The 223,717-nt window shown below is 60.9% G+C and carries 214 protein-coding genes and 1 tRNA gene (2 of these 215 only partly in view); 106 read left to right on the forward strand and 109 right to left on the reverse strand.

The window, feature by feature from the left end; all coding sequences use genetic code 11:
- Both ACSQ2W_RS12950 and ACSQ2W_RS12955 read right to left on the reverse strand, forming a co-directional pair.
- Positions 1–862: the 5' portion of a sensor histidine kinase gene (locus tag ACSQ2W_RS12950; protein WP_436087773.1), read on the reverse strand. 101 nt of this gene lie to the left of the window's left edge; only the first 862 of its 963 coding nucleotides appear in the window; the start codon lies at positions 860–862; its stop codon lies off the left edge, out of view.
- A 256-nt stretch (positions 863–1,118) separates the two neighbouring features.
- Positions 1,119–1,913 (reverse strand): response regulator, encoded by a 795-nt coding sequence (locus ACSQ2W_RS12955; RefSeq protein WP_436086601.1) that lies wholly within the window; start codon positions 1,911–1,913, stop codon positions 1,119–1,121.
- A 183-nt stretch (positions 1,914–2,096) separates the two neighbouring features.
- Here ACSQ2W_RS12955 and ACSQ2W_RS12960 point away from each other — a divergent pair, with 183 nt between their 5' ends.
- The 3 genes from ACSQ2W_RS12960 (at position 2,097) to ACSQ2W_RS12970 (ending at position 4,507) form a co-directional block, all read left to right on the forward strand.
- Positions 2,097–2,249 (forward strand): NepR family anti-sigma factor, encoded by a 153-nt coding sequence (locus tag ACSQ2W_RS12960; protein ID WP_436087774.1) that lies wholly within the window; start codon positions 2,097–2,099, stop codon positions 2,247–2,249.
- An 8-nt stretch (positions 2,250–2,257) separates the two neighbouring features.
- Positions 2,258–2,812 (forward strand): RNA polymerase sigma factor, encoded by a 555-nt coding sequence (locus ACSQ2W_RS12965; protein ID WP_436086602.1) that lies wholly within the window; start codon positions 2,258–2,260, stop codon positions 2,810–2,812.
- A gap of 189 nt (positions 2,813–3,001) precedes the next feature.
- Positions 3,002–4,507, forward strand: a complete 1,506-nt coding sequence (locus ACSQ2W_RS12970) for a sensor histidine kinase (protein WP_436086603.1) — start codon at positions 3,002–3,004, stop codon at positions 4,505–4,507.
- A 17-nt stretch (positions 4,508–4,524) separates the two neighbouring features.
- Here the strand turns inward: ACSQ2W_RS12970 and ACSQ2W_RS12975 are convergent, their stop codons facing one another.
- From ACSQ2W_RS12975 to hemP, 7 genes are all read right to left on the reverse strand, one after another.
- On the reverse strand, positions 4,525–4,959 hold the full coding sequence (locus ACSQ2W_RS12975) for a hypothetical protein (RefSeq protein WP_436086604.1): 435 nt from the start codon (positions 4,957–4,959) through the stop codon (positions 4,525–4,527).
- Positions 4,960–5,067: 108 nt separating this feature from the next.
- A complete protein-coding gene (locus ACSQ2W_RS12980) occupies positions 5,068–5,421 on the reverse strand; it encodes a glycine zipper domain-containing protein (protein ID WP_436086605.1) in 354 nt (117 codons plus the stop codon).
- Between the two features lie 144 nt (positions 5,422–5,565).
- Positions 5,566–6,354 carry a heme ABC transporter ATP-binding protein gene (locus ACSQ2W_RS12985; protein ID WP_436086606.1) on the reverse strand — a complete coding sequence of 263 codons (789 nt, stop codon included), beginning with the start codon at positions 6,352–6,354 and terminating at the stop codon, positions 5,566–5,568.
- Between the two features lie 9 nt (positions 6,355–6,363).
- Positions 6,364–7,488 carry a FecCD family ABC transporter permease gene (locus tag ACSQ2W_RS12990; protein WP_436086607.1) on the reverse strand — a complete coding sequence of 375 codons (1,125 nt, stop codon included), beginning with the start codon at positions 7,486–7,488 and terminating at the stop codon, positions 6,364–6,366.
- A complete protein-coding gene (locus ACSQ2W_RS12995) occupies positions 7,475–8,416 on the reverse strand; it encodes a heme/hemin ABC transporter substrate-binding protein (RefSeq protein WP_436086608.1) in 942 nt (313 codons plus the stop codon). Before ACSQ2W_RS12995 ends, ACSQ2W_RS12990 begins: the two co-directional genes overlap by 14 nt.
- Positions 8,417–8,427: 11 nt before the next feature.
- Positions 8,428–9,486, reverse strand: a complete 1,059-nt coding sequence (locus tag ACSQ2W_RS13000; RefSeq protein ID WP_436086609.1) for a hemin-degrading factor — start codon at positions 9,484–9,486, stop codon at positions 8,428–8,430.
- Positions 9,487–9,495: 9 nt separating this feature from the next.
- Positions 9,496–9,669 carry a hemin uptake protein HemP gene (gene hemP, locus ACSQ2W_RS13005; protein ID WP_436086610.1) on the reverse strand — a complete coding sequence of 58 codons (174 nt, stop codon included), beginning with the start codon at positions 9,667–9,669 and terminating at the stop codon, positions 9,496–9,498.
- A 213-nt stretch (positions 9,670–9,882) separates the two neighbouring features.
- Between hemP and ACSQ2W_RS13010 the strand changes: the two genes are divergently transcribed.
- The 5 genes from ACSQ2W_RS13010 (at position 9,883) to ACSQ2W_RS13030 (ending at position 12,534) form a co-directional block, all read left to right on the forward strand.
- Positions 9,883–10,317: a hypothetical protein gene (locus tag ACSQ2W_RS13010; protein WP_436087775.1), complete on the forward strand. Its 435-nt coding sequence runs from the start codon at positions 9,883–9,885 to the stop codon at positions 10,315–10,317.
- Between the two features lie 25 nt (positions 10,318–10,342).
- Positions 10,343–11,260 (forward strand): TonB family protein, encoded by a 918-nt coding sequence (locus ACSQ2W_RS13015; protein ID WP_436086611.1) that lies wholly within the window; start codon positions 10,343–10,345, stop codon positions 11,258–11,260.
- Between the two features lie 156 nt (positions 11,261–11,416).
- Positions 11,417–11,836, forward strand: coding sequence for a DUF2325 domain-containing protein (locus tag ACSQ2W_RS13020; RefSeq protein ID WP_436086612.1), 420 nt, complete (start codon positions 11,417–11,419; stop codon positions 11,834–11,836).
- Positions 11,837–11,890: 54 nt separating this feature from the next.
- Positions 11,891–12,160, forward strand: a complete 270-nt coding sequence (locus tag ACSQ2W_RS13025) for a hypothetical protein (protein ID WP_436086613.1) — start codon at positions 11,891–11,893, stop codon at positions 12,158–12,160.
- Positions 12,161–12,171: 11 nt separating this feature from the next.
- Positions 12,172–12,534, forward strand: a complete 363-nt coding sequence (locus ACSQ2W_RS13030; protein ID WP_436086614.1) for an antibiotic biosynthesis monooxygenase family protein — start codon at positions 12,172–12,174, stop codon at positions 12,532–12,534.
- Here ACSQ2W_RS13030 and ACSQ2W_RS13035 read toward each other — a convergent pair.
- Both ACSQ2W_RS13035 and ACSQ2W_RS13040 read right to left on the reverse strand, forming a co-directional pair.
- A complete protein-coding gene (locus tag ACSQ2W_RS13035; RefSeq protein WP_436086615.1) occupies positions 12,515–12,883 on the reverse strand; it encodes a DUF423 domain-containing protein in 369 nt (122 codons plus the stop codon). The two genes, ACSQ2W_RS13030 and ACSQ2W_RS13035, sit on opposite strands and share 20 nt — an antisense overlap.
- A 3-nt stretch (positions 12,884–12,886) precedes the next feature.
- Positions 12,887–13,282 (reverse strand): group II truncated hemoglobin, encoded by a 396-nt coding sequence (locus ACSQ2W_RS13040; RefSeq protein ID WP_436086616.1) that lies wholly within the window; start codon positions 13,280–13,282, stop codon positions 12,887–12,889.
- A gap of 154 nt (positions 13,283–13,436) precedes the next feature.
- Here ACSQ2W_RS13040 and ACSQ2W_RS13045 point away from each other — a divergent pair, with 154 nt between their 5' ends.
- Entirely contained in the window at positions 13,437–13,997 is a 561-nt protein-coding gene (locus ACSQ2W_RS13045; protein ID WP_436086617.1) for a TetR/AcrR family transcriptional regulator, read from the forward strand.
- An 18-nt stretch (positions 13,998–14,015) separates the two neighbouring features.
- Positions 14,016–14,357, forward strand: coding sequence for a DMT family transporter (locus ACSQ2W_RS13050; protein ID WP_436086618.1), 342 nt, complete (start codon positions 14,016–14,018; stop codon positions 14,355–14,357).
- A gap of 120 nt (positions 14,358–14,477) precedes the next feature.
- Here the strand turns inward: ACSQ2W_RS13050 and ACSQ2W_RS13055 are convergent, their stop codons facing one another.
- Complete coding sequence (locus ACSQ2W_RS13055) at positions 14,478–14,915, reverse strand: CBS domain-containing protein (RefSeq protein WP_436086619.1); 438 nt, start codon at positions 14,913–14,915, stop codon at positions 14,478–14,480.
- 339 nt (positions 14,916–15,254) lie between these two features.
- On the opposite strand from ACSQ2W_RS13055, the gene ACSQ2W_RS13060 reads away from it, so the two are divergent.
- Both ACSQ2W_RS13060 and ACSQ2W_RS13065 read left to right on the forward strand, forming a co-directional pair.
- Entirely contained in the window at positions 15,255–16,040 is a 786-nt protein-coding gene (locus ACSQ2W_RS13060; RefSeq protein WP_436086620.1) for a ThuA domain-containing protein, read from the forward strand.
- Between the two features lie 8 nt (positions 16,041–16,048).
- A complete protein-coding gene (locus ACSQ2W_RS13065; RefSeq protein ID WP_436087776.1) occupies positions 16,049–17,092 on the forward strand; it encodes a Gfo/Idh/MocA family protein in 1,044 nt (347 codons plus the stop codon).
- Positions 17,093–17,094: 2 nt separating this feature from the next.
- Here ACSQ2W_RS13065 and ACSQ2W_RS13070 read toward each other — a convergent pair whose 3' ends face one another.
- Both ACSQ2W_RS13070 and ACSQ2W_RS13075 read right to left on the reverse strand, forming a co-directional pair.
- Positions 17,095–18,114 carry a substrate-binding domain-containing protein gene (locus ACSQ2W_RS13070; protein ID WP_436086621.1) on the reverse strand — a complete coding sequence of 340 codons (1,020 nt, stop codon included), beginning with the start codon at positions 18,112–18,114 and terminating at the stop codon, positions 17,095–17,097.
- 40 nt (positions 18,115–18,154) lie between these two features.
- The gene (locus ACSQ2W_RS13075) at positions 18,155–19,195 is read right to left on the reverse strand and encodes an Lnb N-terminal periplasmic domain-containing protein (RefSeq protein WP_436086622.1); all 1,041 of its coding nucleotides are present in this window, start codon (positions 19,193–19,195) and stop codon (positions 18,155–18,157) included.
- A gap of 351 nt (positions 19,196–19,546) precedes the next feature.
- Between ACSQ2W_RS13075 and ACSQ2W_RS13080 the strand changes: the two genes are divergently transcribed.
- From ACSQ2W_RS13080 to ACSQ2W_RS13115, 8 genes are all read left to right on the forward strand, one after another.
- On the forward strand, positions 19,547–20,602 hold the full coding sequence (locus ACSQ2W_RS13080) for a dipeptidase (protein WP_436086623.1): 1,056 nt from the start codon (positions 19,547–19,549) through the stop codon (positions 20,600–20,602).
- Between the two features lie 47 nt (positions 20,603–20,649).
- Positions 20,650–22,293, forward strand: coding sequence for an ABC transporter substrate-binding protein (locus tag ACSQ2W_RS13085; RefSeq protein ID WP_436086624.1), 1,644 nt, complete (start codon positions 20,650–20,652; stop codon positions 22,291–22,293).
- A 14-nt stretch (positions 22,294–22,307) separates the two neighbouring features.
- On the forward strand, positions 22,308–23,375 hold the full coding sequence (locus ACSQ2W_RS13090; RefSeq protein WP_436086625.1) for an ABC transporter permease: 1,068 nt from the start codon (positions 22,308–22,310) through the stop codon (positions 23,373–23,375).
- Positions 23,372–24,304, forward strand: a complete 933-nt coding sequence (locus ACSQ2W_RS13095) for an ABC transporter permease (protein ID WP_436086626.1) — start codon at positions 23,372–23,374, stop codon at positions 24,302–24,304. Before ACSQ2W_RS13090 ends, ACSQ2W_RS13095 begins: the two co-directional genes overlap by 4 nt.
- Positions 24,301–25,134, forward strand: coding sequence for an ABC transporter ATP-binding protein (locus ACSQ2W_RS13100; protein ID WP_436086627.1), 834 nt, complete (start codon positions 24,301–24,303; stop codon positions 25,132–25,134). The genes ACSQ2W_RS13095 and ACSQ2W_RS13100 overlap by 4 nt, the downstream gene beginning before the upstream one ends.
- Positions 25,131–25,886: an ABC transporter ATP-binding protein gene (locus tag ACSQ2W_RS13105; RefSeq protein WP_436086628.1), complete on the forward strand. Its 756-nt coding sequence runs from the start codon at positions 25,131–25,133 to the stop codon at positions 25,884–25,886. Before ACSQ2W_RS13100 ends, ACSQ2W_RS13105 begins: the two co-directional genes overlap by 4 nt.
- Positions 25,887–26,044: 158 nt before the next feature.
- On the forward strand, positions 26,045–27,493 hold the full coding sequence (locus ACSQ2W_RS13110; protein WP_436086629.1) for an FAD-binding oxidoreductase: 1,449 nt from the start codon (positions 26,045–26,047) through the stop codon (positions 27,491–27,493).
- A 190-nt stretch (positions 27,494–27,683) separates the two neighbouring features.
- Positions 27,684–28,154, forward strand: a complete 471-nt coding sequence (locus tag ACSQ2W_RS13115) for an aminoacyl-tRNA deacylase (RefSeq protein ID WP_436086630.1) — start codon at positions 27,684–27,686, stop codon at positions 28,152–28,154.
- Between the two features lie 880 nt (positions 28,155–29,034).
- Here the strand turns inward: ACSQ2W_RS13115 and ACSQ2W_RS13120 are convergent.
- The 4 genes from ACSQ2W_RS13120 to ACSQ2W_RS13135 form a co-directional block, all read right to left on the reverse strand.
- Positions 29,035–29,427 (reverse strand): GFA family protein, encoded by a 393-nt coding sequence (locus ACSQ2W_RS13120; RefSeq protein ID WP_436086631.1) that lies wholly within the window; start codon positions 29,425–29,427, stop codon positions 29,035–29,037.
- A 235-nt stretch (positions 29,428–29,662) separates the two neighbouring features.
- Positions 29,663–30,133, reverse strand: coding sequence for a cyclophilin-like fold protein (locus tag ACSQ2W_RS13125; protein ID WP_436086632.1), 471 nt, complete (start codon positions 30,131–30,133; stop codon positions 29,663–29,665).
- 11 nt (positions 30,134–30,144) lie between these two features.
- Complete coding sequence (locus ACSQ2W_RS13130) at positions 30,145–30,891, reverse strand: SDR family oxidoreductase (protein WP_436086633.1); 747 nt, start codon at positions 30,889–30,891, stop codon at positions 30,145–30,147.
- A gap of 28 nt (positions 30,892–30,919) precedes the next feature.
- A complete protein-coding gene (locus tag ACSQ2W_RS13135) occupies positions 30,920–32,104 on the reverse strand; it encodes an MFS transporter (RefSeq protein WP_436086634.1) in 1,185 nt (394 codons plus the stop codon).
- Between the two features lie 97 nt (positions 32,105–32,201).
- Between ACSQ2W_RS13135 and ACSQ2W_RS13140 the strand changes: the two genes are divergently transcribed.
- Entirely contained in the window at positions 32,202–33,098 is an 897-nt protein-coding gene (locus ACSQ2W_RS13140; RefSeq protein ID WP_436086635.1) for a LysR family transcriptional regulator, read from the forward strand.
- Between the two features lie 644 nt (positions 33,099–33,742).
- Here the strand turns inward: ACSQ2W_RS13140 and ACSQ2W_RS13145 are convergent.
- The 8 genes from ACSQ2W_RS13145 to ACSQ2W_RS13180 all read right to left on the reverse strand — a co-directional run bounded on the left by ACSQ2W_RS13145 (position 33,743) and on the right by ACSQ2W_RS13180 (position 42,360).
- Positions 33,743–35,185: a DUF1254 domain-containing protein gene (locus ACSQ2W_RS13145; protein WP_436086636.1), complete on the reverse strand. Its 1,443-nt coding sequence runs from the start codon at positions 35,183–35,185 to the stop codon at positions 33,743–33,745.
- Between the two features lie 144 nt (positions 35,186–35,329).
- Positions 35,330–36,085 carry a transporter gene (locus tag ACSQ2W_RS13150; RefSeq protein WP_436087777.1) on the reverse strand — a complete coding sequence of 252 codons (756 nt, stop codon included), beginning with the start codon at positions 36,083–36,085 and terminating at the stop codon, positions 35,330–35,332.
- A 187-nt stretch (positions 36,086–36,272) separates the two neighbouring features.
- Entirely contained in the window at positions 36,273–38,075 is a 1,803-nt protein-coding gene (locus ACSQ2W_RS13155) for an adenylate cyclase (RefSeq protein ID WP_436086637.1), read from the reverse strand.
- A 277-nt stretch (positions 38,076–38,352) separates the two neighbouring features.
- Positions 38,353–39,123, reverse strand: a complete 771-nt coding sequence (locus ACSQ2W_RS13160; protein ID WP_436086638.1) for a DUF4239 domain-containing protein — start codon at positions 39,121–39,123, stop codon at positions 38,353–38,355.
- A 14-nt stretch (positions 39,124–39,137) separates the two neighbouring features.
- Positions 39,138–40,451, reverse strand: a complete 1,314-nt coding sequence (locus ACSQ2W_RS13165; protein ID WP_436086639.1) for an alpha/beta hydrolase — start codon at positions 40,449–40,451, stop codon at positions 39,138–39,140.
- Positions 40,452–40,532: 81 nt separating this feature from the next.
- The gene (locus ACSQ2W_RS13170; RefSeq protein ID WP_436086640.1) at positions 40,533–40,916 is read right to left on the reverse strand and encodes a hypothetical protein; all 384 of its coding nucleotides are present in this window, start codon (positions 40,914–40,916) and stop codon (positions 40,533–40,535) included.
- A 105-nt stretch (positions 40,917–41,021) separates the two neighbouring features.
- Positions 41,022–42,038 (reverse strand): Lnb N-terminal periplasmic domain-containing protein, encoded by a 1,017-nt coding sequence (locus ACSQ2W_RS13175; RefSeq protein ID WP_436086641.1) that lies wholly within the window; start codon positions 42,036–42,038, stop codon positions 41,022–41,024.
- Positions 42,039–42,093: 55 nt separating this feature from the next.
- Positions 42,094–42,360 carry a hypothetical protein gene (locus tag ACSQ2W_RS13180; protein WP_436086642.1) on the reverse strand — a complete coding sequence of 89 codons (267 nt, stop codon included), beginning with the start codon at positions 42,358–42,360 and terminating at the stop codon, positions 42,094–42,096.
- Positions 42,361–42,528: 168 nt separating this feature from the next.
- Between ACSQ2W_RS13180 and ACSQ2W_RS13185 the strand changes: the two genes are divergently transcribed.
- The 8 genes from ACSQ2W_RS13185 (at position 42,529) to ACSQ2W_RS13220 (ending at position 49,274) form a co-directional block, all read left to right on the forward strand.
- Positions 42,529–42,867 carry a DUF2147 domain-containing protein gene (locus ACSQ2W_RS13185; RefSeq protein WP_436086643.1) on the forward strand — a complete coding sequence of 113 codons (339 nt, stop codon included), beginning with the start codon at positions 42,529–42,531 and terminating at the stop codon, positions 42,865–42,867.
- A gap of 115 nt (positions 42,868–42,982) precedes the next feature.
- Entirely contained in the window at positions 42,983–43,759 is a 777-nt protein-coding gene (locus tag ACSQ2W_RS13190; protein WP_436086644.1) for a hypothetical protein, read from the forward strand.
- 140 nt (positions 43,760–43,899) lie between these two features.
- Positions 43,900–44,322: a cysteine rich repeat-containing protein gene (locus ACSQ2W_RS13195; protein ID WP_436086645.1), complete on the forward strand. Its 423-nt coding sequence runs from the start codon at positions 43,900–43,902 to the stop codon at positions 44,320–44,322.
- Positions 44,323–44,346: 24 nt separating this feature from the next.
- Positions 44,347–44,916 carry an OmpA family protein gene (locus ACSQ2W_RS13200; RefSeq protein ID WP_436086646.1) on the forward strand — a complete coding sequence of 190 codons (570 nt, stop codon included), beginning with the start codon at positions 44,347–44,349 and terminating at the stop codon, positions 44,914–44,916.
- 399 nt (positions 44,917–45,315) lie between these two features.
- Positions 45,316–46,929 (forward strand): DUF1254 domain-containing protein, encoded by a 1,614-nt coding sequence (locus ACSQ2W_RS13205; protein ID WP_436086647.1) that lies wholly within the window; start codon positions 45,316–45,318, stop codon positions 46,927–46,929.
- A 279-nt stretch (positions 46,930–47,208) separates the two neighbouring features.
- Positions 47,209–47,907 (forward strand): hypothetical protein, encoded by a 699-nt coding sequence (locus ACSQ2W_RS13210; RefSeq protein ID WP_436086648.1) that lies wholly within the window; start codon positions 47,209–47,211, stop codon positions 47,905–47,907.
- Between the two features lie 121 nt (positions 47,908–48,028).
- Entirely contained in the window at positions 48,029–48,655 is a 627-nt protein-coding gene (locus ACSQ2W_RS13215) for an LssY C-terminal domain-containing protein (protein WP_436087778.1), read from the forward strand.
- Positions 48,656–48,674: 19 nt separating this feature from the next.
- Positions 48,675–49,274, forward strand: a complete 600-nt coding sequence (locus ACSQ2W_RS13220) for a hypothetical protein (RefSeq protein WP_436086649.1) — start codon at positions 48,675–48,677, stop codon at positions 49,272–49,274.
- Here ACSQ2W_RS13220 and ACSQ2W_RS13225 read toward each other — a convergent pair.
- From ACSQ2W_RS13225 to ACSQ2W_RS13235, 3 genes are all read right to left on the reverse strand, one after another.
- Positions 49,245–51,491 carry a tetratricopeptide repeat protein gene (locus tag ACSQ2W_RS13225; RefSeq protein WP_436086650.1) on the reverse strand — a complete coding sequence of 749 codons (2,247 nt, stop codon included), beginning with the start codon at positions 51,489–51,491 and terminating at the stop codon, positions 49,245–49,247. The two genes, ACSQ2W_RS13220 and ACSQ2W_RS13225, sit on opposite strands and share 30 nt — an antisense overlap.
- Positions 51,492–51,606: 115 nt before the next feature.
- Entirely contained in the window at positions 51,607–52,620 is a 1,014-nt protein-coding gene (locus ACSQ2W_RS13230) for an HAD family hydrolase (RefSeq protein ID WP_436086651.1), read from the reverse strand.
- A gap of 89 nt (positions 52,621–52,709) precedes the next feature.
- Positions 52,710–54,374, reverse strand: coding sequence for an arylsulfatase (locus ACSQ2W_RS13235; RefSeq protein WP_436086652.1), 1,665 nt, complete (start codon positions 54,372–54,374; stop codon positions 52,710–52,712).
- A 345-nt stretch (positions 54,375–54,719) separates the two neighbouring features.
- Between ACSQ2W_RS13235 and ACSQ2W_RS13240 the strand changes: the two genes are divergently transcribed.
- The 4 genes from ACSQ2W_RS13240 (at position 54,720) to ACSQ2W_RS13255 (ending at position 58,342) form a co-directional block, all read left to right on the forward strand.
- Positions 54,720–56,603, forward strand: coding sequence for a sensor histidine kinase (locus tag ACSQ2W_RS13240; protein ID WP_436086653.1), 1,884 nt, complete (start codon positions 54,720–54,722; stop codon positions 56,601–56,603).
- A 6-nt stretch (positions 56,604–56,609) separates the two neighbouring features.
- Positions 56,610–57,242 carry a response regulator transcription factor gene (locus ACSQ2W_RS13245; protein ID WP_436086654.1) on the forward strand — a complete coding sequence of 211 codons (633 nt, stop codon included), beginning with the start codon at positions 56,610–56,612 and terminating at the stop codon, positions 57,240–57,242.
- A gap of 101 nt (positions 57,243–57,343) precedes the next feature.
- Positions 57,344–57,727 (forward strand): response regulator transcription factor, encoded by a 384-nt coding sequence (locus ACSQ2W_RS13250; protein WP_436086655.1) that lies wholly within the window; start codon positions 57,344–57,346, stop codon positions 57,725–57,727.
- 438 nt (positions 57,728–58,165) lie between these two features.
- A complete protein-coding gene (locus tag ACSQ2W_RS13255) occupies positions 58,166–58,342 on the forward strand; it encodes a hypothetical protein (protein ID WP_436086656.1) in 177 nt (58 codons plus the stop codon).
- Between the two features lie 145 nt (positions 58,343–58,487).
- Here the strand turns inward: ACSQ2W_RS13255 and ACSQ2W_RS13260 are convergent.
- The 4 genes from ACSQ2W_RS13260 to xylF all read right to left on the reverse strand — a co-directional run bounded on the left by ACSQ2W_RS13260 (position 58,488) and on the right by xylF (position 62,039).
- Positions 58,488–58,564, reverse strand: a tRNA-Arg gene (locus tag ACSQ2W_RS13260).
- Positions 58,565–58,760: 196 nt separating this feature from the next.
- Entirely contained in the window at positions 58,761–59,546 is a 786-nt protein-coding gene (locus tag ACSQ2W_RS13265; RefSeq protein WP_026203528.1) for an ATP-binding cassette domain-containing protein, read from the reverse strand.
- A 14-nt stretch (positions 59,547–59,560) separates the two neighbouring features.
- A complete protein-coding gene (locus ACSQ2W_RS13270) occupies positions 59,561–60,886 on the reverse strand; it encodes a sugar ABC transporter permease (RefSeq protein ID WP_113005737.1) in 1,326 nt (441 codons plus the stop codon).
- 112 nt (positions 60,887–60,998) lie between these two features.
- Positions 60,999–62,039, reverse strand: a complete 1,041-nt coding sequence (gene xylF / locus ACSQ2W_RS13275) for a D-xylose ABC transporter substrate-binding protein (protein WP_113005738.1) — start codon at positions 62,037–62,039, stop codon at positions 60,999–61,001.
- 230 nt (positions 62,040–62,269) lie between these two features.
- On the opposite strand from xylF, the gene ACSQ2W_RS13280 reads away from it, so the two are divergent.
- A complete protein-coding gene (locus ACSQ2W_RS13280) occupies positions 62,270–63,505 on the forward strand; it encodes an ROK family protein (protein ID WP_436086657.1) in 1,236 nt (411 codons plus the stop codon).
- Between the two features lie 87 nt (positions 63,506–63,592).
- Here ACSQ2W_RS13280 and iolG read toward each other — a convergent pair whose 3' ends face one another.
- Complete coding sequence (iolG, locus tag ACSQ2W_RS13285) at positions 63,593–64,588, reverse strand: inositol 2-dehydrogenase (protein WP_436086658.1); 996 nt, start codon at positions 64,586–64,588, stop codon at positions 63,593–63,595.
- Between the two features lie 380 nt (positions 64,589–64,968).
- On the opposite strand from iolG, the gene ACSQ2W_RS13290 reads away from it, so the two are divergent.
- Positions 64,969–65,196 carry a hypothetical protein gene (locus ACSQ2W_RS13290; RefSeq protein WP_436086659.1) on the forward strand — a complete coding sequence of 76 codons (228 nt, stop codon included), beginning with the start codon at positions 64,969–64,971 and terminating at the stop codon, positions 65,194–65,196.
- 3 nt (positions 65,197–65,199) lie between these two features.
- Here the strand turns inward: ACSQ2W_RS13290 and ACSQ2W_RS13295 are convergent, their stop codons facing one another.
- Together ACSQ2W_RS13295 and ACSQ2W_RS13300 are read right to left on the reverse strand one after the other, a co-directional pair.
- Complete coding sequence (locus ACSQ2W_RS13295) at positions 65,200–65,667, reverse strand: hypothetical protein (protein ID WP_436086660.1); 468 nt, start codon at positions 65,665–65,667, stop codon at positions 65,200–65,202.
- Positions 65,668–65,721: 54 nt separating this feature from the next.
- Positions 65,722–66,699 (reverse strand): LysR family transcriptional regulator, encoded by a 978-nt coding sequence (locus tag ACSQ2W_RS13300; RefSeq protein WP_436086661.1) that lies wholly within the window; start codon positions 66,697–66,699, stop codon positions 65,722–65,724.
- Between the two features lie 294 nt (positions 66,700–66,993).
- Here ACSQ2W_RS13300 and chvE point away from each other — a divergent pair, with 294 nt between their 5' ends.
- The 7 genes from chvE (at position 66,994) to ACSQ2W_RS13335 (ending at position 75,814) form a co-directional block, all read left to right on the forward strand.
- On the forward strand, positions 66,994–68,061 hold the full coding sequence (gene chvE / locus ACSQ2W_RS13305) for a multiple monosaccharide ABC transporter substrate-binding protein (protein WP_018326823.1): 1,068 nt from the start codon (positions 66,994–66,996) through the stop codon (positions 68,059–68,061).
- Between the two features lie 120 nt (positions 68,062–68,181).
- On the forward strand, positions 68,182–69,717 hold the full coding sequence (mmsA, locus tag ACSQ2W_RS13310) for a multiple monosaccharide ABC transporter ATP-binding protein (RefSeq protein WP_436086662.1): 1,536 nt from the start codon (positions 68,182–68,184) through the stop codon (positions 69,715–69,717).
- Positions 69,717–70,925 carry a multiple monosaccharide ABC transporter permease gene (gene mmsB, locus ACSQ2W_RS13315; protein ID WP_113005746.1) on the forward strand — a complete coding sequence of 403 codons (1,209 nt, stop codon included), beginning with the start codon at positions 69,717–69,719 and terminating at the stop codon, positions 70,923–70,925. The genes mmsA and mmsB overlap by 1 nt, the downstream gene beginning before the upstream one ends.
- 230 nt (positions 70,926–71,155) lie before the next feature.
- Entirely contained in the window at positions 71,156–72,148 is a 993-nt protein-coding gene (gene araD1, locus ACSQ2W_RS13320) for an AraD1 family protein (protein WP_436087779.1), read from the forward strand.
- A gap of 68 nt (positions 72,149–72,216) precedes the next feature.
- The gene (locus ACSQ2W_RS13325; RefSeq protein ID WP_436086663.1) at positions 72,217–73,650 is read left to right on the forward strand and encodes an aldehyde dehydrogenase family protein; all 1,434 of its coding nucleotides are present in this window, start codon (positions 72,217–72,219) and stop codon (positions 73,648–73,650) included.
- 57 nt (positions 73,651–73,707) lie between these two features.
- Positions 73,708–75,447, forward strand: a complete 1,740-nt coding sequence (gene araD / locus ACSQ2W_RS13330) for an L-arabinonate dehydratase (protein ID WP_436086664.1) — start codon at positions 73,708–73,710, stop codon at positions 75,445–75,447.
- A 124-nt stretch (positions 75,448–75,571) separates the two neighbouring features.
- Positions 75,572–75,814, forward strand: coding sequence for a PIN domain-containing protein (locus ACSQ2W_RS13335; RefSeq protein ID WP_436086665.1), 243 nt, complete (start codon positions 75,572–75,574; stop codon positions 75,812–75,814).
- Between the two features lie 12 nt (positions 75,815–75,826).
- Here ACSQ2W_RS13335 and ACSQ2W_RS13340 read toward each other — a convergent pair whose 3' ends face one another.
- From ACSQ2W_RS13340 to ACSQ2W_RS13350, 3 genes are read right to left on the reverse strand one after another with little or no spacing between them, the layout of a single operon-like run.
- On the reverse strand, positions 75,827–76,648 hold the full coding sequence (locus ACSQ2W_RS13340; protein ID WP_436086666.1) for a transglutaminase family protein: 822 nt from the start codon (positions 76,646–76,648) through the stop codon (positions 75,827–75,829).
- Positions 76,649–76,670: 22 nt separating this feature from the next.
- On the reverse strand, positions 76,671–77,609 hold the full coding sequence (locus tag ACSQ2W_RS13345) for an alpha-E domain-containing protein (RefSeq protein WP_436086667.1): 939 nt from the start codon (positions 77,607–77,609) through the stop codon (positions 76,671–76,673).
- A gap of 5 nt (positions 77,610–77,614) precedes the next feature.
- Positions 77,615–79,009, reverse strand: coding sequence for a circularly permuted type 2 ATP-grasp protein (locus ACSQ2W_RS13350; RefSeq protein WP_436087780.1), 1,395 nt, complete (start codon positions 79,007–79,009; stop codon positions 77,615–77,617).
- Positions 79,010–79,378: 369 nt separating this feature from the next.
- On the opposite strand from ACSQ2W_RS13350, the gene ACSQ2W_RS13355 reads away from it, so the two are divergent.
- Positions 79,379–80,314 (forward strand): DMT family transporter, encoded by a 936-nt coding sequence (locus ACSQ2W_RS13355; protein WP_436086668.1) that lies wholly within the window; start codon positions 79,379–79,381, stop codon positions 80,312–80,314.
- A gap of 7 nt (positions 80,315–80,321) precedes the next feature.
- Here ACSQ2W_RS13355 and ACSQ2W_RS13360 read toward each other — a convergent pair whose 3' ends face one another.
- Together ACSQ2W_RS13360 and ACSQ2W_RS13365 are read right to left on the reverse strand one after the other, a co-directional pair.
- A complete protein-coding gene (locus tag ACSQ2W_RS13360) occupies positions 80,322–81,884 on the reverse strand; it encodes a DEAD/DEAH box helicase (RefSeq protein ID WP_436086669.1) in 1,563 nt (520 codons plus the stop codon).
- A gap of 299 nt (positions 81,885–82,183) precedes the next feature.
- Complete coding sequence (locus tag ACSQ2W_RS13365; protein ID WP_436086670.1) at positions 82,184–83,284, reverse strand: DNA alkylation repair protein; 1,101 nt, start codon at positions 83,282–83,284, stop codon at positions 82,184–82,186.
- Positions 83,285–83,519: 235 nt separating this feature from the next.
- Between ACSQ2W_RS13365 and ACSQ2W_RS13370 the strand changes: the two genes are divergently transcribed.
- The gene (locus ACSQ2W_RS13370) at positions 83,520–83,969 is read left to right on the forward strand and encodes a host attachment protein (RefSeq protein ID WP_436087781.1); all 450 of its coding nucleotides are present in this window, start codon (positions 83,520–83,522) and stop codon (positions 83,967–83,969) included.
- 9 nt (positions 83,970–83,978) lie between these two features.
- On the opposite strand, the gene ACSQ2W_RS13375 is transcribed toward ACSQ2W_RS13370, so the two are convergent.
- Together ACSQ2W_RS13375 and mnmD are read right to left on the reverse strand one after the other, a co-directional pair.
- Entirely contained in the window at positions 83,979–85,565 is a 1,587-nt protein-coding gene (locus ACSQ2W_RS13375; protein WP_436086671.1) for a trimethylamine methyltransferase family protein, read from the reverse strand.
- 115 nt (positions 85,566–85,680) lie between these two features.
- Positions 85,681–86,412 (reverse strand): tRNA (5-methylaminomethyl-2-thiouridine)(34)-methyltransferase MnmD, encoded by a 732-nt coding sequence (gene mnmD / locus ACSQ2W_RS13380; RefSeq protein ID WP_436086672.1) that lies wholly within the window; start codon positions 86,410–86,412, stop codon positions 85,681–85,683.
- Positions 86,413–86,450: 38 nt separating this feature from the next.
- Here mnmD and ACSQ2W_RS13385 point away from each other — a divergent pair, with 38 nt between their 5' ends.
- On the forward strand, positions 86,451–87,605 hold the full coding sequence (locus ACSQ2W_RS13385; RefSeq protein WP_436086673.1) for an NAD(P)/FAD-dependent oxidoreductase: 1,155 nt from the start codon (positions 86,451–86,453) through the stop codon (positions 87,603–87,605).
- 30 nt (positions 87,606–87,635) lie between these two features.
- Here the strand turns inward: ACSQ2W_RS13385 and ACSQ2W_RS13390 are convergent, their stop codons facing one another.
- Positions 87,636–88,025 carry a PRC-barrel domain-containing protein gene (locus tag ACSQ2W_RS13390; RefSeq protein WP_436086674.1) on the reverse strand — a complete coding sequence of 130 codons (390 nt, stop codon included), beginning with the start codon at positions 88,023–88,025 and terminating at the stop codon, positions 87,636–87,638.
- Positions 88,026–88,229: 204 nt separating this feature from the next.
- Here ACSQ2W_RS13390 and ACSQ2W_RS13395 point away from each other — a divergent pair, with 204 nt between their 5' ends.
- From ACSQ2W_RS13395 to uraH, 5 genes are all read left to right on the forward strand, one after another.
- Positions 88,230–89,036, forward strand: a complete 807-nt coding sequence (locus ACSQ2W_RS13395; RefSeq protein WP_436086675.1) for a DUF1045 domain-containing protein — start codon at positions 88,230–88,232, stop codon at positions 89,034–89,036.
- Positions 89,037–89,158: 122 nt separating this feature from the next.
- Positions 89,159–90,088 (forward strand): allantoinase PuuE, encoded by a 930-nt coding sequence (puuE, locus tag ACSQ2W_RS13400; protein WP_436086676.1) that lies wholly within the window; start codon positions 89,159–89,161, stop codon positions 90,086–90,088.
- Positions 90,088–90,591, forward strand: coding sequence for a 2-oxo-4-hydroxy-4-carboxy-5-ureidoimidazoline decarboxylase (gene uraD / locus ACSQ2W_RS13405; protein WP_436086677.1), 504 nt, complete (start codon positions 90,088–90,090; stop codon positions 90,589–90,591). The genes puuE and uraD overlap by 1 nt, the downstream gene beginning before the upstream one ends.
- A 42-nt stretch (positions 90,592–90,633) precedes the next feature.
- Positions 90,634–91,131 (forward strand): ureidoglycolate lyase, encoded by a 498-nt coding sequence (locus tag ACSQ2W_RS13410; RefSeq protein WP_436086678.1) that lies wholly within the window; start codon positions 90,634–90,636, stop codon positions 91,129–91,131.
- A 16-nt stretch (positions 91,132–91,147) separates the two neighbouring features.
- Complete coding sequence (gene uraH, locus ACSQ2W_RS13415; RefSeq protein ID WP_436086679.1) at positions 91,148–91,510, forward strand: hydroxyisourate hydrolase; 363 nt, start codon at positions 91,148–91,150, stop codon at positions 91,508–91,510.
- Positions 91,511–91,512: 2 nt separating this feature from the next.
- Here the strand turns inward: uraH and ACSQ2W_RS13420 are convergent, their stop codons facing one another.
- Positions 91,513–92,649, reverse strand: a complete 1,137-nt coding sequence (locus ACSQ2W_RS13420) for an alpha-hydroxy acid oxidase (RefSeq protein WP_436087782.1) — start codon at positions 92,647–92,649, stop codon at positions 91,513–91,515.
- 114 nt (positions 92,650–92,763) lie between these two features.
- Positions 92,764–93,729 (reverse strand): helix-turn-helix domain-containing protein, encoded by a 966-nt coding sequence (locus ACSQ2W_RS13425; protein WP_436086680.1) that lies wholly within the window; start codon positions 93,727–93,729, stop codon positions 92,764–92,766.
- A gap of 157 nt (positions 93,730–93,886) precedes the next feature.
- On the opposite strand from ACSQ2W_RS13425, the gene ACSQ2W_RS13430 reads away from it, so the two are divergent.
- From ACSQ2W_RS13430 to ACSQ2W_RS13455, 6 genes are all read left to right on the forward strand, one after another.
- Positions 93,887–95,119: an ABC transporter substrate-binding protein gene (locus ACSQ2W_RS13430; protein WP_436086681.1), complete on the forward strand. Its 1,233-nt coding sequence runs from the start codon at positions 93,887–93,889 to the stop codon at positions 95,117–95,119.
- Positions 95,120–95,270: 151 nt separating this feature from the next.
- Positions 95,271–96,179 carry a carbohydrate ABC transporter permease gene (locus ACSQ2W_RS13435; RefSeq protein ID WP_436086682.1) on the forward strand — a complete coding sequence of 303 codons (909 nt, stop codon included), beginning with the start codon at positions 95,271–95,273 and terminating at the stop codon, positions 96,177–96,179.
- Positions 96,179–97,030 carry a carbohydrate ABC transporter permease gene (locus ACSQ2W_RS13440; RefSeq protein WP_436086683.1) on the forward strand — a complete coding sequence of 284 codons (852 nt, stop codon included), beginning with the start codon at positions 96,179–96,181 and terminating at the stop codon, positions 97,028–97,030. Before ACSQ2W_RS13435 ends, ACSQ2W_RS13440 begins: the two co-directional genes overlap by 1 nt.
- 45 nt (positions 97,031–97,075) lie before the next feature.
- Entirely contained in the window at positions 97,076–98,173 is a 1,098-nt protein-coding gene (locus ACSQ2W_RS13445) for an ABC transporter ATP-binding protein (protein ID WP_436086684.1), read from the forward strand.
- Complete coding sequence (locus ACSQ2W_RS13450) at positions 98,173–100,104, forward strand: beta-galactosidase (RefSeq protein ID WP_436086685.1); 1,932 nt, start codon at positions 98,173–98,175, stop codon at positions 100,102–100,104. Before ACSQ2W_RS13445 ends, ACSQ2W_RS13450 begins: the two co-directional genes overlap by 1 nt.
- Positions 100,105–100,183: 79 nt before the next feature.
- The gene (locus tag ACSQ2W_RS13455) at positions 100,184–100,411 is read left to right on the forward strand and encodes a DUF6500 family protein (protein WP_436086686.1); all 228 of its coding nucleotides are present in this window, start codon (positions 100,184–100,186) and stop codon (positions 100,409–100,411) included.
- Positions 100,412–100,681: 270 nt separating this feature from the next.
- On the opposite strand, the gene guaD is transcribed toward ACSQ2W_RS13455, so the two are convergent.
- The 6 genes from guaD to xdhA form a co-directional block, all read right to left on the reverse strand.
- Positions 100,682–101,989: a guanine deaminase gene (gene guaD, locus ACSQ2W_RS13460; protein ID WP_436086687.1), complete on the reverse strand. Its 1,308-nt coding sequence runs from the start codon at positions 101,987–101,989 to the stop codon at positions 100,682–100,684.
- A complete protein-coding gene (locus ACSQ2W_RS13465) occupies positions 101,986–103,224 on the reverse strand; it encodes a urate hydroxylase PuuD (RefSeq protein ID WP_436086688.1) in 1,239 nt (412 codons plus the stop codon). Before ACSQ2W_RS13465 ends, guaD begins: the two co-directional genes overlap by 4 nt.
- A gap of 81 nt (positions 103,225–103,305) precedes the next feature.
- The gene (locus tag ACSQ2W_RS13470) at positions 103,306–104,235 is read right to left on the reverse strand and encodes a LysR substrate-binding domain-containing protein (protein WP_436086689.1); all 930 of its coding nucleotides are present in this window, start codon (positions 104,233–104,235) and stop codon (positions 103,306–103,308) included.
- A 363-nt stretch (positions 104,236–104,598) separates the two neighbouring features.
- Positions 104,599–105,414: a xanthine dehydrogenase accessory protein XdhC gene (gene xdhC, locus ACSQ2W_RS13475; RefSeq protein ID WP_436086690.1), complete on the reverse strand. Its 816-nt coding sequence runs from the start codon at positions 105,412–105,414 to the stop codon at positions 104,599–104,601.
- Between the two features lie 12 nt (positions 105,415–105,426).
- A complete protein-coding gene (gene xdhB / locus ACSQ2W_RS13480) occupies positions 105,427–107,769 on the reverse strand; it encodes a xanthine dehydrogenase molybdopterin binding subunit (protein WP_436086691.1) in 2,343 nt (780 codons plus the stop codon).
- Between the two features lie 307 nt (positions 107,770–108,076).
- Entirely contained in the window at positions 108,077–109,549 is a 1,473-nt protein-coding gene (gene xdhA / locus ACSQ2W_RS13485; RefSeq protein ID WP_436086692.1) for a xanthine dehydrogenase small subunit, read from the reverse strand.
- Positions 109,550–109,773: 224 nt separating this feature from the next.
- Here xdhA and glpK point away from each other — a divergent pair, with 224 nt between their 5' ends.
- The 6 genes from glpK (at position 109,774) to sbmA (ending at position 116,196) form a co-directional block, all read left to right on the forward strand.
- On the forward strand, positions 109,774–111,267 hold the full coding sequence (gene glpK, locus ACSQ2W_RS13490) for a glycerol kinase GlpK (protein WP_436086693.1): 1,494 nt from the start codon (positions 109,774–109,776) through the stop codon (positions 111,265–111,267).
- A gap of 53 nt (positions 111,268–111,320) precedes the next feature.
- Positions 111,321–111,524 (forward strand): PIN domain-containing protein, encoded by a 204-nt coding sequence (locus tag ACSQ2W_RS13495; protein ID WP_436086694.1) that lies wholly within the window; start codon positions 111,321–111,323, stop codon positions 111,522–111,524.
- 118 nt (positions 111,525–111,642) lie between these two features.
- Positions 111,643–112,695, forward strand: a complete 1,053-nt coding sequence (locus ACSQ2W_RS13500; protein WP_436086695.1) for an LLM class flavin-dependent oxidoreductase — start codon at positions 111,643–111,645, stop codon at positions 112,693–112,695.
- A gap of 78 nt (positions 112,696–112,773) precedes the next feature.
- Positions 112,774–113,523, forward strand: coding sequence for a type I methionyl aminopeptidase (gene map / locus ACSQ2W_RS13505; RefSeq protein ID WP_436086696.1), 750 nt, complete (start codon positions 112,774–112,776; stop codon positions 113,521–113,523).
- Positions 113,524–113,585: 62 nt separating this feature from the next.
- The gene (locus tag ACSQ2W_RS13510) at positions 113,586–114,809 is read left to right on the forward strand and encodes an MFS transporter (protein ID WP_436086697.1); all 1,224 of its coding nucleotides are present in this window, start codon (positions 113,586–113,588) and stop codon (positions 114,807–114,809) included.
- Between the two features lie 124 nt (positions 114,810–114,933).
- A complete protein-coding gene (gene sbmA / locus ACSQ2W_RS13515) occupies positions 114,934–116,196 on the forward strand; it encodes a peptide antibiotic transporter SbmA (RefSeq protein ID WP_436086698.1) in 1,263 nt (420 codons plus the stop codon).
- Between the two features lie 11 nt (positions 116,197–116,207).
- Here the strand turns inward: sbmA and ACSQ2W_RS13520 are convergent, their stop codons facing one another.
- On the reverse strand, positions 116,208–117,218 hold the full coding sequence (locus ACSQ2W_RS13520; protein WP_436086699.1) for a polysaccharide deacetylase: 1,011 nt from the start codon (positions 117,216–117,218) through the stop codon (positions 116,208–116,210).
- 137 nt (positions 117,219–117,355) lie between these two features.
- Between ACSQ2W_RS13520 and ACSQ2W_RS13525 the strand changes: the two genes are divergently transcribed.
- From ACSQ2W_RS13525 to der, 3 genes are all read left to right on the forward strand, one after another.
- Positions 117,356–117,943, forward strand: coding sequence for an NnrU family protein (locus ACSQ2W_RS13525; protein ID WP_436086700.1), 588 nt, complete (start codon positions 117,356–117,358; stop codon positions 117,941–117,943).
- 372 nt (positions 117,944–118,315) lie between these two features.
- Positions 118,316–118,987 carry a tetratricopeptide repeat protein gene (locus ACSQ2W_RS13530; RefSeq protein WP_436086701.1) on the forward strand — a complete coding sequence of 224 codons (672 nt, stop codon included), beginning with the start codon at positions 118,316–118,318 and terminating at the stop codon, positions 118,985–118,987.
- 148 nt (positions 118,988–119,135) lie between these two features.
- A complete protein-coding gene (gene der / locus ACSQ2W_RS13535; RefSeq protein ID WP_436086702.1) occupies positions 119,136–120,560 on the forward strand; it encodes a ribosome biogenesis GTPase Der in 1,425 nt (474 codons plus the stop codon).
- 27 nt (positions 120,561–120,587) lie between these two features.
- On the opposite strand, the gene ACSQ2W_RS13540 is transcribed toward der, so the two are convergent.
- Together ACSQ2W_RS13540 and ACSQ2W_RS13545 are read right to left on the reverse strand one after the other, a co-directional pair.
- Positions 120,588–121,502: a sugar kinase gene (locus ACSQ2W_RS13540; protein ID WP_436086703.1), complete on the reverse strand. Its 915-nt coding sequence runs from the start codon at positions 121,500–121,502 to the stop codon at positions 120,588–120,590.
- Between the two features lie 129 nt (positions 121,503–121,631).
- A complete protein-coding gene (locus ACSQ2W_RS13545; RefSeq protein ID WP_436086704.1) occupies positions 121,632–122,645 on the reverse strand; it encodes an Ldh family oxidoreductase in 1,014 nt (337 codons plus the stop codon).
- A 264-nt stretch (positions 122,646–122,909) separates the two neighbouring features.
- Between ACSQ2W_RS13545 and bglA the strand changes: the two genes are divergently transcribed.
- Positions 122,910–124,559: a beta-galactosidase BglA gene (gene bglA / locus ACSQ2W_RS13550; protein WP_436086705.1), complete on the forward strand. Its 1,650-nt coding sequence runs from the start codon at positions 122,910–122,912 to the stop codon at positions 124,557–124,559.
- Here bglA and ACSQ2W_RS13555 read toward each other — a convergent pair.
- The 5 genes from ACSQ2W_RS13555 to ACSQ2W_RS13575 form a co-directional block, all read right to left on the reverse strand.
- Positions 124,551–124,805 carry a ParE family toxin-like protein gene (locus tag ACSQ2W_RS13555; RefSeq protein WP_436086706.1) on the reverse strand — a complete coding sequence of 85 codons (255 nt, stop codon included), beginning with the start codon at positions 124,803–124,805 and terminating at the stop codon, positions 124,551–124,553. The two genes, bglA and ACSQ2W_RS13555, sit on opposite strands and share 9 nt — an antisense overlap.
- Positions 124,802–125,002, reverse strand: coding sequence for a hypothetical protein (locus ACSQ2W_RS13560; RefSeq protein ID WP_436086707.1), 201 nt, complete (start codon positions 125,000–125,002; stop codon positions 124,802–124,804). Before ACSQ2W_RS13560 ends, ACSQ2W_RS13555 begins: the two co-directional genes overlap by 4 nt.
- A gap of 64 nt (positions 125,003–125,066) precedes the next feature.
- Positions 125,067–126,764, reverse strand: coding sequence for an adenine deaminase (ade, locus tag ACSQ2W_RS13565; protein ID WP_436086708.1), 1,698 nt, complete (start codon positions 126,762–126,764; stop codon positions 125,067–125,069).
- Between the two features lie 197 nt (positions 126,765–126,961).
- Positions 126,962–128,068: a branched-chain amino acid ABC transporter substrate-binding protein gene (locus ACSQ2W_RS13570; protein WP_436086709.1), complete on the reverse strand. Its 1,107-nt coding sequence runs from the start codon at positions 128,066–128,068 to the stop codon at positions 126,962–126,964.
- A 285-nt stretch (positions 128,069–128,353) separates the two neighbouring features.
- On the reverse strand, positions 128,354–129,682 hold the full coding sequence (locus ACSQ2W_RS13575; protein ID WP_436086710.1) for an aspartate aminotransferase family protein: 1,329 nt from the start codon (positions 129,680–129,682) through the stop codon (positions 128,354–128,356).
- 259 nt (positions 129,683–129,941) lie between these two features.
- Between ACSQ2W_RS13575 and ACSQ2W_RS13580 the strand changes: the two genes are divergently transcribed.
- Together ACSQ2W_RS13580 and ACSQ2W_RS13585 are read left to right on the forward strand one after the other, a co-directional pair.
- Entirely contained in the window at positions 129,942–132,209 is a 2,268-nt protein-coding gene (locus ACSQ2W_RS13580; RefSeq protein WP_436086711.1) for a glycoside hydrolase family 9 protein, read from the forward strand.
- The gene (locus ACSQ2W_RS13585) at positions 132,206–133,360 is read left to right on the forward strand and encodes a Gfo/Idh/MocA family protein (RefSeq protein ID WP_436086712.1); all 1,155 of its coding nucleotides are present in this window, start codon (positions 132,206–132,208) and stop codon (positions 133,358–133,360) included. The genes ACSQ2W_RS13580 and ACSQ2W_RS13585 overlap by 4 nt, the downstream gene beginning before the upstream one ends.
- On the opposite strand, the gene ACSQ2W_RS13590 is transcribed toward ACSQ2W_RS13585, so the two are convergent.
- From ACSQ2W_RS13590 to ACSQ2W_RS13615, 6 genes are all read right to left on the reverse strand, one after another.
- On the reverse strand, positions 133,345–134,418 hold the full coding sequence (locus ACSQ2W_RS13590; RefSeq protein WP_436086713.1) for a Gfo/Idh/MocA family protein: 1,074 nt from the start codon (positions 134,416–134,418) through the stop codon (positions 133,345–133,347). The genes ACSQ2W_RS13585 and ACSQ2W_RS13590 overlap by 16 nt on opposite strands.
- A 364-nt stretch (positions 134,419–134,782) precedes the next feature.
- A complete protein-coding gene (locus tag ACSQ2W_RS13595) occupies positions 134,783–135,124 on the reverse strand; it encodes an ArsR/SmtB family transcription factor (protein ID WP_436086714.1) in 342 nt (113 codons plus the stop codon).
- A 119-nt stretch (positions 135,125–135,243) separates the two neighbouring features.
- The gene (locus tag ACSQ2W_RS13600; RefSeq protein ID WP_436086715.1) at positions 135,244–135,987 is read right to left on the reverse strand and encodes a HugZ family protein; all 744 of its coding nucleotides are present in this window, start codon (positions 135,985–135,987) and stop codon (positions 135,244–135,246) included.
- Positions 135,988–136,071: 84 nt separating this feature from the next.
- Positions 136,072–137,121: a choline ABC transporter ATP-binding protein gene (gene choV, locus ACSQ2W_RS13605; RefSeq protein ID WP_436086716.1), complete on the reverse strand. Its 1,050-nt coding sequence runs from the start codon at positions 137,119–137,121 to the stop codon at positions 136,072–136,074.
- Positions 137,118–137,963, reverse strand: coding sequence for a choline ABC transporter permease subunit (gene choW, locus ACSQ2W_RS13610; RefSeq protein ID WP_436086717.1), 846 nt, complete (start codon positions 137,961–137,963; stop codon positions 137,118–137,120). The genes choV and choW overlap by 4 nt, the downstream gene beginning before the upstream one ends.
- Before the next feature lie 80 nt (positions 137,964–138,043).
- A complete protein-coding gene (locus tag ACSQ2W_RS13615) occupies positions 138,044–138,970 on the reverse strand; it encodes a choline ABC transporter substrate-binding protein (RefSeq protein WP_436087783.1) in 927 nt (308 codons plus the stop codon).
- A gap of 269 nt (positions 138,971–139,239) precedes the next feature.
- On the opposite strand from ACSQ2W_RS13615, the gene ACSQ2W_RS13620 reads away from it, so the two are divergent.
- The 10 genes from ACSQ2W_RS13620 to ACSQ2W_RS13665 all read left to right on the forward strand — a co-directional run bounded on the left by ACSQ2W_RS13620 (position 139,240) and on the right by ACSQ2W_RS13665 (position 149,803).
- Entirely contained in the window at positions 139,240–139,821 is a 582-nt protein-coding gene (locus tag ACSQ2W_RS13620; protein ID WP_436086718.1) for a thymidine kinase, read from the forward strand.
- A 65-nt stretch (positions 139,822–139,886) separates the two neighbouring features.
- Positions 139,887–140,270: a c-type cytochrome gene (locus ACSQ2W_RS13625; protein WP_436086719.1), complete on the forward strand. Its 384-nt coding sequence runs from the start codon at positions 139,887–139,889 to the stop codon at positions 140,268–140,270.
- A gap of 153 nt (positions 140,271–140,423) precedes the next feature.
- Positions 140,424–141,512: a hypothetical protein gene (locus ACSQ2W_RS13630; protein ID WP_436086720.1), complete on the forward strand. Its 1,089-nt coding sequence runs from the start codon at positions 140,424–140,426 to the stop codon at positions 141,510–141,512.
- Between the two features lie 187 nt (positions 141,513–141,699).
- Positions 141,700–142,848 (forward strand): hypothetical protein, encoded by a 1,149-nt coding sequence (locus tag ACSQ2W_RS13635; RefSeq protein WP_436086721.1) that lies wholly within the window; start codon positions 141,700–141,702, stop codon positions 142,846–142,848.
- A 4-nt stretch (positions 142,849–142,852) separates the two neighbouring features.
- The gene (locus ACSQ2W_RS13640; RefSeq protein ID WP_436086722.1) at positions 142,853–144,763 is read left to right on the forward strand and encodes an AAA family ATPase; all 1,911 of its coding nucleotides are present in this window, start codon (positions 142,853–142,855) and stop codon (positions 144,761–144,763) included.
- Positions 144,764–144,824: 61 nt separating this feature from the next.
- A complete protein-coding gene (locus ACSQ2W_RS13645) occupies positions 144,825–145,082 on the forward strand; it encodes a type II toxin-antitoxin system RelE family toxin (protein ID WP_436086723.1) in 258 nt (85 codons plus the stop codon).
- A gap of 1 nt (position 145,083) precedes the next feature.
- Positions 145,084–145,500 (forward strand): helix-turn-helix domain-containing protein, encoded by a 417-nt coding sequence (locus ACSQ2W_RS13650; protein ID WP_436086724.1) that lies wholly within the window; start codon positions 145,084–145,086, stop codon positions 145,498–145,500.
- A 22-nt stretch (positions 145,501–145,522) separates the two neighbouring features.
- Complete coding sequence (locus ACSQ2W_RS13655) at positions 145,523–146,821, forward strand: DUF6638 family protein (RefSeq protein WP_436086725.1); 1,299 nt, start codon at positions 145,523–145,525, stop codon at positions 146,819–146,821.
- Positions 146,814–147,941, forward strand: a complete 1,128-nt coding sequence (locus ACSQ2W_RS13660; protein WP_436086726.1) for a DUF2333 family protein — start codon at positions 146,814–146,816, stop codon at positions 147,939–147,941. The genes ACSQ2W_RS13655 and ACSQ2W_RS13660 overlap by 8 nt, the downstream gene beginning before the upstream one ends.
- A gap of 182 nt (positions 147,942–148,123) precedes the next feature.
- On the forward strand, positions 148,124–149,803 hold the full coding sequence (locus ACSQ2W_RS13665) for a formate--tetrahydrofolate ligase (RefSeq protein ID WP_436086727.1): 1,680 nt from the start codon (positions 148,124–148,126) through the stop codon (positions 149,801–149,803).
- Positions 149,804–149,901: 98 nt separating this feature from the next.
- On the opposite strand, the gene ACSQ2W_RS13670 is transcribed toward ACSQ2W_RS13665, so the two are convergent.
- Positions 149,902–150,411 (reverse strand): DUF1993 domain-containing protein, encoded by a 510-nt coding sequence (locus ACSQ2W_RS13670; RefSeq protein WP_436086728.1) that lies wholly within the window; start codon positions 150,409–150,411, stop codon positions 149,902–149,904.
- Positions 150,412–150,551: 140 nt separating this feature from the next.
- A complete protein-coding gene (locus tag ACSQ2W_RS13675) occupies positions 150,552–151,364 on the reverse strand; it encodes an extensin-like domain-containing protein (protein WP_436086729.1) in 813 nt (270 codons plus the stop codon).
- 299 nt (positions 151,365–151,663) lie between these two features.
- On the opposite strand from ACSQ2W_RS13675, the gene ACSQ2W_RS13680 reads away from it, so the two are divergent.
- The 4 genes from ACSQ2W_RS13680 to queF all read left to right on the forward strand — a co-directional run bounded on the left by ACSQ2W_RS13680 (position 151,664) and on the right by queF (position 157,954).
- A complete protein-coding gene (locus tag ACSQ2W_RS13680; protein WP_436086730.1) occupies positions 151,664–153,883 on the forward strand; it encodes a TonB-dependent hemoglobin/transferrin/lactoferrin family receptor in 2,220 nt (739 codons plus the stop codon).
- A gap of 327 nt (positions 153,884–154,210) precedes the next feature.
- Positions 154,211–156,400, forward strand: coding sequence for an anthranilate synthase (locus ACSQ2W_RS13685; protein WP_436086731.1), 2,190 nt, complete (start codon positions 154,211–154,213; stop codon positions 156,398–156,400).
- 172 nt (positions 156,401–156,572) lie between these two features.
- Positions 156,573–157,493, forward strand: a complete 921-nt coding sequence (locus ACSQ2W_RS13690; protein WP_436086732.1) for a cation diffusion facilitator family transporter — start codon at positions 156,573–156,575, stop codon at positions 157,491–157,493.
- Positions 157,490–157,954: a preQ(1) synthase gene (gene queF / locus ACSQ2W_RS13695; RefSeq protein ID WP_436086733.1), complete on the forward strand. Its 465-nt coding sequence runs from the start codon at positions 157,490–157,492 to the stop codon at positions 157,952–157,954. Before ACSQ2W_RS13690 ends, queF begins: the two co-directional genes overlap by 4 nt.
- A 51-nt stretch (positions 157,955–158,005) precedes the next feature.
- On the opposite strand, the gene ACSQ2W_RS13700 is transcribed toward queF, so the two are convergent.
- Positions 158,006–158,584 (reverse strand): HupE/UreJ family protein, encoded by a 579-nt coding sequence (locus ACSQ2W_RS13700; protein ID WP_436086734.1) that lies wholly within the window; start codon positions 158,582–158,584, stop codon positions 158,006–158,008.
- Positions 158,585–158,834: 250 nt separating this feature from the next.
- Here ACSQ2W_RS13700 and ACSQ2W_RS13705 point away from each other — a divergent pair, with 250 nt between their 5' ends.
- Complete coding sequence (locus tag ACSQ2W_RS13705) at positions 158,835–159,416, forward strand: ATP-dependent Clp protease proteolytic subunit (RefSeq protein WP_436086735.1); 582 nt, start codon at positions 158,835–158,837, stop codon at positions 159,414–159,416.
- Positions 159,417–159,473: 57 nt separating this feature from the next.
- Here the strand turns inward: ACSQ2W_RS13705 and ACSQ2W_RS13710 are convergent, their stop codons facing one another.
- Both ACSQ2W_RS13710 and ACSQ2W_RS13715 read right to left on the reverse strand, forming a co-directional pair.
- Complete coding sequence (locus ACSQ2W_RS13710) at positions 159,474–159,863, reverse strand: type II toxin-antitoxin system VapC family toxin (RefSeq protein ID WP_436086736.1); 390 nt, start codon at positions 159,861–159,863, stop codon at positions 159,474–159,476.
- Positions 159,863–160,141 (reverse strand): type II toxin-antitoxin system Phd/YefM family antitoxin, encoded by a 279-nt coding sequence (locus ACSQ2W_RS13715; RefSeq protein ID WP_436086737.1) that lies wholly within the window; start codon positions 160,139–160,141, stop codon positions 159,863–159,865. The genes ACSQ2W_RS13710 and ACSQ2W_RS13715 overlap by 1 nt, the downstream gene beginning before the upstream one ends.
- Positions 160,142–160,506: 365 nt before the next feature.
- On the opposite strand from ACSQ2W_RS13715, the gene leuA reads away from it, so the two are divergent.
- Positions 160,507–162,216: a 2-isopropylmalate synthase gene (leuA, locus tag ACSQ2W_RS13720; protein ID WP_436086738.1), complete on the forward strand. Its 1,710-nt coding sequence runs from the start codon at positions 160,507–160,509 to the stop codon at positions 162,214–162,216.
- A gap of 104 nt (positions 162,217–162,320) precedes the next feature.
- Here leuA and ACSQ2W_RS13725 read toward each other — a convergent pair whose 3' ends face one another.
- From ACSQ2W_RS13725 to ACSQ2W_RS13750, 6 genes are all read right to left on the reverse strand, one after another.
- On the reverse strand, positions 162,321–163,001 hold the full coding sequence (locus tag ACSQ2W_RS13725; protein WP_436086739.1) for a peroxiredoxin-like family protein: 681 nt from the start codon (positions 162,999–163,001) through the stop codon (positions 162,321–162,323).
- Between the two features lie 15 nt (positions 163,002–163,016).
- Positions 163,017–166,295, reverse strand: a complete 3,279-nt coding sequence (locus ACSQ2W_RS13730) for an adenylate/guanylate cyclase domain-containing protein (protein ID WP_436086740.1) — start codon at positions 166,293–166,295, stop codon at positions 163,017–163,019.
- 170 nt (positions 166,296–166,465) lie between these two features.
- Positions 166,466–167,299, reverse strand: coding sequence for an anti-sigma factor family protein (locus tag ACSQ2W_RS13735; RefSeq protein WP_436086741.1), 834 nt, complete (start codon positions 167,297–167,299; stop codon positions 166,466–166,468).
- Positions 167,300–167,302: 3 nt separating this feature from the next.
- Positions 167,303–167,821 (reverse strand): RNA polymerase sigma factor, encoded by a 519-nt coding sequence (locus ACSQ2W_RS13740; RefSeq protein ID WP_436086742.1) that lies wholly within the window; start codon positions 167,819–167,821, stop codon positions 167,303–167,305.
- A 194-nt stretch (positions 167,822–168,015) separates the two neighbouring features.
- On the reverse strand, positions 168,016–168,570 hold the full coding sequence (locus ACSQ2W_RS13745) for a tetratricopeptide repeat protein (RefSeq protein WP_436086743.1): 555 nt from the start codon (positions 168,568–168,570) through the stop codon (positions 168,016–168,018).
- A 158-nt stretch (positions 168,571–168,728) separates the two neighbouring features.
- Positions 168,729–169,631, reverse strand: coding sequence for a metallophosphoesterase family protein (locus ACSQ2W_RS13750; RefSeq protein ID WP_436086744.1), 903 nt, complete (start codon positions 169,629–169,631; stop codon positions 168,729–168,731).
- Positions 169,632–169,720: 89 nt separating this feature from the next.
- On the opposite strand from ACSQ2W_RS13750, the gene ACSQ2W_RS13755 reads away from it, so the two are divergent.
- The gene (locus tag ACSQ2W_RS13755) at positions 169,721–170,209 is read left to right on the forward strand and encodes an NUDIX domain-containing protein (protein WP_436086745.1); all 489 of its coding nucleotides are present in this window, start codon (positions 169,721–169,723) and stop codon (positions 170,207–170,209) included.
- A 2-nt stretch (positions 170,210–170,211) separates the two neighbouring features.
- Here ACSQ2W_RS13755 and ACSQ2W_RS13760 read toward each other — a convergent pair whose 3' ends face one another.
- Positions 170,212–171,195, reverse strand: coding sequence for a glutathione S-transferase family protein (locus ACSQ2W_RS13760; RefSeq protein ID WP_436086746.1), 984 nt, complete (start codon positions 171,193–171,195; stop codon positions 170,212–170,214).
- Between the two features lie 277 nt (positions 171,196–171,472).
- Between ACSQ2W_RS13760 and ACSQ2W_RS13765 the strand changes: the two genes are divergently transcribed.
- On the forward strand, positions 171,473–171,973 hold the full coding sequence (locus ACSQ2W_RS13765) for a GNAT family N-acetyltransferase (protein ID WP_436087784.1): 501 nt from the start codon (positions 171,473–171,475) through the stop codon (positions 171,971–171,973).
- Between the two features lie 156 nt (positions 171,974–172,129).
- Here ACSQ2W_RS13765 and ACSQ2W_RS13770 read toward each other — a convergent pair whose 3' ends face one another.
- Complete coding sequence (locus ACSQ2W_RS13770; RefSeq protein ID WP_436086747.1) at positions 172,130–173,098, reverse strand: MBL fold metallo-hydrolase; 969 nt, start codon at positions 173,096–173,098, stop codon at positions 172,130–172,132.
- Between the two features lie 96 nt (positions 173,099–173,194).
- Here ACSQ2W_RS13770 and ACSQ2W_RS13775 point away from each other — a divergent pair, with 96 nt between their 5' ends.
- Positions 173,195–174,151 carry a LysR family transcriptional regulator gene (locus ACSQ2W_RS13775; RefSeq protein ID WP_436086748.1) on the forward strand — a complete coding sequence of 319 codons (957 nt, stop codon included), beginning with the start codon at positions 173,195–173,197 and terminating at the stop codon, positions 174,149–174,151.
- A gap of 55 nt (positions 174,152–174,206) precedes the next feature.
- Here ACSQ2W_RS13775 and ACSQ2W_RS13780 read toward each other — a convergent pair whose 3' ends face one another.
- Genes ACSQ2W_RS13780 through ACSQ2W_RS13795 form a run of 4 tightly spaced genes read right to left on the reverse strand, consistent with a single transcriptional unit; the run spans position 174,207 to position 181,028 of the window.
- Complete coding sequence (locus ACSQ2W_RS13780) at positions 174,207–176,276, reverse strand: hypothetical protein (RefSeq protein WP_436086749.1); 2,070 nt, start codon at positions 176,274–176,276, stop codon at positions 174,207–174,209.
- A gap of 10 nt (positions 176,277–176,286) precedes the next feature.
- Positions 176,287–179,094, reverse strand: a complete 2,808-nt coding sequence (locus ACSQ2W_RS13785) for a DUF4159 domain-containing protein (protein ID WP_436086750.1) — start codon at positions 179,092–179,094, stop codon at positions 176,287–176,289.
- Positions 179,091–180,011: a DUF58 domain-containing protein gene (locus ACSQ2W_RS13790; RefSeq protein ID WP_436086751.1), complete on the reverse strand. Its 921-nt coding sequence runs from the start codon at positions 180,009–180,011 to the stop codon at positions 179,091–179,093. Before ACSQ2W_RS13790 ends, ACSQ2W_RS13785 begins: the two co-directional genes overlap by 4 nt.
- A 3-nt stretch (positions 180,012–180,014) precedes the next feature.
- Positions 180,015–181,028, reverse strand: coding sequence for an AAA family ATPase (locus ACSQ2W_RS13795; RefSeq protein ID WP_436086752.1), 1,014 nt, complete (start codon positions 181,026–181,028; stop codon positions 180,015–180,017).
- Between the two features lie 167 nt (positions 181,029–181,195).
- Between ACSQ2W_RS13795 and ACSQ2W_RS13800 the strand changes: the two genes are divergently transcribed.
- From ACSQ2W_RS13800 to ACSQ2W_RS13810, 3 genes are read left to right on the forward strand one after another with little or no spacing between them, the layout of a single operon-like run.
- A complete protein-coding gene (locus ACSQ2W_RS13800) occupies positions 181,196–181,819 on the forward strand; it encodes a DUF1285 domain-containing protein (RefSeq protein ID WP_436086753.1) in 624 nt (207 codons plus the stop codon).
- Complete coding sequence (locus ACSQ2W_RS13805; protein ID WP_436086754.1) at positions 181,816–182,448, forward strand: CoA pyrophosphatase; 633 nt, start codon at positions 181,816–181,818, stop codon at positions 182,446–182,448. The genes ACSQ2W_RS13800 and ACSQ2W_RS13805 overlap by 4 nt, the downstream gene beginning before the upstream one ends.
- The gene (locus ACSQ2W_RS13810) at positions 182,445–183,695 is read left to right on the forward strand and encodes a CCA tRNA nucleotidyltransferase (protein ID WP_436086755.1); all 1,251 of its coding nucleotides are present in this window, start codon (positions 182,445–182,447) and stop codon (positions 183,693–183,695) included. Before ACSQ2W_RS13805 ends, ACSQ2W_RS13810 begins: the two co-directional genes overlap by 4 nt.
- Here ACSQ2W_RS13810 and ACSQ2W_RS13815 read toward each other — a convergent pair.
- Complete coding sequence (locus tag ACSQ2W_RS13815; protein WP_436080647.1) at positions 183,680–183,883, reverse strand: DUF1059 domain-containing protein; 204 nt, start codon at positions 183,881–183,883, stop codon at positions 183,680–183,682. The genes ACSQ2W_RS13810 and ACSQ2W_RS13815 overlap by 16 nt on opposite strands.
- Before the next feature lie 299 nt (positions 183,884–184,182).
- Here ACSQ2W_RS13815 and ACSQ2W_RS13820 point away from each other — a divergent pair, with 299 nt between their 5' ends.
- Positions 184,183–184,593, forward strand: a complete 411-nt coding sequence (locus tag ACSQ2W_RS13820; RefSeq protein ID WP_436086756.1) for a DUF4168 domain-containing protein — start codon at positions 184,183–184,185, stop codon at positions 184,591–184,593.
- 166 nt (positions 184,594–184,759) lie between these two features.
- Positions 184,760–185,305 carry an adenine phosphoribosyltransferase gene (locus ACSQ2W_RS13825; protein ID WP_436086757.1) on the forward strand — a complete coding sequence of 182 codons (546 nt, stop codon included), beginning with the start codon at positions 184,760–184,762 and terminating at the stop codon, positions 185,303–185,305.
- Between the two features lie 9 nt (positions 185,306–185,314).
- On the opposite strand, the gene ACSQ2W_RS13830 is transcribed toward ACSQ2W_RS13825, so the two are convergent.
- The 4 genes from ACSQ2W_RS13830 to ychF form a co-directional block, all read right to left on the reverse strand.
- Positions 185,315–185,782, reverse strand: a complete 468-nt coding sequence (locus tag ACSQ2W_RS13830) for a MaoC family dehydratase (RefSeq protein ID WP_436086758.1) — start codon at positions 185,780–185,782, stop codon at positions 185,315–185,317.
- Entirely contained in the window at positions 185,779–186,234 is a 456-nt protein-coding gene (locus ACSQ2W_RS13835) for a MaoC family dehydratase (protein ID WP_436086759.1), read from the reverse strand. Before ACSQ2W_RS13835 ends, ACSQ2W_RS13830 begins: the two co-directional genes overlap by 4 nt.
- Positions 186,235–186,307: 73 nt before the next feature.
- A complete protein-coding gene (locus ACSQ2W_RS13840) occupies positions 186,308–187,756 on the reverse strand; it encodes a hypothetical protein (RefSeq protein WP_436086760.1) in 1,449 nt (482 codons plus the stop codon).
- Positions 187,757–187,853: 97 nt separating this feature from the next.
- A complete protein-coding gene (gene ychF / locus ACSQ2W_RS13845) occupies positions 187,854–188,957 on the reverse strand; it encodes a redox-regulated ATPase YchF (protein WP_436086761.1) in 1,104 nt (367 codons plus the stop codon).
- Positions 188,958–189,147: 190 nt separating this feature from the next.
- On the opposite strand from ychF, the gene clpS reads away from it, so the two are divergent.
- Entirely contained in the window at positions 189,148–189,459 is a 312-nt protein-coding gene (gene clpS / locus ACSQ2W_RS13850) for an ATP-dependent Clp protease adapter ClpS (protein ID WP_113006398.1), read from the forward strand.
- A 95-nt stretch (positions 189,460–189,554) separates the two neighbouring features.
- On the opposite strand, the gene pth is transcribed toward clpS, so the two are convergent.
- The 4 genes from pth to ACSQ2W_RS13870 all read right to left on the reverse strand — a co-directional run bounded on the left by pth (position 189,555) and on the right by ACSQ2W_RS13870 (position 194,354).
- Positions 189,555–190,268, reverse strand: a complete 714-nt coding sequence (gene pth, locus ACSQ2W_RS13855) for an aminoacyl-tRNA hydrolase (protein WP_436086762.1) — start codon at positions 190,266–190,268, stop codon at positions 189,555–189,557.
- A gap of 120 nt (positions 190,269–190,388) precedes the next feature.
- Positions 190,389–191,105, reverse strand: a complete 717-nt coding sequence (locus ACSQ2W_RS13860; RefSeq protein ID WP_436086763.1) for a substrate-binding periplasmic protein — start codon at positions 191,103–191,105, stop codon at positions 190,389–190,391.
- 22 nt (positions 191,106–191,127) lie between these two features.
- Positions 191,128–193,509 carry a putative bifunctional diguanylate cyclase/phosphodiesterase gene (locus tag ACSQ2W_RS13865; protein WP_436086764.1) on the reverse strand — a complete coding sequence of 794 codons (2,382 nt, stop codon included), beginning with the start codon at positions 193,507–193,509 and terminating at the stop codon, positions 191,128–191,130.
- 233 nt (positions 193,510–193,742) lie between these two features.
- Complete coding sequence (locus tag ACSQ2W_RS13870) at positions 193,743–194,354, reverse strand: 50S ribosomal protein L25/general stress protein Ctc (RefSeq protein WP_436086765.1); 612 nt, start codon at positions 194,352–194,354, stop codon at positions 193,743–193,745.
- A 378-nt stretch (positions 194,355–194,732) separates the two neighbouring features.
- Here ACSQ2W_RS13870 and ACSQ2W_RS13875 point away from each other — a divergent pair, with 378 nt between their 5' ends.
- From ACSQ2W_RS13875 to ACSQ2W_RS13885, 3 genes are all read left to right on the forward strand, one after another.
- The gene (locus ACSQ2W_RS13875; RefSeq protein ID WP_436086766.1) at positions 194,733–195,680 is read left to right on the forward strand and encodes a helix-turn-helix domain-containing protein; all 948 of its coding nucleotides are present in this window, start codon (positions 194,733–194,735) and stop codon (positions 195,678–195,680) included.
- A gap of 176 nt (positions 195,681–195,856) precedes the next feature.
- Complete coding sequence (adh, locus tag ACSQ2W_RS13880) at positions 195,857–197,365, forward strand: aldehyde dehydrogenase (RefSeq protein ID WP_436086767.1); 1,509 nt, start codon at positions 195,857–195,859, stop codon at positions 197,363–197,365.
- Between the two features lie 212 nt (positions 197,366–197,577).
- Positions 197,578–197,958: a DUF779 domain-containing protein gene (locus ACSQ2W_RS13885; RefSeq protein ID WP_436086768.1), complete on the forward strand. Its 381-nt coding sequence runs from the start codon at positions 197,578–197,580 to the stop codon at positions 197,956–197,958.
- A 25-nt stretch (positions 197,959–197,983) separates the two neighbouring features.
- Here the strand turns inward: ACSQ2W_RS13885 and ACSQ2W_RS13890 are convergent, their stop codons facing one another.
- From ACSQ2W_RS13890 to lgt, 6 genes are all read right to left on the reverse strand, one after another.
- Entirely contained in the window at positions 197,984–198,916 is a 933-nt protein-coding gene (locus ACSQ2W_RS13890; protein WP_436080662.1) for a ribose-phosphate pyrophosphokinase, read from the reverse strand.
- Between the two features lie 224 nt (positions 198,917–199,140).
- Complete coding sequence (locus ACSQ2W_RS13895) at positions 199,141–200,022, reverse strand: hypothetical protein (RefSeq protein WP_436086769.1); 882 nt, start codon at positions 200,020–200,022, stop codon at positions 199,141–199,143.
- 87 nt (positions 200,023–200,109) lie between these two features.
- Entirely contained in the window at positions 200,110–201,261 is a 1,152-nt protein-coding gene (locus ACSQ2W_RS13900) for a M24 family metallopeptidase (protein ID WP_436086770.1), read from the reverse strand.
- Position 201,262: 1 nt separating this feature from the next.
- Complete coding sequence (pgeF, locus tag ACSQ2W_RS13905) at positions 201,263–202,057, reverse strand: peptidoglycan editing factor PgeF (protein ID WP_436086771.1); 795 nt, start codon at positions 202,055–202,057, stop codon at positions 201,263–201,265.
- A 157-nt stretch (positions 202,058–202,214) separates the two neighbouring features.
- Positions 202,215–203,309 (reverse strand): class I SAM-dependent methyltransferase, encoded by a 1,095-nt coding sequence (locus tag ACSQ2W_RS13910; protein ID WP_436086772.1) that lies wholly within the window; start codon positions 203,307–203,309, stop codon positions 202,215–202,217.
- A 10-nt stretch (positions 203,310–203,319) separates the two neighbouring features.
- Positions 203,320–204,135 (reverse strand): prolipoprotein diacylglyceryl transferase, encoded by an 816-nt coding sequence (gene lgt, locus ACSQ2W_RS13915; RefSeq protein ID WP_436087785.1) that lies wholly within the window; start codon positions 204,133–204,135, stop codon positions 203,320–203,322.
- 220 nt (positions 204,136–204,355) lie between these two features.
- On the opposite strand from lgt, the gene ACSQ2W_RS13920 reads away from it, so the two are divergent.
- From ACSQ2W_RS13920 to ACSQ2W_RS13940, 5 genes are all read left to right on the forward strand, one after another.
- Positions 204,356–204,616: an accessory factor UbiK family protein gene (locus tag ACSQ2W_RS13920; protein ID WP_349435109.1), complete on the forward strand. Its 261-nt coding sequence runs from the start codon at positions 204,356–204,358 to the stop codon at positions 204,614–204,616.
- 435 nt (positions 204,617–205,051) lie between these two features.
- Positions 205,052–205,552 (forward strand): YbjN domain-containing protein, encoded by a 501-nt coding sequence (locus ACSQ2W_RS13925; RefSeq protein ID WP_436080667.1) that lies wholly within the window; start codon positions 205,052–205,054, stop codon positions 205,550–205,552.
- Between the two features lie 2 nt (positions 205,553–205,554).
- Positions 205,555–206,373 carry a pyrroline-5-carboxylate reductase gene (gene proC / locus ACSQ2W_RS13930; protein ID WP_436086773.1) on the forward strand — a complete coding sequence of 273 codons (819 nt, stop codon included), beginning with the start codon at positions 205,555–205,557 and terminating at the stop codon, positions 206,371–206,373.
- 15 nt (positions 206,374–206,388) lie between these two features.
- On the forward strand, positions 206,389–206,730 hold the full coding sequence (locus ACSQ2W_RS13935; RefSeq protein WP_436086774.1) for a tRNA-binding protein: 342 nt from the start codon (positions 206,389–206,391) through the stop codon (positions 206,728–206,730).
- An 11-nt stretch (positions 206,731–206,741) separates the two neighbouring features.
- Positions 206,742–207,299, forward strand: a complete 558-nt coding sequence (locus tag ACSQ2W_RS13940) for a protein tyrosine phosphatase (protein ID WP_436086775.1) — start codon at positions 206,742–206,744, stop codon at positions 207,297–207,299.
- On the opposite strand, the gene ACSQ2W_RS13945 is transcribed toward ACSQ2W_RS13940, so the two are convergent.
- Genes ACSQ2W_RS13945 through ACSQ2W_RS13955 form a run of 3 tightly spaced genes read right to left on the reverse strand, consistent with a single transcriptional unit; the run spans position 207,300 to position 209,937 of the window.
- Positions 207,300–208,679: an ATP-binding protein gene (locus ACSQ2W_RS13945; RefSeq protein WP_436086776.1), complete on the reverse strand. Its 1,380-nt coding sequence runs from the start codon at positions 208,677–208,679 to the stop codon at positions 207,300–207,302. It lies immediately after the preceding gene.
- 23 nt (positions 208,680–208,702) lie between these two features.
- Positions 208,703–209,404, reverse strand: coding sequence for a response regulator (locus tag ACSQ2W_RS13950; RefSeq protein ID WP_436080674.1), 702 nt, complete (start codon positions 209,402–209,404; stop codon positions 208,703–208,705).
- Positions 209,405–209,451: 47 nt separating this feature from the next.
- Entirely contained in the window at positions 209,452–209,937 is a 486-nt protein-coding gene (locus ACSQ2W_RS13955; RefSeq protein WP_436086777.1) for a MarR family winged helix-turn-helix transcriptional regulator, read from the reverse strand.
- A gap of 269 nt (positions 209,938–210,206) precedes the next feature.
- On the opposite strand from ACSQ2W_RS13955, the gene ACSQ2W_RS13960 reads away from it, so the two are divergent.
- The 3 genes from ACSQ2W_RS13960 (at position 210,207) to ACSQ2W_RS13970 (ending at position 212,360) form a co-directional block, all read left to right on the forward strand.
- The gene (locus ACSQ2W_RS13960) at positions 210,207–211,097 is read left to right on the forward strand and encodes a branched-chain amino acid aminotransferase (protein WP_436086778.1); all 891 of its coding nucleotides are present in this window, start codon (positions 210,207–210,209) and stop codon (positions 211,095–211,097) included.
- A 330-nt stretch (positions 211,098–211,427) separates the two neighbouring features.
- Complete coding sequence (locus ACSQ2W_RS13965) at positions 211,428–211,592, forward strand: hypothetical protein (RefSeq protein ID WP_436080677.1); 165 nt, start codon at positions 211,428–211,430, stop codon at positions 211,590–211,592.
- A 126-nt stretch (positions 211,593–211,718) separates the two neighbouring features.
- A complete protein-coding gene (locus ACSQ2W_RS13970; protein ID WP_436086779.1) occupies positions 211,719–212,360 on the forward strand; it encodes an MBL fold metallo-hydrolase in 642 nt (213 codons plus the stop codon).
- Positions 212,361–212,613: 253 nt separating this feature from the next.
- Here ACSQ2W_RS13970 and ACSQ2W_RS13975 read toward each other — a convergent pair whose 3' ends face one another.
- From ACSQ2W_RS13975 to ACSQ2W_RS14000, 6 genes are all read right to left on the reverse strand, one after another.
- The gene (locus tag ACSQ2W_RS13975; protein ID WP_436086780.1) at positions 212,614–213,021 is read right to left on the reverse strand and encodes a BA14K family protein; all 408 of its coding nucleotides are present in this window, start codon (positions 213,019–213,021) and stop codon (positions 212,614–212,616) included.
- Positions 213,022–213,164: 143 nt separating this feature from the next.
- Positions 213,165–213,380 (reverse strand): cold-shock protein, encoded by a 216-nt coding sequence (locus ACSQ2W_RS13980; RefSeq protein WP_037098666.1) that lies wholly within the window; start codon positions 213,378–213,380, stop codon positions 213,165–213,167.
- A gap of 525 nt (positions 213,381–213,905) precedes the next feature.
- The gene (locus ACSQ2W_RS13985; RefSeq protein WP_436086781.1) at positions 213,906–214,802 is read right to left on the reverse strand and encodes a DMT family transporter; all 897 of its coding nucleotides are present in this window, start codon (positions 214,800–214,802) and stop codon (positions 213,906–213,908) included.
- A gap of 146 nt (positions 214,803–214,948) precedes the next feature.
- Complete coding sequence (locus tag ACSQ2W_RS13990) at positions 214,949–216,097, reverse strand: PQQ-dependent sugar dehydrogenase (protein WP_436086782.1); 1,149 nt, start codon at positions 216,095–216,097, stop codon at positions 214,949–214,951.
- A gap of 59 nt (positions 216,098–216,156) precedes the next feature.
- A complete protein-coding gene (locus tag ACSQ2W_RS13995; RefSeq protein ID WP_436087786.1) occupies positions 216,157–216,789 on the reverse strand; it encodes a class GN sortase in 633 nt (210 codons plus the stop codon).
- A gap of 43 nt (positions 216,790–216,832) precedes the next feature.
- Positions 216,833–219,181, reverse strand: coding sequence for a marine proteobacterial sortase target protein (locus ACSQ2W_RS14000; protein ID WP_436086783.1), 2,349 nt, complete (start codon positions 219,179–219,181; stop codon positions 216,833–216,835).
- A 466-nt stretch (positions 219,182–219,647) separates the two neighbouring features.
- On the opposite strand from ACSQ2W_RS14000, the gene ACSQ2W_RS14005 reads away from it, so the two are divergent.
- Positions 219,648–220,850 carry a pyridoxal phosphate-dependent aminotransferase gene (locus tag ACSQ2W_RS14005; protein WP_436086784.1) on the forward strand — a complete coding sequence of 401 codons (1,203 nt, stop codon included), beginning with the start codon at positions 219,648–219,650 and terminating at the stop codon, positions 220,848–220,850.
- A gap of 211 nt (positions 220,851–221,061) precedes the next feature.
- Positions 221,062–222,243: an MFS transporter gene (locus tag ACSQ2W_RS14010; protein ID WP_436086785.1), complete on the forward strand. Its 1,182-nt coding sequence runs from the start codon at positions 221,062–221,064 to the stop codon at positions 222,241–222,243.
- Between the two features lie 235 nt (positions 222,244–222,478).
- On the opposite strand, the gene ACSQ2W_RS14015 is transcribed toward ACSQ2W_RS14010, so the two are convergent.
- Positions 222,479–223,420: a lytic transglycosylase domain-containing protein gene (locus ACSQ2W_RS14015; RefSeq protein ID WP_436086786.1), complete on the reverse strand. Its 942-nt coding sequence runs from the start codon at positions 223,418–223,420 to the stop codon at positions 222,479–222,481.
- A 73-nt stretch (positions 223,421–223,493) separates the two neighbouring features.
- Positions 223,494–223,717: the end of an N-acetyltransferase family protein gene (locus ACSQ2W_RS14020; protein WP_436086787.1), read on the reverse strand. The gene runs 280 nt beyond the window's last position; only the last 224 of its 504 coding nucleotides appear in the window; its start codon lies off the right edge, out of view; it ends in the stop codon at positions 223,494–223,496.

Here is a 223,717-nt window from a genome sequence, read left to right on the forward strand (position 1 = left end):
CGGCGATCGGCACGACGCGTTCCAGCACCGTGCGTGCGAAAGTGTGGTCGTCAGCCTCGCTCTGCAACGTTGATGCCGGTGGCAAGTGTTCGATCCAAGCGAGTTCGATCGCCTTCTGATCGTTCAGCAGTGTTTCGAAACAATCGATCGTCAGCGAATTGACACCGGCGGAAATCGCGCCGTGGGAGGCAGAATTGACGATCAGCTCATGCAGTGCAAGGCCGATATGCAGCGCCGCATTCGGCGACAGATGCGCATCGATGCCTCTGACGGAAATCGGGTTTTCCGTCGCCGGCCAATAGGCGCTGAATTGCCGTTCCGTCAGGGCGAAGAGATAGGCGCCGCGCCAGCTGGAATCGGTCACGAGATCCTGCGAATAGGCGAGCGATTGAATGCGGCCGCGAAACTTGCTTAGGAAATAGTCGAGCGAAAGCGCCTGGCGCGCCGTCTGGGTGGCGATGCCCTGAATGATGGCCAGAAGGTTTTTCGAGCGATGGCTAAGCTCGCGCAGCAAGGTCTTGAGGACGCGTTCGCGGCGGCGGGTCTCGGAGATGTCGGTGATCACCGACAGAATACCGGTCATGCCCATGGAATCGATGCGCTCGATATCGATCCGATAGGTCAGAACACCCGCCCGCGAGGTGACATCGATTTCTGTCGAGGCAGGAGCGTTTCGGCTGGCGACGTCCCGCTTCAGGGCCGTCAGGCGGGCGCTTTCCGCGGATCCGAACACTTCCTCGTCCGCCTGCCGGCCCATGGCCAGCGACTGCAGATCTTGAGGCAGGTTGCCGGAAAGAACGACGCCGAGATCGTCAGATTGATAGAGATAGCCCAAACCGGACTTCTTCAAGACCAGCTCCATCAGGGCCGCGTTTGGTTTGCCGCCGGTCCTGAGGGGGGCTGAACTGCCTGCATTGGCCACGCGATACGCCTTCCATTCTCCGATTGACTGCCTGCCCAGCTCCCGTATCAACGACAAAAGCGGCCCCGCTCGATCGGCTCATCGATACGAAACGGGCCGGTTAAAATCGATATGTCCACCCCGGGCGCCGAGGCGCTCCCCCCGTTGTTTTTTTCACAATGAGCTCGTTCGCCCGGATGCTCCGGGCAAACGGGTCTCAGGCTGCGGCCTTGGTGGATTCGTTGAAGAACAGCGCCTGGCTGATCAACGCCTTGACCATGTCCGGGTTGAACGGCTTGGTGACCAGGAAGGTCGGCTCCGGCCGTTCGCCGGTCAACAGGCGTTCCGGGAACGCCGTTATGAAAATCACCGGAATTGACGTGTTCTTCAGGATATCATTGACCGCATCGATGCCGGAACTGCCGTCCGCCAGCTGGATATCGGCAAGCACCATGCTTGGCCGCGTTGCCTTGAACAGGGCCAGGGCTTCATCCCGGGTGCGGGCAATGCCGGTGACCCTGTGGCCAAGGCTCTCGACCATCTGTTCGATGTCGATGGCAATCAGCGGCTCGTCCTCGATGATCATGATGTCGGTGGCGACCTGGCGTGAAATCTCCTCGGAGGCGCGCTCAAGCAGTTCGTTCATGCCGCTCTCGGTCGTGCCGAGAACTTCTGCCGCCTCGCTTGTGCGGAAGCCTTCGACGGATACGAGCAGGAAAGCCTGGCGCGCCAGCGGCGAGACGGATGCGAGATTGATCGACGCTCGTTTCTCCCAGGCAAAGGGTGAAACGGGCTCGGGGATCAAAACCGAGGAGGAGCCGAACAGCTTTGTATAAAGTTGAAACAGCGCGACCCTATCGCTGCTCGCCTCCGGGAAAATGGAGACATCTGCGATCAGCGCTTCAAGAACAGCCGCGACATAGGCGTCACCCGACGTCTGCGACCCGGTCAATGCGCGAGAGTAACGGCGCAAATAGGGAAGAAACGGAGCGATCCGAGTGGAAAGTGACATTTAAGAACTCCCTCAATCAGGCCGAGGTGATGGCCATGACAGGCAGAAAACGCCACAAGAAAAAAAAGGTTCCTTTGGAGGGAACGATTTTTTTCGCAGTGCATTATTCTGCCAGTTGAACTCTGAAGGTATTTTGACTTTATGACCTACAAAATTGGGGCAGGGCGCGATGGGGCGAAGTCAATGCGCGCCAATAATCCGAATGCACAGATTGCAAGCAAGCTCCGCGCGCTCTATCTTTCTGTACAGGAAGAAGCCATTCCGGACCGGTTCCTCGACCTGCTTGAGAAGCTCGACGCGGTCGAGCGCCAGTCGATGCCGGATGTGGCGGAATGAGTGGCGGCATGACCTCTGAGGAATCGAGTTTCAAGCATGAGATGCTCGCGGCCCTTCCAAGTCTGCGTGCATTTGCGATGTCGTTGATCGGCCGGCACGACCGGGCCGACGATCTCGTTCAGGACACCATCATGAAGGCCTGGGCCAAACAGGACCACTTCGAGATGGGCACCAACATGAAGGCGTGGCTGTTCACGATTCTGCGCAACGAACTCTACAGCCAAATGCGCAAGCGTGGGCGCGAAGTGCAAGATAGCGACGGCTACTTCACCGAGACGCTGGCCCAGCATCCGGCCCAATATGGCTCGCTCGATCTTCAAGACTTCAAGCGGGCGCTGGAAAAGCTGCCGCCGGATCAGCGTGAGGCGATAATTCTGGTAGGTGCATCCGGCTTCTCCTATGAGGAGGCGGCGGAGATTTGCGGTTGTGCGCTTGGAACAATCAAAAGCCGCGTCAACCGCGCCCGCCAGCGCCTTCAGGATATTCTGCAGGTAACCGGCGAGAGCGAGTATGGGCCTGATGCGACATCGGCGCCCATCACATCGCGTGCCTTTGTTTCCTGACCGCAGACATTTCGCGTCCTCCCGTATACGTCTTCAGATTTGGCGGACGTGTCTTTTCGCAGAGCGCCGTGGTGTGGCGGGCATGATTTGCGCCGGGGCTGGCAATCGTGCAGAAACAGTGCGGCGCCTGCAAGGGAGATGTCGCGGGCTCACGCCAATGACGGCGCCCGGGGCTGGGTGTGGAAGGTCATGAACAAAAAGAATAGCGGCCTGCCGGCGGTGATGGCGGCCGTTCTGACATCGCCGCAACGGCTTGAGGTCCTGCGCTCCGTCGTCCCGGACATGGCTGTGCCGGATGCTGATTTTCGCGAACTCGCCGAGATGGCCGCCGATCTTTTCGGCGCGCCGATTGCTTTGGTGACGCTCGTCGATGCGCAGCATCAATGGCTCAAGGCTGCGGCTGGAACCAGCGAGACGCAGGCGCTGTCTGCGGAATCGTTTTGCGTGCATACGATCGCTAGGCCCCTGGATGACGTGCTTGTCGTCGGCGACGCCTCGACCGACCCGCGTTTTTCCGGTTTGCCGCAAGTGGCTGGTGCGCCGTTTTTGCGGTTTTATGCCGGCGTTCCGCTGGTTATCAACGAACAGCCGATCGGCTCGATATGCGTTTTCGATTTCAAGCCGCGCCACGATGTCGGGCCGCAGTTTCGGACCCGAATGCGCCGTCTCGCGCGCGTTGCCGCTTCATTGTTTGAGTTGAAGCACGAAGCGAGCCAGCGGGCCCTGAAAGAGGCGGCGCTGTCGCGCGAGGAGCAGCGCCACGCCATGGCGCTCGATGCGGCCAACGTCGGCAGCTGGCTTTGGGATGTGCGCTCCGGCAATGTATCCTGCAATCCCGCGATGCTGCGCATGTTCGGCATGCGACCGGCCGGGATTGTTCAGGCGAAGGACGTTTTTACGGCCATTCACCACGAAGACCGCAGGGCAACATTTTCGAAGCTGCGGTCCGCCATGGCGCAGGGCGAAGAATATGACAGCACGTTTCGGGTCGCCTCCACCGGGCGATGGCTGCTTGGCCGTGGCCGTGTGCATGAACGCGATGCCAAGGGCAAACCGACGCTTTTTCTCGGCATCAATATCGATGTGACGGAGGAACAAGTTTCGACGCAGCGTACCAGGCTGCTGCTGCGCGAACTCAATCACCGCGTCAAGAACACGCTGGCGATGCTGCAGTCGCTGGCCCGACAGACGTTGCGGCAAACCAGCGATCCGCAAGAGTTCATGACGGCATTCGCCGGCAGGCTGCAGTCGATATCGGAAGCGCACGGGCTTTTGTCGGATCATGAATGGTCTGACATCCGCCTTTCGGCTTTGCTGGCCAAACAGCTGGCACCGCATGTGCGCGACTACGCACGGCAGATCGAAATCCACAAGGACGAGATCTTGCTCGGGCCGGACCAGGCGGTGGGCCTCGGGCTGGTTCTGCACGAACTGGCGACCAATGCTGCAAAATACGGCTCTTTGTCGGTTCCGAACGGCAAGGTCGTCGTAACCGCGCGCGGGGTTGATGAGGACGGCCGCCGTGTCTTGCATATGACCTGGACAGAGGTGGACGGGCCGCCTGTCAGCGAGCCGGCCAAGCGTGGCTTCGGCTCGATCCTGATCGAGCGTAGCCTCGGCAAGGTGATGGGCAGTTCGGCGAAGGTCGAATACCTGCCTGCAGGATTGACGGCGATTATCAGGCTTCCCCTCTGAGCTGTGCTGAAACACCGTCAGGAGCGCTCTCTGTCGTTGCCAGATTTCCTCATCAGCCCAAGCGCGGCTCCAAGCCCGACCGCGACGCCGGCGGCCAGAAGCGGTTGCTTGCGGAACAGCGTCAGAGCCGTCGCGATTACCAGACTGGTTTGCGCCTGCGAGCGCCGGCGCTTGTCCGCTGCGATGCGCCTGTCCCGCGCATTGAGCGCGTACATGATGCCGATGATGACAAGGCCGAGCACGAGGGAGATGACTGCGAGGATCATGGTGGCCGTCAGCGGCGTATAAAATGCGCTGAGATAGATCGCGCCTGCGACGAGGGCGAAAATATAGGCAGTCAGAAAAAACAAGGAAGCCAGCAGCCACATGGCTCCGTTCCGCTTGATGCGCGATACAGTAACGCCGATGTCCGTCAGCACGAGAGCCGAAAGCATTGCGACCAAAGGACCCATGTTTTTCTCCTGGGACAAGAACGCGCGGTCGGCTGGCAAAGTTGCCGCTTGCCAGCTTCGAGTATGACGGGCACCGGCCGATGGGACCGCTGCCGGGTCGGGTTTGGGCTAGCGGCGGATAAGAGCTGCGATCAATAGACCAAGGGCAGCCGCAGCGCCGAGGGTCGCGAAGGGGTGTGCGCGTACGGTGTGGCGGACCTGCCTCTCGGTGAGCGCGTAGCGACTGCGCAGTTCTGCGAACAGTTGCTCGCCATTTTCGATCAGATCGTGCAGGCTGGCTTCAGCGTGCTCGCGTGCATCATGGGCTTTTGTGCGAACGTCCTTCGAGGCTTCCGCGCCGCGCTGCGATAGGAGTTTCGCAAGTGATGCGATTTCATCGCGCAGCTCATTGATCTGATCTTCGATCGGCGCATCGACGAAGCGCTTCTTTGCGCTGGAACCGGAAAAGAGACCTGTTGCCATGATGGGGAACTCCTATCTGCGGCGGGAGTGCGGTTCACTGCAAACCCGGCGTGCTGTCGTACCGACATGTGAAATCATCACCGTGCCAGCGGTTCGCGACCTCAACGCACAGGGAGATGTTTGGTTCCACCGCAACGGCGGATGCTAGCCAACGGCCGTGTGAGGCAGGACGAACGGGACGCTGCCCGCCGGCGTGGCGTTGACCCGCATGGCGCAGCCGAAAACCGCTTCCATGATGGTGTCGGTCATCACCGCGTTCGTGCGCCCGGCCGCACGAACGCGGCCGCTCTTCATCATGATCATCCGGTCGGCGAACATGGCGGTGAGATTGAGGTCGTGCATGATGGCGATGACGCCGCCGCCGCGCGCGCAGAATTCCCGGGCAAGCCGCATGATGGTCAGCTGGTGACGAATGTCGAGGCTGGAGACCGGCTCGTCGAGGAGCAGAAACGCGGGTTCTCCATGCTGAACAGGGTCCCAAATCTGGCAGAGGGCGCGGGCAAGCTGGACGCGCTGCTGTTCGCCGCCGGAAAGCTCCTGGTAGAAACGACCGGCGAAACCCGACAGGTCGACGGCGTCAAGTGCCTCCCTGGTGATCCGGTCGGTTTCATCCACACCGGCCTTTGCGCCAACGGACAACCCCATGCGAGCGATTTCGCGTACCGTAAAAGGGAAGGAGATCACCGTCGATTGCGGCAGAACGGCGCGTTTCAAGGCGAGTTCCCATGGCTTCAGCGTCGCAATGTCGTGACCGTTGATACTGACGGTGCCGTCATAGGAGAGTTCGCCGGCAATCGCCTTGAGGCAGGTGGTCTTGCCGGAGCCGTTCGGACCGACGATGGCCGTCAACTGACCAGCCTCTGCCTCGATATTGACGCCGTGCAACACCTGTTTTCCGGAAAGGCGGACGGAGAGATTGCTGGCCTTGATCATGATCTGTCCTCAAAGCCCCAGGTGGGAGCGCCCGCGCAGCAGGATCCACAGGAAGAACGGCGCGCCGGCAAAAGCCGTGATGATGCCGATCGGCAGTTCCGCCGGCGGCACGATGGTCCGTGCAATCATGTCGGCGAAGATCAGGAGGGTGCCGCCGAGCAGCGCCGACGCGGGCAACAGATAACGATGATCCGGCCCGATGATCAGCCTCAGCACATGCGGCACGACGATGCCGACGAAACCGATGCCCCCGCTGACGGCGACCGAGGCGCCGGTCGAGGCCGCGACGCTGACAATGGCGATGTTCTTCAGCCGCTGAACCGGGATGCCCATATGGAAGGCGGCCGCTTCGCCGAGCGTCAAGGCGTTGAGGCCGCGCGCCAGGAAAGGTACGACGGCAAGCGAAACGAGGATGATCGGTCCGGCGGAGAAGATTTTCGTCCAGTTGGCGCCGGCGAGCGACCCCAGGCCCCAGAACGTCAGGTCGCGTAACTGCTTGTCGTCGGCGATGAAGATGAGAATGCCGGTGACAGCATTGGCAAGCGCCGCGAGCGCAATGCCGGCAAGCAGCATGGTCGCTACCGACGTCTGGCCGCTGCCTGTCGCGATCCGGTAAAGCAAGAGCGTCGTGAAGAGGCCGCCAAGAAATGCGGCGACCGGCAGGGCATAGAAGCCGAAAACGTCAAACAGCGCGCCGAAAACGGAACTACCGAGCACGATCATCAGCACGGCGCCAAGGCTCGCGCCGGAGGAGACGCCGACGAGCGCCGGGTCGGCCAGCGGGTTGCGGAAAAGCCCCTGCATGATCGCGCCGGAGACCGCGAGGGAGGCGCCGACGAGAAGGCCCATGACAGCACGCGGCAGGCGGATGTCGAGAATGATGATCCGGTCGCGGGCGGTCAGCGCCGGTTCCGCACCGTCGACGTCGAACAGCCAGCGCAGCACGTTGCCGAGCGAAGCGTCGGCGGCACCTGTCATGATGGAGGCGGCAAACATCGCTGCCGCCAACGCGATAAGCGCGAGGATCATCAGTTGCGCCAGCCGCGACCGGTCGCCCAGCAGCCATTCGGATTTCAGACGGGCCGCAGGCGACCGCGACTGGTCGTCACCTGCTGCCATTTCACTGTGATGCATTCGGTTTTCCGTAGATCGCTGCATTCAACTCGCGCACTGCGCCTGCGGTGCGCGGGCCAAAACCGAGCAGATGCAGGCCGTCCATGCGGATCACCGCCCGGGTCTTGGCCGCGGGTGTCAGGCTGAGCGCGGGATGGGCAAAGAGTTCGTCGTCGGTCGCAGCATGGCCGCCGCTGCGCGTCATCATCAGGACGACATCGGGCTTGGCTTCGATGATCGCTTCGTCGGTCAGCGGTTTGTAGCCCGGGAAGCTTCCCGCCGCGTTGACGGCACCGGCGAGCGCAATAATGCCGTCTGCCGCCGTGCCGGTGCCCGACGCCATGATCTTTCCGCCCTGGGCGCTCAGGATGAAGATCACGCGCTTGCGCTCGCTCTCCGGACGCTTGGCAGCGTCCGCGACTGCGGCGTCAAGGTCGGCCCGAACCTTCTCAGACAGTGCTGCCGCCTTGTCCGGCACGCCGAGGAAGTCGCCAACGGTCTTCATCTTTGCAAGGATGCCGTCGCGATCGAATGTCTCCGAAACCGTCTGGAACGGGATTTTCGCCTCGTTGAGAACGTTCAGTGCCTCCGGCGGGCCGCTCCCCTCCACGGCAATGACGGCGGTCGGATTGGTGGCGATTACGCCTTCCGGCGCCAGTTGCCGCATGTAGCCGACGTTAGGCAGCTTCGTTGCCGCATCGGGATAGACGCTGGTCGAGTCGCGCCCGACGAGCTTGCTCTCTTCGCCGAGCGCATACACGATCTCGGTAATGGCGCCGCCGACGGAGACCAGGCGGGAAGTGTCGGCTTTCTGCATGTCCTGCGCGACAGCTGTGCGCAGGAAGGAGGGCGGCGAAGCGATCGGCAGCACGAATGGTGCGGAAACGGCAAAAAGAGCCAGAGCCAGTTCCCAGGACCGCAGCCGCCGAAAATCATAGGGAGGGTTCATGATGAGCTCCTTCAGGCTGCCGCGGTGATATCGAGCCGGGCGAGGTTTTCCATGAGCGCGCGCCATTCCGGACGCTCGGCAAAGCCTTCCTTGCGCTTGCCGAAGAACTGGATGACCATTTCGCCCTTGGCGTCGAACGCTTCCAGCGAGGTGACGTGGCCGTCGGCCGTCGGCTTGCGAACGGCCCAGATTTCGGCGAGATGGTCCCTGCGCAGGTGAAGGTGGAAGGTCGGGTCCATGACGTTAAGCCAAGGCCCCATCGTCTGGATGTTGGCGAGTGGTCCGGAGTGGATCTGGATAATGCCGTGATTGCCGACGAAGCACATGATCGGCAGCTCGACCTTGGCGGCGCCGCGCATCATCTCTTCCACGGCTTCCGGCTGCAGTTTCCAGGCAAAATCCTCGCCGACCGATTGCAGCGCCTGCCGGCGGCCGAGCTTCAGCTTGCGCAGGAGGCCATGGAACTGATGGGTGTCGGTCATCCTGCTCCACTCGTCGCGCAGCGCGCCAACGTCAACGGCTGCGTTTTCGCCATTGGCGATGCTCCCGACAGCGGCTTGGGGAGCGAATTCCTGCGATTGGTCTTCCAGCCTGAAGGCTTCCATGATGCTGCGATAGGCATCGAGATTGGAGGCTGTGCGCAGATGCACCTTGTGAACGGCGGTTCCCTGATTGTCGAAGAACTGCAAGCTTCGGCGCACGGTGTCGCCATCGGTTTTCGTGACCGCAAAACCATGTGCCCAGATGCCTGGAAAAATGCGCAGGTCGATGTTCTCGCCGAGCACGATCGAGGAATTCTTGCCGGACTTGATATTCTCGAACACGCCGATTTTCTCGTGAACGGCGCTTTCGTTGCGTGTCAGCGCCATGACCTCTCCAAGCTCGGCTGCGCGTTCGAGGAAACGGTTGGCGTCAGCGTCGATCCGAACGGCGGTTAGCCCACATTCGGCGGCAACGAGGGCCGCTTCTGAAATACCCAGCTGAGCGGCGACGTCGCGTTCACGCATCTTTGGGTTGGCGGCCCGGTAGGCGCGAATTTCGGACGGGGTCGGACGGGTCGTTTGGGTCATGGGAGTGGCCTATTTGTTCAGGATGAGTTTGCCCTGGCGGGTAATTTTCATACGGTAGACGGCGCCGTCATGCGCAATCAGGATTTCGTTTCCGCCGCGAAAGAGATCGCGGCTCTCAACGATGCGCTGCGTCTGGCTGGCCGGTAAGGAAACCGGCGCGGCATCTGGATGGTTCGGTGTCACAGGCTTCTTGTCCTGATCATGGCGGCCGAAAACCGGAGACTGCTCCCCTTCTCAAGCCGGGTCATTGCGATTAGTATCTTGACTTCATTACTCATCTTTTATTATGGACGCAATACAGGATTTTTCTAGTCAAGTTTAATTTGCCGGGCCGCAATCACGTGCCGGCGGTGTACCGCGGCCGCGATGCCCATTTGTGAGAGTGGATAGACAATGATGAAATTCGATCGACTGTTGCCCTTGGCCCTGTTCGCCGCTGTCTATCCGGCACCCGCCGCGCTGGCCCAAGACGCCCGGACGTCCGGCAATCTGACGGTCGAGATCAATGATCTGGCGTCGTCCGACAAAGGCTGCAAGTTGACATTCGTGGCCAGCAACGGCTTGGCCCAATCGCTCTCCAAGGTCTCCTTCGAATTCGTGCTCTTCGATGAAAAGGGCCTGGTCGAGCGGATGGCGGTTCTCGATTTCCGCGATCTGCCGGCCGGCAAGACCAAAGTCCGCCAGTTCGACCTTTCAGGAACGAAATGCGAGGCTGTGAGAAGCCTCTTGATCAACGACGCCCCGGTCTGCGACGGCGACGGTGTTGCCAGGGACGCATGCATGAAGGTGTTGAAGACCGGTTCCAAGTCATCTGTCGAACTGAAGGGCTGAAACGGTTTTTGCATCGGTATCTGCGATGAACAATACGGCAAAATGGACCGGGGCGATCGTGCTCTCGCTGCTTGCGCACGCAGGTGCTGCAAAGCTGTTCGAACCCGCCGAAAAGCCGCCGGAGCAGGCTTTGGTCGCCGGCGGCGAAGCGATGGAAGTGACGGTGCTCGGCAACGCCTTCGAGGAAATGATCCAGGCGGGTGATCCAGCCGAAGCGATGGAGCCGGAGGAGGTCGAACCCGAAGAGGTCGAGCCAACGTCCGTCGAGGTGGCGGAAGTCCCGCCGGTCCAATCCGAGATCGCGGCGGAGACGCAGACCGATATCGTGCCCACCGAAGCCGATGTGATCCTGCCGGCCGAGGAGATTTCGCCCGTTGCGGCCGAGCAGCCCGAAATCACGGCGACGGTCGCACCGGCGGAAACGGTGGTTCCGGAAGAGAAGCCGGAGATGGTGAAGCGGAAACCGGAAAAGAAGCCGGAACCGAAGAAAGAACTTGAGAAGGAAAGGCCGAAGACGAAGCCTGTCAAGAAAAAGGCGGGCGATGCGGGCAAGCAAACAGAGACCCTCAACAAGGGGCAGGCGGATGGCGTCAGGAACGCTGTCTCCAGTTCGAGCACGGGCAAGAAGGGCGCGAAATCCCAGGCGTTCGGCAATGCGGCCGAGAGCAACTACAAGGGTAAGGTTCGGTCAAAGGTGCAGCGACATTTCCGCTATCCCAAGGCAGCCGATCGCGCAGGTATCCAGGGTACCGTTCAAGTTAGTTTCACCATATTGGCCAACGGTGGCGTCAGCGGTGCGAGGATCTCAAAGAGTTCCGGTTCACCCGTTCTCGACGAGGCCGCGTTGAATGCTATTCGTGGAGCCGAGCCGTTTCCGAAAATTCCGGACGCCGCTAACCGTGGTAGTTGGCCTTTCACCATCCCGCTGCAGTTTGGCAGGTAGCCACGCGCCGGCAGACGTCTGGCACCCGAGATTATGCGGCGAGCTCAAAAAATATGACAAAAAAACTCACCTTTATACTTTACTCTTTTTATCAAGTTAAATACGGTCCACCCACCATCAGCCGGACGGCGATTCCGAAACAAAGCGGGGACTGACATGGGTGACAAACGGCATCAGCTCAAGCCGAAGCAGAAGCAGAGCCGCGAGGCTGAAGGGCGTAACGCCCAGGCTGCTGCCGGAGCGGAGAAATCGAAGCTTGAAGGCCGCAGCTTCCTTTATGTCGGCGGCCGGGATTGTCAGGTGGCGCATTTGCGTCAGATCGCCAGTTCCCATGGAGCAGAGCTGATCCATCACGATGGCGGGTTGCGCGAGGCGGTTTCCCGCATCGACAACATCCTTCCCTCCGTCGACTGCGTGTTTTGCCCGATCGACTGTATCAGCCATGATGCGTGCCTCAGGGTTAAGACCGGCTGCAAGAAGTGGGGCAAGGCCTTCGTGCCGCTTCGCAACGGCAGCAAGTCGAGCCTGGAGCGGGCGTTTCTGGATCTGAAGGCGAGCCGAAACAACGCCGGCTGATCGCCCCCAGGTCGATTTTCCCGGTTTCGCAAGTCGATTCCCCAGGAGAGGAAGATGAAAAACAATCGTCCCGATCAGGTCACGATGATCGGCCTGCACAAACTGGCGTCGCACATCGGCGACGGGATGGTTCCGGAGCTTTACGAACTCCTGTCACGCCGGGCGCAGATGCTTGAAGACAATTTGAATGTCACGGAATTTCCAGCCTGGCAGTCGCGTCCGCCGGCACGGAACGCATTCGGGGTTGCACCTGAGCGAAGGGACAATATTCTGCCATTTCCGTCGGGCGCAGTTGCCGGCGCGCTTGCGAAGGGCAGAGCTTGAAAGGACGCCGCATGTATTTTGCCATGAACAGGTTCAAGATCGCTATCGGCCACGAAGACGCATTCGAAAACGTCTGGAAAAGCCGCGATTCCAGCCTTGCCGAAGTGCCGGGTTTCAAGGAATTCCGGCTCCTGCGTGGCGAAACCATTGCGGACGAAGGCCATACGCTTTTCGTGTCGAGTTCGACCTGGGAAAACCGGGACGCCTTTGTCGCCTGGACGAAGTCGGAGAATTTTCGCGCCGCGCACAAGAACGCTGCCGATAACCGCGCGATGTATCTCGGGCCGCCGAAATTCGAAGGGTTTCTGCCGTTGAGGGCGCTTGACCGCGGGTTGTCGGGTGGGGAACGCCTGATCAAGTATCCGCGCGCTTGAAGAACGCGCCGGCGGCAATAGCGAGCCAGCCGAGCATCATGAGCCCACCGCCCGTTGGTGCCGACATCGGAAAGAGGCCGTGGCCGAGTAAATGCCGCACGGTGAGATCGGCGGCAAACAGAGCCGTGCCAGCGGAAAGCAGGAGCGCGGCCAGCGCCGCCGTCCGCATCATCGGCCAGGCTGCATAGAGTGCGACGAGGGCAGGGGCGTGCGCCAGGCACATGGCCGAGGCACCGCCGAGCAGGCGCGGGTCCGCCCCATGCGACGCAGCCGCGGCGGCGACGACGCCAAACAGTCCCATCAATCCGGCAATGAAGAGGATTGCCGGTCGCAACCGGGCGTTCTGCATGCTCTATTCGTCCTTGTTCTGCATATGGTGGGCAAGCCGCGTCAACGGCTCCAGGATGATTGATCGCAACTGCGGATGCGATACCGTTTCCTCGAGCGCCCGGGTGAAGCAGAGGAGCCACTCATCGCGCTCCTGCGGACCGATCGCTGCGACAAAATGGCGCCGCCGCAACATGGGGTGGCCGCGCTTGTCGGTATAGAGCGGCGGCCCACCGAGCCAGCCGGTCAGATATTCGTAGAATTTCTCCTCGCTGCCGGAGAGATCGGCGGGATGCACGGCGCGGCAGCGGGCCGCTTCCGGGAGCGTGTCCATCAGCTCGTAGAACCGATGGGTCAGCGCCCGCACCGTGCTGTCGCCGCCGATCGCATTGTAAAGTGTTTCCGTCTGCGCGTCCGTCATCACACCGTCCTTGATTGTTGCCACTTCTAGCGCGACGGACTTTTCCGTTCCAATGGTTTTCACGAGAACAGGAGCGTTGCGGCGATTGATCGCGCTTCGGAGGCGTCCATCATTTTTCCTTGACAAACCGTCCAGACGGTATCTTTATAGGGGCATGTCTATCGCTCATCATCGCCGGAAGCAGCCCGAACGCGTTCGCCAGCAATTGCTGGAGGTTGCCGCGCGCCTGTCTCTCGAGCAGGGTGCGGCGGGCGTGACGCTGGATGCGGTGTCGCAGGCGGCAGGGGTCAGCAAGGGCGGTCTTCTGCACCACTTCCCCAACAAGATGGCACTGCTGGATGGGCTGTTCGACGATCTGACCGGCAAGCTCGACCGGACGATCGCCGAGGAAATGCGCAGCGATCCTGTCGCGCATGGCCGCTTTACCCGTGCCTATCTATCCTGTGTCTTTGCCCTGCAGGACGATGCCGAGGCGCAGGGTTGGCAGGTGCTGACCATCGCGCTTCTGTCCGAGCCGCAATTGCGGGCGCGCTGGCGGCAGTGGGTGGCGGACCGCGCCGATGAACATGTCGGCACCGATTCCTCAGCCGGATGTCTGCTTGCACGGTTTGCCGCCGATGGCCTGTGGCTGGCGGATCTTCTGAAGAGCCACGATATCGACCAGGCGACGCGCAAAGAGATGCGGGCACGCCTGATCAATCTTTCCCAGCAGTAACCGTCGCCGGAGCGCCAGATGAACCCGACCATGCTCTATGCCATGCTTGTGCTCGCCATCGTCTTCGAGGTGCTTGGCACATCGGCGATGCAGGCCGCCCAGCATTTCACCCGGCTGCTGCCGACGCTGGTGATGGTGGTCTGCTACGCGGTCGCCTTCTATTTCCTGTCCTGCACGCTGAAGGCCATTCCCGTCGGCATTGCCTATGCGATCTGGAGCGGGCTCGGCATCGTGCTGATCTCTGTCGCGGGCTATTTTCTCTTCGGCCAGAAGCTTGATTTTGCTGCCGTTCTGGGGCTCGGCCTGATCATTGCCGGGGTTGTCGTGCTCAATCTCTTCTCCAAATCCACCATCCACTAGCCAAGCACCGCCGGCCGCCTCGCGCGCAAAGGCGGTTTGGCGCGAGTCACGCGGTCTGCGAGCAGAAGGCCGGTGGTTCCTCCGTGTAAGTTCGATGGGGCCACCGACGATCGGTCGTCGTCAATGAGCCGTCTGCGAATGCTCGCCGCCGGGCTGTGAGATGCCGCTCAGCGCCTCGCCCGTTTCAGCCATCGAGCCATGCGTGGCGATGTCGCCAAGCGAGATAATGCCAACGAGCCGCTTGTCACGATTAAGCACCGGCAGGCGCCGTACCTTGAGGGCGCTCATGGTGTGAAGCACATCGTCGATATCGTCGTCGTCGAAGCAGTATCTAACCTCGGTGCTCATCACATCGCGGATCTTCGCCTCGGGTCCTTTGCCCTCGGCAACACCGCGGATGGCGATGTCGCGATCGGTGATCACGCCGACCAGCCGGTCATTCTCGCCCACCGGCAGAACGCCGGCATCGAGCCGTCCCATTGAAAGGGCGGCTTCCCGTAATGTCTGCTCAGGATCGGCAATCTGAACGTCTTTGGTCATACAGTTGCTAACTCTCATGGTAATCTCCCTTGAGTTGTGGTGCCCCGCCCAATTGTTGATGATGAACAAACAAACAAACGCACGCCGCTCTGAAATGTTCCATTTTATGCCCGTTCGTAGAAAGTTGTTCAGGTCGCTTGGAAAACAGCCAGCCCTCCGGCGAGGTTGGTACGTGCGGTATGCAACCATTGGCCTTTGCGTCAGCCTGAAGGGAATTTCAAACCGAGACGGGCTGACAAACCTTCTCATACCCGGATTTCCACTTGCAAAACTGTTCCGCTGGTTCTATCGCTTCGAATTGAAAGCGGTTTCAATTTTATCAAATCCTGATCGATGGAACGAGGAAGAGGACTGGTCATGACCATCAAGGCAGTCGTGTGGGGTGAAAATATCCACGAACAGACAAACGCGGTTGTGCGGGAGATTTACCCGAACGGCATGCACAATACGATCGCCGCGGCGCTCAACACCGACGTCGGTATCGAGGCGACGACAGCGACGCTGCAGGAGCCGGAACATGGCTTGAGCGTCGAGCGGCTGGCCAAGACCGACGTGCTGCTCTGGTGGGGCCACAAGGACCACGGCGCGGTGGCAGACGAGATCGTCGAGCGCGTCGCCCGGCGCGTCTGGGAAGGCATGGGCCTGATCGTGCTGCACTCCGGTCATTTTTCCAAGCCGTTCAAGCGGCTGATGGGAACCCCTTGCGCCCTCAAATGGCGCGAGGCGGGCGAGCGCGAGCGGGTCTGGGTAATCAACCCACGCCATCCGATTGCCGAGGGGCTGGACGAGAATTTCGTGCTGGAGAACGAGGAAATGTACGGCGAGCAGTTCTCCGTGCCGGAGCCGCTGGAGACCGTGTTCATCTCCTGGTTTGCCGGTGGCGAGGTGTTCCGCTCAGGGCTAACCTGGCGGCGCGGCGCCGGCAACATCTTCTATTTCCGCCCCGGTCACGAGACTTATCCGACCTATCATGACGCCAACGTCCACAAGGTGCTGCGCAATTCCGTGCTGTGGGCTTACAACCCCCAAGGCACCTACAGCGCCATCCACGATGCGCCGAACGTGCCGGTCGAACAGGCGCTGGAGCCGATCGTCGAGCGCGGGCCGAAGCTGCATCAGGCGGGTGAGCAGGGGTACAAATGATGAAGCCTATCCGTCTTCTTATCCTCGGCACCGGCGGCATGGCCAACACCCATGCCATGAATTTCGCGACCATGACGGGTGTTGCGCTCGTGGCAGCGGTCGATGTCGATCTCGTCCGGGTGCAGGCTTTCGCCCTGAGCCACGCCATCCCGAATACCTTCACCTCGCTCGAAGAGGCGATCGCCTGGGGCGAGTTCGATGCAGTCGCCAATGTTACGCCGGACAAGATCCACTATCCGACGACGTTGAAGCTTCTGGCGGCGGGCAAGCACGTGCTTTGCGAAAAGCCGCTGGCCGAGGACTATGCCAAGGCCGACGAGATGGCGGCTGCAGCGGAGAAATCCGGTTTGGTGACGATGGTCAACCTGACCTATCGCAACGTCGCGGAAATCCAGAAGGCGCGCCGGATGGTGCTCGCCGGCGAGATCGGCGAAGTGCGCCACATCGAGGCCTCCTATCTACAAAGCTGGCTGGTCTCGAAAGCCTGGGGCGACTGGGCAACGGAATCGCAGTGGCTCTGGCGGCTTTCGACCAGACATGGCTCAAACGGCGTGCTCGGCGATGTCGGCATTCATATCCTCGATTTTGCCGGTTATGGCGCGGCCAGCGACATCGAACATGTCTTTGCGCGGCTGAAAACCTTCGACAAAGCGCCGGGCAACCGCATCGGCGAGTACGATCTCGACGCCAATGACAGCTTCACGATGACCGCCGAATTCGCCAACGGCGCCATGGGCGTCATTCATGCCAGCCGCTGGGCGACCGGGCATCTCAACGAGTTGCGCCTGCGCATGCATGGCGACAAGGGGGCTATCGAAGTGATCCACACGCCGGACGGATCGACGCTTCGCGTATGCCTCGGCGAAGACATCGAAAAAGGGCTTTGGAAGGATGTCGACGCCGGAACCGTGCTCACCAACTACCAGCGCTTCATCGATGCGATCAGGGCCGGCAAGACGGAGGAGCCGGGCTTCCGGCACGCGGCGGATCTCCAGAAGATACTCGATCTCGCCCTGCTCACGGAGAAGGAGCGCCGTGAACTCGCGGTGTGACGTCAGTCCCGCTTCACAGCGGCCGTCGAGTTGCGGATGACCAGTTCCACCGGCCAGACCTCGCGCAGCGTCTCGGCCGGTGTTCCCTGCAGAAGCTCCAGCACCATTTCGCCGATCCGCGCACCGGCTGCGCGGATCGAGGACCGCGTTGTCGATAGCGTCGGCACGAGGTGGTCGGGGCTGATATAGGGAAAGACGTCGTCATGGGCGATCAGCGAAATGTCCTCGCCGACCTTCATTCCGGCGATCCGGATCGCTCGCATCGCACCGAGCGCCGACATCATCGAGCCGGCAACAACCGCCGTCGGCTTCCGGTCAAGCTTCAGGAAGCCCTGCATCAGCCGGAACCCCATCTCATCGGTGAATTCGCTGTGTCCCGTCAAAGCAGGGTCGATCGCGACGCCGCGCTCGCTCAGAGCGGTCTGGTAGCCCTCCTGCCGGTGTTCGGCGAAAATCCGGCCGCGATAACCGTTGAGCAACGCGATGCGGCGGTGGCCAAGATCGAGCAGATGGCTGGTTGCCTGACGCACCGCGCCGAAATTGTCGATATCCAGCCAGCCGAAATTGCCGCCGGTATTGGTCCGCCCGTGCACGAGGAAGGGCAGGCGCAGAGACGTGAGAAGGGCAATACGCGGATCGTCGAGGAAGGGCGAATGCAGGATGACGGCATCGACGCGTTTACTGGCGGCGAGCCGCCGATAGGTGGCCAGCTCCGCTTCCTGTGAATCGACGGTGGAGACCAGGATGTCGATCTCCTCTTGCTGCAACCGCCCGCCCAGTCCGCCCATGAACTCGCTCGTATGCGGCCCGAACTCGCCACCGCCCTTCAGCACGATGCCGATTGCGCCGACCCGGCCGGTGGCAAGGCCGAGCGCGCTGGTATTCGGCCGGTAGCCATATTCGAGTGCTGCTTTCAGCACACGTTCGCGGGTTGCCTGCTTGACTTCGGGATAACCGCTGAGCGCGCGGCTCACCGTCGTCTGCGAAAGCTCAAGCCGGCTTGCGAACTCCTTGAGGTTCATGTGGGATTCCCTGTTGTCTGCCGTCTTAGTTTAGGCTGCTTTACGGCTGCGTCAAAGGGGTGATGCCCGGCACGCCTTCGCGGATTCGCCGGGAGAAGTCCGGTGCCGTGTCCGCGGCTTGCGCCCGTGCACTGATCGCTCCACCTTCGCGCAACTGCTCAAGCGTGAAGCCTGGCGTGAAGCCGTTGACGTCGACGATATAGGCCGGCAGATAGCCCGAGAACAGCAGCCGGTAGTCAACCGGCAGTCCGGGGACGATGCGGCTGACCATCGCAAAGACGATCGTCGTGCAGTTGGCCGTGATCGTGTTGTAGAAGCGCGGCGTTGCAACCAGGTCATTCGCTTCGTCGACATAGGCCATGAACAGCGAGCGCATCGCCGGTTTGCGCATATTGACGCGGTAGAGATAGACGTCCTCTTTGCGGATATTGGTGCGAACCCGGACGATGTCGCGCTCGTCGGCGGCAATCACGCTGGTCTCGAACTCCTTGAAGAAACCGCCGATCTCCGAAAAGCTCTCATGCTTCCCCTTGCGGATTTCCACCGAAAAGGTGACGAAATTGCCGTCCTCGAAGCCGAAGGAGATCAGCGTATGGGCAATCGCCGGGCTCGACCAGTAAGAGAGAAGCAGATCGACCGAGGCTAGCTTGTCGAGATCGTAGGTGCGGTTTTCCCAACGTACCGTGTAGTCGGTCGATGTCCGCCAGTCGAATTTCCGCACATTGGCGAGCGTCACTTCCGGACCGTTGACCACACCCGCAGTCATCTGCCCGACTTCGTCGGCCCAGTCGCGGTCGTTGCTGGCCGGTATCGAACCCCACCAAAAGAGCAGTGCGGCAATCATCACCGGATAGATCAGAGCGGCAAGCCGCGAGCGCCAGCGCAGATAGGCGACGAGCACTGCCAGCGAGACGACGACCCAGAGGGCAGCTGCTGCGAACCTGACGGGCGAAGCGCCGGGAGCCTGATAGAAAAGGGCGACTGCCCCCCAGGCAGCAAAGCCTAGGATGGCGAGCGTGGACACGGCGCGCACGATGACGCCGAGCAGGTGAAAGCGGGGACGTTCTTGCTGCCCGGTCATCGCGCGCCAGCGATCGCGCGAGGCGGCGCCTTGATATTCCGAAGCTGCAAATCAGCAGTCATCGTTGAAACCCCCGTTTGTGAACAGCAAGCCCATGCCAGATTTTCGAGCAGCATGACACCCTGTTTTGAATTCCTGGTGTTTTTCGGATCTCAAAATTAGCTGTTTCTTGCGTATGGAAATCCGTTTGCTGTGGGGTAAGTCTTTATTCCACAAGCATTTTCAGAATGTTGAATTTTGTCGATGCCACATTGTTATTCGCCGTGCGATTCACTAGCATCATGTTCTTGACCAACTGGACAAAAATGGGCGTCCGCCCATTGGAACATCAGGCAGGACGGGAATTCTTGAATGCAGGCGGTTTTCGACGGGCACAATGACGTGCTGCTGCGGCTTTGGAGCAATGCCAAGAACGGCGCCGATCCGGTTCATGAATTTGTGAACGGAACGGGTGAAGGCCACATCGACGGCCCCCGAGCCAAGCGGGGCGGTCTCGCCGGCGGTCTTTCGGCGATATACATCCCGTCCGATCATCTGGTGCTGAAGACGCCGGACGCGAATGGCCATTACAACACGCCGCTGTCCGAACCGCTGCAGCGGCAGCCCTCTCTCGATATCGCGCTGGAATTCACCGCCATTGCCTTGCGGCTCGATCGCGCCGGCGCCTGGAAGCTCTGCCGTTCGGTCACCGACATCAGGACTGCGATGGCGCAGGGCGTCTTTGCCGCCGTGCTACATATGGAGGGCTGCGAGGCGATTGGAGCGGATCTTGCCGCGCTCGAAACATTCCATGCCGCCGGATTGCGCTCGCTCGGGCCGGTCTGGAGCCGCCACAACGTCTTCGGCCACGGCGTGCCCTTCGCCTTTCCGATGGGACCTGATACCGGACCCGGCCTCACGGATGCCGGTTTCGATCTCGTGCGCGAATGCAACCGCCTTGGTATCCTGGTCGATCTTGCCCACATCACCGAAAAGGGTTTCTGGGATGTGGCCAAAACGACGGACCAGCCGCTGATCGCCAGCCACTCCAACGCGCATTCGCTGACCACGGTCGCCCGCAACCTCACCGACCGGCAACTGGATGCTATCCGCGATAGCAAGGGACTGGTGGGGCTCAACTATGCGACGACGATGCTGCGACCCGACGGCCAGGAGAATGCCAGGACGCCGCTCTCCGACATGGTCCGGCACATCGACTACATGGTCGAGCGCATGGGCATCGATTGCGTGGCGCTCGGATCGGACTTCGACGGTGCGACCATCCCGGAAGAAATCGGCGATGCGGCGGGCAATCAGAGCCTGATTGTTGCCCTCAGGGCTGCCGGATATGGTGATACCGACCTGACGAAATTGTGCCGGGAAAACTGGCTGCGCGTTTTGGCTCAAGCCTGGCACGAAGCCGCTTGAACCGAAAACAAAGGCCCGCATGGGCTCAAAAAAGAGGGAACGGAACCATGATGCACTCACTGAACAAGCATGTCCGAATGTTGACGACCGGTGCGGCCCTGTCGCTGATCCTCATGTCGGGTGCGCCCGCTTTCGCCGAGACGCCGGCCGATACCCTGGTCGAGGGCTGGGCGATGGACGACATCATCACAATGGACCCTGGCGAAGCCTTCGAACTCTCGACGGCGGAAGTCACGGCCAACACTTACAGCTATCTCGTGCGGCTTGACCTCAACGACACCTCCAAGGTCGTCGGTGATCTCGCCGAAAGCTGGACGGTTTCGGATGACGGCCTGACCTATACGTTCAAGCTCAAGCCCGGCCTGAAATTCGCCTCCGGCAACCCCGTTACTGCCGAAGACGTTGCCTATTCCTTCGAGCGCGTTGTGAAGCTCGACAAAAGCCCCGCCTTCATCCTCACCCAGTTCGGCCTGACGGGCGACAACATCACCGAAAAGGCGAAGGCGGCCGACGAAGGCACCTTTGTCTTCACTGTCGACAAGGCCTATGCGCCGAGCTTTGTCTTGAACTGCCTCACCGCGACCGTCGGGTCGGTCGTCGACAAGAAGCTGGTGCTCGAGCATGTCAAGGCCGTCACGCCGTCCGATGAATACAAATACGACAACGATTTCGGCAATGAATGGCTGAAGACCGGCTATGCCGGCTCCGGCGCCTTCAAGATGCGTGAGTGGCGCGCCAACGAAGTGGTCGTGATGGAACGCAACGACAATTATTACGGCGAGAAGGCACCGCTCGCCCGCGTCATTTACCGCCACATGAAGGAAAGCTCCGGCCAGCGCCTCGCGCTCGAAGCCGGCGATATCGACGTGGCGCGCAATCTCGAGCCGGGTGATTTCGACGCAGTGGCAAAGAATGCCGATCTCGCCACCACCAATGCGCCGAAGGGCACCGTTTATTATTTCAGTCTCAACCAGAAGAACCAGAATCTCGCCAAGCCGGAGGTGGCTGAAGCTTTCAAGTATCTGGTCAACTATGACGCGATCGGTTCGACCCTGATCAAGGGCATCGGTGAGATCCACCAGACGTTCCTGCCCAAGGGCGTTCTCGGCGAACTCGATGAGAACCCCTACAAACTCGATGTTGCCAAGGCAAAGGAACTGCTCGCCAAGGCAGGGCTTGCCGATGGCTTCTCGGTGACCATGGACGTACGCAACACGCAGCCGATCACAGGCGTTGCCGAATCCATTCAACAGACGCTGGCACAGGCCAACATCAAGATGGAAATCATTCCCGGCGACGGCAAGCAGACGCTGACCAAGTACCGTGCCCGCACGCACGACATCTATATCGGCCAGTGGGGTCAGGACTATTTCGACCCGAACTCGAATGCCGAGACCTTCACTGTCAATCCGGACAATTCCGACGAGGGAAAGGTGAAGACGCTCGCCTGGCGCAACTCCTGGGACGTTCCGAAGGAATGGACGGAACAGAGCAAGGCGGCCCTGCTTGAGAAAGATGCCGGTAAGCGCGCCGAAATGTACAAGGATCTTCAGAAGAAAGTGCTGGCGAACAGCCCCTTTGTCATCATCTTCCAGCAGATCGAAGTTGCCGGCTATCGCGGCAATCTGAAGGGCTTCAAGCTGGGGCCGAGCTTCGATACCAACTACGTCTTCAACGTTTCCAAGGAATAGACCGGAGACCGCCGGTGACCCTTCCTGAAACCACACAACCGGCCGGGCGCAAACGCGCCCGTGCCCATGGTTGGGCAGGAAACGCGTTGCGTTTCCTGGTCGTCCTCGTCACGACCTATCTCGGCCTGCTGGCCGTGACCTTCTTCATTGGCCGCGTCATCCCGATCGATCCGGTGCTCGCTATTCTCGGCGACCGGGCGCCGGCTCACGTCGTCGAGCGAACCCGAGAACTTCTGGGCTTCAACAAGCCGCTGTACCAGCAGTTCTTCATCTACGTCCGCGACGCTCTGACCGGGAATTTCGGCACCTCGGTCCTGACGACCAATCCCGTCATGACCGATATCCGCCGCGTCTTTCCCGCGACACTGGAACTGGCGACCTTTGGCACCATCATCGGCAGCCTGCTGGGCGTCCCGCTCGGCGTGCTCGCCGCCGTCAAGCGCGGCTCGATCGCCGACCAGATCGTCCGTGTCATCGGCCTTGTCGGTTATTCCGTGCCGATCTTCTGGCTGGCGTTGCTTTCGCTGCTGTTGTTCTATGCCCGGCTGAAATGGGTCGCCTTTCCCGGCCGCATCGACATCGTCTACGAATACAGTTTCACGCCGGTGACCGGGCTTTATCTCATCGATTCCCTTTGGCAGGGGCAGTGGGACGTTTTCCGCGATGTCTTCCGCCACATCATCCTGCCGGCAAGCCTGCTCGGCTATTTCTCGCTTGCCTATATCAGCCGCATGACCCGCAGCTTCATGCTGAATGAACTGGCGCAGGAATATATCGTCGCTGCCCGCGCCAAGGGACTTTCGGAAGCCCGCATCATCTGGGCGCATGCGCTGCGGAACGCCGCGGTACCGCTGGTGACGGTGATTGCACTCTCCTATGCTGGCCTGCTCGAGGGCTCGGTGCTGACGGAAACGGTTTTCGCCTGGCCGGGGCTTGGCCTCTACATCACCAATTCGCTGCAGAACGCCGACATGAACGCCGTGCTCGGCGGCACGATCGTCATCGGTTCGGTGTTCATCGCCATCAACATCCTGTCCGATCTTCTCTACCGGACGCTTGACCCGAGGACGCGTGCGCGATGAGCGAGATCCACCAGTCCATCCCCATGAGTCGCCGTGAATGGCTGATGTCCGACCGGCCGCAATCGCGCCTGCAGGCGCGCCTCGGGCGTGCCTACATGACCTGGCGGCGGTTTTCGGCCAACAGGCTTGCGGTTGCCGGGCTCGGCATCATCCTGTTGCTCATTCTGGTTGCGATCTTCGCCGATGCGCTGGCGCCGCATTCGCCGGTTATCGGCAATCTTGCCGGTGCGCGGCTGCTGCCGCCGGGGAGCGAAGGCTATCTGCTCGGCACCGACGATCAGGGCAGGGACATCCTCTCCCGCCTGCTGCACGGATCGCGACTGACCCTGCTCGTCATTGTTCTCGTTGCGATCATCGCGGCCCCCATCGGTCTGCTGGTCGGAGCCGTCTCCGGTTATGCCGGCGGCTGGGTCGATGCGGTGTTGATGCGGATCACCGATATCTTCCTTGCGTTTCCGAAGCTGGTTCTGGCGCTTGCTTTCGTCGCCGCCATGGGACCGGGCATCCAGAACGCCATCATCGCGATCGCCATCACCTCCTGGCCGCCTTATGCCCGCATCGCCCGAGCCGAGACTCTGACGGTGCGCAACTCCGATTACATCGCCGCCGTCCGGCTGATGGGCGCATCGCCCTTCCGTGTCGTGCTGCGCCACGTCATGCCGATGTGCGTGTCGTCGCTGATCGTCCGCGTCACCCTCGATATGGCCGGCATCATCCTGACGGCTGCCGGCTTGGGCTTCCTCGGCCTCGGCGCCCAACCGCCACTGCCGGAATGGGGCGCGATGATCGCGGCGGGCCGCCGCTTCATCCTCGACCAGTGGTGGGTCGCAACCATGCCCGGCATCGCCATCCTTATTGTCAGCCTCGGTTTCAACCTGCTCGGCGACGGTCTGCGCGATGCGCTCGATCCGAGGGAGAGCGGCCAATGAACCCGATGTTGACGGTCGATGATCTGAGGGTTTCGTTTCCCACCCGCACCGGCCTGATCGAGGCGGTGCGCGGCGTCTCCTTTACGCTCGGCCGCGAGCGGTTGGGTATCGTCGGCGAAAGCGGATCGGGCAAGTCGCAGACGGGCAGGGCGATCATGGGGCTTACGCCAGCGCATGCCCGCATTTCAGCGAAGACGCTCGACTTTGACGGCACCGACCTGTTGACCGCACCGGCGAAAGTCCGGCGCAGCCTTCGCGGCAGCCGTATCGCGATGATCCTGCAGGACCCGAAGTACTCGCTGAACCCCGTCATGAGCATCGGCCGCCAGATCGTCGAGACGCTGCGCACGCACGAGAATGTCAGCAGACGCGAGGCTCGTGATCGCGCCATCGCCATGCTCGAGGCTGTGCAGATCCGCGATGCGGCGCGCGTCTTCGACCTGCACCCGCACGAGGTGTCCGGCGGCATGGGCCAGCGTGCCATGATCGCCATGATGCTGATCGCCGGTCCCGAACTGCTGATCGCCGACGAGCCGACCTCGGCGCTCGACGTGACGGTCCAGCTCGACGTGCTCGGCATCCTTGACAAGCTGGTTGCCGAGCGCGGCATGGGGCTGATCTTCATCTCCCATGATCTTCGGCTCGTCTCCTCCTTCTGCGACCGGGTCATCGTCATGTATGCCGGCCGGATCGTCGAGGAGATCGCGGCCTCGGAACTGGCGCACGCCAGGCACCCCTATACGCAGGGCCTTCTCAACTGCATGCCGACGCTCGGGACGGACCGGCATCCGCTTCCAGTGCTTGACCGCAAACCGGAGTGGGCAGCATGAGGGCGGCGATTGCGGCGGAGAACATGACTGTCGCCTACGACGATTTCCTGGCGCTCGACAATGTCAGCATTGACGTTGCGCCAGGCGAATCCTTTGGGCTTGTCGGCGAATCCGGCTCGGGAAAATCGACGCTGCTGCGTGCCATTGCCGGACTTGCGCCGGTGGCCAACGGCAGGATTGCGCTCGACGGCAAAACTCTTGATGCGCGCGACAAGGCTTTCTATCGCCGGGTGCAGATGGTCTTTCAGGATCCCTACGGCTCGTTGCACCCTCGCCAGACCATCGATCGCCTGCTGCAGGAACCGCTCGCCATCCACGGTATAAAAGATGCCGAACGCCGTATACTGCGCGCGCTCGACGAAGTCGGCCTCGGCTCGTCCTTCCGTTTCCGTTATTCGCACCAGCTCTCCGGCGGCCAGCGCCAGCGCATCGCCATTGCCCGTGCGCTGATCATCGAACCTGAGATCATGCTGCTCGACGAGCCGACCTCGGCGCTGGATGCCTCGGTGCAGGCCGAAGTCCTCAACCTGCTGGAACAGGTCCGGCGCGACCGGAAGCTCACCTACATCATGGTCAGCCACGATCTCGGCGTCGTCACCCATATGTGCGAGCGCCTGGCTGTGATGAAATCGGGCAAAATCGTCGAGCGACTGTCATCTCCCGACCTCATCGCGGGGCGCATCAGCGAGAGCTATACGAAGAACCTGATGGTTGCGAGCAGGGGGTTTGTGCGGACAGCGGCCTCGGCCTGAGTTCGGCGGGGCGGTCGCGGGAGGCTCAAAAACAGCACCGGCGCCCGCAGCTTGTCTCGGTCGGCCGCCCGACATCGGCAGAACCGCGCCTTGTAGTGTGTATTAGAAAGGCGCAATATTCCCGGGCTGGGGCATGGTTCACATGGGAGGAGCGAATCATGAACGATATGAGCCTCATGAATCTGCAGGCAGGAAAGACTTGGATTGGTGCCGCGGCCATCGAGGCATTTGCCGCACGGTTGCGCGGCAAGGTGCTGGACGTCAGCGATGCCGCCTATGACGAGGCGCGGACGATCTGGAATGCGATGATTGATCGCAGGCCGGCGCTGATCGTGCAGTGTGCCGGGGCGGCCGACGTGGTCAACGCGGTGCGATTTGCAAGCGATAACAAGCTGCTCGTCTCGGTGCGCGGTGGCGGACACAACATTGCCGGCAATGCGGTCTGTGACGGCGGTTTGATGATCGACCTGTCGCCGATGAGATCGGTGCGTGTCGATGTCGCCGCCAAACGTGCCTGGATCGAACCGGGCGCGACGCTCGCCGACGTCGACAAGGAAACCCAGTCTTTCGGGCTGGCGCTGCCGACCGGCATCAACTCGACGACCGGCATTGCCGGGCTGACACTTGGCGGCGGCTTTGGCTGGATCACGCGCAAGTTCGGGCTGACGATCGACAATCTCATTTGCGCGGATGTCGTGACGGCGAATGGCGAATTGGTGCGCGCAAGCCAGACGCAAAACAGCGATCTGTTCTGGGCGCTCCGGGGCGGGGGCGGCAATTTCGGCATCGTCACGGCCTTCGAGTTTCAGCTTCACGAACTCGGCCCACAGGTCCTCTCCGGCCTCGTGGTGCATCCTATCGCCGATGCGAAGGCCGTTCTTGAGCAGTATCGGCAAGCGCTCGAAACGGCGCCGGACGAGCTGACCTGCTGGGTCGTGATGCGACAGGCGCCGCCACTGCCGTTCCTTCCGCAGGAGTGGCATGGCAAGGAAATCTTGGTCCTCGCCATGTGCTGGTGTGGCGATCTTGAGGCCGGCGAGACGGCGACCCAGCGCTTGCGCTCGATTGGCAAGCCGATCGCCGATGTCGTCGGACCCAATCCGTTTGCCGGCTGGCAGCAGGCCTTCGATCCGCTGCTGACGCCCGGCGCGCGCAACTACTGGAAAAGCCACGACTTCATCGCGCTTTCGGACCCCGCGATCGAGGTCCTGCTCGATGCGATCGGCAAGCTGCCTGGACCGGAATGCGAGGTCTTCCTCGCTCACCTCGGGGGCGCCGCCGGCCGCGTCGCCGCCAGTGCGACAGCCTTTCCGCAGCGGAATTCGCATTTCGTCATGAATGTTCATGCGCGCTGGCGCGAGGCCGGAATGGATCAGGCCTGCATGGGCTGGGCGCGCCAACTGTTTGAGGCGGCAAAGCCTTATTCGGCGGGAACCGCCTATATCAACTTCATGCCCGAAGACGAGCCCGACCGCGTCGAGGCGGCCTATGGCGGCAACTACCGACGGCTTGCCGAGATCAAGCGACAGTACGATCCGCAAAACCTGTTCCGCATGAACCAGAATGTCAGGCCGGTGGAGGCGGATGATGTGAGCCCGAACAACTGACGATGCATAATACCGGCAGACCGGGAGATGATCGGTCGCCGTAATGGCGATCTCCCCGTGATAGCAAATCGATGGGCAGTCGAACCGGCCGCCGCTTGCGTTCGCGGCGGTCCATTCATCGTTGACTTCGCGGGTGATGAGAGGAAAATGTTCTTTTATGCGTCAGCACGCAACATGAGAGGTACCTACGATGACGATCGCAAGGAAACTTCAGGACTATATCGACGGTGAGGGTATCGCCTATGACACCGTCGCTCATCACCGCACGGCGACAACCAGCCAGACCGCACAAGCGGCCCATGTTCCCGGCAACAGTCTGGCCAAATCCGTGGTCGTACATCACGAAATGGGGTACGTCCTCGCCGTCGTGCCGAGCAACCACCGGATCGAGCTCTCCACATTGCAGGATGTGATGAACAAGCGTCTGGGTCTCGCCTCCGAGGACGAGGTCAGCTCGCTTTTCGCCGATTGCGACATTGGGGCGGTGCCGCCCATCGGATCGGCCTACGACGTGCCGGTGATCCTCGACGAAAGCCTCGGCAACGCCAGCGACGTCTATTTCGAGGGCGGTGATCACAAGACATTGGTGCATATGAGCGGATCAAACTTCCGCAGCCTGATGAAGGATGCGCAGGTCGCCCGCTTCAGTCACGTGGCTTAAACGGGACGAGCCCCGGGGCGCGCGCGCCCCGCTTTGGCCGGCGCGGAGTTGATGCCTGCGGCGGGGCCCGGCCGTGCGCGAGTTCATGGGCTGAAGAGGCACCGGCCGCCGCGCTTGGGCTCTGGAGCGTTTTCGACCATTGATTTTGTTAGGTGGAGGATTCACGGCGCCTTATCTGGCGCCGTATCCTGAAGTGGCGCGCGCCGGGCCAAATTCTTGTGCAGACCAATCGGATCGGGTTCGAGGACCGTCAATCGGCTGGAAGGAATAACGCGCGCGGGTATCGGCGGGAGACTTCGCTCGCCTCGGCTCAAATTCCGACGATTCCAATTATCGGCGGCACGAAGTCCGGAAACCCAAGCCTCGGATAATCACAGCGCCTGTCGAACTTGGAGATCGATTGGGTGCGCGTGCAAGTTGGATCGGTCTTGTAGGCATATCCAGGCAAGTTGACGTACCGACTATGTGGGGTGCACGTCATTATTGCGACTCCGATGAGCAATGCCGCATAGGACTTCATGATCGCGCCTCGTAAGCAAGCAAACTTACACCAATCACTGGAATCGGTTTGTGCGTCGTCGTGATGAAAAGCGTTCACGCTGAGATGCAAGCGCCTCGCGGTTGACCTCGGCGTCCGTGCAAATATCTCATAAACAGAGGGCGAAAACTATTCACACCAAGGGATGAGGGCCGTCTTCAAGTTAGGCATGAGGCAGGAAGAGTGGCAGGCAAAGGTCGGCGCTATCGTCGTTTTGACAACCGATCGCTGCCGGTCGGCGGATATCCCTTGCCAGGCGCACCCTACATCCGCCATTTTGACGTCTGATGTAGCATACATCTCTGTCACCTTGTAACGGCGCCTTCGCACCGTTTGTGCGACCTACTCCTCAAAGCGGCTCGTGGCGTCACGATCGCGGTCATATCGTCTCGTGAGCGGAAACGGCGGCAACCAGGACTCGCGGCGGACGATCCAGCTTTCGTAGGTTGGCATCAGTTGGTCAGGAGCATCCAGGGATCCTAGGTTCACTTCGATTTCGTCTGCGGTGCGTGCGAAAACGGACGAGCCGCAGCGGGGACAGAAAAACCGCCCAGCGTAGTCGCGTGTTTCGCCATCGATCGTCACCGCATCCTGAGGGAACACCGCGGAAGCGTGAAAAAGGGCCCCATGGTGCTTGCGGCAGTCGAGGCAGTGACAAAGGCCGACCCGGTATGGGTGTCCCGACGCCACAATTCGGACGTTGCCGCACAGGCAACCGCCCGTGAATCGGTCCATGCTGCGTCTCCTCTAAAATCATGCGGGCGGAATGTTTACAACGAACAGCACTGTCACCGCAATTGCCCGCCAACGTGCCCATCTGCACAAAATGGGGTGCGGAAGCGGCGCAAAGTCGGCTATACTATTGATTTCTATTGGAAAAAATGATCGAGGTCGCCACATAAGGACGGATTCAGCAGTACTGAATTGATTCATCGGGTCTGGTCCTTTCGCGGGTGGGAAGAGGTTGTCGTCATATCCGCTCGATGAGAACCGGATATTCGCCGCGCACGAGGAGCGGATCGAAGCTGTTTTCAAAGCGGCCAAGCCGGATGAGACCGTCCCACTTGTAGTGCGCGTAGAACAAAGCGAGGTTGCCCCACGGCTTGAAGTAGCAGAGATCGCCGGGCCGTTCGTTGCTGAACGGCCCACTTCCGTCCTCGGTGAGTTTTCGGGGAAGGCGGACAATCTTTTCGTTTCTCCCGTAGTCCTCAATCTTGAGGCTTAGAGGAAGCATGGCGGCGAGGTCGCGTGCCGACGGATTGTCGTAAAGCGTTGCCGTGAGCACGAGATCGTTGAAGGTTAACTTGATCCTGACATCGGTCGGCTCCTGACTGTTCGGATCGCGTCCCTGTTGCGCCATGGCAGCATAGGGCATGGCCGCGGTCGCCATGGCTCCGCCCAGAACCTGTCGTCGGCTAAGAAAGAAAGATCTCGAAAACATGGCCGTTCCCGTCAGACAGGCTGTGCGGTGGGCCGGAACAGGATTTCGTTGATATCGACATCATCGGGCTCGTTGATAGCGAAGGCCACCGCACGTGCAAACGTTTCCGGACCCACAGCAATCTTGCTGACGAACTCTTTCGTGCCCGCCTGGATATCTTTTTCGCTGATATGCTCTAGGAGCTCGGTACTCACCGCACCGGGAGAGATGATCGTCGTGCGGATGTTGTACGGCTTTACTTCCTTGCGCAGGCCCTCGGAGAGCGCTCGAACGGCATGCTTTGTGGCGCAGTAGACAGTCGCACCGGGATCCACCACATGACCGTAGACCGACGAGACGTTGATGATGTGCCCGGATTTCTGGGTTTTCATATGGGGGAGGGCGGCGGCGACCCCGTGAAGCACGCCCTTGATGTTAACGTCGATCATGCGGTCCCACTCATCGATCTTGAGACGTTCGAGTGGAGCAAGCGGCATAAGGCCCGCATTGTTCAACATCACGTCGATCCGGCCAAACCTTTGTACGGCGGTATCAACGAGGTTCTTGACCTGGTCGCGGTTCGTCACGTCTGTCTTGATGGCGACTACGCTATATCCCTTCGAGGTGAGCTCTGCCGCAAGTGCATCAATGCGATCACCTCTGCGAGCGCCGAGAACAACCAACGCTCCGCGCTCGGCCAGGTGGCGGGCCGTAGCTTCGCCCAGCCCACTGCTGGCACCGGTTATGACGACGACCTTGTTTTCGATTCCCTGCGACATGACGGTCTCCATTGATTTGTGAGAAGTTTCAGATGCGGGGCCGGGCCAGGGCGGCAAGAGCCGCGGATCCGACGAGCAAGATTGCGGCGAGGATGAACGCGCTCCACCATCCGATAGTGTCGAATAATACGCCTCCAGCAGACGCGCCGCCAGCGATTGCGAGCTGGATGAGGGCGACCTGCAATCCGCCTCCTGCCTCAAGATCGCTCGGGATGATCCTGGTCATCCACGTGTTCCAAACCACAGGGATGGGTGTGGAAAACACTCCCCACAGGATGAGCAATGCGGCGGTGATGCCTTTGAATGGGCCGACGACGATCAAAAGGAGAGCAATGATCGCAAGTAGGCTCGGAAGTCCGATGAGAGCGGCGTTGAGGTGTCGACGAAGCACCAAGCCGATGGCGAACGTCCCCACCAGCCCTCCTACGCCCAGGCCCAGCAGGACCATGGACAGCGAGTTGAGTTCGAGGGCGGTCACGCTTTCCATGAACGGCCGAAGGTAGATCGACAGAGAGTTCATGCCGATAAAAGCAAGCGCTGTGGCTCCCATCCCAATGGCAAAGGTGCGGTTTCGCAGCAATCCGAACATGTTCACAACGGATATGGCTGCCACAGGGGGCATCTTCGGCAGGACTGCCATTTGCCATATAAGTGCCGACAGGCCGAGCGGAACAGTGATGAGGAAGGTGCCTCGCCAGCCGATCAGACCGCCGAGAAAACTCCCCAGCGGAGCGGCCGTAACAATCGCCATCGCCGTTCCGCCTTGAAGCAGGGCAATTGCCTTCGGAAGATCTCCCCCCGAAGCGAGACGCGCTAGAATCGCAGTCGAAAGGGACCAGAAGCCTCCTATGGCGACGCCGACCAGTGCCCGGCCGAGCAGGAAGATGAGATAGGTGGGCGCAAGCGCCACGGCCAGGCTCGAAGCGGTTAGAACTGCCGTGTAGAGCAGGACGACTGTTTTCCGGTCCAATGTGCTCAACAGTTTGTTGCCGAACAGACTGGTGAAGACCGCGAAGAACCCTGATACCGCGATCGCCAGTCCAGCCTGGCCTTCGGTGATGGACAGGTCTTGGGCAATCGGGGTCAAAAGGCTGACTGGCATGAACTCTAGCCCAACCAGAAGAAACGTCAGGAGCGACAAGCAAGCTACGGCACTCCACGGTGTCGTCTCCTGCTCCGCCTCGAAGCTTTCGTTCAACGTCAGTTCGGTCATCGTCGTTCGCTCTCTTTTCGTCACGCTTTAGATAACCGGGTTGCGGTTGATCCACTAGGAGGCATAGTCTGCACGCCGTGGTGAAGGAGATTCAACAATGAGGCGGGATGAATTTACAGAGATGAGGGCTTTCCTTGAGGTGGCACGCGAGCGCAGCTTCACGCGTGCGGCCGCGAAGCTCGGGGTGACCCGCTCGGCACTTAGCCACACAATCCGAACGCTGGAGGAACGGCTCGGAATCCGTCTCCTTTCGCGCACGACCCGAGACGTGGCTCCGACTGCTGTCGGAGATCGGCTGGTGCAAAGTATAGAACACCACTTCGAGGGCATCACCGCCGAGATCGCGGCGTTGAAAGCGATGAGCGACAAGCCTTCCGGCCATGTTCGGATTGTCTGTCCCGACGACGCCGTGGATTTGGTTTTCCGGGCCAGGCTTCCGGCATTCCTCCGGGAGTACGCCGACATCACTGTCGAGCTCATTGTTGATAACGGATTCACCAATATCGTTGAGCGCCAATTCGATGCCGGCGTTCGACTGGGTGAGGCGATTGCCCGCGACATGGTGGCTGTCCGCCTCGGTCCTGACGTATCCTACTGCGTGGTCGGCTCGCCCGAATATTTTGAACGGCGTGCTGCTCCGGAAAGCCCTCAGGCCCTCGCCGAGCATAACTGCGTGAACTTGCGCCTGCCGACATCAGGTGGGCTTTACGCCTGGGAGTTCGAGAAGGATGGGCGTGAGTTCAGCGTCCGTGTCGACGGTCAGCTGGTCTACAGCAATATCGGATCCGCGATCGATGCAGCAGTCGATGGGGTGGGGCTTGCATACGCTCCGAAAGACCTTGTTCGCCGGCAACTGGAGGAAGGCAGGCTAAAGGAGGTTCTTCAGGAATGGTGTCCGACGTTTCAGGGCTACCATCTGTACTATCCCAGCCGCCGCAATCATTCCTCGGCATTCGCCGCCTTCGTCGAAGCGTTTAGGTATCGTAGCGCGTAGGGACCATGATGGCACAGGTAGGCTGTCGCCAGAGGGTGCGGTTCCTATTGGATTGCCCGCGTAGGGCTGGCCCTCGCGCAATCTTCGCCAACTTGCGTCTGAGGGCCGAAGGACTTCGTCACGGCGACTGTACATTATGAAGATTCGTCGCGGTGCAGGCAAAAATTCAATCCTTGCATGATGCACCGCGCGGGCCGCGAGATACTCATCTGCACCGATCAGAGATCGTAGGGCTGTGTTCGAAGGACTCGCAAGTAATGGTTGGGTGGCAAATCAATCTTGCCCGGAAGAGGACGTAGGTTGCTAGAAGTGTGCGCCCAAGGGCCCTGCCGTCGGCGGCATAAAAGCGCCTACAAACTGCCAGTCCGCGTTTATGCCGTCAGAATCCGCGCTTAGCGGTATCCAGCCCGCACTTATGGGTGGTGTAGAATGAAGAAAAATTCTCGCTCGCCACGTAAACCTGGATTCAGGCTAACTGTTTTCATTGATAAAAACTGACGCTGATGTCGAATTAGATTAGTTTGTGCCAGTGAATTTGGTTGAGAGAACGTTGTTCGAGGCCGCGCTTAGTTGCCTGCCTTTCTGACTGGAAAAGCGACGCGTCGCAGCGAGCTTGCGTAGGAGAGGCGGGATACGAGCGTCTTCTATGACACCCGTTTCACACCCGGCGGCTGCCATGTCCCTTCGCCCGCCGGCAAGATCGAGGGTTGCGTAGGCTTCGGCCAATACAGGCGCATCACGAGATAGATTTTGTCATCCGGGGCCGGAAGCCAGTTTGCTTCCTTGTCCGCACCGGGACTGTCCTTCTGGATGTATAGCGTCAGCGAACCGTCCGCGTCCTTTTTCATCGCCGGTAGCATCGGAGAGTTGATGAGGTAGCGATTGATCGGGTTCTTGACCAGGAACTGGCTCTTGCCGTCATACATTGTAACGGACCAGAACGCGTTCACTGGCGGCAACTGGCCGGGTGCGAAGGTGATGGTGTACTTGTGCTTGCTGCCGTCGAGCGGCTCACCGGTCGCGTCCGTTCGGGTATAAGGGTACATGGCTTCCACGGCATCGTTGCCAAGGAGACCGCCCTTGGCAGCCCCGGCCCGCATCACCCAATCGCCGTTGAAGAAGGCCTCGTCGCCGAAGAACGAGCCGACGTTCCAGCCGTTGATGTCCTTGTTTCCGTTGGCCAGCCATTTGTCGACCTTGTCGTTGCCTTGCTTCATCGCCACCAGGATTGCGGCTTTGTGTTCGAGCGACAGATCCTTGAACTCGAAGGTCTTGCCGGGACCGATGCCGATCTTCCCAAGTTTTGCCCGGATCGCCTTGTCCCTCGACGTCTCAGGGACGAATTGCAGGGCCGCGTCGAGATACTGGAAGAAGTTTTTCTTGATCCCGGCAGTGGTGGCAGGAAGGAACTCGATCGTCGGCGCAGCGTGCGGTGCAGGTTGATTGAGGAAGGCGGAAAGCGCTTGCGCCTTGTAGCCGGCCTGGATTTTCTCGACGTTCGGCATGTCGTCGGGGTTGAAGAGTTGGGTGCGGATAAGCGCAAGCGGGAACGGCGTCGTCGATCGGAAGACCTGCTTGATTCCGGTGGGCGTTTCACCTTTCCAGTCGGGGCCGACCACAAGATAGTCGCCGGACTCGGTCCCCGTGGCGCGGCTTCCAACGTAGCCGAAATTGTAGGTGTTGCCGTCGATGAGCTGGACCGAATAGTAGCGGTCCTTTTCGATCGCCGGCACCGAGACAACCATCGGTTCAGCGCGCAGATCCAGCCAGATGAACGAGTAAGGCGTGTCGCTGTTCGGCGTGATGACCGCCGTGTCATCCGGGGTCGAAACCTTGTGCTCGTTTTGGATTTCGTTGAACGGTGCCTTGAACTGTCCCGAGTTCCTATCCACGGCGAACTCTTGCATGACGGCATAGTTCATCACAAGCGGCAAGCCGTAGATGAAGCCTTCTTCGGCGATGTCCTTGGCCTCCAGCAGGCTTGGCCATTCGGTTTTGTCCTGTGCGGCGGCGGTGGTGGACTTCGCCGTTGCGGCGACGAGTGCGGCCATCGCAGCAGAGCGAAGCAGATCGCGTTTCGTAAGCATTTGAACGTCCCTTCGATTCACAGCGTGCAATCATGCACGCAAGGGTAGCAGGAGAAATTATGAGACGCGGACACCGATCGAACAGCACCGAACGAGCCTTAGTCATGTGAGTACGCCCTCGATGTCTGTTCGCGTGTTGTGAGCCTACTTCGGAAACAGGAACGTCAGCCCGAGCCGGACGCCAAGCCCCTCGGGACCGTTATCGGGAGCCGCCGCCCAGTATCGAAGCCCGGCGGTCAGGCTGATCGGCTGCTCGTTCACCTTCACCAGCTTGGAGACGGTCAGATTGATGGGCACCGACCATTCATTCGCCTTCCAGTCGTAGGTGGATTCGGTGTTCAGCGCGAACGTCCAGGCGGTCGGTGTCGTGTAAGAGAGAAAGGGCTGCAAGAACGTGTTGCTGATGTCGTTGCGATCCTCATTGCCCGCGAACGACCAGATGTGGTTGGCGAGCACGCCATAGGTCCAGGGGCCGTCCTGCTTCAGCGCGACGATGGTCGGACCTGCGCCCCATTTCTCGCCGCCCAACAAATCGTTGGTCGCGGTCGGGATCAGGAACACGGGACCGGCACCCCAGATTATCCCGCTCTCGGTCGGCTTGGCAGGAGACAGGAAGAAACTTTGGACGGTATCGCCGAGACCGAACTGCGATCCGGATGGCCCGGCGATGTCGTCCTGGTAGGTCACGGGCAGGATCGTGCGGGAGATCAGGTTCCAGTCGGCGTTCAGCGAGATTGGGATCACGGGCTGGATGTTCAGCGTAGTCTTGTCGCCATCGAGCGGGCCATAGCCGTGGTCATAGTTCAACTGGAAGGGGACGCTGATGAGCGAGGCGATGGGGTTCGAAAGCTTCTTGGCCAGATCGGCGCTGGAATCCTGGCCGTAGGCGGCGGCCGCCATGCCGAACGTCACCGCGACAGCGAGCGTCAGGGTTGCCTTTCGCAGCAGGGTCGATGCGGTCATTGCCATTGCACTGGTCTCCATCTGATGCCGAGGTGGCGGTGGGTCAAAGTGGAACCACCTCATGCGCCGGGAGAGTGACGGAAACGGCCGGAAAAGAAACGTATGTTACTGTAGCATACGGCGTTCACCGGCCGTCTGGGGCGTAGGAAATCCTGAACTGGGCTTCGACATCCGTCGCGCTTGGCACTGGCAGCCCGGCCCGTCGAAGCGCTGCGATCATCCGCATGCTGTCATTCGGCGGCAGGTTTCTCTTGCGGTTCTCGGCGACGATATTGGGAAGATAGTCCGGGCGCATTTTCATGAACACCTCGCCCTCGCGCTTCGCCTCTGCTAACAGCCCGGCCTCGGAGTAGATGACCGCCGCAACGCCGTGGAAGAGCGGAAATTTCTTCAGGTCGGCTTTGCGGATCAGCCGCACCGCCTTGTCATGATCGTGGAGCATGCAGGCGATCAGGGCGCGCGTCCCGAAGTAATATCCGGCTCCGCCGGGGTTGAGCTTGATCGCACGATCCAGCAGTTCCGCGCCACGCTGCCATTGCCCCGAGAACGCGACGCGCGTTCCAAGCTCTCCGAGGAACTCCGTGTCGTTCGGGTTGGCGGCGAGCGCTTCCTCGCCGACCTCGAACGCCTCCTTCGTCTCGTTGTTGAAGAACAGAGCCGTCATGAGCGCCTGCAGGGCGCGTGTGTTGCCGGGTTCGAGCGAGACCGCTCGGCGCGCCGAATCGAGCACGCGCTCCATCGCGGGACCCTTGTCACTCTGCGGATTGAACTCGAACCGTCCTTCGTCGAGATGGATGATCGAGAGCATCGACCAAGCCGTTGCGTAGGCAGGGAAACGCGCCACCGCGCTCTCAAGGCAGTCGCGGGCGATCAGATGCGCTTCCGGGTTCAGCTCCTCGCGGTAGGCGTAGAAGCGCAGCGTGCAGTCATGGACGCCAACATCGTCCGGCGGCGGGTTGGCCGCCAATGATTTCGCGATGATGCCATAAGGCTGGGCGATGGCGGTCGCCACCTTGCTGGCGACGTCGGACTGGATGGCGAATGGTTCGTGCGTGTCCAGAACCTCGTCGTAGTCTTGCGACCACAGGATCGATCCGTCGGAGGTATCGACGAGGCGCACGGTGACGCGGACCTTGCCGCCCGCAACGCGGACCCCGCCTGCGAGGAGGTAGCGCGCGCCGAGGCCGTCCCGCACCTGCGATGCCCCGATGCCGGGGGGCAGTGCCTTCGATGTCTCGCGGCCGAAGACCGTGATCTCCTTGAAGCGGGGAAGGGCGGTGAGAAGCTCCTCGGTCAGACCGGCGGCATAGCGTGCAGCCTGCGGGCCGTCGCCCAGTGCCGCGAAGGGTGCGATCACGAGCGTCGGCTCGTGCGGAATCTGCCCGGCGGACCGACCGGTGGCTGGCCCCGTCAGAACGCCCGCGTAATAGCCGAGCCCGACGCAGAGGAACGACACGAACATGGCCAGCACCGGCCAGCCGAAACGCCGCCACCCGAACGCCTGGCGTGCGATGAGATCTTCGTTCGGCTCGTCGTCGGTGTCGTCCGTCGGCGCGTCATTCCAGGTGAACGTCGGCACGTAGCCGCCCTTGGGGATGTCGATGCGGATCGGATCGTTCTGCCCTGCAATGAGATAGTAGCGTTCGATGACCCGGCGCAGCCGTCCGGCCTCGATCCGAACGACGGGATCGTCCTGAGAAAAGCCTGCGCTTCTGTGGAACACTTCGATGGCGACCGAATACGCCTTGAGACGGTGCGCCCGGCCTGCGAGCGCTTCCTCGGTGACATATTTCAGGAAGGCAGCGCCGCGTCCGCCGCTGGGAAACTCGCGGCTGGAAAGGATCCGCTCCAGCTGCGCCCTGACCTCCTCATGGGTCGGACAGGGGCGCTCTGGCCGCTCATCCGGCGGCGACACCGAGGTCTGCATTGTGCATTTCCCCCACCTGTCACAGAATACGCGTGACGGTTACTGCTTGTATTGAAAGCCCCTTTTGCAACCTACCTCTCGAAGAGCATTTCGTCCACAGTTGAACGATGCTTTTCGCAGCCGGGAGGTGTTGTGTTGCAGCGTCAGAACCCTGCGGGGAACGATACCGCACTGTACGGTGTAAGGGCGACCCGTGACGTCGCCGGAGCGCCCCGATCTTTCGGTGTGTGTCCCGTCAGCCATTCCTGCCATTTCGAGAATCCAACAACCATCGAGGTTAGCGCAACTGTCGAGAGGCAATGTGCTCAAGCGCTGCCCGCAGCGGCTCATCCGAGACATGGATAACGCCGAGATACGGATGCGCCATGTCGATGACAAGGAAGATCGCTGCTGCCACCGACAGCGAGCAGACCAGCATGACGCCGATCACGGTCGGATTGGCCGGAGCCTGGAGCCCGAAGGTCAGGAACAGCCACGCGAGCCAGAAGACGAGGATCACGAGAAACGCGGTCGGCAACCCTTCCGAACTGCTTTCGACGAGCATCCAGTGGGCTTCGGCCAGAAGGCCGCTGATATCGAGCGCGCGAGCCTGAAGCAGGCGCTGCGGCCCGGTCGCCGGAACCAGGTTGCGAAGTTCGCCCTGTACGGGCTCGATGCCCTGGTTTTCATCATATGGTTCGCTGGCCGCCTGCTCGGCCGCGGTGCCCCATCCCTGAACCAGTCGGTTCTCGACGAGACGATGGAGCCGGCTGCGCGCATCCGCCGTCTCCGGACCATAGTGCGCCATCACCTGGTCAAGCAGCAACAAGCGGGCAGCGGAGGTCCGCAGTTCGGCTTCGGCGTTGTTGTAGACGTTGTTCGCCGAGGCGATCAGCAGCCCGAGGGCGAGGGCAGACAACGTGGCGACGACCGCCGTCGACAGGCGGATCACGTCCTTGGATTCGGCATCCAGGTGATGGGCTGGCAGGCGGTCACGGACCAGGATGCCGACAAGCGCGGCCCCGAACAGGCAGATGAAGACGAGCGTGCCAAGGGCGATCGAACTCAAGCGGACGCCTCCTGTTATCGCTGCTTTCGGCACGCCGGGTCGGTCGGCGTTGCTGCGCAGTTCTTGACCGCAATCTTCTGCCTTCCGCTGACTTGTCCGGTCAGGCCGCCGACATGATTGGCGTAGTTGCCGCGCGTATCCGCGTCAAGCACCGCGACGGGGGCGGTCAGCACGAGACCCGCGGCACTTCCGGCGGCAGCGGCCACGTCCGTTGTTCCGGCCAGGATGGTGTCGCCGAGACCGACCCGGCTGTCCGTCAGCGTCTGCCCTTCGGATAGCCGCGCGCCGATGAGCTGGACGACTTCCGGCGATTCTGCGAACTTGCTGTGATTGAGATCGTCGCTGACCTTGATTTTCGTGAGGTCGATCACCGAGACCTTGTAGTCGGCGAGTTCAGCCTTGTACGGTGCGGTTTCAGGATCGATCGACCCCAGGCGCGGGATGTTGCCCCAGACCCGCCGCGAGAAGGCAAGTGCCTTGTCGTCACGCGAGACGAACAGCGTGAACTGCGGATGCGGGTCGCCCATGTCCTCGATCTGCGAGCGGAAGACATCGACATCCACATCAGGGGCCGCAAGCATCACATTTTTGAACTTCGCCGGAAGACCGTCATTGCGGATCGCCATCTGCCGGAGCGCTTCCAGCGCCAGCCAGTTACCCATCGAGTGGGCCAGAACGTTGACTTCCTTCACCTCTCCGTCTTTGGCGAGATACTGGAACAGCGTTTCAAGGGCGTTGCGCGTGTAGTTGGTGCTCTCGCGGTCATAGCCGTAGGCCAGCAGGCTGCCGCGCGATGGCCAGGTCACAAGGATCGGCGTGCTGCGGACATTGGAATCGTGGACGATCTGGGCGAAGCGGTAGACGCTGTCTTCGAAGCGGTTGTTGAAGCCGTGGATGAAGACCAGGACGCTGTGGTCGGGGTTCCTTCTAACCGAGGCGTTCAGCCAGCCTTTCGCGCTATCGAGACTGAGATCGTCGGCCTTCAGCGTGGCGAAGTCGGTTTCCGGATTTGAAGGCAGCTTCTTTGGCCAGGCGACGTCACCCTCCTTGCGGACCCTGGGCAGTGAAACTCTCATCTCGGCGAAGGACGGCGTCCTGGCGCGCTCGCCCGTGAACATCTGGCCGGGGACGGTCGATCGGGCGCGCGTCGTCGCGACCAGCATGTCGACGCGGCTGGTCTCCGGCACGGTGTCCGCAACGGGGGTCAGCACGTCTTTCGGGTGTCCGCCACAACCAGCGAGTACGACCAGCGCAAGGCATGGAAGAAGTCGCCGGATACGACCAGCAGTCGATGAGTTAAACAAGCTCAAAACCTTCCCCCTAAGCATTCCGACATCGATGCGCGGTCACACGCCCCGGAGGCAGACAGTAGCTTGTCAATGCGACAGACACTTGTGTTGTTCGCGGTGTTATCGCGGACAGACATCCCAGAAACCTGTCTTCTTGGTGCTGTCGGTATAATACCAGCACATGCCGGACTGCGGCGGCGTGCCGGCGACCGAGGCCGCCGCCGCGCCGGCGATGAAGCCGATGGCAGCTCCCGCCGCAATCGCACCGCCCGCGGGCCAATAACGGCGAGGGTTCACGACGACGACGCCACGCATGACGGGCGGCCGACGGACTGCGACAGCACCGCGACTGCCGACGGCTGCACATCCTCTGGCTCCGCAGCCAGCCACCGCACGGCGGGCTTCGGCCGGGGTCGGAGCGAGCATTGGTGCGGCCACCATCGTCAGGAGGGCCGTGGCCGTCGCGAGTTTCTGAAAGTGCTGAATGAGCTTGTTGAGCTTCATGAGTTCCGTCCTGGTTGAGGGCGTAGGTGAAACTGCGCCTCGCGGATTTCTGACAGGGCGCACCATACCTCCATCAACGCGATTTCCTCCGTATGTTACTGTAGGTTACGGCGTCGCGACGGCGGCCGGGGAGGGCACGCCGAGACGAATTGCCTTCGAGAAGTCGGGCGATAATCCATCCGCCCGCGCCCGCTCGTCGATTTTGGAAATCTCTCGCAACCGGGCGAGCGGCATCGATGTGTCGATGGCTCCCCGGTCATAGGCGTAGTCGGGAAGATAGCCGTTGACGATCAGCCGCCAGTCGAACGGCACCTTATCTCCGGCGACACGCATCAGCTTGGCGACGGTCGTCGTGCAGTTCGACGTGATCGAGTTGTAGAACTGCGGCGTCTGGGCAAGGGCGTTGGCCTCGGCGACGTATTCGAGTAGCAGATTTCGTGCCTGCTCCGGACTGGCTCTCAGCCGATAGATTTGGACGTCCTCGCGACGCACGTTGGAGCGGACGCCGACAACGTCGCGTTCGTCCGCGGCAAGGATCACCAATGGGTCGTTCTTGAAGAGATCGGCAAGGGGAGAAAACGCGCCACCCTCCTTGTGGCGTACCTCGATCGACCAGGCCAGTTGCTCGCCGCCTTCGAAGCCGAAGCTGAAGATGACATGGGCGATCTTCGGCCCCGCCCAGTAGGACATGAACAGGTCGACGGTCTTCACCTTGCCCACATCGTAGGTCCGCGTCGTCCAGCGCTCCGTGAAGTCGGAATTGCTTCGCCACCCGAAGTCCCGGACATCCGTCAAGGTCAGCGAATTTCCGTCGACACGACCCGTGACCTGCCGGGCGACATCCGGTGCCCATGCAGCGTTCGCTTCCGGCTTGATCGAGCTCCACCAGAAGAGAACCAGGGCGAAGATGACAGCGAATGAAAGGATGGCTCTCATGCGCAACCGGCTGGCAAGCGCCGCTACGGTGAAGAGACCGAAGACGAGGAAGACGCCAGCGGCAATTGCCCGTCCGGCATCAGGCAGGGACAGCCGATACCAGAGGGCCAGGGAACCCCAGGCTGTCGAAGCCGCCACGATCAGGGCGACCGCGAAGATGAGGATGATCGCCATCAGTCGAAGCATGTCTGGTCCTTCTTTGTAGCAACCGCAGTGCCGCGATGATGCGGAGATCGCGCGTTCAACGGGCGACAGGGAATGGCACGACCTTGGCGAGGTCCAGCATGATGTGGATTTCCTTGCCGAGGCCATCCATGAGTTCGAGCGCCTCGGCGTAACGGTCGTCTCGTTCCGGAGCCGTAGACGAGTCCCAGTTCCGCACGAGACGATCCGCGATGGAAAAGTCGTTGCACAGTTCTCGGAAACTTTCATTGCGGGAGGCAAGCGCGTCGATCTCATGCGCCTGCTCGGGAAACCTGCGCTTGGCGAACTCCGTGTCGTATTTCATTCCATCGCCTCCCGGACATCCGCGCAGTCGTCATGAACATGACACAGAATCCGGCCGACACCATGTAGGTTACAGTAACATACGGCGAGTTTCTTGCGGTCGGCGGGGGATGTGTGGTCCATTCGGGACATCGGTCCGTCGATGGGCCAACCATGCGAGGACGTTGCCATGAAACCCATTCTGATCTCCGCCATAGCGCTGCTGATATCGACCGGACTGGCGAGCGCAGCCGAGCCGATCGTCGGAAACTGGAAGACGACGCTCGGCGACACCGCCGCGATCGAGCCGTGCGGCGGCGGCTTCTGCATCACGCTGAAGAGCGGCAGGCATGCCGGCGAGAAGATCGGCGCGTTCGAAGGCGACGGCGGCAGCTATTCCGGCAAGATCACCGATCCCGACGCGAAGAAGACCTACAACGGCACCATCAGCGTCTCCGGCGACACGGTCACCCTCAAGGGCTGCGTGATGAAGGTCGTCTGCGAGTCGCAGAAATGGTCGCGCCAGTAGTCCGCGGGAATAGATGATACGGTAACATACGGGCATTTCTGCCGGGATAGGCTATTCTTGCGCCGGGAATCAATTCCGGCAATTGCCGGAGCCACGGAGATCGGGGACTGCTGGCATGATTGAAATGAAAAGCGCTTATTGCGGGTTGGCTCTGGCTCTCGCAGCGGCACCTGCGGCCGCAGCCGACATGTCGGAGCCTCGACCGGTCGTCGTCGACAGCGGCTGGACGTACCAGGTCACGCTCGACGGCTGGCTGGCGGGATTGAATGGCGACATCGGCGTCCGCGGCCTTCCCGCCGCGGCGGTCGACGTCTCGCCGCTGGACGTACTCGAGGATCTGGACGGTGTGTTCGCCGGATCGTTTCAAGCGGTCGGTGATAGCTGGCTGCTCTATTCCGACTTCATGTGGGCCAAGATTTCGACCGACGCCGATGTCGGCCCATTCGGCGGAACCGCTGACTTCGAACAGACGCAGATCGTGGCGACAGCGCTTGTCGGCTACGAGCTCCCGGTCGACGTCGAGAACATGCAGCTCTACGCGACGGGCGGCCTTCGCTACCAGCACAACAGGGTGGAACTCGACATCGATCCCGTGTTCTTCCCGGCGGTCAGTCGCAGCGGTTCGCAAAGCTGGGTCGATCCGATCGTCGGCCTTACCATGCATTATGACATCAACGACAAATGGTTCGTGGACGTCATGGCCGATGTCGGCGGCTTCGGCGTCGCCTCGGACATCACGCTGCAGGGAACCGCGACGGTCGGCTATAACTGGACCGAAACGATCGCTACGTCTTTCGGCTACAAGGCGCTCTACACCGACTACACGGACGGCGGCTTCCGCTATGACGCGACCCAGCACGGCATCTTCACGCGACTGGCGGTGAAGTTCTAGCCGAAACCCGGCTGCGGCGCGTTGAACGCCGTATGCTACGGCCGATGTAACCGTAACATACTTCCCTTTGCGCCCTGAAAGCGCAACGGATGACTGCGGGGAACGTCCCCGAAGATCAACCGTTCACGATGGGGGTTAGCATGTCGACGAGAACCAGACTGATAGGAGGAGCGCTGGTCGCGTTCCTCGCACTGACGGGCGCGGCCCGCGCCGACACGATCAGCTTCGCCGACGCGGTGAGCACGCTCGCCACCGACTGCGGATCCGACATCAAGAAGTTCTGCAAGGGCCTGAACCTCGGAAACGGCCGCATCCAGAACTGCCTCGAGGAACATAGCGGGAAAGATTCGCCGACGTGCACGGCGACGCTGTCGAGCGTGTCGGCATCCATCAAGCAACGTCTCGCCGCACAGTCGTCGTTCACCGCGATCTGCAAGCATGACGTCGCCCAGTTCTGCAGCGGCGTGAAAGGCGAGGGCAATGTCCTCTCCTGCCTGAACAAGGCGAAGCGCGTGAAGGAAGGCCAGTGCGGCCAGGTCATCACAGATGCCGGATGGCGTTGAACGATGTTGAAGGGAAACAGGATCATGAAGAGCTTTCGACTTGGAACGATGTTTGCCGCCGGACTGCTGCTGGCACCCGGTCTTTCATTCTCGCAGGAACTGAGCGGCGCGCAGCTGGTGCGCACGCTCGACCGAGTGGAGCGGGCGGCTCCCGCCATCGACATCGCGGTGCTTGTGGAGGAAGCGGCGGCGAGTGCAGGCAAGGGCGTCGCTGCGCTTCCTGACTGGCAGAAACTTTCGAAGCTGTCGCAGCTCATCGTCGAGATCGACTTCGAGAACGACTCCATCGCCATCGAACCGAAATCCTATCGCACCGTCGGCCTGATCGCCGACGCCCTGCATCATCCGAACCTGCGGCGCTACAAGTTCCTCGTCGTCGGACACACGAGCTCAACGGGCGAAGCCAAGCACAATCTGGACCTCAGCCAGAAGCGGGCGAACGCGATTACGGAGGCGCTGTCGACGACGTTCGCCATCGCGCCCCACCGGCTGTTCGCGATCGGCGTCGGAGAGGAATGGCCCGTCGATCCGGCCAATCCGAAAGCGGCCGACAATCGGCGCGTCCAGCTCGTGAACCTCGGTCTTGTGAAATAGCAGACAGGCTATCTCGTGCCTCCGGACAAGTCGGCGCATCGCGGACGAAAGATGAGAATGGCGGCGATATCTGCCGCCGCCGTGCTCATCTCCTTACATGCTCGTCTGCTACCTGGTGATGCCGGAGCTCTGGATCTTACGGTGACCGGAGCATAGTTGCCGGATCTGAAGCTGGCGCTCGACAACGCCGCGGTCGTGCCTGTCAGGCGGCCCACGCCCTTCACCGTCAGCCGTGCGCAGTCTGCCTTGCAACGCCGTATGTTACAGTAACATACTTGCTCTTTTTGGGTTCCAGCCCACAGTCGCGCCTGGGGTCCTGTCACGATCCATTCCGGCATGCCGATGATCTGCCATCAGCGCCAGTGCGCGCGTTACACCAACCAAACGGGAGACGATACCATGAGGCACCTATCCGGACTTCTCGCATCCGTTGCCGCCTGCGCAATGCTGTCGGTACCAGCCATCGGGCAGACCGCCTCTGAGATCCCGCCGATGCTGATCACCCCGGACAAGGTCGAGTCTCGCATCGGTACGCTCGAGTTCAAGGACGGCGTACCAAGCAAAGCGACGGCCGAGAAACTCTACGACAACCTCGACTTCACCTACGCCTACCGTGCGTTCATGGACAACATGCGAGGCGTCAGCATCGCCTCGCTGCGCCGGGGCATGATGAGCATCGGCATGAAGGACAACGAAGTCATCGTTTTCGAAGAGTTGATGGATGCCAAGTCGTTGTTCCTGACCGCGAACGCCGATACGATCTACGTCATGGGCTTTCTCGATCTCACCAAGGGGCCGGTGGTTCTGGAAACGCCGCCCGACTTTCTTGGCACGGTGCAGGATGCATGGTTCCGCTGGCTGGTTGACATTGGCGCGCCCGGCCCCGATCGCGGGCAAGGTGGCAAATATCTGATCGTGGGACCCGACTACACCGGACCACTGCCGGCGGGAGGGTTCTTTGTCGCGCGCTCCCGGACCAATACCATCCTCTGGTTTGGCCGATCATTTCTCGCAAATCGCAGCGATCCCAAGCCGGCGGTCGAAACGATCAAAAAGTTCACCAAGGTCTACCCGTACGAAGTCGGCGGTGTTGGCACTCCTGTCGCCGACTTCCTGGCTGGGAAGGTGAAGCTCGGCAAGATCACTTCTCCTCCGCCGACGGTGTTTCACAACGGAAGCGGCAAGGTGATGAACACCCTTCCGCCGAACGATCGGAGCTTCTACGAGATGCTCAACGAGATCGTACAAACGGAACCGGCCACTTCGCTCGACCCCGAGCTGATGGGTCCGGTCGCGGCCATCGGCATCGTCAAGGGCAAGCCCTTCGCGCCCGACGAGCGGATGAAGAAGATCATGACCGAAGCACTCTCGGTCGCCAATGCAACTTCGCGCACCCTGTTCATGAGTTCGCGCGATCCGAGCTGGTTCTATTATCCCAACTCAGCCTGGATGAACTACTTGTTCCAGACCGGCTACGAGTTCGAGACGCCGATTCCAGAAATAACGCCCGAGGGTGTCAAGCCATATCCAGCCACCGGCTATCGCACCATGGATGCGCGCACCAATTTCTTCTACGGCGTCACCGGCATCACGCCCGGCATGGCGATGCGCCTGACCGGGATCGGGTCGCAGTATCTGTTTGCCATGACGGATGCCGACAAGAACTTCTTTGACGGTGCCAAGACCTACAAGGTGACGCTGCCGAAGGGCATTCCGGAAGAGAATTTCTGGTCGTTCACGCTCTACGACAACATGACCCGCTCGATGCTCGACACGCCGCAGCGGTATCCGCGCGCCGGCAGCCAGAGCTTTCCGTCGCCCGCCGCTGAGGCCGCCGCAGACGGCACCACGACCATCTACTTCGGCCCGACCCAACCCGATGGCGTCGCACGGGGAAACTGGATCCAGACCGACCCCAAAAAGGGCTGGTTTACGCTCCTGCGCCTCTACAGCCCGCTTGAGCCGTTCTTCACCAAGGCGTGGCGGCCGAGCGAGATCGAACTCGTGCCATGACGACGCAGGCAGTTCGGGTGTTGTCCGGCAACTCGACGTGGCTGGTGGAGGTTTCCTGCGGCTCGGCATGACGCGAGCTATATCGCCAGACCAAGATGGGGGCGTTGAGCGCCAACCTCCCCATGTGGCGAAAGACCTCCGATCCACGATGTTTGTGATCTCTCCGGACCGTCTCTTTGCGATCGGAGTGGGCGAGGAGTGGTTCCGGCGGTTCAGGTCGTGAATCTTGACTGTTGAAGTAGCGAAACGCCCGCAGAAGGGCAAACCGGGAGATCCCTCATGGTTCGGAAATTCGATATTCGCATCCTTGCAATGGCAGCAGGCCTGCTGTCCTTAACCGGGTCGGCACTGTCACAAGACGCGATCAGCGCGCCTGCACAGAAAACCATCGGCGGGACAAAATCGAAAATGGTGCCCTCGCTGGCCGTCCTCAATTCCGGAGGCGCGACACTGGCCAACGGCAAGCTGACTATGACCGACATGTCCGTCGTCTCCATCGTGTTCGCAGACCGCCCGGTGAGATCGGCCGGGCACGTGCTTACCGCCGAATTCATCAAGGAATGGGACGAGGGTACGGACAGTTTTGCGGTCGACCCACCGAACGCGACCATCTCGGTGCTGAACAGCGATGGGTCGGCGATCGAGGATGCGGTCGTTGTATTGACCAAGCCGAAGCTGGAAGGCGGCACGCTGACATTTGATGTCACCGTGCTCGAAGGCGAACTCACCAAGGCCAGCGGGCCTGCTTCGCTCTTCATTGACATGTTCGTGGCCCGAGCTGGAATGGGCCGCGTCGGGGTCGTTGGCGGCGTCGGCGTGCGGGGAGCCGCCTGGCATGGCGGCTGGTACGCCCACCCTGCTGCAGGCTATGGCGCGGCGGTGGCGGCGGGGGCCGTCGTCGGAGCGGCCGCCGCATCTGGGTATCGGCCGTACGATCCCCCTGCATGCGGTTATTATCCGTATCCGCCGTGCTACTGAACGCCAAGCGGTGAACGGCGTGCCTCTCGATAGAGCCATTCCTCGCAGACGCAGGACGAGGGTGGCGGCAATATTTGCCGCCGCCCTGCTGATCGTCTACCTGCTTGTCTGCTATTTCATCATGCCCGAGCTCTGGATCTTTCGTGATCGCAACCTCGTCCCCGATCTGAGCAAGATGGTCACGACCACCGAACAGGATATTCCAGGCGATCCGATCAATGTCGGGCTCGTCGGCTCGAAGCAGCAGGTGATCCGCGCCTTTGCCGCGGCGGGCTGGGATCCAGCCGACAAGATCACCTTGCTTTCGTCGGTCGAAATCGGGTTGAGTGTCGTGCTCGATCGGCCGGACCTCGATGCCCCGGTGAGTGCGCTGCTGTTCGAGGGGCGCAAACAGGATCTGGCCTTCGAAAAGCCCGTGGGCAAGAGCGCCGATGAACGCCACCATGTGCGTTTCTGGATGGTAGCCCCTGATGCCGACGGCGTTCCGCTCTGGCTCGGATCAGCAAGCTTTGATCGAGGCGTCGGCTTCAGCCACGACACAGGTCAGATCACCCATCACATCGGCCCCGACCTCGACAGCGAACGGGAATTGGTCATGGGCGACCTGCGGAACATCAGACAGATTTCCCTAACCTACGAGCGCGCCGGCATCGGCGCAACCAAGGTCGGTCGCAATGGTGGTGGCGATCCGTATTTCACGGACGGGAAGGTGCTCGTTGGAGTTCTGAAGAGTGGTGCCGCGCAGTAGCACAATGACGACTAGCGGTATGGACCAAAGCGTTTTGATCCATACCGACTTGGATGTCGGAAAGGCGTTTCAGCCATATCATGCAGATCAGGTCGGCAGCACGACGACGTTGGGAGACGCGAACTTGAAGGCGGGATCGGAGTTGTCGGCACCATGGTTCTACGCAGTCCTTCTCGCTGCCCAGACGGCTGCGGCCTTCATCCTGTTCTGGATGGTGTTTCCGATTTTCTATAGCCTGGTGACCCACCTCGGGGAGCGACAGAAACTGGACTACCCCCAGCAGCTCGCCATCGTAGCAAGTGCCGCGCTCTTGCACTGCTTCTACTGGACGCGGCTGAAATGGGTGTCCGTCACGCCTCCGTTCCACAGCGTCCTCGTCGCCCATCTGAAGGAGACGCTGGGTGATCGTGAAGCGGTTTGTGGCCGTCAAAATACAACTACGAGTGCTCGCCGCCACGGTTGTTCGTTCAATGCACAGGCGTCTGGACGAAGTCCAAAAGGTCGGCGTCGCCATCGGAACATCGGTGACGGGCGTCTGCACACTCTTTGGAAAAGCAAGCCACCCGCGCAACAAAGCATGGTCCGTTGCTCATTTGCCGTCCTGAACTGCGACCTGTAATCGCCGGACGAGCTCTGCGATCTGGGGATCATCCGGCTGCAGACGGGCCAGCGCCTTCGCAAATCGGAGCGTCTCGGCATAGCGGCGGAGTTTCAGCCCGATCCGAATGGCCGTGCCGAGCAGATTGGGGTCCGTTGCACCATCTGCAAGGGCCGGTTCGAACAGCCCAAATGCGTCCTCCATTCGGCCGACAGAATCCAGGGCGATTGCTGCCGTTGTCCTGTATCTCGAATTGCCCGGATCCAGGCGCACGGCCGCCTCCAATTCTCGTATCGCGTCCTCCGTTGCCTTCTGGCGGACAAGAGACAGGCCATGCCCGTAGCGGAGGTCGGCGCGATCCGGATTGGCCGTGACCGCCTCGGCGTAGGTCTGTTCGGATTTCGCGTTGTCTCCGGTGGCGCGGTAGAGTTCGGCAAGGTTGATGCGCGCCCCTGGAAGGGCGGGATCAAGGTCAATCGCCTTGCCGAGCGCCTTTTCCGCCTCGTCCGGATGCCCCTGTTCAAGCAGAAACGTTCCGTAACTGCTCTGTATCTCGGCTACATCGGCGTTAGCCTGAACATAGGCTTTCAAATCAGCCACGGCGGCATCGAAGTCACGCCGCTGATCGCCGAGGAAGTCCAGCGACTGAGTGCGTCCGAGAGCCCTGGCGGCAGCCACCCGGACCGCACGCGTCTCGTCGCCAACAAGCCCGCCGATGGCCTCGAGCCGATACTCAGGGGGTAGGCTGCCGGCCGCCTCAGCAGCCCCCAGACGCACGAGCGGATCGGTGCTTTCCGCCGCCGCCTTTACGTCTGCGACGACTTCTGCCGCGCCGATCCGGCTCATCTCGGCAATGGCGCTTCCCTTGACGATGCCTGCTTGCTCCGGGGCTGCGATAAGTTTGCGCAGGGCCTCGATCGAGGCCGGGTCGTTCTGCGCCGCTGCCCCAAATGCATGCGCAATCGTCGGGCGTTTACGCCAGCCTGTGCCAAACCATTCGTCCAGGGTCTCCGAGGCCCAGACGTTCGTTTTGTTCTCATGGCATGACGTGCAGGCGTTCGGCGTTCCGTACCTATCCGAAAGGTCGGGGCGCGGGATCACGAAGGAATGGTCACGCCGAGGGTCGACCTTCATGTAGGTCCGCTCGGGCATGTGGCAGTTGGCGCAAAGCGCGCCAGTGGAGCCTCTAGGATGATGGGTATGTGCCGGGGTGTCGAATGCGCCGCTCGGATCGTTGTCTGCAAAGCGCTCTGGGGCGATCTCCGTGTGGCATTGGGTGCATAGCGCATTTCCAACCGCCTTGACGCTGCCCTCATGTGGACGGTGGCAGTCGAAGCAGGTCACGCCTGCTTTTGCCATCTTGCTCTGCTGGAAAGAGCCGTATTCGAACACCTCGTCCAGAATCTGCCCGTCGGGGAAGTAAAGATCACTGCGCAGCAACGCCGGGGAAAAATGGTCGAGGAAGGATCCTCCCGGCTGATAGCCATCGACAAGCCTGGTGCGTCGCGCGTGGCAGGCGAAGCAAGTGTTCGCATCGACCTTCGACAGGCCGAGCCCTGCCACTGCTGCCGTTGACGCATTCGCGAGTTTGGCTCTCGCCCATTCGACATGTTTTGCACCGCCGCCATGACAGGACTGGCAGCTGATGCTGGTCGCGACATAGGACGATTCGTAGTCTTTCGTCTGCGGTCGGAAGTTGGTCTGGGGATCGGTGGAATGACAGTCGATGCAGGTGCGGTTCCAACGATAGAACGGGCCTGTCCAATGAAACGTCGAGCCTGGCTTTTTCGCACTGCCTTCGCCGAGCCAGAACCATTCCTGCTTCTGCGTGTCCCAGGCGATGTCGAGAGCCTGCAATCTGCCGCCACCGAGATCGATCAGATACTGCTGCAAAGGTTCATAGGCAAACGTGTACTTCACCTCGAAGTCGGTTAGTTTGCCGTCCGGCCCTTCGGTGCTGACGAAGAAGCGACGGTCCCGGCGGGAAAAGGTCGTGACAACGCCATCGTGATCGAATTGGACATTGTTGAAGTTGCCAAGCACCGTCTTGTCATCGGCAACAGCCATCGCCTTGGCATGATGGGACTTGGCGAACGCGGCCGCCTGGTCGGCGTGACAGGATGAGCAGGTCTTCTCGTCGACAAAGCCATCGTGAATTCTGATCCGGCTATCATGGTTGGAGGCATGGGCATCGGCCGCAATCACGGCAGAAAATGCCAGCAAGCACAGACAGAGCATCAAGACAGCCGCAGGACGGCATGTTGCCGTGCGCATCGGTGAGAACACGCATCTTGCCGCTGTAGCCGCTGTCGTCACCCACGCTCTCACCCGATTTCCAACCATGCGATGCTACTTACTTCTCAGGAAAGATCCGCTTCCAGTCTGCCTTCATGTCGACCACCGTCCATTGGTTCACGGCGGCCGCATCCAGTGCCTTGTCGAGTCGGCCGAACGCGCTCTGGCGGTCATATGCGTATTCCCGCTCCGCGTCGGTGTGATGAACGACCAGGCCGAAACGGGGTGTCGTGCCGCCCATCGTGGTCCACTGGAGCATTTCAAGGTCGCCGTCGGAGTTGCCGAAGGCAGCGATCGGTCGGCGGCTGATATACTGGTTGATCGCAACTGGCTTGCCTGCCTTGTCATCGATGAAGTCGATCTGTAGCAGGCGGAACAGGGTCGGCACGCCGTCTCGCATCTCGAACTGGGTCTTGATGGTCGACCCGATGACCTGCTCTGGCGGGATGCCGTAAACCTGTTCGGCCCAGGGACGCACGAACTCGACTCCGCCGCCGGAGACGATGAACGTCTTGAAGCCGTTGGCGCGCAGATAGGAGAGCAGTTCGAGCATCGGCTGATAGACGAGTTCGGTATAAGGTTTCTTGAACTTCGGATCGCGCGCCGTGGCGATCCAGTCTGACGCGATCTTCTGGAACTCGTCACTGGTCATCCCGCTATGGGTCGTCAGGATCAGTTCCAGCAGCCCCTTTTCACCGGCTGCGGCAAGCGTCTTCATGTCATTCTCGAGCACTGCCTTGAACGGCTGCATGTCCTTCCACTCGGGATGGGACGGAGCCTCCGCCCTGACGCGGTCGAGCGCGAAGGCGAGTTGCACGTACATCGGATGCTCGGTCCACAGCGTCCCGTCATTGTCGAACACGGCGATGCGCTCCGGTTCGGGGACAAAATCGGGCGTGTTTTCCGTGGTGACCTTTTCAACGAAGGCGACGATGGCCGCCTTCGGGGCAGTGTCGTTCCACGATGGCAGTGCGTCGCTCTCAGCCTGCGCCGAAGTGGCAAGGAGAAGCGCCGCGGCAACAGCCAGCGCTCCGTCGCGCGCCGATTTGAGGAAATCATGAACTGCCAACATTGTGGTGTCCTCCAAAGGTTCCTTGCGAAGGTCAAATTGCCCGTCTGGAAGATGGCGGCCCCGGCAGAACCCGAGCCGCCGCGCGAGGCTCAGTTGCCGGTCGGCATCGGAAGGTTTACACCTTCCTTCGCCAGGGTGTCCCGAACCCATTGGAACCGCTCATAGTTCGAAAGTGTGAGCGGACCCGTGTAGCCCATGCTTTGCAGCTTGCGCGGTGGATACTGCACGTATGTGGCCATGATCTTCTTCAGTTCCTCACCCATGACCACGCCCATCCAGGTCCGCTCGGTGAAGTTGTTCATGAAAATGTCGTAACGTTCCTGCGGGTCCTGCCACAAATCGAAGACCTGCGGTACCGTGGCCACATACTTCTCCTCACCCTTCCAGCCGAGGTTGGCATCGACGGCCAATCCACCGGTCGAGGCTCCGTTATCGCCACGGAGATTGAACGCGAACTTGTAGTTCTTGACGCGGATCGCACCGGGTGAGAGCTCGTTTTCGGTAAAGTAGAACCAGGACTTGCGTGGTGATGGGCCGCTGCCCGTCAGCACCGGCGTCATGTCGAAGCTGTCGAAGATGATGGGCTTGTCTTCGCGGTCCTTGTCGGGTAGCGGGACCCCGCCGGCCGCGGCAAAGGTCGCCATCAGGTCGAGACCGCCGAGAATTTCATGGTTCTTGACGTCAGGCTTGATCTTGCCGGGCCACACGGCGATCGCGGGAACGCGATTGCCGCCCTCGCGCAAGGTGCCCTTGGTGCCGCGAAAGGGGGTGTACCCGGCGTCCGGATAGACATCCTGCCAGGCCCCGTTGTCGGTTGTGTAGAAAACCAGCGTGTTCTTGTCCATTCCGGTTTCACGCAGCTTGTCCATGATCCGGCCGATGCGGGTGTCGAGCTCCACGACCGAGTCGGCATATTTGCTCTTCGACAGGGACTTGTGCTGGAATTCGGGTGCCGGCAGGTTCGGCTGATGCACCTTCATGAAGTTGACGTTGATGAAGAACGGCTCGTCCGGCGTTTTCGAAGCCGTGTCGAGGAATTCGATCGCTGCCTTTTCGACATAGCCGTCGAAGAACGGGATGCCGACAACACCTTCCTTGCCGTCGATCACCGGCGTGTCGACGTACTGGCCGTTGATCTTGAAGTCTTCCTTCACCTCGCCGCCGGCCTTGCCCGAAAGGGAGCCTTTCGTCACCTTCTGGAACATGGCCCGCAGTTCGGGGTCCATGTCAGGGAACCAGGTCGGATCGGCATAGGTGTAGGCGTTGAGATGATAGAGGCCGGCATATTTCATCTCGTCGTAGCCCTGCGCGATCGGCAGCGCGTAGTCTGCCTCGCCAAGATGCCATTTGCCTGTGAAATAGGTATGGTAGCCGCCGCGCTTCAGCACCGACGCCAGCGTCCATTCGGCTGCAGGCAGGCCGCCACCCTGGCCCTGGAAGGCCACCGTCGTCATGCCGCTGCGGTTCGGAATGCGCCCGGTCTGCATGGCGGCACGGCCGGGCGTACAGCTCGGCTGGGCGTAGAACGAAAAGAAGGTCATGCCCTCGTCCGCCAGCTTGTCGATGTTCGGGGTCGGCATGCCGCGGCCGACACCACCGCCATAAGGTCCGAGATCGCCGTAGCCCGTATCATCCGACACGATGAAGAGAATGTTGGGTTTGGTCGGCGATTGCGCTTGCACCGGGGACACAGCCCCCACCAGAAACGTCGAAGCCGCCAAGGCTCCCCACCCGTAAATAACGCGGAAATTCATTGTGAATTCCTCCCTTGAGGTTTTGGGCCGACCGGGATCGCCGGGCGCACGACAAAAAAAATGCGTCTCAGCGCCTTCCGGCGCATGTCCATCTGGAATTGAACGAAACAAAAAAAGCAGTGCCGTGACGTGAACGCCCTTCGAGGGTCGATGGCGCTTCTTAACTGAGCGTCAGTCGTATGCGCGAAGGCCACCCATGGCGCGCAGGCTATCGAACGTCAGGCCGCAGGGATATTGTACCTTTGGGCAAACCGCTGCCTTTCCGATCCACTTGAACGTTAAAGTATTGGTTGTATTAGCAATGTTGCTTTGATAGGTTGCACCTACCTTTTCGGGGGGGAAGTGATGGGCGTTCTGCGTAACTGGAACAGGCGATCACGCTGGCCGATCAAGGGGGTGGGACTATACCTCCTTCTTCTCGTGGCATTTTCCTCTACGGCGGCGGCGAGCCAGGCCATTGTCGGCCGCGTCCCGCGCGTGCTCGTCCTGTATCCCTATGACGAGCGGATAGCCGCCACGACTGCAGCCGGCGAGGCGGTGAGAGCGCGGCTCCTCGAATCCACGGGTGGAAAGATTGATCTATTCTCCGAGTTCCTTGATCTTTCGCGCTTTCCCGAGGATCGTCACATTGACCGCATGGCGCAGTTTCTATCGACGAAATACGCGGATCATCGTCCTGATGTGGTGATCGCCCTTGGTGAACAGTCGGCAAGGTTCGTTGTGACCCACCGCGAGTCGCTTGCGAAAGACGCGCAGATCATCGCGGCCGGCTTCAACAGGTCTACCGCCCGCAGGATGAACCTTCCAGGCGACGTGATCGGAGCATTTACCGAGTTCAATATCCTCAAGACCGCAGAACTGGCCCGACGCCTTCAGCCCGATGCACGCCATCTCTATATTATCGGAGGGTCGTCTGAGTTCGATCGGTGGTGGCTGGAGACGGCGCGAACCGATCTTGCAGATTTCTCGAGGAACTATCAGACCAGATACCTGGAAAACCTGACGATCGAAGAGTTTGTCGCCGCGGCCGCCAGGTTTCCTTCTGACAGCATCGTGCTTGCACTGACGATCTTCAAGGATAGCAGCGGCCGCAACTTCATTCCACGCGAAGCGGTCAGGCAGATCGCAGCGACTGCGACCGCGCCCATCTATGGTCCGTACCCCACCTATATCGACTATGGGATCGTCGGTGGAAACGTCGTGACATTCGAGTCGCTGGGAACCACCGTCGCCGATCTCACTCTCGATGCCCTCGCTGGCAAACCGATCGCGCATGTTCAGGCTCCTCACTTCAACGTCGCAGATGCGAGGCAACTTGAGCGATGGGGTTTGTCCGAGAAGGACCTGCCGCCCGGTACGGTCCAGATGTTCAGGCAGCCGAGTTTTCTGGAGCAGCACTGGCTTGCCGCACTCGTCGCGGCCGCTGTCGTTGCCTTGCAGAGCATTGTGATCACCGTGCTGCTTCTGGAACGCCGCCGCCGGCACGCGGCAGAAATACAGTCGCACCATCGCCTGCTTGAGGTGATCCACCTTAACCAGTCCGCGACAGCGGGGGCTCTCTCGGCTTCGATTGCCCACGAACTGAACCAACCGCTCGGGGCCATTCGCAGCAATGCCGAGGCCGCCTCGATCGTACTCAGGTCCGTCAGCCCGGACATGAAACTAATCGAGCAGATCCTTGTCGATATCCAGGAGGACGATCAGCGCGCGCATGACATCATCTCCCGCATGCGGGGGCTTCTCAAGAAACGAGGCGAGATCGACTGGCAGGAGTTCGACCTGAATGAGCTGATCACAACAGCCATCAAGATCCTCCAGGGAGAAGCCATGCGCAGGGGAGTTGTCGTCAGCACCAGCCGCGCGCCGGGAGCGCTGCCGGTGCGAGCTGACAAGGTTCATGTCCAGCAGGTTGTTCTCAACATTGCGACCAACGCGATGGACGCAATGCTGGAGGTAGCAGGCAGGGAACGAAAACTCACGCTTGAGACACGGTTGACGAAGGATGCAAAGGCGGAGCTGTTGATCTCCGATTCCGGCCATGGCATCCCTGATGACAAGCTCGCAACGATCTTCGAGCCGTTCTATACGACGAAGGCCACAGGAACCGGTCTCGGCCTTTCAATCGCCCGGACAATTGTCGAAACCTATGGCGGCAGAATCCTGGCGTCTAACCGCAGTGAAGGCGGAGCTGTTTTTCGTGTCGTACTGCCGCTAGCGCGAACTGGCTGAACTGGCATGGACCCGATCATCCATATCGTCGATGACGACCAATCCTTCAGAACCGCGGTGGGACGGCTGCTGTCGGCGTCGGGATACAGCATCTCCCTTTACGCGTCGGGGGAGGAGTTTCTTGCTCAACTACCGGCCTCAGCGCCCGGATGCATCTTGCTTGATCTCGACATGCCGGGCTTGAGCGGGCTGGCTCTCCAGGACAAGCTCGCTGAAATGGCCCCGTTGCTGCCGATCGTGTTTCTGACCGGCCATGGCGACGTGAAGGCGAGCGTTCAGGCGATGAAAGCCGGCGCTGACGATTTCCTGGAGAAGCCAGCAACGGGCGAGACCCTCCTTGACGCCATCGCCCATGCATTGCATCGCGCAGCCTCACGGCGCGACGAGCTTGACCGGATCCACGCCTCCCGAAGGCGCCTTGAAAGCCTGACCCCGCGTGAGTTCGAAGTTCTGCGGCTGATTGTTCGCGGCAAGCTCAACAAGCAGATCGCCCATGACCTGGGTACGTCGGAAAGAACGGTCAAGGCGCATCGCCATAATCTCATGGAGAAGATCGGTGCACGGTCCCTGGCCGAAACCGTATCGATTGCTGAGAGGTTGGGACTTGTCGATTCCTCAGAGGATCATCCGCGGCCTTAGAAGCGACACCTTCACCAAAGGACAATAGCCACCGTTCGGTACTCGCCATAGGATCGTCGCCCAAGGGGTCGGCTACGCCGTCGGTCCCGGAAAGGGATCCGTTGGAAAACTCACCTGATACCGTCGCTGTGATCGACGATGATCCGAGCATGCTCAGAAGCGTCGAGCGACTGTTGAACGCGAATGGCTTTCTGACCGAAGGATACTCGTCGGCTGAAGCGTTTCTCAACCATGCACAGACAAGCGTGATCCGCTGCATCATCCTTGATATCCATCTCGGCGGCATGTCGGGGATCGACCTATGGCATCAGATGAAGCACTCCGGCATAAACCTTCCGGTCATCTTCATTACTGCGGTGGACGACGAGACGCTCGAACGCGAAGCGCTCAATGCCGGGTGTATCGCATATCTTCACAAGCCATTCCCGGCGGAATCTCTGGTCGCGGCCATCAACAGTGCGCTTCAGTGTTCCTCCCGGGATTGAGACCGTCCGCTCAAACGACGGTCCGTACATGCAGCGCTGCCGCTGATGCGCTGTGTTGAAGGGGAAAGGAAACCGATTTCATCATCGCTTCCCTAAAGGACAATAGACGCGGCTCCAAACTTAGCCCACAGATCGGCCCAAGTCAGACACCCGCTGTTCGGCGAAGGATGAAATTGATCCATGTTTGCGGATCGGATTTTGCGATGACCAACGGATTTACAGTTTTAGCGGGAGCGGTGCTCCTCGTCTTTCTTTCCTGCGCTTCCAACAGCCGGGCGGATACCATCATTTATGCGAATGCCGTGAGCGTTCTTGCCAACGGCTAGCCCGGTAGCGAGGCTTGAACGGCTCGCGTTGAGCGAAGTGGTGTGTGTGTTTAGTTCAACTTAAAATGGTACGCAGTGGATCCGCGCACCTTAGCTTCCAAGGAGATTATCGATGACTTTGAAACCTCTTTTTGCCGTCGTGGCAATGGCGCTTTGGACACTTTCAGGATGCACAAGCACCGCCTCAAACAACACAACCTACGCACAGCCTCAAGGCCTCGGCCCCGACGCCGTGGTCGGTGGCGATCGTAGCGATGGCATGGATCCTGGTCCCGATCTTGTTGATTGACTGCTGTCAGAGTCCGGGTGCTGTTTCACCTCGCGGTGAGGAGTCCAGGCAAAGGAGAAATGAGTTCTCGGTTTGGCGGCAGTGGACTTGATAAAACTCCAAGTACAATGACGCGAGTCCAGCTTTATGTGGCGAGCGAGAAAAATGGCGCACCCGACAGGATTCGAACCTGTGACCTTTGGAATCGGAATCCAACACTCTATCCAGCTGAGCTACGGGTGCATCCGCGGCGGTTTGAGACCGCCGAAGCAGGCTGTGAGCGGTTCATAGCCCAGGAAATGCTGCGCATCAATGGTCAATGCACAGCTTTGAAAGGAAAATCCCGAGTTTGCCGCATGTTATCGGTGAGGGCTGGATGAGATGACGAAAAATGCCGCGCCTTCGAGCGCGGCATTTTACTTTCACAAAAAGGCGAAACTCACGCCGTCTGCATCGCGCCCGGGCCGGGGATGGCTTTGGGCGGGCACTTGCCGAGGATGATCATGCCGAGCACTTCGTCCTTGGTGACGTCTTCCGTGCGGGCGTGGCCGACGACCTGGCCGTTCTTCATCACCGAGACGCGATCGGCGAGATCGAAGACGTCGTGGATGTCGTGGCTGATCAGGAAGATGCCGATGCCTTCGCGCTTCAATTGCTTGATCAACTCGCCGACCTGCGCCGTTTCCTGTGGCCCAAGTGCTGCCGTAGGCTCGTCCATGATCAGGATGCGGGCGTCGAACAGAATGGCGCGGGCGATCGCCACCGACTGTCGTTGACCGCCCGATAGCGCCTTCACCGGCTCCTTGAAGCGGCGGAAGTTGGGGTTGAGCCGCCCCATCACTTCGCGAGCCTTGGCTTCCATAGCGACGTCGTCCAGTGTGCCCCAGGGGGTTCTGAGCTCGCGGCCGAGATAGAGGTTGGCAGCGGCATCGACATTGTCGGCGACGGCGAGCGTCTGGTAAATCGTCTCGATGCCGTATTTCTTGGCGTCGCGCGGGTTGCTGATATGGACCGGCTCGCCGTTGATCAGGATTTCTCCGGCGTCGCGCTTGTAGGCGCCCGACAGGATCTTGATCAGCGTCGATTTGCCGGCGCCGTTATGGCCGAGCAAGGCCACGACTTCGCCCGGGTAAAGATCGACCGAGGCGTTATCGACAGCATGGATGCCGCCGAAGGAGATGGAAATGTTCTTCATTTCCACGAGGGGAGTGCGTTGTTCCGTCATTGTTCGAACTCCTCTTACTTGGCTCGACCGCGATAAACGGTATCCAGCCAGACGGCCATGACCAGCACGATGCCGATGACGATGCTCTGCAGCGGGGTATCGACACGCAGAAGCACCATGCCCGATTGCAGCGACTGCATAACGATCGCGCCGAGAACGGCCCCTGCGATCGTTCCCATGCCGCCGGCAAGCGACGTGCCGCCGATGACGGCCGCAGCGATCGTATAGAGCTCATCGAGTGTGCCCTGCGCATTGGTGGCGGCGTTGAGGCGGGCGGTGGAGATCGCTGCGGCGATGGCGCAGAGTGCGCCCATCAATGCGAAGATGCGCACGGTGACCCAGCGGGTCTTGATGCCGGCGAGTTCGGCCGCTTCCGGATTGCCGCCGATGGCGAAGACATAGCGGCCGAAGCGGGTGCGGGTGGTGAGGAAGCTCATGGCAATGGCGATACCCACGGCCATCAGGACCGGAATGGCTATGCCGAGCGGAATCTGCAGGCCGCCTTCAGGCCAGGGGATGTTGCGAGCCTCGGCAAATTTCTTGGCGAGATTGATCGGCATGTAGTAGCTGTTCAGCACCCAGACGGCACAGAGCACCATGACGCAGCCGACGACCGAGAGGAAATATTCCGCCCACATTGGCCGCAGCGGGAAGCCGAAGCGCTTGCGCTGCTTGCGCGAATTGATGATCGACGCGACGATGAAGAGGCAGGCGACGACGCCGACGATCCAGCTCGCGGTGGCGCCGATCGACCCTTCCGCGCCGCCGCCCATCAGGCGGAACGTCGTATCCATCGGTGCCACAGTTGCGCCGCTGATGACCAGGAAGGCGCCCGCGCGCCAAACCAGCAGTCCACCGAGCGTGACGATGAAGGAGGGCACGTTGAGGAAGGCGACGATCATGCCCTGAAACGCGCCGATGGCGGTTCCGAGCAAGATGCCAACAGTGAGCGCAATGATCCAGGTGGCGGGATGGTCGAAGCCTATCAGAGGCGGCAGGATCTTGGCCTGGGTGATTGCCATGATCATGCCAACGAAGCCGAGGATCGAGCCGACAGAAAGGTCGATGTTGCGGGTGACGATGACGAGCACCATGCCCGTCGCCATGACCGATACTGACGCGGCCTGAACCGTGAGGTTCCAGAGATTGCGCGGCGTCAGGAACAGCCCGCTGAAAAGTCCGCCTGTCGAAATCTGGAAGCCGAGCCAGATGATCAGCAGGGCCGCGATCATGCCGAGAAGTCGTGTGTCTATTTCCGTCGCCTGCAGAAATCGCTGCAAGGCCGTGCCCTGTGTTTGGCGTACGCTGCTGGAAGGCGCGGCAATGGTGGTGTTTGCCATTTCCTGAATACTCCCCCTTTTTCTTGTCGTTCAATGTTCCGGACATCGGAGAAGCGCCGCAACGATGTACGCTGCGGCGCTTTTGACGGGACCTTATATGTCCAGGATCGGATCAGTTGCAGACGGCAACGGTTCCGGCCTTGACGCCCTGGCAGGTTTCTTCCTTGGAAATCCAGCCGGCGTCGATGACGACGTTGAGGTTGTCCTTGGTGATCGGCTGCGGCGCGATGAAGTAGGAGTTCATCTCGACGCCCTTCGGGCCGCCGGAGAACTTGACCGTGCCTTCGATGGCATCCATGGCAGCGCCGCCGGCAAGCGCAACGGCGATTTCGCCGGCCTTCTTGCCGAGTTCACGCGAGTCCTTCCAGACCGATACGGTCTGCGTGCCGAGCGCAACGCGGTTCAGAGCGGCCTTGTCGCCGTCCTGGCCGGAAACCGGGACCGAGCCTGCGAGACCCTGGGCCTCAAGAGCCGCGACCACACCGCCGGCCATGCCGTCGTTGGAGGAAACCACGCCGTCGACCTTGTTGTCGTTGGCGGTGAGGAACTGCTCCATGTTCTTCTGCGCTACTTCAGGCTTCCAGCCGTCGGTATAGGCTTCGCCGACATTCTTGATCTTGCCGGCGTCCATGGCTTCCTTCAGCACTTCCATCTGTCCGGAGAACAGGAAGTCGGCGTTCGGATCGGTCGATGCACCCTTGATGAAGACGTAGTTGCCTTCCGGCTTCACCTTGAACACTTCGGCGGCCTGCATGCGGCCGACTTCCTTGTTGTCGAAGGTGATGTAGTAGGCAGCCGGATTTTCGATCAGGCGGTCGTAACCGACGACCGGGATGCCTTCGGCGGCGGCCTTCTCGATCGCCGGGCCGATGGCTTCGCTATCCTGGGCCAGAACGATGATGGCATTGGCGCCCTGTGCGATTAGCGACTCGATGTCGGTCAGCTGCTTGGCGGCGGAAGCCTGCGCGTCGGCGGAGATGTATTTGTCGCCGGATGCTTCAAGCGCGGCCTTGATCGCTGCCTCGTCGGTTTTCCAACGCTCTTCCTGGAAGTTCGACCAGGAAACGCCGACCACCAGGTCCTTGGCGATGGCAGCGGAATGCATGGATGCGATGATGGCAACGCCTGCCATCAGTTTCAAAACTGATTTCATGAAGTCCTCCCAAATGGCCGCTGGCCGTCCGTGCGAACCTCCCGCACGGCCCCCGACCAGCCAATATGCCTGTCGCCAACCCAAAAGAGTTTTTTCTCGACAGTCGAGAAAATAGATGTCAGAGTTTTTTGGGGCTGTCAACAAGGCTTTGACAAAGGCTGTTGCACCGGACAGATGCTTTGGGAGGAGCATGTGTTTGTGAAATTGAGCAGTAGTAACAGGGATGCGCGATGCTGACGAAGTCGAGCACCGAATTGGTGCGTCAGCAGAACAGCGCACTCGTGCTGGCGGCGCTCAGGCGCATGGGACCGCTGTCCCACACGGACATTTCCGAACAGACTGGGCTGGCTTCGGCGACCGTTTCGGCGATCACTGCCGAGCTGGAGCGGGCCGACGTCATCGAAAAGGCGGAGCAGCAGGCGCATTCCGGCCGGGGTCGTCCACGCGTGCTGTTTGCGCAGCGCCGCGACAGCGGCTATCTGATTGCGGTGCGGATCTCCTCGGATGTCGTCCAATATTCGCTCGTCGATTATTCGGGGCGCCTGATCGACCGCTTCGAGGATGCGCGCAGTGGCAAGATTGCCGGAACGAAGCATTTCGCTGACGGGTTTCTCGATGCGCTGGCGCGGCTGATCAATCGATCGCATCTGGACAAATCGCAGATTCTTGCCGTTTCGATCAGCAGCAAGGGAACGGTCGATGCCGACGGCAGGCGGCTTTTATGGTCACCGGTCTTCGGCGGCGAGCAGATTGATTTCGCCTGTCTGTTGCAGCCGGAATGGCGCGCCAAGGTCACGGTAAACAACGAGACCTTGCTGGTCGCGCAGGCACTGGGGATGAAGGCGGATACCGCGGAGGCAGGGGCGTTCCGCGCGCTTGCGGCCCTGTCGCTCGGCCACAGCATCGGGCTCGGCATTGCCCGCAAGGATCGGTTTGGCGAGCTCGAGGTGACAGCCCCCAACTTCGGGCACATGCTGCATGCGGCCAATGGCTGTCTCTGCCGCTGCGGCTCGTATGGCTGCATCGAGGCTTCCGCGGGTTTCTACGGTATCCTGCGCACGGCATTCGAGGTTCCGCCCGATACGATCCCGGCGAAGTTCGTACCACTCGCCGAAATGGACAAGATTGCCACGAGCGCGCGGCAGGGAAACCGGATGGCGGGTTATGCCTTCCGGCAAGCGGGCATCGCGCTCGGCAATGGCCTTTCCCGCGTCCTCAGCCTGCACGAACACATGCCGATCTTCATCACCGGGCCGGGAACGCGCTATTTCGATCTGCTGAAGAGGGGCATCGACGAAGGCCTTGAGCAGTCGCACCAGGTGCGCCTGCAGGGGCGGCCGGCAATTTCAGTCATTTTCGACGAGCAGAAACTGGTCTTCGACGGTCATCTCGACCGGGCATTGACCGATATGGACCATGATATCGCAGCGTTTCGGCCGCTTCCGGCGGGAGAGGACTCCTCCTGAGAAGGTTGTGGCGCCTTGTCGCGGAGACTGCAGTCAAAACAAAAGGCCGGGGGAAAACCCGGCCTTTGTTCATGGATCAGGTATCGTTTATGCCTCGATGCGAATCTGACGCTTTTCCGCGACGGATTTCACCGCGGCGTCGGCCAGTGCCAGTGCTGCTAGTCCGTCGGCGCCAGAAGGGGTGATCTTCGTGCCTTTTTCGATCGCAGAAATGAAGCCGGCGATCTCGTTGGCATAGGCTTCGGTGTAGCGCGTCATGAAGAAATCATGCAGCGGCGGGCGGGTATAGCCGTCGCCATTGGCGATCTCGATCGATACTGCCCGCTGGTTCTCGGCCGAGACGACGCCCTTGGAACCGTGAACTTCGATGCGTTGGTCGTAGCCATAGGTGGCTCGGCGGGAATTCGAGATGATCGCCTGCTTGCCGGAAGCGGTTTCGAGGATGACGGAAACGCTGTCATAGTCGCCGGCCTTGCCGATTTCCGGATCGACGAGAACGGAGGCGTGCGCGGTAACGGCAACCGGTTCCTCACCAAGCAGGAAGCGGGCCATGTCGAAGTCGTGGATGGTCATGTCGCGGAAGATGCCGCCGGAGCGCTTGATATAGTCGACCGGCGGGGCGCCCGGATCGCGCGAGATGATCGTCACCATTTCAACTGCACCGATCTTGCCGTCGTCGATCGCCTTGCGGACGGCCGTGAAATGCGGATCGAAGCGGCGGTTGAAGCCGACCATCAGCTTGCCCTTGGTCTCTTCGACCACCTTCATGCATTCGCGGACGCGACCGACGTCGAGATCGATCGGCTTTTCGCAGAAGATCGCCTTGCCGGCGCGGGCGAAGCGTTCGATCAGGTCGGCATGGGTGTCCGTCGGCGTGCAGATCACCACTGCGTCGATATCCGAAGCCTTTTCGATCGCTTCGATCGTGCGGACGTCGCAACCATAGGCCTTGGCGATGGCTTCGGCGGCGGCCGGGAAGGCGTCTGCCACGGCGACAAGAACTGCATCGGGGTTGCCGCTGACGGCCTTGGCGTGAACCTTGCCGATGCGGCCGGCGCCGAGAAGACCAAATCTGACAGTCATGTTACATCTCTTTTTGACGGGCGGCGGATCGCCGCGAAGGGACGAAGTGATGACGCTCACTCCGGACAGGCGTTGTGGAAGTCGGCTTTGCTCGGGCGTTTGATTTGATTTTAGGCGTCCGGCAACTCAGCTTTGCTGGGGCCGGCGCCGTTGTCTCTCTCCCGCCGCTCACTTCCGGTCCAGGCGTGCCTCCTCCGGCGCGCTCGGGATCGGAATGAAAAAGCAATGATTATTATTTTCAGAATTTTTATTCTATTTGCGGCGCTGCCGTCAAGCGGTTAAACCGGTGCTCCTATTGCGGCAACCGTCCTTTTGGACATAAAGCTGTTATCATTGTCGCGGCCGCTAAAACCGCGCCCAACCCGTCAAGGACGTTTTGTATGATCAAGTTCATCGACCCGGACCATCCGTTCTACCGGCCACTCTGGGTTCGGCTGTTGATCGTTGCCTTCTGTGTGGTGTGGACGGCGTTCGAATTCTGGCAGGGTGAAAACACCTGGGGGATGATCTTCCTGGCGGTCTCGGCATATGTCGGTTGTGTCTTGATCATCTTCTTCAAGCCAAAGGCCGACGTTGTCGAAGAGACCAAGACGGACGATCCTGTTTGATCTTCAGTTCCGTTGCATGAGGCATAACCGCTTCTGCGCTTCGTCGATCAGCATGTTGGCGATCTTCATGCGGACGGTTGCATTGCCTCGGAAATCCGGATGATGGCGGTCCGGGTGGTTTTCGGCGGCGAAGCGCCGGCGCTTGTCCGTCAGGCCACTTGCGGTTTCCATGTCCGTCAACCCGAGGTCAGAGGCAATCTGCTCGGGGCGAATGCGGCAAAGATGATCCGGCATGACGGGCTCAGGTGCCGGTTTCGGCGGGGCGAGCATGTCCTCGCTTGCCGTATCGAAATAGGCGCGCCGTACGGCGCCGCTGTCGGCCATGCCAGATGACGTGAGGTTGCCGGCAAAGCCGGCATTAAGGCCAAGTATGCTCGCGCGCGGCAACGGCTCCTCGCGAGCGGCGCCTTCCTCGGTTTCCTCGGCCTTCAGCCGCTCCAGCACCGACTGGAACACAGACATCCCGAACATGTGCCTCTCCCTTTTTCGCGGATATCAAAGCACGGCAAGGTTTTGCGGGCCTGATCATGCCGTGCTTTGCTTCAGGATCAGATCGTAGAGAAGCTTGGCGCTGGGCGGCAGGGCACGGCCGCGCGCGGTGATCAGGCTGTAGGGGCGAATCTTGATGTTGAAATCGGTTGGCAGAATGCGGATTTCACCCGCCTGGCCTCCATTGGTGGCAATCAGACTGGCGACGTCACGGGCGACCGGGGCGATCGCATTGGTGTGCCGGACGATCGAGACAGTCAGGATGATCGACGAGGTGTTGATGATGGTTGCAGGCAGGGGTGTTCCTGCAGACAGGAAGCTGTCCTCGACGGCGCGGCGCAGCAGTGTTCCCTGTGGTTGAAAGACCCAGTCATAGCCGGGCAGATCGGCGGAACTGACGAGGCCTTTGTCGAGCAGCGGATGGCCCTCGCGTACGATCAGGCAGACATCCTCCTCGCCGATCTCGATGAGGTTGAACTGTCGCGGGTCCATCTCGTCGGGTATGCGGCCGATGACGAAGTCGTGCCGGGCGGAGAGGAGTTCGCGCACCAGCACATTGCTGTTTTCGATCTGGATGTTGATCTCGATACCGGGATAGGCGGTCGAAACCTGGCGGACAGCCGGAACCGCAAGATTGAGGGCGGGGCCGGTGACGGATCCGAGCGACACGGAGCCGCCGCTTCCGGTCTTCAATTCGCTGATCTCGCGCGCTGTCTCCCGCAGCTCCAGGAAGATCGTCCGGGCACGCCGGGCCAGTGCTCGTCCATATTGGGTCAGTTCGACGCCGCGGGCGACGCGGGCGCAAAGCGGTGCCTTGAGAATAGCCTCGATTTCGCCGAGCATGCGCGAGGCTGCGGGCTGGGATATGCTCAGCGCGTCGGCGGCCGCGCTGATCTGGCCGTGATCTTCGATAGCGAGAATCAGTTGCAGGTGGCTCATCTTCAAGCCGGAACGAAAAATTCCACGGTCTGAATAATCCACTGGAACGGATGAATGCTGTATCGGATCGTCCATATTTACCCGCCTTCCGAGAAAAACGCCTTCGCTCTCGCGAAAAATCACACTGTTCTGCGTTACTATATCAAAATAGTTATAGATATACACCCATATTGTATTTGACAGTTATGATGTTTGATTCCAGTTTGCCGCCATGTGCGCCAGCGTACTTGGGAGCGTGTAAGGCCTGGGAGGGCTTTCTTTCACCCCTTAAACCTCCGCCGAGGGTCTTCGTCCCTCGGCTACGCGAAGCGCTGCACATATCGAGGCCGGCCGGACAGCTTGCCTGGATCAACACTCAGGGAGAGATACATGAAATTGATTAGCTCACTTCTCGCCGCCGCAGCGCTCAGCGTCGCGTCGTTCGTCGTTCCGGCGATCGCCCAGGACAAGGGCACCGTCGGCATTTCCATGCCGACCAAGACCTCGACCCGTTGGATCTCCGACGGCGAGACCATGGAAAAGCTGTTCAAGGAATCGGGCTACACCCCGGACCTGCAGTTTGCTGACGACGACATCCCGAACCAGCTTGCTCAGATCGAAAACATGGTCACCAAGGGTGCCAAGGTTCTCGTCATCGCCGCCATCGACGGCACGACGCTGTCCGACATCCTTCAGAAGGCTCATGACGCTGGCGTCAAGGTCATCGCTTACGATCGCCTGATCCGCGATTCTGGCAATGTCGACTACTACGCGACGTTCGACAACTTCCAGGTCGGCGTGCTCCAGGCAACCTCGCTCGTGCAGGGCCTCAAGCTCGATGGCGCCACCGAGCCGAAAAACGTCGAACTCTTCGGTGGTTCGCCGGACGACAACAACGCCTTCTTCTTCTACGACGGTGCAATGTCGGTTCTGCAGCCGCTCATCGACGCCAAGAAGATTGTTGTGAAGTCTGGCCAAATGGGCATGGACCAGGTCGGTACGCTCCGTTGGGACGGTGCCGTTGCACAGGCCCGCATGGAAAACCTGCTTTCCTCGACCTACACCGACGCCAAGGTTGATGGCGTTCTGTCGCCTTACGATGGTCTCTCCATCGGCATCATTTCGGCTCTGAAGGGCGTTGGCTACGGCTCGGGCGACATGCCGATGCCGATCGTCACCGGTCAGGACGCCGAACTGCCGTCGGTCAAGTCGATTCTCGCTGGCGAACAGTATTCCTCGGTATTCAAGGATACCCGCGAGCTTGCCAAGGTTGCCGTCAACATGACGGACGCCATCATGGGCGGCAAGGAGCCGGAAATCAACGACACCAAGACCTACGACAACGGTGTCAAGGTTGTTCCGTCCTACCTCCTGAAGCCGGTTTCCGTTGACAAGACCAACGTCAAGGAAGTTCTGGTTGGTGCCGGTTACTACACCGAAGACCAGATCAACAACTGATCCCGTCTCTTCGATCGGGGGCCCGCGATTGCTTGCGGGCCCTTTTATCTTGATGAGGGACTTTGTATTGTCGGTTTGTCTGGCCTCATCATTCACGGACTGCCGCAGGAATACCTGACCATGGACAACATCATTCTGGAAATGCGGGGCATCACGAAGACGTTTCCGGGCGTCAAAGCCTTGGACAATGTCAATCTCAAGGTCCGCGAGGGGGAGATTCACGCGCTTGTCGGCGAAAACGGCGCGGGAAAATCGACCCTGATGAAGGTATTGAGCGGCGTCTATCCCGCCGGCACCTATGATGGCGAAATTCACTACGACCGCGAAGTTCGTCATTTCTCAACGATTTCCGACAGCGAACATCTCGGCATCATCATCATCCATCAGGAACTGGCGCTGGTCCCACTGCTCTCGATTGCGGAAAACATTTTTCTCGGCAACGAGATCGCCGCCAACGGTGTCATCAATTGGCCGCAGACCTTCTCGCGAACACAGGAACTTCTATCGAAGGTCGGCCTCAGGGAGCCGCCGACGACCCGGATCACGGATATCGGCGTGGGCAAGCAGCAATTGGTGGAAATCGCCAAGGCTCTTTCCAAGAAGGTCAGGCTGCTGATCCTCGACGAGCCGACGGCCTCGCTCAACGAGACCGATTCCGACGCGCTGCTGAAGCTGCTCATGGAATTCCGCAAGCAGGGCATGACCTCGATCATCATTTCGCACAAGCTGAACGAGATCAAGAAGGTCGCCGACAAGATCACCATCCTGCGCGACGGCGGGACCGTCGAAACGCTCGACTGTCACAGCGAGGACATCAGCGAAGATCGCATAATCAAGGGCATGGTCGGCCGCGACATGGAAGACCGCTATCCGCCGCGCGAGCCGAAGATCGGCGAGACGCTGCTTGAGGTGAAGAACTGGAACGTCTTCCACCAGCAGCACCGCGACCGGCAGTTCCTGCACAATGTCAATTTCAACGTCCATGCCGGCGAAGTGGTCGGCATAGCAGGCCTGATGGGTGCCGGCCGGACCGAAACGGTGATGAGCATCTTCGGCAAATCCTGGGGTCACAAGATCACGGGTGAAGTCTTCATGCATGGCAAACAGGTCGACGTGAGCACTATTCCGCGTGCCATCGACGCAGGTCTTGCCTATGTCACGGAAGATCGCAAGCAACTCGGGCTGGTGCTGAACAACAACATCATGCACAACACGACGCTTTCCAATCTCAGCGCGGTGGCAAACAACGGCGTGATCGATGACCACAAGGAACGGAAGGTCGCGACCGAATACCGGTCGAAGTTGCGTATCCGCTCCCATTCGATCTATCAGGAGGCCGTCAACCTGTCGGGCGGCAACCAGCAGAAGGTCGTTCTGTCCAAATGGCTGTTCACCAGCCCCGAAGTGCTGATCCTCGACGAGCCGACACGCGGCATCGATGTCGGGGCGAAGTACGAAATCTATACCATCATCAATCAGCTTGCCGCAGAAGGCAAAGGCATCCTGATGATCTCATCGGAAATGCCCGAGCTTCTCGGAACCTGCGACCGCATCTACGTCATGAACGAAGGTCGCATCGTCGCCGAGCTTTCGAAGCAAGAAGCAAGCCAGGAATCCATCATGCGCGCCATCATGCGCTCCGGGGAGAAACACTAATGGTTATCGAAACCAGCGCTCCGAAAACCACGCCCTCCATCGGGGACTATCTCAGGAACAATATCCGCGAATACGGCCTGCTCGTCGCACTCGTGGTCATCATGCTGTTCTTCCAGTTTCTGACGAATGGCGTGCTTTTCAAGCCCGTCAACCTTACCAACCTCGTGCTACAGAATTCGTTTATCGTCATCATGGCGCTCGGAATGCTGCTGATCATCGTTGCCGGCCATATCGACCTTTCCGTCGGCTCGATCGTCGCGTTTACGGGCGGCCTTTCGGCGATCATGCTCGTCAAGTGGGGATTGCACTTCTCCATCGTTGTGCCGCTGTGTCTGGTTCTCGGTGGATTGGTCGGAGCAGCCCAGGGTTATTGGGTGGCCTATCGGAAAATTCCGGCCTTCATCGTCACTCTTGCCGGCATGCTGGTTTTCCGCGGTCTCACCTATCTGGTGCTGCAGAACAGACCGATCGGGCCGTTCCCGAAGGATTTCCAGCTGTTGTCGACTGGTTTCATCCCGGACTTCCTCTATTTCCTCAATCCTCTCCCGGGTGTCATCACCAATTTCTTCGCACTGGTGACAGTGCTGGTGCTGGTCGCATTGGCGATCTACTACGGAATCAGGGACCGCCGGACCAACGATCTGCATGGAACAGAAAACGAGCCTTTCGCTTTCTTTGTTCTCCAAATGGGGATCATCAGCGCCGTGGCCGTTTTCCTTGGCTTCCAGCTCTCGACATACAAGGGCTTCCCGAACGTCCTCGTTGTGATGGCGCTTCTGATTGCCCTCTACACCTTCGTCACCACCCGTTCGACGATTGGTCGACGCATCTACGCGATGGGCGGCAATGAGAAGGCAGCGAAGCTCTCCGGTATCAACACCGAGCGGCTGACCTTCTACACCTTCGTCAACATGGGTGTTCTGGCTGCCCTTGCCGGAATGATCATCGCGGCGCGTTTGAACTCGGCGACGCCGAAGGCGGGTGTTGGCTTCGAGCTTGACGTCATTGCAGCCTGCTTCATCGGTGGCGCATCGGCATCGGGCGGCGTCGGCAAGATCACCGGTGCGGTCATCGGCGCCTTCATCATGGGCGTCATGAACAACGGCATGTCGATCATGGGTCTCGGCATCGACTACCAGCAGCTCGTCAAGGGCCTCGTGCTGCTCGCTGCCGTGTTCTTCGACGTCTACAACAAGAACAAGGGCTGACCGTTTTTGGTCCGTCCAGCGGCGCCGGCTTGCCGGTCGAAGCAAATCTGGTGCCGGAGCGCCTCTCGCGCTTACGTTAGGCGATAGCGCTCCGGCCCGCGTATCATGACGAAAACGGCGGCTCTGCCGTCATGAATGGGAGCGCTCATGCGTCTCCCAAAGGGTTGTTGTTGCCGAGAGCCAGACGCTTGACGCCGAAAAACAGCCCGGATCTAGAAGAGGACAAGGCTGTGCTGATTTCCCAGGTGAAGAACAATGACGGCTCGATCACGGTGGCCGTTCGCGAATTGGGCGAGGGCGCCCGCGCGGTGAAGGGTGCAACCAGCGTTTATGCGCTGGCAATGGAAGCTGCCAATTCCGGCAAGAGTTTGAAAGCCGTCGTCGAGGCGCACGGCCTCGGCGACGAGATCGATCTTCAGGACGTTTATGCCAAGGGGCTGTTCCTGCCGCCGATCACCCATCCGGACGCTGCGCATCTGCACCTGACCGGCACGGGCCTGACCCATCTCGGCTCGGCTGCGACCCGCGACGCCATGCACGCTGCCGTCTCGAAGGTGGAAGAGGGCGCCACCGACACGATGAAGATGTTCAAGATGGGCCTCGAAGGCGGCAAGCCGAAGCCCGGCGAAAAGGGCGTGCAGCCCGAATGGTTCTACAAGGGCAACGGCTCGCAGACGGTGGCTCCCGGCGGCGATCTCGTATCGCCGTCCTTCGCGCAAGATGGCGGCGAGGAACCTGAAATGGCCGGCATCTACGTCATCTCCGACAAGGGCGTGCCGTTCCGCATCGGCTTTGCCGTCGCCAACGAGTTCTCCGATCACGTGACGGAACGCGTCAACTATCTCTATCTCGCGCACTCCAAGCTGCGTCCGGCGAGCTTCGGTCCGGAAATCCGGGTCGGCGAAGCGCCGAGCGATATTCGCGGCACGTCGCGCATCATCCGCAACGGCGCGGTCCTGTGGGAAAAGCCGTTCCTGTCGGGTGAGACCAACATGTCCCACAGCTTCGCCAATCTCGAATATCACCACTTCAAATACGGTATATTCCGCGCGCCGGGCGATGTGCATGTCCACATGTTCGGCACGGCGACGCTGTCCTTCGGCGACGGCATCAAGACGGAAGCCGGCGATATTTTTGAGATCGAGGCGTCGGAATTCGGTCTGCCGCTGCGCAACACGCTGGCAGTCGCCGGCGAGGATGAAGTCACGATCGGCCAGCTCTGATCCGGTTACGCATTTGACTGCGGGTGCCGGTTATTGGCGCTCGCGCAAACCAAGGAGGCTTTAAGCCCATGACACTCCATCATAACCTGATTGCCGGCGAATGGGTCGGCACGAACGGTGTCGAAAACATCAATCCGTCCAACACCAACGAAGTGGTCGGTCTCTACGCGAGCGCCAGCGCCGACGATGCAAAGACCGCGATCGCCGCGGCCAAAGCAGCCTTTCCGGCCTGGTCCCGTTCGGGCATCCTCGAGCGGCACGCGATCCTGAAGAAGACCGCTGACGAAATTCTCGCCCGCAAGGAAGAGCTTGGAAACCTTCTCGCCCGCGAAGAGGGCAAGACGCTTCCGGAAGCCATCGGCGAAACCATTCGCGCTGCCCAGATCTTCGATTTCTTCGCAGGAGAAGCCCTGCGTCTTGCAGGCGAAGTTCTGCCGTCGGCACGTCCGAACATCGGTGTCGAGATCACCCGCGAGCCGATCGGCGTGATCGGCATCATCACGCCGTGGAACTTCCCGATCGCCATTCCCGCCTGGAAGATCGCGCCGGCGCTCTGCTACGGCAACACCGTCGTCTTCAAGCCGGCCGAGCTGGTGCCGGGCTGCTCCTGGGCGATCGCCGACATTCTCAATCGCGCTGGCCTGCCGAAGGGCGTGTTGAACCTCGTCATGGGCAAGGGCTCGGTCGTCGGCCAGGCGATGCTCGACAGCCCGGATCTGGCCGGCATTACCTTCACCGGCTCGACCGGCACGGGCAAGCGCGTCGCTGCCTCCTCGATCGAGCACAATCGCAAGTTCCAGCTGGAAATGGGCGGCAAGAACCCGATGGTGGTTTTGGATGATGCCGACCTCAACGTCGCCGTCGAGGCGGCCGCCAATTCCGGCTTCTTCTCCACCGGCCAGCGCTGCACGGCCTCGTCGCGGCTGATCGTCACCGAAGGCATCCACGATAAGTTCGTCGCAGCGCTCACTGAAAAACTGAAGACGCTGGTGGTCGATGATGCCTTGAAGGCGGGAACCCATATCGGCCCGGTCGTCGACGAGCGGCAGCTTGCCACCGACACAGACTATATCGATATCGGAAAGAAAGAGGGCGCCAAGCTCGCCTTCGGTGGTGAGACGGTCGCGCGCGACAATCCTGGCTTCTATCTGCAGCCGACACTGTTCACCGAAGCGACCAACCAGATGCGCATTTCCCGCGAGGAAATTTTTGGCCCGGTCGCGTCCGTCATCCGCGTTAAGGATTACGACGAGGCGCTTGCGACCGCCAACGACACGCCCTTCGGCCTGTCGGCCGGCATCGCAACGACCAGCCTCAAGCACGCGACGCATTTCAAGCGCAATTCGGAAGCCGGCATGGTGATGGTCAATCTGCCGACCGCCGGCGTCGACTTCCACGTGCCGTTCGGCGGCCGGAAGGGGTCGTCCTATGGTTCGCGCGAGCAGGGCAAATATGCCGCCGAATTCTTCACCGTGGTGAAGACCGCCTACACGCTGGCGTAAGCATTTTTCGCGGGATCGGTCGGTTGCCGGTCCGGCACTTCAAAGGACACGAAGACAATGAAGAAGAAAGCTGAGTGGCCGCGCAAGCTGCGCTCGCAGGAATGGTACGGTGGTACGAGCCGTGACGTGATCTATCACCGCGGCTGGCTGAAGAACCAAGGGTATCCGCACGACCTGTTCGACGGGCGTCCGGTTATTGGGATCCTCAACACCTGGTCTGATCTGACGCCGTGCAACGGCCATCTGCGTGAACTCGCCGAGAAGGTGAAGGCGGGCGTGTGGGAGGCCGGCGGCTTCCCGGTCGAAGTGCCGGTGTTCTCGGCATCCGAAAACACCTTCCGCCCGACCGCGATGATGTACCGCAACCTTGCCGCTCTCGCGGTGGAGGAAGCGATCCGCGGCCAACCCATGGATGGCTGCGTGCTGATGGTCGGCTGCGACAAGACCACGCCGTCGCTGCTCATGGGCGCCGCCTCCTGCGACCTGCCCTCGATCGTCGTCACCGGCGGCCCGATGCTGAACGGCTATTTCCGCGGCGAACGCGTCGGCTCGGGCACGCATCTGTGGAAGTTTTCCGAAATGGTGAAGGCTGGCGAGATGACGCAGGCCGAGTTCCTCGAGGCGGAGGCTTCTATGAGCCGTTCTTCGGGCACCTGCAATACCATGGGCACCGCCTCCACCATGGCATCCATGGCCGAGGCGCTCGGCATGGCGCTTTCCGGCAACGCCGCGATCCCGGCGGTTGATTCCCGCCGCAAGGTCATGGCGCAGCTCACTGGCCGGCGTATCGTCCAGATGGTCAAGGACGACCTGAAGCCTTCGGATATCATGACGAAGGAGGCATTCGAGAACGCCATCCGCACCAATGCGGCCATCGGCGGATCTACCAACGCCGTCATCCACCTGCTCGCCATCGCCGGCCGCGTCGGCATTGATCTTTCGCTTGATGACTGGGACCGCTGTGGCCGCGACATCCCGACGATCGTCAACCTGATGCCGTCGGGCAAGTACCTAATGGAGGAATTCTTCTATGCCGGCGGCCTGCCGGTGGTGTTGAAGCGCCTCGGCGAGGCAGGCCTCCTGCACAAGGACGCACTCACGGTATCCGGCGAAACCATGTGGGAGGAGGTCAAGGACGTCGTCAACTGGAACGAGGATGTCATCCTTCCCGCCAAGAAGGCGTTGACACAGTCGGGCGGCATCGTCGTGCTGCGCGGCAATCTCGCACCGAAGGGCGCGGTGCTGAAGCCGTCGGCCGCTTCGGCGCATCTGTTGACGCATCGTGGCCGCGCGGTCGTGTTCGAGGACATCGACGACTACAAGGCCAAGATCAACGACGACAACCTCGACATCGACGAAACCTGCATCATGGTCATGAAGAACTGCGGGCCAAAGGGCTATCCGGGCATGGCCGAAGTTGGCAACATGGGTCTGCCGCCCAAGGTGCTCAAGAAGGGCATCACCGACATGGTGCGCATCTCCGACGCGCGTATGTCCGGCACCGCCTATGGCACCGTCGTGCTGCACACGTCCCCGGAAGCGGCGGTCGGCGGACCGCTCGCTGTCGTCAAGAACGGCGACATGATCGAGATGGACGTGCCGAACCGCCGTCTGCATCTCGACATTTCCGCGGAGGAACTGGCGCGGCGGCTCGCAGAATGGCAGCCGAACCATGATCTGCCGGCTTCCGGCTATGCCTGGCTGCACCAGCAGCATGTCGAAGGGGCCGATACCGGCGCCGACCTCGACTTCCTCAAGGGATGTCGCGGAAACGCGGTCGGCAGGGACAGCCACTGATCTGCACGGCATTCGAACTCAGCGGAGGCGGAGCATTTGCTCCGCCTTTTCTGATTCGGGGGCCCGCATCGCGCGATCACGCCCTGGGAGATCGCCATGCTGGCGCAGAAGGGGCGTATCGCGCTTGGTGATGACGTCGGCCGATGGATCAGTCGCGCTGGCGCTGCCGGGTATCGCACTTGTGCCCTTGGAAGCTCCGATTTCCGGCGGCAGCGTTCGGCTGCCGGGAGATTTTCATGCCGATCCTGCCGACAGGATGATCATTGCCACGGCGCGTTTTCATCAGGCGCCGCTGATGACGGCAGACCAGGCGATCCTCACTTTCGGCGCGAAGGGCCATGTCGGTACGCTTGCCGCATCGTCATGACCCAGTGTCTGTTTACTGACTCTGCGTCTGGCTCTGTTTGTGTTGCTCGACGGTTACCGCCACTTTCAAGGCTTCGGTCACTGAACCATGAACGAGCCCGGAGATCGGCGCTGCGTCGCGATAGTCGAGCCCGCAGGCGATGCGGACATAGCGATCGTCGGGGCAGAGGTTGTTGGCGGCGTCGAAGCCGACCCAGCCGAGGCCGTTCAGATGCACTTCCGCCCAGGCATGGCTTGCCGCCTGTTCCGGCTGGTCTTCCATCATCAGGTAGCCGGAGATGTAGCGGGCGGGCAGACCAAGCGTGCGGGCGGCTGCAATCATGATATGCGCATGATCCTGGCAGACGCCGCTCTGCTGTTGCAAGGCTTCCTCGGCCGTCGTCTGCGCTCCGGTTTCGCCCGGCTTGTATTCGACAATCTCATTGATCTTGCCCATCAGCGCATGCATCTTGGCGAGGTCCGTGTCGCCGCTCATCGCCTTGGCGAGGTTGCGGATCGGCTTTGTCATCTTTGTCAGCGGCGTCTCGCGCAGGTAAAGCCAGAGCGGCGCATAGGCCTGGTGGACGCCGTAGACGCCAGACTTGTCCTCCGTCTCGACTTCGCCGCTGGCGGTGATGCGAATGGAGGTCTGGTCGCCATTGACGCTGACGAGGTTGACCCGATTGCCAAAGTGATCGTCGTAGCCGACCTCCACATGGGCGCCCTCGACGGAGGTCTTCCAGCTGATGACGGTCTGGCCGGGTTGGGTCAGCGGCGTCAGCCGCAGCCGCTGCAGCGAATAGTGTACCGGCTCGTCATAGGTGTACTCGGTCGTGTGACTGATCTTCAGACGCATCTGTCTTTCTCCCAACCGATACCTAGTAGAACCGGTAGCCGTCGGAGATTTCTTGCCCCAGACGGTTATTGTGGCTGATGAAGTTCTCGATGTATTCGTGCAATCCCTGGTCCATCACATCCTTGATCGAATGACTGCGCAGCGACGCCAAGGTTTCCGCGGCGGTTGCGTGCGCCGCATGGCTTTCGCCGTATTCACGGGCGAGATAACCGAGGTTGCTGGCAATCTTCTCATAGCAATAGGCGAGCGAGCGCGGCATGCGTCCATTGAGGATCAGGAAGTCGGCAATGTGGGAGGGCTTGTATTCCGCCTCGTAGACCCAGCCGTAGGAGCGATGTGCCGAGACAGATCGCAGGATCGATTCCCATTGCACGTTGTCGATCGAGGAGCCGACCTGGGAGACTGCCGGAAGCAGCACGTAATATTTCACGTCCAGAATGCGCGCCGTGTTGTCTGCGCGTTCGATGAAGGTGCCGATGCGCGAGAAATTGAAGATCTCGTTGCGAAGCATGGTGCCATGGAAGGCACCGCGGATCAGGCCGGTCTTGCGCTTGATCGCATCGATTGCCTCAGGCAGGTCCGCGGCTTTCACGCGTCGGGCCAGCATTGTCTTCAGGTCGAGCCAGCATTCGTTGGTGGCTTCCCAGGTTTCGCGCGTCAGGGCCGTTCGAACCATACGGGCGTTGTTGCGGCCTGAGTCGATGCACGACATCACGCTCGATGGATTGGCCTTGTCGCGCAGCAGAAAGTCGATCGCGTCGGTACTGGTCAGATTTTCGTAGAGGTCGTCATAGATGTCGCGGACGCCGGAGCTTTGCAGCACACCGTCCCAGTCGTCTTCCGTCGCCTGCGAGCGTGTGAGTGACATGCGCAAGCCAGCATCGATCAGGCGAGCGCTGTTTTCGGCCCGCTCTATATAGCGGAACATCCAGTAAAGGCCGTTTGCGGTTCTTCCGAGCATGCGTGTCAGTCCTCCAGAACCCAGGTATCCTTGGTGCCGCCGCCCTGGCTGGAATTCACCACTAGCGAGCCGGCCTTCAAAGCCACGCGGGTCAGTCCACCCGGAATGATCTGCACCTTGTCGGAGACGAGGACATAGGGGCGAAGGTCCACATGGCGCGGAGCGATGCCCTTGTTGACGAGGATTGGCACTGTCGAGAGAGAAAGGGTCGGTTGCGCAATGTAATTTGTTGGCCGGGTTTTGAGCTTTTCAGCGAAAACGGCACATTCCTTCTTGGATGCGGTCGGGCCAACGAGCATGCCGTAGCCGCCGGAACCGTGCACTTCCTTGACGACGAGATCACTAAGGTTTTCCAGCACGTATTTCAGGCTATCGGGCTCGGAACAACGCCACGTCGGCACGTTCTCGAGCAGGGCCTTGCGCCCGGTATAGAACTCGACGATTTCCGGCATATAGGAATAGATCGCCTTGTCGTCGCAGATGCCGGTCCCCGGCGCGTTGGCGATGGTGATGTTGCCGGCGCGATAGACATCCATGATCCCTGGAATGCCAAGCGCAGATTCGGGCTTGAAGGTGAGGGGGTCGAGATAATCGTCGTCGACACGGCGGTAGAGGACGTCGATCGCCTCGTAACCGCGTGTGGTGCGCATCTTCACCCTACCGTCGATGACGCGCAGGTCCGAGCCTTCGACAAGCTCGACGCCCATCATGTCGGCCAAGAAAGCATGTTCGTAATAGGCCGAGTTGTAGATGCCCGGCGTCAGTACCGCGACGCGCGGCTTGCCTTCGCAGCCGGGAGGAGCGAGCGAGGCGAGGCTATGGCGGAGCAGATAGGGATAGTTCTCGACCGGGCGGACGCGGTTCTGATGGAAGAGTTCCGGGAACATCTGCATCATCGTTTCACGGTTTTCCAGCATGTAGCTGACACCGGAAGGGGTGCGGGCATTGTCTTCCAGAACATAGAACTGGTCTTCGCCGGTGCGCACGATGTCCGTGCCGACGATGTGTGTATAGACACCGCCCGGCGGCCGGAAACCGATCATCTGCGGCAGGAAGGCTTCGTTGCGCTCGATCAGCTCGCGTGGGATCCGGCCCGCCTTGATAATTTCCTGCTTGTGGTAGATGTCGTCGAGGAAAGCGTTGAGGGCGATGACCCGCTGCTCGATGCCCTGCGCCAGCTTGCGCCATTCGCGGCCGGAAATGATGCGCGGGATCAGGTCGAAGGGGATGAGTTTTTCGGAGCTGTCGGCGTGTCCGTAGACCGCGAAGGTGATGCCCGTCTTGCGGAAGATGTTTTCGGCCTCTTTTGATTTTGCGATCAGGCGGGCCTTGTCCTGGCTGGCGTACCAATCATTGTAAGTCGTGTAAGGCTGGCGCGGGCTATTGTCCGCATTCATCATTTCGTCAAATGCCAACGGTGTGGTCCCCTTTTTTGCCATTTGAGTACAACAGCAGGGGCAATGCAAGAAGCATGCTCACTGGAAGGCAAAAGAAATTTCAGTGACGGATTGCTACTTTTTTGGGCTGGAGGCTGCGTTTCGGCGGCTGAAGCGATGCATGTTTAAGCACTCTCGATTTGCAATCATCGGTGTGATTTCGAACGCCTATAAAATTCCTCGGCGCAACGGATGGGGCTGCCTATTTTTCGCGCATGAAAAAAATGGCTTTTGCGCAGATCGTTGAAGTTAAACATCAGGAATTTTGTTTTGACCATCATCCCGCATCACTCTACGCAAGGCGCCGATCACGAAATCGCATCAGGAGCATGCATGACCCTCGACCGTCTGGCTCCGGCCATTTTCGTCTTGCTCTGGTCGACGGGGTGGGTAATGGCAAAATATGCCGGCATCTATGCCGATCCGCTGACCTTCCTTGTATTACGCTACCTGCTCGCCACGCTGCTTTTCACCGGCTTCTGTCTCGCAACTGGAGCCGCCTGGCCAAAAACATGGGCTGCGGCCGGACATGCGGTCATTTCCGGAATCTTCCTGCACGGGCTTTATCTCGGCGCCGTATGGTGGGCGATCGGGCAAGGTGTTCCAGCTGCGATCTCTGGTATCATTGCGGGGCTGCAGCCGTTGATGACGGCGGCAGTGGCCCCTGCTCTCATCGGTGAAAACCTCTCTGGCCAACAGAAGCTGGGTCTGATTCTCGGCTTTCTCGGTATCGCACTGGCGGTCGTGCCGAAGGTCATGGCAATCGACACAGGCGCGACGCCGATCCACCTGTTTCCGGTGATCATCAACGTTCTGGGCATGGCGGCCGTCACCTACGGCACGCTCTATCAGAAGCGCCACCTGCAGGACGGCGACATTCGCTCGACCGCGACACTGCAATATATTGGGGCGCTGATCGTCACGGTACCGTTGGCGTTTCTCCTCGAGGAGATGCGGGTCGTCTGGAGCGTGCAGTTGTTTGCCGCGCTCGGCTGGGCGGTGCTCGGCCTGTCGATGGGGGCGATTGCGCTGCTGCTTTATTTGATTCGGCGCGGCCAGGTGTCGCGCGCGGCCTCGTTGATCTATCTGGTGCCGCCGCTCGCCGCCGTGCAGGCTTGGCTGTTCTTCGATGAGGCGCTCACACTGCCAATGATCGCTGGAACGGTGATCGCGGTGACCGGCGTTTATTTGACCAATCGCAAGACGGTCCCTGCCCCATACAAAAAACGGCGGGCCGAGCCCGCCGTCTTCAGTTCGCTTGACGCATAGACGAGGCTTATGCTTCGTCGCGGCGCTGTCCGTTGCCGTTGGCGCGGCGGCGCTGGCCTTGCGCACCGGCGCCGTTGCCGCTTTCGCGGCTCTGATTGCCAGCGGCATTGCCGCCGTGGTTGCGGTTGCGCCATTCGCCCTGCTTCTGGCCGGGGCGTCCATTGCGGTTGCCGCCCGGGCGCTTGGCAAGCGCCTGTTCGTGCGCGGCCTGTGCCGCCGGGCCCTGACCCTTGCGGTGCTGCTTCTTCTGCTGGCCTTCGCCAGTTACAAGAAGATCGTCGCCTGCAAACGGGCTTGGAGCCGAACGTTCGGCGCGGTGCACATTGTCGCTGCCGCCCTGTGGGCGCGGGCGGCGTTCGTTGTGGCCGTTGCCGGCGGGGCGTGACGCGTTGCGGGCGCCATTGCCGCCGCGGGCACCCTTCGGGCGGGCGCGGTCGGCAGGAACTTCGCCGCTCGCAACAGCGATGTCGATTTTCATCAGGCGTTCGATATCGCGCAACAGGCGGATTTCGTCCGGAGCGCAGAAGGCGATGGCAATACCGTCGCGACCGGCGCGAGCGGTACGGCCGATACGGTGCACATAGGCGTCCGGCACTTCCGGCAGATCATAGTTGTAAACGTGGGTGACGCCCGGGATATCGATGCCACGCGCAGCGACGTCGGTTGCGACGAGAACGCGCGTCTCGCCGTCACGGAATGCCTTGAGCGCCCGTTCGCGCTGACCCTGGCTCTTGTTGCCATGGATCGATGCGACGGAGTAGCCGACATGCTCCAGATGCTTCATCAGTTTCTCGGCGCCGTGCTTGGTGCGCGAAAAGACCATGGCGCGGCCGTCCGGGTTGTCGGTCAACGTCTTCTTCAGGATTTCGGTCTTCTGGCTGGCGCCGGCGACGAAGTGAACATACTGCTCTACCTTGTCGGCAGCCTTGCCCGGAGGCGAAACTTCGACGCGCTTTGGGTTGCTCAGATATTCGCTGGCAAGCTCGGCAATTGCCTTTGGCATCGTTGCCGAAAACAGCAGCGTCTGGCGGTTCTTCGGAACCAGCTTGGAAATCTTGCGCAGGTCATGGATGAAGCCGAGGTCCAGCATCTGGTCGGCTTCGTCGAGAACGAGATAGCGAGCCTGGGTCAGGGTCACTGCCTTGCGAGCAATGAGGTCAAGAAGACGGCCGGGCGTGGCGACAAGAATGTCGACGCCGCGGGCGAGCTGCTCGGACTGCTTGTTGATAGATGCGCCGCCGACGACGAGGCCGATCTTGATCGGGGTCTTCTTGACGAAGTCCTTCAGGTTTGCGGCGATCTGGTTCACCAGCTCACGGGTCGGAGCGAGAACAAGGGCGCGAATGTTGCGCGGATCGGGACGCTTGCCGTCGGCGAGCATCTTTTCGATCATCGGCAGGCCGAAAGCGGCCGTCTTGCCGGTGCCTGTCTGGGCAAGACCGATAAGGTCATGGCCTTCCATCACGAGCGGGATCGCTTCAGCCTGAATTGGCGTCGGCGTTTCGAACCCCAGGGAGGAGAGGGTCGAAAGAACATGCTCGGAGAGGCCAAGGTCTTTAAAAGTGGTCAATGTATTACCTTTTCGGGGGCGCAAAACGAACATCGCCGGAACTGCACCATGCGGTTCCGGTTTCGCCTTGCGTCAAGAACCCCGCGTGATTTGGGAACTTGTGGGTTGATTAAGCTGTCTGCGCTGCATCTTGCCGCGTTTGGCAAGACATTCTGTGTTGCGCTTATCCTTCGGTACGGATCTGTGAAATCCCGCAGGGCTCGCTCACGCGGCGGCCGGAAGGTGACGCTGCCCCCATGTCGTTGTTTTACCGTCAAAAGTCAAGGGGTAGTTTTTTGCAGGTGCGAAGAGCGTTGCCCTCATGCCATGACGAGCTGAAATTCACCGCCTGCCAGGACTGCGCCGTTTGCCAGGATCTCGAGCCGGTGGCCGCCGGGGTAATATTGCCGCGTGGTGATGGCGCGGATGGAATGCTGGCGGGGCATTTCCACGGTTTCACCGGGGGTGAGCGTGAGGCTCTTCCACTTGAAGACTTTGGGCGCAAGGCTGCCATTGGCTTTGCGATGGTGGATTGCGTAGTCGATCATCACCTGCTGCGATGCAGCACCCTGATTGGTGACGGCCAGCGTGAAGGCGAGCGGATTACCGAAATCGACGCTGCCCGTCTGGATGTTCAAAGTTGCCATGATGCCGGAAAGCGGCGCAAAGCCGAAATTTGCAAGAGCTGCCGCATGTCCCTTTTTCAACAGTGTTCGCGAGGCGTGGCGCAGCAATTGCCGCCGCTCCGACGATGCGCCCTCGACATGCCGTGCCACGAAATCGGCGACCAGATCCGGGTGGTCCTTGGCAATATCGTTCAGGCTGTTGGCAACAGAGCGGCGCACATATTCCTCCGGGTCATCGAGAAGTACGGTCAGGATCGACAGGATCGGCTGCGGATCGCGCATCAGCGCGGGCAGGCGCATCGCCCACGGTAGGCGCGGTCGCGTTCCCTCCGAAGCGAGACGACGGACATGGTGGTTTTCGTCATCTGTCCAGCGGCGGATCGTCGCGAGCGCGCGATCCTGATCCGCGTCGATAAAGGGCCGGATACCGAACTCCGCCGTGAAATGCGGCGTCAGTTGTTTCAGCAGATCAAGCGAGAGATCGAAGTCATCGAGACCCCTTTGCGCCACGAACTGGCTGACCGGCAGGAGCGCCCAGCCTGTCAGGCCCGACCGTCCCACCTGCGGCAGGCTCGCCGATAGAATGGCTGCCGCTCTGGCAAATTCAGCCGGTAAGGTTTCAACCAATGCGTCGCGAATCTGTATCGATCGCTGCATGAGTTCCAGTTGTTGCATGTCACGTGTCGCGAGACTGAAGAAGCGGGCCTTATCGAACGCACCGGCGTTGACAGCGATGAACTCTGCCAACGTTGCGACGAGGGCCGGATGCAGGAGGTTCTTCAGAGGTTCAGGCATGGGGTCTGTCCAATACACGATTTCGCCGGGACATAGGTGCTGATTCGATGGTAATATAGATGGGGTTTTCGCTTTCAGAGAGATTTGGGTTTGCCGGATTTTTCGGGAACCTTCCTTTTCCCCCGCGCGTTGACCCTCTTCAGGTGCCTTGCATCACGAGGCACGGCCGCGTTCAGTCGCAGCGCCGCCGGTGTTGCGTCATATGGACGTCGGCGTGGTTATGCTCAAGGAGCGAATAATGACGACGACATGGCTTCTTGCTGCCGATGGCAATCAGGCGCGCCTTTTGAAGGGCGTGAATTTTCTCAAAGATGGACCACAGAATCCCGAGCAGGAAATCTTTCAGCTGGATACCAAGCGTGCCCAGGACATCATGGCCGACAAGCCTGGGCGAAGCCATTCGTCTGTTGGTCATGGTCGCTCGGCGATGGAATATTCGAGCGATCCGGTGCGCGGGGAACAAGAGAGGTTCACCTCGGATGTGGCCAGCAAGCTCGATACCTATGCACGGAAAGGGGCCTTCGACCGCCTCGTGCTTTGCGCAGCTCCCCAGACGCTGGGTTATTTTCGCTCCATACTCTCCGCTGCTACGCGTGCGAAAACCACGGTGGAAATCAACAAGGACTACAGCGGCATGCCCACCGACAAATTGATCTCGTCGGTTCGTTCGGCAATGTCGAGCTGACCCTTCTCCTTAAAAGTCTGTCGGAACGCCGCCCTCGGCCTTCCGGCGGGCAACGAAGGCGTCGAGTTCCTCTTCGATGGCCGGGTCGAGTGGAGGGCGCTCATATTCGTTCAGCTTTTCCTTGAAGACGCGGTTGGCGTGATCATAGGTCGTCGGTCGTCCGGCTTCCGTCCATGTCTCGAAATTGCGCCAATCGGACAAGATCGGAGAGTAGAAGGCCCTTTCATACCGCGCGAGCGTGTGCGCGGTGCCGAAATAGTGGCCACCCGGACCGACCTCGCGGACAGCGTCGAGACCAAGCGCATCCTCGCTGACGTCGAGCGGTTTCAGGAATTCGGCGACCATCTGCAGCATATCGACATCGAGGACGAACTTCTCGAAGGATGCCGTCAGGCCGCCTTCGCTCCAACCAGCCGCGTGCATGATGAAGTTGCCGCCACCCTGCGTCAGCGCCCAGAGCGACAGGACCGATTCGTAGGCCGCCTGCGCATCGAGCGTGTTCGAAGCGTTGGTGTTGGATGTGCGGTAGGGGATCTTGTAGCGGCGGGCGAGCTGACCGCCGGCGATAACGGCCTTCATGTATTCCGGCGTGCCGAAGGCGGGCGCACCGGTCTTCATGTCGACGTTCGAGGTGAACCCGCCATACATGACAGGTGCGCCACGCCTTACCATCTGGGTAAACGCGATGCCGGCCAGCGCCTCGGCATTCTGCTGCACGACCGCACCTGCGATCGTCACCGGGGCCATGGCGCCAGCCAGGGTGAAGGGCGTGACAACAACCACTTGGTTGCGCGACGACATTTCGATGATGCCCTGGAGCATCGGCCCGTCGAGGCGCAGTGGCGACGAGGTGTTGATGATGGTGAAGAGCGATGGCTCGCGTTCCATCTGTTCGGCGGTGATGCCGCGGCCGATGCGGGCGATTTCCAAAGCGTCGAGATTGCGCTGTGCCCCAAGCGAATAGCAGTGGAAGACTTTGTCGGTGAGTTTCACCATGTCCGAGAGGCAATCGAGATGGCGCACCGAGGCGTGGATATCGACCGGCTCGACCGGATAGCCTCCGGTCGTGTGAATGATGTCATAGGACTGCGCGAGCTTCACCAGCTTGCGATAGTCCTCCTGGTTGCCGGCCCGGCGCCCGCCTTCCCGGTCGGCAACGAAGGGGGCTGAGGCGATCTGCGCGAAGACGAGATTGTTACCGCCGATCTCGACATTGCGGATCGGGTTGCGGGCATGCATGGTGAAGCCGGATGGAACGGACGAGATCATATCCATGATCAGCCCGCGATCGAAACGGACACGATCGGTGCCAGGCGTCACGTCGGCGCCGGCGGCTTTCATTCGGGCGCGGGCTTCCGGCAGGATGACGTCCATGCCGATTTCCTCGAGGATCGTCAGCGAGGCATTGTGAATGGCCTCCAGCGCGTCGTCGGTCAAAACGGTGGATTTTTCCATCGTATTGACAAGATTGAGATATTTTGAATTTCCTGGGCCTTTTCGCAGCCGGTCGGCACCGCGCCCGCCGGTTCGGCGGCGGCGTTCTAGGGGAGCGTCCGAGCCGGTCAAAAAGGAGTGCGGAAATTCGTTCTCGCTCATGGCTTTTCCATCAGTTAGGACAGAAAGTCATGGTGCAGTTTCGATGCGCTGCATGCGCCACCATTTGCGACAGCAGACTTCCTTGGCAGAGAAGGGTGGTTGTAAACGCCGGATTTTACGCGACGCGGGATGTCGCTTTCACGCCGCAAAGCATTTCGCGCTTGCTGCCGAAGCCGGGACGGCGATCGATCGCGAAGCCTGCCGCCTCAAGATTGCGGCGGACGAAGCCGGCCGCGGCATAAGTGGCAAAGGTACCGCCATCGACCGTCTTACCGTGGATGAGATGCATCAGCTCTTCCGACCACATGTCCGGATTGCGCCGTGGCGCAAAACCGTCGAGATACCAGGCATCGAACAGGCCGGAGAAACGGTCGATCTCGTCGAGGGCTACGCCACAGACGACGGTCAGGCGCATGCCGCCGAAATCAAGGTCGACAATGCCGCTTGGTTGCTCCGGCCATTGCGCGCCGAGAGCTTGCCGTTCCGCGTCAATTTCCGGCCAGCGTGACAACGCCCGATCGATCTCGCCGGGGCGCATCGGAAAGCGTTCGAACGAGACGAAGTGAAGCTCTCCGCCTTCGGTGCGGGTTCCTTTCCATTGCCGCCAGGTTTCGCAGAAGTTCAGGCCGGTACCGAAGCCGAGTTCGCCGATGCGGAATTCGCCCGGCCGCCGCCAGCGCTCCGGCAGGCGATTGCCAGAGAGAAACACATGGCCGCATTCCAGCCGGCCATCCTCGCGGCAATAAAAATGGTCGCCAAACTCTTGCGAATAGGGCATATCGCCTTCGCGCCATTCAAGCGTTTGCTGATCCGGCACTGCCGTATTTTCCAGGTTCTCGCGGTTCATGGCGAAGCGATAATCTGCCTATCTGAGAAGGTCAATCGATGACGGATCTGTTGATCATCGGCGGCGGAATCATGGGGCTCTGGGCCGGCGTGATGGCCGAACGAGCCGGATTGCGGACCCTGCTTGTCGAACGCAAGGCGATCGGCGCCGGGGCAAGCGGCGGCGTGCTCGGCGCGCTCATGCCGCATATGCCGGATCGGTGGAACGCAAAGAAGCAGTTCCAGTTCGACGCGCTCATTTCTCTCGAGGCCGAAATTGCGACGCTTGAGGCGGCGACGGGGCTCTCGGCAGGCTATCGCCGTTCCGGGCGTCTCATGCCTCTGGCAAAGCCGCATCTGCGCACGATTGCCCTTCGCCATGAACAGGATGCGATCGTCAACTGGCGTGCCGGCGACCGGCAATTCCACTGGCACGTCGGCGATCGACCCCCGGTTGAGGGGTGGTTGGTTAGCGCTTTTGCCGAAAGCGGCGTCGTGTTTGATACGCTGGCCGCCAGGGTCGCGCCGCGACCGTTCCTTGCCATGCTCTCGATATATTTGCGCCAGTCAAAACATATCCGGATCGAGGAGGGGCGGGACCTCGTTCATATCGATCCCGTTGCAGGGCGCGCGGATTTTGCCGATGGGAGCACAGAGGCCTTCGGTGATTGCATCATCGCAAACGGTGTTGACGCATTCTCCTTCCTGGATGGTTTGGCGGGTCCGCCTGGTTCAAGCGGCACGGGCGTCAAGGGGCAGGCGGCGTTGCTGAAAGCCGATATCGATCCGAGCCTGCCGGTCGTCTTCACCGATGGGCTTTACATCGTGCCACATGAAAACGGCATGGTCGCTGTCGGCAGCACCAGTGAAAACACCTTCGACGCACCTTTTTCAACGGACGAGCAACTTGATGCCCTGCTGGCTCGTGCGGAGGACCTTGTGCCGCGCATTCGCAACGCCCCAGTCATCGAGCGCTGGGCAGGCGTGCGACCGAAGGCGATCGGACGCGATCCGATGGCCGGGCGGCATCCGGATCATCAGCGCATCCATGCCCTGACCGGCGGCTTCAAGATCAGTTTCGGTATCGCGCATCAGTTGGCATCGACCGTGATCGGTGAAATCTGCGGCGAAACGGACGATGCCCTGCCCGCATCGTTCCGCTGCCGGGCTCATTTCGATCTTTTGGTGTCGGAAAAAGCAAAGGCCCCGCAGTAGCGAGGCCCGGAGCAGTCACCTGCTATTTGCCTACATCCAGTAGGGCGGGACGCCGTAATAGTCATAGACGCGGCGACCGTTTTCCTTGTTCCATTCATATTCGTCGTCGCCGTGGTACTTCGGTGCGTTCTCGACCTGCTCGCGCGTCAAATCCGTGCGATAGCCGCCGAGATTTTCATCGTAAGTGAGCTTGGCCCACGGTATAGGGTAGTGATCCTCGCCCATGCCAAGGAAACCGCCGAAAGCGAGAACAGCGTAGGAAACACGCCCGCTGCGCTTTTCGATGATGACGCGTTCGATCGAGCCGATGTGCTTGCCATCCAGACCGTAAACGCGGGTACCCTCGACCTTGTCGCTGGCAATCAGATCGTGGGTTTCCCTGATGTCGGCGTCCTGACGATTGGTATCTTGGTAAGTCACGATTCTTCTCCGTTTTTGGTGGTACCGCAGACAAAACGAAGCAAAAGCTGGTTGGTTCCGACAAAATTTGCGGGTTTTTTCCGAGAAATCTGAGGTTTTCGGACTGAGTTGATTGCGGCTGGTTGGCGACCATTATTATTCGTCATTCTGTCACGCAAATCACGTAACCCCGCTCGCATATTGAGTTGCAACGGAGCGGAGCCGATGCGGTACGCCATCTATTTTACGCCGTCGATCTATGATCCTTTGTCGGTCGCAGCGGCAAGCTGGCTTGGCCGTAACGTCTATTCCGGCGAAGCGCCGGAGGCGCCGTCGATCGCCGGCTTCAGTCGGCAGGAGCTGGCGTTCCATACGGCCGTGCCGCGCCGTTATGGGTTTCACGGCACCATCAAGGCGCCGTTCCGACTTCATTCGGAGACCAGCGAGGCGGCGTTGCTGAAAGCCATGATGCATTTTGCCAGCACCGTGACGCCGTTTGAAATTCCTCGCATGGAAATCGCAAGGCTTGGCGAGTTCTACGGCTTGGCGCCCTCGGCTCCGTGTGAGCAGATGAACCATCTTGCCGCCTCGGTCGTTCAGACGTTCGACATGTTCCGTGCGCCGCTGAGTGACGCGGAGATCGAACGGCGGGATCCGGACCGTCTGACAGCGCCGCAGTTCTCCAATCTGCATCGCTGGGGCTACCCTCATGTGATGGATGAGTTTCGGTTTCACATGATGCTGACGGGACCGATACATCCCAATCTCAACGCCCGGTTCGAACGGGCGCTTCGCGACTATTTCGAACCTTTGCTGAACGAGCCCTTGAAGATTTCCAGCCTTGCGCTCTTTATCGAGCCGGAGGCCGGCGCGCCGCTGCGTGTCCACTCGCAGCACCCGCTCGGAAAACTCTCTGCGCATCGGCCGGTTGCTGCCACAGCGCGGGTGAGTGCGACGGCGATATCGGACGCGCCGCGCGCGTCCGGGACAAAGGCGGCGCTCGCCGCTCGCCTTCTGCAGGCGAATTGCTGAATGGGTGTTGCAGTTGACGCAATAGCATGTTCCCGCCTTGGATAGACTGCGATTTTCGCCATTTTGACTTCGATTTTCCGGCCACGGATGCTACCGTTCCGGTAAATTCGAAGGGTGATTTGATGGCAGAGCAATCCTATCCGCGTAATCTCATCGGCTACGGCCGCAATCCTCCGCAGGTTCGCTGGCCGGGCGATGCGCGCATCGCGGTGCAGTTCGTGGTCAACTACGAGGAAGGCGGCGAAAGTAGCATTCTCGACGGCGACAAGGCGTCCGAATCGCTGCTGTCGGAAATAGTCGGCGCGCAACCCTGGCCCGGCCAGCGCAATCTCAACATGGAGTCGATCTACGAATACGGCGCCCGTGCCGGCTTCTGGCGGCTCTGGCGGATGTTCACCAGCCGCAATGTCGATGTGACGGTCTATGGTGTGACGCTTGCCATGGCGCGCAATCCGGAAGCGGTCGCCGCCATGAAGGAAGCGGGCTGGGAGATCGCCAGCCATGGCTATCGCTGGCTGGAATACAAGGATTTTCCGGAAGAAGAAGAGCGCAGACACATCCGCGAAGCCGTGCGTCTGCACAAGGAACTGACCGGTTCGCATCCGCTCGGCCTCTATCAGGGCAAGCCGTCGAACAACACATTGAAACTTGTTCTGGAGGAGGGCGGCTTCGTCTATTCCTCCGACAGCTATGCCGATGAACTGCCCTATTGGGTTCCCGGCCTCACCAAGGACAATCCGCATCTGATCATCCCCTACACGCTCGATGCAAACGACATGCGTTTTGCGACACCGCAGGGCTTCAATTCCGGTGACCAGTTCTTCGCCTATCTGAAGGACACCTTCGACGTGCTCTATGCGGAGGGCAAGGAAGGCAGTCCCAAGATGATGAATGTCGGCCTCCACTGTCGCCTTGTCGGCCGCCCCGGCCGGGCGGCGGCGCTTGCCCGTTTCATTGACTATGTCTTGGGCCACGAGAAGGTCTGGACCCCCAAGCGGATCGATATTGCCCGGCACTGGTATGAGCATCACAAGCCGGAAGGCGGTTTGTGATGAGCGCACGCGAAAACTTTGTCGCGCGCTTTGGCGGTGTCTTTGAGCATTCGCCCTGGGTGGCGGAACGGGCCTTCGATCAAAATCCGCATGTTGCGCTGACGGCCGACGGCGTGCATGCGGCGCTCGTGACAACGTTCCGTGCTGCCGCGCATGCCGAGCGCCTTGCGGTTCTAAGGGCGCATCCCGATCTTGCGGGAAGACTGGCGATCGCAGGAGAGTTGACCGAGGACTCGAAGTCAGAACAGGCGTCCGCCGGGCTCGACCGGTTGACACCTTCCGAACATGCTCGTTTCACCGAACTGAACGCTGCCTACACCGAAAAATTCGCATTTCCCTTCATTATCGCCGTGAAGGGGCTGAACAAGGACGATATTCTGTCTGCCTTCGAAAGGCGGATTGACAATGACCGGCAAGAGGAATTTGAGACGGCTTCAGCGCAGGTCGAAAAGATCGCGCTCTTGCGTTTGCGTTCCATGCTTCCGGGAGAAGACAATGTCTGACACTATGCCGCCACGCTTCTCTGTGGCGGGACCGGCAATCTGATGCCGCTGCTCTTGACGATCGAGCCTCTGACGCAGGCCGCTTTTGCTCCCTTTGGCACGGTCATCGAAGTGGACCCGGCATCCATGCGCCTGATCAACGGTGGCTCGACCGAGCGGTTTCACGCGCTTGCCTATGTCGATGTGACGGGCGAAGGCGGCCGCGTGATCATCAACATTTTTCGCGGCCAGCCGCGCAGCTTCCCCTATAGTCTGACGATGATGGAACGCCATCCGTTGGGGTCGCAGAGCTTTTCGCCGATCGGCGGCGGTTCGTGGCTGGCTGTCGTCGCGCCGGACGACAACGGCAAACCGGGTTTCCCGCGCGTTTTCCTTGCGACCGGGAGCCAGGGTGTCAACTATGGCCGCAATGTCTGGCACCATCCGCTGATGGCCGTCGAGGCGGTCAGCGATTTCCTGGTTGTGGATCGCGAGGGTCCGGGCAACAATCTGGTCGAAGTCTTTTACGACGAGCCCTTCATCATTCCCAATCCTGTGTGAGTGCGAGCAAATCCCAATGAGCAAATCCGGCCGCCTGACAACCCACGTCCTCGATACCGCACTCGGCAAACCGGCGCAGGGTCTGAAGATCGACCTGTTTGTCATCGAAGGAGATCAGCGCCGCCTGCTGCGGACGGTCGAAACCAACAGCGACGGTCGGGTCGATGGGCCGATGCTGGAGGGGGAGGCGTTCTCGGTTGGAACTTACGAATTGCTGTTCCACGCAGGGGACTATCTGCGCGCAACGGGCGCCAGTTTGCCGAAACCCGCTTTCCTCGATCTCATTCCGCTACGCTTTGGAATCGCAGATGCGGCAAGCCACTATCACGTGCCGTTGCTTCTTTCGCCGTTCAGCTACTCGACCTATCGAGGGAGTTGAAGTTACTCTGCGATCACATCCCGGTTGATATCCCGGATATCCCGCTTGCCGCAGAGCGCCATGGTGATGTCGAGCTCCTTGCGGATGATATCCAGCGCAAGCGTGACGCCGGCCTTGCCGCCCGCTCCGAGGCCGTAGAGGAAGGGGCGGCCGATATAGGTGCCCTTGGCGCCGAGTGCGACCGCTTTCAACACATCCTGACCGGAGCGGATACCGCCGTCCATGTGAACCTCGACCACGTCGCCGACCGCATCGACAATTTTCGGCAGCATACTGATGGAGGAGGGGGCTCCGTCGAGTTGGCGGCCGCCATGATTGGAAACGATGATCGCGTCGGCGCCGGTTCGTGCCGCCATCTTCGCGTCCTCGACGTCGAGAATTCCTTTGAGGATCAGCGGCCCGCCCCACATCTCCTTGATCTCAGCCACATTTTCCCATGAAAGCCGCGGATCGAACTGCTCCGCCGTCCAGACTGAAAGCGACGAGAGATCGGAGACATTCTTGGCGTGGCCGACGATGTTGCCGAAGCTGCGGCGCTTGGTCTGCAGCATCTGCATGCACCAGAGCGGCCGCGTCGCCATCTGCCAGATGTGTTTTGGCGTGAACTTTGGAGGCGCGGACAGGCCGTTGCGCAGGTCCTTATGGCGCTGGCCGAGGACCTGCAGGTCGAGCGTCAGCACCAGCGCCGAGCATTTTGCCGCCTTGGCGCGGTCGATCAGGTTCTTGACGAAGTCGCGGTCGCGCATGACGTAGAGCTGGAACCAGAAAGGCTTGGTCGTGGCGGAGGCGACATCCTCGATCGAGCAGATGCTCATCGTCGACAGCGTGAAGGGCACGCCGAATTCCTCTGCTGCCTGCGCCGCCAGCATCTCGCCATCGGCATGCTGCATGCCGGTCAAACCGGTCGGTGAAAGCGCCAACGGCATGGAAACCTTCTGGCCGATCATCGTGCTTTCGAGCGACCGGTTGGTCATATCGACCAGCACCCGCTGGCGCAGCTTGATCTTGGAAAAATCTTCCTCGTTGGCGCGGTATGTGCTTTCGGTCCAGGCGCCGCTATCGGCATAATCGAAGAACATCTTCGGGACGCGGCGCCTGGCGGCGGCTTTGAGATCGCGGATTTCGAGGATTTTGGACATGGCGCGGGCTTCCATCTCAAGGGATGGTTCGGCCATACCATGTTTCGCGAACTGTTGTTAAGGGTCTGGATCGGCAAGAGGTAAAATAAATTTACCTCTTTTGTCATTCGACTTTCAGTCGTGTGCCGCAATTTGCCCGTTGGCCGTCGCATGAACCTCGCGCGCCCGTGGCGGCTTCGCAAGGCGGCGCCGGAAGGTGCCGGGCTTCGTGCCGAACCGGTCGTGGAAGGCTTCATAGAAGCGGGAGAGCGAACCGAAACCCGCCTCGAAGGCGACGCTCGTGATCGGCAGGTCTGTCGAAATGAGCAGTGATTGGGCGGTGTCGAGGCGATGGCGGACGATTGATTGGTTGATGGTCATGCCGACAGTGCGCTTGAAGATGCCCATGGCATAGTTCGGATGCAGACCGACATCGCGTCCCACGTCCTCGGCGGTGACGTTTTCCAAGGCATGTTCGGTGATGAAGCGCATCATCCGCTCGACATGGAACATGCGGTCGGCGTCGTGATGCTCGAAAGAGGCGATGGCCGATCCCTGCTCGCGTAGGTCGCGCCAGCCTTCGCGGTCGAGTCGGCGTACGCGGGCGCCCAGTTCCTCTCGGACGATTTGTTCCAGCTCCTCATCGCCCGACAGAAGCTCCTCGCGCCAGCGCATGAAGATGTCGCGGTCATAGGGGCGGATATCGAGCGCCTCGATCATCGCGCCGCGAAAGACTGCGTCGCGGAACCGGCTGAGGCTCGGCAGCGCCAGAAAGACCGACATCGGCACATAGAGGCAGATGAACCGCGTCGGCTCTTTTATGTCCGTCACCTGATGCGGGATCATGCCCCAGAACAGGCATAGCCGTCCCTCGGAGACGCTGAGTTCGCGTCCGTCGAACCAATAGGTCATCTCGCCTTCGAGCACGAAATTCAGCTCGATCTGGCTGTGCATGTGCGGGCCTTCCATTCGCCGCACGTTGATATTGTCGCCAGCGCAGAAACGGTGATCGCCGAAGACGACCAGCGGATGCGCCGGGTCGCGTTCCGGGTGGACCGGTGTTGCACCGAGCCTGTTCACGAGTTTCGGGCGCCGCGTCATTTCATATCCCGCTGATGTTAGAAAACCGGAAGTTTATGTCGAAATGTCGGAAGAAGATTGCGGGTTTCGGCAGCAAGGTCAAGCGGCTCATGCGGAAAGAGGAACAAGACAGCCGCAGGAGGCAACGGCACCACACGCTGATCCTTGGGAGGATAGAATGATTTCTTTTAAAGCCGCCACCGGGCTCGTGCTCGGCTATGCGCTTACCATGTCTGCAGCCTTTGCAGGCGAACTCGTCATCAACTCCGACCAGTCCGATCCGGCGCCGAAAAAGGCGATGGAAACGCTGCTTGAAGGCTTCAAGGCTGCCCATCCGGACGTCACCGTCAAGTGGAACAATTTCGACCACGAAGGCTACAAATCCGCGATCCGCAACTTCCTGACCGCTGACGCGCCCGATGTCGTCGCCTGGTATTCCGGTAACCGCATGGCCCCCTTCGTCAAGGCCGGCCTGTTCGAGGATGTCACTGACCTCTGGGCCGAAAACAAGCTGGACGATCAGTTGAAATCCGCCGTCAAGTCGATGGAAATCGACGGCAAGAAATGGGGCATCCCCTATTCCTACTATCAGTGGGGCATCTACTATCGGAAAGACATCCTCGCAGAGCAGGGCATCACGCCGCCGAAGAACTGGGCCGAACTGATCGCCGCCTGTGAGAAGCTGAAGACAGCCGGCATCACGCCCTTTGCAATCGGCACCAAGGCGCTGTGGCCGACCGGGGGCTGGTTCGACTATTTGAACCTGCGCGTCAATGGTTACGAGTTCCACATGGACCTGACCGCCGGCAAGGTTCCCTACACCGATCCGAAAGTGAAGGCGGTGTTCGAGAAATGGGCCGAGCTGGTGAAGCCCGGCTATTTCCTTGAAAACCATGCGGCGATCGACTGGCAGGACGCCATTCCGCAATTCGTCCAGGGCAAGGCGGCGATGTACCTGATGGGCAACTTCGCCGTGGCCGCCATGAAGGATGGCGGATTGAAAGACGACCAGATCGGCTTCCTGCAGTTCCCGGAAATCACCCCCGGCATTCCGATGGCGGAAGATGCGCCGACCGAATCCTTCCACATCCCCTCGGGTGCGAAGAACAAGGAAGATGCCCGCAAGTTCCTCGCCTATCTGGCAACGCCCGAGGCCCAGACCAAGATGAACGAGGTCCTGGGACAGCTTCCGGTCAACAACCAGTCCGCCAAGTCTGAAGATCCGTTCCTGAAGGCCGGGTTTGAAATGCTGGCAAATGCCTATGCGCTTGCCCAGTTCTACGACCGCGACGCCCCGGCTGAAATGGCCAAGGCCGGCATGGAAGGCTTCCAGCAGTTCATGGTCAAGCCCGACAATGTGGATGCGATCCTCGAGCGCCTCGAAAAGGCACGCGGACGTATCTACAAGTAATCTTCAAATCGGCACCAGCCCCTCATCCGCCCTCCTTTTTAGACAAGAAGGGCGGGCACCTTCTCCCCGCAGGCGGGGAGAAGGCTAGGGTGAGGGGCAGATACCGGGATTGCGGTCGATTGTTTTCAAACTACTTCAACAAAGGGCAGCGATGAGCAGCACCGTTCCCGCGGCATCCGGTTTCTGGAAGCGCAACCAGCAGCGACTTGCGCCCTGGCTGTTCCTGGCGCCCGGCATGATCATGTTTTCGATCTATGTGATCATCCCGATCTTCCAGTCGATCTGGATCAGCTTCTACGACTGGGACGGGCTCGGCCCGAAAACCTGGATCGGCGTAGCCAACTATGTCGAACTTCTCGATGATGAAGCGTTCTACACTTCGCTGAAAAACAACATCCTGTGGCTGGTGCTCTATCTGCTCGCTGTTCCGGCGGGGCTTGCGGTGGCGCTGTTTCTCAATCAGACGGTCACCGGGATCAGGCTGTACAAGTCGCTGTTCTTCTTTCCCTTCGTCATCAGCCAGGTTGTCGTCGGCCTGATCTTCACCTGGTTCTACGCGCCGGATTTCGGCCTTCTCTCGGCGCTGATCAAGACACTGACCGGCCAAAGCATCGCCATCCTTGCGGACGAGCGTTATGTCACGCTGGGCATCATCGCCGCCGGCCTCTGGCCGCAGATTGCCTATTGCATGATCCTCTACCTGACCGGTCTCAACAACATCAACCCGGAGCAGGTGGAGGCCGCGCGCATGGACGGTGCGAGGGGCTGGTCGCTGCTGTGGCACATCATCCTGCCGCAGCTCGGTCCCGCCACCTTCATTGCCATCGTCGTTACCGTCATTGGCGCGTTGCGCTCCTTCGACCTGGTCTCGATCATGACGGATGGTGGCCCCTACGGCTCAAGCCGCGTGCTTTCGTTCTACATGTATGAGCAGGCGCTGTCGGAATACGGCTACCGCATGGGCTATGGTGCGGCGATCGCCGTTGTCCTCTTCATGATCATGATGATCTTCATCACCCTGTTCATCGTGCGCATGCTGATGCGGGAAAGGCACGCCTGATGTTTCCGACCCCTGTCCAGAAGGCTTCCCCCTGGGTACGCCATGCCTATACGATCATCCTGCCGATCGCATTGATCGTCTGGCTGCTGCCTTTGATCGGCGTTGCCATCACCTCGGTCCGGCCGTCCGCGGATCTGGCCGCCGGAAACTATTTCGGCATGCCCTCGCGCTTCGCCGGCATCGACAACTATACGGCGGTCTTCAGGGATTCGCCGATTGGCTGGTACATCCTCAACTCTTTCCAGGTGACGATCCCGACGGTGATCGGCGCGGTCGGGCTCGCCTGCCTGTCGGGCTTTGCCTTGGCGGTCTACAAGTTCCGCGCCAATCTGCTGATCTTCTTCCTGTTCGTCGCCGGCAACTTCATCCCCTTTCAGATCCTGATGGTGCCGGTGCGCGACATGACCCTGAAGGCGGGGCTCTACGACAGCATCACCGGTCTCGTCCTCTTCCACGTCGCGTTCCAGACCGGCTTCTGCACGCTGTTCATGCGCAATTTCATCACGTCGCTTCCTTTTGCACTGATCGAATCCGCCCGTGTCGAGGGCGTCAGCGAATGGCGGATTTTTCGCTATATCGTCCTGCCGCTGATGCGTCCGGCGATCGCCGCCCTGTCGGTGCTGGTCTTCACCTTCATCTGGAACGACTATTTCTGGGCGACGGTGCTGGTGCAGGGGCAGCATGCCATGCCGGTGACGGCCGGGCTTTATTCGCTGAACGGCCAGTGGATCGCCGCCTGGCATCTGGTGTCGGCCGGCTCCATCGTTGCCGCCATGCCGCCGGTCCTGATGTTCTTCCTGATGCAGAGACATTTCATCGCCGGGCTGACGCTGGGAGCGACCAAGGGATGATCGCTGCATTTTCTACATTTCAACTTCCATCGAAAGGCAGGGCCAATGGCTGACGTCATGCTCCGCAATGTCACCAAGCAGTTCGGCTCGGTCAGCGTCATCAAGGGTGTCGATTTTTCCATCGCCGACGGCGAGTTCTGCGTCTTCGTCGGTCCCTCCGGCTGTGGCAAATCTACGCTGTTGCGGATGATTGCCGGACTTGAGGAGATCTCGTCGGGCGAACTCAGGATCGGTGGCAAGGACATGACCCATATCGGGCCGTCCGATCGCGGCGTGGCGATGGTGTTCCAGTCTTATGCGCTCTATCCGCACATGACCGTCGCCGACAATATCGGCTTCGGCCTGCGCATGACCGGTCACGACAAGGCGGAGATCGAAAAGCGCATGCAGCGCGCCGCCAAGATGCTGCAGCTTGAGCCGCTGCTTGCCCGCAAGCCGTCGCAGCTTTCCGGTGGCCAGCGCCAGCGCGTCGCCATCGGCCGCGCCATCGTGCGCAACCCGGAAGTCTTCCTGTTCGACGAGCCGCTGTCGAACCTCGACGCGGCGCTCAGGGTGCAGATGCGCACCGAGATCAGCACGCTGCATCAGGATCTGAGAGCAACGATGATCTACGTCACCCACGATCAGGTGGAAGCCATGACCATGGCCGACAAGATCGTGGTCCTCAGCGCTGGATCGATCGAGCAGATCGGCTCGCCGCTGGAACTCTACCACCGGCCCAATAACATCTTCGTCGCAGGCTTCATCGGCTCACCGAAGATGAATTTTTTGAAGGCGACGGCAGCACCCGCCGGAGATCAGATTCGGGTCAACCTGCCGGGCAATGTCGATATCCTGCTGCCAGCCGGCAATGCCCGCGTCAGCGAAGGGCAGAGCGTGACGCTCGGCATTCGCCCCGAGCATATCGATGCCGACGGTCGGGACGGGGCCATTCTGCCGGCAAAGCTCCGGCTCGCCGAATATCTCGGCTCCGAAACCATGTTCTATGTCAGCCTCGGCGACGGCACCGACATTGCCGTCAAGGCCGATGGTCTTGCCACAGCACATCCGGGCGCGGATTTCCGCATCGGTATCCCAGCCAAAGCCTGCCACCTTTTCGACGCCTCCGGCGTCGCCATCATCAACGGAGATCTGACGAAGTAATGTTGGGCGTTTGCTATTATCCGGAACACTGGCCAGAAGCGTGGTGGGCGAAAGACGCCCGCCGCATGCGGGACATGGGCATTTCCTTCGTGCGCATCGGCGAATTTGCCTGGTCGCGGCTGGAGCCGAAGCGCGGCACGTTCGATTTCGGCTGGCTCGACCGAGCCATGGATACGCTGGGTGCCGCCGGGCTGAAGGTCGTGCTCGGTACGCCGACGGCGACGCCGCCGAAATGGCTGATGGATGAATATCCGGAGATCGCGCCGGTCGATCAGAACGGCCATGTGCGCGGTTTCGGCTCGCGCCGGCACTACACCTTCTCCTCAGAGGTCTGGTGGCGTGAAAGCGCTCGCATCGTCGAGATCATCGCCAAGCGTTACGGCGAACATCCGGCGCTGAATGGCTGGCAGACGGACAACGAATATGGCTGCCACGACACGACGCAATCCTGGGGGCCGGAAGACCTGAAGGCGTTCCGCCGATGGCTGAGGCTGCGCTACCAGTCGACCGACCAGCTCAATGAAGCCTGGGGCAATGTCTTCTGGTCGATGGAGGTGGCGAGCTTCGAGGACGTCGTGCTGCCGAACCTGACCGTCACCGAGACCAATCCGGCGGCGCGGCTCGATTTCTGGCGCTTCCAGTCCGGGCAGGTGGCCGCGTACGACAAGATGCAGTGCGAGATCATCCGCAAGCATTCGCCGGGCCGCTGGATCACCCATAATTTCATGGGTTTCGTCAACGATTTCGATCACTGGAAGGTCGGTGAAAATCTCGATATAGCCTCGTGGGATAGTTATCCGATCGGCTTCGTCGAGAAATTCCCATTCAGCCAGGAAGAGAGGAACCGTTGGGCGGAAACCTCGCATCCGGACATCGCGCCGTTCCACCACGATCTCTACCGCGGTGTCGGCCGCGGCCGTTTATGGGTCATGGAACAGCAGCCGGGACCGGTGAACTGGGCGCCGTGGAACCCGGTGCCGAAACCCGGCATGGTACGGCTCTGGACCTGGGAAGCGCTGGCGCACGGCGCCGAAGTCGTCAGCTATTTCCGCTGGCGCCAGGCCCCGTTCGCGCAGGAGCAGATGCATGCGGGCCTCAACCTGCCGGGCTCGGACGAACTGTCGGCTGGCGGCCGCGAAGCCGAGTTGGTCGGCCGCGAGATCATCGAAACGGGCGAGTTGCCGGGAACGGAGCAGGCGCCGGTCGCGATCGTCTATGACTACGAAACCTATTGGGCGACGGCAATCCAGCCGCAGGGCAGGGACTTCCAGTATCACGACCTGGCCTTCCGCTGGTACGAGGCGGTGCGCAAGCTCGGTCTCAACGTCGACTTCGTGCCCCCGGGCGCGCCGCTCGACGGTTACAAGCTGGTGCTCGTTCCGTCGCTGATGATGATCTCGGAAGCCGCCCTGCAGGCCTTCAGCGCCGCCGAGGGCATCGTGCTCTACGGCCCGCGCTCAGGCTCGCGCACGCGCCAGTTTGCCATTCCTGAAAACCTGCCGCCAGGGTCGCTGGCTGCGCTGACTGGCGTTCGGGTCACGCAGGTGTCATCGCTGCGCCCGGGACTGGACGATGCAGTATCAGGCGCTGTCTCCGGAGCGGCCATCCGCTGGCGGGAATATGTCGAGACGGAAGGCGACGTGCTCGCGAAGTTCACCAATGGCGATCCGGCGCTGACGGCCAGGGGTGGGCATCACTACCTTGCCTGCTGGCCGGATCAGGAACTGCTGCAGCAGGCGCTCGCTCATCTGGCGGCGAAGGCCGGGCTGGAGACGGTTGCGCTGCCCGATCATATCCGACTGCGCCGGCGCGGCGGGATGACGTTTGCGTTCAATTACGGGACGGAGGTCTGGACGAGCCCCGCCCATGGTACGCTGGTTCTCGGCGAGGCTGAGGTGAAGCCGCAGACGGTCGCGGCCTGGAAAGAATAGGCAATCGGTGTCATTCCCCTTGCGCCTTGGCCAATCTCCCTCACAACGGGGGATTGGAAATCACGCATAGGATGAGTGAATGAGAGCCAGCTTGAGGCAAAAAATCGTGGAAGTCTGCGATCGCAAGATTGCAGACAAAGGTCCGGGCGTCGGACTCTCCTTCTACGCTTTCTTCGCGAACAAAAATGATGACCCCGAATTGCTGATGGAGGCGGCCGAATGGTGGATTCGTACGCATAAGTTGGATCATTTCGAGAAGGCTGTGAAGATCAAGGAGATGGTGGAGGAGATGGGTTGGGGATACTGACCGCGGAACGATCCCCACTTAAAAGCCCCCCTTTTTTCCGCCCATTCGATGGAGAAGGCCTCAGCGAGGCGCAGCGGTAGTCTCGAGCCGTTCAGGCCGAGATTGCTGAACTTATGCGGGCATCTGCGGGCGCAAAAACAATCCGGCCCGCCGCCGATCTTGTCAGCCGTATAAAAGACAACCGAGACGTGCCGTCGCGGCTGAGGGGATCGCCGAGGGTCACCCACCCCGGCGCTTCGCTCCGACCCTCCCCCTCGAGGGGAGGTGTTTTCAAAGCCCAGCCTTTGCCGCCCTACCCGCCACATACGTCTCGGCAATCGCCCGGTCGTCACCCATGGTTTGCAACAGGAAAAGCTCGTCAGCGAGTGAGTTCACCACTTCCGCTTTCAGCGCCATGGCGGGTGTCGCCGCCATGTTCAGCACGATGAAATCGGCATCCATTCCGGGCTCGAGCGTGCCGATCTTGTCTTCGAGCGATAGAGCCAGCGCGTTGCCCAGTGTCATGTAGTAGAAACTCTCGAACGGGTTCAGCCGTTCGCCCTGCAATTGCTGGATCTTGTAGGCCTCGTCCAGGGTGCGCAGCATCGAATAGCTCGAGCCGCCGCCGATATCGGTGGCGACGGCAACGCGCACAGGTTTCTCGCGGTTGACCAGCTTTTTCAGCGGGAACAGACCGGAGCCGAGAAAAAGATTGGAGGTCGGGCAGTGGACGGCGACCGAGCCGGTCTCGCTCATGGCGTCCATCTCACGCGCCGACAGATGGATGCAGTGGCCGAACAAGGTTTTCGGGCCAAGCAGGCCGTAGCGGGTGTAGACATCCGTGTAGTCGACGGCCTCGGGATAGAGCGAGCAGGTGAAATCGATCTCTTCGCGGTTTTCCGAGAGATGCGTCTGGATGTGAAGATCGGGAAATTCGCGCGCCAGAGCTTGTGCCGCAGACATCTGCTCGGGCGTCGAGGTGATGGCGAAGCGCGGGGTGATCGCCACGTGGTTGCGGCCCCTGCCATGCCATTCGGCGATCACCGCCCGGGTCTCGTCGTAGGCCGTCTCAGGCGTGTCGAGCAGCGCCTGCGGCGCGTTGCGGTCCATCATCACCTTGCCGGCGACCATGCGCATGTTGCGGCGCAGGGCTTCCGCGAAGAAGGCATCGGCGGAGGTCTTGTGCACCGAGCAATAGGCGACCGCCGTGGTCGTGCCGTGACGCACCATTTCGTCGAAGAAATGTGTCGCGATACGCTCAGCATGCGCCGTCTCGACGAAGCGGCATTCCTCCGGGAAGGTATAGGTGTTCAGCCATTCGAGCAGGTTGGCGGCATAGGAGCCGATCACCTGCATCTGCGGGAAATGCAGATGCGTGTCGATAAAGCCGGGCAGTATGAGGTGGGGCCGGTGATCGATTTCCACCGCGTCATCGGGCGCCTGCGCCTTCACGGCGTCATAAGCGCCGCTCGCGAGGATGACGCCGTCTTCAACCAATAGGGCGCCATCCAGCTCGTAGGCATAGGCGTCCTTGTCCTGCAGGCCCGCGGGGGCGTGCTTGAAACTCAGCGTGCGTCCGCGAATGAGGGTCGCTGTCATTCTGTCCTGCCTTCAGAAACCGAGCTTTCGAACCACGCCGTCAGCAGTTTACGCTCATTCACCGTCATGTCAGTAATATTGCCCGGCGGCATGGCGTGGCTGCGGCCGGCCTGGATGTAGATGTCGCGGGCACGCGCGACAATCTCCGCGTCGCTCTCCAGTATGACGCCGTTGGGCGGTCGGTTGATGCCCTCATAGACGGGTTCCGCCGAATGGCACATGGAGCAACGGGTCGTGACCGTATCCTTCACTGCTGGGAAATGCGCGTTTGTTGCGAACTGCCGGAAGGCCGGCGACACTTCGGCCGAGGCTTCGCCGGTAAGGACCTTAGGCGCTGTCGATAGCCACATGATCAGGATGAAGATCACAAGCGTGACCAGCCACGTCCAGGTCGGTTTGCCCTTGCGGGCATGGGTCGTGTTGAACCAGTGGCGGATGGTGACGCCCATCAGGAAGACCAGTGCCGCGATCACCCAGTTATACGCGGTCGCGAAGGCGAGCGGGTAGTGGTTGGACAGCATGAAGAAGATGACGGGCAGCGTCAGGTAGTTGTTGTGCAGCGAGCGCTGTTTGGCGATGACGCCGTATTTCGGGTCGGGCGTGCGCCCGGCGATCAGATCAGCGACGACGACGCGCTGGTTCGGCATGATGATGAAGAAGACATTGGCCGACATGATCGTCGCGGTAAATGCGCCGAGATGCAGGAAGGCGGCGCGGCCGGTGAAGACCTGCGTATACCCCCAGGCCATCGCCACGAGGGCGACATAGAGGATGCCCATCAGCGTCCAGGTGTTCTTGCCGAGCGGTGATTTGCACAGAAGATCATAGAAGATCCAGCCGATACCGAGCGAGGCGAGCGAGATCAGGATCGCCGTGGTCGCGGAAATATCGAGCACATGCCGGTCGATCAGGAAAAGGTCGGCGCCGCCGTAATAGATCAGACAGAGCATGGCAAAGCCGGAAAGCCAGGTGACGTAGCTCTCCCATTTGAACCAGGTGAGATGTTCCGGCATGGCTGCTGGCGCAACGAGGTATTTCTGGATGTGATAGAAGCCGCCGCCATGCACCTGCCATTCCTCGCCATAGGCGCCGGCGGGCAGATGATCGCGCTTCACGAGGCCGAGATCGAGCGCGATGAAATAGAAGGAAGAGCCGATCCAGGCGATGGCGGTGATGACATGCAGCCAGCGGACGGCAAAGGCCAGCCATTCCCAGGCTATGGCGAATTCATACATACAGGTCCCCTTTCATCCTCCGCCGCGCCACCTTGCGAAAAAACGAAGGCCGGGGGAAGAGGGCGATTTCGTCGTCAAGCGCTATTTGCGCAAGCTGTTCGTCTCCGGATCGAGCTCGCCCAGAATCCAGTCGCGGAATGCGCGGATTTTTAGCGTGTTGCGGCGCGCATGCGGATAGGCAAGCCAATAGTCATGACCGTCGCTGCAACGCAATTCGAAGGGCTGATAGAGCCGGCCGAGCGCTACGTCGTCCATGTAGAATTCCGGCGTCAGGATGGCGACGCCCTGTCCGGCAACTGCCGCGCGTGCCTCGAAGGTCTGTGCGCCGAGCCTGCTCGTCGGCCTGCCGTCAAGGTCCGGGTCCTGGATGCCGGCGGCTTCGAACCAGAGCCGCCACCACGGGTCGCCGGCGTCGATGATCCTCAGTTTCAGGAGATCGCGTGGTTCGTGAATGCCGCCGATCGTCTCGGCGAGCGCCGGGCTCAGCATCGGCGTGAACTGGATGCGCATCAACGGATGGCTGTCGAGGCCCGGCCAGACGCCGGTGCCGGATCGGATGGCAAGGTCAGCCGCTCCTGTCGTGAGATCGACTATCGTCTCGCCGGTCGTCAGGCGCACCGCGATGTTCGGATGCGCCAGCTGAAAGGAGCCGATATTGCGGGCGAGCCATTGCGAGGCGAATGTCGCCGTCGAACTGATCAGCAATGCGCTGTCCACATCGCCCCGCGCCGACAGCACGGCCTCCTGCAGCATTTCGAAGGCTTCGGTGACGCGCGGCGCCAGTCGCTGGCCAACCTCCGTCAGCGTGATCTGCCGCGGCCGCCGTAGGAACAACGGTTCGCCGACATTCTCCTCGATCAACTTGATCTGATAGCTGACCGCCGTCTGGGTCATGCCGAGTTCTTCGCCCGCGCGAGTGAAACTGCCGAGCCGAGCCGCGGCTTCAAAGACGCGAAGCGCGTTCAACGGGAACTGTTTCGACATTTTCACGGATAAGTTCTCTTGATGCATGCAGACGGTTGTTCGATTGGAAGTTGAGCACGTTTGCGCGCATGCTGCAATCACATTCACAGAAACACAGGGTGCCATCATGGATTGCCAAGCAATTGAAAAATTTGAATCTATGCCGCGATCTCGGGCTGGAGAATGGCGTTCTATGCTGGCGAGGATGCTGCGCGGTCTTCGGCTTGGCTACCCGAAACTTGATCTCGAAGTGATGTCAGATCACATGAAACGAGACATGGGTTTTATGGACGGGCGCGACCCGCGTCACCATTAGGGCCTGCCACCGGCTCGGCGGTGTGTTCGAGCCGGCGGGGCCTTGCGGCGCAGGCGCGCGGGGGGCGCTGTGCTGATCCGCAACAGCGACCCGCATCAGTTGCGCTTACGCCTCTCCAAGGCGACAAGAATCTCAGCCGATGTCATGGCGGCGATGACGGCAGGGCGTTTGTCACTGACAGCCTTGCCGCCGATCGGCAGCACCAGCCTGCCGATTGCGTCATCGCCCAAACCCTCTTTTCGTGCCCAGCTTGCGAAGGTGGCGCGCTTGGCTTTCGAGCCGATCATGCCGACATAGGCGAGATCGTCGCGTGCCAGCGCTTCCCTGGCGATCAGGAAATCGAGCGCGTGGTCGTGGGTGAGGATGACAACGGCCGAGCCCGGCGCGATATCCTTGACCATCGCTTCCGGAATGGCGACCAGCCGATGGCTGGCACCGGCTGACATGAGGTCGAGCTCGCTCTTTCGCGTTTCCACGGCATAGGTCTTCAGCGGCAACAGCAACAGGGCATCGGCCAGCGCCCGGCCGACATGGCCGGCACCGAACAGCCAGACTTCCGGCAGCGACTCCAGCCGCTTCTTCAACCTTGCGTCAAGCGCTGCGCGGGAAGCCTCATCGCCGATACGGAACGATAAGATCACGCGGCCGCCGCAGCACTGGCCGATATCGGGACCGAGCGGAATATCCATCTCGAGCTGGTCACTGACGCCCGCAAGAAGCGCCCGGGCATTGTCGATCGCCAGATGTTCCATCTGCCCGCCGCCGATTGTTCCATGCGTGTCCGTCGGCGAAACCAGCATGATGGCGCCTGCCTCGCGTGGCGTCGAGCCGAAGGTCTGCTTGATCTCGACAACGACCAACTTGTATTCGCGCTCAAGGAAGGCTTCGAGGCTGTCGGCGGCATAGTTCATTTCAATTGCTCTTCACGCTTTGGTCGCACGCAGGCGCTCCACCGCCATCAGCACCCGTTCCGGTGTCGCCGGCGTATCCAGTCTTGGGCATTCGCGGTAGTCCGCGACGCTGGCAACGGCCATGGAGAGCGCCTCCAGCACCGAGATCGGCAGCATGAAGGGCGGCTCGCCGACGGCCTTGGAGCGGCCGATGGTCATTTCGGCATTTTCGGCCCATTCTGCCAGCTTGACGTTGAATATCTTCGGCCGGTCGGAGGCGAGCGGGATCTTGTAGGTCGACGGCGCATGGGTGCGCAGGCGGCCCTTATCGTCCCACCAGAGTTCTTCCGTGGTCAGCCATCCCATGCCTTGAACGAAGCCACCCTCCACCTGGCCGATATCGATGGCGGGGTTGAGCGATTTGCCGACATCGTGCAGCACGTCGACGCGGTCGACCATGTATTCGCCGGTCAGTGTATCGATGGAAACCTCCGAGACGGCGGCTCCATAGGCGAAATAGTAGAATGGCGTACCGCGGCCGGTGTCGCGATCCCAGTGGATTTTCGGCGTCTTGTAGAAGCCGGCAGCGGACAGCTGGATGCGGGCGAAATAGGCTTGGCTGATGAAGTCGGCGAAGGGCACCAGTTCCTCGCCAATCTTCACATGGTTCGGTACGAAGGCGACATTTTCCGGGGCCGTCTGCCAGCGTTCGGCGGCGAAATCGACGAGCCGTTCCTTGATCTGGCGGGCCGCGTCATAGGCCGCCATGCCGTTGAGGTCGGAGCCGGAGGAGGCGGCGGTCGCCGAGGTATTGGGCACCTTGCCGGTCGACGTCGCGGTGATCTTCACATTGCTGATATCGACCTGGAAACTGTCGGCAAGAACCTGCGCCACCTTGGTATAGACGCCCTGGCCCATCTCGGTGCCGCCGTGGTTCAGGTGGATCGATCCGTCCTTGTAGATATGGACCAGCGCACCTGCCTGGTTGAAGGCGGTCATGGTAAAGGAGATGCCGAACTTGACCGGCGTCAGCGCGATGCCCTTGCGGATCACCTGGCTCGTCCTGTTGAAGGAGATGATCGCCTTGCGGCGCGCCTGATAGTCGGCGTCCACCTCCAGTTCGGAGACGATGCGGTGGATAATGTTGTCTTCGATCTGCTGGTGATAGGGCGTGAGGTCGCGGCCCGACCCTTTTTCGCCGTAGAAATTCAGCTTGCGGATGTCGAGCGGATCCTTGCCGAGCGTATAGGCGATCTCCTCGATGATACGCTCGCCGCCGATCATGCCCTGCGGCCCGCCGAAACCGCGATAGGCGGTATTGGAGACGGTATGCGTCTTCAGGGGCTGCGAGGTCAGCTTCACATGCGGGAAGAAATAGGAGCTGTCGGCGTGGAAGAGGGCGCGGTCGGTGACCGGGCCGGAGAGATCGGAGGAATAGCCGCAACGGGCGGCATAATTCGCCTTCACCGCATGGATGCGGCCCTCGTCGTCGAAGCCCACATCGTAGTCGACAAGGAAATCGTGGCGCTTGCCGGTGGCTGTCATATCCTCGTCGCGGTCGGGACGGAATTTGACGGCGCGGTTGAGCTTCTTGGCTGCCACGGCCGCCAGAACCGCAAACTGGCTGGCCTGGGTTTCCTTGCCGCCGAAGCCGCCGCCCATGCGCCGCACCTGTACCGTCACGGCATTCGAGGGCACGCCGAGCACATGGCCGACCATGTGCTGCACTTCGCTCGGATGCTGGGTCGAGGACCAGACGGTGACTTCGTCGTCTTCGCCGGGAATGGCAAAGGCGATATGGCTTTCGAGATAGAAATGCTCCTGGCCGCCGATGCGCATGCGGCCAGCGAGGCGGCGAGGCGAGAGTTCCAGTTCCGCCTCGGCATCGCCGCGCTGCAATGTGAGCGGCTTGGTAACGAGCTCCGCGCCGTTTTCAAGCGCATCGGCGATATCGGTGGAATGCGGTAGGTCGCGATAGGTGATCTTCGCCTTGCGCGCCGCCCGGCGGGCAACATCGCGGGTTTCGGCGATCACGGCAAAAGCGGGCTGGCCATGGAACTGGACAAGGCCATCGGCAAGCACCGGCTCGTCATCCAGATGGGTGGGGCTGATGTCGTTGGAGTGCGGCATGTCCTTGGCGGTCAGCACACAGACGACGCCGGGTGTTGCTTCGACCTCCGATAGGTCCATGGCGAGGATTTCGGCATGGGCGCGGTCGGTCATCCCCAGCGCGCCATGCAGCGTTCCGGCCGGTTCCGGAATGTCATCGATATAATCCGCGGTGCCGGAGACATGCTTGTGGGCGCTGTCGTGGCGCAGTGCCGAATGCATCGGTCCGGCGATCGTCTTGCGCTCTTCGAAGGTGGATTTGTCCATCAGCAAGGACCTCCGGTCCGTCGCATTGTCCGACTGGGCGAAGACAGACGAGATTCCGTCGCCTGTTTTGCGGCCTTCATTTGTGCCGCCGGAATACCCCCCTCTGTCGGCCTTGCCGACATCTCCCCCTCAAGGGGGGAGATCGGGAGCGCGCTGGGGCGTTCTCGCATTTGCGGGTCGTTGCGAGGCTGCTTGCTTTTCGAGAGCGATACGGCAAGCAATCTCCCCCCTTGAGGGGGAGATGTCACGAAGTGACAGAGGGGGGTGGCTCCGCCGGACCGGCTGGGGGGCGCTGAGAGTTGGATCGTCATGCCGTCACCTCGAACCGGACAAGCTCGGCCCTTTCACCTGACGTTTCCACGAAGAACCGCAAGAGCAGGTTCTTCGCCGCCAGCATGCGATAGGCCGCTGTGGCGCGCCAGTCGGTGAGCGGCTGATAATCTTGTTCGAACGCGGTTTGGGCAGCCTTCACCGTCTCTTCGTTCCAGAGCCTGCCGACCAATGCCGCTTCGACATGGGCCGCCCGTTTCGGCGTTCCGGCCATGCCGCCAAATGCGATCCGTGCCGACGTCACCAGGTCGCCGTTAAGCGCGATACGGAAAGCGCCGCAAAGGGCGGAGATATCCTCGTCACGACGCTTTGAGACTTTATAGACGGAGAACAGATCGCCGCCGGGCAGGCTGGGCACGAAGATGCTTTCGACGAATTCTCCGGGCCTGCGATCCTGACGTCCATATTCGATGAAATAGTCCTCAAGCGGAACTGTTCGCTGCCCGGCCTTCGATCGTAGCGTGACACTTGCATCGAGCGCGATCAGGGGCGGCGGTGTGTCGCCGATCGGCGAGCCGTTGGCGACATTGCCGCCGATCGTGCCCATATTGCGCACCTGCTCGCCGCCGAGCCGGTCGAGCAATCGGCCAAAGGCGGGATAGCGCGCCGAGATCAGCTTGAAGGCCGCGGAATAAGTCACGCCGGCGCCGATGGTGATGCCCTCTTTTGTCTCCCGGATCGACTGCAACTCCTCGATGCCGTTGATGAAGATGACCGGACTGATCTCGCGCATCTGCTTGGTGACCCAGAGGCCGACATCGGTGGAGCCGGCGACCATGGTTGCCTGCGGATAGGTGTCGAGAACCTCGGCCAGGGCCGAGGCCGAGCCGGGAACGATAAGTCTTGCCGCGTCATCGCCGATCAAGATCGTCTCATCGTTGCGCATTGCCTTGAGGCGCGCTGTAATATCCCGCCGCACCTTGATGAGAGGGTCGAACACAGCATCGGGCCTCATCTTGCCGACCGCTTCGGCCGCTTTGACAATCGGCTCGTAACCCGTGCATCGACAGAGATTGCCTTGCAACGTTTTTTCGATATCGGCGCGGCCGGGATTGTCCTTCGATAGCCACAGTCCGTATAGCGACATCACGAAACCGGGCGTGCAGAATCCGCATTGCGAGCCGTGATAGTCGACCATGGCCTGCTGAACCGGGTGTAGCACGCCGTCCTTTGCGGCTAGATGCTCGATGGTCACGACATGGGTCGCATTGAGCGATCCGGTGAAGCGGATACAGGCATTGACGCTTTCGTAGACGAGATCGTTACCCGCGAGCCGGCCGACGAGCACGGTGCAGGCACCGCAATCGCCCTCGGCGCAACCTTCCTTGGTTCCCGTCAGTCGCCGTTCGAGACGTAGGAAATCGAGCAGCATTCCCGTTGGCGACACTGACGTCAGCGCGATGTCCCGGTCATTCAGAATGAAGCGGATGCTGCCGGCGGATTGGGTCATGCGGTCTCTTCTTGTTAATTCGACTCTTGAAACTATGCCTAAAACCGGCAGCGTGACAATTGTGTTTTTGCCGTTGTCGCCATTGCTTTTTGCGGGGGCGCAAACGCGTTTTAACTTGCGTTTTGTTTTCGTTTGACATTCGTTTTTGTATCGTATTGAAGTTTTTGAACTGGCTTGCCGTCTTGAGGAGAGAAGCGAGCTCAAGAAACGCTGGGAGGGGCAGAATGAGCGGATATGTTCTCGCGATCGATCAGGGCACGACGTCGAGCCGCGCGATCGTTTTCGACGCGAAGCAGAGGGTGGCCGGTTCCGGGCAGAAGGAATTCAGGCAGCATTTCCCGAAATCCGGCTGGGTGGAACATGATCCCGAGGAAATCTGGGATACCGTCGTCTGGGCGATCAGGGAAGCCATCCGCAAGGCCGGCATCAAGGCGAGCGAACTTTCAGCGATCGGCATCACCAACCAGCGCGAGACCGTCGTCGTCTGGGAACGCGCCACCGGCAAGCCGATCCACAATGCCATCGTCTGGCAGGACCGCCGCACGGCCTCCTATTGCGACAAGCTGAAGCGTCAAGGGCTGGAAAAGACCTTCACGAAGAAGACCGGGCTGCTGCTCGACCCCTATTTCTCTGGCACCAAGCTCTCTTGGATGCTCGCCAACGTGAAGGGCGCGCGCACACGCGGCGCCAAGGGTGAGCTCTGCTTCGGCACGATCGACACATTCCTGATCTGGCGGCTGACGGGCGGCAAATCCTTCGTGACGGATGCGACCAATGCCTCGCGCACGCTGATGTACAACATCGCCGGCAACGACTGGGACCGCGATCTGCTCGAAATCCTGCGTGTTCCCGAAGCCATGCTGCCGCAAGTGCTCGACTGCGCGGCCGATTTCGGCGTGACCGACGCCTCCATCTTCGGTGCGGAAATCCCGATTCTCGGCGTCGCCGGTGACCAGCAGGCAGCCACCATCGGCCAGGCCTGCTTCCAGCCTGGCATGATGAAATCGACCTACGGCACCGGCTGCTTCGCACTTCTCAATACCGGACAGGACATCGTCCGCTCGAAGAACCGGCTCCTGACGACGATCGCCTATCGTCTCGACGGCGAAACCACCTATGCGCTGGAAGGCTCGATCTTCGTTGCCGGTGCCGCCGTACAGTGGCTGCGCGATGGTCTCAAGGTGATCAAGGCCGCACCCGATGCCGGTACGCTTGCCGAAAGCGCCGATCCGTCGCAGGAGATCTATCTCGTTCCGGCCTTCACCGGCCTTGGCGCGCCGCACTGGGATCCGGACGCGCGTGGCGCAATCTTCGGCATGACGCGTAACACCGGCCCGGCGGAGTTTGCCCGCGCAGCCCTCGAAGCGGTCTGCTACCAGACGCGCGATCTGCTCGACGCGATGTACAAGGACTGGAAGAGCGACGGCAAGGAAACGGTGCTGCGCGTCGATGGTGGCATGGTGGCCTCCGACTGGACCATGCAGCGTCTCTCCGATCTGCTCGACGCCCCGGTGGACCGGCCGACGATCCTTGAAACCACCGCCCTTGGCGTTGCCTGGCTCGCCGGCAGCCGTGCAGGGGTGTGGCCGAACCAGAAGGATTTCGCCAAATCCTGGGCCCGCGATCGCCGGTTCGAGCCGAAGATGGACGAGAAATGCCGCACCGGCAAATTGAAGGGATGGCGGAATGCGGTGAAGCGGACGTTGAGCGACCTTTGAATTGATATGCAGCGCAGGCCTCCATCCTGCGCGCGTTTTTCGACGGGCATGTAATGACGGCCTTCCATGGGCGCATTCTCTCAGTCGATGTGGAGATTGCGAAAAAATGTGCAGCGTTGCATGTTCCCGACCGCCGCCCTGACGCCGGAGCGCTCATCGCAGCGACAGCCCTTCATCACAATTTCATTCTTGTTACACGCAACACACGCGATTTCATGAGCACCGGTGTGCAGCTCCTCAATCCGTGGGAAACATGAGGCTCAGGGAAACGCAGTGTTTCAGCTTCCGTGCTGTGATATCCCACCAAGCATGACTATCTTTGAGCTCAAACAACGGCTTGCCCGCAAATCGGGCAGACCAAACAGGCAGGATGCCATGGAACTTGGGCTTTACACATTCGGAGATGTTCACCCCGAGGCGCCGGGTGGGCGCGGCAGGGAGGGTGAGGAGCGGGTGCGTCACCTGATCGAGGAAATCGAGCTGGCCGATCAGGTCGGCCTCGATGTCTTCGGGCTTGGCGAGCATCACCGGCCGGACTATGTCGCGTCTGTGCCGGCGATGATCCTCGCCGCAGCTGCGTCGCGCACGAAAAACATCAAGCTCACCAGCGCCGTCACGGTGCTGAGCTCGGACGATCCGGTCCGGGTGTTCCAGCAGTTTGCGACGCTTGACCTGATCTCGAACGGCCGCGCCGAAATCATGGCCGGCCGCGGCTCGTTCATCGAGTCCTTCCCGTTGTTCGGTTACGATCTTGAAGACTACGACCAGTTGTTTGCCGAGAAACTGGACCTGCTGCTTGCCATACGCGCGGGCGAGAAGGTGACTTGGGCTGGTGAGAAACGTGCGCCGATCAACGGCCGTGGCGTTTATCCGCGCCCGCTCAACGATCCGCTGCCGTTGTGGATCGCCGTTGGCGGCACGCCGCAATCGGTGGCGCGCGCTGGTGCGCTTGGCCTGCCGGTAGCGCTGGCGATCATCGGCGGCGAGCCGGCCCGCTATGCGCCGCTGTTCGATCTCTACCGCGAAGCCGCGCGCCGGGCCGGGCAGGATGCCTCCAAGCTGAAGACCAGCATCAATGTGCATGGTTTCATCGCCGACACGACGGAGACGGCCGCCGATCAGTTCTATGGCCCGCAGGCCGAGGTGATGAACCGCATCGGCCGTGAGCGTGGTTGGGGTCCGACCAATCGGGCACATTTCAACCAGGCGATCGGGCCGAACGGCAATCTGTTCCTCGGTGATCCTGAAACGGTCGCGGAAAAGATCGTCCGTCATCATCGCATCTTCAAGAATGACCGGTTCCTGCTGCAGATGGCGATCGGCCTGATGCCGCATGACCAGATCATGCGCGGCATCGAGCTTTACGGCACGAAGGTTGCGCCACTAGTGCGGGCAGCGCTGGGGGCAAAACAGGCGGAGACCGTCTGATCTCGGCGATTTTCCTGTCAAGGCCATCTGGATTGGTCGCTTTCGGCGCGTTACATAGACCGCCGAAAGCGAGAAACAATGACCCTCAACAATGACGAAGACCTGGCGCGGCTGAAGGAAATCGGCCGCATCTGCGCCAATGCCGTACAGATCATGGGCGCCGCACTCGAACCGGGCATCACCACGGCGGAGCTCGATGCCATCGGCCGCAAGGTGCTCGAGGATGCAGGCGCCCGTTCCGCGCCGGAACTCACCTATAACTTTCCCGGCGCCACCTGCATCAGCGTCAATGAAGAGATCGCCCATGGCATTCCCGGCGCGCGCGTCATTCACGCGGCCGATCTGGTCAACATCGATGTCTCGGCCGAGAAGAACGGCCTGTTCGCCGATACCGGCGCCTCGTTCGCCGTTCCACCGGTCAAGCCGCAGATCGAGCGGCTCTGCCGCGACGGCAAGCGCGCCATGTGGGTCGGTCTGAACGAGGTGAAGGCGGGCAAACCGCTGGCGGCGATCGGCAATGCCATCGGCAGTTTTGCCAGGAAGAACCGCTATACGCTTGTGACCAACCTGGCGAGCCACGGTGTCGGCCGCTCCTTGCACGAGGAACCGACGGAAATCGCCACCTGGCCGGACAAGCACGAGAAGCGCAGGATGACCGACGGCATGGTTTTCACGGTCGAGCCCTTCCTGTCGCTTGGCGCCCAATGGGCCGAGGGCGGCGATGACGAATGGACGCTCTACAGCGAGCCGCGCGCGCCGACCGTCCAGTACGAGCATACTGTGGTCGTCACGCGCAACGGGCCTCTGGTCGTCACCCTTCCGGGTTGATCCGCAAGAGCTGCTATTCACGTCCTGAACAACATTATCAAATTTTGTCGTTTGTCGTCGCCATGCTGCATTGCGATAGATGTGGCATGACTACGCTCGACCGCCCGCTAGACGAGGGCCTTGCTCCCACCGCTTTTGCCGGCGCAATCGCCATGGCGGTTGCCATGGGCTTCGGGCGCTTTTCCTATACGCCGATCCTGCCTGGCATGATGGCCGATCTCGGCCTGACACCCGCCGACGCGGGGATCATCGCATCCGCCAATTTCATCGGCTATCTGCTGGGAGCCATTGCTGCGGGCTTTGGCTGGGCGGAGGGAAGGGAGAGGCCGATCGCCCTTTCGGCGCTGGTTGCGACGGCGGTGCTGCTCGTCGCCATGGGGTTGACATCGTCGCTGCTGTTGTTTTCCGTCATCCGCTTTCTTGCCGGCGTGGCCAGCGCCTTTGCGATGATCTTCACCTCGGCGATCGTGCTTAGCAGAGGGCTTGCCGCCGCCAATCCGCATGTCCAGTCGGTGCATTTCGGCGGTGTCGGCATGGGCATTGCGGTTTCGTCGTTGATGGTCTTCCTGTTGCCCGCCGGCGGTTTCGGTGTTTTTGCAAGCTGGCAGGCGGCCTGGTTCGGCGGCGCCGTCATTGCCTGTCTCGGCACGATCATCGTGGCGGCGCTGCTGCCTGAAGGACCTGCAGGGCGGGGGAACGGCGAGAAGGAAAAACCGCTCGTCTGGACCCGGCCGCTTGTCGTGATCACGCTCACCTACGGCTTGTTCGGCTTCGGCTATGTCATCACCGCGACCTTCCTCGTCGCCATGGCGCGCCAGGGCGCAACCGACCATACCGTCGAGTTTCTCGCATGGCTGATCACGGGTCTCAGCGCCGCAGTGTCCGTGCATGCCTGGCGCCGCACCGTGCCACGGCTCGGCATCGTCGGGGTTTATCTTGCGGGCCTGTTGGTCGAGGCTATCGGGCTTATTCTGGCGGTCGCTCTGCCTTCGCCATACGCGCCCCTAATCGGCGGCCTGATGCTTGGCGCAACCTTCATCATGGTCACCGCCTATGGGCTGCAGATCGGCCGGGCACTCGCGCCGCAAAGCCCGCGCAAGGCGCTCGCCTTCATGACCGCCGCCTTCGGCGTCGGCCAGATCGTCGGGCCGCTCGTCGCCGGCTGGCTTGCTGAAAGCAGCGGCAGTTTTACCGCACCGACCCTGCTGGCGGCGGGGGTGCTGCTTTTCTGCGCAGCGCTCACCTGGGTGGAGATGCGCCGCATCGTTATCGCCACAGGCGCATGAGCGGTTCGCTATTAAATAACGGTAACATTAGCTTGACGTGATTGGCAGGGGATGGCTTTTGCCCTAGGTTCCGGCGTATCGAGAAGGTGGGTATCTGCCCATCAAGAAACGCGAGTACCACGCCTTGTTCCATTCCTTCTTTCCCAATCCGAAGCTGTTCTTTCCCTCCGCACTGCTTTGGACAGTCGTTGTGGTCGCCATATGGTACACGGTCGGGGCTGACATCGGGGGGCAGTTCGGTCTGCCGCAACTTGGCCCCGGTCAGGAGGCCCCCATCGGCCTTGGGCATTTCTTTACAACGGCCTCAGTCTGGTTCTATATCTATTTCATCTCCTCCATGCTGCTCTTCTGCCTCTTCTGGCATTTCTACGCAGCTGAGCACCCCTGGAAATCATGGTCGGTCTGGGGATCCACCTTCATCATTTTCACGGTCTATTTCTCGGTCGATATCAGCGTTGCACTCAACAATTGGCGGCGTCCGACCTATGATCGCATTGTCGAGGCGTTGAAGGCACCGAACACTGTTCAAGCCTCGGAAATCTATGGCTATGCCTTCATCTTTTTCCAGCTCGCCACCGTCTATATTGTTTCGGCTGTCCTGATCAGTTTCTTTACCAGCCACTATCTGTTCCGTTGGCGTACCGCCATGAACGATTTCTACTATTCGGTTTGGCCCAAAGTGCGCCATATCGAGGGCGCTTCGCAGCGTATCCAGGAAGATACGATGCGATTTGCGACGACGGTCGAAGGGCTTGGCGTCCGGCTGATCGATTCCGTTATGACGCTGATTGCGTTTCTGCCGGTGCTCCATGCCCTGTCGAGCAGCATCAAAGAATTGCCTATCGTCGGGGCGATACCGTATCCGCTTGTCATCGCGGCGATTGCCTGGTCAATCTTCGGTACCGTCATGTTGGCCCTCGTTGGGGTGAGGCTGCCCGGCCTGGAGTTCCGCAATCAACGTGTCGAGGCGGCGTATCGAAAGGAGCTCGTGTATGGTGAAGACCATGTCGACCGTGCTCAACCCCTGACGATCCGTGAATTGTTCAGCAATGTCCGCAAGAACTATTTCAAGCTGTATTTCCACTACACCTACTTCAATGTCGCCCGATATTTTTATCTGCAGACGGACAACATCTTCCCCTTGTTCCTTATGGTTCCGTCCGTCGTTGGGGCGACGATCACCTTTGGCCTCATGCAGCAGATCCAGGGCGCTTTCTCGCAGGTTACGAGCTCTTTCCAGTACCTCGTCAATTCCTGGCCGACGGTGATTGAGCTGATTTCGATCTACAAACGTCTTCAGGCATTCGAGGCCGCGATGGAGGGGGAACCTCTGCCTGCAATCGACCGCGAATTTATCGAAGCCGGCGAGAACGAAAGCCTGGCCTGATATTCATGAAACTATTGGGAGGCGGCTTCGGCCGCCTTCTTCTCATTGGCGATCAGGGGCAACGCCTCGGCATAGCTGACGCAGGCGACGTCGGGCTTGCCGCAGGTATCGGTCAGGAACCGGTCGAGCGCCCGCCAATAGGCGCCGCCATTCATCTCGACGAAGTGGAAACCGAGTTGCAGCGGGACGCGGCCGCCCTGGTATTGCGCGTCAAAGGCCTTCCGGTAGGCCTCGATCGCGCGCTCTTCGAAGGCGGCGCTGTCCTTGCGGTTTTCCACGCCCATCGAATGGCGGATGAAGAGATTGTAATCCATGCCGATCACCCGGCGCTGCTGCGGCCCCTCGGGAATGAGAGGCAGTCCGAAACGCGGCATGCTGTCCTCGTCCGACGGCCAGCCGGGGCCCTTGGTGACGAGGCTGGCATCATAGGTGAAGCCGGCCTTTTTCAGCGCAGGTAGCAGGCCGTCGCTCACCGACAGATAGGGCGCGCGAAATCCCTTGATGTCTTTCGCCGCGAAATCCGCCCAGCCCTCGGGCTCCTCGCCTTCGATGCCGCCCGTTTTCCAGGCATTCAAGAGCGCCGTGTGGAAGGCTGTGAATTCCTGTTTCCAATCGGCCGCGCTCCAGCCCTTGCCGTCGAAATGGCCGCAGGCATGGCTGCCGATATCGTGGCCGGTTTGGTGCGCCTGCCAGATGTAGCGGACACGGGCCTGTACTTCCTCGCGGCTTAGGGCGAAGCCGACATTCGAGCGTCCGGCCTTTTGTCCGGGGGCCCGATACGTCTTGCCGCCCTCCGCTTTCGCCATCAGAAAGGTGCAGGAGAGGAAATAGGTGAAGTGCGCGCCCGTTCGCTTGCCGATCTCCAGGCTTTTTTCCCAAAGCCTGTTGTCGTGGGCGCCGTCGAAGGAAATGATGACAAGCTGTTTTCGGCCTGCCGGGGCCGGTGGTTGCATCGCATGGGCGAAGGTGGGGACCAGGGCCAAGGCAAGAGCAAGGCCGGGAGCGGCGGAAAATCTGGGCATGCGGAAACCTTGGAGGGCAGATGCGGAGCAGCGACCCCTGCCGCAAGAATAAGGCAATCCTTTGATCGTGCTGGAATCTTGACTCTGATCCGGCTATGCGAGGGGATAGAAATCTCACAAAACGGCGGATGGGCTTCATGACACTTCTTCTTCTGGGCATCGTCATTTTTCTCGGCATGCATCTCGTGCGCGTCGTTGCACCTGGCCTGCGTGCCTCGGTCATCGAACGTCAGGGCAAGGGCGCCTGGATGGGAATCTATGCGGTCATCAGCCTCGTCGGCCTTCTTCTGATCATCTACGGCTTCGGCGAGGCGAGGGCGGTCACCGGCATGCTCTACAACCCGCCGGTCTTCCTGAAACACATTTCGCTGCTTTTGATGTTACTTGCCTTCATCTGTCTTGCCGCCGGCTTTTTGCCGGCAGGCCGCATTGCAGTCGCGGTCAAGCATCCGCAAATCCTGTCGATCAAGATCTGGGCGCTCGCCCATCTGCTTGCCAATGGCGAGACATCCTCGGTGCTGCTGTTCGGCTCGTTCCTTGCCTGGGCCGTCATCCTGCGCATCTCGCTGAAGCGGCGGCAGCGGGCGGGTGAGAAGGTGCTTCCGGTTTTCCGTTCCGCCTCCAACGACCTGCTGGCGGTGATCATCGGTGTCGTCGTCTATGGACTATTTGTCTGGAAGCTGCACGAGTGGCTGATCGGCGTTGCTCCGATTGTCTTGAGCTAAAGGGGGCTAATACCAAGGATCGATGATAGGAACCCATAGGATGGCTCATGCTGGCCTTTCGGCTAGGCGCGTTTCGAAGAGCGATGCTTTCGCATCGGTCGAGGGACGCAACAACGCCGAAAGGCCAGCATGAGCCACCTTCGGTCGGCTTCTCTTCGCTTCCGGCGGCGTCGAGGCTCTTGCACGATGCGAAAGCATCGTGACTGCGATCCTCTCCTAGCCGGAAACGAAGATCGAGCCGATCCTATGGGTTCCTATCATCGATCCTTGGTATTAATGCGCGTGCCCCCTTACAACGGCCTCAAAATGCGGTAGAAGCGCGCAATCTTACTTTCATCTTTGCAGGGAAGGCCGGGCAACCGGAACTTAGGAATGGCGAACCAGGACGACAGCTTTATCCGCGAGGTCAACGAAGAACTGCGCTCCGACCAGGTCAAGGCCGTTTGGACGCGCTTCGGCAGCGTGATCATCGGGATCGCCATTCTCATTGTTCTCGGCACCATCGGCAAGGTGGGTTACGAATACTGGCGCGAAACCTCGGCCTCGCAGTCGGGCGACCAGTTCCTGGCGGCCCTGACGCTCTCCAAGGAAAACAAGACCGATGAAGCGCTGGCGGCGCTGACTGCGCTTGAGAAGGACGGCTACGGCGCCTATCCGGTGCTGGCGAAGATGCGCGCGGCAACGCTTATGGCGCAGAAGGGCGATGTCGCCGCTGCTGTTCAGGCCTTCTCCGATATCGCCAAGGATGCCAGCCTGCCGCAGGCGATGCGCGATGCGGCCCGGATGCGCGCGGCCTATCTGCTGGTCGATACCGGCACCTATGAGCAGGTTTCGGCCGGAGCCGAACAGCTCGCCGTGCCGGGTAACGGCATGCGCCATTCCGCGCGCGAAGCCCTTGGGCTCGCAGCCTACAAGGCCGGCGACATGGCGAAGGCAAAGACCTGGTTCCAGCAGATTGTTGATGATGCCGAAACCCCGCGCAATCTGGCGAACCGCGCCCAGATGCTGCTCGATCTGATTGCCGCCAGCGGCAAGGCGGCCTGAGCGGGCGTCCACAGCGCCGCGCGTCAGACATGACGCGCAAAGGACGCTGTAACACTTTAAATCTGCTGCATAATTTTATCCTTAAAGGAATTATGCAGTAGAAGACAAACATTAGAGCATGATGCTCTGAAGAAGACAGGATGACTTGATGAACTTCACCGTCGCCATCGTTGGGCGCCCCAATGTCGGCAAATCCACGCTTTTCAACCGTCTGGTTGGCAAGAAGCTGGCGCTTGTCGACGACACGCCGGGGGTTACCCGCGACCGGCGCCCGGGCGAGGCCAAGCTCGTGGATCTGCGCTTTACCATCGTCGATACCGCCGGCCTCGAGCAGTCCGGCCCCGAGACTCTGCAGGGCCGCATGTGGGCGCAGACGGAAGCGGCCATCGCAGAGGCTGATCTGACACTCTTCGTCGTTGATGCCAAGCATGGCCTAACGCCGGCCGATGAGACGCTCGGCGAAATGCTGCGCCGCCGTGGCAAGCCGGTCGTGCTGGTTGCCAACAAGTCCGAAGCCAAGGGCTCCGACGGCGGCTATTACGATGCCTTCACCCTGGGCCTCGGCGAGCCGATCGCCATCTCGGCTGAGCATGGCCAGGGCATGATCGATCTGCGCGACGCGATTGTTGAAGCGCTCGGCGAGGACCGCGCTTTCCCGCCGGACGTCGACGAAGCAGAGACGGACGTCGATCTTCGCCACGAACCGGGCGAGGAAGAAGACGAGGACTTCGAGCCGGCCTATGACGACACCAAGCCTTTGCGGGTGGCGATCATCGGCCGCCCGAATGCCGGCAAGTCGACGCTGATCAACCGCTTTCTCGGTGAAGACCGCCTGCTGACCGGTCCTGAGGCCGGCATTACCCGCGACAGTATCTCGGTCGAATGGGACTGGCGCGGCCGCACCATCAAAATGTTCGACACCGCCGGCATGCGCAAGAAGGCGCGGGTGCAGGAGAAGCTGGAAAAGCTCTCCGTTGCCGACAGTCTGCGCTCCATCCGCTTCGCCGAAGCGGTCGTCATCGTCTTCGATGCAACCATCCCCTTCGAAAAGCAGGATCTGCAGCTCGCAGATCTCGTGATCCGTGAAGGCCGCGCGCCGATCCTCGCCTTCAACAAGTGGGATCTGGTAGAAGACCCGCAGGCGCTGCTTGCCGATCTTAGAGAAAAGACCGAGCGTCTGCTGCCGCAGGCTCGCGGCATCCGCGCCGTGCCGATTTCCGGCCAGACGGGTTACGGCCTCGACAAGCTGATGCAGTCGATCATCGATACCGACAAGGTCTGGAACCGCCGTATTTCCACCGCCAAGCTCAACCGCTGGCTGGATCATCAGCAGGTGCAGCATCCGCCGCCGGCCGTGTCGGGCCGCCGCCTGAAGCTAAAATACATGACGCAGGTGAAAGCTCGCCCGCCGGGTTTCATGATTTCCTGCACACGCCCGGATTCCGTGCCGGAAAGCTATATCCGCTACCTGACTAACGGTTTGCGCAACGATTTCCAGCTGCCCGGCGTGCCGATCCGCATCCATCTCAGGGCATCGGAAAACCCGTTCGAGAACCGCAAGAAGCGGAAATGATCCGGCCTTAGCGGAGGTCCCGCCCGGTCAGGCCGGAAGTTTGTCCTTCGCCACCAGGGCGCCGTGATGCTGAATGACTGCTGCCGCCGTCTTCGCAGCGAACCGGGCGGCCGCTACAGGATCACCGTCAGCGGCGTAACGTGCAAGGAACGCGCCGTTGAAGCTGTCACCCGCGCTCGTCGTATCGACGATCTTGTCCACCTTGGCCGAGGGGACGAATTCGGCTTTATCATCGCCGAAGCTCACGGTCACGCCCTTTGCCCCATCCTTGACAACGACATTCTCCACGCCGAGACCGCGATATCGGGCGATCGTCGCCGCAATATCGGCGTCGCCGAAATGGGCCGCTTCATCATCGAAACTCGGCATGACGAGGCTGGACGCGCGGGCGCCGGCGGAGATGGATTCCAGCATATAGTGCCTGTCGTTCCACAGGCGCGGGCGGATATTGGGATCGAAGACGACCAGCTTGCCGGCAGCCTTGGCGCGGCGCAGTTCCAAGAGCAGCGTCTCGGCGGCGCTCGGCGCAAGGATGGCCAGCGTGATGCCCGAAAAGACGAGGATATCCGAGGCTTCGATCGCCATACGCAGATGGCCGGCGTCGTCGGCAAGCAGTTTGGCGGCGGAAACCGAGCGCCAGTAGGAGAAGCTGCGTTCGCCATCCTTCAGATGGATCATGTAGAGGCCTGGCGAACGGCCCTTGATGGGGCGGATGTAGCGTGTACCGACGCCGGTGTTTTCGATGAAGGCAAGCATCTCGTCGGAAACCGTATCGGTGCCGACCGCCGTGAAATAATCGACGGACCAATCCTCAGGCAGAAACAGCCGGGCATAATAGGCGGTATTGAAACTGTCACCGGCATAGCCCTTGCGCAGGAGATTACCTTCGGCCTGCATCAGTTCCACCATGCATTCGCCGATCGAAAGCAGCCTGCCTGCCATGAAATCCTCCCGCCCAGTTTCAAGTTCTACTGCATAATTCCTTAAATCGGGATCGATTTAAGGAAAAAATTATGCAGCAGATCAAAGCGTTACAGCGACCTTGGCGCGTCTGAAAAGACGCGCGGCGCCTTAGTCGCGCCTACTTGCGAAAGCGGAGATACGGCTTACCAGCGCGGAAGGCAAGCGGATGCCGTGCTGGCGTGCGCGGTTCAGGGCATCGAATTTCGACACTCCAGGAATGTGAACGCCATAGCCGCCTGAAAGCCGTGCCAATTGCGCGTCGAGCCGGTCTTCGAAGTCTTCGTCCAGCAGAGATGGGGCGATGGCGATGACGGTGAGGCCGCCGCCGGGCGTCCTGTCTCCGCTCATGAAATCCGGCGCATCGAGCGACCAGTTCGCGCCGCTCAAACCCGCCGCCAATACCTCGACCATCAGCGCGACATTGGCGCCGCGTGCACCGCCAAAAGCAAGCATCGCACCCTTCATGGCCTCCCTCGCGTCCGTGGTTGGTTGCCCAGTCGCGTCGACCGCCCAGCCTGCCGGAATCGGTTCGTTGTGCGCCGCCGCCTCGCGAATCGTGGCGAAAGCGGTGGCGCTGGAGGATTGGTCGATGAGAAGCGGCGCACCATTCTTGCGGGGTGCGGCGAAGGCGAGCGGGTTGGTGCAATAGACCGGTTTTGTGCCGCCGGACCCGGCGATCAGCGCTGGTCCATTGGTCGCGGCCAAGCCAACGAGGCCCTGTTGCGCCAGCCGGAAGACATAACCGCCGAGTTCGCCGGACGTGTAGCTATTGAACTGGGCAAAGAGTGCAATGCCGAAGGCCTTGGCCTTTCCCGTCAGATCGTCAAAGGCGTGGTCGAAACCCAGTTGCGCAATACCGCCATCGGCATCCACGCGGATCAGGGCGGCGGCGGGGTCTGTCCGCCTGGGCTCGGCCTTGTTGTTGATGCGGCCGGCGACGAGACTTTCGAGATAGTCGACGAGATGGGAAAAGCCGACAGCCGCGGGGCTGCGCGCGTCGGCGTCCACCGTGGCGCGGGCGAGGGATGCGGCCATGGCCGGGCTTGCGCCTGCGCCAAGGAGTGCCGCAACGGCGAATTCATGCGCATGGGCAAGGCTGAATGATATCCACTTCTCGCTCATCTCATCTCCAGCGTTGCTTTTTGATCGTCATGGATGGGTCGCGGAGGGTGACGCCGGCCTTGTGGCGCCGCGGATCGATGAAAAGCCCTCGGGAACTGGCGCTGCACTGGCTTCTCCGGTTGCCTTGGTGGCGGGGCTGGTCATGCCATCATCATTTTTGCACCACGACCCGTCAATCTCAGGAGACGGCAGGGAATGCCGTTTACTCACTCTTTCTGCGACGATACATCTTCCAGCATATCCCTCGTGATCGCGGAGTTTTTGATGGCATCTCCCTTGAAGTCCAATCCTGACTGGTGGCGCGGCGCGGCGATCTATCAGGTCTATCCGCGATCCTTTCAGGATACCAGGGGCGATGGGATCGGCGATTTGAAGGGGGTGATGCTGCGGCTGCCCTATATCGCCAGCCTTGGCGTCGATGCCATCTGGCTGTCACCTTTCTTCACTTCGCCGATGGCCGACATGGGCTACGATGTCTCCGACTACTGCGATGTCGATCCGATGTTCGGCACACTTGCTGATTTTGACGCGCTGCTGACCAGGGCCCATGAACTGGGACTCAAGGTCATCATCGACCAGGTGATCTCGCACACCGCCGACCAGCACCCTTGGTTCAAGGAGAGCCGCTCGGACCGCACCAATCCGAAATCCGATTGGTACGTCTGGGCCGATCCGAAGCCGGACGGGACCGCGCCGAACAATTGGCTGTCGATCTTCGGCGGTCCGGCCTGGGAATGGGACGGCGTGCGCAAGCAATATTACATGCACAATTTTTTGGGCTCGCAGCCTGATCTCAACTTCCACAATCCGGGCGTTCAGGAGGCTCTCTTGGAAACCGTGCGTTTCTGGCTGAAGCGCGGCGTCGATGGTTTCCGGCTCGATACCGTCAACTTCTACTTCCACGACAAGGAGCTGCGGGACAACCCGCCGCTGGTTTATGACGAAGACGCGATCGGCCTCGACGCGCCCGACGTCAATCCCTACGGCATGCAGAACCATCTCTATGACAAGACGCAGCCGGAAAATATCGGCTTCCTGCAGCGCTTTCGCGCCCTGCTTGACGAATTCGGGGATCGTGCGTCGGTCGGCGAAGTGGGCGATGGCGCCCGCTCGTTGAAGACGGTGGCGGCCTATACCGGCGGCGGCGACAAGCTGCACATGTGCTACACGTTCGATCTGCTGGGACCGGATTTCACAGCCACCCACATCCGCCGCTGCGTTCAGGCCTTTCAGGATGCGGTCACCGACGGCTGGGTCTGCTGGGCTTTCTCCAACCACGACGTCACCCGCCATGTCAGCCGCTTCGCGCAGACGGAAGAGGAGCGCGCGCGGGTGGCGAAGCTGGCAATCTCGGTGCTTGCCGCTCTTCGTGGCTCAATTTGCCTCTATCAGGGCGAGGAACTGGCGCTTCCGGAAGCCGAACTCGAACTGGCAGATCTGCGTGATCCCTACGGCATCCGTTTCTGGCCGGCCTTCAAGGGCCGGGACGGGTGCCGCACGCCGATGGTCTGGGAGAAGGAGACGCCCCATGCCGGGTTTTCGACCGTCAAGCCCTGGTTGCCTGTTCCTGAGGTGCACCGCCCATTGGCCGTCGACCAGCAGGAAACGGTGACGGATTCGGTACTCGCCCATTACCGGCAGACGCTGGCCTTTCGAAAAAAGCACGCGCCGCTTCTGGATGGCAGCATGACTTTCCTCGAAACCAATCAGGACATCCTGGCTTTCACGCGGGAAAAGGGCGGGGAGAAGCTGCTGTTCGTCTTCAACCTGCGCCGCGGGCCGCAGACGGTGCAGCTACCAAATGGCCTGAAGATCGCTGACGCCATTACGATGCCTGGTTTCGCGCCTCGGTTAGAGGGGGTGGAAATCATGCTTGAGGCGCTGGATGTGTTTTGCGGGCGGCTGTTACCGTAGCAGCTTATCGTACTGAGCGTGGGTGCCGATCCAGAACCAGATCACGTCGTCGCCCTCTTGCACCGCAAGGGCGCGCCACGAGGTGCCAACGCGCACGGACCAAAAACGCCCAACCTGTTTGAAGTGAAGGGACGGATGTTTGGGATCAGCTTTCAATTTTTCAAAATTGCGATCAGCCAGTTCTCGAACTTGCGCCGGCAAGTCATCGTATGCCCGCCAGAACGATGCGGTCGCGTTGTGCTTCACAGGCTCCGAGACCGACCAGCTTTGAAGTCCGTCAAGGCATTTTCTGCCAACGCGTCCAGTGCACCACGTTTGGCATCCTGTTCAAACTGGACATCCCAACGCTTGGCCTGGAGTTTGTCGAACCATGCTGCAAAGGCGCGCAGTTCGTCCGGTCCAAGTTCTGAGATGGCCTTCTCGATTTGTTCCAATTTCGTCATCTCAAACTCCTACGCTACTAAACCAATTTAAGTGGAGTGAAAGGTCATTCCAAGACAAATATTTTCACCCAATCAGTGCAAACGTATCGACATCGACCAGCCCCCTGTCCGAAATCTTCAGGTGCGGAATGACCGGGAGCGGCAGGAACGCCAGCTGCAGGAATGGTTCCTGCAGCGTCGCGCCGAGAGCGAAGGCGGCCTGGCGCAGGTGGTGCAGCGTGTCGCGCACGCTTTCATAGGGTTCGAGGCTCATCAGGCCCGCAACGGGCAGGGCGATTTCGCCGGTCACCTTGCCGTCCTCGACGACGACGAAGCCACCCTTGATCTCGCCCAGCCGGTTGGCGGCGAGCGCCATGTCGTCCTCGTTGACGCCGACGACGCAGATATTATGGCTGTCATGACCGACGGTGGAGGCGATCGCGCCCTTCTTCAATCCGAACCCCTGGACGAAGCCGTTGGCGTGATTGCCGTTGATGCCGTGGCGCTCGATGACCGCGACTTTGATGATATCGCGACCGAGATCGACGCCGGCCTGATTGCCCGATGCTGGCAGCTTGAAACGGCGGTGCTCGGTGATGATCTTGCCCGGCAGCACGCCGATCACCGATGTCTCGCCTTCGGCATAGGGTGCGCCGAAATCGGCGGCGTTGATATGGCCGGCCTTGACACTGTCGAGGCCGACGGGAGAAACGGCGCGGCGGCTGGCGAATAGTTCATCGGTGACGAGCCGGCCGGCGGCGAACACCTTTTCTGCCTTGCAGCCCTCGAGACTGTCGATAACCACGAGATCGGCGCGCCAGCCCGGTGCCACTAGGCCGCGGTCGCGGAGCCCGAATGCGCGCGCGGCCGAAATGGAGGCGGCGCGGTAGACGGCCAGCGGCTCGACGCCTTGCGCGATCGCTTCACGGATCATGTAGTCGAGATGGCCTTGCTCGGCGATGTCGAGCGGATTGCGGTCGTCGGTGCACAGCGCCAGGAACGGTGACAGGCGTTCGGTGATGATCGGCATCAGCGCATGCAGGTCCTTGGAGACGGAGCCCTCGCGCACGAGAATGTGCATGCCCTTGCGGATCTTTTCGAGCGCCTCGTCTGCCGTCGTGCATTCGTGGTCGGTGCGGATGCCGGTGGAAAGATAGCCGTTCAGGTCGAGCCCGCGCAGCAGCGGCGCATGGCCGTCGATATGGCCGCCCTGAAAGGCTTCGAGCTTGGCGAGGCAGATCGGGTCCTTATGGATGACGCCCGGAAAATTCATGAATTCCGCCAGGCCGATCACCTTTTCATGGTCGCGGAACGGCAGCAGCATCTCGATCGGCAGGTTGGCGCCGGAGGTCTCCAGATGCGTCGCCGGGACGCAGCTCGAGAGCTGGACGCGGATGTCCATGATGGTTTCGAGGGCGGAGTCGAGAAAGTACCGGATGCCCTCGGTGCCGAGCACATTGGCGATCTCGTGCGGATCGCAGATCACCGTCGTTACGCCGTAGGGCAACACACAGCGGTCGAATTCATGCGGCGTGACGAGCGAGGATTCGATATGCAGATGCGTGTCGATGAAGCCCGGCACAACGATCCTGCCGGAAATATCGATTTCCGTCATGCCGTCATAGGCGCCACAGGTACCAACGACCCGATCACCGCAAATGGCGACGTCGGAAGCCACGAGATCGCCCGTCACAAGATCGAAGAAGCGGCCGCCCTTGAGCACGATATCGGCAGGCGTGCGGCCCGCGGCCTGGTCGATCAGCTTTTCAAGTTTTTTGCTCATAATGGATGATGCCTCTTCAATGCCGTGCGCCGGATTGGCTTATTGCCAGCATAGCCGCTGGCGGTCGGCATTGCATAGCAGACCGCAATAAATTGGTGCTTGCGTCAGTGGACTGCCCATAGGTGCCCGTCGGGTGGTCGGTTGGCCAAAAGGAAATCGGGCGCCGTAGCGCCCGATCCCGTTGATGGTCATTCCATTCATTCGGCAGCGACGATCTTGCCGTTCTCCCACTTGTAGAGCGAGAAGCTTGGCGAGGTCAGATCACCGGTCTCGCCATAGGTGAGGTTGCCGATGGCGGTGGTGATCGGCTCACCGGTTTTCAGGACAGCTGCGACGGCTGCCGCGTCTTCGGCGCTTCCGGCCTTCTCGATGCCTGTCTTGATCACTTCGACGGCGGCATAGGCATTGAGGGTGAAGGCCTCAGCCGGGATTTTCGCCGCCTCGAGAGCGGCAACTGCCGCCTTCGAATTCTCGCTCTTCAGCGCGTCCGCAGCATTGGTGAACACTGTCCCGGCAGCGGCATCCGTGCCGATGCTCCAGAATTCGCTGTTGGACAGACCGTCACCACCGATGATCTGGATGTTGGCGGAGATGTCGTGAAGCTGGCGCACCAGCAGCCCGGCTTCCGGATGGTAGCCGCCAAAATAGAGCACATCGACCTTCTCCGCCTTGAGGCGGGTGGTGAGCGCGCTCAGGTCCTTCTCGCCGGGTGTTAGCGCGTCGTTGAAGACCTCCGTGACACCGCCGGCGTTCAGCGTTGTCTTGAAGGCATCGGCAAGGCCCTTGCCGTAGGCGCCCTTGTCGTTGATGATGCCGATGCGCTTGTCCTTGAACTGTTTCAGCACGTAGGCTGCGGCCACTTCGGCCTGCTGGTCGTCGCGTCCGCACGTGCGCAGGACGGTGGTCAGGCCGCGCTTTGTCAGGTCCGGCGTCGTTGCTGTCGGCGTTACCATCAGGACACTGTTTTCGGCAAGGACATCGGAGGCCGGCATGGCGACGCCGGAGGTAACCGGGCCGACGACGAAGCGGATGCCTTCGGCGATGATCTGGTTTGCGGCTGAAACACCCTGCTTCGGTTCGCCGGCATCATCGGCGAGCTTCAGTACCACCTGTTCGCCCAGAATGCCGCCATTCTTGTTGATCTGAGCGACGGCGACCTCAGCGCCGTTCTTCACCTGGTCACCGTAAGCGGCGACCGGGCCGGTCAGGGGGGCAATCAGCCCGATCACGATCTCGGCATGGGCGAGCGGCGTGAAAGCCAGCGTGGCGGCGAGGGTGGCGCCCGTCAGTGTCTTGAAATTCATCTTGCTTCTCCTTGGATGGGTTGGTTCCCCGCGTGTCGGCGCTATCGCCATTGTTCGACGGGAGGCCTGATGCCCGATCCGCCGAAAGCAAGTTGAGCCCATTGGGTTTCCGTCTCTGGCGGATCGGTAGACTCCAATAATCTAGCGTTTAGAAACCGGTAGACAATTTCGCAAGGTGGAATTTTAAACAATGTGCGTAGGATTTATTCAGTAGTTGCACAGAAACGGGCCGAAACGTTCGTTCCGGCCCGTTCGCAACATAAGAAATGACTAAATATTGTTCAGTCAGATGTTGGACTGCAATACCTTGCGGATGCCGTCGATCAACTCGTCGATCTGCGCCTTCGTAATGATCAGCGGTGGCGAGAGCGCGATGATGTCGCCGGTGGTGCGGATCAGGTAGCCGCTTTCATACGCCTTGAGGAAGGCCGAGAAGGCGCGCTTGGTCGGCTCGCCGGCGATCGGCTGAAGCTCGATCGCGCCGATCAGGCCGATATTGCGGATGTCGATGACGTGCGGGCAGTCCTTCAGCGAATGCAGCGCGTCGGCCCAGTAGGAAGCGAGTTCGGCGCCGCGTGTCAGCAGCCCTTCGTCGCGGTAGGTGTCGAGCGTGCCGAGGGCGGCGGCGCAGGCGATCGGGTTGCCGGAATAGGTGTAGCCGTGGAAGAACTCGATCATGTGTTCGGGGCCGCTCATGAAGGCATCGTGGATTTCCGCGGTGACGAACACGGCGCCCATCGGAATGACGCCATTGGTCAGGCCCTTGGCCGTGACGATCATGTCCGGCTTGACATCGAAATACTGCGCCGCGAATGGCGCGCCGAGACGGCCATAACCGGTGATGACTTCGTCGAAGATCAGGAGGATGCCGTGCTTGGTGCAGATGTCGCGCAGCTTCTGCAGATAGCCCTTCGGCGGGATCAGCACGCCGGTGGAGCCTGCGACCGGCTCGACGATGACGGCGGCGATGGTCGAAGCGTCATGCAGCGCGACGATGCGTTCGAGTTCGGTGGCAAGATCGGCGCCGTGTTCCGGCTCGCCCTTGGTAAAGGCGTTCTTTTCCGGCAGGTGGGTGTGCGGCAGATGGTCGACGCCGGTCAGCAGCGTGCCGAACATCTTGCGGTTGGCGACGATGCCGCCGACCGAAATGCCGCCGAAGTTGACACCATGATAGCCGCGTTCACGGCCGATCAGGCGGGTGCGCGAGCCATTGCCCTTCACTTTGTGATAGGCGAGCGCCACCTTCAGCGCGGTTTCCACCGATTCCGAGCCAGAATTGGTGTAGAGCACGTGTTCCATCCCATCGGGCGCGATGTCGATCAGGCGGTTCGCCAATTCGAAGGCCTTGGGATGGCCCAGCTGGAAGGCGGGCGCGTAGTCGAGTTCGCCTGCCTGCTCGCGGATCGCCTCGGTGATCAGCGGCCGACAGTGTCCAGCGTTGACGCACCACAGGCCCGCGGTGCCGTCAAGCACCTGGCGTCCGTCATGGGTGGTGTAGTGCATGTCCTTCGCCTTGACGAACATGCGCGGCTCTTTCTTGTACTGCCGGTTGGCCGTGAATGGCATCCAGAAGGCGCTGAGATCGTTGGGCGTGGCGTTAAGGCGGTTCGACATTGTGTTCTCCGTGGCGTCTTTTTGTCTGGCGGCCAAATCCAGGTGGATGAAGCGGAATCTTTACCTGATGGTCAAACTATCAGCGCGCCTTCCAGCGTCAAGCCTTGGCCGATACGGTCAAGCAGGGTTTAGTCTGACGAAAAAACGCAGTCTGAAAACGTTATGAAACCGCGTTTGCGATCCTGTCTTTTCCGAAGTTTAACCTGTTTGCAGGAGAGTGGCGCCGCGTTTCCGAAACTTGGGCTCAGGATGGAAGTCTTTGCCAAAACTTCAGGCCGGTCTGGCGCTCGCGCTTCTCGTTTTTCTTTCCGCACAGGCGCGGGCAGCCGGCATGATTGCCGATGGCGCCTTTGACAAGGGCGAGGACGGCTTCTGGGCGGCCGGTGGCGTCGCGCTGTCGCGCCAACGCGGAGAATTATGCGCCGATATCGAGGCCGGCGGCAAGCCATGGGACCGCTTGCTCGGCGTCAACGATCTGCAATTTGCTGCGGGCACGTCCTATCGGCTGAAGATGACGCTCGACGGCAAGGAGGAGCGTATTATCCAGGTCGTGATCCAGCGCAATGCCGAGCCGTGGACGGTACAGGCGGCGTTCGATGCCGAGACCATAGACGGGCAAGAAGGGTTTTTGAAGGTCTTCAGGGCGACAGAAGCAGAACCCGCCCAGATTATTTTCCATCTGGGTGGCGCCGAAAAACCATGGCGGCTGTGCCTCGATGATGTAACGATTAGGGAAGCCAAGCCCGAGGAAGCCGTGGCGGCCATGAAAAGCGCGACGCGCGGCCTGCCGGCACTCGTCAACCAGGCCGGCTATTTCCTTGATGGGCCGAAGCGGGCAACAATCCTGTCGAATGCCACCAAGCCGCTGGCCTTCAAGCTTGAGGATGCTCGGGGCGTGGTGGTCGGAGAGGGCATGACGGCCCCTGCCGGTTTCGATGAAACGGTCGGAGCAGATACGCAGATTGCCGATTTTTCCGCCTTCACAATGGCCGGCGAAGGGTACCGCGTGGTTGCCGGCGGCAAGACGAGCCACTCTTTTTCCATCGGCCGCGACGTCTATGGCAAATTGCGCGTCGATGCGCTGTCCTGGTTTTATCCGCAGCGCAGCGGCATCGAGATCAGGGGCGAAATTGTCGGAGGGGCCTATGCCCGGCCGGCCGGACACATCCAGGAAAGCCCCAACAGGGGCGATACCCGGGTGGCGTGCCTGACCGGCAAGGTCGCGGTGGACCTCTACGGCGAAGATTGGACCTGTGACTATTCGCTCGACGTCTCCGGCGGCTGGTACGATGCCGGTGACCAGGGCAAATACGTGGTCAATGGCGGCATCGCGGCTGCGCAGCTTCTCGGCACGTTCGAACGCGGCCTGGTCTACGGCAAGGGGGCATCGCCGGTGCTCAGTGACAGCCTGTCGCGCATTCCCGAAAACGGCAACGGTGTTCCCGATATTCTCGACGAGGCGCGCTGGGAACTCGAATTCCTGATGAAGATGATGGTGCCCGACGGTCAGCCCTTGGCCGGCATGGTGCATCACAAAGTCCATGACACGAAGTGGACCGACGTGCCGATGCTGCCGCATCTTGATCCGGAAGAGCGAGCATTGCATCGCCCCTCAACGGCCGCGACGCTCAATCTCGCGGCAGCGGCGGCGCAGGGCGCGCGGCTGTTTGCGCCCTATGACGAGGCGTTCTCCGAAACGCTGCTTGCCGCGGCGAAAAAGGCCTGGCTCGCCGCGGCTGCCAATCCGGTGCTCTATGCGCCGACGTCGGATGGCCTGCAGGGCGGTGGCGATTATGAGGACACCGATATTGCCGACGAGACCTATTGGGCTGCAGCCGAGCTCTACCTGACCACCGGGAAGACCATGTATCTCTCTGCGCTGAAAACCTCTGCCTATTGGGCGGGCCCTGTCTTTCCTGCCGTTGGCGCATTCAACTGGCGCAGTGTTGCCGGCCTTGGCCGTCTCGACCTGGCGCTCTATGGCGACAGGTTGCCCGAGGAGGACAAGGCGATGATCCGCGCCTCTGTCGTCGCCGCTGCCAGAAATTTCATCGGCCTGCAGAAGAATGAGCCCTTCGGGCAGATCTACCGGCCGGCCAACAACCGCTATGACTGGGGATCCAACCAGTTGATCCTGCAAAACATGATCGTCGTCTCGGCGGGATACGACCTGACGGGCGAAAAGCCTTTCCTCAATGGCGTGCGCGAGAGCATGGATTACATCTTCGGGCGGAATGCGATGAACATGTCTTATGTCACGGGTTATGGCGGCGTCTTTGCCAAGAACCAGCATAGCCGCTGGTATGCCCATCAGGTCGATGACACGCTGCCCAATCCGCCGGTCGGCACTTTGGCGGGCGGGCCGAACTCTACGCTGGTCGATGATGTATCGAAAGCGGGGCTTGAGGGGTGCCTGCCGCAGACGTGCTATGTCGATGACATCATGGCCTGGGGGACCAATGAAATGGCTATCAACTGGAATGCGCCGCTGGTCTATATTGCTTCTTTCCTGGCGGATGCGCGATGAGCGGACAGACAGGCATCGCCTTCATCGGCACCGGTTTCGTCGCCGACTACTATATGACCACGCTGGCAAACCATCCGCAGTTGCGGCTGACGGGCGTCTGGGACATTGACGCTGCGCGGCTGCAGCAGTTCTGTGGGTATTGGAAAGTCCGCGCCTATACGTCCGAGACGGAGCTGCTGTCGGATCCCGCCGTTGCCATCATCGTCAACCTGACGCCACCAGAGAGTCATCATGCCGTTAACAAGGCGGCATTGCTCGCCGGTAAGCACGTCTATTGCGAAAAACCCTTGGCAATGACGGTGGACGAGGCGCGGGAACTGGTCGAACTGGCACACGAAAGGGGACTGGTGCTGGCGGGCGCGCCTGCCAATGCGCTCAGCGATGCGCAGGCCCATTGCGCAGAAATCCTCAGCACGGGTGTCATCGGCACGCCGCGCCTCGCCTATGCGGAAATGGAGGATGGGCCGGTCTTCCTGGACAAGTGGCAGGAGTGGCGAAGCCGCTCCGGCGCGAAATGGCCGGCGGTACACGAATTCGAAATCGGCTGCACGCTGGAGCATGCGGGCTATGCGACGAGCTGGCTCGTCTTGCTGTTCGGTCCCGTGGCGCATGTCGCGGCATTCTCGGCGTTGACTTTTCCTGACAAGGGGCCAGGCACCGGACATCTGGCGCTCGGGCCGGATTTTTCCGTCGGTTGCCTGACATTCCGCTCGGGCCTCGTCGCCCGCCTGACCAGCGGACTTGCCGCGCCGCGCGACCGGTCGCTGACGATCGTCGGGGACAAGGGGACCCTCGTGGTCCGCGACCTCTGGGATAACCGCTCGCCGATCCATGTCGAGTTGCCGGGTGCCAGGAAGCCGCTGTTGCATCGGGCGATCGAGCGCCTGGAATGGCAGTTCCAGCGGAAATTTGCGTTTCGGCTGACCGCCGGAAAACCGGTCGCCTACCCGCGTCCTGCCGAGAAAAACGCCCTGCCGGCCTATCCCTCGCAGATCGATTTCGTGCGCGGCATCGCGGCCCAGGCGGACGCGATAAGGCAAAACACCAAACCATTCTTTTCGGGCGAGACCGCGCTGCACCTGACGGATATCGTGCTGGCGCTGAATGCCGGCAAACGGGATCACACGCCTGGCGGTTATGACGCAGGCTGAGCCAATACGGTTTCGATGATTTCCAGCGCAGCAATGCTGGCGCCAAGCGGCATCAGCTGCTGCTCGCATTTTCCCTCGAGGATGGCCCTGCTTGCCGCTTCGATCTCGAACTGCAGCCCACGACCGGGAAAGCCATGCTCATGGATCGTCAGCCCGGGCAGGGGCAGCCTGCGTCCAGCCTTGCCGATCAGGCGCGAGAGGCGTCCGGAGCCAAGCGGGATCGCCAGGTGACGCGCAAGAGGATTTCTCGTGACAATGATACGGCTTGCCTGCAGGAACGGCTCGTTGATCGCGAGGCTTGCCTTGTCGCCTTCGATGATGAAACGATTGCTGCCATTACGATCGAATGCACAGGAGAGTGTAGCATCGAAACCGGGATACTTCATCCTGATCGCCGCTGACATGTCGACGCCCGTGGGCGCGGCGCGCCATCGCCCGCTCACCGCCTGCGGAAAACCGAACAGCGCGAGCGTCAGCCCGATGGGATAGACCCCGAGATCAAGAAGCGAGCCGCCACCGAGCGCTTTCGAGAAGAAGCGGCTGTCCCGGTCGAAGGCTTTGACATAGCCGAGTTCTGCTCGAACGCCCGTGACAGTACCGATTGCGTTGACGGCAATCAGGTTGCGCACCCGGTTGACTGCCGGCAGGAACACGGTCCAGAGAGCCTCCATCGCGAATGTGTTCGTTTCCCTGGCCAGTTGGGCCAGGTGCCGCGCCTCAGCCGCGGTCGTCACCAATGGCTTTTCGACAAGGACAGGTACTTTAGCGCGCAACAGCGATTGCGCATGTTTGAAATGGGCGGTGTTCGGCGTCGCCAGATAGACGGCATCAATTTCGGCGTCGGCTGCCAAAGCCTCGATGCTGGTTAGCATCCGAAGCCCGCCGAAGCGCTGTGAGAATGCAGCGGCCGCTTCTGCCGTCTGCGAGCATACGGCAACAAGCTCGGCATTGCCGGCCCAACGGATGTCTTCGGCAAAGGTGGAGGCGATGGTGCCGGTCCCGAGTACGGCCCATCTGACGATCGACGGCGGCTGCCGGTTATTGGCGGTGGTGTTCATGACGGCGATCCTGCACGGCAAAGTGTCAAAAGCGCGTAAACATCGGCATAGGGGATATCGACAGCGATACGGAAAGCCCCGCGCAACCTGGTCGTGCGATGCAGGATTTGATTCGGGGAGCGGACGGCAGAGCAAGGGCAATTGTCGCCGCCTCGGCTGAAGTTACGGTCATGCCTGCCGCGTTTGGATACGCAGGGTCAGGTGCGACGGGTCAGCGGATTCCCCGCGGAAATGTAAGGATTTTTCACCCAGATCGGGGATGCCGCATTGATAAAATCGGCGATCCAATGTGGCGAAAATTCGAAGGACACGGCAAAGAGGCTGGTAAAAACGGGGACCGGCGGGCGGCCGGTCCCCGTCCGTATCAGGCGGTACGACGCTGCGCGGCCCTTTCGGCCGGGGCGGTTTCTTCGCCATAGATTTCCGTCAGTGTTTTCAACACTTTCAGGACAGCATCCGAAGAGCTTGAATAGTAGATCGTCTGCGCATCGCGACGGGTGGTCACGAGATTCTGGGCACGCAATTTCGAGAGATGTTGCGACAGGGCAGATTGGCTGAGGCCGACCTGGTTTGCCAACGCGCCGACTGCCATTTCCTGGTTCACCAGTGAACGCAGAATCAGCAGACGCTTGGGGTTTGCCATGGCCGACAGAAACTCCGCAGCTATTTCAGCCTTGCCGTGTTTCTGGGGAGAGATCGTTTGCATTCCATACTCCGTGCGAGGTTCACATCACGCTTGGTTATGATTGTGAATATGCAATAATTAGACGTGATGAATAAAAGCACAACCTCCTACTGCAAGAAATCGGGGTAGGCAGGGCAAAGTTAACCACATAGTTTCACCAGCATCATGCGCAGTTCGCGCGCGGATTGCAATGGTGCATCGTATTCCAGTCTCCTTAATTGGTCGCCCGAGGCAAGATCGACCCCAGCGGCATCGAGGCCGCAGATTCGCCAGTCCGTGCCTTCGGCCTTGCAATAGACCTGCGCATAGCGGCTCGCCGCGTCGGGATGGTCGCTGTTCATATGCTCGATTGCCCCCTCTTCCATCGCTGCGAGGTCGTCGATTGCCGGCGAGCGAATGGACAGGTCTTTGCCATCAAGCGCATAGGCCCGGCCAAAGCCGCCATTGAGGCTGGCTTCAACTGGCCGCAACCTGAAAAAGGCAAAGTCCGGAAAGTCGATGTAGAGTTCCGATTTCGGATGGCGGCGGACGAATCGTGCACGAATACGGGCATGCGCGGCGCCGTCCCGTTCGACTTTCTCCGCTTCGCACTGAACGGTCAGACGGGGATGCGCGAGGGGATCGCCCTTGCCGATTTCGCCGGTGAGCAGCGAGCAGCGGCTGTCGGCCGACAGGGCCTGTGTATGAGTCGATAGAGCAGACACAAGGATGACCGGCGTTCCGTCCGTGTCGATGCCAACAAGCACGCGGCTGACGAAGGGAAAACCGTTGCTTTCCGGCTCGACGACGGCGAGGGCGGCGCTGCGGGCGGAGCGCAGCAGGATGCGGGCAAGCTTGCGCGCCTCGTCGTCGGTTTCGCGCAGCACGGAAGGTTTTTCGGCCATCGGAATTGTCCCATGTCTTGAATGCCAAACGCCCGGAGACAGCGGCCCCGGGCGTCCTATATACTGGCATTCGGGCCGGCCCGGTCAACTTCTGTTGCGATGCCGGGTCAAGCCTTCCACGACGTTCTGGGCATTGATGGTGCCGACGACGGCGCCATTGTCGACAACGCCGATGCTGCCCGGCTGGCGCGACATCGCGTCGAGAATGTCGATCAGCGGCGTTGTCGGCTTGGCGGTCGCCGTCACGCCGGCAGCGCCATCGGCGCGGTTGAGGCCCTGTTGCATCACGTCCATCGCCGTCAGCATGGTGATCGGGTTCATGTGCTGGACGAAGTCGGCGACATACTGATTGGCCGGGTTCTTGACGATCTCCTGCGGCGTGCCGCACTGGATGATGCGGCCGCCTTCCATGATGGCGATGCGGTTGCCGATCCGGAAGGCTTCGTCGAGGTCGTGGCTGACGAAGAGGATGGTCTTCTTCAGCCGGCGCTGGAATTCCAGCAGTTCGTCCTGCAAGCGGGTGCGGATCAGTGGATCGAGCGCCGAGAAGGGCTCGTCCATCAGCAGGATGGGCGCGCCGGTCGCAAAGGCGCGGGCAAGTCCGACGCGCTGCTGCATGCCGCCGGACAGTTCCTTGACCTGCCGGCCCGCCCATTTCGTCAGGTTGACCAGTTCCAGCTGTTCGGCAACACGGTCCTTGCGTTCCTTGTCCGGCACGCCGGCGAGTTCCAGCCCGAAGCCGACATTGTCCTCCACCGTGCGCCATGGCAGCAATGCGAACTGCTGGAACACCATCGAGACATCGTGCATGCGGAAGTCACGCAGCGCTTTTGCACTGGTCTTGTAGGGGTTGATCATTCCGTGCCCGGTCTTCACCTGCACTTCGCCGCGGACCACCGGCGCGAGACCGTTGACGGCACGCAAAAGGGTGGACTTGCCCGATCCGGACAGCCCCATCAACACCAGGATTTCGCCCTCGGTGATCGTCAGCGAGGCATCGGCGACACCGAGCACCAGCCCGGTGGCGGCGCCGATTTCATCGCGGGTCTTACCCTGATCGACCATGGCGATGGCCGCTTCGGGCTTGTTGCCGAAGATGATGTCGACATTCTTGAAAACGACAGCTTCGGTCATGCGCCTTCTCCTTCATCGGACGAGCGGAACAGGCGGTCGAGAATAATGGCGAGAATGACGATGCAAAGCCCGGCTTCAAAGCCCTTGGCGACGTTTACCGTATTCAGCGCGCGCAACACCGGCACGCCAAGGCCATTGGCGCCAACGAGGGCCGCGATGACCACCATCGACAGAGACAGCATGATCGTCTGGGTGAGGCCAGCCATGATCTGCGGCATGGCAAACGGAATTTCGATCTTGCGCAGGACCTGCGACGGCGTTGCGCCGAAGGAAACGGCGGCTTCCACAAGGGAGGGCGGCGTCGAGATAATGCCGAGGCGGGTCAGGCGGATCGGCGCGGGAATGGCGAAGATCACCGTTGCGATCAGGCCCGGTACCATGCCGAGACCAAAGAGGATCAGCGCCGGGATGAGGTAGACGAAGGTCGGGATGGTCTGCATCAGGTCGAGGACAGGGCGCATGAAGGCATAGAACACCGGTTTGCGCGCCGCGGCGATGCCGAGCGGAATGCCGACGGCCATGCTGACGAAGCTGGCGGCGAGCACGAGTGCCAGCGTCTCCGTCGTTTCCTTCCAATAGCCCTGATTAATGATCAGGAGCAATCCGAGAAAGGTAAACAGCGTGATGCCGATCGACCGGCGCAGCCACCAGGACAACGCAGTGACGACCGCAACGACGATCAGCGCATGCGGCGTCTGCAGGATGAATAGGAGGACAGCCACGACGCCCGACAGGAAGTTTGCGAGCTGATCGAAGAACAGTTCGAAATTGGTGGTGAGCCAATCGACGAAGGTCTTTGCCCCTGTGCCGATCGGAACACGATATTCGGTCAAAAAATCCACGGAAACATCCCATACCGGAAAAACGAAGCGGAAATCGGTTCAAAAAGGCGGGGAGATCGTCCCCGCCCTGTCTCCGCCGGTCAGAGACCGAGGGCTGTTTTCACGGCCGGCAATCCTTCCGCACCGTCCTTGGTGGTGACGCCGGCAAGCCACGGTTCGATGGCGGCCGGATTGGCCTTGATCCATTCCGTCGCGGCCACGTCCGGCTCCTTGCCGTCGTTCAGGATCTTGCCCATGATCTCGTTTTCCATCGGAAGCGAGAACTTCAGATTGGTGATCAGCTTGCCGACATTCGGGCATTCGGTGGTGTAGCCCGCGCGCACGTTGGTGAACACGGTTGCGCCGCCGAAGTTCGGGCCGAAGATATCGTCACCGCCCGACAGGTAGGTGAGCTTGAAGTTGGCGTTCATCGGATGCGGTTCCCAGCCGAGGAAGACGACCGGTTCACCGTCCTTTTCGGCGCGGGCGACCTGCGCCAGCATGCCCTGTTCGGAGGATTCGACCACCTCGAAGCCCTTGAGACCGAAGGTATCCTTGTCGACCATGTCGATGATCAGGCGGTTGCCGTCATTGCCCGGCTCGATACCGTAGATCTTGCCATCGAGCTCGTCCTTTTGAGCTGCGATATCCTTGAAATCCTTGATGCCGAGCTCTGCACCCTTGGCATTGGTCGCCAGCGTGTACTTGGCGCCCTCGAGGTTGGGGCCGAAGGATTCGACCGACTTGTCGTCGAGGAAGGGGCGAACGTCGTTTTCCTGGGTCGGCATCCAGTTGCCGAGGAAGATGTCGATGTCCTTGTTCTTCAGCGATTGGTAGGTGACGGGAACGGAAAGGACCTTGATGTCCGTCTCATAGCCGAGGCCCTTGAGGATCGTGCTGACGGTGGCCGTCGTCGCGGTGATGTCGGTCCAGCCGACATCGGAAAAGCGGACGGTGCCACAGCTTTCCGGTTCGGCCGCATAAGCGTTCGCAGTCAGCGCAGCCAGCGATACGGCCGCGGTCAGCATGAATTTCAGTGTCAATCTGGTCATCGTATCTGTTCCCCTGCGTCTTATGATTGTAGCCAATCACCAAATGTTCGCCAGTTCAAGCGCCTTGGTGTTACCTTTGAGTTTATTGGGACATTCGCCAGACAGCCCGCGTAAAACGACGTAAGATGTCGCATTGTCCGCGTTCTGCCGGGAAGTGTCGATTTTCTGTGGTTTCTGCGCTCGCGCTCTAGCCTTCCTCGCCCGGTCTGTTCATGAACGGTCGACAGCATACAGAAGAGGACGCCATGGCAAAACTGTATTTCAGCTACGCCACCATGAACGCCGGAAAATCGACGATGCTCCTGCAGGCGTCCTACAACTATCGCGAACGCGGCATGCGCACGGTCATTCTGATCGCCGCCTTCGATGACCGGGCTGGCACGGGCCGGGTATCCTCGCGCATCGGGTTGAGCGAGGACGGCATTTCCTTCACCCATGACGACGATCTCCATGCATTGGTCGAACGCCTGCATGCCGAAGAAACGATTGCCTGCGTGTTCGTCGACGAGGCGCAGTTTCTCGGCGAGGACCAGGTCTGGCAACTGGCGCGCGTCGCCGACCGCATCGGCATTCCGGTCATGGCCTATGGATTGCGCACGGATTTCCAGGGCAAGCTCTTTCCGGGTTCGATGGCGCTGCTCGCCATCGCCGACGAGATGAGGGAAGTCCGTACGATCTGCCATTGCGGCCGCAAGGCAACGATGGTGGCGCGGCTCGACGCAAAGGGCAATGTCGTGCGCGAAGGTGCACAGGTCGATGTCGGCGGCAATGAGAAATACGTCGTCTACTGCCGTCGCCACTGGGAAGACGTGATGAACGAAGGCTGACGGGCTATCGCAGGGCAGTCACGCCGTGCGATAATGGCGGCTTCGTTCTCCGGAGAAAACCACCGATGCCGCTGCGTCTTGTCCTGATCAGTGCCTGTCTCTGTCTTTGGGCGGGCCTCGCCCATGCCGGCGGCGACGCGGAAGCGGGGGCGCAGGTGTTCAAGAAGTGCGGCGCCTGCCATGCCGCGTCGGAGCCGGCGAACCGGGTCGGGCCGAGCCTGATGGGCGTTGTCGGTCGGTCTGTCGCGACCTTTGCCGGCTATGGCTATTCCGATGCCATGAAGGCCTTCGGCGCGGACGGCAAAGTGTGGGACGAAAATCTGCTTGCCGAATATCTTCTCAGCCCGAAAGCGATGGTGACGGGTACGAAGATGTCCTTTCCCGGCCTGAAAAAGGCTCAGGACATCGAAAACGTCATTGCCTATTTAAAGACCACGGCTACCAAGTAGGGCGTTTCCGGCAGGCAGGTTGCCGACAAGGGGATTGAAAATCGGCGGCTGGGCACTTGTGCTTCAAATCGCTGCTCCCATTATATAAATGGATGTCACGACCGAATAATTGACCTGCGCGGCGCGTCTGCACCGAAGCAAGAGGGGGAAACGATGGCGACACTTCAGAATTTTGAGAGCGAGATCGAGAAAACACGCGGCATCGTCGAACAGATGCGCGGCAAGATGAACCAGTCCGCAGTCGTGCTCGACCAGTTCGCCAAGTCCGACACCAAATTGGGCGATGCGAATTTCGACATCGAGAATGCTCGTATCCAGGATGTCATCAACCAGCAGAAGGTGATGGAAGGCAATATCGCCGACCTCATCATCGGACTGGAAGACGCGACCAACGTTTTCGGCGCCGAATTCGAGAGCATGAAGAGCTACACGGGGTATGAGAAGTTCATCGGCATCTTCTCCAAGCAGAGCGCGCAGCGCATGCGCACGGACCGCGTGCGCAACATGTCGCTTGCCGGTAATCTGCAGGAACTGCTCGCCAAATCCGACACCATCGTCGGCATTCTGAAGGAACAGAAAAGCGTTCTCGAGACCCGCTACAAGACCTCCGAGGCCAGTCTCGTCCAGGTGATAGAGCGGCGCAAGGGGACGATGACGAACCTGCAGGAGACGCAGAAGCGGATCGAGGAACTCAACCCGCTGTTGATGGACATCGAAAACAAGATCGCCGCCTCAACAGACCAGATGTCCCGCACCCAGCTCGAAGGCGAGCGCTCCGTACTGGCCACTGAATACAACGAGAAGCAGGCCAAGGAGCAGGAACTCCTGGCCGAAAGCCAGACGCTCGAGCGCTATACCTCGATGTTCCAGACCTTCGTCGATTCGCTCAACAACCAGATTGCCGCGCAGAACACGCTGATCAACAAGCTGACGATCGATACCGAGCAGCGCATCGTGCTCTACAAGGCGCTTGAGGATTCGTTGAAGACGGCCGCGCAGCAGGACGTCGCCCACAAGATCAACACGCTCGGCAGCCAGGTCGATACCGCGGCCGAAGAGACCATGGCCGGCATCGGCTCGGCGGCGCAACGCCACATCGGCGATCTCCTGGAAATGCACGAGAAGAACATGCTCTCGACGCAGGACATCCAGCGCCGCAAGAAACTCGCGGACGACGCCTTTGCCCGGCGGTTCCAGGCCGTCATGGACAAGCACAATTCGGCGAATTACGTGAAGCAGTAGTTCTGAGTATGCTCGCCAACGGCCGTGTCACAAAGCCCCTCACCCTAACCCTCTCCCCGCAAGCGGGGAGAGGGGACTACGGAGTTTGCCGCTTGTCTCTTCTCCCCGTTCACGGGGAGAAGGTGGCCGACAGGCCGGATGAGGGGCCGCGCTTGCCATACAGGGCGTTGCCGCGGGGTATTGCAGCATGAACGCCGCAACCGAAGGCCCGGTCGGCCAGTATTTCGCATCCATTCGGGCTGCGCTCGGCGGTCTTGAGATCTTTCTCGGCGATCGCAATTCGCCGCTTTACCGCAATTCGGTGGTCGGCGAAGTGGTCGTGCCCTATCTTGCGCGGCTGAAGGCATCCTTCTCCTGCTGGGAAAATCGGATCGGCTTCATCGAACAGTTCCGCATTTCCCGCGCCGAAAGCGGCTTTCCGGTGTTCCAGAACGTGCTGGAGCTGGAAAACGACCGGCAAACGGCCGAAAAGCGGCTGTCGGGCATTCCGCAAGCCGATGCGCTGCGACAGGAAATGGCCGACTTCATCCTTCGCCACAAGGCGTTTCCGGCCGCGCTGCAATCACGCATGGCCGAGCGGCTCTATCTCGAACAGATCGGCAAAGGCGATATCTTCTCGCCCTTCATCATGCCCGAGACGATCCGCGTTGCTGTCAATCCGAAGACGATGCGGCCCTATTACGTCGCCTGCTGGGGGGCTTTTGATGGCTCGAGCACCCTGCCGATGGTCTATATGGCGATGATCGAGGATTCGTCGGAAAAAATCGTCGGCATGCTGGTGACGGAGGACGGCAAACTCAATCCTGAGGTGGACATTCCCCTGCCGGTCGGCGGTCTGCTCAATCCGGAACTGGCCAGCCGCTTCGATGATTTCGCCTTGAAGAACAGCGCCTATTCGCTGACGCCGGTGACGATTGCCACCAATCTCGACAAGGATTTTCCCGAACTTCATCCGAAGCAGCTGCGCCGCATCGTGCTCGGGCCATTCTATTCGGCGGGGATCACCGAGAACAATGCCAAGATCAACGAGATACTCTCCAAGGTTCGCAAACAGGAAAATGCCTGGCTTCTGACCTGGACGGTGCAGGAGGTCTTTTCCAAGGCCGAGCGGCCAGCGCAGCGCGGCTTCTGGTCGTCGACGCCGGCAGCGGAAGAATTCCATATCGATACCGATAATCTCGAAGCGACGCGCATGGGCGTGAGTTCCTATGAGAAACATGCGCTGGTCCCGCACGATGCCTATCAGGCTCTCTACGCCGGTGGTGATGCGGCAGAGATTTTCGGCGACTACAAGGTGCATGTGATTTCCGGAAACCAGGTCATCAGCGAGGTGTGAGGCAATGTCACTGAACGCGGGCTTGACGACATTACACGAAGACGACATCGCCAAGCATCAGGCGGTGGCGCAAGGGCTGGTGACAAAGGTTATCATCCTTGAGGCAGATGGTCCGTCCGCCGGCGCGGCGCTCGCCGGCACCGGCCGCCGCTTCGTGTCCACCGTCTCGACCGGTGGACAGCGCCGCACCCGTGAGGTGGAGCTCTCCAAAACCATCCAGTCGGTCCGCGCTGGCGATCCCCTGATGTCGCCCGGCCAGCACGCGCTGCTCTATCGCTCGCGGCGCGGTTTGCAGGTGGCGCTCGCCGTTGCCGATGTCTTTGCCCGGCAGACCAATCTGGAAAGCTTGCAGTCGCGCAATGCCACGGCACCGCTGTCCGGAGATGATGCCAATCATTTCAAGGCGCTTCTGTCTGCCTCCGCCTATATTGCAGCCTTCACCTTCGCTGCCTATCTCGGGGCGACCTTGGCCGGTGAGGGCGAACCTGCCGAGGACGGATCGGAGCCCGATTTCCTGTTCGATACCCCGCAGGATGCGCTAAAAAGCATGATCTCGGCCCTCGATAGGACGATCGCCGGAGCGCCGGACGATGCGGCGCTGACCAGCCGGGCGAGGGTTTTTGCAAGGGTTGCGATCGAAGGTCTGATCGGCCGCAAGGCGCGGTTCACCGGGCTTTCAAGCTTCGAAAACGTCCATATCCGGCTCGATCAGGACGATTTCACCCTGAACGGCTTCGACGTTGCGCCCGGCGCCAGGCGAAAGCCGTTGGTGATGACCTTCAAGAAGCCGGAAGAGATCATCGGCAACCATATTGCCAAGTACCAGGCGCTGAAGCTTGCCAAGATGCTGATGGCCTATGATTTCGACCGGCAGATGAACCCCTTCGTCGAGCTCGGCGGCTTCCTCTTCACGTTCATCGGCGACGGCATGCCCGGCACGGGCAAGACGATCCTGATCCAGATGCTTGCCGGGATGCTCAACGATTACTGCGAGATCGCCGGATACGCCATGCACTACGAGAATTTCGGCGTCGACCAGATTTCCTCCTACCAGGGCAAGTCCGGGCAGAACTGCAAGGAATTCGTCAGCAACGTCATCAACCCGCGCGCCATCGGCTTCGGCACCATCGACGATGTTGATCAGGTGGCGGCCAAGCGTTCGGACGATCGGGCATCGGCCGGCCAGCACGAAGTGACGGCAGTGCTGATGGAAAGCTTCGCCGGCGCCTCGACAGTGATCCGTGGCAACTGCGCGTTCGGCATGTTCTCCAACTATCCGGAAAACGTCGACGATGCGCTGCGCCAGCGCGCCGGTGCCCGCTGGCTTGTCGACGGGCCGCAGTCGGAAGGTGATTACATCGACATTTTTGCGCTTCTGGTCGGCAAGAACCACCAGATTCCGCTCGGCGAGCATCAGCTGTTTGCGGGGCAGGAAATCAGGCAAGCCGTTTCGCAATCCTACGAAGCCCATTCCCGACCGAAGGAGGAAGGCCTCGTTGCCGTCTGGGAACGGTTCGAGAAGGAAGAGGGCAAGATCGAGACGCTCGCCGATGTCGGTTCCTACCTGCACATGATCAAGGAAGCAGAACCGCGCTTCACCGGCCGGGCGATCAGGAACATTACCGACGCGATCAAGATGCGGGCGATGGATGTGGACTTGCCCGACGACTGGTTCGCCGCGCCGGGAGCCTTCATGCACAGATCCTACGACGAGAAAAAAGCAATGATCGAGGAACTGCGCGGACCGGTCACGCTCGATATGGTCATGCAGGAAATCAACCGCTACGCCGATAGCGAATTCCGCTACACCGACAAATCCGACGATGCCGCTGTGGCCGACATCATCCGCCGCGAACGTCAGAGGGAAAAGGCTGTCCGCGAGATCGAGGCGATGAGGAAGGAGAGGCGGTGGTGAGGATAGGAATTTGCTGAGAGCTAATTTTCCTTGCTGTCGGGTTTAAAAGGCCGTAGTTTTCATGAGGAAAATTGTTCTGAGCAAGCAGGCGGCGACGGCGTTGCATCGCATGCCCCAAGCCGACGCAACGCGGATAACGAACAAACTGCAACAATATTCAGTTGATCCGGCATCAATGGCGAACAACGTGAAGAGGCTGCAAGGCTCGGACTATCTGCGATTGAGGGTTGGCGATTGGCGCGTGATCTTCAGCGAGGCAGGCGTTGTTATCGATGTGGTGAAAATCGCCCCGCGCGGGGACGTTTATAAAGGTATGTAGCATGAACTCGGCTGTATCCTTCAAAACGCCAAATGGCGAAGAATTGGTGTTGTTAAGCAAGCAGGACTATGAGGATCTTGTGAGGCAGGCCGAGTTGGCGGAAGACCTCGCAGATGCGGAAACGGTTCGCGTTTTTCATGAAAAGCTTGCGCGCGGTGAGGAAGAACTGATCCCGTTGGAGATTGTCAGCCGATTGATCGACGGTGAAAATCCCATCAGGGTCTGGCGCGAGCACCGAGGTCTGTCGGCGAAAAAACTCGCGGAGATGGCCGGCATCAGCGCCGCGTATCTTTCAGAGCTGGAAACGGGCAAGAAGGACGGAAGTTTGTCTGTTTTCAAAAGTATCGCGACGGCGCTTCGCCTCGACCTGGATGATCTCGTTCGGAACGAAACCGACAGCCCGGCCGACCGTCCATGATTTTGACTGAACGGCTGGCCGCATGAAACTTCTCCTCGAAGCCGAACTCATCTATGGGCGCCTGCTCGAAATTTCCGAGCCGCACCTGATTGCGCGTTACAACAAGGCGCTGCAGGGCTTTGGTCTTCGTCCGACGGCGCTCTCCTCGTTCCGGATCGACATGACCGGGTTTTCGCCGGAGATCGCCGATGAACTTGGTGACCGGGACTATCTCGATCCAAACCGTGTCAACCGCCGTTTCATCATCATGACGCCGGCACAGGAGGAGCTTCCGGTCGTCCATACGAGCTTTTCCAACACCGCCGCGCTGATGCACGAGTTCTTCGCCGCCAACGCCCGGGCAATCAACGCGGTGACGATCAAGGATGCGCTCTACGGCGAAATCGAAGACTCGGTCTCGGCCGTCCACGACATCGATGACCTGCTCTCGATCAACGAGGTTCGGTTTCGCGTGCTCTCGGCCGAGGACATGCTTGGCAAGGCAGCTGAACTCAGGGCTCTGGTCGATCGGTTGAAGGCGGAGCCCACTGCCTGGTCTGACGATGCGCTCTTGAACCGGATGGTCGAGCTTGCAAAAATCACCGGCGACATCCGCGAGAATGCGCTGGTTCCGGATCAGCTGGTTTTTCGCCACGATGCCTTCTGGGCCAATCATTTCGGCGGCGTCTATGTTTTTCTCGATGAAAAGACGACGACCGTCATCTGCGATCCCTCCGTGCCCGGTTTCCGCCGCTCGCGCCCCTGGCAGGTCGGCTATATCAGCCTCTCGGACCACCAACGCATCTACGAATTCCTCGCCTCGACCAACCGGCTGCAACTGCCGCAGGCCTCCTGGGTCGAGAGTTCCGGCCTCTATCAGCACCGGGCGGATATGATCCTGCGCGGGCTGGTCAATCAGGTGGATCCAACCACTGATCTCGGCGCGATCGATGCGATCTGGCTGCAGACGTGGATGCATCGCAACTCGGCGCTGGTATCGTCGGATGGTGCCTATCCTTTCCTGCAGACGATGATCCGCGCGGTGTCCGCATCAGGCACCATCAAGATGCAGGAGGTGGCGCCGGAAAATCGCTTCCTGCTCGTTCGCGCCGCCCCGGAGCATCCGGACCAGTGGCTCACCAACCGGCTGATTGCGCAACTGAACCCCACCGATTTCGTCTCCCGCTTCGTCTTTGACAAGCAGGGGTTTTATGCGGCCTATGAACATTACAGCGAAAAGTTCAGGGAATATGTTGTGGCGACACTGACCGGCACATATCTCAAGGACAAGGTGGCGTTCCGTAAGCATCTTTACGGGCTCAAGGAGGATGATAATGCTTGATCCGATCGTGGCGTTTTTCCAGCGTGGATTTTCCGCGATCGGCCGTGGCATCGGCCTGGTGGTGGCCTGGATACTCTCTCCCTTCATTGCCGTTGGGAATTGGTACCGCGAGCGCAGCTGGATCATCAAGGGCCCGCTCGGCATAGGTCTCCTGGCGCTGATCGCGCTTTATGGCTATTTCGTCTGGCAGACTCAGGCCTGGACCAATTTCGATCCGGATTACGTCAACCGCTACAAGCTCACCGAGCGCAAGAACGATGCCGGCCTGCCGGTCAAGGCAGCGGCCGGGCAGACGGCGCCGGCCAATACCTGCGAACGCTCGGCGATCGTGGACGTGACCGCGGATCTCGTCGACTTCAACGTCAACCAGAATGCCTGGATCTCGTCGATGGTGCTCTACAAGCTCGGCTTGTTCGGGATGGATTGGGACCACACGCCCTGGCTCGACAACAAGGCCTCCTTCCAGCGCGGTGTGAACCAGGCGATCCGCCGCACGACGGTCGAGCTGGTGGATTCGCTCGGCCGCGTGCGCGGTACGTCGAGCATCAACAACAATCTGCAGCGAGCCCGCAGCAACCTGCAGTTCGACGAGACGGCCTGGTATTTCGGCCTCGATCCGTTCGGACCGAAAACGCCGACGCCGAGCTTCTATCGCAGCGCCATGCGTGACCTGCAGGCCTTCAACGGATCGCTCGTCAAGTGCGAATCAATCTTCGACGCCCGCTCCGACAACCTGATCGAGTTCCTCGACCGCATCGCCAACGACATCGGCAGCACCTCGGCGATGATCCGCGAGCGCTCGGAAAACCACAATGGCGGCTGGTTCGATACACGGGCGGACGATCGTTACTGGTTCGCCTATGGCCAGCTCTACGGCTACTACGGCGTCATGGCCGCAGCCGGTGCCGATTTCGACGCCGTCATCACCCAGCGTGGTCTTGCGCCGATCTGGCAGGAAAGCATCAAGCAGCTGAGGTCGGCACTGCGCATCCAGCCCCTGATCATCTCGAATGGTCGGGAGGATGGCTGGATTATGCCGACGCATCTTGCGACGCTCGGCTTCTATGTGTTGCGCGTCCGCTCCAATCTCGTCGAAATGCGCGATATTCTGGCGCGATAGGGCGTTTTCATCAAATGGAGACGGAAGGACGCTGTTCTTCCGTCTTTTTGTTTGTTTTTCGGCAAAATCGCGCTGATTTTTGCTTTCGGCGGGTTCGAAAGCAAATAAACGATGGCAAGCGCCTTCCGTTCACGCTCATATGCTCCCAGACCAAAAAAACGGTGGAAGGGGAGAGACACCATATGGCCGAGGTAAAATCCGATATCGAAATAGCCCGCGCAGCCAACAAAAAGCCGATCCTGGAGATTGGCAGCGGACTTGGAATACCGCCGGAACATCTTCTTCCCTACGGTCATGACAAGGCAAAGATCAGTGCCGATTTCATTGCCCAGCAGAAAGGCAAGAAGGACGGCAGACTGATCCTCGTCACCGCGATCAATCCGACGCCTGCAGGCGAAGGCAAGACGACGACGACCGTGGGTCTCGGCGATGGGCTGAACCGGATCGGCAAGAAGACCATCGTCTGCATCCGGGAGGCATCGCTCGGCCCCTGCTTCGGCGTCAAGGGCGGGGCCGCCGGCGGCGGTTATGCGCAGGTGGTGCCGATGGAGGATATCAATCTCCATTTTACCGGCGATTTCCATGCCGTTACTTCGGCGCATAACTTGCTGTCGGCGCTGATCGACAATCACATCTATTGGGGCAACGAGCAGAACATCGACGTACGCCGCATTGCCTGGCGGCGCGTCATGGATATGAACGACCGCGCCTTGCGCCATATCGTCGGCTCGCTCGGCGGCGTCGCCAACGGCTATCCGCGCGAGACAGGTTTCGACATTACGGTTGCCTCCGAGGTCATGGCGATCCTCTGCCTCGCCACCGACCCCAAGGACCTCGAAAAACGCCTCGGTAACATCATCGTCGCCTACCGGCGCGACAAGACCCCCGTCTTTGCCAGCGACATCAAGGCCGATGGGGCCATGAGCGTGCTGCTCAAGGATGCGATGCAGCCGAACCTCGTGCAGACGCTGGAAAACAATCCAGCCCTCGTCCACGGCGGCCCGTTCGCCAATATCGCCCATGGCTGCAACTCACTGGTGGCGACGACGACGGCGCTGAAGCTCGCCGATTACGTCGTCACCGAAGCCGGTTTTGGCGCCGATCTCGGGGCGGAAAAATTCTTCGATATCAAATGCCGCAAGGCCGGGCTCAAACCCGATGCGGCCGTGATCGTCGCAACCGTCCGGGCGATGAAGATGAATGGCGGCGTGAAGAAGGAAGACCTTGGCCGCGAGAATGTCGAAGCCGTCAAGAAGGGCTGCGCCAATCTCGGCCGGCATGTCCAGAACGTCAAGAAGTTCGGCGTACCGGTCGTCGTTGCGATCAACCATTTCACGCTGGATACGGAGGCTGAAATCGCGGCGATCAAAACGTTCGTCGCCACACTGGGTGCCGAGGCGATCCTGTGCAGGCATTGGGCCGAGGGCTCTGCCGGCATCGAGGATCTTGCTCGCAAGGTCGTGCAACTGGCGGAAGACGGCCGCTCGCAGTTTTCGCCGCTCTATCCTGACGACATGCCGCTGTTCCACAAGATCGAAACCATCGCCAAGGATATCTATCACGCCGGCGAAGTGATCGCCGACAAGACCGTGCGCGACCAGCTCAGGACATGGGAAGACCAGGGCTACGGCCACCTGCCGATCTGCATGGCCAAGACGCAATATTCCTTCTCGACCGACCCCAACCTGCACGGCGCCCCGACCGGGCACACCGTTCCAATCCGTGAGGTCCGCCTGTCCGCGGGGGCCGGCTTCATCGTCGTCATCACGGGCGAGATCATGACCATGCCCGGCCTGCCGCGTGTGCCGTCGTCGGAGAGAATGTTCCTCAACGAGGAAGGATTCATCGAGGGGTTGTTTTAAACGCGCCCCCGAAAGTTGGAGCAACCTTCGAGGGGCAGTTCAGAGGGCACAGAGTTTTTTTGACTATCGGCGCCCGGGAATGTGACGGCTTGAAATGCTCAACTATAAGGCCCGAGATAGTCTGCCTTGCCGACGGCAACGCCCTGGTTGCGCAGGATGTCGTGGGTGGTCGTGACATGGAAGAAGAAGTTCGGCAATGCGAACGTCAAGAGGTAGTCGTCGCCGGTGAACGTGAACTTCAGCTTGCCGAAGTTGATCGTCACATCCCTCTCTTCGCTCTTCTCCAGATCGGACGGCTTGACGGTTTCGAGGAAGGCGATCGTTTTGGCGATGCGTTCGCGAAGCTCGGCAAACGTTTTTTCGTCGTCTGGAAAGCTCGGCGCGGGAACGCCGGTCAGGCGTCCGATGGCGTTCTTCGACGTGTCGCTGACGCGCTGGATCTGGCCGGACAAGGCCAGCATGTCCGGGGCGAGGCGCGCATTGAACAAATCGTCCAGCGGTACCTTATTTTCAGCAGCATGGGCCTCGGCCTTGTCGAGGAGGCCCGCAAGAACGTTCAGCCCGCGGATGAAGACGGGAACCGAGATTTTGTACATGGAAACGGGCATGGAAAAATCCTTTGTGATGAGGGGCCAGCCCGGGTTCAAGGCCGGCGCTCTCAGCAGATGGGGTTCGCTATCGCTTCGGGCAAGGCGGAATTGCCGTGCGTCTCGCAACTATATCCACGCGGTTGCGAGAGGAGTGGACATCACCGGCAAAAGCGATAGCCATTCTTGCGCTCCTGAACGTCGAAATGCAGATGGTTTTCGTGCGCCTCGTCGCTGCCGGGATCAAGCACCGTTTCGAAATAAAGACAGCCGGTTGCCGTCACCGCCCGCTGGAAGGCGCCGGTCAGGGTCGGATCCTCGTCGCGCGGCTGGATTTCGATCGATTTGCCGCTCTTGAACGTGAAGGAGGCAATATCGATGGCGTTGCCGCGCGCGTGCTCGGAGATTTTCCCGGTCGTCCCGTTGTTGCGCAACCGGCAGACATAGCTCGATGCCTGGTCGATTGCCGTCAGCGGACCTTCGTTCTTGAGCGCCACCTTGGCTGCCGGCAGAACCGCGTCCTTTGTCCAACGGGCGAGTTCGAGCGCCGTTTCGCAGCGCATCTTGCCTTCCGGTTTCAGCGCGACGCCCGGAAGAACCGTTTCAAGCGTCAGCGGCTTGTCGATACCGCAACCCTTGCCGTCGTCGATCCGCCTCTCCTCATTGAAGGTGGCGCCGATCTGCTTCAGCGCTGTCAGACAAGCGGCGTATTCCTTGCCGTCTTCCGGCTCAATCGTCAGCACCGGCTCAGGCTCGGCCTCAGGTTTCTGCGGTAAAGGCTCGGTGTCCTCCGGCGTAGGGAGAGGTGTCTTGTCCTTGTTCGGCGCAGGCGCGTCCTTCTCCGTTTTCTCCTCCACCGGCTTTGTCGTCTCTGCCTCTACGGGCCTTTTCTCAGGGAGGGGACCTTTTTTGGGAAGGCTGGCGCTTGAAAGAAGGATGGCCGACAGGAGGCAGGCGATGATTCGAAGGTGCATGAACGAACTCCGGGCCTGCCGGGGTGGCAGGGCGCGGCCACAACGCATTCGGGCGTTAATGGTTGCATTGCAGCCGCAGGACGCCGGATCGTTGCCAATCCGGCACGCCCGGGATGGCGCTGCAGGAGTTTGGCAAAAGTGTGACGTTTATTTGTTGACAACAATAGTCATGTTTTTTAACCGATGAAAACAAGGCAGCAGGTTCCGGCTGCCGCAAGCTTCGTCGCCCATTACCTAGCCAGCCCTTTGAGCAGCGTGTCTCAGCAGCCAGCCCGGTGAACTCATCAAAGGATTGCTCCATGATTACCCGGCATTACTGCGCGGCCTTGTTGGCGTGCGCGGCGTTTTTCTCCGTCACATTGCCCCCTCGGATTACCCAGGCGCAGGACGCTGCGGGGACGGTCGCGCCCGACGGGGAGGAGAATGTCACCGCGCTGAAAAAACTCTCGGTCAAGGGCGGCGACGTGAAGGGAGTTGCCGATACGCCGCTGGCGAGCGAAACGACGGCCGAGCAGATCCAAAACAATCAGGTTTCATCTTTCGAAGACCTTGGCCGTACCCTTCAGCCGGGCGTCGGTTTCAACAGGGCGAATGGTAGCGTCAACATCCGCGGTCTGGATGGCCCGCGCGTCCAGACGACGATCGACGGCATTGTCATTCCCTATCTCGACGACGGCGCCCGTGATGCTGATGGTGGTATCGACAGCTTCGATTTCGATGCGCTGTCTGCCGCCGACATCGTTCGTGGTGCGGATTCCAGCCGTGCCGGCGATGGCGCCCTCGGTGGCGCCGTCGTGTTGCGCACCCTGGACCCCGAAGATCTCATCGGCGAAGGCAAGACCTGGGGCGGAATCTTCAAGTTCACCTATGACAGCGAGGATGAAAGCTGGGGAACGTCTGCGGCCGCGGCCGCGCGCTTCGACAACACCGCCGTTCTGTTCCAGGGGGGCTATAAGAAGGGCCACGAAACCGATAATGGCGGCTCGTCCGATATCTATGGTCCGGGCCGCACGGAGCCCAACCCCGCGGATTTTGACCAGAGGAACGTGCTGGTGAAGGTCAAGCAATATACCGATAGCGGCCACACCTTCACGCTGACGGGCGAGCGCTTCGACCGGGACAAGGATATCGATCTCAAGACCGAGCAGAGCGCCTTCGGCAACTACCGTCCAGGCAACTGGGATGGTAACGAGGATATCAAGCGTGACCGCGTTTCGCTGAACTACGAGTTCGAGGCCGTTGATGACGATGCGCTGATCGATGCCGCCAATGCTGTGTTCTACTGGCAGGATCTGACCCGTGACAGCGGCAAGTCGGGCTATCGCTATACGTCGGTGGTCGGCGACTACACGCGTAACAGCGAGGTCGATGAAAGGTCGGTCGGCGCTGCCGGCTACGCCGAAAAGAGCTTCGAGACCGGCAGCCTGCACCACACGGTGCGCCTTGGCGGTGATTTCTCCGTCGGGAAGACGACCCAATATTCCTCCGGTGAGGACACTTGCGATACCGCCTATGTTCCGGCCTGCAACTTCCTGCACACCAATCAGGCCGATATGCCCGATGTCGACAGCAAAAAGCTCGGCATCTACCTTGAAGACGAGCTTTCCATTGGTGACAGCGCCTTCTCTCTGACGCCGGGCCTGCGCTACGACTGGTACGACCAGTCGCCTCAGGAAACCGCTGCCTACACTGCCAACCCGAACTTTGACGGCCTGCCGCCGGGCCAGAGCGGCGATGCGTTCTCGCCGAAGTTGCTCGCCAAATACGAGGCGGCGCGCGACGTCGAACTCTACGCCCAATGGGCGATGGCCTTCCGCTCGCCGACGGCAGCGGAACTCTATCTCGACTACGGTGCGCCAGGCACCTATCTGCGACTCGGCAATCCCGATCTGAAGCCGGAAACCAGCAACGGTTTCGAAATCGGCGCAACGCTCGGCGATGACGATTTCGGCGGCCGCATCACGGGCTTCTACAATCGCTACCGCAACTTCATCGATACGGATGCGGCGCCCGTCCAAGATCCGGCCACCTATCCGTTCGGGATTACCCAGTACCTCAATCGCGATCGCGTACGCATCTATGGCGTCGAGCTTTCGGCTCACAAGTCCTTTGCGTCCGGCTTCCACGTCAGCGGCTCGCTGACCTATGCCAATGGCGAAGACCTTGCGACAGGTTTGAAACTTGGCTCCGTCGCGCCGCTGAAGGGAATTCTCGGGGCCGGCTATGCCACGGAAACATGGGGAGCCGACGTCGCCTTCATTGCCGCGAAAGCAGTCTCTAGCAATTCGGACGCGACGCTCAAGGTGCCCGGCTACGGCATCGTCGATCTGACCGGCTGGTGGAAGCCCGAAAAGGTAGAGGGCCTGACGGTGAGGGCAGGGGTCTACAACCTGTTTGACAAGGAATATTATGACGCCATCAGTGTCCGCGATGTCACGCTCAGCGCAGCCTCGCCCGGCATGGCCTATTATTCCGAGCCGGGGCGCACCTTCAAGATCTCCCTGACGCAGCGCTTCTAAGCGGCTTGCCGGGGATTGCCATCGGGGAGCGGCCGTCGCAGGCCGCTTCCCATTCGTTGCCGACCGGCCCGTTCGCCTAGGCCGCGCGTGGGTATTCCGGCACGAGGCCCGCTTATTTTTTCCGCCGTTCCCCGCTTGCGCAATCCAACATCTCACGCTAACAATTTCGCCATGACACAGGCACGCATCCTTTCGATCTGGTGGTGGGCTCGCTAAAGCGGCCTTGACCAGTCATGCGTGATTGAGACGATAAGCCGCCCGGAAGTTTCGAGGCGGCTTTTTTGTATTCGGGCCGCGGGGGAATGACGGGCCTGAACGGAGCGAAAAATGGCGACGACAATTCTTGAAGACGGTGCGGAAGCCTATACCACCAAGGGCGGCATTTCCGTCACCCGCCGCCGGCGCGAGGCGCCCTATGGCGAGGCGATCTCCAGTTATGTCGATCGGCTCGACGAGCGCCGGGGCGCGGTGTTTTCCTCCAACTATGAATATCCGGGTCGCTACACCCGCTGGGACACGGCGATCATCGATCCGCCGCTTGCGATCTCCTCCTTCGGCCGTTCGCTCTGGATCGAAGCCTATAACGAACGCGGCGAAACGCTCCTGTCAATGATCTGCGAACATCTCGCCGGGATCGCCGACATCACGCTCGGTGCCTCCACGAGCCGGCGTCTCGATCTGACGATCAACATGCCGGACCGGGTCTTCACCGAAGAAGAACGCTCGAAGATCCCGACGGTGTTCACGGTTCTCCGCGCCGTTACCAATCTGTTCTATTCGCAAGAGGATGCGAGCCTCGGGCTCTATGGCGCCTTCGGCTACGACCTCGCCTTCCAGTTCGACGCGATCGAGCTGAAGCTGAAGCGCCCCGATGATCAGCGCGACATGGTGCTGTTCCTGCCGGACGAAATCCTCGTCGTCGATCACTATGCCGCCAAGGCGTGGATTGACCGCTATGATTTCGCCAAGGACGGCAAGACGACGGAGGGCAAGGCCGGCGATATCTTGGCCGAGCCGTTCCAGACCATCGACAGCATTCCGCCGCACGGCGACCATCGTCCCGGTGAATATGCCGAGCTTGTGACGAAAGCGAAGGAAAGTTTTCGGCGCGGAGACCTGTTCGAGGTCGTGCCGGGCCAGAAGTTCTTCGAGCGTTGCGAGAGCAAGCCTTCGGAAATCTCCAATCGCCTGAAGGCGATCAATCCGTCGCCCTATTCCTTCTTCATCAATCTTGGAAACCAGGAATATCTGGTCGGCGCCTCGCCGGAAATGTTCGTGCGTGTCTCCGGCCGCCGCATCGAGACCTGCCCGATCTCGGGCACGATCAAGCGCGGCGACGATCCGATCGCCGATAGCGAACAGATCCTCAAGCTCTTGAACTCGAAGAAGGACGAGTCCGAGCTGACCATGTGCTCGGACGTCGACCGCAACGACAAGTCCAGAGTCTGCGTGCCCGGCTCCGTCAAGGTCATCGGCCGCCGCCAGATCGAGATGTATTCGCGCCTCATCCACACGGTCGACCATATCGAAGGCCGGTTGCGCGACGACATGGATGCTTTCGACGGATTCCTGTCGCATGCGTGGGCCGTTACCGTCACCGGCGCTCCGAAGCTGTGGGCGATGCGCTTCATCGAAGCCCATGAAAAGAGCCCGCGCGCCTGGTACGGCGGGGCCATCGGCATGGTCGGCTTCAATGGCGACATGAATACGGGTCTCACTCTGCGCACCATCCGTATCAAGGACGGCATTGCCGAGGTGCGCGCCGGGGCCACGTTGCTGAACGACAGCAATCCGGAAGAAGAAGAAGCCGAAACCGAACTGAAGGCCTCCGCCATGATCGCAGCGATCCGCGATGCAAAATCCGCCAACACCCGCGGTGCGGGCCGTGACGTCGCCGCCGTCGGCACCGGTGTCAACATCCTGCTTGTCGATCATGAGGATTCATTCGTCCATACGCTGGCCAATTATTTCCGCCAGACCGGTGCGACGGTGACCACCGTCCGCTCGCCCGTCGTCGATGAAATCTTCGACAAGGTGAAGCCGGATCTCGTCGTCCTCTCACCCGGTCCCGGCATGCCGAAGGATTTCGATTGCAAGGCGACGATCAAGAAGGCGCGTGCCCGCGACCTGCCGATCTTCGGCGTCTGCCTGGGTCTGCAGGCGCTGGCGGAAGCCTATGGCGGCGATCTGCGCCAACTCGCCATCCCGATGCACGGCAAGCCGTCGCGCATCCGCGTGCTCGAGCCCGGCATCGTCTTCTCCGGCCTTGGTAAGGAGGTGACGGTCGGTCGTTATCACTCGATCTTCGCCGATCCCTCGACGCTGCCACGCGAGTTCATGATCACGGCGGAGAGTGACGACGGCACGATCATGGGCATCGAGCACATGAAGGAGCCGATCGCCGCCGTGCAGTTTCACCCGGAATCGATCATGACGCTCGGTGGCGATGCCGGCATGCGGATGATCGAGAACGTCGTGGCGCATCTTGCCAAGCGAGCCAAGATCAAGGCTGCATAGCCACCTCCGTGTTTGAGCGGGGTTGTTCTGCCAGCGAGGCTTTGACAAGTCGGTTGCTTTGAACCATATGCGCACTATCCGAAACCGCTGAAGCGCTCGAACCGCTTCAGCGGTTTCGGCGTTCTAGAGAACAGAGTTTTGCAATTCGTTTGCATGTGCAAGGAGAAGGCAAATGGTGAGGCAGGAGGCGTCTGCGGCGCAGCGCCTGGCATTCTGGGGGATTCCGATCGCGCTCGTCGTGCTGGGGTTGAAGATGGTCGCCTGGTGGGTCACGGGCTCGGTGGCGCTGCTCTCCGATGGCCTGGAATCGATCGTCAATGTGGTGGCCGCCGTCGTCGCTTTCGCCGTGATCGGCTATGCCGCAAAACCGGCAGATGCCAGCCATCCTTTCGGCCACCACAAGGCGGAATATTTCTCAGCCGTCATCGAGGGGGTGCTGATCGTCGTTGCGGCCCTTCTGATCGTTTCCGAAGCCATACCGGCCATTCTGTCGCCACGGCTGCCGGAGACGCCTGCGCTCGGCCTGGCGATCAATTTGGTGGCCGGTATCATCAATGCTATATGGGCCTATGCGCTGATCCGCGCCGGTAGAGCCCATCGCTCGCCCGCCTTGTCCGCGGACGGACATCATATCATGTCCGATGTCGTGACCTCAGCCGGGGTGCTGGTCGGCCTTGTGCTGGCGATCGTCAGCGGCTATGCGGTGCTCGATCCGCTGCTTGCCGTCGTCGTCGCCTGCAACATCCTCTATCAGGGCTGGAAGGTGATCGCGCGCTCGATCGACGGACTGATGGACAGGGCGGCATCCGAGGAGGAGGAGGCCGCCATCAAGCAGGCGATCGCGACCCATGCGGCCGGTTCGCTCGGTGTGCATGATCTGAAGACGCGGCAGGCGGGGTCGGTCATCTTCGTCGAATTTCACATGGTGGTTCCGGCCACGATGTCCGTCGGCGACGCGCACGATATCTGCGATCGCCTGGAGGACTCGATCCGCGCGGTCTACCAAGGTGCGAAGATCACCATCCATGTCGAGCCGGAAGGCGAAAAGGCCCATGGAATCAGAGTCAAGGTTGTTGAAGGAATGAAAAAATGACAAAAACCGATGTATCGGGCCTGTCGCAGCTCGGCCAGAATGTCGCCGCGCCGCAGAGTCCGGAAGAAGCTGTGCTGGAACGTGTGCCGAACGGCAATGCCGGCACGGGTTTCGTCGTGCGCTTCACCGCGCCGGAATTCACCTCGCTTTGCCCGATGACCGGGCAACCGGATTTCGCCCATATCGTCATCGATTATCTGCCGGGCGATTGGCTGGTGGAATCGAAGTCGCTGAAACTTTTCCTTCACGCGTTCCGCAATCACGGCGCCTTTCACGAGGATTGTTCGATCTATATCGCCAAGCGCGTCGTGGAGTTGCTTGAGCCGAAGTGGCTGAGGATCGGGGCCTACTGGTATCCGCGCGGCGGCATCCCGATCGACGTGTTCTGGCAGACGGGTGCGCCGCCGGAAGGCGTCTGGCTGCCGGATCAGGGCGTGCCGACCTATCGTGGTCGCGGCTGAAAATGAAACCGGCGGGCATTTGGCCCGCCGTTTCCCTTTGAAGGCCGGCGATCAGTTGAAGATCGGCGCAAGGCCGGCAAACGCGGTCAGACCACCGAGAAGGCGCGAAAACCATCCACCGGAAGACAGTCGGCCGATGCCGAGACCAAGCCCGTTACCGGCACCATGCAGAAGCGCCGTCGCGATGACGAAGCCGGCGCTGAAGGGCAGTGCGCCAGAGGCACCGAGTTCGCCGCCATGGGCATAGCCGTGGAACAGCGCGAAGATGGCGACGAGGGCGACGCAGGCAGCAGCCTGCAGACGCACCGCCATGGCGACCAGAAGACCGAGTGCGACCATCGACGCAAGGATGGCCGGCTCGACGAAGGGCAATTGAACGCCAATCATCGCGAGACCAAAGCCGAAGACCATCGTGCCGACGAAGGCGGCCGGAACAGCCCAGAGGGCGCGCCCGCCGATCTGCGCCGCCCAGAGGCCGACAGCGATCATCACCAGGATATGATCGAGGCCCGAAAGCGGATGGGTGAACCCTGCCATCAGCGAACCGTGCTCGGCGGGATCGAGATGGGCGAGGGCGGGAGCGGTCGAAGCGGCGAAGGCCAGAGCGGCAAGAAGAAGGCGTCTTTTCATAGTGATCCCCACTTAAAGGGCGGAGTGTGGGAGGCAGCCCCGCCGGATGCGAATTCGTGACACCGGCATCTTATGTCGCAATGCTCTCCTGTCCATACGGCATTTGCCTTACCCTCCGTCTTTACCATAGCTGCAAGGCGCCGCTGATTGTCCTTTCATCCGCATCCGCTTTTGTTGCATTGTTTTCGCAGTCGAGTCGCCTTATCTGACTGCGGCAGGACAATTGATTTTATTTCGCGGGAGACAGCGGATGAACGAAGACGAAGACGACAAGAAGACGGAACTGCCTTTGGGCAAAGAAACCGAGGCGAATCTGTTCAAGTCGCGCTCGATTTTCATCTACGGCCCGATCAATCAGGAACTGGCGCAGAAGGTTTGCTCGCAGCTCGTGGCGCTTGCCGCCGCCAGTGACGAGGATATCCGCATCTACGTGAACTCGCCTGGTGGACACGTCGAATCCGGCGATTCGGTCCACGACATGATCAAGTTCATCAAGCCGAAGGTCTGGATGATCGGCACGGGGTGGGTCGCTTCCGCCGGTGCGCTGATCTATGTCGCGGCTCCGAGGGAGCGGCGCCTTTGCCTGCCGAACACGCGCTTCCTGCTGCATCAACCGTCCGGCGGCACGCGCGGCATGGCGTCCGACATCGAGATCCAGGCCCGCGAAATCCTCAAGATGAACGATCGCCTGAACAAGATCTTCTCCGAGGCCACCGGCCAGCCGGTCGAGAAGATCGCCAAGGATACGGACCGCGACTACTGGCTCTCCGCCGAAGAGGCCAAGTCCTACGGCCTCGTGTCGCGGATCATTACGTCGCAGGCCGATATCTGAGCTTTTCGACCTGACGTCTTTCGACCCCGCTGGTTCGCTGGCGGGGTTTTTTGTTTGTCAGCCTGCCGTCGCGGAGAGCGGGTGACCGGCGAGGGCTGCATCGATGGTGACAAGCTTCATGCCTTCGACGGCGCATTGGGCAAGCAGAAGCCGGTCGAACGGATCGCGGGTTGGTGGCTCAGGCTCTGCAGGGATAACGGCGTGACGTTCGGTGATGGCGATGATTTCCATGCCGAATTCACGGGCAAGCTTCGGCAAAAGCTCGGGGGGCTGAAGAATATCCAGCTTCCCCAGCCGCCATTTGATGGACATCTCCCACAGTGTCGCAGCGCTCAGAAAAAGGTCGTTCTCGCTAGCGGCTAGAAGCTCCCCTATTCGTTTTCCGAACTGCTCCGGCTGGGATTTCAGCATGGCAATATAGATGTGGGTGTCCACCAGTAGCTTCATCAGGGCTGATACTTGACAGGCGGCAAAGGCGTTATCAAAAAATCTTCGGGCAACGGATCGTCGAAATCGGGAGACACGTAACCGATTATCTCCTTGATACCATGTTCCTCCTTATATTTTTCAAATCCCTCCCAGTTGATCCCGCCCTTCTTCTTGGCCGGCACAAGCTCCATCACCGGCTTGCCATTGCGGGTCACGGTGATCGTCTCGCCGGCCTCGACGCGGCGGGCGAGTTCGGTCAGCTTGTTCTTGGCTTCGCGGATCGATACCTGGGTCATGAAGATAATGTAGCTGCAAGTGGCCACATTTTCAATGATCGCGATCGGCGCTTGCCCTTCCGCTCATCTGCGGCTATACACCGCCTCATGTCGAACACAGGCGCTGAGATTATCGAACAGGTTTCCCGCGGGCACATCGCCTTTGCGGATCGTTCGCGCGCCTCGCTTCTTCTTCTCGGCCTTACACGCGGTTGCCGGGTTCTTTGAAGGAGCGCCCGGTGGCCGAAAGCCCGCCGGCCCCAGCTCCTTGCCTTCCCTGAATAGCAGACGAAAAGAACCCGAAGAGCCAGCATTTTCCATCGCAAAGCGATTCACGATCGGTTATTGCATGCGGAAATGCGCCTCAGACATGAAGAGAAGCCGCGATGATCATGAAATCCCATACCGTCAAGCAGGGCATGCCCGAGGCTGTCGTCAAGTATCAGCCCTATCCGCAGATCAACATTCCCGACCGCACATGGCCGGGCAAGACCATCACCAAGGCGCCGATCTGGTGTTCGGTCGACCTGCGCGACGGCAACCAGTCGCTGGTCGATCCGATGGGCCACGACCGCAAGGCCCGGATGTTCCAGGTCTTGCTCGACATGGGCTTCAAGGAAATCGAGATCGGTTTCCCCTCCGCCTCGCAGACCGATTTCGATTTCGCCCGCTGGTGCGTCGAGGAGGGCAATGTTCCAGCCGACGTGTCGCTGCAGGTCCTGGTCCAGTGCCGGCCTGAACTGATCACGCGCACCTTCGAGGCGCTGCAGGGCGCCAACAATCCGATCGTCCATTTCTACAATTCCACCAGCGAACTGCAGCGCCGCGTGGTGTTCGGCAAGGATGTGAAGGGTATCAAGCAGATCGCGACCGATGCCGCCAAGATGATCACCGAGATGGCCGCCAAGGCTGGCGGCGGTTTCCGCTTCGAATATTCGCCGGAAAGCTTCACCGGCACCGAGCTGGAGGTCGCACTGGAAATCTGCAATGCGGTGACGGAGATCATGCGGCCGACGGCGGAAAACAAGCTCATCCTGAACCTGCCGTCGACTGTCGAGATGGCGACGCCGAACATCTATGCCGACCAGATCGAATGGATGTGCCGCAATCTCGACAACCGCGAAAACCTGATCATCTCGCTGCATCCGCACAACGACCGCGGCACCGGTATCGCTGCGACTGAACTCGCGCTGATGGCGGGCGCTGACCGCGTCGAAGGCACGCTGTTCGGCAATGGCGAGCGCACCGGCAATGTCGACGTAGTGACGCTGGCGCTGAACATGTTTACGCAGGGGATCGACCCGCAGCTGGATTGCTCGGACATTGAGCGGATCAAGGAAGTCTATGAATACTCCAACCAGATGACGATTCCGGAACGCCATCCTTACGTCGGCGAACTGGTCTACACGGCCTTTTCCGGCTCGCACCAGGATGCGATCAACAAGGGCATGAAGGCGATCAAGGTCGCCAACAAGCCGCTGTGGGAGGTGCCGTACCTGCCGATCGATCCGCAGGACGTCGGCCGCTCCTACGAGGCGATCATCCGCATCAACTCGCAGTCGGGCAAGGGCGGCATCGCCTATATCCTGCAGGAGGATTACGGCATCAACCTGCCGCGCAACCTGCAGGTCGAATTCCGCGAGGATATCCAGCGCATTACCGACGAACACGGCAAGGAGCTGCCATCGAAGGCGATCCATGCGCGCTTCATCGAGCGTTATGTCGATCAGCCCGGCGCCCGCATCCGCTTCGTCGACCACCACACCTTTCCGGTCGGCGAGCACCGGGGCGTGCGGGTGGTGGCGGCTGAAATCACCGACAACGGCGAAACAAAACGGATCGAAGGCAAGGGTACAGGCCCGATCGACGGTTTCATCAACGCGCTGTCGATCTACCTCGGCGTCGAGATGTCGGTGGCGGATTACTCCGAACATTCGCTGCAGCACGGCTCGAACGCTGCGGCTATCGCCTATGTCGAGGTCGAATATCCGGGTGGCAATCTGTTCGGCGTCGGTATCAATACCAACATCGTTGCGGCTTCTCTTGAAGCCATCGTTTCCGCCGCGAACCGGGTACTGGAGCAGAAGGCTCGGTAGTTCCTAAGCACCGAAGTTGGTCTTTTGGACGGATCGAAAACCAAAGCGTCAATGCAACGCGCGCCCCTTCGGGCGCGCGAAATCGTGTCGCCGGGGCTTCCGCGTCATGCGGGAAGCTGCGCGGCGGCGGACATCAGTTCCTGCCTGCTCGGGCTGGTGAACAAGTTACGCCCGTTATCGGGGACTTCGGTGAAGCACCAGCGGACGATGCCGTCCCGGTCGAGCAGGAACTCGCCTGTCAGCTGGCCGTAACCGTCGGCCATCATCTGACGGTCTTCATCTGTCTGTTCGTATTCGTCCAGCTTGTCGAGCAGGTCGCCCGCGGCCACCGGGTTCATCGGTTCAGGCAGTTCGCCGGGCAGGTCGACGCGCATGCTCATCACCGTATTCATGCCAATCTTATACGGCCATTGGTCCTCGTTCTCGGTGAATTTGAGATTGGGCAGGCCAAAGGCGCGGTGCGATACCCGGTCCGGATCGGACGCCGCAAGCAGATTGGGCAAGGGATGGTAGCGAAAATAAAGCCGCGCGCGTTCGGTCGGCGTGTTGACGACTGTCAGGCTGTCGATGCCCTGGTCGCGCAGGGGCGTCTCCAGTTCCGCCATCGCGGCGATCTGGCGGCGGCAGAAGGCGCAGTGCAGGCCGCGAAACAAGCCCACCAGGACGGGTCTGCGGCCGCGAAAATCGTCGATGGCGATCTTGCCGCCGTGGGTGATTGCGTCAAGGACCACGTTCGGCGCGCGGTCGCCGGGTTTCAACGGGCTTTGGTTATAGTTTTGCTCCATTGCTGATTTCCTCCGCTAATCAAGAAACGGCAGTATCACCAGTGTTTTGGGGTCGATATCATGCCGGGCGCAGATATCCTGCGCCAAATCGAAGTAGCGTTCCGCCTCTTCCATGTTGTTGGCATCGAGGCTGAGCGTTGCCAGACCATCATAGCACGGAAAGAGCAATTGCGCCTCTCCGGTGTCACGAGCGGCCTCGAGCGCCTCAAGGTAATGGCGCCGGGCGAGATCCGGCTGACCGTGGCACTGGTAGATCTGCGCGAGCACCAGGAGCGGCACCGGCAGGTGATCCCGCTGGTCGAGCGCCCGGTCGATCGCCAGCGCCTTGTGAACCGCTGGCATGCCCTCCCGCGCGCAGCGATCGGTGAAGGTGCAGTAAGCGACGGCAATGTTCGTCAGCAGCCGCGCCTGGAAGCCGAAATCGCCGATCCGTTTCGCCATCTCGTAGCCGCGTGCACAAATCTCGATTGCGAGCGCCGGATCGATGATCGTGTAGAGCACGCCGAGATTGGTATAGCCGCGACAGGCGGCATTGAGCTCGCCGCAGTGAAGCGCCGCCTCGACGCTGCGCTCGACTTCGGTGACGGCTTCCCTTGTCTTTCCGAGCCGTGCGAGCGCCGTCCCTTTGGTGTTGAGCGCCTGCGCGACCGCCAGCGTGGCTTCGTTCGTGGTTTCCCCGCTGTCCTGTTGCGGCGGCAGCCGTTCGGCGCAGCGTAATGCCTCGTCAGCCCATTTGATGGCGCCGGCATAATCGCCGGTGCGGAAGGCGAGGTGACCCTGTTCCTGCAACAGATGCGCCTGTTCGATCGGGGCGTTTGCACCCTCCAGTAATGCTGCGGCCTCGGCAAAACGGCTGCGCGCAGCCTCGCGATTGCCGGAATCGAAGAGCAGCCGGCCGAGCTTGCGTGATATCCGCGCCGCCGCCGTGCGATCGTCCGCGTCTTGGTGGGCCCTGAGCGCCGTACCGTAAAATTCCATCGCCTTGTCGCGTTGGCCGGCCGGCCCGCAAAGATCTGCAATCCGCTCGCAGAGTACGATCCAGGTGCCGTCACGGCGATCGCCAAGCGCGTCAAGCGCACCACGGTAGAAGCGGAGCGCGTCGTCATTGGCATAGGCCATGCGGGCTCGGTCGCCGGCGGCCATCAGATAGGCGGCCCCCTTCGGCTTCTGCGCGGAACGGCCGAAGTGATGGCCGAGCAGGGCGAGATCCTCAAGCCGGTCTGGATCCGTGCCGTATCGCCGTTCGAGGGTCTCGCCGATGAGCCCGTGCAATTCGGTGCGTCGCTTCAAGAGCAGGTTGTCATAGACCAACTCATGGAGCATCGTCTGGCGAAAGCCATAGGAGGGCGCCGAGGTCGGGGTCCCACCGGCCACCTCCTCGATGATTTCGGCCTCGCACAGGTGGTCGAGACCTGTTTCGATCTCGGCCGGATCGGCGAAGACGGCTTCGAGGACCGATGTATCGAAGCGCGCGCCGATCACCGCTGCCGTCTGGGCTAGCTTGCGCATGGGCGGCGGCAGCCGGTCGAACCTGGCCAGCATGATCGCCTGAACGTTGAGGGGAATGTCAGCCGCGGCTGCCTCTTTGGTCGCCTCCCATCGCGCGCCGTCGCGCCGCAAGCCGCCGACTTCGATCAGGCTGCGGACAATCTCCTCGATAAAGAGCGGGTTTCCGCCGGCACGCTTGACGATCCGGTCGCAGAGCCTTGCCGGCAGTCCGCCCGCGCCGAAGAGAGCGGAAAGCAGGCCATGTCCGTCGGCGGCGGAGAGGGGAGAGAGGCGCAGCATCGTCAGGCTGGCCTTGGCAGAATTCAGCCTGTCCGTTTCGAAGGCAGGCCGATGGGTCGTCAGCAGCATGAGCCGGTTGCGCTCCAGACGGTCCATGGCAAAACGCAAGGTCTCAAGGGAGGCGGCGTCGGCCCAATGCAGGTCCTCGATTATCAAAAGCAGCGGCGCCCGTTCGAGCCGACGCTCGAGGATGGTGCGGATGGCGTAGAAAATCTGGCGCCGCAGTTGTTCGGGTTCGAGGTGTTTGAGCACGCCGCCGGGATCGCCAAAGCCGAGAATATGGAGGAAGAGCGGGATCAGCCGTTCGCTGTCCGCGGCCGTCAGGTCAAGCGCACCGAGACCGGTGGAAAGCTGCCGGCGTGCGTCGTCGGCGGTGTCGTTTGCGCCAATCTCGTAGGCGCAACGGACGATTGCTGCGAGTGTGCCGTATGATGGTTCGCCGAAAGAGGTGCACGCCGTCTGGCGCACGACAACATCGGCAAAACGGGATTCGCTGCGCACCCTGCCAAGGAATTCGGTGATGAGGCGCGTCTTGCCGGCGCCGGCTTCACCTGTCAGACGCACGAACTGCGTAACCCCTGCGCAAGCGGCATCGAGGCAGCGCAGCAGGCTGGCGAGCTCCGCGTCGCGCCCGACCATCGGCGCGCTGAGCCCGAGCGTGGACAGTCCGCGTGGATTGGCCGCTGTCTCGATGCGGCCCGTCAGCCGGTGCACCAGCACGCCCTCGGTCTTGCCGCGCAATGGCAGCGTCCCGAGCGAGCTGAAGGAAAAGGCATGCCGGGTGAGGCGGTGGGTAACAGGCCCGACGAGGATGTCTCCCGGTTCCGCCATCGATTGCAGGCGCTGCGCGATGTTCACCGTATCGCCCGTCACCGAATAGGCCTTGATATTGCCGGCACCCAGGCCCCCGGCAACCACCGGTCCGGTGTTCACGCCGATATGCAGGGCAAGCGGCAGGCTGACGCGGATGCGCCACCGTTCGGCGATGCGCGCCACCCGGCGGATCATTTCGAGCGCGCTGTGCAAGGCCCGTTCCGGGTCGTCTTCATGCGCCTGCGGTGCGCCGAACAGGGCGAGCAGGGCATCGCCGATGAACTTGTCGACAAACCCGCCAAACATGTTTACCGCGCCAGTCAGTTCCTCGAACAGCTCGTTCTGCAGTGTCTGGAGCAGTTCCGGGTCGGTCTGCTCGCTCAGCGTGGTGAAATTGCAAAGATCGGCGAAGAGCACCGTAACGGTGCGCCGGTCGGCATCGGCGTGCTGGTCGGCCCCTGCCGGCTCCGGCGAGGATTCCGCAACCGCTACAGGCGACGGACGGGTATAGGATTGCCGCGGTTTATCCGTTGCCGGCCGGGGGGCGACTTCCCCGCCGCATTGCGGGCAGAAGGCAAAGTCCGGCTGGCAGAGATAGCCGCATTCAGGGCAAGGTCTCGGCTGCTTTGCTCCACAGTTCGGGCAAAAGGCAAATCCGGTTCGGATTTCACAACCGCATTGAACGCAGTTCATCGCCGCAGGCCTCGGGAGCCCGTCGCCAACGGGCTCCCTTGAGCGTGGCGACGGCTCTTGTCGCGACAGATAATGGACCCGATCCCAGTGGGTGGCAAGCGCGCGGCCCCGCTCGCCATCACCCGGATGCAATGTCCGGGCGATGCGGTGCGGCAATGCCTGTTACGCCATCAGATGCTTGTCGAAACAGTATCGGCGAGCTGCTGCAGATTGGCGTCGGCCGAGGGGCCAACGACCACATAGGATGCGCCGCCCTTCTGCCATGAGATCATCGCGATATCGTCGCGTATGCTTTCCGTCATCTTGCCCTCGGGGGTGCCGGGCTTGATTTTCAGGAAACAAATAGCGAAGACGTCGCCGTCCTCGTTCCTGTACATCAGTTGCGCCACCGGCTTTCCACCTGCGACCAGCAGTCGACCACCCTCGAAGCTCAGGCCGCGCGCGCTCAAGTCCGGCAGAGAGAAATTCACGCCGACACTCGATGCAAGCCAGCTCTCGATCCTGCCATCGCCCGAGGCCGGTACTTCGACCAGATGTTCTGCCGTTTGCCGCGAATAGATGCGGTGATAGTCAGCGATGTCGTCGAGCCAGGTGCGGGCCGCGGCCACGTTCGTCGGCGGGGCGCTGTCATTGCTTGTCCTGCCGATGATGTAGCCGGTCGAGCTGCCGATCAGCAGCAAGGCGATCGACGCGGCAAGCGCGCGCGGCCACATCCGGACCTTGGTCTGGCGCGGCGCGGCGTTGACGACGCGCTCGGTTTTCGGATTGACGCCCGGGCCCTGCTTGATCCGTCGCACCAGCGATAGCGGAACCGGATCGTGCAGAAATTCTTCGAACGCCTTGTTGCCAAAGGCATTTCCGGATTTCAGCATTTCAAGCAGCAGCCGGGCGTCGTCGTCGCGTGCCACCAACTGCTCCAGTTCCTTGCGCTCCGCTTCGCTGACTTCGCCGTCGAGATAGGCCGACAGACGAACTTCGAGCGCGAGCCCTTTCGTGTTTTGCAACGTTCAGGCCCTCCTTTCCGTCGTCTCTGTAATCATTGCCGCCAGACGCATGCGTGCTGTCGAAAGCCTGCTCATCACTGTCCCGATCGGGATCTTCAAAATATCGGCGGCCTCGCGGTAGCTATGTCCTTCGACATTCACCAGCACAAAGACGCTCGCCAGCCCTTCCGGCATCGACAGAATCATCTTGTGCAGCTGATTGGCGTAAACGGCCTTTTCGCCGGATGCCTCGATCGACAACTCGTCCTGCTCGGAGGCATCGACGGTGCCGCCGCCGGTGCGGACCTTGCGCTTCCTGATTTCGTCGATCCACAGATTGCGGGTCATGGCGTATATCCAGCTTTCAAGCCGCCCTTCGCCGTTCCAAAGGTGGTTGCGGGTGATCGCCCGCTCGCAGACCTCCTGAACCAGATCATCAGCATCGGCGGCATTGCGCGTCAGTGTCATTGCGAAACGGCGCAACTTGGGCAGAACACTGACCAAGTCCCTTCTGAATTCGTTCGGTTCTGCCGCTGGACGCATTGCTCTTCCAAAGAAACGTTCCGGAACGGGATTTTATTCGTCCGGGTCGAAATACACGCCGATTGATATGAAACATTTGACCCATGGTCTGCAAGTCGGCAGCCGTCAGGGAGCGCATATTTTGCCGCTTCAAAGGCATTTTCCCAATGCCAGATGAAAGGCCGGGCGGCTAAAGCCATCCGACCTCAGCGCGATCAGTAGTGACGGACGCCGCCCAGCGTTTCCAAGAGGGCACGGTAGGCCCATGTACCTTCACCACCGCGGTCGCGGATCTCGATCAACTGCGCCTTTGCTTCTTCGATCTGTCCCTGTTCAACCAGAGCCTGGCCCATATAGGAGCGGGCAAGGATGTAGTTTTCGTCCGCCTGCAGGGCCTGCTTGTAATAGCTCATGCCGAGCGCCATGCGGCCCGCTTTGCGATTGGAATAGCCGCGATAGTTGAGAACGCGGGCGCTGTTTTGATCCTTGACTGCGTCGAGCACCTTCAGCGAGTTTTCATACTGACCAGCATAGGCAAGTTCGCGTGCCGCCTTGAACAGGATGCCGTCGTCAAGACCGCTCTTCTTGGCATCGACGCATTCCTTCTTTTCCTCGTCCCAGATTTTTCCGTCCGTGCATTCCGTGGAGGTCTTGGTCTTTTCGGGTGGCGCGGAGGTGTCTTCACCCGCAGCCCAGGCGTTTTGGCCAAGGGTGAAAGCGCAAACGGTGGAAAAGGCAATCAGTGCGGTCTTGCGATTGATCATGGTCATCTCCTGGCTATGAAACTGCTCCCGGAAAACGGGATTGCCCGACGTCTTAAGTGGCGCAAGCGGTCCTGTCTCCGGTCAGTTTCGTATGACGGATGACGAACGCCGAATATTTCCAACCATAACGCTTTTTGGTCCTTTGGCGAGTAGCGATCGCAGGGTCAGAAGCGGGTGGTTTCAACGAGCGTCACCGAACGGCCATCCATGGTCAGTTCGAATCGTTCGCGGACCAGGTTCCAATGGCCGGGGCTTCCGGAGATGAAAAACAGGTTGAAGCCTGCCGGCGGTTTCCTGCCGCCCCGGCCTTGCGATGCCGAAGCGATGCCGACGACGGGCACCGGTTTGATCTGGCCCTTCAGGGAATAGACCGTGTTCAGGTGAGTGTGGCCGTGCAGGACCAGTTCGGCGCCGCCGGCGGTAATCGTCGCGGCGAACCTTCGGATTCCGAGCATGCGCTTGTGCATGGACGTCGCTCCTCTGATGGGCGGATGATGGATCATCACAACCCGGAACAGACCGGCCTCACCCGCCGCGCGCAGGAGATTGACGGTTTCGCGCGCCTGGCGGCTGCCGAAATAGCCGCTGGCGGCGAAGGGAGGCGTGGCGACGGCGGTCGAGCAGCCAATCAGCGCCACCTGGCCACGGACGCGCAGATAGGGATAGCAGTGAAAATCCTCGTTCCATTCCGCCGGTCCGCGCTCGCCGCGCATATAGGGGTACCAGGCCTTGGTGGTCGTTTCATAGGCACCCGGCACGTAGGCATCGTGGTTGCCGGGTACGATCGAGATGTTTTCCGGGGTGCCAGCTTCCTTCAGCCACTCGGTCATGATCTCGATTTCACGCCAGGAGGCGAGGTTGACCAGGTCGCCGGTGATCGCCAGGTGATCCGGATCGACACGCTCGATCTCGTCCATCAACAGGTTGAGCGTATCGCCGACCAGATGATTGCGCCGGTTGCGGTGCCAGTTGACGAAGCCGGTGATGCGTTTCGATGCGAGCTCACGGTACGAAAGATCGGGCAGGGGGCCGAGGTGAATGTCGGAAATATGCGCGAGTTTGAACATAATTTGTACCTAGCGCATATTCCCGGAAAGGGGAATCGGTCGGGATGCTTTATCCTGGGCTAGACACGGATGAAAGGAACCGGATCGGCATGACGAAAACGCCGCCGGAAATGCGCAGCTGGAAGGCCCGGCTCGTTACCCGCTTGGTACACAGCTATTTCGCCTTCGCGCGGGGCATGACAATGGGCGTGCGTGCCGCCTGTTTTGACGACGATGGCCGGATTTTCCTGGTCCGGCATTCGTACGTACCCGGCTGGCACATGCCGGGCGGCGGGCTGGAGCGGCGGGAAACAGCCTTTGAGGCGCTGGTGAAGGAGCTGCGCGAGGAAGGCAATCTGCAGCTGACCGATCCGCCGGAGTTGTTTCACGTCTATTTCAACCGGCTGACGAGCAAACGCGATCACGTGCTCTTCTATCGTTGCCGCAATGTCCGCCAGACGGCGCCGCGCAAACCGGACCTGGAGATCGTCGAGACCGGCTTTTTTCCGCTCGACGATCTGCCGAAGGACACCACGGCTGCCACGCACCGGCGGCTGGCGGAGCTTTCCGGCAAAATGCCGCCAGCTGATTTCTGGTAGGATCAGGCCGCGAGCCTCTCGCGCTCATGCGCCGTATCGAGATCAAGCTCCGGGCCGGCCGGAACGACACCCGTCGGGTTGATCATCGTGTGGCTGCGGTAATAATGCTCCTTGATATGGCGCAGGTCGACCGTCTCCGCGACGCCTGCAACCTGGTAGAGGTCCTGCAGATAGCCCTGCAGGTTCTTGTAGTCGCCGATGCGGCGGATGTTGCACTTGAAGTGCCCGACATAGACCGGGTCGAAGCGCACCAGCGTCGTGAACAAACGCCAGTCTGCTTCGGTGATGCGGCCGCCGGTCAGGTAGCGCCGGGTCGCCAGACGCTCGTCCAGTTTGTCCAGCACATCGAACAGGATCGTGACGTTTTCTGCATAGGCTTCCTGCGTCGTTGCGAAGCCGGCCTTGTAGACACCGTTGTTGACGGCGCCGTAGATGCGCTCATTCAGGCTGTCGATCTCGCTTCGCAGCTGCTCGGGATAGAAGTCGTCCTTCGACCCCGTCAGTCCGTCGAAGGCCGAATTGAACATACGGATGATTTCCGAGGATTCGTTGGAGACGATCGTGTTTCGCTGCTTGTCCCAGAGGACGGGAACCGTGACCCGGCCGGAATAACGCGGGTCGGCCTTCACATAGACCTGCCAGAGCGTTTCGGAGCCGAACAGATGATCGACGGTGCCGCCGATCTGGTTCTTGAACTCCCAGCCCTTCGACAGCATCAGCGGATCGACGATCGAGACGGTGATCTGGTCCTCGAGCTTCTTCAGCTTGCGGAAGATCAGGGTGCGGTGCGCCCAGGGGCAGGCAAGCGACACGTAGAGGTGATAGCGGCCTGTCTCCGCCTTGAAGCCACGTTCGCCGGAGGGACCGGCTGAACCGTCGGCCGTCACCCAGCTGCGGAATTGGGCGGCGACCCGCTCGAAACGGCCCTTCGTTTCCTTGGTGTCATACCAGACGTCGTGCCAGATACCGTCAACCAGCATGCCCATCATTGATCTCCTGCGGCGGGAGTGCCGCTGTTCGTGACTTGGTTGCGTTGTAAATACCGCGTCTCGGCCGCGCATATTAGCCAGCAAATGCTGAACAGTGCGTTTTGGGCTTTGACAGAGGCCGTTTTTCTGCTATCGGGCCTCCCAGACTTTTTCATGCAACCGGATTCACGTTCGATGTTCTTTCCAGGAAACCCGCGACGACGCTGATGCTGAAAACGCCCTTGGGCGTAGCCATCACCCCTATACGTCTCGCATGCACGGTTTTCTGATGTTTATGAAAAAACACCACCTCGTCTATCTGACCGAAGACGCGTCCCATGACGCAGCCATTGAAATCATCAATGAAGAAGCCTTCGGTCCCGGCCGGTTCGCCCGTGCCGCCGCGCGGATCCGCGAGCAGGGACCGCATGACCTGTCGCTGTCCTTCGTCTGCGCCGACGACGGCGAAACCATCGCTTCGGTGCGGATGACCCCCGTTCTAGCCGGTTCCGTCAAGGGCCATCTGCTCGGTCCGCTCGCCGTGCGGCCCTCGCACAAGAACCGCGGCATCGGCCGGGAACTGGTGCGCATCGCCGTCGAAGCCGCCCGGCGCAAGGGCTCGGAAGGCGTCATCCTCGTCGGCGATCCGCCTTATTACCAGCCGCTCGGTTTCGAGAAGGTGGCTTATGCGGCGTTGACCTTCCCCGGGCCGGTCGATCCAAACCGGGTTCTGGTGGTGCCGATGGGAGAGGATGTGCACGCGCGGCTGAAGGGCGAAATTCGCTGGCACGGATGATCGCCTGGAAAGCGAAGGGGGCGATGACGCCCCCTTGTTAGAGCATGATGCCGAAAAGTGTAGGCGGTTTTCGGATGACATCATGCTCTACTTCTTTGATGCTTGAGCGGATTCAGATTTTAGGTCGATTCGACCTAAAATCATCCGACTCTAGTGTTAAAGGCTGTAGTTCAGCGGGACCCAGCCGTAATTCGTGTCATCCCGGCGCAGATGGCCTATGCCGGGAAATGAGATGTGGGCGCCGGCAACCAGATAGGCGCCGTCGGCGGCGTGTTCGAATGCCAGCTTGCGCGCAGCAACCGCCATCTGCTGATTGACGTCGAAGGCGATCGCCACATCGGGCTCATCGAACTGCAGAACGTCGCCGTGAGTAATATCTCCCCAGAACATCAGCTTCTGGCCTTCGCTTTCGATCACGATCGCGCTGTGGCCCGGCGTATGGCCGGCCCTGAGCACGGAGCCGAAGCCGGGCACGACCTCGGCATCGTCGCCGAAGACTTCGAATTTTTCCGCCTCGATGTAAGGCGTGAGGCAGGCGCGCGCCTGGGCGAAGTATTCCTTCACGGCTACCGTCGCCTTCTTTTCCTCGTTCGCATCAAGCCAGAAATCGGCTTCGCGACGGTTGACGCGTACGGTAGCATTGGCAAAGACGCGCTTGCCGTCGACGACAAGGCCACCGGAATGATCCGTATGGACATGGGTCAGGATGACATCATCGATCTCTTCCGGCTTGTAGCCCGAGGACTGGATATTGGCGACCAACCTGCCAAGCGTCGGGCCGAAAAAGGTGCCCGTACCGGCGTCGATCAGGATCAGCCGCTCGCCGGTATTGACGAGATAGGCATTGACCGACGTTTCCGACGAGGCCCCCTGGAATGCGGCAGCGAGCGCTGCTTCCGCATGGTCGACGGTCGTGTTGGCATAGAGTTTTGCAAGCGGAAGGGCGATGGTTCCGTCCGAAAGCGCGGTAACTTCGTAGGCACCGACCTTCAGGCGGTAATAGCCAGGCGGCTCACCGCCTTTCAACGGCGCTTTGGAAAAGGCGAGATCGGGAAGCGTCGCGGAAGAAGCGGCAACGAGAAGGGTGGTGGCTGTTGCCTTGAGGACCGAGCGGCGGGTCGGCATGGTGGAACTCCTTGAGCAAGATAATCGTGAAGGGCCTTGCAAGCACCTGCCGAAAACGTAACTATGCGACCATCAGCAATCAAATCGATGCCGGTCATGCAAGCTATCGATCATTTCAATTTACGGGCTTTCGATCTTAATCTCCTCATCGCCTTCGATGTCATGATGGAGGAGGGGAGCGTCACGCGGGCTGCGCGGCGGCTGAAGATCGGCCAGCCGGCCATGAGCCACAATATTTCGACCCTGCGCATGCTGTTCGAGGACGAGCTTTTCATTCGTGTCGGCCAGATCATGCAGCCGACGGCGCGTGCCCGCACCTTGGCCGGCCCCATTCGCAACGCCTTGAGACAGGCGCAGGCAGCTCTTCTTTCTGCCGATGTCTTTGATCCGGCAACAGAAAGCCGTGTGTTTCGCTTGGGCATGTCAGCCGAGGTGCAGCTTCTGCTTTTGCCGGATCTGACGGCCCGACTGCGCAAGCTTGCGCCCGGGATCCGGATTCTCGCACGCGGGTGTGTGCCGGATCAGGTCGATGCGATGATCGATAGCGGTGCGCTCGACATCGCGATCGGCTGCACCTATTCGCGCGCCACGCGTCAGGTTTCGGAGGTGCTGTACGACGCGGATGTGCAATGTTGCTATAATCCCGCTCTGCTTTCGCTCGGCGTTCCCGTCGGTCTGGACGACTACCTCGCCGCCGATCACGCCGTAATCTCGCAGAGCGAGAGCCTGCATGGCTGCGTGGAAGACGCGCTGGAATTCGCCGGGGCAGACCTCAATATCGTTGCCGCTGGGCCCGATTTCATGTCAGTCTTGTCGACGGCCAAGGCCAGTCCGGTGATCGCGACAATCTCCGCCCGGATCGCCCGCCGATACGCATCTCTCATGGGGCTGGTCATCAGTCCCGTTCCGCTTGACCTGCGCTTCCCGCCCGTGACCCTCGTCTGGCCTGCCCATGCCGGCAAGGATGCGGCGGGCGTCTGGCTGCGTGATCAGATCCGGGAGGTCTTCAGCCAAGCCCAGGAGTGGCCGGCACCCAGGATCGCGGCGCAGTAAAAGGCCGCATCGCTTGGGCCGCACGGCGTGCCACCCGCGTCTGCTTCATTGAGGTTCACCGCCCCTCGCGGTGCCAGGTGGCGGAGAGAACGAAGAGCAGGGCGGCGAGGCCGAGGAAGCCGGCAAAGAGCGACAGCGAATTGATACCCTTCAGCACCGTCTCGTCGGTCATGCGCAGCGACATGCGCTGGTCGTCGGCGACGCGGACGGTGCCGCGCACCGGCAGGATTGGCGGCAGGTCCACGGCGCCGTCGGCGTCGGCAAGGCGGCGCACCAGCCCCTTGGTCTTCTCCGCCCAAGGTGCAAGCGTTTGCGTGGTCGAGATCGTCGCCTTGAACTCCGGCGCGTCGACGCTGCCGACATGCACGAGCGTATTGAGGTCGCCATTATTTACTTCGAACAGACCGGTTTCAGTTGTGAGGACGTTTGCCTTGTAAAGACCGGGCTCGCCTTCCTTGAGCACGATCTGTTCCGTCTTGCCGGACGGATAGGTCAGCGTCGCTAAACCAGGATCGCCCTCAATCGTCTGCCGGGCGATTTCCAGTGTCCGGCCGCTGGCATGCGCCGTCAGCGCCTCTTCCTCCAGCGCCGGCTCCTGCATCAGCCAGTGGGCGGTGCGGCGATAGAGTGAAACGCTCGGACCGCCCCCTTCGAAGCCGCGCGCCCAGAGCCAGCCCTGATCGGAGAGCAGCATGGCGACACGGCCCTTGCCGACGCGGTTGAGCACAAGCAACGGCTTGCCGTCGGCAGCTTGCATCACGGTCTGGCCGAGCGGCCTGTCGACATCGACCGTGCGGAACCAACGGCCCCAGTGCGGCGGCTCGCTGTCGGCGCCTTCAAGCCCACGCGTCACCGGATGTTTCTTTCCCTCATCCGAGAGCCGCGGATAAAAGGCCTTCTCGTTCATGAAGCCGGTCGGGTTGGCAGGAAGAACAGCCGAGAGAGGGGTCGTCGCGATCGAATCGTCGCCCGCATGCTCGGGGCCGGCGGCGATCAGCAGTGCGCCGCCGTTTTCCACATATTGCGCGATGTTGTCATAGTAGAGGATCGGCAGCACGCCGCGATGCTGGTAGCGGTCGAATATGATCAGGTCGAATTCCTTGATCTTTTCGACGAAAAGCTCGCGGGTCGGAAAGGCGATCAGGGAAAGTTCGTTGATCGGCGTACCATCCTGCTTTTCCGGCGGTCTGAGAATGGTGAAATGCACGAGGTCGACGGCCGCATCGGACTTCAAGAGATTGCGCCAGGCGCGCTCGCCGGCATGCGGTTCGCCCGAGACCAGAAGCACCCGCAGGTTCTCGCGAATGCCGTCGATGACATGAACAGCGCGGTTGTTGGCGTCCGTTACCTCGCCCGGGACCGCGGCGACGGCAAATTCGAGGATATTGTTGCCGCCGCGCGGGACGGTGAAGGTGAACGGCACATCGGTGCCGGGTTCGGCCATTTCCCTGGCGATTTCGTTGCCATTGAGGCTGATGTTCACTTCCGCCGTACCGGCCGGCGCCGTGCCGTCGTCAGCGATGCGGAACGTCACCTTCTGCTCTTCGCCGACAATGCCGAAGCGCGGGCCGCTGACCACCTCGATGCGACGGTCGAATTCGTCCGGCTTGCCCGTGATCAGGCCGTGGACCGGTGCGTCGAAGCCGAGCGGCCGGTTGATATCGGGCACGTCGTGGACCTGGCCGTCCGTGATGAACACCGCGCCGCCGACGCGGGCGGGCGGCACATCGGCCAAGGCCGTCTGCAGCGCCGTGAAGAGCTTCGTCGAGGGCGTTTCGGTGCCCTCGTCATCGGCCGCCTCTACGATGCGGGCCTCGATTTGCGGGAATTTGGCAAGCCGCTGCTTCAGCGTCGCCAGCGCCGCATCGGTCATTTCGCGCCGGCCGGCATTGTCCTGGCTCTGGCTGCGGTCGACGACGACGCCAACGATGGTCGATAACGGTTCGCGCTCTTCCTGAAAGAAAACCGGATTGGCGATCGCCAGCAGCAGTGCCGCAAGCGCTGCCGTGCGGAACGCCGCACCGCGGACGCCGCGCCAGAAGCCGAGCGCCGAAAGGAGCACGGCAACCAGCGCGAAGACGGCGATCAACGGCCAGGCAAGGAGCGGCGAGAAATCGAGTGTCATCGCCACGCCCTCACTGGCCAAGCCGTTCGAGCAGTGCGGGAATGTGCACCTGGTCGGCTTTGTAGTTGCCGGTCAGCATATACATCATGATGTTGACCCCGGAGCGATAGGCATATTCACGCTGCTGCTCGTCCGGCGGCACGGTTGGCAGCAGCGGCGCGCCATTGCTGTCGATCGCCCAGGCACCGGCGAAATCATTGCCGGTGATCATGATCGGCGAAACGCCGTCGCCCGAGCGAGCCGGCCTCCCGGTCGGCTGCGAGCCGTTGTCCGGTTGCGCTTCGATCCACAGCGGGCTGCCGCTGTAGCGGCCCGGGAAGTTCGACAGGAGATAGAAGGACTTGGTCAAGACGTTGTCGGTCGGGACCGGCTCCAGCGGCGGAATGTCGAGATCGCTGAGGATCGCTTGCAGCCGCTCTGAATTCGGGCTCGTGCCGGAGTTCGTTCCAAGCGACGAAAACTGGTCGCGGGTGTCGAACAGCACGGTGCCGCCCGCGCGCATATAGGCATCGATCCGGCTGATTGCCTGCGGGCTCGGCATCGGCGCATTGGCGGAAACCGGCCAGTAGATCAGCGAGTAGAACGACAGTTCGTCCGTGGCGATGTCTAGGCCGACCGGCGGGGCGGGTTCGAGCGTTGTGCGATAGGTCAGGAATTCGGTGAGGCCGGCCAATCCGCGTTCGGAGAGCCGATCGACTTCGGCCTCCCCGGTGACGACATAGGCAAGGTGCGTCCTGTCGAGCCGCCCGAGAATCGTCTCGTCGCCGGGCCTGCTGTCGTCGGCAAGCGACTGGCCCGGTGCCGCAACAAGGGCGCCGGCAGCAAGAGCGATGGCGATGGCCGCCGTGGCCGGCATTCTCAACCGTGCGAAAGCGCCTCCCATGAAGAGCACGATGGCAGAGTCGATGAGCAGCAGGATAAGCGCCACGGCAAAGAGCGACGGTTTCAAGGACCAGGCCTCGGCTCCGATCAGTGCTTCGGATGTATATGCCATGGGAAGGCCGGTCGCATCGATCGGCTTCAGTTGCGTATCGCGGGCGAGAAGATTGAGGGCGGTGAACCCTTCCTCCGAGCCGTAGAGCCCGGGTGGGTTTTCGGCGCTCGAAACAGGCGTCTTGCCCGCGGCGATTTCCAGCGGCCGCGCCCGGCCGGTTTCGCTGATCAGCACGCCGTCGGCATTCAGGAGGCGGTAGGGCGCCAGCGTCTGTCCCGGCGCAGCACCTTCGCTCGCCACGCCGCCGCTGCGCGACAATTGCACGCTGCGCCGCAGCATCTCGACGAAATCGCCGGAGATCGGCAGGTTCGACCAGGTCGCCTCGGCGCTGACATGGAACAGGATGATGCGGCCAGCCCCTTGCGCCTTTGTCGTGACGAGCGGCGTGCCGTCGGCAAGGCTTGCCCAGGTGCGTGATGAGAGATCGGCCGTCGGTTCAGCAAGCACTTGCCGCTTGACGAGGATGCCTTCGGGCCGCGGCATGCCGGCGAACGGGCTGAGCGCCGGATAATCGGCCAGCGGTTGCGGTTCCGACCAGGAGAGCGCGCCACCAAGCGCACGCTCGCCCTGACGGAGCGTCACGGGGACCAGCGGATCGTCGGCGGGAGCGGCGGCAAGGCGAGGCCCGGCGAAACGGATCAGCGTGCCGCCATTTTCGATCCACTTGGTGACCGGCGCATAGGTTTCATCCGGCAGGCGGCCGATGTCGGCCATGATCAGCATCGAAGGCTTCTGTGCCAGGAGCTCCGGGATCGCGACGGCCAGATCGGGTTCGTTCGGCTGAACGAGGTCGGCATAGGGCGCCAGCGCCCGGTTGATATAATAGAGCGGCGACAAAAGCGGCTGCGACTGGTCGCGGGCTTCACCGCTCAAGAGTGCGACGCGACGGCGGCGGAAGCCATCATCGAGCAGGAAGGTGCCGCCGGCGGTTGCGGCGCTGTCGATGGCGATGCGGGCAAAGTCGTTGCGCAGTTCGAAGGGGGCGGCAAGCGTTCCCTTGGCCGCGCCTTCGCCAGCGGCGAAAGCGACCGATCCGTTGGCGATCGCCCGGCCGCGTGTGTCATAGGCTGTGATCGGCAGCGTCCGCGCATCGGTCGTGTCGAGGCGGCTTGCGGTGATCACCATGGAATCGGCGTCATTGGCCGAATTGGTGATGGCCACGGCCTGATCGCCCCTGCCTTCGACCAGCCTGAAATTGGCTGGTGCAAGAGCGGCAAGCTCGGTCATCACTTTGCCGTCGCCGGCCTCGATGCCGTCCGAGAGAAAGACGAGCGTGCCGGGCGCCGTTTCGTTGAGAGCGGTTTTCAGCGCATCGACGGCCGCGGCCCGATCAGGCTGTAACGGCTGCGGCGTAGCCGCAGCGAGCCGGTTGCGGGCGGCCGTCGCCGATCCCGGCACGGCATTATGTTCGCTGTCGGCGGTGAAGACGATCGAAACCGGCAAATCCCTGGCTTCGGCGTCGCCGATCAGCGCTTCGGCCGTTTCGACCCGGCGTTCCCAGTCCGTCGCTGTTGCCCAGGAATTGTCGATCACCAAGGTCAGGGGACCGTCGGTCGACAGCGTATTGGAGCGCGGGTTGAAGACCGGATCGGCTATGGCGAAAATGATGGCGGCTGCCATCAGCATACGCAGCAGTGTCAGCCACCAGGGGCTTTTCGACGGCGTTTCCTCGCGCTTTAGCACGCCGGCCAGGATTCGCAAGGGCGGAAAGACTTCCGTGACCGGCCTCGGCGGCGTCATCCGCAGCAGCCACCAGATTGCCGGAAGCGCAACCAACGCTGCAAGCATCATCGGGTTGGCGAAGACGAACGGCAGGAAGCTCATAGCTGGCCTCCATGGGTCGCGCGTCCGGGCATGCCGGAGAGATACATGTGCACCGCGACCAGCGCCTCGGAGGCGAGATGGTCGGTGCGGTGCGGTGTGAAGGTCCAGCCGAGATGGCGCAAGGTCTCGCCGAGACTGTCGCGCCGGGCGATATAGGCGCGGCGATAGTCATCGCCGACGATCTCGGCGCGTCCGGCGGTCAGTTTCTCACCGGTTTCAGGGTCGGTGAATTCGGTGCGCCCGGCATAGGGAAAGCTCTCTTCCGCCGGATCGGCGATCTCGACGATGTGGCCGCGCATGCCGCGCCGGGCAAGCGGCGCAAGCCGCGCCATGATCGTATCGACGGGATCGAGAAAATCGCCGATCAGCACGAGATCGCTCACGGTGCGGATCATGCCGGTCTGCGGCAGGCCGCCGGAGAGGGGCGTATGCATCAGGGCTGCCGCCAGCCGTTCGGCGGCGTTTCGGGCCGAGACGGGCTCCATGACACCGGGACAGCCGATGCGCTCGCCGGAACGGGCAAGAATCTCGGCCAGTGCCAGCATCAGCACCAGCGCGCGGCTTTCCTTGGAGACGGCGCCGAATTTCGATTTGTACATCATCGAGGGCGAGAGATCGGCCCAGAGCCAGATGGTGTGGGCGGCCTCCCATTCACGGTCGCGCACATAGGTGTGGTCGTCGCGGGCCGAGCGGCGCCAGTCGATGCGCGACAGGCTTTCGCCGTCGCTATAGGGCCGGAATTGCCAGAAATTCTCGCCGATGCCGCGCTTGCGGCGCCCATGCCAGCCGGAAATCACCGTGTTGGCGATGCGCTTGGCCTCGACCATGCAGTCCGGAATCAGCCTGGCACGCATCTGCGCGCGGGAAAGAACCTCTCCCGATGACGTTCGCTCGACGATGTGCCCTATGGCAGCCATTCATTATCCCCTGGCTTGCTTGACCAGGCCGGTGATGACATCTCGCACCGACATACCCTCCGCCCGGGCCGCGAATGTCAGCGCCATGCGATGCTGCAGAACGGGTTCGGCGAGCGCCATGATGTCATCGATGGATGGCGCAAGCCTGCCATCATAGAGCGCGCGGGCGCGGGCGCAGAGCATCAGCGACTGGCCTGCGCGCGGACCGGGGCCCCAGGCGACGTTCTTGTCTGTCGCGGCATTGCCGTTGCCGGGGCGGGCCGAGCGGACCAGCGCCAGGATGGCATCGACCACCTTCTCGCTGACCGGCATCTGCCGGATCAGGTGCTGGATATCCTGAAGCTGGCCGGCATTGATGACGCCGCGCGCTTCGTTCTCGTTCACGCCGGTGGTTTCAAGGAGAATCTGCCGTTCGGCGGCGAGTTCCGGATAGCCGACATCCACCTGCATCAGGAAGCGGTCGAGTTGGGCTTCCGGCAGCGGATAGGTACCTTCCTGCTCCAGGGGGTTCTGCGTCGCCAGCACATGGAACGGCTGCGGCAGGTCGTTGCGCCGGCCGGCGACGGTGACGTGATATTCCTGCATGGCCTGCAACAGCGCCGACTGTGTGCGGGGGCTCGCGCGATTGATCTCGTCAGCCATCAGCAATTGCGTGAAGATCGGGCCCGGCACGAAGCGGAAGGACCGCCGGCCATTCTCGTCCTGGTCCATCACTTCGGAGCCCAAGATATCGGACGGCATCAGGTCGGGGGTGAACTGGATACGGCTGGAATTCAGGCCCAGCACCGTGCCGAGCGTCGCGACCAGCTTGGTCTTGGCCAGGCCCGGCACGCCGACCAGGAGCGCGTGGCCGCCGGAGAGAACGGCAAGCAGCGTCTGTTCGACAACGCTTTCCTGGCCGAAGATCACCTTGCCGACTTCCTTGCGGATCAGGGCGATTTCGCCGAGTGCCTTTTCTGCGGCGGCGATGATCGCCCTTTCGTCAACCGCGCCGTCTGTGGTTTTCATCACACCCATCATCTGTCTCCAGTGGCCGGCAACGGTGCCGAATCGCGAAAAGCGCTCTTTCCGTCTCTGTTTTTCAATCTAAGCTCTGCTCGGTGGCTGACAAGCCGCCGCCGAAGCACTATCTCGTGAAGCCAGAGGTCTATAAACGCAAGAATAAGGCCAAACGGGACGGAACGATGGCGGAAGCCCAAATACATCAGAGCGGCGACGCGGCGGGCCTTGCGGCACTGATTTCGCGCGCCGCCGGTCAGGCAGACGGACAAAGCAGGGGATTGCCGCCCGTCGATCGGTGGAATCCGCCCTTCTGTGGCGATATCGACATGGAAATCCGCGCCGACGGCACGTGGTTCTACATGGGCACGCCGATTGGCCGCCAGCCGCTGGTCCGGCTGTTTTCCACGGTCCTGCGCAAGGACGAGGACGGCAAAACCTATCTCGTAACTCCTGTGGAAAAAGTGGGCATTCGCATCGCTGACGCCCCTTTCGTCGCTGTCGAGATGAACATGACGCAGAGGGAGGGTGAGCAGGTGCTGACCTTCCGCACCAATGTCGGCGACGTTGTCGAAGCGGGCCCGGAGCACGCGTTGCGCTTCGTCATCCATGGCCAAAACAGCGAATTGAAACCCTATCTGCATGTGCGCGGGCGGCTGGAAGCGCTGGTGTCGCGTGCGGTGATGTACGATCTGGTCGAGCTTGGCGAGACGGAGACGATCAATGGGGTCGACATGTTTGTCGTGCGCTCCGGCGGTGTGGTCTTTGCGGTCATGCCCGCCAAGGAACTGGAAGCGCTGTCGACATGATGGGCATTCTGTTTTCAGCCGACGATTTTCGCCGCCGGGCGCTCAGCCAATCCGGTGGCCCGGTGGAGGACGCCTGGCGCGAGCATGGGGACTTCCTGCTCAATCCTGAGATCATACCCCATCTCGAAACGCTGAAGCTCAAGGATGCCGCGGTCCTGGTGCCGGTTATCGATGATGGCGATGAAGCCCGCGTCATCCTCACCCAGCGCACGGCGACGCTGCGCAAGCATTCCGGACAGGTTGCCTTTCCGGGTGGTGCCATCGACCCGGAAGACGAGACGCCGGAACGGGCGGCGTTGCGGGAAACGGAGGAGGAGATCGGCCTCGACCGGCGCTTTGTCGAGACGGTCGGCCGGTTGCCCCATTACATGGCGATGTCCGGGTTCCGCATCACGCCGGTCCTCGCCATAGTCCAGCCGGGTTACGATCTCGTCCCCAATCCGGAAGAGGTCGATGCCGTCTTCGAGGTGCCGTTGTCGTTTTTGATGAACCCTGAAAATCACGGTCGCGGCCGCGCGACTTGGCAGGGCGCCGAGCGGCATTTCTACCGCATGCCCTATGGCGAGCGGAACATCTGGGGCATCACTGCCGGCATCGTTCGCATGTTATATGAAAGGCTTTATGCATGACCTCGGTTGCCGCTGAAACCTGGTTTTCGGCGCCCGCGCTGACGCGCGTCTTCAATCTCCTCAATGCCGATGGCGGCGAGGTCCGCGTCGTTGGCGGCGCCGTGCGCAACAGCCTGATGGGGCTTCCCGTCGCCGATATCGACATGGCAACGACGCTCCCGCCGGACGAGGTTGTCGCCCGGGCCAAAAAAGCCGGCATCAAATCGGTCCCGACGGGCATCGACCACGGCACTGTGACGCTGGTGATTGAGGGCGCGCCGTTCGAGGTGACGACACTGCGCCGTGACGTCGAGACGGATGGCCGCCGCGCCGAGGTAGCCTTCGGGTCGGACTGGAAAGTTGATGCCGAGCGCCGGGATCTGACGATCAACGCGCTCTATGCCAATGCCAAGGGTGACGTGATCGATCTCGTCGGGGGCCTGGCCGACATCGAAAAACGCAACATCCGCTTTATCGGCAACGCCGCCGAGCGTGTCGCGGAAGACTATCTGCGGGTGCTGCGCTTCTTCCGGTTCTTCGCTCATTATGGCGCAGGGCGCCCCGACGCGGATGGTCTTCGCGCCTGTGCGCAGGCACGCTCGAAACTGGCTGCGCTTTCGGCGGAGAGGGTCTGGTCGGAGATGAAGAAGTTGCTGGCAGCCAGAGATCCCGGCAGGGCGCTGTTGTGGATGCGCCAGACGGGTGTGCTCAGCGAAATTCTGCCGGAGAGTGAAAAATGGGGCATCGACGCCATCCCGGCGCTGGTTGCCGCCGAACAGGCATTCGGCTGGCAGCCCGAACCGCTGCTGCGGCTCGCGGCTATCGTGCCGCCGGATGCGGAGCGGCTTGACGCGATGGCGAAACGGCTGCGCCTTTCGAAAGCGGAAGCGGCCTTCCTCTCCGCCTGGGCGAAAGCGCCGCGTCTGCCGGCGGTGATCGCCGATACGGCTTTCGCCCGGCTGCTCTACCGGCATGGTTCAAACGGTCTCGATACCAGCCTGCGGCTCGCGCTCGCCTCGTCGCGACAGAAGTCGGAAGACGATCCGGCGCAACTTCCTGAAACGGCACGCCTTTGGGGATTGTTGGGGCGAACGGAAAATTGGCAGAAGCCGGTGTTTCCTCTTACCGGCGCTGACGCGCTTGCCGCCGGAATCCCCGCCGGACCGCGGATCGGCGAAGTCCTGACCGCGCTTGAGCATCAGTGGGTCGAGGGCAATTTCAATGCCGACCGGGCAACGCTTGTTGCCCGGCTTCAGTCGATGCTCTGAACGTCAGGCAGCCTTCGTTCGTCGACGATGCGGGCCTTGATATTGTCGACCATGTTTTCACGGATCAGGGTTTCGCCGTGTGCCTGGCGCATGTGCTCGACGGCGCGACGGACGACTTCGGCGTCATCGTCGGCGCGGGTGTGCCAGTCGCAGCCGGGCACGAGGGTCCCGCATTCAAACAATCGCATGATGCTCCTCCTTGCTTTTTGGCTTTTCGCTTGGGTTCGTCCGGCAAGCGAAATGCCATTTACTATAACCGGAAATGGCGTCGAATGGTTCCTGATTGTGCAAGTCGCATCCACGTTTCAGGCGTCCTACCCCATTGCAATAGAGGCGAGCCGCGGGCGGCCCTGTCTCGACATGGTCTTGAAGCTTCCTTTCCGGGGTCACATTGTCGCCCGATCCATCCTTAGGTTGTTACCGGGGTATTCCCCTCCGGACAGGCGGTGAAAAGCCGCCTTGAGACTGACTAAAGGAAGGAAAGCATATGACCATTCGCCACATGCCCGTGGCAGCACTGACCGCTGCCGCACTGAGCCTGATCGTCATCAACTCGCCGGCTTTTGCGCAAGGGGCCACTGAACCGCAAGCCACGCAGCCGATGCAGGACACTGCGCCCACCGCCATCAGCGACAAGCAGATCGAAGCCTTCGCCGTCGCCTATCTGCAGGTCGACAAGGTACGGCAGGATTATGCCGCCAAGATCGGCTCGGAAAAGGACGCGACGGCCAAACAGAAGCTTCAGAACGAGGCCAACAAGCAGATGATCAACGCGGTCGAAAAATCGCCCGACATGTCACTTGAAAAATACAAGACCATCATCACGGCAGCGCAGACCAATCCCGAAGTTGCCAAGAAGGTGCAGGAAAAACTGAAGACAACGGCGCCTTCGCAGTAAATCGGGCGGCCATGGGAGCAGGGCGGCAAATTTCGGTCCTGCTCCAGCGCCTGCCGGCTGGAACCGCCCTCGGCGGATTGTCATCCAACAAACCACTATAGAAATGTCCGGCTTTGATGCTATGCCTTCGTCTCCCTGAGACGTCCGCAAAGGCATGCCTTCCATCATGAGCTCTTCTCTCCAGCAGGAACTGATCGCCTCCATCCGCAACATCGCGGACTACCCGAAACCCGGCATCATGTTCCGCGACATCACCACGCTTCTCGGCAATCCGCGCACCTTTCGCCGCGCGATCGACGAACTGGTTCATCCCTTTGCAGGCACGAAGATCGACAAGGTTGCCGGTGTCGAGGCGCGCGGCTTCATCCTGGGCGGCGCGATGGCGCACCAGATGTCATCCGGCTTCGTGCCGATCCGCAAGAAGGGCAAGCTGCCGCATGATACGGTACGCATCGCCTACAGCCTCGAATACGGCATCGACGAGATGGAGATGCATCGCGACGCCATCAAGCCAGGCGACAAGGTCATCCTGGTCGATGACCTGATTGCCACCGGCGGCACCGCGGAGGGGGCGGCCAAGCTGTTGCAGCAGATGGGCGCCGACATCGTCGCCGCCTGCTTCATCATCGACCTGCCGGAACTCGGCGGCCGAAAGAAACTCGAGGCACTGGGCGTCCCGGTTCTGACGCTGATCGAGTTTGAAGGCCACTGAGCTGTCGCGTCAGGGAAATTCGATCACCTTGCTTTCGAACCGGATCACGGCCTCGCCGTTCTGGTTCTCGCCCTCGCACAGGAAGGTGTTGATCCGCCATCCAATGCGGGATTCCAGGTCCTTGGCCGCAACGAAGGTGACGAAATAGGTGATCACATCGCCGGCGAAGACCGGCCGCAGCCAGCGCATGTCGCGAAAACCGGGCGAGGGGCCGAGCTTCGGGGCGGTTATCCCCTCGGCCGCCAGCCGCCGCATTTCGTCCATCCAATAGGGCACGAAGCATTTCATCCAGCCGGCGCAGGTGTGCCAGCCGGAGGCGCAGAGGCCGCCAAAGAGCGATTGCCGCGCCGCTTCCGCATCGAGACGGAACGGCTGCGGGTCGAATTTTTCGGCGAAACGGATGATGTCTTCGGCGGTGAAGGCAACGCTGCCGATCATCACCTTCGTGCCTTCGGGGTGAACGTCAGAGAGCCTCATGCGTCGCTTCCTGCAGGCCGGCAGCGGATCATGTTGGCATAATCGCAGATCGCCACCGTCTCTCCCCGCTGATTGATGACCTCGCCGCGCAATTGCACAATGCCGATCTCGGGCCGGGAACGGGATGTGCGGACCTCGATCACCGTGCAGGCGCCCGCAAGCGTGTCGCCGGCAATCACCGGCTTCTTCCACTCCATGCTGTTGACACCGGGGGATCCTTCGGATGCCGTCTGGTGGATGTAACTGTCGCAGAGCATGCGCATCATGATGGCGCTCGTGTGCCAGCCGGAAGCCGCAAGCCCGCCGAGAATGCTCGCCTTGCCGGCCTCTTCCGACAAATGCATCGGCTGCGGATCGAACTCGGCGGCAAACGCGACGATATCCTCGGTCTTGACCGTCACCGGCTTGAACTCGAACCGCGTTCCGGCCGGAAAATCCTCGAAATGAAGCATGGGCAGAAGTCCTCCTGTCGAGCGTCTTAGCATCGGGGTTTGCTGCTGGGAACAGAGGGGGAGGTCACCGATGTCAGTGCGGCATCGCCAGTTCCTGGCCGTTGATCTTCATCTTGCCGCTCTCATCGACCACGACGTTCCACATCTGCCGCCCGTCGGCTTCTGTCTTGGCGAACCCCTTGACCATCAGGAGCACAAACGCCGCTTGCCCGAACTGCGGAACGGCCTGGGCATTCTGCTGCAGATAGGAAATCGTCTTGTCGAAATCCCTTGCGTAGATCGTGACATCGGTGTTTTGGCGGTCCTTGTGTTCAGGGTAGAGCGTCGTGGTGCCAGAGAGGCTGATATCGTAGACCGACGAGCGGGCAGAAACATCCTCATATCTCATCGTCAGCGCACCGCCCGGAAGGAAAATACCGCCAGCCGCGGCTGACTGCTCGTCCGTCAGCGGTTTTTCGGCGTTGAAGTCGGCATGGTCCAGGAAGTAGCCGATGCCGCTTGACAGGTTGAGGTTCTCGAAGGAGGCGCGAAAGCTAATCGTCTCCGGCAATGCTGCGACGAACGCCTCCGGCACGACACCGGCTGGAACAGAGGGCTTGTCGACGACGATGCCGAAGCCGGCTTTCGCACCGTCCCTCAGGCCGTTCGAATTGACGGTGTAGCGCAAGGTCTCCGCGCCGAAGGTGCCGGTGGGAGTGGCGACCTTGAGGTTGGTCACGTCGATCGACTCCAGCAATGCGTCGAACATCGGCAGGTTTGCGCGCAGTAACGTCTTGACCCGGGCCTGCTCGTCGGGCGTCAGCTTATCGGTCTTCACCCTGTCGAGAATAAAAAACACGATGTCATGCAGCGGCCTGTAGGCCATGCCGTTCACGGCGATGTCGGCTGTTACGCTATCCGCAGAAAGATCGATCCGCGCTTTAGCGGGGTCTATGACGGTTTCAGCGAAAGCTCCCATTGCCATATTGGAGCGAATATCGATGGTGTCTGCCGTCGCCCGCTTGCTGTCGAAGATCGACTTCATCGCGCCGAAACGTGCCTCGACCGACTGCACGGGCGAGTTTGACGTCATGGAGATGCCGTCCGCCGTCATTTCCCCGGACTTGAAATAGAGAATATCGGGATCGTAGATGCCGTCCATGCGGAAAGCATTGATCTTGTAGCTGAAATCCGTCTTCTCGGTTCCGGCGGTGAATTGCCCTTTCACACCGAAATCTGCGGATTGGGAGAAGTTCCACGATCCGTCCTCCAGCGGCCGGATCAGCGACAGGAAGGGTGTCAGGCCGGAAATGCTGAAGGTTTTCGGATCGACTTCCTTCAGAAGCACTGTCGGATCGAAAGTGACTTCGTAATCCGTGGTGCCCGGCCGAACCTTGACCAGGCCGGATTTCGCCAGCTTTTCCGGTAGATAGGAGGTGAATTTCTGCTCGAGCTGCTGGGCGCCCTCATGGGTAATGTCCGCGGCCAGGAGCGGTTGCGTAACGAGCGCGGTGGAGAGCAGAAGTGCGGGAATCAGACGCATCAAAAAAACTCCTCAAAATATGTCTACGGGCAACATATACCCGGACACGGGGACGGCAAGCGTCCCCAATGGCCGGCGAAGGAGTATCCCGAAGAAATCAGGTGTTGAAGCGGAAGTGGATGACGTCGCCGTCCTGGACGACATATTCCTTGCCTTCGTCGCGAGCCTTTCCGGCTTCCTTGGCGCCGGTTTCGCCCCCAAAGGCGATGTAGTCGTCATAGCCTATGGTGAAGGCGCGGATGAAGCCACGCTCGAAATCCGTGTGGATGACACCGGCGGCGGCAGGGGCCTTCGTCCCGCGCTCGATCGTCCAGGCGCGCGTTTCCTTTGGGCCGACGGTGAAATAGGTGATCAGGTCGAGCAGCTTGTAGCCGGCGCGGATCAGCTGGTCGAGACCGGCTTCGTGAAGGCCGAGCGCCTCCAGGAATTCCTTGGCTTCCTCTTCAGGCAACTGGGCAACCTCGGATTCGATGGCCGCTGAAATGACGACAGTTTCGGCGCCCTGGGACTTTGCCATTTCCTCGACCGCCCTGGTATGGGCGTTGCCGGAGACGGCGTCAGCTTCGGCGACATTGCAGACATAGAGAACCGGATGCGCGGTCAGGAGATTGAGGCCCTGCAGGATCAGCTTTTCTTCGGCATCCAGCGTCGGCAGCAGCGTGCGCGCCGGCTTGCCGTCCTGAAGCAGCTTCAGGGCTGCGTCCATAACCGGCAGCAGCGTCATGGATTCCTTGTCCTTGGAGGCGACGCGCTTGCGGGTCTGCTCGGTGCGGCGCTCAAGGCTTTCCAGATCGGCGAGCATCAGCTCGGTCTCGATCGTCTCGGCATCGCCGACGGGGTTGATGCGGCCTTCCACATGGGTGACATCGTCGTCCTCGAAGCAGCGCAGCACATGCACCGTCGCATCGACCTCGCGGATGTTGGCGAGAAACTTGTTGCCGAGCCCTTCGCCCTTCGAGGCGCCGCGCACGAGACCGGCGATATCGACGAAGGAGATGCGGGTCGGGATCAGTTCCTTGGACTTGGCGACATCGGCAAGCGCGCGCATGCGCGGGTCCGGCACCGCCACTTCACCGGTGTTCGGCTCGATGGTGCAGAACGGATAGTTCGCGGCTTGCGCCTGCGCCGTCTTTGTCAGCGCGTTGAAGAGAGTGGACTTGCCGACATTCGGCAGTCCGACGATACCGCATTTGAAACCCATGGCCTTGAAACCTGTCCGATCGAATTCTGTTGCAGTGCCTTTTGCGGAAACTCGGCTCCAGGTCAAGCCTAAGTCCGATTCTGAAGGCCTTATAGGGCAGGTGACGAAGTGGGATGTCTTGCTTCAAGGGCCTTCGCAATGCAAAATAGCCTCCTCCTCCATTCCCTGTAATCAAAGGGCGATTTACCCGATGGCGGAAAACGACACCACCCTCAAGCCGAAAACCAAGACCAAGCCGAAGCTCGAAAGGCCGAAGCTCTACAAGGTCATTCTTCTCAACGACGACTATACGCCGCGCGAATTCGTCATCATGGTGCTGAAGGCCGTGTTCCGGATGAGCGAGGAGACCGGCTACCGGATGATGATGACTGCCCATAAGCTCGGCGTCTGCGTCATCGTCGTCTGCGCCCGCGACATCGCCGAGACGAAGGCCAAGGAAGCGACCGATCTCGGCAAGCAGGCGGGCTTTCCGCTGATGTTTACCACCGAGCCGGAGGAATGATCCGTTCGTGCCTCAGATGCGGGCCGACTTTCTGATCTGGAAGCCGGTCTTGTCCTGCACGAAGCCGCAGCCCTCGTAGGCGTCAACGGCCAAGCCTAGTCCCCCTTGTCGCCGAACAGCTTCTTCAGCATGTCTGCCATCGGTCCGGTTGTCGGCAGCTTTTTCGGCTGCGCGTTGTTGCGGGCCTGATGGATGTGGGACTTTCCAGTCGGCTTCGATGGTGCTGGTTCAGGCTCCGGTTTGCTGCCGGTGGCGAGCGCCAGCTTGTTCAGAAGCTGCGAATCCTCGCCCTTGACCAGCATCGCCGCGTTGTCGGCGAGAGCCTCGAGCAGCGGTTCCAGCCAGACGCGATCGGCTTTGGCGAAATCGCCGAGCACGTGGTTGTGCACCTGTTCCTTCGAGCCGGGATGGCCGATGCCGAGCCGCAGGCGGCGATAGTCCTTGCCACAATGGGCGTCGAGCGACTTGATGCCGTTGTGGCCGCCGTGACCGCCCGCCGTCTTGATGCGGGCCTTGCCGGGCAAGAGGTCGAGCTCGTCGTAGATCGCCAGAATGTCCTTCGGCTCCAGCTTGTAGAAGCGCATGGCTTCACCGACCGCCTCGCCCGACAGGTTCATGAAGGTCTGCGGCTTCATCAAAAGCACGCGCTCGCCGCCGATTTCGCCTTCAGAGACCAGCGCCTTGAATTTCTTCGACCACGGCGAAAAGCCGTGGCGCCGCTGGATGGCGTCGACGGCCATGAAACCGATATTGTGGCGGTGACCGGCATATTGGGGGCCAGGGTTACCGAGACCTGCGAAAATCAGCATGGATATATCTCTATCAGTCGGACAGAGCTGTCTTGCACCGCGTCGGAGCCCGCGAGTCAACTGTCCATCGCGGGTGAGTTGTCATTTTTTTGGGCTGGCTCCACCGGATTTCCGGGGTGTTCACTTGTTTGGTCGCAGGCCGTATTTGGCGTAGATGCGATCCTGGGTGCCATCGGCGATCAAGGCGTCGAGCTGGGTCTGCATCTTGGCAATGAGTTCGTCCGGCAGGGCGAGATTGCAGGCAAGACCGTAAAGTTTTCCCTCCAGCACGAGCGCCGATTCAAGTGGCCGGCCTTGATCCCGCATGGTCTCGAAGGTCTTTTCGGACGTCATCATCAGGTCGATGCGGCCGCTCAGAAGCTTTTTCTCCGTCGTCTCGATGTCGGGGGCGAGATCGATCTTGGGGAAGTTGTGCTTTTTCAGATAGTTGGCGGAAAAATCCTCGCGCTGGGTGCCGACAGTGAAGCGCTTGGCTTCCTCGACATTGGCCGGATTGACGCCCGACCCCGCCTTGCGGACCATCACCATGCGATCGGCAAGCAGCGGTTCCACCCATTTGAAGCGCTTGTCGCGCTCGTCGTCATGGCCGGTGGTGAACAGGCAGGTCCAAGGTTGGTTTTCCGTCAGAGACAGCGCACGCGCCCAAGGAAGAACCTCAAGGGAGTATTCCGTGTCGAGCGCCTTCATCATCAGTTCGGCCTGCTCGACCGACGCTCCTTTGACCGCGCCGTTTTCGCTGAAATTATACGGCGGATATTCCTCGGTCAGCAATTTGAGCGTCTCGGCCTGCGCCGTGCCCGACAGGAGAAAAACGAGCGCGAAGGCGAAATGTCTCATACCTGTTTCTCTCTCGTTTCCGTCATGCGTGGCTGGTGGCCTTGGCCTCTGATTCCATCTCTAACATTAGTAACATATTTTCGATCGGCATCGGCCGGCTGAAAAGATAACCCTGGCCGAAGTCGAGACCGAGCTTGCGCAGAAGCTCCCACTGCTCCTTCGTCTCGATACCCTCGGCAACGACGGTGCAGCCCATCTGGTGGGAAAAGGTGCGGATGCCCTTGATCAGCATCCTGCTCTTGCGGCGGATATCGGCCGTTCCCGTCGTTAGCGACCGGGTAAAGGACTGATCGACCTTGACGATATCGACGGGGAAGCGGTTGAGGTAACTGAGCGACGAGTAGCCCGTTCCGAAATCGTCAAGCGCGATGCGGCAGCCGAATTCGCTGAGCTGCTTCAACACGGCATGGACGTCCGGATTGTCGAGCATCAGCACGGCTTCGGTGATCTCGACGACAATGCGGGCAGGGGATATGTGGTGTTTCAGGAGCAGGGCCGCGAGCTTGTGCGGCAACGTCTGCTCGAACTGGAGCGGCGAGAAGTTGACGGCAAGATAGGTCGTCTCCGTCCCTTCGAGTTGCGTCAGCCGCGCGAGATGGCTGATGGCTTTTTCCAGAACGCGCTCGCCGAGGCGGGCGATCATGCCGGTTTCCTCGGCGATGCTGATGATCTTGGCTGGCGGCAGGATGCCCTTTTCCGGATGGTTCAGGCGCATCAGCGCTTCGAAACCGGCGATGCGGCCATCACTGAGGCTGACGATCGGCTGCAGATAGGCCTCGAACCAGTCTTCCTTCAGCGCTGCATCGATGTTCTGTTCCATCTCGTGGCGTTCGCGTGCACTGTCGAGCATGCTGGGGTCGAAGAGGAGCATGCCATTCTTGCCGTCGCGTTTGCGGGCATACATGGCCATGTCGGATTTCAGAAGCAGCTCCGCCGCGTTCGCCGCATGGTCGGGGTAGAGCGCTATGCCGACGCTGGCGCTCACCGAAAGCTCCGCCCCGTCGGCGAGGAACGGTTCGCGCAGGCTGGCGCAGATGCGGTCGCCGATCTCGCTTGCCAGGGCCTCGACTTGCTCGGCATTGACGAGGATGGCGAACTCGTCGCCGCCGAGGCGCGACATGGTGTCATCCGGGCGCAGTGTCGTGCGGATGCGCGTGACGACCTGGCGCAACACCTCATCACCGGCGGCGTGACCGAAATTGTCATTGATCCATTTGAACCGGTCGAGATCGATGAAGATGCAGGCCAATTGCGCCGCGGTCTCGTCGGCGTTGCGAATGGCGTCGTCCAAGGCTGCCTCGAAGCCCTGGCGATTGAGAAGGCCGGTCAGGTAATCGGTGATCGCCTGTGCATGGTTGCGGCTTTCGGCTCGCTTGAGTTCCGTCACATCGGTCATGACGGAGAGCGAAAGACCGCCGCGCTCGTCGCTCGTGGCACTCTTCATCTCTAGGATGAGCACCGTCATCGTTTCGCCGTTTGCCTTGATGAACGGGACGGTGACTTCGCAGATATTGGCATGCGTGGCGTTGCCGTTGCTGCGGCGCGCGCGGTAGGTCTCGTGCCAGTGTTCGTCGACGAAATCGGTGAAGGTGCGTCCGATCACCTGATCGCGGCCATAGCCTGTCGCCATCAGCCAGTAATCGCTGACGGCGGTGATGCAATTGGCCGGATCGAGTGAAAATAGCATCGAGGGCGTGAGATTATAGATGTCTGTCGCCCGCCCGTGCGCCAGTTTCAGCTCCGACTCCTCGCGTTCCAGCCTGCTCTGCATCTCATTGAAGTTATGGGCGAGCGTGCCCATTTCGTCGTCCGACGTCCAGTCTACATGGTGACGCGATCCGAGCCGCCGCGTGGCTTCGATGGCGGCTGTGAGGCGCATCAGCGGCCGCATCACCATGATACGGTTTCCAACGATGGCGGAGGCGAAAACGACGCCGACAGCGACGACCAGAATGACAAAGACAGTTAGTTCGTCCTTACTGAAGCGCGACAGCAGGCCGGGTGCAGACACCCAGATTTCCATTGTTCCGACAGATTTTTGACCGTCCTGCGAGTTGTAGAAGATTTTCGTTGAAAGGGTCGTGTGCGGTACGCTCACATCCATGGGCTCCGCGGGAAGCCGCACGGAAATCGTCGCTGAGCTGTCCTCGACGTGGACGCGCAGGACATGGGCATTGGCGATCAGCGATTTTGCGATCTGCTCGATGCCATCGGTGTCGAAATCCCAAAGGGGCTTTCCAAGCGCCTGAGCGCCGGCCTGCATGAGGATCTGCGTATTCTGCAGGCTTTCACGCGCGACGCGCTCTGACGACAAGGTCAGAAACAACAGGATCAGTGGGGCGACGAAGATCAGCATCGCGCCACAGACGATTGCAATAAAGCGGTTTTCGACGGAATGCATCATCAGATGCACCCAGTCGCATTGTTAGTCCCATGTCCCATTAGGATTCTCGTACACTGAAGCCGGAATAATCCCCCGACGACAACACATCACGAAAACCTTAAATGTTACTGAAATCGCAGGATAAAAAGTTTTAGCTGTGGTTGCAGGATGAAATAGCGTCGCTGACGGTGAACAACAAAAAACCCGCCCCACGGAAATGGGGCGGGCCGTCAATCGAGCTTAGAAAGCACCGATTATTCAGATGCGGTTTCTGCTTCTTCTGCTTCCGAAACGCCGCCGGCCGGGGTGGCAATGGTGGCGATCGTGAAGTCGCGGTCGGTGATGACCGGGGTCGCGCCCTTCGGCAGCTTGATGTCCGAGATGTGGATGCCGTCGCCGACCTTCAGGCCGGAAAGATCGGCCGTCAGGAATTCCGGAATGTCTTCCGCCGAAACGACCACCTCGACTGCGTGACGAACGATGTTCAGCACGCCGCCGATCTTGAGGCCCGGGGACTTTTCTTCGTTGACGAAGTGAACCGGAACTTCGACGGTGACGGTCGAGTCCTTGGACACGCGCAGGAAGTCGACATGCATGGTGAAGTCACGGACCGGATCCAGCTGGTAGTCCTTCGGCAGGACGCGGATCTTTTCGCCGCCGACGTCGATCGTGGCGACCGTGGTCATGAAACCACCGGCGTGAATTTTCTGGGTGACTTCCTTCGTGGAAAGGGCGATGGAAATCGGTGTCTGCTTGTCACCGTAGATGACAGCAGGAATAAGACCGTTGCGGCGAAGTTCACGGGAGGACCCCTTACCAACCCGTTCGCGCGTTTCGGCCTTGAGCTCGTAGGATGCGTGGCTCATGGTCGTACCTTTCTGGTGTTTTTGGAGAGCTCATCCGCTTACGATAAAGACAGGATGAACCGAGACGTTTAACCGTCTCATCCGCGTTTGCCTCCAAGGGTGTCTGCGCGGACGCGCGTCCATAACCGAGAACGCCGTGAAATGCAAGCAAGACGGGTTTGCAGGCACAGCTCTGAAGCCGCGTTAACGGTCATGGGTTTATGATTTCGGCCATATACTGCGGGTTTCTGGCTGCCTTGTCACGCCCGAGTTTGAGGGTGCGCTGGCGCCAAGGCCGAATTGCGACTTGGCCGTTTTGCCTTTGACCTTTGTCGAGGTGGACGTTCTGCCGATTATGCCTATAGTGATGTCAGCGTCAGCCCTCGGGGAGGAGAGCCGATGAATCATTCGGATCATGTTCATTCTGTCGCACAACATGCATCGGCCGCCGCCAGTTCGCCTGTTGCGGCATCCTGGCGCCGGTGCCTGACGGTACATGGCCTTTCTCCGGAGGAAGCCCGTTCGCCGCTGCGGCTGTCGGAGCGTGAATTTCTTGCGGCGCGGGAAAAGTCCGGGCATCTGATCGAAGAGGCGCAAGGTGAACTCGACCGGCTGTTTTCAACGGTCGGTAGGGCAGGCTGCTGCCTTCTGCTCACGGACGGCAACGGCGTTGCCCTCGAACGGCGCGGCGCTGCCGGCGACGACAAGGATTTTCGCGGACTAGGTCTTTGGTCCGGCACCGTCTGGAGCGAGGCGAGCGTCGGCACCAACGGCATCGGTACTGCAATCGCCGACGAGCGCGCCGTCGTCATCCGGCGCGACCAGCATTTCCTCAGTTGCAACACCAGCCTCATCTGCGCGACCGCGCCGATCCGCGATCACTGCGGCCGGATTGCCGCCGCGATCGACATCTCCACCTGCCGGGAGGACGCCGGAGAGATGGCGATGCTCTTGATGTCGCAGGCGGTGCGGGACGCGGCCGCCCGGATCGAGGCAAATCTCTTCCGTCGCGCATTCAGTGGTGCCCGCATCCTCCTGGTGCCCGCCGATGGCAAGAGCAACCCGGCGCTGCTCGCCATCGACCGTGATGACCTCGTGCTTGGCGCGACCCGCGCGGCCCGGCTCCGGCTCAATCTCGATGACCGGCGCATCGCCGCCGGTGTACCTGCCGCCGACGTGCTCGATGAAGCACCGGCAGGGCAGAGCGCGGATCTTCTCGATGCAGAGCGTGCAGCGCTTCGGCGTGTCCTGTCGCGCGCCAAAGGCAATGTCTCGCTCGCAGCCGATACTCTCGGGATCAGCCGGGCGACGCTCTACCGGAAAATGAAAAAGCTCTCGATCCATTGACCGGCCGACGACGGCGCGCGTTGTTGCCGCGCTGCAGCATGCTTCGTGCCATTCGGCTGTCGCACATCTGAGACACTTGCCCGCCCAGGGCGCTCCGCCTCCCTATCCGTTTGGACCGTTCTGGCGCACCTTCCAATCAGCAGATTGTTGGAGTCTGTTTCAGGAGGAGAAATCACATGTTGCATCAGAAAATCGTCGAAAACCCGTTCAAGGAGAAATACGGCAACTTCATCGGCGGCGAATGGCGCGCGCCCGTGAGCGGTCGCTATTTCGACAACACCACCCCGGTCACCGGCGGCGTGCTCTGCCAGATCGCCCGCTCCGAAGCCGCCGATGTCGAACTGGCGCTCGATGCCGCCCATGCCGCCAAGGACAAATGGGGTCGCACGTCGACGACGGAGCGCGCCAATATCCTGATGAAGATCGCGAGCCGCATGGAAGACAATATCGAGCTTCTGGCGCGGGCCGAGACCTGGGACAATGGCAAGCCGCTGCGCGAAACCATGGCCGCCGACATGCCGCTTGCCATCGACCATTTCCGCTATTTCGCTTCCTGCGTCCGCGCCCAGGAAGGCTCGATCGGCGAGATCGACCACGACACCATCGCCTATCATTTCCATGAGCCGCTCGGCGTCGTCGGCCAGATCATTCCCTGGAACTTCCCGATCCTGATGGCAGCCTGGAAGCTGGCGCCCGCGCTTGCCGCCGGCAACTGCGTCATCTTGAAGCCCGCCGAGCAGACGCCCGCCTCGATCCTCGTCTGGATCGATCTCGTCGGCGATCTCCTGCCGCCGGGCGTGCTCAATATCGTCAACGGCTTTGGCCTCGAGGCCGGCAAGCCGCTCGCCACCAACCCGCGCATCAACAAGGTGGCCTTCACCGGCGAGACCTCGACCGGCCGCCTGATCATGCAATATGCCAGCCAGAACCTCATTCCGGTGACGCTGGAACTGGGCGGCAAGTCGCCGAACATCTTTTTCGCCGATGTCATGGCCGAGGATGACGACTATCTCGACAAGGCGCTGGAAGGGTTTGCGATGTTCGCGCTCAACCAAGGCGAGGTCTGCACATGCCCGAGCCGCGCGCTGGTGCATGAGAAGATCTACGATCGCTTCATGGAAAAGGCGGTCAAGCGGGTCGCGGCGATCAAGCAGGGCAACCCGCTCGACATGGCAACGATGATCGGCGCCCAGGCTTCGAGCGAACAACTGGAAAAGATCATGTCCTATATGGACATTGGCCGCCAGGAAGGTGCCGAAGTGCTGATCGGCGGCGAGCGCAACACGCTGGAAGGTGAACTGGCCGGTGGCTTCTACGTCAAGCCGACCGTGTTCAAGGGCCACAACAAAATGCGCATCTTCCAGGAGGAGATCTTCGGCCCCGTCGTCTCTGTCACCACCTTCAAGGACGATGCCGAGGCGCTCGAGATCGCCAATGACACGCTGTATGGCCTTGGTGCCGGCGTCTGGAGCCGCGATGCCAATCGCTGCTACAATTTCGGCCGCAACATCCAGGCCGGCCGCGTCTGGACCAATTGCTACCACGCCTATCCAGCCCATGCGGCCTTCGGCGGCTACAAGCAGTCCGGCATCGGCCGCGAAACCCACAAGATGATGCTCGATCACTACCAGCAGACCAAGAACATGCTGGTGAGCTACAGCCCGAAAGCGCTGGGTTTCTTCTGAGTTAGCTCACCTCCCCCTTGAGGGGGAGGTCGCAGCGTAGCTGCGGGTGGAGGTGACCTATTGGGTTACGCTGAAAGTTGCCCCACTCTCAACCTCTTGAAGGAAGAAAACGGGCTGATGATGAAAGCGCCTCTCTGGACGACGGCATTCGCGAAGGATCACCCCACCCCGGACCTACGGTCCGACCCTCCCCCTCAAGGGGAGGGTAGCCCATGACCGACATCACCAACGGTGAGCCCCGCGTTCTCGCCACTGACGCAGCACTCGCCTTCATCAGGGAAATCCAGCACGACCATCCGCATATCCTGTTCCACCAGTCCGGCGGCTGCTGCGACGGCTCTTCGCCCATGTGTTATCCGGCGGATGAATACATCGTCGGCGACAATGACGTGAAGCTCGGCGAGATCGGCGGCGTGCCTGTCTATATTAGCGCGAGCCAGTTCGAGGTCTGGAAACACACGCAACTGATCATCGATGTCGTTCCGGGCAGGGGCGGCATGTTCTCGCTCGACAATGGCCGCGAGCGACGCTTCCTCACGCGCTCGCGGTTGTTCACCGGTGGCGAGGCCTGCGCCATTCCCCTGTCGCGGTGAGCCTTTGCACCGCCGCGTCGCCTGATCAATCGAACAGGCTGGAGACCGATTCTTCCTGGCTGGTGCGGTTGATCGCTTCGCCCATCAGGCTGGCGGTCGAGATGACGCGGATGTTGTGGGCCGACTGCACCGCCGTCGTCGGCTGGATTGAATCGGTGATCACCAGCTCCTTCAGCTTCGAGGAGGTGACGCGGGCAACCGCGCCGCCGGAAAGCACGCCGTGGGTGATATAGGCCGTGACGCTGGTCGCGCCGTTCTTCAGAAGCGCCTCGGCGGCATTGCAGAGCGTGCCGCCGGAGTCGACGATATCGTCGATCAGCAGACAGTCCTTGCCGGTGACGTCACCGATGACGTTCATCACTTCGGACTCGCCGGCGCGTTCGCGCCGCTTGTCGACGATCGCCAGCTGACAGTCGAGGCGCTTGGCGAGCGCTCGCGCACGCACCACGCCGCCGACGTCGGGCGATACGACCATGACGTTTTCGAGGTTGTAGTTTTCCTTCACGTCGCGCGCCAGGATCGGCACGGCGTAGAGGTTGTCTGTGGGAATGTCGAAGAAACCCTGGATCTGGCCGGCGTGAAGGTCGAGCGTCAGCACGCGGTCGGCGCCGGCCTCGGTGATGAGGTTGGCGACCAGCTTGGCCGAGATCGGCGTGCGGGGACCGGGCTTGCGGTCCTGGCGGGCATAGCCGAAATAGGGAATGACGGCGGTGATGCGGCGGGCTGACGACCGGCGCATGGCGTCGATCATGATCAGCAGTTCCATCAGGTGGTCGTTGGTCGGAAACGATGTCGACTGGACGACGAAAACGTCCTCGCCGCGCACGTTTTCCTGAATTTCCACGAAGATTTCCTGGTCCGCAAACCGTCTGACGGTCGCTTTGCCCAGGGGCAGGTTGAGATAATTGCAGATCGCTTCGGCCAAGAGCCGGTTCGAGTTGCCTGCGAAAACCTTCATCGATGGTCCGCCTGTGCTGGCGCGGGTCGCTACCCACGCAAATTCCGTAAGCCAGCCGGGGTCTCGATCGTCCCTAGCCTCTGCGCGCTTCATAACGTCCTTGACTTTGAATGCAAGAGGATTGCCGCGTTGCAGCGCGGTTTATCCTAAAAAGTTTTCCATCACGATGGTCGCGCGAGCGAGATTCGACGCCCACAAGGCGGTATCGCAGCCGTTCGGCAAGACTATCCAGCGTTTTTCGCGCGCCAGTTCAGATATTCGGCGATCGTCCTGGTGGCGATCGTCTGCATCGTTTGCGGCGGCACGACCGACCAGAGATTGGCGGCGGTGGCATCGACCGTGTTCTGGCCCTGGATGCGGTGCAGCCGGTTGCCGGAGCCATCGAGCACGTCCCAGACATAGACGACCGTCGTCTTGTCGCCGTCCTTCAGCGCCGAGAAATAGCCTTTCAGGATGTGCTGACTGCTGGTATCGGATGCGCTCTTGATCGACAGGCCATGCGAGCGCGCCTCGTTGCCGAGCTGTTTCGACAGGGGCGTGACGGCCTCGACGGGGGCGCCAATGATCGGCAGAAAGCGGATGGTTCCGGCCGCTGTTGCCGGGGCGATTGCTGCTGCCTCCTGCGGCTTTTGGATCTCAGGCGTCTCTTCCTCGGCACGAAGCGGCTCTGCGGATTGCTGTTGTTCGGCCGGGGCGGCTTCGTCGCGAGACGTCGTCTCGGTCGATTCTGCGATGGCGGCACGACGCGAGACCAGCTGCTGCGCCGGGACCTGCCCCTGCTGCAGGCGTCCTGCCTGTGCGTCCAGCGATCCGGCCGGATCAGTATATTCGGCGTCGCCCTGGGCGAGAACCGTACCGGTTGGTCCTTCGACAAAGCCCTCCTGCACGGGCGCAGCGAACTGCGTGCTCTGCACTGGCGTCGTTGCCTGGGGAGTGACCTCAACGGTCTGTTGCGACATGGAATCGAGATCGGACTGGTTGACCGGCGGGGAGCGAAAGGTACCACCGCCGACATCGACCTGTGGGGTTAGATCATCCATGCTGTTGCAGCCCGAAAGGGCCGCAACAATTCCAAGGCCTGCAATGAGCATGATCGATTTGCGCATCGTTCTACCGTCCGGTTTCCTCGGGCGACGGAGTGATCAAGGCCCCCACCTTTCTCCGCCTGTCCCGCGAACGGTAGATCAATTTTCCTAAGCAGTTATGAAGTCCAGTCCATAGCGTGACAGAGCTTTCGGCGCCCCGTCCGTGGTCAGGTAGGTCTGGCCGAGCGTCATGGCCGTGCCGCTGTCGCTGTCCATGATGATCATGTGCACGAAGAGAGACATGTCGGGCGCGATCTCCTGCGGATTGCCGATGTGGAACATCTGGTGTTCCATCCAGGATGGCGAGAAGCGGGCGCCGAGCGAATAACCGCAGGCATTGAGCCGGTGGCGCGCAAGGCCGCGTTCGTCCATGATCTTCGAATGCATGTCGAAGACGGTGCCGAAGGTATTGCCGGGCCTGAGGACCATCTCGATCGCCTGGATCGTCTCACGGCAGGCGCTGTAGAGCTCGCGGTGGCGATTGGTCGGCTCGCCGATGACGACCGTGCGCATCATGGCGGCGTGGTAGTGCGCGCTGACGCCTGCCCATTCCAGCGTCAGTTGGTCCTGCGCGTCCAGTGTCCGGCGCCCGGCCTTGTAGCGGCACAGAAGCGCATCGGCGCCCGATCCGATAATGAATTCATTGGCCGGATAGTCGCCGCCGCCGGCAAGGACAGCGCCCTGCATGGCGGCCAGAATGGCCGCTTCGCTGCCGCCGGCGTTAATCAGGGGAAGCGCGGCATCGAGCGCGTCATCGGCAAGGCTTGCTGCCTTCTCGACATGGAGGATTTCCGCCGGGCTCTTGATCAGGCGCAGGCGGCTGACCAGCAGCGAGGCATCGATCAGTTCGCCAAAATTCGTCAACTGATGATCGAGGAGGCGGGCGATGCGGCCGGTCATGCCATGCGTGTCGTATTCGATGCCGATGCGCGCGCCGAGCAGGTCGAGATCGCTCAGAAGGTTCTTCAGGTCCATGGTCGGGTCGGCATTGACGCGGTCGACCCAGATCTCGACGCGCTCGATATTCGAGGTGTGCTTGGCCTGGCGCAGGTCGGCCGAGCGCGTCAGCAGCACCATCGATCCATCTGCCTTCACCACCAGCGTCTGGAAGAAGCAGTAACCGAAGGTATCGTAGCCGGTCAGCCAGTACATGCTTTCCTGCGCGAACAGGAGCATGGCGGCAAGCTTCTCCTCCTTCATCTTCGCCGTCAGCCGCTCCAGACGGCTCGCGAATTCGTCCTGCGTGAAATGCAGTGCCATGTCATGCCTCCCGAATGGATATTGCAGAGATTTGCCGGCCGTAGTCCGGCTCGCTGCGATGGGTGGTTCGGCGGTAGGAGAAGAAGCGCTCCTCGTCCGCATAGGTGCAAATATCGAGATTTTCCGCCGTGACGCCCGCCTCGGTCAGCCGCTTGATCGTCAGTCCCGGGAGATCGAACATGGCGTGACCCTTGCGCGGCGAGGGGGCAAAGAAGATCTCATGGCCGGGATCCTGTTCGAGAAACCGCTCGATGAACTCCGAACCGACCTCGTAGTTCCGGCGGCTGATCGAGGGGCCAAGACTGGCGATGATGCGTTCGCGGCGAGCGCCGAGCGAGATCATTGCGCCGATCGTGCTTTCGAGCACGCCGGTCAACGCGCCCTTCCAGCCGGCATGCGCGGCGCCGACGACGCCCGCATGCGCATCCGCAAAAAGAACGGGGCCGCAATCAGCCGAAAGCACGCCGATCACCAGACCTGGTGTCGCCGTTGCAAGCGCGTCCGCTGGGACTCGCGTGCCGTCATAGCTGCCGTCGACGATAACGGCATCCGGCGAATGGACCTGATGCACCGTTGCCAGCTTGTGCGGCCCTGCGCCGAACCAAGCGCTGACACGGGCGCGATTCTCTTCCACGCGGGAGCGTTCGTCATTCGAGCCAAGCCCGACATTCAGGCCTCGATAGATGCCTTCTGAAACGCCACCTGCACGGGTGAAGTAGCCATGTTTTACAGCGTTTCCCGCCCGTTCGGACAGAAGCGGGCTTTGCACGGGCAGGGGCAGGGCATCATCCTTCATCGGTGGTTTTGCCCTTTCGAAATGCTGCAATGCGGTTGGTTTCCCGGGCATATCGGACCTACCGCCCCGGCTGATTTGGCCGGATGTTGGCCTCAGGGGCCGCCGCTGTCAATCCGTCGAAACGACAGCCGGTGTCGCCGCCGGCTCTGGCCAGCCGCTATTTCTGGAAGGGCACGAGAGCCACATTCGGGCTGCTGACGACGAGGACCTTGAACAGTTCCCCCATCTTTCCTTCGCCAGCACCAGCCAGTCTTTCTGCGTCCGCGCGAATGTTTCCTTGCGTCTCCGTGTCCTTGTCACGGCCGAGCGCTGCGGCGCGTTCGGCAAGACCCAGCGCAAGCAGAAAGTCGCCCTGATAGGTCAGCCCGTTGATCTGCAGGGCTTCCGTTGCGGCGCGCCGGGCAAGCTGTTCGAAATCGACATGGCTGGTGATATCGGCTTCACCGGGGTGTTTGAGCGGTGGATCGAATTGATGCTCGCGCACCGCCTGCAAAGTATCGCCGAGACCTGTCGCGATATGGCCATAGTCGATGATGACCGCAGTGCCGCCGCTTGTCCTGATGCGTTCGCACAGTGTCGTCATCACGGCGTCACGGGCGGGGGCGATCTCGAAAATGCTGCCGGGCGGGGCGTTTGCGGCGGCCGGTGGCAGGAGAGCCGGATCGATGCCGGCAACGCCGGCGGCAAAAGTCAGCTTACCTTCGGCATCGAGGCCGACGAGCCTTTCCCTGAACCCCTGCGCGGTCTTGACGAATTGGCGGATGGGAATGGCGTCGAAAAGCTCGTTGGCGGCCAAAAGCAGAAAACCGTCCGGCAGCGTATCGAAACTGTCGTGCCAGGAAATCTTGAACTTGTGCGCGACCAGCGTCTGGCTCTGGACTTTCTGCAGCCGTTCGCTGGTTTCCACCAGATGGACATTGGCGGCCTCGTAGAGTGCCGGCGACAGCTTGGCGATGACGCGCAGGATGTCCGCCATCATCGTGCCGCGGCCAGGGCCGATCTCGGCGATGTTGACCGGCGCCGGTTCGCCATGCCGCTGCCAGGCCTGGACCAGGAAGATGCCCATCATTTCGCCGAACAACTGGCTGATCTCCGGCGCGGTGATGAAGTCTCCGGACCGGCCGAAGGGTTCGCGTGTCTTGTAGTAGCCGTATTCCGGGTCAGCTAGGCAGAGCGAGAAATAGTCGGTCACGCTGATCGGGCCGTTGGCAAGAATGATGGCCTTGATCTTTTCTGCAAGAGGCGTCGTCATGGCGCTCCTCTCACGCGGTTGCAGCGCTGGCGCGGCGGGCGCGCGCTATGGCCCAGAGACCGATGAAGACCATCGGCAGCGACAGCAGCATGCCCATGGTCAGCCAGCCGCCCAGGAGGTAGCCGATCTGCGCATCCGGTTCGCGGAAGAATTCGACGAAGATGCGGGCCAACCCGTATCCGACGGCGAAGACGCCGCAGACGAGGCCCGGCGTTTTCAGCGCATAGCCGCGATAAATCATCACGCCAAGGGTCGTCAGCAAGACGACACCCTCGAGCGCGGCCTCATAGAGTTGGCTCGGATGGCGGGCAAAGGGGCCGCCGGTCGGGAACACGACCGCCCATGGTGCAGACGAGAGCCTGCCCCACAATTCGCCGTTGATGAAATTGGCGATGCGACCGAAGAAGAGGCCGATCGGCACGACGGCCGCGACGATGTCGAAAAGGCTCCAGACGGCAATCTTGTTGCGGTGGGCAAACAGGATCATCGCGATCATCGTGCCAATCAGCCCGCCATGGAAGGACATGCCGCCGTTCCAGATTTCCAGCACCCGGATCGGGTTCTGGAGCACTCTTCCGAGATCATAGAACAGGATGTAGCCGATGCGCCCGCCACCGACGATGCCGGCCGCGACCCAGAGCAGGAAATCATCGAGCTGGGCTTCGGTGATGGCCGGCGTCTCATTGCGCCACAGGTGCGTATTGCGCGCCAGCCTGCGGGCATATTGCCAGCCGATCAGAATGCCCGCCACATAGGCAAGGCCGTACCAGTGGATCTGCAATGGGCCAATGGAGATCAGCACCGGATCGATATCCGGGAACGGCATGATCGAGAAGAGTGTCGGTATTGTTTCCAAGGTCTTGCTTCAGTTCCGGTCCGTTGTTTGGCGGAACATGGGCTCCCGGGGAGAGGCGGTCAAGGCGCGTTTGGCGAAGGAAAGGCGGTCATCCCGGTATTTTTCCTTGCATCGGCCCGCCCGTCCTCCTACCTCCTCTCTCAAGCCTGCAATGTGGCAGGTAATGGACGCGAGGACGGAGACCGAGACGATGAGTACAGGCACAAACCGCATTCTGGATGACTTCGCCAAGCTGATGACGGACGCTGCCGGCGCCGCTCAGGGCGTGCGGCGTGAGATGGAAACCGTCTTCCGCGCGCAGGGTGAACGCCTGCTGAATTCGATGGACATCGTCAAGCGCGAGGAGTTCGAGGCGGTCAGGGAGATGGCCCTGAAAGCGCGCGAGGAGAACGACGCGCTTCTGGCCCGGATCGCAGCGCTCGAAGCGCGCCTGTCCGAGGCTGGGAAATAAAGATTCGAGGGCGGCGGCGCTGGTTGCGCCTCCGCTTTTCGCTCGCCTTTGGCGCGTGCGTCCCGGACCGGCACAATGCGCCTGTCCTCAACTGCGGTCTCAACAGCATTTTTCATAAATTTTTCACCCTGTGGACACTGCCAAAAAATGCTTACGGCAGAGTCGCTTATGAACCGGCGCTGAATCAATTTGAGAGAGCCTATCCACAACCGCCGGCGCTATTTTTCGTGCTGGGGGCTTTCATGCGGACTCCGGCATTATACACTGATTTTAAATGATGATTCGAAACGGATCACGCAAGCTCCGGACAGGGTACATCAGTCAGGATAGTCGTGTTTCCGGCAATCATAAGTGTTCGTTTCTGGTGTTTGAGTTTGCAGCCTTCGTGTGTGAGCGCGACGACGCATGCCTGCACCGGGACTTTTGGGGTGATGCATGAGCCTGATGGAACTGGAACTTGAGCGCCAATCGAACCCGGTCGATATGATCGAGTTCGTCGCAGCCAACAATGATTGGAGTTTCGAACGCTCAGGCGAAGACGAGATCGCCATGTCGGTCGAGGGCAAGTGGACCGACTATCATGTCTCCTTCTCCTGGATGGAGGAATTCGAGGCGCTGCATCTCGCTTGCGCCTTCGACATCAAGGTTCCCGAAAGCCGTGTCAACGAAGTGATCCGGTTGCTTTCCCATATCAATGGCCAGGTACTGATGGGGCATTTCGATCTCTGGCGCCAGGAAGATGTGGTAATCTTCCGCCAGTCGCTTCTGCTTGCCGGCGGTGCCGAGCCGACCAACCAGCAGGTCGAGGTGCTTTTGTCCAGCGCGCTCGAAGCCTGCGAATCCTATTTCCAGGCCTTCCAGTTCGTCGTTTGGTCCGGCATCGATGCGCAGAGCGCGGTCGAGGCCGTGATGTTCGAAACTGTCGGAGAGGCATGACGATGAGCGTGAATGCTTCGGGACCAATCGTCCTTATCGGCGCAGGCAACATGGGCGGCGCCATGCTTGCCGGCTGGCTGAAAAGCGGCATTGCGGGCGCCAATATCCTGATCATCGATCCAGGCCCTGCGCCGGCCATGGCAAAGCTGATCGCCGACAACGGCGTACGCCACGAAACCTCAGCGCCCGAGGGTCTGAAGGCCGACGTTCTCTTCCTCGCCGTCAAGCCGCAGATGATGGCAACGGTGCTGCCGCCGCTAGAGCGGCTCGTCGGCTCCGAAACGGTCGTCGTTTCGGTTGCTGCCGGCACGACGCTCGGCTTCATGCAATCCCATCTCGGCGATGCCGCCATGGTGCGTGCCATGCCGAACACGCCGGCGATGATCGGTCGCGGTGTCACCGGCGCCTTTGCCAACGCTGCCGTGTCAAAAGCACAACGTGATCTCGTCCACAATCTCCTGAAAGTCAGCGGCCCGGTTGAATGGGTCGAAACGGAAGCCGATATCGATGCGGTCACGGCCGTATCGGGCAGCGGCCCGGCCTATGTCTTTTATCTCGTCGAGTGCATGGCGGAAGCCGGCCGCAAGGCCGGTCTTCAGGCGGACCTCGCCATGCGGCTTGCGCGGGAAACCGTCGCGGGGGCTGGTGAACTATTACACCAGTCCCCCGATGACGCCGCGAAGCTGCGGCAGAACGTGACGTCCCCGGGCGGAACGACGGCCGCGGCCCTTTCCATTCTCATGGCCGATGACGGCATGCAGCCGCTGTTCGACAAGGCGATTGCCGCAGCCCGCAAACGGGCGGAAGAACTCGCGGGCTAATTCGGGATTTCTCTTATGACCGAGACCATCGCCTACGCCGATTTCGAGCGCGTCGATATTCGCGCCGGCACGATCATCGAGGCGTCTCCTTTTCCCGAGGCGCGCAAGCCCGCCTTCAAGATCGTCATCGATTTCGGTCCGGAGATCGGCGTCAAGAAATCCTCGGCGCAGATCACCGTGCATTACACGCTGGAAAGCTTGATCGGCCGCCAGGTGCTCGGCGTCGTCAACTTTCCGCCGCGCCAGATCGGTCCGTTCCGCTCGGAAGTCCTGACGCTTGGCTTCGAGGATGAAAACGGCGACATTGTTCTCACCGCCGTGGACAGACCGGTGCCGAACGGCAAGAAGATGCTGTAGGAATTTTGTCGATGGACATGAACGCCGTCCGTGAATTCGTCCGCGTCACCTGCCTGCGCGATGCAGCCGCAGTTGCGGGCGATTGGTCGGCCACGCACGTCGTCTCGCTTCTCGATCCGGAGCTGGCCGATGAGTTCGTCCCGCGCATTTCCGGCGCAACGCACCATGTCGTGCGGCTGCGCGATCAGGAAAACGCGCTGGCCACCGGCCATTTTCCCGAAACGATCACGTCGTTTTTCAATCTTGTGGTCCCGGCCATCGAGCAGCATGACAGCCGCATCCTCGTGCATTGCCATGCGGGCGTCAGCCGTTCCACCGCCTTCGCCTATGGCATCATCGCCCACCGTTTTGGCGCAGGGCGGGAAGCCGAGGCTTTCGAGGCGCTGCTGTCGATCGTCAACAAGCCCTGGCCAAACCGCCGCATCATCGAGATTTTCGATGCGCACTGGCAGCGGGAAGGGCGCCTTCTTGCCCCGCTGGACGCGATGCGGGCGCGCCACCCCAAGCGCATCGACGCCTGGCACCGTTTCAACGCGCGGCGCGGAATGACCGGCGGTTATTCGCGGTGACTAAGCCGGCACCCGCACGGTCGCCCTCAACCCACCTAATGGACTATCCGACAAGATAACATTGCCGCCGTGGCTGCGGGCGATGTCGAGGGCGATGGCGAGGCCGAGGCCGGTTCCCGAACTGTCGAGATTGCGCGCCTCGTCGAGCCGGAAGAACGGCTTGAAGACGTCGTCGCGGGACGATTCCGGAATGCCGGGGCCATCGTCGTCGACCGTGACCGTGATCCATTTCGTGCTGTGCTTGGCGTCGATATGGACGGTGTCGGCATAGCGGTAGGCATTGGAGGCGAGGTTGGCGACCAGCCGGGTGAAGGCATTGGGCCGGACGCGCACGTTGTCGTCGCCCTCGATCGCGGTCGTCACGGTCTTGCCCTGCAGTTCGGCTTCCAGCGTCAGCCGGTTCATCAGGTCGTGCAGCTTCAGTTCGCCGACATCCTCTTCCGCCTCGCCGCGAGCGAAAGACAGGTAGCCTTCGAGCATGCTCTGCATGTCCTCGACATCCTGGTTGAGATTGTCGAGATCGGCGTTGTCGCCGGCAAGCGCCAGTTGCAGCTTGAAGCGGGTGAGGATCGTGCGCAGGTCGTGGCTGACGCCGGTAAGCATGGCGGTTCGCTGCTCGATCTGGCGTTCGATGCGTTCACGCATCTGGATGAAGGCAAGGCCGGCACGGCGGATTTCGTCGGCGCCGCGCGGCGAAAAATCGTCGATCTTCTGGCCCTTGCCGAAACTCTCCGCCGCCTTGGCAAGCGCAAGGATCGGCCGGATCTGGCCGCGCAGGAAGAGGATGGCGATGGTCAAAAGTACCAGCGAGGCGCCGACCATCCAGACGATGAAGATATGCGTATTCGAGGCGTAGGCCTGGCTGCGGCGCGCATAGACCCTGAGGATGCGATCATCGGCGAGCTTGATGCGGATTTCGACAAGGTCGGAGTTGCCAACCGTATCGATCCAGAAGGGCAGGCGGATATTGTTGGAAATCTCTTCGCTGAGGATCTGGTCGAGGATCTCGAAGAAGGGTTTTGGGCGCGGCGAAGGCAGTTCGCCATCCGGCTCGATCGAGACGTTGAGGTCTAGTCTCTCGCGTGCGATTCGCACGATCGTCGCATAGTCGCTTTCCGGCATCGTCTCGATCAGGTCGATGACCGCGGCGATGTCGCCGGTGACGGCAGCCGACAAACGCTGGGTGACAAGCTGCCAATGCCGCTCCATGAACACGAAGGCGACAACCGACTGCAACAGGACCATGGGAATGATGACGATCAGCAGCGAGCGGGCGTAGAGCCCCATCGGCAATTGCCGCCGCAGCCAGCGTAGGACACGATTCCAGGTGGTGTCCCCCGTTTTTGTCCGATAGCGCCGCAGGATATCAAAACTTGCCATGAGAGCTCAGCCGGGTCATTTCGCTAGTCCACGCTCAGCCGATAGCCGATGCCGCGCACCGTCTGCAGCCAGACGGGGTTTGAGGGGTCGTCCTCGATCTTGCGGCGCAGACGGTTGATCTGCACGTCGATGGTTCGTTCGCCGACCTCGGCGTCGTCGCTCACCAGTTCATGGCGCGGAATGGTTTCGCCGGCACGCTGGGAGAACAGCATCATGATTTCCTGCTCCCGGTCGGTGAGGCGGATATGGTCCGCGCCCCGGCGCAATTCCTTGCGCACGACGGAGAACGTAAAAGGGCCGAAAATCACCTGTTCGATCTTCGGGGCCTTGGCGGGAGCGTTGCGCCGCAGGATATTGTTGATGCGCAGCACCAGTTCGCGCGGATCAAAGGGCTTGGGCAGATAGTCGTCGGCGCCGGCCTCCAGGCCCTCGATGCGGGCATTCGATTCCGCCAGGGCCGTCAGCATGATCACCGGCACGGTCTTGATCTTGCGCAGGCTCTGGGTCAACGAAATTCCGGTTTCACCCGGCATCATCACGTCGACGATCAACAGGTCGTAATCGATGCCCTCGAGCTTGCGGCGCGCCTCGCCGGCGTCCGCCGCCGTGGTCACGCGAAATCCCTTTTCCATCAGGTAGCGGTTCAGAAGATCGCGGATGCGGCGGTCGTCATCGACCACCAGAAGATGGGCGGCATCGTCGTCGATCCTCGGCGTCTTTGTCATCTCTCGTATGCCCTGTCCTGTCGCTGCCGGCTCGGCAAGCCGGGATTTCAGTTTTCGTCGGCGGTCTTCATGCCGGCAAGGAAGCGCTTGATCGTGTCGCGGGCGCCGGGGCCGGATTTGGCCAGGGCTTCGGCTATGCGCCGCGACTGTGGCTCGGCCAAGGCCCTTGCCAGCGTCTTGCCTTCCTTTGTTGTATAGAGCTTGCGCTGCCTGCGGTCCTCCGGTCCGGCAACTTGGTGAATATACCCTGAATCGATGAGCTGTTTCAAAACACGGGCAAGGCTCTGCTTGGTGATCCTCAACGTGTCGAGCAGATCGGCAACGGTCATGCCGGGTTCGCGGTCGACGAAGTGCAGCACGCGGTGATGCGCCCGCCCGAAGCCGCGTTTTTCGAGAATCACGTCCGGATCAGAGGTGAAATCCCGATAGGCGAAGAAAAAGAGCTCGATGATCTCAAAATCCACTGCGTCCGTCATGTCTGTCCCGGCCTCAGAGGTGTCCCCATCGGCCTTCTGGTTCGGCTGTCCTGCCACGCCGTCATTTCCTTTCACTTTAACGCACTTTGCGAACTTTCGAAAAACATGTCAGCAATGTTGACGTATTTTTTCGCCATTGGTAAGCGTCTTTACCGCAGACAGGCGAACATTCGACGCTGACCTGTCACTGAAGATAGGCCGTGCCGCTCTGATCGCCAATCCAAAATCACCAAAACTGATTTTCCTCGCTTCAGTTTGACGGTAAAACTGAAACAGGAAAGACAATCAACGCAAAGAATGGCGTTTAAGCGCCGGAGGATGAGACGATGGCAGCAGTTCCCTTTGATCAGTTGGACGGTCAGATCTGGTTCAACGGTGAATTCGTCGATTGGAAGGACGCAAAGATCCATGTGCTCACGCATGGCCTGCATTATGCCAGCGCCGTCTTCGAAGGCGAGCGCGCCTATGGCGGCCGCGTCTTCAAATTGACCGAGCACAATCAGCGCCTGCACAAGTCGGCCGAAATCCTCGGCTTCACGGTGCCTTATTCGGTCGAGGAACTGGATGCGGCAACGATCGAGCTTCTCAAGCGCCAGGGCTTCGCCGATGCCTATGTCCGGCCGATCGCCTGGCGCGGCTCAGAATCGATGGGGGTCTCGGCCCAGAACAACCGCATCAATGTCGCCATCGCCATCTGGCAGTGGGGCAGCTATTTCGATCCGGCCGAAAAGCTCAAGGGCATTCGCCTCGACATCGCCGAATATCGCCGCCCGGACCCGAGGACGGCGCCCTGCGCCTCCAAGGCCGCCGGTCTCTACATGATCTGCACCATCTCCAAACATGCCGCCGAGGCCAAGGGCTATGCGGATGCGATGATGCTCGACTGGCGCGGCCAGGTCGCGGAAGCGACAGGCGCCAACATCTTCTTCGTCAAGGATGGCGTCATCCACACGCCGACACCGGACTGCTTCCTCAACGGCATCACCCGCCAGACGGTCATCGAGCTTGCCCAGCGCCGCGGCTACGAGGTGGTCGAGCGGGTAATCATGCCGGAAGAACTTACAGGCTTCACCGAGTGCTTCCTGACCGGATCGGCCGCCGAAGTGACGCCGGTCTCCGAGATCGGCCCCTACACGTTCAAGCCGGCCACGATTTCCGAGACGCTGATGAACGACTATACGAAGGAAGTCTATCCGGTGCCCGCTGCCGCCGAATGACCCCTGGCGGGGCTCCTGCGCGGAATTGAGAAGGGCGGCCTCGGAGCCGCCTTTCTTTTTGGCGCCATCACGGTGAGCACGCCGCTGTGCGAGACGATCACCCGTATTGCCGGCCCGGCAGCGGCCCCTTCTTCATACGGCATCCGAACAGAAGATCGCTGGCAGGACGGCCACGGCGCGCCGCCGCACGCGTGGCGAAACGGCGCATTCTGCCGGTGTTCCCCATGGAACTGAGAAAATCAGGACAATGCAAAATACTGCAGTTGTTCCGCTTTTGCCGGAACCATTCGAGCAACGGCGGGGTTTAGACGCCAACGGGAGGATATTCAGATGCAAGAGGATATTGCTCAGGATTCGTATTCGACCGCGCGTCAATTGCGCCCGGTCGTCATCACGGTTATCGCCGCCAAGCTTGCGGTCTTCGCTCTGTTGATGACCACGGTCAACTTCCAGCCGCCATTGCCGGCAGCCATTGAAGTTGCCGAAGCGCGCTAAAGCGATGTGTCTGGCCTGGCTGTCGCCGCGCCGCTGATCATGAAGACCGGATCCGCGCGATTGGCCGTTTCCATTGCACCGTGTCCGTCCTATATGCTTCGCAACAAAGTTTGACAGCGAGGCGGCATGCTACAGGCGGGCATCATTCCGGTTACTCATTTCCAGCAGAATTGCACGATTCTGTTCGACAGCGAAACGAAGGAGGGCGTGATCGTCGATCCGGGCGGCGACGTTGACGTCATCCTGCAGACCATCAAGGAAAACGGCATCACGTTGAAGGCGATCTGGTTGACGCACGGGCATGTCGATCACGCCGGCGGTGCCAAAGAACTCAAGAACGCCCTGAACCTCGATATCATCGGACCGCACAAGGACGACAAGCCGCTGCTCGAAGGGCTCGAGGTGCAGGCGGAAAAGTACGGGCTGGCGATGAAGGTCGAGAACGTGCTGCCGGACCGGTGGCTTGAGGAGGGAGATACCGTTTCCTTCGGCGATCACGTCTTCGAGGTGCTGCACTGCCCAGGCCATGCGCCCGGCCATGTCGTCTATTTCAACCGCAAACAGGGTTTCGCCCATGTCGGCGACGTGCTGTTCCATGGCTCGATCGGCCGCACCGATCTGCCAGGCGGCAACCACCAGCAACTTCTTCACTCGATTCGCGACAAGATCCTGCCGCTCGGCGATAACGTCGGCTTCATCTGCGGCCACGGGCCGGGGGGGCAGATCGGCGAGGAGCGCCGCACCAATCCCTATCTTCGCGGCCTCTAAAGCACGTCGCGCAAAAGTGTGCAGCGGTTTTGCGATAACGACATGCGTAAAATCAAAGACCTAAGGCGCGGTTAGCGAATCTGAAAGATCGCGACGCGCTTTAGGCGACGCCGGGGAGGCGCCGCAGCGGTTTCAAAGTGCTACAGCGTCCTTTGCGCGTCAGGCTTGACGCGCGGCGCTGTATCGAAAGCAAGACGACAAAAAAGGCACGTGCCGATCGGCACGTGCCTTTTTTTGAAGTCACATTGCGGTTTTAGCCGGCCCTGCAGAAATACTCCCTGCCGTCATAACCGACGAAGGTGCCGGACTGGGAGTCGAACGAGCGATAGCGTTGCGAGCAATAGCGGTACCAGCCGGGTGTCCATGGCTCCAGTTCGCCATACGTTTCAACCACCACGGGGCGGGCGCGGCGATAGACTGGACGCGGCTCGTAATATTCCGGCTCCGGGTCGACATAGACCCGCTCCTGGTAACGCGGCTGGCTGGCAATGGCGCCGCCGATGATCACGCCGGTGGCAAGACCGAGAGCGCCGGCCGCAACGGCATCACCGCGGTGATGGCGGCGGCGGCCCCAGTCTTCAGCCTGCGCGGACGTGACTGTCGGGATGACGGTCGCCGCGGTGGCAAGGGCAAGAACGGCAGCTTTGATACATTTATTCATTGTTTCGATCCTGTTTTGGGTCGGATAGTTTAGTCCCTGATGATGAAAACAGGATATTGTGGCGAAACTGAACGCAGGGTGAATGAAAAAACCCGGCAGCAAGGCCGGGCTTCAACTGAATCTGTTTGCAGCAGCTCGGCAGCTTAGCCCGAGACCTGCAGGTTGACCGCCTTCGGGCCTTTGCCGCGGCGATCCGGTTCCGTGTCGAAGCTGACCTTCTGATTTTCCGACAGTCCATTCAGGCCTGAGGCCTGCACTGCGGAGATATGCACGAAGATGTCGGCGCCACCGTTATCGGGTTTGATGAAGCCAAAGCCCTTGTCGGTGTTGAAGAATTTAACAATGCCAGTCTCGGCCATGCGTCAGGTCCTTTTTCCTCTGCCCGGATGCGGCGGGCAGCATTACAATGTTTGCCCCAGGGGGCGTGCGGCAGGCAGTTCTCGACTGTGAGGAAAGGGTCCTGTAATTGCAGCCAGCCATCGAACACTGTCTTTATCCGACTGCCCGGTACATTTTGCGTGCCCGGCGCGCGTTATTTAAGGTCTTCCCGTGTTCGCAGATTGCCCGAACCCGATAAGCTTGCTGTGTTTATTTTAAATTGGCAAGCAAAAGTTTTTTGAAACAAGTGTGCCGATTTGGTTTGTTCAAAAAGCAATCAACTGCTGAAAAATATGATTTTTCTACGGATATATTGCAAGATATTGAAAATATTGCGATTTATGCTGCTTTGCTTGTTTTTTGAGCTGTTTGCGGCATGATATGTCGCAGAATGCCAAGGTCTCACGGCTCACTCGGGAAGTTTCGTTAAATATTAGCCTGCTCGAAAACCCGGACGTTTCCCCAGATGACACCGCCGTTATTCCGAAAAGAGATGCGCTTAAAAATCACGCTCCGGCGGGAACGGCTTTCGCCTTCGTCAGTTCAGGTATGATCTCCACGATCAGCATGGCCGCGAAAATGATCGCGCAGCCGACATAGCCGAGCGGGGTGATCGTTTCTCCGAGCAGCAGGACGCCGAACAGAGCGGCAAACAGTGCTTCGCTCGACAGGAAGATCGCCGCCTGCGGCGCGGTCGTATAGCGCTGGCCGACTACCTGGCAGATGAAGCCGATGCCGCTGGAAAAGAAGCCGGCATAGAGGATTTCCGGCAGCGCGTTCGCCACGGCGGTAAGATCAAGCGGCTCAAGGAAGGCGGCGGCTGTGCAACCGAGCACGGCACAGACGGCGAACTGCGTCATCGACAGGGCCATTGGCCGGCCGGTGCTGCCGGCAAAGATGCCGACGAGGATGAGCTGGACGGCCCAGAACATCGCGCAGACGATCGTCAGGACATCGCCGCTCGTGAGGCGCGCCAGCTCGCCGCCGCTCAGGAGGAAAATTCCGAACGTCGCCATGAAGGCCGCCGGCCAGATGACCCAGTGGGGCTTCCTGCGCAGGAAGATGACGGTCAGCATCGGCACGAAAACGACGTAGAGTCCGGTGAGGAAACCCGAATTGGTGACGCTGGTCGTCAAAAGGCCGACCTGCTGGGTCGTGGCGCCTGCAAAGAGCGCAAGCCCGATCCAGATAAAGTTGCGGACGCTCGATTTCGGCATCGGCCCGCGTGCCTTGCGGGTTTCCCAGAGCGCCAGCGGTGCTGCGACCACCGTGGCGATGACAAAGCGCAGGCCGATGAACCAGAGCGGGCCGATCGCATCCATCGCCGTCGATTGCGCGACGAAGCCCGCGCCCCAGACGGCGCCGGAAAACAGCAGGAAGAGATTGGCCTGGATACGGGTCACGATGCGGTTCCTGAAACGGCGACACGGAACGCCGCACGTCGGAACGATAGGCAGGCGCGGCAGAGATGCGGATTGGTCCGGCGATCAGGTAGCAGCTGCATCAAATTCGGGCAAGTGCGCCGCTTGAGGCGAAAAATAGCGCCCCTTCAGCTTTTCTTGTCCGCCGCGGAGACGCGCAGCAGCGCCCCATCGTCCGTCACCATCAAGACCGCGCCGCCGGGCGCTACCTTGACGTCGCGGATACGGCCGAATTCGCCTTCGAACAGGCGTTCTTCCGAGACGATCTGGCCGCTTTCATCCCGTTCCAGTCGCGCCAGCAGCTGGTACTTCAGCGCCGATACCAAGAGATCGCCCTCCCATTCCGGGAACATCGCGCCGTGATAAACGTCGATCGCGCCCGGTGCTATGGACGGATCCCAATAGTAGAGCGGCTGCTCGTAGCCTTCCGCTGCCTGGCCGACGCCGATCTCGGCGCCGGAATAGTCCTTGCCATAGGTGATGACCGGCCACCCGTAGTTCTTGCCCGGCTGCGGCGCATTGACCTCATCGCCGCCGCGTGCGCCATGCTCGACCGTCAGCAACTGGTGATCCTTCGGGTCGATGACGATGCCCTGCGGATTGCGATGCCCCTTCGACCAGACTTCCGGAAGCCCGGCCTTGCCGTCCTTGTAAGGGTTGTCCGCGGGGATGCTGCCGTCCGGCTTGATATGCAGGATCGAGCCCGCATGGTCCTGCATGTCCTGTGCCCGATCCCGCTCGCCGCGATCGCCAATGCCGAAGAACAGGCTGCCGTCGGAGGCGATCGCGATGCGCGATCCGAAATGCTGGCCCTTGCCGGTGAATTTGTTCATCCGGAAGAGTTCCTTGACGCCGGTAAGGTTCTTTGCGTCCTTTGAAAGCACGCCACGCACGATCACCGTTCCATAGCGGCCCCCATCCGCAACCGCCATCGACAGGAAGATCGTGCGGTTGGCTTCGAAATCGGAATCGAGCGCGACATCGAGAAGCCCGCCTTGCCCTTGGCGCGCACTCTTCGGGACGCCGCGGAGCGGCGCGGATGCTTTGCCGTCGCGAATGATGCGAAGAGTGCCGCCAAGCTCGGTGATGATGAAGGCGCCGTCCGGCATCACTTCGACGGACCAGGGATTGTCGAGGCCGGAGGCAAGCGTTTCGACCTGAACAGACACCTTCTCGGTCGAATATTGCGCAGGGTCGTCAGCGGCGAGGGAAGGGCTTGCGAAAAGGATTACCGCCAGACCGGCGGACGTAAACAGGTTTTCAAGCGTCGTCTTCATCTCGGCCTCCATTCGTTACTCGGAATAGCTGGGGTCAGGCACGAAGGGATCAAGGCTGATCAAAAGGATTTTACCGGCAGTTGGATGGGGCGACGAAGCGCCGAGAGCTTCGATTGCGGCGCATTGGAAACAAGCTCCGCTTGGACGATGTAGCGCAGGGGGCCCTGCTCGGTCGCATCGAACGGCCAGCAGGTGGCAAGCGCCAGATTGCGGCCGGGCGCATCCGCGTTGATGCCGCTCTCGTCCCAGCGGGCGATCCGGCCCGGGCCGGCGCGGAATGTCAGGTTTGTTCCGTCCTTGCGGGTGATCACTAGAAGATCGCCGGGCCTGACGTCCTTCAGCCAGCGGAAATGCGTGTCGCGATGGGCGGCGATGACGGAGGTGCCGAGTTCGCCCGGCGCCGGCGTGTTGGCGAGCCGCGCCGGACCGAACGCCAGCGCCTCGCCACTGGCGCCCGACAGCACGATCGCGGTCTGGCCGATGCGGGGCGCGGTGATCTCCGCCTCGGTCGAGAAGTCGGCCCAGGGCCAGGGTTTGACGTTGGTCGCGCCATGCAGGTGCGCCTCGAAGCTTCGCTTCAGCAGTACCTGCGACACCTCGGCCTTGGTCTTCAAGTAGAACCCCTTGCCGACCAGCATCAGGCCAGCGATCGCGACAAGGGAAATGCCCGCGAGCACCAGTGTTTCCAGCATGTTGAGGCGCGCCAGAAAGCCGCCGCGCCCGTCGAGCGTCTGTTTATTGGACACGGCTGCGTGCCTCCAGGATCAGGCCGCGCATCTGCCAGCGCCACAGGCCGAAGGTTGAGGCCGCCATCACGGCGATGGCCAGCAGCATCAGGCCGATCAGGATGTACCGGTCGGCGAGCGTTGCGGTCTGGGGCAGGTTCACCTGATTGCCGGCTTCGGCGATCAGGCTGGCGGCACGCGCCGTCGGCGCGGCGGCCATCCGATCGGCGACCAGCATCGCCTGTTCTTCGGCCTGGTCAAGCGCGGCCTTGCGCTGACTTTCCGGAAGCGTCTTCTCGCCGAACACCTTCTCGAAATCCCACCCCTCCGGCAAGTTGAGCGGCACGTCGGTGCTGGCAACAGGCTCGCCCGCCGGACGCGACGGCGTCACGTCGATGGCAACCAGGCTGGTGACCCGCGAAACGAGGTGATGGGCAAGCGCCACCGACTCGATCTGCTTGTCGAGCACAGCTTGGTCGCTCACTGCATGAGCGTTTGCCTCAAGATCGTCGATCTTGCGCCGCGCCCAGAGCTTGGCAATGCCTTTGCCTTCGGACGCCTTGGCGATATCCATCTCGACACGCCAGGGCTGGTCGCCGGTCTTGCCGGTGATCTGCAGCTTGCCCGCGAGTGTAACACCGTCAAGCTGTGCGGTCAGCACCACCGGCTCGCCGCGATAGAGGTCCGGCATCGGATTCGGCGTGATATCCAGCGCATTCGCGCCGTCGAAGGTGACAGCGATGTCGGTCATCGCCGGGTTTTCCAGCTTGTCGAACAATTCGCCCATGCGGGCGGCCACCTGGTCTTCCGAGCCGATCAGCGTGAAGGTGCCGCGGCCGAGTTCGGCGGCTTTGGTCATGAAGTGGGTGTTGGGAGCCGAGCCGATCCCGACGGTGAAGACACGGGCGTCGCCGCGGTTCCTCGATATCTCCTCGAACAATTGCGCCTCGTTGCCAATCGCGCCATCGGTCAGAAATACGACCTGCCGCAACGCACCTGGCTCGATCGGTCCCTGGGTGCGAAGGGCTGCCTCCAGCGCCGGCAGCATCTCCGTACCGCCATCGGCCGTCAGGCCGCGCACGAACGCGATCGCATCCTCGCGCTTGTCCGGTGTCGCCTGCACGAGGGAGGGAAAATGCACACTCATCGTATCGTCGAAGCGGATGACGTTGAACCGGTCTTCCGGCCGCAGCTTGGAGATGGCTAGCGCCAGGCTTTCGCGCGCCTGTTCGATCGATTTGCCGGCCATCGAGCCGGAATTGTCGATGACGAAGACGACTTCGCGTTTTGGCGCCGTTTCCGTTTCCGTTGCCGTCTCGTCGGCCGGAGGCGTCACGAAGCCGAGCAGATAAGTCCTGCCGTCAATCGTCTGGCGGAAGAGCCCCGCATGCGGCGCCTTGCCGGCTGCTGCGTGCCAGCTCAGCTCGAAATCCTTGTCGGCCGGTACGCTGCCACTCCTTAGGGTGATCCTGCGTGCCATGTCATCGACCGTCTGGACGTCGGTCTCGTGGAACGGCGCGGCGACGGTGCCGATCGGGAAACCGGCATTGAGATTGACCGTCAGCGTCACGGGATTGATCTTTGCATTCTCCGCGGGATCGAGCACGGGGGCCGTGATCTTGTCGCGATCCGGCACAGGATCGCGGACGGCGTAGCCGGAATTGGGATCGAGATCGACGGTCTCAACGATCGGATCCGGATTGTAGCGCGGCGCGACAACCATCGGGAACCGCAGCGAGAATTCGCCGCCCGATTGATGCACGCTGCTCTGATATTCGATCTGCACGATGATGGTTTCGCCGGGGCCAATATTGGCGACCTGGTTGGTGAAGATGTTGGGGCGCTGCTGCTCCAGAAGCGCTGTCTTCTTGCCGGCGGCCTTGGCTTCCTCATAGACCTTGCGCGCTTCCTCGCGGGCTTTGATCTCGCCCTCGATGAAGCGGTCGCCGATCTGCATCTTCAACGTATCGACAGCGGCGTTTTCCGGCAGCGGGAAGACGTAGGTGCCCTCGACCCAGCCCCTGCTCGGGTTCTGGAACCGCTGCGTGACGCGGGTGCGCAGGATCGGTCCGTTGACGTCGATCTGAACGTCGGTCGCCAGCCGGGGTGCCTCGACGAAGGAGCCGGGTTCCTTGGATGGGAAGAGCAGGGCACCGGTGCCCATGTCGTTGGGGCGTACATAGCCGGCGAAATGCTGCGGTCGGCTCTGTCCGGTGTCGGCCGAGGCCTCCGAGAAAAAGCCCATCACGAAAAACAGGACGATCGTTACGGCCACAAGGGCTGCGACCAGCAGATATTCGACATATGGCATGTGCTGGCGGCGCGGTGTCGTGGCGCCGATTTCCGTATCGACAAACATTGCGTGGCCCCTCGGTGCGGATGGATTCGGTAGATCCTCAGAAAAGGCTCCGAAATCGTCTGCACGAGGACGGAATTGCGGCGGCCCGCGGCATTTGTTGTGACCAAATCAAGGCGTTGCGGAAATGTCGCAAAGTTCCTGTTTTTGAAGAATAAATTTCGGCTGTGATACGTTATTCTCCTTCAGGCCCGAAGGCGCTGCACCTGCCTTTCGGGTTTCTTTCGCGGGCATGAAAAATCGGAGTCGATTCAACCATCTGCGCCGCGCTGCCGAGAAAGTGATTCATCCCAATCCGTGATGCGACTGATGAAACATTGTCATGGTCACGCATTTTGCCGGCTCTCCGGGCGCTTTGCGCTTGAAACCGGGGCTGTCTTTCGACATACACCTAACCGCTATGGAGCCTGGCAAAGACCGCTCCCGCTGGCTCGCATGCTGTTTCAACCTGATCAGGATAAACCACATCATGGCCTTTCTTGCCGACGCCCTTTCCCGTGTGAAGCCATCCGCCACCATCGCCGTTTCCCAGAAAGCCCGGGAACTGAAAGCCAAGGGCCGCGATGTGATCGGGCTTGGCGCCGGGGAGCCGGATTTCGACACGCCGGACAATATCAAGCAGGCGGCCGTCGACGCGATCAACCGCGGCGAGACGAAGTACACGCCGGTTTCGGGCATTCCGGAACTGCGCGAGGCGATCGCCAAGAAGTTCAAGCGCGAGAACAATCTCGACTACACCGCCGCCCAGACGATCGTCGGCACCGGCGGAAAGCAGATTCTTTTCAACGCCTTCATGGCGACGATGAATCCTGGCGATGAAGTCGTTATTCCGGCACCTTACTGGGTGTCCTATCCGGAAATGGTGGCGCTTTGCGGCGGCACGCCGGTGTTCGTTGCGGCGACCCAGGAAAACAATTTCAAGCTGACGCCTGCTGATCTGGAAAAGGCGATCACGCCGAAAACCAAGTGGTTCGTCTTCAACTCCCCGTCCAACCCGTCCGGCGCTGCCTATACCCATGCGGAGCTCAAGGGCCTGACCGACGTGCTTTTGAAGCATCCGCATGTCTGGATCCTGACGGACGACATGTACGAGCACCTGACCTATGGCGACTTCAAGTTCGCGACGCCGGTCGAAGTCGAGCCCGAGCTCTACGACCGCACGCTGACGATGAACGGCGTCTCCAAGGCCTATGCCATGACCGGCTGGCGCATCGGCTATGCGGCCGGTCCGCTGGCGCTGATCAAGGCCATGGACATGATCCAGGGCCAGCAGACCTCGGGCGCCTGCTCGATTGCCCAGTGGGCCGCCGTCGAGGCGCTCAACGGCACACAGGACTTCATTCCGGAAAACAAGAAGATCTTCGAAGGCCGCCGCGACCTCGTCGTCTCGATGCTCAACCAGGCCAAGGGCATCGAGTGCCCGTCTCCTGAGGGCGCCTTCTACGTCTACCCGTCCTGCAAGGGCCTGATCGGCAAGACCGCTCCTTCGGGCAAGGTGATCGAAACGGACGAAGACTTCGTCTCCGAGCTTCTCGAATCCGAAGGCGTCGCCGTCGTCCATGGCTCCGCCTTCGGCCTCGGCCCCAACTTCCGCATCTCCTATGCGACCTCGGAAGAACAGCTGGAAGAAGCCTGCAAGCGCATCCAGCGTTTTTGTGCAGCCTGCAAGTAAGGCGAGGTTGATCCCGACAACGAGCCCGCCGGAAACGGCGGGTTTTTTGTTGGGTAGATTCCGCGCGAGTCCCAGGTCCGCTCCACCCCGTTTCGCATTCCCACGTAGCGACATCTAGCCTAACCGCTGCAAATCGCTGTGCCGGACACGCCATGCGGGTTCCTCTCCCGCGTGTTTCCCGTTAAAGCATCGCCTGTCGAGGAGCCAGGTCATGAACATCGCGCCGCATCACAGGATCTATATCTGCTTCTTCCTGTTCGCCGTCTCGCTCGGCGCGCTTCTGGCGCGCATGCCCGATCTCCAGGTCGCCTTGGGCGTCAACAAGTCCGAACTCGGATTGACGCTGATCGGCATGGCGATCGGGGCGCTGATCTCGCTGACGCTTTCCTCGCCGCTGATCGCCCATCTCGGTGCCCGCACCACTGCCTTTATCACGGTCCTCGGCACGGCGGCGGCCTTCGCATTCGTGCCCTGGGTCGGCGCGGCACCCTTGGTGTTCTGCATTTTGTTTTGCGCCGGGCTTCTCGCGGGGGCGCTGGAAATCAACCTCAACGTCGAGATCGACCGCATCGAGGCGCAGCTCGGGCGCGGCATCATGAACCGGGCACATGGCTTCTGGAGTCTCGGCTTCTTCGTCACCGCGCTGATCGCCTCCGTCGTCCGCCAGGCTGAAATATCGATGCAGGTTCATCTGGCCGTGACGCTTGCCGTCGTCCTCGTCGGCGGGACGATCGCCATTTCCGGCATTCGCAACGCTCCGGCGCGCGTCTTGTCGCATGAGGCAAACGCGCCGCTTCTGGCACTGCCGACCATCGGTCTCCTGCCGCTCTGCATCATCGGGGTCGCCGCTTTTCTGGTGGAGGGCGCGGGCATCGACTGGTCGGCCATCTACATGCGCGATGTCTTTTCGGTTGAACCCTTCATCGGTGGCCTCGGGCTGACGCTGTTCACCTTCTGCATGGCGATGGCCCGGCTGTTCGTCGATCCCGTCGTCGACCGCTTTGGCGCCCGCGCCGTTGCATCGACTCTTCTCATCCTGTCGGGCATCGGTATCGCAGCGGTGTGGCTTGCGCCGCACCCTTACGTCGCGCTCGCCGGTTTCGCGCTGATGGGGGCCGGCTGCAGCGCCGTCTATCCTCTGGCGGTTTCGGCGGCAGCCCAGCGCACCGACCGCGCTGCACAGGTGAACGTCGCAGCACTCGGGCAGGTGACCTTCATCGTCTTTTTCCTTGCGCCGCCGCTGCTCGGCTTCGTCGCAGAACATGCCGGTATCCGCACCTCCTACCTCATCTGCCTGCCACTCGTCGTCTACGCGCTGTTTTCCGTGAAGGCGCTGGCAACGCGGCGGGATGTCGGTGATCCGGTGAATTCGACCGCCGTCACGCAGGGCTGAATTCCGGGGTGTACCGTCTGCCGCCGATCCGGCGGGTGATCAGCGCGTCCCGTGCCGGTGCGACCATCCGCACGGCGATATCGGCTCCTGGCGCAGGAGGTCCTCGACTCATCCGACACGTCTGATCGATCGCCGCGAAATGCTGGGACGCTCGGCTGCCTGCCGCCGGAGCAGCCGGTCCGGTAGCGGGTTTTGCCGCCGCCGCACAAGCCAGGGTCCGGTAGCCGGGCAAGGCTTAGTTCTTGAACACGATGCAGGCGCCGCCGCCCTTGCGAATTGCGGAGCAGACCACTTCGGCCTCGCGTCTTGTCTCGCGGCCGATACGGGCCGCATAGCGCAGCCGGTTGCCGAAGGCCCGGTTGCGCTCCCGTAGGATCAGTGGCTTTTCCGCATTGAGCGGCGACGGCATGCGCTTGACGGTGGCGAGGAACAGCCGCTGCGCCACGGATTTGTGGAAATGTGCCGAAAGTTGCGCGCCCCAGGGCGCCCAGGTGCCTTCCTCTTCAAACATCACGTCCTTAAGGCGGCGTTTGTCGGCAAGGGCGGTACAGGCATCGTAGAAAGGCTTGTCTTTGTCGAGCCTGAGATCGAGCGTCTCCGGCGGATTGTCCTTCCATTCCTCCACCGGATGGGCGGTGATGGCGAGCACGTAGGCGCGTGTCTCGTAAGGAAGGTTGCCGGTGCGCAGAAACGTCTCCAGCCCGCTTTCCCCGGCATTGTAGGCCGCGGCCGCAAGGCCGAGATTACCGAAGCGGTTACGCAGGTCATCGAGATATTCGGCCGATTTCCCCAGGGCCTCCAGGGCATCGAAGCTGTTGGAAAGCCCGCGCAGCTTTGCGGTTGCGGGAATGAACTGTGCGATGCCCTCGGCTCCCTTCGGGCTGACGGCATCCGGACGGAACAGGCTTTCCTTCCAGATCAGCCGTGCGAAGAAATCGGGCGGCAAGGCGTTGGTCTCGGCGAAATGGCCAAGGGCGGTGCAGATGTCGCGGCTGTAGCTGTGGGCGCGAACGCAGAGCGTCGTATTTGGCGTTATGGCGGAAAAGATGCAGGGCGGCGCGCGCCATTCCGGCTGTGCAGCGGCGCGGGGCGCGCTTGAGATCGCGGCGAGGCCGAAGGTTGCGGCAAACAGGACCGCAAGCCGTATCCGATCATGCCGCTGGTTCTTGTGCCTCATCCGCCCAGGGACCCGTCCGCCAAACATCTCGACAGTTCTTGATAGCACCGATGCGGCGGCGCCGGGAGATGGTCTATGCTTGATCCGGCAAGGTCAGTTGCATGAAGGTCAGATCCAGCCAGCGGCCAAACTTGGTGCCGACTTCCTTCATCTGGCCGGTGATGACGAAGCCGAGCTTTTCGTGCAGCCGGATTGATGCCGCGTTGTTGGCCTCGATGCCGGCGACCATCACATGTTTGCCACAGGCCGCCGCGCGGTCGATCAGGGCCAGCATGAGCATCTTGCCGATGCCGCCGC

The sequence above is a fragment of the Pararhizobium sp. LjRoot255 genome, from assembly GCF_964252905.1.
Lineage (GTDB): Bacteria > Pseudomonadota > Alphaproteobacteria > Rhizobiales > Rhizobiaceae > Pararhizobium.

Bases quoted from the DNA above. Each gene is read 5' to 3' on its own strand.
- ACSQ2W_RS12955 (WP_436086601.1), bottom strand. From the start codon at position 1,913: ATGTCACTTTCCACTCGGATCGCTCCGTTTCTTCCCTATTTGCGCCGT.
- ACSQ2W_RS12960 (WP_436087774.1), top strand. From the start codon at position 2,097: ATGCGCGCCAATAATCCGAATGCACAGATTGCAAGCAAGCTCCGCGCG.
- ACSQ2W_RS12965 (WP_436086602.1), top strand. From the start codon at position 2,258: ATGACCTCTGAGGAATCGAGTTTCAAGCATGAGATGCTCGCGGCCCTT.
- ACSQ2W_RS12970 (WP_436086603.1), top strand. From the start codon at position 3,002: ATGAACAAAAAGAATAGCGGCCTGCCGGCGGTGATGGCGGCCGTTCTG.
- ACSQ2W_RS12975 (WP_436086604.1), bottom strand. From the start codon at position 4,959: ATGGGTCCTTTGGTCGCAATGCTTTCGGCTCTCGTGCTGACGGACATC.
- ACSQ2W_RS12980 (WP_436086605.1), bottom strand. From the start codon at position 5,421: ATGGCAACAGGTCTCTTTTCCGGTTCCAGCGCAAAGAAGCGCTTCGTC.
- ACSQ2W_RS12985 (WP_436086606.1), bottom strand. From the start codon at position 6,354: ATGATCAAGGCCAGCAATCTCTCCGTCCGCCTTTCCGGAAAACAGGTG.
- ACSQ2W_RS12990 (WP_436086607.1), bottom strand. From the start codon at position 7,488: ATGCATCACAGTGAAATGGCAGCAGGTGACGACCAGTCGCGGTCGCCT.
- ACSQ2W_RS12995 (WP_436086608.1), bottom strand. From the start codon at position 8,416: ATGAACCCTCCCTATGATTTTCGGCGGCTGCGGTCCTGGGAACTGGCT.
- ACSQ2W_RS13000 (WP_436086609.1), bottom strand. From the start codon at position 9,486: ATGACCCAAACGACCCGTCCGACCCCGTCCGAAATTCGCGCCTACCGG.
- ACSQ2W_RS13010 (WP_436087775.1), top strand. From the start codon at position 9,883: ATGAAATTCGATCGACTGTTGCCCTTGGCCCTGTTCGCCGCTGTCTAT.
- ACSQ2W_RS13015 (WP_436086611.1), top strand. From the start codon at position 10,343: ATGAACAATACGGCAAAATGGACCGGGGCGATCGTGCTCTCGCTGCTT.
- ACSQ2W_RS13020 (WP_436086612.1), top strand. From the start codon at position 11,417: ATGGGTGACAAACGGCATCAGCTCAAGCCGAAGCAGAAGCAGAGCCGC.
- ACSQ2W_RS13025 (WP_436086613.1), top strand. From the start codon at position 11,891: ATGAAAAACAATCGTCCCGATCAGGTCACGATGATCGGCCTGCACAAA.
- ACSQ2W_RS13030 (WP_436086614.1), top strand. From the start codon at position 12,172: ATGTATTTTGCCATGAACAGGTTCAAGATCGCTATCGGCCACGAAGAC.
- ACSQ2W_RS13035 (WP_436086615.1), bottom strand. From the start codon at position 12,883: ATGCAGAACGCCCGGTTGCGACCGGCAATCCTCTTCATTGCCGGATTG.
- ACSQ2W_RS13040 (WP_436086616.1), bottom strand. From the start codon at position 13,282: ATGACGGACGCGCAGACGGAAACACTTTACAATGCGATCGGCGGCGAC.
- ACSQ2W_RS13045 (WP_436086617.1), top strand. From the start codon at position 13,437: ATGTCTATCGCTCATCATCGCCGGAAGCAGCCCGAACGCGTTCGCCAG.
- ACSQ2W_RS13050 (WP_436086618.1), top strand. From the start codon at position 14,016: ATGAACCCGACCATGCTCTATGCCATGCTTGTGCTCGCCATCGTCTTC.
- ACSQ2W_RS13055 (WP_436086619.1), bottom strand. From the start codon at position 14,915: ATGAGAGTTAGCAACTGTATGACCAAAGACGTTCAGATTGCCGATCCT.
- ACSQ2W_RS13060 (WP_436086620.1), top strand. From the start codon at position 15,255: ATGACCATCAAGGCAGTCGTGTGGGGTGAAAATATCCACGAACAGACA.
- ACSQ2W_RS13070 (WP_436086621.1), bottom strand. From the start codon at position 18,114: ATGAACCTCAAGGAGTTCGCAAGCCGGCTTGAGCTTTCGCAGACGACG.
- ACSQ2W_RS13075 (WP_436086622.1), bottom strand. From the start codon at position 19,195: ATGACCGGGCAGCAAGAACGTCCCCGCTTTCACCTGCTCGGCGTCATC.
- ACSQ2W_RS13080 (WP_436086623.1), top strand. From the start codon at position 19,547: ATGCAGGCGGTTTTCGACGGGCACAATGACGTGCTGCTGCGGCTTTGG.
- ACSQ2W_RS13085 (WP_436086624.1), top strand. From the start codon at position 20,650: ATGATGCACTCACTGAACAAGCATGTCCGAATGTTGACGACCGGTGCG.
- ACSQ2W_RS13095 (WP_436086626.1), top strand. From the start codon at position 23,372: ATGAGCGAGATCCACCAGTCCATCCCCATGAGTCGCCGTGAATGGCTG.
- ACSQ2W_RS13100 (WP_436086627.1), top strand. From the start codon at position 24,301: ATGAACCCGATGTTGACGGTCGATGATCTGAGGGTTTCGTTTCCCACC.
- ACSQ2W_RS13105 (WP_436086628.1), top strand. From the start codon at position 25,131: ATGAGGGCGGCGATTGCGGCGGAGAACATGACTGTCGCCTACGACGAT.
- ACSQ2W_RS13110 (WP_436086629.1), top strand. From the start codon at position 26,045: ATGAACGATATGAGCCTCATGAATCTGCAGGCAGGAAAGACTTGGATT.
- ACSQ2W_RS13115 (WP_436086630.1), top strand. From the start codon at position 27,684: ATGACGATCGCAAGGAAACTTCAGGACTATATCGACGGTGAGGGTATC.
- ACSQ2W_RS13120 (WP_436086631.1), bottom strand. From the start codon at position 29,427: ATGGACCGATTCACGGGCGGTTGCCTGTGCGGCAACGTCCGAATTGTG.
- ACSQ2W_RS13125 (WP_436086632.1), bottom strand. From the start codon at position 30,133: ATGTTTTCGAGATCTTTCTTTCTTAGCCGACGACAGGTTCTGGGCGGA.
- ACSQ2W_RS13130 (WP_436086633.1), bottom strand. From the start codon at position 30,891: ATGTCGCAGGGAATCGAAAACAAGGTCGTCGTCATAACCGGTGCCAGC.
- ACSQ2W_RS13135 (WP_436086634.1), bottom strand. From the start codon at position 32,104: ATGACCGAACTGACGTTGAACGAAAGCTTCGAGGCGGAGCAGGAGACG.
- ACSQ2W_RS13140 (WP_436086635.1), top strand. From the start codon at position 32,202: ATGAGGCGGGATGAATTTACAGAGATGAGGGCTTTCCTTGAGGTGGCA.
- ACSQ2W_RS13145 (WP_436086636.1), bottom strand. From the start codon at position 35,185: ATGCTTACGAAACGCGATCTGCTTCGCTCTGCTGCGATGGCCGCACTC.
- ACSQ2W_RS13150 (WP_436087777.1), bottom strand. From the start codon at position 36,085: ATGGCGGCCGCCGCCTACGGCCAGGATTCCAGCGCCGATCTGGCCAAG.
- ACSQ2W_RS13155 (WP_436086637.1), bottom strand. From the start codon at position 38,075: ATGCAGACCTCGGTGTCGCCGCCGGATGAGCGGCCAGAGCGCCCCTGT.
- ACSQ2W_RS13165 (WP_436086639.1), bottom strand. From the start codon at position 40,451: ATGCTTAGGGGGAAGGTTTTGAGCTTGTTTAACTCATCGACTGCTGGT.
- ACSQ2W_RS13170 (WP_436086640.1), bottom strand. From the start codon at position 40,916: ATGAAGCTCAACAAGCTCATTCAGCACTTTCAGAAACTCGCGACGGCC.
- ACSQ2W_RS13175 (WP_436086641.1), bottom strand. From the start codon at position 42,038: ATGCTTCGACTGATGGCGATCATCCTCATCTTCGCGGTCGCCCTGATC.
- ACSQ2W_RS13180 (WP_436086642.1), bottom strand. From the start codon at position 42,360: ATGAAATACGACACGGAGTTCGCCAAGCGCAGGTTTCCCGAGCAGGCG.
- ACSQ2W_RS13185 (WP_436086643.1), top strand. From the start codon at position 42,529: ATGAAACCCATTCTGATCTCCGCCATAGCGCTGCTGATATCGACCGGA.
- ACSQ2W_RS13190 (WP_436086644.1), top strand. From the start codon at position 42,983: ATGATTGAAATGAAAAGCGCTTATTGCGGGTTGGCTCTGGCTCTCGCA.
- ACSQ2W_RS13195 (WP_436086645.1), top strand. From the start codon at position 43,900: ATGTCGACGAGAACCAGACTGATAGGAGGAGCGCTGGTCGCGTTCCTC.
- ACSQ2W_RS13200 (WP_436086646.1), top strand. From the start codon at position 44,347: ATGAAGAGCTTTCGACTTGGAACGATGTTTGCCGCCGGACTGCTGCTG.
- ACSQ2W_RS13205 (WP_436086647.1), top strand. From the start codon at position 45,316: ATGAGGCACCTATCCGGACTTCTCGCATCCGTTGCCGCCTGCGCAATG.
- ACSQ2W_RS13210 (WP_436086648.1), top strand. From the start codon at position 47,209: ATGGTTCGGAAATTCGATATTCGCATCCTTGCAATGGCAGCAGGCCTG.
- ACSQ2W_RS13215 (WP_436087778.1), top strand. From the start codon at position 48,029: ATGCCCGAGCTCTGGATCTTTCGTGATCGCAACCTCGTCCCCGATCTG.
- ACSQ2W_RS13220 (WP_436086649.1), top strand. From the start codon at position 48,675: ATGGACCAAAGCGTTTTGATCCATACCGACTTGGATGTCGGAAAGGCG.
- ACSQ2W_RS13225 (WP_436086650.1), bottom strand. From the start codon at position 51,491: ATGCTCTGTCTGTGCTTGCTGGCATTTTCTGCCGTGATTGCGGCCGAT.
- ACSQ2W_RS13230 (WP_436086651.1), bottom strand. From the start codon at position 52,620: ATGTTGGCAGTTCATGATTTCCTCAAATCGGCGCGCGACGGAGCGCTG.
- ACSQ2W_RS13235 (WP_436086652.1), bottom strand. From the start codon at position 54,374: ATGAATTTCCGCGTTATTTACGGGTGGGGAGCCTTGGCGGCTTCGACG.
- ACSQ2W_RS13240 (WP_436086653.1), top strand. From the start codon at position 54,720: ATGGGCGTTCTGCGTAACTGGAACAGGCGATCACGCTGGCCGATCAAG.
- ACSQ2W_RS13245 (WP_436086654.1), top strand. From the start codon at position 56,610: ATGGACCCGATCATCCATATCGTCGATGACGACCAATCCTTCAGAACC.
- ACSQ2W_RS13255 (WP_436086656.1), top strand. From the start codon at position 58,166: ATGACTTTGAAACCTCTTTTTGCCGTCGTGGCAATGGCGCTTTGGACA.
- ACSQ2W_RS13265 (WP_026203528.1), bottom strand. From the start codon at position 59,546: ATGACGGAACAACGCACTCCCCTCGTGGAAATGAAGAACATTTCCATC.
- ACSQ2W_RS13270 (WP_113005737.1), bottom strand. From the start codon at position 60,886: ATGGCAAACACCACCATTGCCGCGCCTTCCAGCAGCGTACGCCAAACA.
- xylF (WP_113005738.1), bottom strand. From the start codon at position 62,039: ATGAAATCAGTTTTGAAACTGATGGCAGGCGTTGCCATCATCGCATCC.
- ACSQ2W_RS13280 (WP_436086657.1), top strand. From the start codon at position 62,270: ATGCTGACGAAGTCGAGCACCGAATTGGTGCGTCAGCAGAACAGCGCA.
- iolG (WP_436086658.1), bottom strand. From the start codon at position 64,588: ATGACTGTCAGATTTGGTCTTCTCGGCGCCGGCCGCATCGGCAAGGTT.
- ACSQ2W_RS13290 (WP_436086659.1), top strand. From the start codon at position 64,969: ATGATCAAGTTCATCGACCCGGACCATCCGTTCTACCGGCCACTCTGG.
- ACSQ2W_RS13295 (WP_436086660.1), bottom strand. From the start codon at position 65,667: ATGTTCGGGATGTCTGTGTTCCAGTCGGTGCTGGAGCGGCTGAAGGCC.
- ACSQ2W_RS13300 (WP_436086661.1), bottom strand. From the start codon at position 66,699: ATGGACGATCCGATACAGCATTCATCCGTTCCAGTGGATTATTCAGAC.
- chvE (WP_018326823.1), top strand. From the start codon at position 66,994: ATGAAATTGATTAGCTCACTTCTCGCCGCCGCAGCGCTCAGCGTCGCG.
- mmsA (WP_436086662.1), top strand. From the start codon at position 68,182: ATGGACAACATCATTCTGGAAATGCGGGGCATCACGAAGACGTTTCCG.
- mmsB (WP_113005746.1), top strand. From the start codon at position 69,717: ATGGTTATCGAAACCAGCGCTCCGAAAACCACGCCCTCCATCGGGGAC.
- ACSQ2W_RS13325 (WP_436086663.1), top strand. From the start codon at position 72,217: ATGACACTCCATCATAACCTGATTGCCGGCGAATGGGTCGGCACGAAC.
- araD (WP_436086664.1), top strand. From the start codon at position 73,708: ATGAAGAAGAAAGCTGAGTGGCCGCGCAAGCTGCGCTCGCAGGAATGG.
- ACSQ2W_RS13340 (WP_436086666.1), bottom strand. From the start codon at position 76,648: ATGCGTCTGAAGATCAGTCACACGACCGAGTACACCTATGACGAGCCG.
- ACSQ2W_RS13345 (WP_436086667.1), bottom strand. From the start codon at position 77,609: ATGCTCGGAAGAACCGCAAACGGCCTTTACTGGATGTTCCGCTATATA.
- ACSQ2W_RS13350 (WP_436087780.1), bottom strand. From the start codon at position 79,009: ATGATGAATGCGGACAATAGCCCGCGCCAGCCTTACACGACTTACAAT.
- ACSQ2W_RS13355 (WP_436086668.1), top strand. From the start codon at position 79,379: ATGACCCTCGACCGTCTGGCTCCGGCCATTTTCGTCTTGCTCTGGTCG.
- ACSQ2W_RS13365 (WP_436086670.1), bottom strand. From the start codon at position 83,284: ATGCCTGAACCTCTGAAGAACCTCCTGCATCCGGCCCTCGTCGCAACG.
- ACSQ2W_RS13375 (WP_436086671.1), bottom strand. From the start codon at position 85,565: ATGAGCGAGAACGAATTTCCGCACTCCTTTTTGACCGGCTCGGACGCT.
- mnmD (WP_436086672.1), bottom strand. From the start codon at position 86,412: ATGAACCGCGAGAACCTGGAAAATACGGCAGTGCCGGATCAGCAAACG.
- ACSQ2W_RS13385 (WP_436086673.1), top strand. From the start codon at position 86,451: ATGACGGATCTGTTGATCATCGGCGGCGGAATCATGGGGCTCTGGGCC.
- ACSQ2W_RS13395 (WP_436086675.1), top strand. From the start codon at position 88,230: ATGCGGTACGCCATCTATTTTACGCCGTCGATCTATGATCCTTTGTCG.
- puuE (WP_436086676.1), top strand. From the start codon at position 89,159: ATGGCAGAGCAATCCTATCCGCGTAATCTCATCGGCTACGGCCGCAAT.
- uraD (WP_436086677.1), top strand. From the start codon at position 90,088: ATGAGCGCACGCGAAAACTTTGTCGCGCGCTTTGGCGGTGTCTTTGAG.
- ACSQ2W_RS13410 (WP_436086678.1), top strand. From the start codon at position 90,634: ATGCCGCTGCTCTTGACGATCGAGCCTCTGACGCAGGCCGCTTTTGCT.
- uraH (WP_436086679.1), top strand. From the start codon at position 91,148: ATGAGCAAATCCGGCCGCCTGACAACCCACGTCCTCGATACCGCACTC.
- ACSQ2W_RS13420 (WP_436087782.1), bottom strand. From the start codon at position 92,649: ATGTCCAAAATCCTCGAAATCCGCGATCTCAAAGCCGCCGCCAGGCGC.
- ACSQ2W_RS13425 (WP_436086680.1), bottom strand. From the start codon at position 93,729: ATGACGCGGCGCCCGAAACTCGTGAACAGGCTCGGTGCAACACCGGTC.
- ACSQ2W_RS13430 (WP_436086681.1), top strand. From the start codon at position 93,887: ATGATTTCTTTTAAAGCCGCCACCGGGCTCGTGCTCGGCTATGCGCTT.
- ACSQ2W_RS13435 (WP_436086682.1), top strand. From the start codon at position 95,271: ATGAGCAGCACCGTTCCCGCGGCATCCGGTTTCTGGAAGCGCAACCAG.
- ACSQ2W_RS13440 (WP_436086683.1), top strand. From the start codon at position 96,179: ATGTTTCCGACCCCTGTCCAGAAGGCTTCCCCCTGGGTACGCCATGCC.
- ACSQ2W_RS13445 (WP_436086684.1), top strand. From the start codon at position 97,076: ATGGCTGACGTCATGCTCCGCAATGTCACCAAGCAGTTCGGCTCGGTC.
- ACSQ2W_RS13450 (WP_436086685.1), top strand. From the start codon at position 98,173: ATGTTGGGCGTTTGCTATTATCCGGAACACTGGCCAGAAGCGTGGTGG.
- ACSQ2W_RS13455 (WP_436086686.1), top strand. From the start codon at position 100,184: ATGAGAGCCAGCTTGAGGCAAAAAATCGTGGAAGTCTGCGATCGCAAG.
- guaD (WP_436086687.1), bottom strand. From the start codon at position 101,989: ATGACAGCGACCCTCATTCGCGGACGCACGCTGAGTTTCAAGCACGCC.
- ACSQ2W_RS13465 (WP_436086688.1), bottom strand. From the start codon at position 103,224: ATGTATGAATTCGCCATAGCCTGGGAATGGCTGGCCTTTGCCGTCCGC.
- ACSQ2W_RS13470 (WP_436086689.1), bottom strand. From the start codon at position 104,235: ATGCATCAAGAGAACTTATCCGTGAAAATGTCGAAACAGTTCCCGTTG.
- xdhC (WP_436086690.1), bottom strand. From the start codon at position 105,414: ATGAACTATGCCGCCGACAGCCTCGAAGCCTTCCTTGAGCGCGAATAC.
- xdhB (WP_436086691.1), bottom strand. From the start codon at position 107,769: ATGGACAAATCCACCTTCGAAGAGCGCAAGACGATCGCCGGACCGATG.
- xdhA (WP_436086692.1), bottom strand. From the start codon at position 109,549: ATGACCCAATCCGCCGGCAGCATCCGCTTCATTCTGAATGACCGGGAC.
- glpK (WP_436086693.1), top strand. From the start codon at position 109,774: ATGAGCGGATATGTTCTCGCGATCGATCAGGGCACGACGTCGAGCCGC.
- ACSQ2W_RS13495 (WP_436086694.1), top strand. From the start codon at position 111,321: ATGACGGCCTTCCATGGGCGCATTCTCTCAGTCGATGTGGAGATTGCG.
- ACSQ2W_RS13500 (WP_436086695.1), top strand. From the start codon at position 111,643: ATGGAACTTGGGCTTTACACATTCGGAGATGTTCACCCCGAGGCGCCG.
- map (WP_436086696.1), top strand. From the start codon at position 112,774: ATGACCCTCAACAATGACGAAGACCTGGCGCGGCTGAAGGAAATCGGC.
- ACSQ2W_RS13510 (WP_436086697.1), top strand. From the start codon at position 113,586: ATGCTGCATTGCGATAGATGTGGCATGACTACGCTCGACCGCCCGCTA.
- ACSQ2W_RS13520 (WP_436086699.1), bottom strand. From the start codon at position 117,218: ATGCCCAGATTTTCCGCCGCTCCCGGCCTTGCTCTTGCCTTGGCCCTG.
- ACSQ2W_RS13525 (WP_436086700.1), top strand. From the start codon at position 117,356: ATGACACTTCTTCTTCTGGGCATCGTCATTTTTCTCGGCATGCATCTC.
- ACSQ2W_RS13530 (WP_436086701.1), top strand. From the start codon at position 118,316: ATGGCGAACCAGGACGACAGCTTTATCCGCGAGGTCAACGAAGAACTG.
- der (WP_436086702.1), top strand. From the start codon at position 119,136: ATGAACTTCACCGTCGCCATCGTTGGGCGCCCCAATGTCGGCAAATCC.
- ACSQ2W_RS13540 (WP_436086703.1), bottom strand. From the start codon at position 121,502: ATGGCAGGCAGGCTGCTTTCGATCGGCGAATGCATGGTGGAACTGATG.
- ACSQ2W_RS13545 (WP_436086704.1), bottom strand. From the start codon at position 122,645: ATGAGCGAGAAGTGGATATCATTCAGCCTTGCCCATGCGCATGAATTC.
- bglA (WP_436086705.1), top strand. From the start codon at position 122,910: ATGGCATCTCCCTTGAAGTCCAATCCTGACTGGTGGCGCGGCGCGGCG.
- ACSQ2W_RS13560 (WP_436086707.1), bottom strand. From the start codon at position 125,002: ATGACGAAATTGGAACAAATCGAGAAGGCCATCTCAGAACTTGGACCG.
- ade (WP_436086708.1), bottom strand. From the start codon at position 126,764: ATGAGCAAAAAACTTGAAAAGCTGATCGACCAGGCCGCGGGCCGCACG.
- ACSQ2W_RS13570 (WP_436086709.1), bottom strand. From the start codon at position 128,068: ATGAATTTCAAGACACTGACGGGCGCCACCCTCGCCGCCACGCTGGCT.
- ACSQ2W_RS13575 (WP_436086710.1), bottom strand. From the start codon at position 129,682: ATGTCGAACCGCCTTAACGCCACGCCCAACGATCTCAGCGCCTTCTGG.
- ACSQ2W_RS13585 (WP_436086712.1), top strand. From the start codon at position 132,206: ATGAGCGGACAGACAGGCATCGCCTTCATCGGCACCGGTTTCGTCGCC.
- ACSQ2W_RS13590 (WP_436086713.1), bottom strand. From the start codon at position 134,418: ATGAACACCACCGCCAATAACCGGCAGCCGCCGTCGATCGTCAGATGG.
- ACSQ2W_RS13595 (WP_436086714.1), bottom strand. From the start codon at position 135,124: ATGCAAACGATCTCTCCCCAGAAACACGGCAAGGCTGAAATAGCTGCG.
- ACSQ2W_RS13600 (WP_436086715.1), bottom strand. From the start codon at position 135,987: ATGGCCGAAAAACCTTCCGTGCTGCGCGAAACCGACGACGAGGCGCGC.
- choV (WP_436086716.1), bottom strand. From the start codon at position 137,121: ATGACCGAAGCTGTCGTTTTCAAGAATGTCGACATCATCTTCGGCAAC.
- ACSQ2W_RS13615 (WP_436087783.1), bottom strand. From the start codon at position 138,970: ATGCTGACCGCGGCCGTATCGCTGGCTGCGCTGACTGCGAACGCTTAT.
- ACSQ2W_RS13620 (WP_436086718.1), top strand. From the start codon at position 139,240: ATGGCAAAACTGTATTTCAGCTACGCCACCATGAACGCCGGAAAATCG.
- ACSQ2W_RS13625 (WP_436086719.1), top strand. From the start codon at position 139,887: ATGCCGCTGCGTCTTGTCCTGATCAGTGCCTGTCTCTGTCTTTGGGCG.
- ACSQ2W_RS13630 (WP_436086720.1), top strand. From the start codon at position 140,424: ATGGCGACACTTCAGAATTTTGAGAGCGAGATCGAGAAAACACGCGGC.
- ACSQ2W_RS13635 (WP_436086721.1), top strand. From the start codon at position 141,700: ATGAACGCCGCAACCGAAGGCCCGGTCGGCCAGTATTTCGCATCCATT.
- ACSQ2W_RS13640 (WP_436086722.1), top strand. From the start codon at position 142,853: ATGTCACTGAACGCGGGCTTGACGACATTACACGAAGACGACATCGCC.
- ACSQ2W_RS13645 (WP_436086723.1), top strand. From the start codon at position 144,825: ATGAGGAAAATTGTTCTGAGCAAGCAGGCGGCGACGGCGTTGCATCGC.
- ACSQ2W_RS13650 (WP_436086724.1), top strand. From the start codon at position 145,084: ATGAACTCGGCTGTATCCTTCAAAACGCCAAATGGCGAAGAATTGGTG.
- ACSQ2W_RS13655 (WP_436086725.1), top strand. From the start codon at position 145,523: ATGAAACTTCTCCTCGAAGCCGAACTCATCTATGGGCGCCTGCTCGAA.
- ACSQ2W_RS13660 (WP_436086726.1), top strand. From the start codon at position 146,814: ATGCTTGATCCGATCGTGGCGTTTTTCCAGCGTGGATTTTCCGCGATC.
- ACSQ2W_RS13665 (WP_436086727.1), top strand. From the start codon at position 148,124: ATGGCCGAGGTAAAATCCGATATCGAAATAGCCCGCGCAGCCAACAAA.
- ACSQ2W_RS13670 (WP_436086728.1), bottom strand. From the start codon at position 150,411: ATGCCCGTTTCCATGTACAAAATCTCGGTTCCCGTCTTCATCCGCGGG.
- ACSQ2W_RS13675 (WP_436086729.1), bottom strand. From the start codon at position 151,364: ATGCACCTTCGAATCATCGCCTGCCTCCTGTCGGCCATCCTTCTTTCA.
- ACSQ2W_RS13680 (WP_436086730.1), top strand. From the start codon at position 151,664: ATGATTACCCGGCATTACTGCGCGGCCTTGTTGGCGTGCGCGGCGTTT.
- ACSQ2W_RS13685 (WP_436086731.1), top strand. From the start codon at position 154,211: ATGGCGACGACAATTCTTGAAGACGGTGCGGAAGCCTATACCACCAAG.
- ACSQ2W_RS13690 (WP_436086732.1), top strand. From the start codon at position 156,573: ATGGTGAGGCAGGAGGCGTCTGCGGCGCAGCGCCTGGCATTCTGGGGG.
- queF (WP_436086733.1), top strand. From the start codon at position 157,490: ATGACAAAAACCGATGTATCGGGCCTGTCGCAGCTCGGCCAGAATGTC.
- ACSQ2W_RS13700 (WP_436086734.1), bottom strand. From the start codon at position 158,584: ATGAAAAGACGCCTTCTTCTTGCCGCTCTGGCCTTCGCCGCTTCGACC.
- ACSQ2W_RS13705 (WP_436086735.1), top strand. From the start codon at position 158,835: ATGAACGAAGACGAAGACGACAAGAAGACGGAACTGCCTTTGGGCAAA.
- ACSQ2W_RS13710 (WP_436086736.1), bottom strand. From the start codon at position 159,863: ATGAAGCTACTGGTGGACACCCACATCTATATTGCCATGCTGAAATCC.
- ACSQ2W_RS13715 (WP_436086737.1), bottom strand. From the start codon at position 160,141: ATGACCCAGGTATCGATCCGCGAAGCCAAGAACAAGCTGACCGAACTC.
- leuA (WP_436086738.1), top strand. From the start codon at position 160,507: ATGATCATGAAATCCCATACCGTCAAGCAGGGCATGCCCGAGGCTGTC.
- ACSQ2W_RS13725 (WP_436086739.1), bottom strand. From the start codon at position 163,001: ATGGAGCAAAACTATAACCAAAGCCCGTTGAAACCCGGCGACCGCGCG.
- ACSQ2W_RS13730 (WP_436086740.1), bottom strand. From the start codon at position 166,295: ATGAACTGCGTTCAATGCGGTTGTGAAATCCGAACCGGATTTGCCTTT.
- ACSQ2W_RS13740 (WP_436086742.1), bottom strand. From the start codon at position 167,821: ATGCGTCCAGCGGCAGAACCGAACGAATTCAGAAGGGACTTGGTCAGT.
- ACSQ2W_RS13745 (WP_436086743.1), bottom strand. From the start codon at position 168,570: ATGACCATGATCAATCGCAAGACCGCACTGATTGCCTTTTCCACCGTT.
- ACSQ2W_RS13750 (WP_436086744.1), bottom strand. From the start codon at position 169,631: ATGTTCAAACTCGCGCATATTTCCGACATTCACCTCGGCCCCCTGCCC.
- ACSQ2W_RS13755 (WP_436086745.1), top strand. From the start codon at position 169,721: ATGACGAAAACGCCGCCGGAAATGCGCAGCTGGAAGGCCCGGCTCGTT.
- ACSQ2W_RS13760 (WP_436086746.1), bottom strand. From the start codon at position 171,195: ATGGGCATGCTGGTTGACGGTATCTGGCACGACGTCTGGTATGACACC.
- ACSQ2W_RS13765 (WP_436087784.1), top strand. From the start codon at position 171,473: ATGAAAAAACACCACCTCGTCTATCTGACCGAAGACGCGTCCCATGAC.
- ACSQ2W_RS13770 (WP_436086747.1), bottom strand. From the start codon at position 173,098: ATGCCGACCCGCCGCTCGGTCCTCAAGGCAACAGCCACCACCCTTCTC.
- ACSQ2W_RS13775 (WP_436086748.1), top strand. From the start codon at position 173,195: ATGCAAGCTATCGATCATTTCAATTTACGGGCTTTCGATCTTAATCTC.
- ACSQ2W_RS13780 (WP_436086749.1), bottom strand. From the start codon at position 176,276: ATGACACTCGATTTCTCGCCGCTCCTTGCCTGGCCGTTGATCGCCGTC.
- ACSQ2W_RS13785 (WP_436086750.1), bottom strand. From the start codon at position 179,094: ATGAGCTTCCTGCCGTTCGTCTTCGCCAACCCGATGATGCTTGCAGCG.
- ACSQ2W_RS13790 (WP_436086751.1), bottom strand. From the start codon at position 180,011: ATGGCTGCCATAGGGCACATCGTCGAGCGAACGTCATCGGGAGAGGTT.
- ACSQ2W_RS13795 (WP_436086752.1), bottom strand. From the start codon at position 181,028: ATGGGTGTGATGAAAACCACAGACGGCGCGGTTGACGAAAGGGCGATC.
- ACSQ2W_RS13800 (WP_436086753.1), top strand. From the start codon at position 181,196: ATGGCGGAAGCCCAAATACATCAGAGCGGCGACGCGGCGGGCCTTGCG.
- ACSQ2W_RS13805 (WP_436086754.1), top strand. From the start codon at position 181,816: ATGATGGGCATTCTGTTTTCAGCCGACGATTTTCGCCGCCGGGCGCTC.
- ACSQ2W_RS13810 (WP_436086755.1), top strand. From the start codon at position 182,445: ATGACCTCGGTTGCCGCTGAAACCTGGTTTTCGGCGCCCGCGCTGACG.
- ACSQ2W_RS13815 (WP_436080647.1), bottom strand. From the start codon at position 183,883: ATGCGATTGTTTGAATGCGGGACCCTCGTGCCCGGCTGCGACTGGCAC.
- ACSQ2W_RS13820 (WP_436086756.1), top strand. From the start codon at position 184,183: ATGACCATTCGCCACATGCCCGTGGCAGCACTGACCGCTGCCGCACTG.
- ACSQ2W_RS13825 (WP_436086757.1), top strand. From the start codon at position 184,760: ATGAGCTCTTCTCTCCAGCAGGAACTGATCGCCTCCATCCGCAACATC.
- ACSQ2W_RS13830 (WP_436086758.1), bottom strand. From the start codon at position 185,782: ATGAGGCTCTCTGACGTTCACCCCGAAGGCACGAAGGTGATGATCGGC.
- ACSQ2W_RS13835 (WP_436086759.1), bottom strand. From the start codon at position 186,234: ATGCTTCATTTCGAGGATTTTCCGGCCGGAACGCGGTTCGAGTTCAAG.
- ACSQ2W_RS13840 (WP_436086760.1), bottom strand. From the start codon at position 187,756: ATGCGTCTGATTCCCGCACTTCTGCTCTCCACCGCGCTCGTTACGCAA.
- ychF (WP_436086761.1), bottom strand. From the start codon at position 188,957: ATGGGTTTCAAATGCGGTATCGTCGGACTGCCGAATGTCGGCAAGTCC.
- clpS (WP_113006398.1), top strand. From the start codon at position 189,148: ATGGCGGAAAACGACACCACCCTCAAGCCGAAAACCAAGACCAAGCCG.
- pth (WP_436086762.1), bottom strand. From the start codon at position 190,268: ATGCTGATTTTCGCAGGTCTCGGTAACCCTGGCCCCCAATATGCCGGT.
- ACSQ2W_RS13860 (WP_436086763.1), bottom strand. From the start codon at position 191,105: ATGAGACATTTCGCCTTCGCGCTCGTTTTTCTCCTGTCGGGCACGGCG.
- ACSQ2W_RS13865 (WP_436086764.1), bottom strand. From the start codon at position 193,509: ATGATGCATTCCGTCGAAAACCGCTTTATTGCAATCGTCTGTGGCGCG.
- ACSQ2W_RS13870 (WP_436086765.1), bottom strand. From the start codon at position 194,354: ATGAGCCACGCATCCTACGAGCTCAAGGCCGAAACGCGCGAACGGGTT.
- ACSQ2W_RS13875 (WP_436086766.1), top strand. From the start codon at position 194,733: ATGAATCATTCGGATCATGTTCATTCTGTCGCACAACATGCATCGGCC.
- adh (WP_436086767.1), top strand. From the start codon at position 195,857: ATGTTGCATCAGAAAATCGTCGAAAACCCGTTCAAGGAGAAATACGGC.
- ACSQ2W_RS13885 (WP_436086768.1), top strand. From the start codon at position 197,578: ATGACCGACATCACCAACGGTGAGCCCCGCGTTCTCGCCACTGACGCA.
- ACSQ2W_RS13890 (WP_436080662.1), bottom strand. From the start codon at position 198,916: ATGAAGGTTTTCGCAGGCAACTCGAACCGGCTCTTGGCCGAAGCGATC.
- ACSQ2W_RS13895 (WP_436086769.1), bottom strand. From the start codon at position 200,022: ATGCGCAAATCGATCATGCTCATTGCAGGCCTTGGAATTGTTGCGGCC.
- ACSQ2W_RS13900 (WP_436086770.1), bottom strand. From the start codon at position 201,261: ATGGCACTGCATTTCACGCAGGACGAATTCGCGAGCCGTCTGGAGCGG.
- pgeF (WP_436086771.1), bottom strand. From the start codon at position 202,057: ATGAAGGATGATGCCCTGCCCCTGCCCGTGCAAAGCCCGCTTCTGTCC.
- ACSQ2W_RS13910 (WP_436086772.1), bottom strand. From the start codon at position 203,309: ATGACGACGCCTCTTGCAGAAAAGATCAAGGCCATCATTCTTGCCAAC.
- lgt (WP_436087785.1), bottom strand. From the start codon at position 204,135: ATGCCGTTCCCGGATATCGATCCGGTGCTGATCTCCATTGGCCCATTG.
- ACSQ2W_RS13920 (WP_349435109.1), top strand. From the start codon at position 204,356: ATGAGTACAGGCACAAACCGCATTCTGGATGACTTCGCCAAGCTGATG.
- ACSQ2W_RS13925 (WP_436080667.1), top strand. From the start codon at position 205,052: ATGAGCCTGATGGAACTGGAACTTGAGCGCCAATCGAACCCGGTCGAT.
- proC (WP_436086773.1), top strand. From the start codon at position 205,555: ATGAGCGTGAATGCTTCGGGACCAATCGTCCTTATCGGCGCAGGCAAC.
- ACSQ2W_RS13935 (WP_436086774.1), top strand. From the start codon at position 206,389: ATGACCGAGACCATCGCCTACGCCGATTTCGAGCGCGTCGATATTCGC.
- ACSQ2W_RS13940 (WP_436086775.1), top strand. From the start codon at position 206,742: ATGGACATGAACGCCGTCCGTGAATTCGTCCGCGTCACCTGCCTGCGC.
- ACSQ2W_RS13945 (WP_436086776.1), bottom strand. From the start codon at position 208,679: ATGGCAAGTTTTGATATCCTGCGGCGCTATCGGACAAAAACGGGGGAC.
- ACSQ2W_RS13950 (WP_436080674.1), bottom strand. From the start codon at position 209,404: ATGACAAAGACGCCGAGGATCGACGACGATGCCGCCCATCTTCTGGTG.
- ACSQ2W_RS13960 (WP_436086778.1), top strand. From the start codon at position 210,207: ATGGCAGCAGTTCCCTTTGATCAGTTGGACGGTCAGATCTGGTTCAAC.
- ACSQ2W_RS13965 (WP_436080677.1), top strand. From the start codon at position 211,428: ATGCAAGAGGATATTGCTCAGGATTCGTATTCGACCGCGCGTCAATTG.
- ACSQ2W_RS13970 (WP_436086779.1), top strand. From the start codon at position 211,719: ATGCTACAGGCGGGCATCATTCCGGTTACTCATTTCCAGCAGAATTGC.
- ACSQ2W_RS13975 (WP_436086780.1), bottom strand. From the start codon at position 213,021: ATGAATAAATGTATCAAAGCTGCCGTTCTTGCCCTTGCCACCGCGGCG.
- ACSQ2W_RS13980 (WP_037098666.1), bottom strand. From the start codon at position 213,380: ATGGCCGAGACTGGCATTGTTAAATTCTTCAACACCGACAAGGGCTTT.
- ACSQ2W_RS13990 (WP_436086782.1), bottom strand. From the start codon at position 216,097: ATGAAGACGACGCTTGAAAACCTGTTTACGTCCGCCGGTCTGGCGGTA.
- ACSQ2W_RS13995 (WP_436087786.1), bottom strand. From the start codon at position 216,789: ATGCTGGAAACACTGGTGCTCGCGGGCATTTCCCTTGTCGCGATCGCT.
- ACSQ2W_RS14000 (WP_436086783.1), bottom strand. From the start codon at position 219,181: ATGTTTGTCGATACGGAAATCGGCGCCACGACACCGCGCCGCCAGCAC.
- ACSQ2W_RS14005 (WP_436086784.1), top strand. From the start codon at position 219,648: ATGGCCTTTCTTGCCGACGCCCTTTCCCGTGTGAAGCCATCCGCCACC.
- ACSQ2W_RS14010 (WP_436086785.1), top strand. From the start codon at position 221,062: ATGAACATCGCGCCGCATCACAGGATCTATATCTGCTTCTTCCTGTTC.
- ACSQ2W_RS14015 (WP_436086786.1), bottom strand. From the start codon at position 223,420: ATGAGGCACAAGAACCAGCGGCATGATCGGATACGGCTTGCGGTCCTG.